186 protein-coding genes, 4 tRNA genes and 5 pseudogenes (1 of these 195 cut by a window edge) are annotated in these 225,961 nt (G+C 72.1%); 80 read left to right on the forward strand and 115 right to left on the reverse strand.

Annotated features, from left to right (window positions below):
• From ACYQ8Q_RS14995 to ACYQ8Q_RS15005, 3 genes are all read left to right on the forward strand, one after another.
• Positions 1 to 3,961 carry the 3' portion of an SAV_2336 N-terminal domain-related protein gene (locus tag ACYQ8Q_RS14995; protein ID WP_460065235.1) on the forward strand. 338 nt of this gene lie to the left of the window's left edge, so only the last 3,961 of its 4,299 coding nucleotides appear in the window; its start codon lies off the left edge, out of view; it ends in the stop codon at positions 3,959 to 3,961.
• A 105-nt stretch (positions 3,962 to 4,066) separates the two neighbouring features.
• Complete coding sequence (gene sigJ / locus ACYQ8Q_RS15000) at positions 4,067 to 5,014, forward strand: RNA polymerase sigma factor SigJ (protein WP_460065236.1); 948 nt, start codon at positions 4,067 to 4,069, stop codon at positions 5,012 to 5,014.
• Positions 5,011 to 7,143, forward strand: coding sequence for an MMPL family transporter (locus tag ACYQ8Q_RS15005; protein WP_460065237.1), 2,133 nt, complete (start codon positions 5,011 to 5,013; stop codon positions 7,141 to 7,143). The genes sigJ and ACYQ8Q_RS15005 overlap by 4 nt, the downstream gene beginning before the upstream one ends.
• Before the next feature lie 123 nt (positions 7,144 to 7,266).
• On the opposite strand, the gene ACYQ8Q_RS15010 is transcribed toward ACYQ8Q_RS15005, so the two are convergent.
• On the reverse strand, positions 7,267 to 7,788 hold the full coding sequence (locus tag ACYQ8Q_RS15010) for a hypothetical protein (protein WP_460065239.1): 522 nt from the start codon (positions 7,786 to 7,788) through the stop codon (positions 7,267 to 7,269).
• Positions 7,789 to 7,853: 65 nt separating this feature from the next.
• On the opposite strand from ACYQ8Q_RS15010, the pseudogene ACYQ8Q_RS15015 reads away from it, so the two are divergent.
• The 4 genes and pseudogenes from ACYQ8Q_RS15015 to ACYQ8Q_RS15030 all read left to right on the forward strand — a co-directional run.
• Positions 7,854 to 8,003: pseudogene (locus tag ACYQ8Q_RS15015) on the forward strand (HD domain-containing protein); the annotation flags it as partial.
• Positions 8,004 to 8,354: 351 nt separating this feature from the next.
• Complete coding sequence (locus ACYQ8Q_RS15020) at positions 8,355 to 9,395, forward strand: rod shape-determining protein (protein WP_460065240.1); 1,041 nt, start codon at positions 8,355 to 8,357, stop codon at positions 9,393 to 9,395.
• Positions 9,396 to 9,557: 162 nt separating this feature from the next.
• Entirely contained in the window at positions 9,558 to 10,640 is a 1,083-nt protein-coding gene (locus ACYQ8Q_RS15025) for a glycoside hydrolase family 5 protein (RefSeq protein ID WP_460065241.1), read from the forward strand.
• 92 nt (positions 10,641 to 10,732) lie between these two features.
• Positions 10,733 to 11,626 carry an LLM class flavin-dependent oxidoreductase gene (locus ACYQ8Q_RS15030; protein WP_460065242.1) on the forward strand — a complete coding sequence of 298 codons (894 nt, stop codon included), beginning with the start codon at positions 10,733 to 10,735 and terminating at the stop codon, positions 11,624 to 11,626.
• Here the strand turns inward: ACYQ8Q_RS15030 and ACYQ8Q_RS15035 are convergent.
• Positions 11,623 to 12,456: a helix-turn-helix transcriptional regulator gene (locus ACYQ8Q_RS15035; RefSeq protein WP_460065244.1), complete on the reverse strand. Its 834-nt coding sequence runs from the start codon at positions 12,454 to 12,456 to the stop codon at positions 11,623 to 11,625. The genes ACYQ8Q_RS15030 and ACYQ8Q_RS15035 overlap by 4 nt on opposite strands.
• 102 nt (positions 12,457 to 12,558) lie before the next feature.
• Between ACYQ8Q_RS15035 and ACYQ8Q_RS15040 the strand changes: the two genes are divergently transcribed.
• The 4 genes from ACYQ8Q_RS15040 (at position 12,559) to ACYQ8Q_RS15055 (ending at position 16,451) form a co-directional block, all read left to right on the forward strand.
• Complete coding sequence (locus ACYQ8Q_RS15040) at positions 12,559 to 13,266, forward strand: SDR family NAD(P)-dependent oxidoreductase (RefSeq protein ID WP_460065246.1); 708 nt, start codon at positions 12,559 to 12,561, stop codon at positions 13,264 to 13,266.
• Positions 13,267 to 13,447: 181 nt separating this feature from the next.
• Positions 13,448 to 14,140 (forward strand): nuclear transport factor 2-like protein, encoded by a 693-nt coding sequence (locus ACYQ8Q_RS15045; RefSeq protein ID WP_460065248.1) that lies wholly within the window; start codon positions 13,448 to 13,450, stop codon positions 14,138 to 14,140.
• On the forward strand, positions 14,137 to 15,690 hold the full coding sequence (locus ACYQ8Q_RS15050; protein WP_460065250.1) for a hypothetical protein: 1,554 nt from the start codon (positions 14,137 to 14,139) through the stop codon (positions 15,688 to 15,690). Before ACYQ8Q_RS15045 ends, ACYQ8Q_RS15050 begins: the two co-directional genes overlap by 4 nt.
• Positions 15,687 to 16,451, forward strand: coding sequence for a TIR domain-containing protein (locus ACYQ8Q_RS15055; RefSeq protein WP_460065252.1), 765 nt, complete (start codon positions 15,687 to 15,689; stop codon positions 16,449 to 16,451). The genes ACYQ8Q_RS15050 and ACYQ8Q_RS15055 overlap by 4 nt, the downstream gene beginning before the upstream one ends.
• A gap of 485 nt (positions 16,452 to 16,936) precedes the next feature.
• On the opposite strand, the gene ACYQ8Q_RS15060 is transcribed toward ACYQ8Q_RS15055, so the two are convergent.
• Positions 16,937 to 17,851 carry a macro domain-containing protein gene (locus ACYQ8Q_RS15060; protein WP_460065254.1) on the reverse strand — a complete coding sequence of 305 codons (915 nt, stop codon included), beginning with the start codon at positions 17,849 to 17,851 and terminating at the stop codon, positions 16,937 to 16,939.
• A 101-nt stretch (positions 17,852 to 17,952) separates the two neighbouring features.
• On the opposite strand from ACYQ8Q_RS15060, the gene ACYQ8Q_RS15065 reads away from it, so the two are divergent.
• The 3 genes from ACYQ8Q_RS15065 to ACYQ8Q_RS15075 all read left to right on the forward strand — a co-directional run bounded on the left by ACYQ8Q_RS15065 (position 17,953) and on the right by ACYQ8Q_RS15075 (position 22,720).
• Positions 17,953 to 19,311, forward strand: coding sequence for a macro domain-containing protein (locus ACYQ8Q_RS15065; RefSeq protein ID WP_460065256.1), 1,359 nt, complete (start codon positions 17,953 to 17,955; stop codon positions 19,309 to 19,311).
• Positions 19,312 to 19,478: 167 nt separating this feature from the next.
• Positions 19,479 to 21,401 (forward strand): hypothetical protein, encoded by a 1,923-nt coding sequence (locus ACYQ8Q_RS15070; RefSeq protein WP_460065257.1) that lies wholly within the window; start codon positions 19,479 to 19,481, stop codon positions 21,399 to 21,401.
• A 134-nt stretch (positions 21,402 to 21,535) separates the two neighbouring features.
• A complete protein-coding gene (locus ACYQ8Q_RS15075) occupies positions 21,536 to 22,720 on the forward strand; it encodes an FG-GAP repeat domain-containing protein (protein WP_460065259.1) in 1,185 nt (394 codons plus the stop codon).
• A gap of 50 nt (positions 22,721 to 22,770) precedes the next feature.
• On the opposite strand, the gene ACYQ8Q_RS15080 is transcribed toward ACYQ8Q_RS15075, so the two are convergent.
• Positions 22,771 to 23,754 (reverse strand): NAD(P)-dependent alcohol dehydrogenase, encoded by a 984-nt coding sequence (locus tag ACYQ8Q_RS15080; protein WP_460065260.1) that lies wholly within the window; start codon positions 23,752 to 23,754, stop codon positions 22,771 to 22,773.
• Positions 23,755 to 23,958: 204 nt separating this feature from the next.
• Here ACYQ8Q_RS15080 and ACYQ8Q_RS15085 point away from each other — a divergent pair, with 204 nt between their 5' ends.
• Entirely contained in the window at positions 23,959 to 24,624 is a 666-nt protein-coding gene (locus ACYQ8Q_RS15085; RefSeq protein WP_460065262.1) for a TetR/AcrR family transcriptional regulator, read from the forward strand.
• On the opposite strand, the gene ACYQ8Q_RS15090 is transcribed toward ACYQ8Q_RS15085, so the two are convergent.
• The 4 genes from ACYQ8Q_RS15090 to ACYQ8Q_RS15105 form a co-directional block, all read right to left on the reverse strand.
• Positions 24,590 to 26,758 (reverse strand): alpha-galactosidase, encoded by a 2,169-nt coding sequence (locus tag ACYQ8Q_RS15090; RefSeq protein ID WP_460065263.1) that lies wholly within the window; start codon positions 26,756 to 26,758, stop codon positions 24,590 to 24,592. The genes ACYQ8Q_RS15085 and ACYQ8Q_RS15090 overlap by 35 nt on opposite strands.
• 95 nt (positions 26,759 to 26,853) lie before the next feature.
• Positions 26,854 to 27,645 (reverse strand): hypothetical protein, encoded by a 792-nt coding sequence (locus ACYQ8Q_RS15095; protein ID WP_460065265.1) that lies wholly within the window; start codon positions 27,643 to 27,645, stop codon positions 26,854 to 26,856.
• Positions 27,646 to 27,775: 130 nt separating this feature from the next.
• On the reverse strand, positions 27,776 to 28,780 hold the full coding sequence (locus ACYQ8Q_RS15100; RefSeq protein ID WP_460065267.1) for an NAD(P)-dependent alcohol dehydrogenase: 1,005 nt from the start codon (positions 28,778 to 28,780) through the stop codon (positions 27,776 to 27,778).
• A gap of 130 nt (positions 28,781 to 28,910) precedes the next feature.
• The gene (locus ACYQ8Q_RS15105; RefSeq protein ID WP_460065269.1) at positions 28,911 to 29,594 is read right to left on the reverse strand and encodes a TetR/AcrR family transcriptional regulator; all 684 of its coding nucleotides are present in this window, start codon (positions 29,592 to 29,594) and stop codon (positions 28,911 to 28,913) included.
• 181 nt (positions 29,595 to 29,775) lie between these two features.
• Between ACYQ8Q_RS15105 and ACYQ8Q_RS15110 the strand changes: the two genes are divergently transcribed.
• Positions 29,776 to 30,612, forward strand: a complete 837-nt coding sequence (locus tag ACYQ8Q_RS15110) for an SAM-dependent methyltransferase (RefSeq protein WP_460065271.1) — start codon at positions 29,776 to 29,778, stop codon at positions 30,610 to 30,612.
• Positions 30,613 to 30,656: 44 nt separating this feature from the next.
• Here the strand turns inward: ACYQ8Q_RS15110 and ACYQ8Q_RS15115 are convergent, their stop codons facing one another.
• Genes ACYQ8Q_RS15115 through ACYQ8Q_RS15135 form a run of 5 tightly spaced genes read right to left on the reverse strand, consistent with a single transcriptional unit; the run spans position 30,657 to position 34,976 of the window.
• Positions 30,657 to 31,049 carry a nitrile hydratase accessory protein gene (locus ACYQ8Q_RS15115; protein WP_460065272.1) on the reverse strand — a complete coding sequence of 131 codons (393 nt, stop codon included), beginning with the start codon at positions 31,047 to 31,049 and terminating at the stop codon, positions 30,657 to 30,659.
• Positions 31,046 to 31,657 carry a nitrile hydratase subunit alpha gene (gene nthA / locus ACYQ8Q_RS15120; protein ID WP_460065274.1) on the reverse strand — a complete coding sequence of 204 codons (612 nt, stop codon included), beginning with the start codon at positions 31,655 to 31,657 and terminating at the stop codon, positions 31,046 to 31,048. The genes ACYQ8Q_RS15115 and nthA overlap by 4 nt, the downstream gene beginning before the upstream one ends.
• A gap of 2 nt (positions 31,658 to 31,659) precedes the next feature.
• Positions 31,660 to 32,352, reverse strand: a complete 693-nt coding sequence (nthB, locus tag ACYQ8Q_RS15125) for a nitrile hydratase subunit beta (protein WP_460065276.1) — start codon at positions 32,350 to 32,352, stop codon at positions 31,660 to 31,662.
• On the reverse strand, positions 32,349 to 33,917 hold the full coding sequence (locus ACYQ8Q_RS15130) for an amidase (protein ID WP_460065278.1): 1,569 nt from the start codon (positions 33,915 to 33,917) through the stop codon (positions 32,349 to 32,351). The genes nthB and ACYQ8Q_RS15130 overlap by 4 nt, the downstream gene beginning before the upstream one ends.
• Before the next feature lie 45 nt (positions 33,918 to 33,962).
• Positions 33,963 to 34,976 carry a phenylacetaldoxime dehydratase family protein gene (locus tag ACYQ8Q_RS15135; protein WP_460065280.1) on the reverse strand — a complete coding sequence of 338 codons (1,014 nt, stop codon included), beginning with the start codon at positions 34,974 to 34,976 and terminating at the stop codon, positions 33,963 to 33,965.
• A 202-nt stretch (positions 34,977 to 35,178) separates the two neighbouring features.
• Here ACYQ8Q_RS15135 and ACYQ8Q_RS15140 point away from each other — a divergent pair, with 202 nt between their 5' ends.
• Positions 35,179 to 36,162 (forward strand): helix-turn-helix domain-containing protein, encoded by a 984-nt coding sequence (locus ACYQ8Q_RS15140; RefSeq protein ID WP_460065283.1) that lies wholly within the window; start codon positions 35,179 to 35,181, stop codon positions 36,160 to 36,162.
• A gap of 110 nt (positions 36,163 to 36,272) precedes the next feature.
• Here the strand turns inward: ACYQ8Q_RS15140 and ACYQ8Q_RS15145 are convergent, their stop codons facing one another.
• Both ACYQ8Q_RS15145 and ACYQ8Q_RS15150 read right to left on the reverse strand, forming a co-directional pair.
• Positions 36,273 to 38,039, reverse strand: coding sequence for a sensor histidine kinase (locus ACYQ8Q_RS15145; protein WP_460073322.1), 1,767 nt, complete (start codon positions 38,037 to 38,039; stop codon positions 36,273 to 36,275).
• A 25-nt stretch (positions 38,040 to 38,064) separates the two neighbouring features.
• On the reverse strand, positions 38,065 to 38,766 hold the full coding sequence (locus ACYQ8Q_RS15150; protein ID WP_460065286.1) for a response regulator transcription factor: 702 nt from the start codon (positions 38,764 to 38,766) through the stop codon (positions 38,065 to 38,067).
• A gap of 92 nt (positions 38,767 to 38,858) precedes the next feature.
• On the opposite strand from ACYQ8Q_RS15150, the gene ACYQ8Q_RS15155 reads away from it, so the two are divergent.
• From ACYQ8Q_RS15155 to ACYQ8Q_RS15170, 4 genes are read left to right on the forward strand one after another with little or no spacing between them, the layout of a single operon-like run.
• On the forward strand, positions 38,859 to 39,410 hold the full coding sequence (locus tag ACYQ8Q_RS15155; RefSeq protein ID WP_460065288.1) for a hypothetical protein: 552 nt from the start codon (positions 38,859 to 38,861) through the stop codon (positions 39,408 to 39,410).
• Positions 39,397 to 40,671, forward strand: coding sequence for an efflux RND transporter periplasmic adaptor subunit (locus tag ACYQ8Q_RS15160; protein WP_460065290.1), 1,275 nt, complete (start codon positions 39,397 to 39,399; stop codon positions 40,669 to 40,671). Before ACYQ8Q_RS15155 ends, ACYQ8Q_RS15160 begins: the two co-directional genes overlap by 14 nt.
• Positions 40,668 to 41,378, forward strand: a complete 711-nt coding sequence (locus tag ACYQ8Q_RS15165) for an ABC transporter ATP-binding protein (RefSeq protein ID WP_460065293.1) — start codon at positions 40,668 to 40,670, stop codon at positions 41,376 to 41,378. Before ACYQ8Q_RS15160 ends, ACYQ8Q_RS15165 begins: the two co-directional genes overlap by 4 nt.
• Complete coding sequence (locus tag ACYQ8Q_RS15170) at positions 41,375 to 42,607, forward strand: ABC transporter permease (RefSeq protein ID WP_460065295.1); 1,233 nt, start codon at positions 41,375 to 41,377, stop codon at positions 42,605 to 42,607. Before ACYQ8Q_RS15165 ends, ACYQ8Q_RS15170 begins: the two co-directional genes overlap by 4 nt.
• Before the next feature lie 54 nt (positions 42,608 to 42,661).
• On the opposite strand, the pseudogene ACYQ8Q_RS15175 reads toward ACYQ8Q_RS15170, so the two are convergent.
• Positions 42,662 to 43,576, reverse strand: a pseudogene (locus ACYQ8Q_RS15175) (helix-turn-helix domain-containing protein); the annotation flags it as partial.
• Positions 43,577 to 43,679: 103 nt separating this feature from the next.
• On the opposite strand from ACYQ8Q_RS15175, the gene ACYQ8Q_RS15180 reads away from it, so the two are divergent.
• The 4 genes from ACYQ8Q_RS15180 to ACYQ8Q_RS15195 all read left to right on the forward strand — a co-directional run bounded on the left by ACYQ8Q_RS15180 (position 43,680) and on the right by ACYQ8Q_RS15195 (position 47,688).
• Positions 43,680 to 44,537 carry an SIR2 family NAD-dependent protein deacylase gene (locus ACYQ8Q_RS15180; protein WP_460065297.1) on the forward strand — a complete coding sequence of 286 codons (858 nt, stop codon included), beginning with the start codon at positions 43,680 to 43,682 and terminating at the stop codon, positions 44,535 to 44,537.
• A 67-nt stretch (positions 44,538 to 44,604) separates the two neighbouring features.
• A complete protein-coding gene (locus tag ACYQ8Q_RS15185) occupies positions 44,605 to 45,366 on the forward strand; it encodes a nuclear transport factor 2 family protein (RefSeq protein WP_460065299.1) in 762 nt (253 codons plus the stop codon).
• Positions 45,367 to 45,369: 3 nt separating this feature from the next.
• Positions 45,370 to 46,395, forward strand: coding sequence for a macro domain-containing protein (locus tag ACYQ8Q_RS15190; RefSeq protein WP_460065302.1), 1,026 nt, complete (start codon positions 45,370 to 45,372; stop codon positions 46,393 to 46,395).
• Between the two features lie 231 nt (positions 46,396 to 46,626).
• A complete protein-coding gene (locus ACYQ8Q_RS15195; RefSeq protein ID WP_460065304.1) occupies positions 46,627 to 47,688 on the forward strand; it encodes a LacI family DNA-binding transcriptional regulator in 1,062 nt (353 codons plus the stop codon).
• 18 nt (positions 47,689 to 47,706) lie between these two features.
• Here the strand turns inward: ACYQ8Q_RS15195 and ACYQ8Q_RS15200 are convergent, their stop codons facing one another.
• The 4 genes from ACYQ8Q_RS15200 to ACYQ8Q_RS15215 all read right to left on the reverse strand — a co-directional run bounded on the left by ACYQ8Q_RS15200 (position 47,707) and on the right by ACYQ8Q_RS15215 (position 52,718).
• On the reverse strand, positions 47,707 to 49,185 hold the full coding sequence (locus ACYQ8Q_RS15200; RefSeq protein ID WP_460065305.1) for a ricin-type beta-trefoil lectin domain protein: 1,479 nt from the start codon (positions 49,183 to 49,185) through the stop codon (positions 47,707 to 47,709).
• Positions 49,186 to 49,451: 266 nt separating this feature from the next.
• On the reverse strand, positions 49,452 to 50,072 hold the full coding sequence (locus ACYQ8Q_RS15205) for a dihydrofolate reductase family protein (protein WP_460065307.1): 621 nt from the start codon (positions 50,070 to 50,072) through the stop codon (positions 49,452 to 49,454).
• A 37-nt stretch (positions 50,073 to 50,109) separates the two neighbouring features.
• A complete protein-coding gene (locus ACYQ8Q_RS15210; protein ID WP_460065309.1) occupies positions 50,110 to 51,465 on the reverse strand; it encodes an MFS transporter in 1,356 nt (451 codons plus the stop codon).
• Positions 51,466 to 51,491: 26 nt separating this feature from the next.
• Entirely contained in the window at positions 51,492 to 52,718 is a 1,227-nt protein-coding gene (locus ACYQ8Q_RS15215) for a M20 metallopeptidase family protein (RefSeq protein ID WP_460065311.1), read from the reverse strand.
• Between the two features lie 124 nt (positions 52,719 to 52,842).
• On the opposite strand from ACYQ8Q_RS15215, the gene ACYQ8Q_RS15220 reads away from it, so the two are divergent.
• On the forward strand, positions 52,843 to 53,916 hold the full coding sequence (locus tag ACYQ8Q_RS15220) for an Lrp/AsnC family transcriptional regulator (protein WP_460065313.1): 1,074 nt from the start codon (positions 52,843 to 52,845) through the stop codon (positions 53,914 to 53,916).
• A gap of 45 nt (positions 53,917 to 53,961) precedes the next feature.
• On the opposite strand, the gene ACYQ8Q_RS15225 is transcribed toward ACYQ8Q_RS15220, so the two are convergent.
• Positions 53,962 to 54,615: a TetR/AcrR family transcriptional regulator gene (locus tag ACYQ8Q_RS15225; RefSeq protein ID WP_460065315.1), complete on the reverse strand. Its 654-nt coding sequence runs from the start codon at positions 54,613 to 54,615 to the stop codon at positions 53,962 to 53,964.
• Between the two features lie 88 nt (positions 54,616 to 54,703).
• Between ACYQ8Q_RS15225 and ACYQ8Q_RS15230 the strand changes: the two genes are divergently transcribed.
• The 5 genes and pseudogenes from ACYQ8Q_RS15230 to ACYQ8Q_RS15250 all read left to right on the forward strand — a co-directional run bounded on the left by ACYQ8Q_RS15230 (position 54,704) and on the right by ACYQ8Q_RS15250 (position 57,857).
• Positions 54,704 to 55,114 carry a nuclear transport factor 2 family protein gene (locus ACYQ8Q_RS15230; RefSeq protein WP_460065317.1) on the forward strand — a complete coding sequence of 137 codons (411 nt, stop codon included), beginning with the start codon at positions 54,704 to 54,706 and terminating at the stop codon, positions 55,112 to 55,114.
• Positions 55,115 to 55,395: 281 nt separating this feature from the next.
• A pseudogene (locus ACYQ8Q_RS15235) lies at positions 55,396 to 55,515 on the forward strand (carbohydrate ABC transporter permease); the annotation flags it as partial.
• Between the two features lie 47 nt (positions 55,516 to 55,562).
• Positions 55,563 to 57,185, forward strand: a pseudogene (locus ACYQ8Q_RS15240) (glycoside hydrolase family 13 protein).
• A 13-nt stretch (positions 57,186 to 57,198) separates the two neighbouring features.
• Positions 57,199 to 57,447: a type II toxin-antitoxin system VapB family antitoxin gene (locus tag ACYQ8Q_RS15245; RefSeq protein WP_460065319.1), complete on the forward strand. Its 249-nt coding sequence runs from the start codon at positions 57,199 to 57,201 to the stop codon at positions 57,445 to 57,447.
• A complete protein-coding gene (locus tag ACYQ8Q_RS15250) occupies positions 57,444 to 57,857 on the forward strand; it encodes a PIN domain-containing protein (RefSeq protein ID WP_460065321.1) in 414 nt (137 codons plus the stop codon). The genes ACYQ8Q_RS15245 and ACYQ8Q_RS15250 overlap by 4 nt, the downstream gene beginning before the upstream one ends.
• A 32-nt stretch (positions 57,858 to 57,889) precedes the next feature.
• On the opposite strand, the gene ACYQ8Q_RS15255 is transcribed toward ACYQ8Q_RS15250, so the two are convergent.
• The 3 genes from ACYQ8Q_RS15255 to ACYQ8Q_RS15265 all read right to left on the reverse strand — a co-directional run bounded on the left by ACYQ8Q_RS15255 (position 57,890) and on the right by ACYQ8Q_RS15265 (position 58,314).
• A tRNA-Ile gene (locus ACYQ8Q_RS15255) sits at positions 57,890 to 57,963 on the reverse strand.
• A 200-nt stretch (positions 57,964 to 58,163) separates the two neighbouring features.
• Positions 58,164 to 58,236 (reverse strand) — tRNA-Asn (locus ACYQ8Q_RS15260).
• 5 nt (positions 58,237 to 58,241) lie between these two features.
• Positions 58,242 to 58,314 (reverse strand) — tRNA-Asn (locus ACYQ8Q_RS15265).
• A gap of 157 nt (positions 58,315 to 58,471) precedes the next feature.
• On the opposite strand from ACYQ8Q_RS15265, the gene ACYQ8Q_RS15270 reads away from it, so the two are divergent.
• The 4 genes from ACYQ8Q_RS15270 to ACYQ8Q_RS15285 all read left to right on the forward strand — a co-directional run bounded on the left by ACYQ8Q_RS15270 (position 58,472) and on the right by ACYQ8Q_RS15285 (position 64,194).
• Complete coding sequence (locus ACYQ8Q_RS15270) at positions 58,472 to 58,777, forward strand: YtxH domain-containing protein (RefSeq protein ID WP_460065323.1); 306 nt, start codon at positions 58,472 to 58,474, stop codon at positions 58,775 to 58,777.
• Positions 58,778 to 58,928: 151 nt separating this feature from the next.
• Positions 58,929 to 60,383 carry an FGGY family carbohydrate kinase gene (locus ACYQ8Q_RS15275; RefSeq protein ID WP_460065325.1) on the forward strand — a complete coding sequence of 485 codons (1,455 nt, stop codon included), beginning with the start codon at positions 58,929 to 58,931 and terminating at the stop codon, positions 60,381 to 60,383.
• A 149-nt stretch (positions 60,384 to 60,532) separates the two neighbouring features.
• The gene (locus tag ACYQ8Q_RS15280; RefSeq protein ID WP_460065327.1) at positions 60,533 to 62,266 is read left to right on the forward strand and encodes an ABC transporter ATP-binding protein; all 1,734 of its coding nucleotides are present in this window, start codon (positions 60,533 to 60,535) and stop codon (positions 62,264 to 62,266) included.
• Entirely contained in the window at positions 62,266 to 64,194 is a 1,929-nt protein-coding gene (locus ACYQ8Q_RS15285) for an ABC transporter ATP-binding protein (RefSeq protein WP_460065329.1), read from the forward strand. The genes ACYQ8Q_RS15280 and ACYQ8Q_RS15285 overlap by 1 nt, the downstream gene beginning before the upstream one ends.
• 72 nt (positions 64,195 to 64,266) lie before the next feature.
• On the opposite strand, the gene ACYQ8Q_RS15290 is transcribed toward ACYQ8Q_RS15285, so the two are convergent.
• The 7 genes from ACYQ8Q_RS15290 to ACYQ8Q_RS15320 form a co-directional block, all read right to left on the reverse strand.
• Positions 64,267 to 65,418: an RNA polymerase sigma factor gene (locus tag ACYQ8Q_RS15290; protein ID WP_460073324.1), complete on the reverse strand. Its 1,152-nt coding sequence runs from the start codon at positions 65,416 to 65,418 to the stop codon at positions 64,267 to 64,269.
• Between the two features lie 115 nt (positions 65,419 to 65,533).
• A complete protein-coding gene (gene dnaG, locus ACYQ8Q_RS15295; RefSeq protein WP_460065331.1) occupies positions 65,534 to 67,429 on the reverse strand; it encodes a DNA primase in 1,896 nt (631 codons plus the stop codon).
• 124 nt (positions 67,430 to 67,553) lie between these two features.
• The gene (locus tag ACYQ8Q_RS15300) at positions 67,554 to 68,819 is read right to left on the reverse strand and encodes an NAD(P)/FAD-dependent oxidoreductase (protein ID WP_460065333.1); all 1,266 of its coding nucleotides are present in this window, start codon (positions 68,817 to 68,819) and stop codon (positions 67,554 to 67,556) included.
• A gap of 157 nt (positions 68,820 to 68,976) precedes the next feature.
• On the reverse strand, positions 68,977 to 70,230 hold the full coding sequence (locus ACYQ8Q_RS15305; protein ID WP_460065335.1) for a deoxyguanosinetriphosphate triphosphohydrolase: 1,254 nt from the start codon (positions 70,228 to 70,230) through the stop codon (positions 68,977 to 68,979).
• Positions 70,231 to 70,253: 23 nt separating this feature from the next.
• Positions 70,254 to 70,637, reverse strand: coding sequence for a DoxX family protein (locus ACYQ8Q_RS15310; RefSeq protein ID WP_460065337.1), 384 nt, complete (start codon positions 70,635 to 70,637; stop codon positions 70,254 to 70,256).
• The gene (locus tag ACYQ8Q_RS15315; RefSeq protein ID WP_460065339.1) at positions 70,637 to 71,524 is read right to left on the reverse strand and encodes an NAD(P)H-binding protein; all 888 of its coding nucleotides are present in this window, start codon (positions 71,522 to 71,524) and stop codon (positions 70,637 to 70,639) included. Before ACYQ8Q_RS15315 ends, ACYQ8Q_RS15310 begins: the two co-directional genes overlap by 1 nt.
• Positions 71,525 to 71,529: 5 nt before the next feature.
• Positions 71,530 to 71,970, reverse strand: a complete 441-nt coding sequence (locus ACYQ8Q_RS15320; protein ID WP_460065341.1) for a nuclear transport factor 2 family protein — start codon at positions 71,968 to 71,970, stop codon at positions 71,530 to 71,532.
• 75 nt (positions 71,971 to 72,045) lie between these two features.
• Between ACYQ8Q_RS15320 and ACYQ8Q_RS15325 the strand changes: the two genes are divergently transcribed.
• Positions 72,046 to 72,936: a LysR family transcriptional regulator gene (locus tag ACYQ8Q_RS15325; RefSeq protein WP_460065343.1), complete on the forward strand. Its 891-nt coding sequence runs from the start codon at positions 72,046 to 72,048 to the stop codon at positions 72,934 to 72,936.
• Positions 72,937 to 72,950: 14 nt separating this feature from the next.
• Here the strand turns inward: ACYQ8Q_RS15325 and ACYQ8Q_RS15330 are convergent, their stop codons facing one another.
• On the reverse strand, positions 72,951 to 73,730 hold the full coding sequence (locus ACYQ8Q_RS15330) for a sirohydrochlorin chelatase (RefSeq protein WP_460065345.1): 780 nt from the start codon (positions 73,728 to 73,730) through the stop codon (positions 72,951 to 72,953).
• Between the two features lie 206 nt (positions 73,731 to 73,936).
• On the opposite strand from ACYQ8Q_RS15330, the gene ACYQ8Q_RS15335 reads away from it, so the two are divergent.
• A complete protein-coding gene (locus ACYQ8Q_RS15335) occupies positions 73,937 to 74,614 on the forward strand; it encodes a SanA/YdcF family protein (RefSeq protein ID WP_460065348.1) in 678 nt (225 codons plus the stop codon).
• 35 nt (positions 74,615 to 74,649) lie between these two features.
• On the opposite strand, the gene ACYQ8Q_RS15340 is transcribed toward ACYQ8Q_RS15335, so the two are convergent.
• The 4 genes from ACYQ8Q_RS15340 to ACYQ8Q_RS15355 all read right to left on the reverse strand — a co-directional run bounded on the left by ACYQ8Q_RS15340 (position 74,650) and on the right by ACYQ8Q_RS15355 (position 79,682).
• Complete coding sequence (locus ACYQ8Q_RS15340; protein WP_460065351.1) at positions 74,650 to 75,873, reverse strand: RNA-guided endonuclease InsQ/TnpB family protein; 1,224 nt, start codon at positions 75,871 to 75,873, stop codon at positions 74,650 to 74,652.
• 241 nt (positions 75,874 to 76,114) lie between these two features.
• Positions 76,115 to 76,882, reverse strand: coding sequence for an enoyl-CoA hydratase-related protein (locus tag ACYQ8Q_RS15345; RefSeq protein ID WP_460065353.1), 768 nt, complete (start codon positions 76,880 to 76,882; stop codon positions 76,115 to 76,117).
• A gap of 14 nt (positions 76,883 to 76,896) precedes the next feature.
• Entirely contained in the window at positions 76,897 to 78,144 is a 1,248-nt protein-coding gene (locus ACYQ8Q_RS15350; RefSeq protein ID WP_460065356.1) for a ferredoxin reductase domain-containing protein, read from the reverse strand.
• Positions 78,141 to 79,682, reverse strand: a complete 1,542-nt coding sequence (locus ACYQ8Q_RS15355) for an amino acid adenylation domain-containing protein (protein ID WP_460065358.1) — start codon at positions 79,680 to 79,682, stop codon at positions 78,141 to 78,143. Before ACYQ8Q_RS15355 ends, ACYQ8Q_RS15350 begins: the two co-directional genes overlap by 4 nt.
• A gap of 318 nt (positions 79,683 to 80,000) precedes the next feature.
• On the opposite strand from ACYQ8Q_RS15355, the gene ACYQ8Q_RS15360 reads away from it, so the two are divergent.
• On the forward strand, positions 80,001 to 82,346 hold the full coding sequence (locus ACYQ8Q_RS15360) for a molybdopterin oxidoreductase family protein (protein ID WP_460065360.1): 2,346 nt from the start codon (positions 80,001 to 80,003) through the stop codon (positions 82,344 to 82,346).
• Between the two features lie 3 nt (positions 82,347 to 82,349).
• Here ACYQ8Q_RS15360 and ACYQ8Q_RS15365 read toward each other — a convergent pair whose 3' ends face one another.
• Positions 82,350 to 83,087 (reverse strand): TetR/AcrR family transcriptional regulator, encoded by a 738-nt coding sequence (locus ACYQ8Q_RS15365; RefSeq protein ID WP_460065363.1) that lies wholly within the window; start codon positions 83,085 to 83,087, stop codon positions 82,350 to 82,352.
• A 193-nt stretch (positions 83,088 to 83,280) separates the two neighbouring features.
• Between ACYQ8Q_RS15365 and ACYQ8Q_RS15370 the strand changes: the two genes are divergently transcribed.
• Complete coding sequence (locus ACYQ8Q_RS15370; RefSeq protein WP_460065365.1) at positions 83,281 to 84,789, forward strand: MFS transporter; 1,509 nt, start codon at positions 83,281 to 83,283, stop codon at positions 84,787 to 84,789.
• Positions 84,790 to 84,840: 51 nt separating this feature from the next.
• Here the strand turns inward: ACYQ8Q_RS15370 and ACYQ8Q_RS15375 are convergent, their stop codons facing one another.
• Positions 84,841 to 85,584, reverse strand: a complete 744-nt coding sequence (locus tag ACYQ8Q_RS15375; RefSeq protein ID WP_460065367.1) for a DUF6215 domain-containing protein — start codon at positions 85,582 to 85,584, stop codon at positions 84,841 to 84,843.
• A gap of 170 nt (positions 85,585 to 85,754) precedes the next feature.
• Complete coding sequence (locus ACYQ8Q_RS15380; protein ID WP_460065369.1) at positions 85,755 to 87,401, reverse strand: M4 family metallopeptidase; 1,647 nt, start codon at positions 87,399 to 87,401, stop codon at positions 85,755 to 85,757.
• 187 nt (positions 87,402 to 87,588) lie between these two features.
• Between ACYQ8Q_RS15380 and ACYQ8Q_RS15385 the strand changes: the two genes are divergently transcribed.
• From ACYQ8Q_RS15385 to ACYQ8Q_RS15395, 3 genes are all read left to right on the forward strand, one after another.
• Positions 87,589 to 88,026 (forward strand): gamma-glutamylcyclotransferase family protein, encoded by a 438-nt coding sequence (locus ACYQ8Q_RS15385; RefSeq protein ID WP_460065372.1) that lies wholly within the window; start codon positions 87,589 to 87,591, stop codon positions 88,024 to 88,026.
• 205 nt (positions 88,027 to 88,231) lie between these two features.
• A complete protein-coding gene (locus ACYQ8Q_RS15390; protein WP_460065375.1) occupies positions 88,232 to 88,759 on the forward strand; it encodes a hypothetical protein in 528 nt (175 codons plus the stop codon).
• Between the two features lie 128 nt (positions 88,760 to 88,887).
• Positions 88,888 to 89,547, forward strand: coding sequence for a class F sortase (locus ACYQ8Q_RS15395; protein ID WP_460065378.1), 660 nt, complete (start codon positions 88,888 to 88,890; stop codon positions 89,545 to 89,547).
• Here the strand turns inward: ACYQ8Q_RS15395 and ACYQ8Q_RS15400 are convergent.
• The gene (locus ACYQ8Q_RS15400; RefSeq protein WP_460065381.1) at positions 89,544 to 90,326 is read right to left on the reverse strand and encodes a sulfite exporter TauE/SafE family protein; all 783 of its coding nucleotides are present in this window, start codon (positions 90,324 to 90,326) and stop codon (positions 89,544 to 89,546) included. The genes ACYQ8Q_RS15395 and ACYQ8Q_RS15400 overlap by 4 nt on opposite strands.
• Before the next feature lie 149 nt (positions 90,327 to 90,475).
• Between ACYQ8Q_RS15400 and ACYQ8Q_RS15405 the strand changes: the two genes are divergently transcribed.
• The 3 genes from ACYQ8Q_RS15405 to nirD are packed head-to-tail and all read left to right on the forward strand — an operon-like array spanning position 90,476 to position 94,643.
• Entirely contained in the window at positions 90,476 to 91,690 is a 1,215-nt protein-coding gene (locus ACYQ8Q_RS15405) for an NAD(P)/FAD-dependent oxidoreductase (protein WP_460065383.1), read from the forward strand.
• Entirely contained in the window at positions 91,690 to 94,293 is a 2,604-nt protein-coding gene (gene nirB / locus ACYQ8Q_RS15410; protein WP_460065386.1) for a nitrite reductase large subunit NirB, read from the forward strand. The genes ACYQ8Q_RS15405 and nirB overlap by 1 nt, the downstream gene beginning before the upstream one ends.
• Positions 94,290 to 94,643, forward strand: coding sequence for a nitrite reductase small subunit NirD (gene nirD / locus ACYQ8Q_RS15415; protein ID WP_460065389.1), 354 nt, complete (start codon positions 94,290 to 94,292; stop codon positions 94,641 to 94,643). The genes nirB and nirD overlap by 4 nt, the downstream gene beginning before the upstream one ends.
• A 486-nt stretch (positions 94,644 to 95,129) precedes the next feature.
• Here nirD and ACYQ8Q_RS15420 read toward each other — a convergent pair whose 3' ends face one another.
• Both ACYQ8Q_RS15420 and ACYQ8Q_RS15425 read right to left on the reverse strand, forming a co-directional pair.
• Entirely contained in the window at positions 95,130 to 96,635 is a 1,506-nt protein-coding gene (locus tag ACYQ8Q_RS15420; RefSeq protein WP_460065391.1) for a sensor histidine kinase, read from the reverse strand.
• Complete coding sequence (locus ACYQ8Q_RS15425) at positions 96,635 to 97,630, reverse strand: response regulator transcription factor (RefSeq protein ID WP_460065393.1); 996 nt, start codon at positions 97,628 to 97,630, stop codon at positions 96,635 to 96,637. The genes ACYQ8Q_RS15420 and ACYQ8Q_RS15425 overlap by 1 nt, the downstream gene beginning before the upstream one ends.
• 233 nt (positions 97,631 to 97,863) lie before the next feature.
• Here ACYQ8Q_RS15425 and ACYQ8Q_RS15430 point away from each other — a divergent pair, with 233 nt between their 5' ends.
• A complete protein-coding gene (locus tag ACYQ8Q_RS15430) occupies positions 97,864 to 98,469 on the forward strand; it encodes a carbonic anhydrase (RefSeq protein ID WP_460065395.1) in 606 nt (201 codons plus the stop codon).
• The gene (locus ACYQ8Q_RS15435) at positions 98,466 to 100,292 is read left to right on the forward strand and encodes a SulP family inorganic anion transporter (RefSeq protein WP_460065397.1); all 1,827 of its coding nucleotides are present in this window, start codon (positions 98,466 to 98,468) and stop codon (positions 100,290 to 100,292) included. Before ACYQ8Q_RS15430 ends, ACYQ8Q_RS15435 begins: the two co-directional genes overlap by 4 nt.
• A gap of 211 nt (positions 100,293 to 100,503) precedes the next feature.
• On the opposite strand, the gene ACYQ8Q_RS15440 is transcribed toward ACYQ8Q_RS15435, so the two are convergent.
• From ACYQ8Q_RS15440 to ACYQ8Q_RS15475, 8 genes are all read right to left on the reverse strand, one after another.
• On the reverse strand, positions 100,504 to 100,785 hold the full coding sequence (locus ACYQ8Q_RS15440; RefSeq protein WP_460065399.1) for an O-methyltransferase: 282 nt from the start codon (positions 100,783 to 100,785) through the stop codon (positions 100,504 to 100,506).
• A gap of 96 nt (positions 100,786 to 100,881) precedes the next feature.
• Positions 100,882 to 103,188, reverse strand: coding sequence for an FtsX-like permease family protein (locus tag ACYQ8Q_RS15445; protein ID WP_460065401.1), 2,307 nt, complete (start codon positions 103,186 to 103,188; stop codon positions 100,882 to 100,884).
• The gene (locus ACYQ8Q_RS15450) at positions 103,185 to 103,871 is read right to left on the reverse strand and encodes an ABC transporter ATP-binding protein (protein ID WP_460073326.1); all 687 of its coding nucleotides are present in this window, start codon (positions 103,869 to 103,871) and stop codon (positions 103,185 to 103,187) included. The genes ACYQ8Q_RS15445 and ACYQ8Q_RS15450 overlap by 4 nt, the downstream gene beginning before the upstream one ends.
• 64 nt (positions 103,872 to 103,935) lie before the next feature.
• Positions 103,936 to 104,364: a hypothetical protein gene (locus ACYQ8Q_RS15455; protein WP_460065403.1), complete on the reverse strand. Its 429-nt coding sequence runs from the start codon at positions 104,362 to 104,364 to the stop codon at positions 103,936 to 103,938.
• A 150-nt stretch (positions 104,365 to 104,514) separates the two neighbouring features.
• A complete protein-coding gene (locus ACYQ8Q_RS15460; protein ID WP_460073328.1) occupies positions 104,515 to 106,332 on the reverse strand; it encodes an ABC transporter ATP-binding protein in 1,818 nt (605 codons plus the stop codon).
• A gap of 511 nt (positions 106,333 to 106,843) precedes the next feature.
• Positions 106,844 to 106,996 carry a hypothetical protein gene (locus ACYQ8Q_RS15465; protein ID WP_460065404.1) on the reverse strand — a complete coding sequence of 51 codons (153 nt, stop codon included), beginning with the start codon at positions 106,994 to 106,996 and terminating at the stop codon, positions 106,844 to 106,846.
• A gap of 354 nt (positions 106,997 to 107,350) precedes the next feature.
• The gene (ppdK, locus tag ACYQ8Q_RS15470; RefSeq protein WP_460065406.1) at positions 107,351 to 110,071 is read right to left on the reverse strand and encodes a pyruvate, phosphate dikinase; all 2,721 of its coding nucleotides are present in this window, start codon (positions 110,069 to 110,071) and stop codon (positions 107,351 to 107,353) included.
• A 409-nt stretch (positions 110,072 to 110,480) separates the two neighbouring features.
• Positions 110,481 to 111,701: an ROK family protein gene (locus tag ACYQ8Q_RS15475; protein ID WP_460065407.1), complete on the reverse strand. Its 1,221-nt coding sequence runs from the start codon at positions 111,699 to 111,701 to the stop codon at positions 110,481 to 110,483.
• A gap of 124 nt (positions 111,702 to 111,825) precedes the next feature.
• Here ACYQ8Q_RS15475 and ACYQ8Q_RS15480 point away from each other — a divergent pair, with 124 nt between their 5' ends.
• The 3 genes from ACYQ8Q_RS15480 to ACYQ8Q_RS15490 all read left to right on the forward strand — a co-directional run bounded on the left by ACYQ8Q_RS15480 (position 111,826) and on the right by ACYQ8Q_RS15490 (position 118,339).
• Positions 111,826 to 113,868 (forward strand): MGH1-like glycoside hydrolase domain-containing protein, encoded by a 2,043-nt coding sequence (locus ACYQ8Q_RS15480; protein ID WP_460065408.1) that lies wholly within the window; start codon positions 111,826 to 111,828, stop codon positions 113,866 to 113,868.
• Positions 113,865 to 115,805 carry an amylo-alpha-1,6-glucosidase gene (locus ACYQ8Q_RS15485; RefSeq protein WP_460065409.1) on the forward strand — a complete coding sequence of 647 codons (1,941 nt, stop codon included), beginning with the start codon at positions 113,865 to 113,867 and terminating at the stop codon, positions 115,803 to 115,805. Before ACYQ8Q_RS15480 ends, ACYQ8Q_RS15485 begins: the two co-directional genes overlap by 4 nt.
• 854 nt (positions 115,806 to 116,659) lie before the next feature.
• Complete coding sequence (locus ACYQ8Q_RS15490) at positions 116,660 to 118,339, forward strand: LTA synthase family protein (RefSeq protein ID WP_460073330.1); 1,680 nt, start codon at positions 116,660 to 116,662, stop codon at positions 118,337 to 118,339.
• 29 nt (positions 118,340 to 118,368) lie between these two features.
• Here ACYQ8Q_RS15490 and dusB read toward each other — a convergent pair whose 3' ends face one another.
• The gene (gene dusB / locus ACYQ8Q_RS15495) at positions 118,369 to 119,520 is read right to left on the reverse strand and encodes a tRNA dihydrouridine synthase DusB (RefSeq protein WP_460065412.1); all 1,152 of its coding nucleotides are present in this window, start codon (positions 119,518 to 119,520) and stop codon (positions 118,369 to 118,371) included.
• 66 nt (positions 119,521 to 119,586) lie between these two features.
• Between dusB and ACYQ8Q_RS15500 the strand changes: the two genes are divergently transcribed.
• From ACYQ8Q_RS15500 to ACYQ8Q_RS15510, 3 genes are all read left to right on the forward strand, one after another.
• Positions 119,587 to 121,041, forward strand: a complete 1,455-nt coding sequence (locus tag ACYQ8Q_RS15500; RefSeq protein ID WP_460065414.1) for an MFS transporter — start codon at positions 119,587 to 119,589, stop codon at positions 121,039 to 121,041.
• A 71-nt stretch (positions 121,042 to 121,112) separates the two neighbouring features.
• Entirely contained in the window at positions 121,113 to 121,700 is a 588-nt protein-coding gene (locus tag ACYQ8Q_RS15505) for an RNA polymerase sigma factor (RefSeq protein WP_460065416.1), read from the forward strand.
• Positions 121,697 to 122,197 (forward strand): hypothetical protein, encoded by a 501-nt coding sequence (locus tag ACYQ8Q_RS15510; RefSeq protein ID WP_460065417.1) that lies wholly within the window; start codon positions 121,697 to 121,699, stop codon positions 122,195 to 122,197. The genes ACYQ8Q_RS15505 and ACYQ8Q_RS15510 overlap by 4 nt, the downstream gene beginning before the upstream one ends.
• On the opposite strand, the gene ACYQ8Q_RS15515 is transcribed toward ACYQ8Q_RS15510, so the two are convergent.
• Positions 122,175 to 123,050 (reverse strand): helix-turn-helix transcriptional regulator, encoded by an 876-nt coding sequence (locus tag ACYQ8Q_RS15515; RefSeq protein WP_460065419.1) that lies wholly within the window; start codon positions 123,048 to 123,050, stop codon positions 122,175 to 122,177. The two genes, ACYQ8Q_RS15510 and ACYQ8Q_RS15515, sit on opposite strands and share 23 nt — an antisense overlap.
• A 101-nt stretch (positions 123,051 to 123,151) precedes the next feature.
• Between ACYQ8Q_RS15515 and ACYQ8Q_RS15520 the strand changes: the two genes are divergently transcribed.
• The 3 genes from ACYQ8Q_RS15520 (at position 123,152) to ACYQ8Q_RS15530 (ending at position 126,101) form a co-directional block, all read left to right on the forward strand.
• On the forward strand, positions 123,152 to 124,588 hold the full coding sequence (locus tag ACYQ8Q_RS15520) for an MFS transporter (protein WP_460065420.1): 1,437 nt from the start codon (positions 123,152 to 123,154) through the stop codon (positions 124,586 to 124,588).
• 78 nt (positions 124,589 to 124,666) lie between these two features.
• The gene (locus ACYQ8Q_RS15525; RefSeq protein WP_460065422.1) at positions 124,667 to 124,885 is read left to right on the forward strand and encodes a hypothetical protein; all 219 of its coding nucleotides are present in this window, start codon (positions 124,667 to 124,669) and stop codon (positions 124,883 to 124,885) included.
• A 67-nt stretch (positions 124,886 to 124,952) separates the two neighbouring features.
• On the forward strand, positions 124,953 to 126,101 hold the full coding sequence (locus tag ACYQ8Q_RS15530; protein WP_460065425.1) for a serine hydrolase domain-containing protein: 1,149 nt from the start codon (positions 124,953 to 124,955) through the stop codon (positions 126,099 to 126,101).
• Here ACYQ8Q_RS15530 and ACYQ8Q_RS15535 read toward each other — a convergent pair.
• From ACYQ8Q_RS15535 to ACYQ8Q_RS15550, 4 genes are all read right to left on the reverse strand, one after another.
• Entirely contained in the window at positions 125,998 to 129,630 is a 3,633-nt protein-coding gene (locus ACYQ8Q_RS15535; protein ID WP_460065426.1) for an NACHT domain-containing protein, read from the reverse strand. The genes ACYQ8Q_RS15530 and ACYQ8Q_RS15535 overlap by 104 nt on opposite strands.
• 291 nt (positions 129,631 to 129,921) lie before the next feature.
• Complete coding sequence (locus tag ACYQ8Q_RS15540) at positions 129,922 to 130,842, reverse strand: UTP--glucose-1-phosphate uridylyltransferase (RefSeq protein WP_460065427.1); 921 nt, start codon at positions 130,840 to 130,842, stop codon at positions 129,922 to 129,924.
• 69 nt (positions 130,843 to 130,911) lie between these two features.
• Positions 130,912 to 131,535 (reverse strand): TetR family transcriptional regulator, encoded by a 624-nt coding sequence (locus ACYQ8Q_RS15545; protein ID WP_460065428.1) that lies wholly within the window; start codon positions 131,533 to 131,535, stop codon positions 130,912 to 130,914.
• 25 nt (positions 131,536 to 131,560) lie between these two features.
• Entirely contained in the window at positions 131,561 to 132,571 is a 1,011-nt protein-coding gene (locus tag ACYQ8Q_RS15550; protein ID WP_460065429.1) for an aldo/keto reductase, read from the reverse strand.
• Between the two features lie 209 nt (positions 132,572 to 132,780).
• On the opposite strand from ACYQ8Q_RS15550, the gene ACYQ8Q_RS15555 reads away from it, so the two are divergent.
• Positions 132,781 to 133,872, forward strand: a complete 1,092-nt coding sequence (locus ACYQ8Q_RS15555) for an endonuclease/exonuclease/phosphatase family protein (protein ID WP_460065431.1) — start codon at positions 132,781 to 132,783, stop codon at positions 133,870 to 133,872.
• Between the two features lie 53 nt (positions 133,873 to 133,925).
• Here ACYQ8Q_RS15555 and ACYQ8Q_RS15560 read toward each other — a convergent pair whose 3' ends face one another.
• Positions 133,926 to 135,308, reverse strand: coding sequence for a glycine--tRNA ligase (locus tag ACYQ8Q_RS15560; protein ID WP_460065432.1), 1,383 nt, complete (start codon positions 135,306 to 135,308; stop codon positions 133,926 to 133,928).
• A 182-nt stretch (positions 135,309 to 135,490) separates the two neighbouring features.
• Here ACYQ8Q_RS15560 and ACYQ8Q_RS15565 point away from each other — a divergent pair, with 182 nt between their 5' ends.
• From ACYQ8Q_RS15565 to ACYQ8Q_RS15580, 4 genes are read left to right on the forward strand one after another with little or no spacing between them, the layout of a single operon-like run.
• Positions 135,491 to 136,447, forward strand: coding sequence for a metal ABC transporter substrate-binding protein (locus ACYQ8Q_RS15565; RefSeq protein ID WP_460065433.1), 957 nt, complete (start codon positions 135,491 to 135,493; stop codon positions 136,445 to 136,447).
• 20 nt (positions 136,448 to 136,467) lie between these two features.
• Entirely contained in the window at positions 136,468 to 137,235 is a 768-nt protein-coding gene (locus ACYQ8Q_RS15570; RefSeq protein WP_460065434.1) for a metal ABC transporter ATP-binding protein, read from the forward strand.
• Positions 137,235 to 138,137 carry a metal ABC transporter permease gene (locus tag ACYQ8Q_RS15575; RefSeq protein ID WP_460065435.1) on the forward strand — a complete coding sequence of 301 codons (903 nt, stop codon included), beginning with the start codon at positions 137,235 to 137,237 and terminating at the stop codon, positions 138,135 to 138,137. Before ACYQ8Q_RS15570 ends, ACYQ8Q_RS15575 begins: the two co-directional genes overlap by 1 nt.
• A 59-nt stretch (positions 138,138 to 138,196) precedes the next feature.
• Positions 138,197 to 138,613, forward strand: coding sequence for a Fur family transcriptional regulator (locus tag ACYQ8Q_RS15580; RefSeq protein WP_460065436.1), 417 nt, complete (start codon positions 138,197 to 138,199; stop codon positions 138,611 to 138,613).
• A 54-nt stretch (positions 138,614 to 138,667) separates the two neighbouring features.
• On the opposite strand, the gene ACYQ8Q_RS15585 is transcribed toward ACYQ8Q_RS15580, so the two are convergent.
• The 13 genes from ACYQ8Q_RS15585 to ACYQ8Q_RS15645 all read right to left on the reverse strand — a co-directional run bounded on the left by ACYQ8Q_RS15585 (position 138,668) and on the right by ACYQ8Q_RS15645 (position 155,343).
• Positions 138,668 to 142,093 carry a caspase, EACC1-associated type gene (locus ACYQ8Q_RS15585; RefSeq protein ID WP_460065437.1) on the reverse strand — a complete coding sequence of 1,142 codons (3,426 nt, stop codon included), beginning with the start codon at positions 142,091 to 142,093 and terminating at the stop codon, positions 138,668 to 138,670.
• A gap of 3 nt (positions 142,094 to 142,096) precedes the next feature.
• Positions 142,097 to 143,125: an AAA family ATPase gene (locus ACYQ8Q_RS15590; RefSeq protein WP_460065439.1), complete on the reverse strand. Its 1,029-nt coding sequence runs from the start codon at positions 143,123 to 143,125 to the stop codon at positions 142,097 to 142,099.
• Positions 143,125 to 145,443, reverse strand: coding sequence for a VMAP-C domain-containing protein (locus ACYQ8Q_RS15595; RefSeq protein ID WP_460065441.1), 2,319 nt, complete (start codon positions 145,441 to 145,443; stop codon positions 143,125 to 143,127). Before ACYQ8Q_RS15595 ends, ACYQ8Q_RS15590 begins: the two co-directional genes overlap by 1 nt.
• Positions 145,431 to 146,609 (reverse strand): lipase family protein, encoded by a 1,179-nt coding sequence (locus ACYQ8Q_RS15600; protein ID WP_460065442.1) that lies wholly within the window; start codon positions 146,607 to 146,609, stop codon positions 145,431 to 145,433. Before ACYQ8Q_RS15600 ends, ACYQ8Q_RS15595 begins: the two co-directional genes overlap by 13 nt.
• 179 nt (positions 146,610 to 146,788) lie before the next feature.
• Complete coding sequence (locus ACYQ8Q_RS15605; RefSeq protein ID WP_460065443.1) at positions 146,789 to 147,640, reverse strand: isoprenyl transferase; 852 nt, start codon at positions 147,638 to 147,640, stop codon at positions 146,789 to 146,791.
• 17 nt (positions 147,641 to 147,657) lie between these two features.
• On the reverse strand, positions 147,658 to 148,407 hold the full coding sequence (gene recO / locus ACYQ8Q_RS15610) for a DNA repair protein RecO (protein WP_460065445.1): 750 nt from the start codon (positions 148,405 to 148,407) through the stop codon (positions 147,658 to 147,660).
• 78 nt (positions 148,408 to 148,485) lie between these two features.
• The gene (locus ACYQ8Q_RS15615) at positions 148,486 to 148,710 is read right to left on the reverse strand and encodes a hypothetical protein (protein ID WP_460065446.1); all 225 of its coding nucleotides are present in this window, start codon (positions 148,708 to 148,710) and stop codon (positions 148,486 to 148,488) included.
• Positions 148,711 to 148,782: 72 nt separating this feature from the next.
• A complete protein-coding gene (locus tag ACYQ8Q_RS15620; protein WP_460065447.1) occupies positions 148,783 to 149,691 on the reverse strand; it encodes a hypothetical protein in 909 nt (302 codons plus the stop codon).
• Positions 149,692 to 149,797: 106 nt separating this feature from the next.
• Positions 149,798 to 150,766, reverse strand: coding sequence for an SCO2521 family protein (locus ACYQ8Q_RS15625; RefSeq protein ID WP_460065448.1), 969 nt, complete (start codon positions 150,764 to 150,766; stop codon positions 149,798 to 149,800).
• Positions 150,766 to 151,752 carry an SCO2522 family protein gene (locus tag ACYQ8Q_RS15630; RefSeq protein ID WP_460065450.1) on the reverse strand — a complete coding sequence of 329 codons (987 nt, stop codon included), beginning with the start codon at positions 151,750 to 151,752 and terminating at the stop codon, positions 150,766 to 150,768. Before ACYQ8Q_RS15630 ends, ACYQ8Q_RS15625 begins: the two co-directional genes overlap by 1 nt.
• Positions 151,749 to 152,669 (reverse strand): SCO2523 family variant P-loop protein, encoded by a 921-nt coding sequence (locus ACYQ8Q_RS15635; RefSeq protein ID WP_460065452.1) that lies wholly within the window; start codon positions 152,667 to 152,669, stop codon positions 151,749 to 151,751. The genes ACYQ8Q_RS15630 and ACYQ8Q_RS15635 overlap by 4 nt, the downstream gene beginning before the upstream one ends.
• A 13-nt stretch (positions 152,670 to 152,682) precedes the next feature.
• Positions 152,683 to 154,530 carry an SCO2524 family protein gene (locus ACYQ8Q_RS15640; protein WP_460065454.1) on the reverse strand — a complete coding sequence of 616 codons (1,848 nt, stop codon included), beginning with the start codon at positions 154,528 to 154,530 and terminating at the stop codon, positions 152,683 to 152,685.
• Between the two features lie 51 nt (positions 154,531 to 154,581).
• On the reverse strand, positions 154,582 to 155,343 hold the full coding sequence (locus ACYQ8Q_RS15645) for an SCO2525 family SAM-dependent methyltransferase (protein ID WP_460065455.1): 762 nt from the start codon (positions 155,341 to 155,343) through the stop codon (positions 154,582 to 154,584).
• 95 nt (positions 155,344 to 155,438) lie between these two features.
• Between ACYQ8Q_RS15645 and ACYQ8Q_RS15650 the strand changes: the two genes are divergently transcribed.
• Positions 155,439 to 155,900, forward strand: a complete 462-nt coding sequence (locus ACYQ8Q_RS15650; RefSeq protein WP_460065457.1) for an N-acetyltransferase family protein — start codon at positions 155,439 to 155,441, stop codon at positions 155,898 to 155,900.
• On the opposite strand, the gene ACYQ8Q_RS15655 is transcribed toward ACYQ8Q_RS15650, so the two are convergent.
• Entirely contained in the window at positions 155,881 to 156,672 is a 792-nt protein-coding gene (locus ACYQ8Q_RS15655) for an SCO2525 family SAM-dependent methyltransferase (RefSeq protein WP_460065460.1), read from the reverse strand. The two genes, ACYQ8Q_RS15650 and ACYQ8Q_RS15655, sit on opposite strands and share 20 nt — an antisense overlap.
• A 37-nt stretch (positions 156,673 to 156,709) precedes the next feature.
• Here ACYQ8Q_RS15655 and ACYQ8Q_RS15660 point away from each other — a divergent pair, with 37 nt between their 5' ends.
• Entirely contained in the window at positions 156,710 to 157,207 is a 498-nt protein-coding gene (locus tag ACYQ8Q_RS15660; RefSeq protein ID WP_460065462.1) for an N-acetyltransferase family protein, read from the forward strand.
• Here the strand turns inward: ACYQ8Q_RS15660 and ACYQ8Q_RS15665 are convergent.
• A pseudogene (locus tag ACYQ8Q_RS15665) lies at positions 157,188 to 157,304 on the reverse strand (protein phosphatase); the annotation flags it as partial. The gene ACYQ8Q_RS15660 and the pseudogene ACYQ8Q_RS15665 sit on opposite strands and share 20 nt — an antisense overlap.
• A gap of 136 nt (positions 157,305 to 157,440) precedes the next feature.
• Here ACYQ8Q_RS15665 and ACYQ8Q_RS15670 point away from each other — a divergent pair.
• Positions 157,441 to 157,968, forward strand: coding sequence for a SigE family RNA polymerase sigma factor (locus tag ACYQ8Q_RS15670; protein ID WP_460065464.1), 528 nt, complete (start codon positions 157,441 to 157,443; stop codon positions 157,966 to 157,968).
• Positions 157,965 to 158,894 (forward strand): hypothetical protein, encoded by a 930-nt coding sequence (locus tag ACYQ8Q_RS15675; protein ID WP_460065465.1) that lies wholly within the window; start codon positions 157,965 to 157,967, stop codon positions 158,892 to 158,894. Before ACYQ8Q_RS15670 ends, ACYQ8Q_RS15675 begins: the two co-directional genes overlap by 4 nt.
• Positions 158,895 to 158,901: 7 nt before the next feature.
• Here ACYQ8Q_RS15675 and ACYQ8Q_RS15680 read toward each other — a convergent pair whose 3' ends face one another.
• The 6 genes from ACYQ8Q_RS15680 to leuA form a co-directional block, all read right to left on the reverse strand.
• Entirely contained in the window at positions 158,902 to 160,116 is a 1,215-nt protein-coding gene (locus tag ACYQ8Q_RS15680) for a sialidase family protein (RefSeq protein WP_460065466.1), read from the reverse strand.
• 23 nt (positions 160,117 to 160,139) lie between these two features.
• The gene (locus ACYQ8Q_RS15685) at positions 160,140 to 160,748 is read right to left on the reverse strand and encodes a response regulator (RefSeq protein ID WP_460073332.1); all 609 of its coding nucleotides are present in this window, start codon (positions 160,746 to 160,748) and stop codon (positions 160,140 to 160,142) included.
• 59 nt (positions 160,749 to 160,807) lie between these two features.
• Positions 160,808 to 161,905 (reverse strand): sensor histidine kinase, encoded by a 1,098-nt coding sequence (locus tag ACYQ8Q_RS15690; protein ID WP_460073333.1) that lies wholly within the window; start codon positions 161,903 to 161,905, stop codon positions 160,808 to 160,810.
• Between the two features lie 32 nt (positions 161,906 to 161,937).
• Positions 161,938 to 164,001 carry an MMPL family transporter gene (locus ACYQ8Q_RS15695; protein WP_460065467.1) on the reverse strand — a complete coding sequence of 688 codons (2,064 nt, stop codon included), beginning with the start codon at positions 163,999 to 164,001 and terminating at the stop codon, positions 161,938 to 161,940.
• A 139-nt stretch (positions 164,002 to 164,140) separates the two neighbouring features.
• Positions 164,141 to 164,836, reverse strand: a complete 696-nt coding sequence (locus ACYQ8Q_RS15700; RefSeq protein ID WP_460065469.1) for a TerB family tellurite resistance protein — start codon at positions 164,834 to 164,836, stop codon at positions 164,141 to 164,143.
• Between the two features lie 184 nt (positions 164,837 to 165,020).
• Positions 165,021 to 166,742: a 2-isopropylmalate synthase gene (gene leuA / locus ACYQ8Q_RS15705; RefSeq protein ID WP_460065470.1), complete on the reverse strand. Its 1,722-nt coding sequence runs from the start codon at positions 166,740 to 166,742 to the stop codon at positions 165,021 to 165,023.
• 319 nt (positions 166,743 to 167,061) lie between these two features.
• On the opposite strand from leuA, the gene ACYQ8Q_RS15710 reads away from it, so the two are divergent.
• The 4 genes from ACYQ8Q_RS15710 to ACYQ8Q_RS15725 all read left to right on the forward strand — a co-directional run bounded on the left by ACYQ8Q_RS15710 (position 167,062) and on the right by ACYQ8Q_RS15725 (position 171,154).
• Positions 167,062 to 168,138, forward strand: a complete 1,077-nt coding sequence (locus tag ACYQ8Q_RS15710) for a M4 family metallopeptidase (RefSeq protein ID WP_460065472.1) — start codon at positions 167,062 to 167,064, stop codon at positions 168,136 to 168,138.
• 21 nt (positions 168,139 to 168,159) lie between these two features.
• A complete protein-coding gene (locus ACYQ8Q_RS15715) occupies positions 168,160 to 168,426 on the forward strand; it encodes a protealysin inhibitor emfourin (protein WP_460065473.1) in 267 nt (88 codons plus the stop codon).
• A 110-nt stretch (positions 168,427 to 168,536) separates the two neighbouring features.
• Complete coding sequence (locus tag ACYQ8Q_RS15720) at positions 168,537 to 169,874, forward strand: GH1 family beta-glucosidase (protein WP_460065474.1); 1,338 nt, start codon at positions 168,537 to 168,539, stop codon at positions 169,872 to 169,874.
• Positions 169,871 to 171,154: an MFS transporter gene (locus ACYQ8Q_RS15725; RefSeq protein ID WP_460065475.1), complete on the forward strand. Its 1,284-nt coding sequence runs from the start codon at positions 169,871 to 169,873 to the stop codon at positions 171,152 to 171,154. The genes ACYQ8Q_RS15720 and ACYQ8Q_RS15725 overlap by 4 nt, the downstream gene beginning before the upstream one ends.
• 30 nt (positions 171,155 to 171,184) lie before the next feature.
• Here the strand turns inward: ACYQ8Q_RS15725 and ACYQ8Q_RS15730 are convergent, their stop codons facing one another.
• Positions 171,185 to 172,039, reverse strand: a complete 855-nt coding sequence (locus ACYQ8Q_RS15730) for an NAD-dependent epimerase/dehydratase family protein (protein ID WP_460065477.1) — start codon at positions 172,037 to 172,039, stop codon at positions 171,185 to 171,187.
• A 122-nt stretch (positions 172,040 to 172,161) separates the two neighbouring features.
• On the opposite strand from ACYQ8Q_RS15730, the gene ACYQ8Q_RS15735 reads away from it, so the two are divergent.
• Positions 172,162 to 173,025: a helix-turn-helix transcriptional regulator gene (locus ACYQ8Q_RS15735; RefSeq protein ID WP_460065479.1), complete on the forward strand. Its 864-nt coding sequence runs from the start codon at positions 172,162 to 172,164 to the stop codon at positions 173,023 to 173,025.
• A 70-nt stretch (positions 173,026 to 173,095) separates the two neighbouring features.
• Positions 173,096 to 174,052 (forward strand): hypothetical protein, encoded by a 957-nt coding sequence (locus ACYQ8Q_RS15740; protein ID WP_460065480.1) that lies wholly within the window; start codon positions 173,096 to 173,098, stop codon positions 174,050 to 174,052.
• Between the two features lie 34 nt (positions 174,053 to 174,086).
• On the opposite strand, the gene era is transcribed toward ACYQ8Q_RS15740, so the two are convergent.
• Complete coding sequence (era, locus tag ACYQ8Q_RS15745) at positions 174,087 to 175,040, reverse strand: GTPase Era (protein ID WP_460065481.1); 954 nt, start codon at positions 175,038 to 175,040, stop codon at positions 174,087 to 174,089.
• A 173-nt stretch (positions 175,041 to 175,213) separates the two neighbouring features.
• On the opposite strand from era, the gene ACYQ8Q_RS15750 reads away from it, so the two are divergent.
• Positions 175,214 to 176,527 (forward strand): ammonium transporter, encoded by a 1,314-nt coding sequence (locus tag ACYQ8Q_RS15750; protein WP_460065482.1) that lies wholly within the window; start codon positions 175,214 to 175,216, stop codon positions 176,525 to 176,527.
• Positions 176,524 to 176,862 carry a P-II family nitrogen regulator gene (locus tag ACYQ8Q_RS15755; RefSeq protein ID WP_067244397.1) on the forward strand — a complete coding sequence of 113 codons (339 nt, stop codon included), beginning with the start codon at positions 176,524 to 176,526 and terminating at the stop codon, positions 176,860 to 176,862. The genes ACYQ8Q_RS15750 and ACYQ8Q_RS15755 overlap by 4 nt, the downstream gene beginning before the upstream one ends.
• Here ACYQ8Q_RS15755 and ACYQ8Q_RS15760 read toward each other — a convergent pair.
• The 11 genes from ACYQ8Q_RS15760 to ACYQ8Q_RS15810 form a co-directional block, all read right to left on the reverse strand.
• Complete coding sequence (locus ACYQ8Q_RS15760; protein ID WP_460065484.1) at positions 176,859 to 177,893, reverse strand: WxL protein peptidoglycan domain-containing protein; 1,035 nt, start codon at positions 177,891 to 177,893, stop codon at positions 176,859 to 176,861. The genes ACYQ8Q_RS15755 and ACYQ8Q_RS15760 overlap by 4 nt on opposite strands.
• A 105-nt stretch (positions 177,894 to 177,998) precedes the next feature.
• Positions 177,999 to 179,330, reverse strand: a complete 1,332-nt coding sequence (locus ACYQ8Q_RS15765; RefSeq protein WP_460065485.1) for a beta-xylosidase — start codon at positions 179,328 to 179,330, stop codon at positions 177,999 to 178,001.
• Between the two features lie 171 nt (positions 179,331 to 179,501).
• On the reverse strand, positions 179,502 to 179,972 hold the full coding sequence (locus tag ACYQ8Q_RS15770; protein WP_460065487.1) for a hypothetical protein: 471 nt from the start codon (positions 179,970 to 179,972) through the stop codon (positions 179,502 to 179,504).
• A gap of 153 nt (positions 179,973 to 180,125) precedes the next feature.
• Entirely contained in the window at positions 180,126 to 180,479 is a 354-nt protein-coding gene (locus ACYQ8Q_RS15775; RefSeq protein WP_460065488.1) for a cytidine deaminase, read from the reverse strand.
• Positions 180,476 to 180,844 carry an MmcQ/YjbR family DNA-binding protein gene (locus ACYQ8Q_RS15780; RefSeq protein ID WP_460065489.1) on the reverse strand — a complete coding sequence of 123 codons (369 nt, stop codon included), beginning with the start codon at positions 180,842 to 180,844 and terminating at the stop codon, positions 180,476 to 180,478. Before ACYQ8Q_RS15780 ends, ACYQ8Q_RS15775 begins: the two co-directional genes overlap by 4 nt.
• Positions 180,841 to 182,145, reverse strand: a complete 1,305-nt coding sequence (locus tag ACYQ8Q_RS15785; RefSeq protein ID WP_460065490.1) for a hemolysin family protein — start codon at positions 182,143 to 182,145, stop codon at positions 180,841 to 180,843. The genes ACYQ8Q_RS15780 and ACYQ8Q_RS15785 overlap by 4 nt, the downstream gene beginning before the upstream one ends.
• Positions 182,142 to 182,639: an rRNA maturation RNase YbeY gene (ybeY, locus tag ACYQ8Q_RS15790; RefSeq protein WP_416986291.1), complete on the reverse strand. Its 498-nt coding sequence runs from the start codon at positions 182,637 to 182,639 to the stop codon at positions 182,142 to 182,144. Before ybeY ends, ACYQ8Q_RS15785 begins: the two co-directional genes overlap by 4 nt.
• A gap of 12 nt (positions 182,640 to 182,651) precedes the next feature.
• Complete coding sequence (locus tag ACYQ8Q_RS15795) at positions 182,652 to 183,710, reverse strand: PhoH family protein (RefSeq protein ID WP_079062100.1); 1,059 nt, start codon at positions 183,708 to 183,710, stop codon at positions 182,652 to 182,654.
• A 125-nt stretch (positions 183,711 to 183,835) separates the two neighbouring features.
• Positions 183,836 to 184,984: a carbohydrate kinase family protein gene (locus ACYQ8Q_RS15800; protein WP_460065491.1), complete on the reverse strand. Its 1,149-nt coding sequence runs from the start codon at positions 184,982 to 184,984 to the stop codon at positions 183,836 to 183,838.
• 173 nt (positions 184,985 to 185,157) lie between these two features.
• Entirely contained in the window at positions 185,158 to 186,447 is a 1,290-nt protein-coding gene (locus ACYQ8Q_RS15805; RefSeq protein ID WP_460065493.1) for a glucarate dehydratase family protein, read from the reverse strand.
• The gene (locus tag ACYQ8Q_RS15810) at positions 186,444 to 187,391 is read right to left on the reverse strand and encodes a 5-dehydro-4-deoxyglucarate dehydratase (protein ID WP_460065494.1); all 948 of its coding nucleotides are present in this window, start codon (positions 187,389 to 187,391) and stop codon (positions 186,444 to 186,446) included. Before ACYQ8Q_RS15810 ends, ACYQ8Q_RS15805 begins: the two co-directional genes overlap by 4 nt.
• Before the next feature lie 103 nt (positions 187,392 to 187,494).
• On the opposite strand from ACYQ8Q_RS15810, the gene ACYQ8Q_RS15815 reads away from it, so the two are divergent.
• Entirely contained in the window at positions 187,495 to 188,277 is a 783-nt protein-coding gene (locus tag ACYQ8Q_RS15815) for an IclR family transcriptional regulator (RefSeq protein WP_460065496.1), read from the forward strand.
• 173 nt (positions 188,278 to 188,450) lie between these two features.
• Positions 188,451 to 189,731 (forward strand): MFS transporter, encoded by a 1,281-nt coding sequence (locus tag ACYQ8Q_RS15820; RefSeq protein ID WP_460065497.1) that lies wholly within the window; start codon positions 188,451 to 188,453, stop codon positions 189,729 to 189,731.
• Positions 189,732 to 189,818: 87 nt separating this feature from the next.
• On the opposite strand, the gene ACYQ8Q_RS15825 is transcribed toward ACYQ8Q_RS15820, so the two are convergent.
• The 9 genes from ACYQ8Q_RS15825 to hrcA form a co-directional block, all read right to left on the reverse strand.
• Entirely contained in the window at positions 189,819 to 190,808 is a 990-nt protein-coding gene (locus ACYQ8Q_RS15825) for an adenosine deaminase (protein ID WP_460065498.1), read from the reverse strand.
• Positions 190,809 to 190,828: 20 nt separating this feature from the next.
• The gene (locus ACYQ8Q_RS15830) at positions 190,829 to 191,734 is read right to left on the reverse strand and encodes a ribonuclease Z (protein WP_460065500.1); all 906 of its coding nucleotides are present in this window, start codon (positions 191,732 to 191,734) and stop codon (positions 190,829 to 190,831) included.
• A 14-nt stretch (positions 191,735 to 191,748) separates the two neighbouring features.
• Entirely contained in the window at positions 191,749 to 192,102 is a 354-nt protein-coding gene (locus ACYQ8Q_RS15835) for a histidine triad nucleotide-binding protein (protein ID WP_460065502.1), read from the reverse strand.
• A 94-nt stretch (positions 192,103 to 192,196) separates the two neighbouring features.
• The gene (locus ACYQ8Q_RS15840; RefSeq protein WP_460065504.1) at positions 192,197 to 195,397 is read right to left on the reverse strand and encodes a S41 family peptidase; all 3,201 of its coding nucleotides are present in this window, start codon (positions 195,395 to 195,397) and stop codon (positions 192,197 to 192,199) included.
• A gap of 45 nt (positions 195,398 to 195,442) precedes the next feature.
• Complete coding sequence (locus ACYQ8Q_RS15845) at positions 195,443 to 195,922, reverse strand: hypothetical protein (RefSeq protein WP_460065506.1); 480 nt, start codon at positions 195,920 to 195,922, stop codon at positions 195,443 to 195,445.
• A 182-nt stretch (positions 195,923 to 196,104) separates the two neighbouring features.
• Positions 196,105 to 196,842 carry a 16S rRNA (uracil(1498)-N(3))-methyltransferase gene (locus ACYQ8Q_RS15850; protein WP_460065507.1) on the reverse strand — a complete coding sequence of 246 codons (738 nt, stop codon included), beginning with the start codon at positions 196,840 to 196,842 and terminating at the stop codon, positions 196,105 to 196,107.
• The gene (locus ACYQ8Q_RS15855; RefSeq protein WP_460065509.1) at positions 196,839 to 197,912 is read right to left on the reverse strand and encodes a nitronate monooxygenase; all 1,074 of its coding nucleotides are present in this window, start codon (positions 197,910 to 197,912) and stop codon (positions 196,839 to 196,841) included. The genes ACYQ8Q_RS15850 and ACYQ8Q_RS15855 overlap by 4 nt, the downstream gene beginning before the upstream one ends.
• 67 nt (positions 197,913 to 197,979) lie before the next feature.
• Positions 197,980 to 199,116 carry a molecular chaperone DnaJ gene (gene dnaJ, locus ACYQ8Q_RS15860; RefSeq protein ID WP_460065511.1) on the reverse strand — a complete coding sequence of 379 codons (1,137 nt, stop codon included), beginning with the start codon at positions 199,114 to 199,116 and terminating at the stop codon, positions 197,980 to 197,982.
• A complete protein-coding gene (hrcA, locus tag ACYQ8Q_RS15865) occupies positions 199,117 to 200,133 on the reverse strand; it encodes a heat-inducible transcriptional repressor HrcA (RefSeq protein WP_460065512.1) in 1,017 nt (338 codons plus the stop codon).
• A 159-nt stretch (positions 200,134 to 200,292) separates the two neighbouring features.
• Between hrcA and ACYQ8Q_RS15870 the strand changes: the two genes are divergently transcribed.
• Entirely contained in the window at positions 200,293 to 201,009 is a 717-nt protein-coding gene (locus ACYQ8Q_RS15870; RefSeq protein WP_460065513.1) for an MBL fold metallo-hydrolase, read from the forward strand.
• A gap of 42 nt (positions 201,010 to 201,051) precedes the next feature.
• Positions 201,052 to 201,867, forward strand: a complete 816-nt coding sequence (locus tag ACYQ8Q_RS15875; protein ID WP_460065515.1) for a DUF3097 domain-containing protein — start codon at positions 201,052 to 201,054, stop codon at positions 201,865 to 201,867.
• Here ACYQ8Q_RS15875 and hemW read toward each other — a convergent pair whose 3' ends face one another.
• The 4 genes from hemW to lepA all read right to left on the reverse strand — a co-directional run bounded on the left by hemW (position 201,868) and on the right by lepA (position 209,211).
• Positions 201,868 to 203,100, reverse strand: coding sequence for a radical SAM family heme chaperone HemW (gene hemW, locus ACYQ8Q_RS15880; RefSeq protein ID WP_460065516.1), 1,233 nt, complete (start codon positions 203,098 to 203,100; stop codon positions 201,868 to 201,870). It abuts the gene before it with no gap.
• Positions 203,101 to 203,140: 40 nt separating this feature from the next.
• Positions 203,141 to 205,021 (reverse strand): SpoIIE family protein phosphatase, encoded by a 1,881-nt coding sequence (locus ACYQ8Q_RS15885; protein ID WP_460065517.1) that lies wholly within the window; start codon positions 205,019 to 205,021, stop codon positions 203,141 to 203,143.
• 244 nt (positions 205,022 to 205,265) lie between these two features.
• A complete protein-coding gene (locus ACYQ8Q_RS15890; protein ID WP_460065518.1) occupies positions 205,266 to 207,143 on the reverse strand; it encodes an AMP-dependent synthetase/ligase in 1,878 nt (625 codons plus the stop codon).
• Positions 207,144 to 207,342: 199 nt separating this feature from the next.
• A complete protein-coding gene (gene lepA, locus ACYQ8Q_RS15895) occupies positions 207,343 to 209,211 on the reverse strand; it encodes a translation elongation factor 4 (RefSeq protein ID WP_460065519.1) in 1,869 nt (622 codons plus the stop codon).
• 189 nt (positions 209,212 to 209,400) lie between these two features.
• Here lepA and rpsT point away from each other — a divergent pair, with 189 nt between their 5' ends.
• Complete coding sequence (gene rpsT, locus ACYQ8Q_RS15900; RefSeq protein WP_460065520.1) at positions 209,401 to 209,667, forward strand: 30S ribosomal protein S20; 267 nt, start codon at positions 209,401 to 209,403, stop codon at positions 209,665 to 209,667.
• Positions 209,668 to 209,888: 221 nt separating this feature from the next.
• Here the strand turns inward: rpsT and ACYQ8Q_RS15905 are convergent, their stop codons facing one another.
• The 10 genes from ACYQ8Q_RS15905 to leuS form a co-directional block, all read right to left on the reverse strand.
• Positions 209,889 to 210,287, reverse strand: a complete 399-nt coding sequence (locus ACYQ8Q_RS15905; protein WP_460065522.1) for a nuclear transport factor 2 family protein — start codon at positions 210,285 to 210,287, stop codon at positions 209,889 to 209,891.
• 76 nt (positions 210,288 to 210,363) lie between these two features.
• Positions 210,364 to 211,350, reverse strand: coding sequence for a DNA polymerase III subunit delta (holA, locus tag ACYQ8Q_RS15910; protein ID WP_460065524.1), 987 nt, complete (start codon positions 211,348 to 211,350; stop codon positions 210,364 to 210,366).
• Between the two features lie 177 nt (positions 211,351 to 211,527).
• A complete protein-coding gene (locus ACYQ8Q_RS15915; protein WP_460065525.1) occupies positions 211,528 to 211,773 on the reverse strand; it encodes a hypothetical protein in 246 nt (81 codons plus the stop codon).
• Positions 211,774 to 211,815: 42 nt separating this feature from the next.
• Positions 211,816 to 212,697: a YceI family protein gene (locus ACYQ8Q_RS15920; protein WP_460065526.1), complete on the reverse strand. Its 882-nt coding sequence runs from the start codon at positions 212,695 to 212,697 to the stop codon at positions 211,816 to 211,818.
• 87 nt (positions 212,698 to 212,784) lie between these two features.
• The gene (locus ACYQ8Q_RS15925) at positions 212,785 to 213,588 is read right to left on the reverse strand and encodes an arylamine N-acetyltransferase family protein (protein WP_460073335.1); all 804 of its coding nucleotides are present in this window, start codon (positions 213,586 to 213,588) and stop codon (positions 212,785 to 212,787) included.
• Positions 213,589 to 213,739: 151 nt separating this feature from the next.
• Positions 213,740 to 216,202 carry a ComEC/Rec2 family competence protein gene (locus tag ACYQ8Q_RS15930; RefSeq protein ID WP_460065527.1) on the reverse strand — a complete coding sequence of 821 codons (2,463 nt, stop codon included), beginning with the start codon at positions 216,200 to 216,202 and terminating at the stop codon, positions 213,740 to 213,742.
• Between the two features lie 500 nt (positions 216,203 to 216,702).
• Positions 216,703 to 217,641, reverse strand: coding sequence for a helix-hairpin-helix domain-containing protein (locus ACYQ8Q_RS15935; RefSeq protein WP_460065528.1), 939 nt, complete (start codon positions 217,639 to 217,641; stop codon positions 216,703 to 216,705).
• A gap of 124 nt (positions 217,642 to 217,765) precedes the next feature.
• Entirely contained in the window at positions 217,766 to 218,611 is an 846-nt protein-coding gene (locus tag ACYQ8Q_RS15940) for a DegV family protein (protein ID WP_460065529.1), read from the reverse strand.
• A gap of 83 nt (positions 218,612 to 218,694) precedes the next feature.
• Positions 218,695 to 219,393 (reverse strand): hypothetical protein, encoded by a 699-nt coding sequence (locus ACYQ8Q_RS15945; protein ID WP_460065530.1) that lies wholly within the window; start codon positions 219,391 to 219,393, stop codon positions 218,695 to 218,697.
• Between the two features lie 128 nt (positions 219,394 to 219,521).
• On the reverse strand, positions 219,522 to 222,410 hold the full coding sequence (gene leuS, locus ACYQ8Q_RS15950; RefSeq protein WP_460065532.1) for a leucine--tRNA ligase: 2,889 nt from the start codon (positions 222,408 to 222,410) through the stop codon (positions 219,522 to 219,524).
• Positions 222,411 to 222,827: 417 nt separating this feature from the next.
• Here leuS and ACYQ8Q_RS15955 point away from each other — a divergent pair, with 417 nt between their 5' ends.
• Complete coding sequence (locus ACYQ8Q_RS15955; RefSeq protein WP_460065534.1) at positions 222,828 to 224,138, forward strand: cytochrome b/b6 domain-containing protein; 1,311 nt, start codon at positions 222,828 to 222,830, stop codon at positions 224,136 to 224,138.
• A complete protein-coding gene (locus tag ACYQ8Q_RS15960; RefSeq protein WP_460065536.1) occupies positions 224,135 to 225,745 on the forward strand; it encodes an NADH-ubiquinone oxidoreductase-F iron-sulfur binding region domain-containing protein in 1,611 nt (536 codons plus the stop codon). The genes ACYQ8Q_RS15955 and ACYQ8Q_RS15960 overlap by 4 nt, the downstream gene beginning before the upstream one ends.
• A 117-nt stretch (positions 225,746 to 225,862) precedes the next feature.
• Here ACYQ8Q_RS15960 and ACYQ8Q_RS15965 read toward each other — a convergent pair.
• Positions 225,863 to 225,935, reverse strand: a tRNA-Ala gene (locus tag ACYQ8Q_RS15965).
• Between the last annotated feature and the right edge of the window lie 26 nt (positions 225,936 to 225,961).

Raw genomic sequence — 225,961 nt, forward strand, 5'->3', positions numbered from 1 at the left:
CGGCACCACCCCCCTCCTCGCCCCGGCACCCCCGATGCTGCCCCGCCCCCTCGCCCTCCAGCGGGCCCTGCGTCCGCTGAAGCGCACGGTGCCGGCGGCCCGCGCCCGGCTCCTCGACGAGCGGGCCACCGCGGACCGCATCGCACGGCTCGGCGCACACCCGGAGGTCTGGCTGCCGGTGCTGCGCCCCGCCCGGGACCGCTGGCTGCGGCTGAACCTGGTCCACGACACGGGCCCGACCATGCCCGTCTGGCGGCCGCTGGTCCGCGAACTGCACACCGTGCTGGCCCAGTCGGGCGTGTTCCGCACGGTCACCCTGCACCCGGCCGGCCCCGACGGGGGCGCCCGGCACGTCCCCGACCCGGGGGACGGACGGACGGTCACGCTGGTCGTCAGCGACTGCATGGGCCCGCAGTGGCGCGCCGGCCCGGCGGGCGAGCGCTGGTACCGCACCCTGCGGCACTGGGCGTCCCGGATGCCGCTGGCCGTCGTACAGCCGCTCCCGGAACAGCTGTGGCCGACGACGGCCCTCCCGGTGGAGCCCGGTGTCCTGGCCGCCCCGGCCGCTGCGGCCCCGCTCACGGCCCTCGCCTTCACCCCCTACGCTCCCGAGGCCGACCCTGCGCCGGGCCCGTCCGCCCTCCCCCTCCCCGTGCTGGAGCCGGGCGCGCCGTGGCTCGCCCACTGGGCGGCGCTGGTCGCGTCCCCGGGCGGCGCCCGCACGCCGGGAGCGGCGGCCCGGCTGGCGGCCGCGCCACCGCCCGCGGCCCCCGTCCCCTCGCCCACGGACCTGTCCGCCCAGGACCTGGTCCTCCGCTTCCGCGCCACGGCCTCCCCCGAGGCGTTCCGCCTGGCCGGCCATCTGGCCCTGGCCGTCCCCTCGGTCCCGGTGATGCGCCTGGTCCAGCGGGCCGTGGACCGCGACCCCCGCCCGCAGCACCTCGCCGAGGTGATCCTCAGCGGCATGCTCACCGCCGTCCCCGGACCGCCCGGCTCCTACGACTTCCGCCCCGGCGTCCGCGACCTCCTGCTGCGCACCCTGCCCCGCTCCACCCGTGGCCGCACCCGCGAACTCCTGGCCCGCATCGGCGGTGCGATCGACGAACGCGCGGGCCTGACGGCGGGCGAGTTCCGTGCGCGGACCTCCGGGGGCGGGGAGTCCACCGGCACCCCGGCCTTCGCGACGGTGAGCCCGGAGACGGTACGGCGGCTGGGCGGGGCGCCGGCCGAGGAGCCCACCGAGGAACTGATCGGCGGGCGGTACCGGCTGCGGGAGCGGCGGGGGCCGGGGCGCAGGGTGTGGAGCGCGGTGGACGTCCGCACGGAGCGGCCGGTCGTCGTCCACCTGTACCCGGAACAGCCGGCTCCGCAGGAACGCTTCCTGCGGGAGGCGCGGGCGCTGGCCGGGATCGAGGATCCGTGTGTGGTGCGGGTGCGGGATTTCGGGGTGCAGGGTGACATCCCGTACCTGGTGGCGGAGTTCGTGGACGGGGTGACGCTGATAGAGCTGGAGGACGGGAGCGGGCCCGGGGTGTCCTTCCCGGTCTTCGCCCGGTTGGTGTGCGACGGCACCGCGGGGCTGAGGGCCCTGCACGAACGGGGCCTGGTACGCGGGCAGAAGGGCCGGAACGGACTGCTGCTGCGCCCCGACGGCACGGTGATGATCAGCAGGGTCGCGCTCGGCGAGGAGTCCGTGGGTGTCGCCGTGGAGTCGGACACCGGCGCGTTCCACCGTTTGCTGCGGCAAGTGGCCCAGAGTGTCGAGGCGCCCCCGGAGTTCCGGTCACTGCGCCTGCACATCCTGGTGGGCGGTATGCCGTCCTCGGCTCCGGCCCAGCTCGCCGGGGCGAGGGACACCGACCCTCTGCGGATCCAGCTGCTCGGGCCCGTGCAGCTCGCGCGTTCGGCGGGACCGCTGCGCAGCCCGTCCCCGGAGGCGCAGTCGCTGTTGTGCATGCTGGTCCTCCAGGGGAGTCGTCTGTCCCATCAGGAACTCGCCGCAGGACTCTGGAACCGGTCGCTCGCCCAGGAGTCCGCCCGGACCCGACTGCACGCCCTGGCGCGGGAGCTGCGCGAGATCCTGGGGCCGGGCACCCTCGCCTCGCTCCCCGAGGGTTACGCCCTGTACGCGCCCGGCGCCCAGGTCGACGCCCTGTTCTGCGAACGAGCCCTCGTCGACCGCCGCCCCGAACAGCTCGTGGCCGCCTTGGGGCTCCTCCGCGGCACCCCCCTGGACGGCGTCCCCGGCCCCGCCGCCGAAGCCGCCCGTGCGCGGTTCCGCTCTCTGCACCGGGATCTCACCACCGCCCTGGACGAAGCCGCGCCCCCACCCCTCCGCTTCAAGACCGGCACCGATCTCTCCGCCCACCCCGAGAGCCGGATCACCCTCGAGTACGCCGTCCACCAGGTCCTGTCCCGGGGTGCGCTCACGCCGCAGCAGTACGCGGTGCACGTCCACCCCGACGGCTACTCGGTCCGGGTGCAGCCCGGCACCGACCTGCTCCCCGTCCTCGTCGCCGCCCTGCGCTGGCTGCCCGACCACTGGGCCACGCTCACCGCACCGCCGCGGCTGACCGTGGGCTTCGGCGCCCCGGCTCACGGGGAGGGCGACTCCCTGCTGCTGATCGTCGTCTCCCCCGCCCTCTACGGCCGCTTCACCGCCAGTTCCGCCGCCTTCGGGCCGTACCGGTTCCGGCCGTTGTACGGGGACACGGGGGTGCCCCACGCCTGGTGTCACCCCGGCGGCGGGGAGCGGGAGCTGGTGAAGGGGCCCGGGGTGGCCGGCGATCTCGGGCGGCTGGGAATCCCCGTGCCGGGGCGCACGGCCGTCGTGCACACCGGTCCCGAGGGGCCGCTCACCCTGCTGAACCCGGCCGACCCGTACGGCGGCGGCCCACCCCGCCCGGTGACGTACTACGAGGTGGACCTCACCCCGCGGCACGCCGTGCACCAGGTCGCCCTGCCCAGCTCCGGCAAGGGGGACTTCACGGCCGCCGTCGAGCTGTCCTGGCGGGTCGCCGATCCGTTGGCCTTCGTACGGGGGGAGGTCGCCGGGGTGGCGGAGCGGCTGCTGAACCATTTCCGGGAGGCGGCGCCCCGTATCACCCGTCATCACTCCGTACGGCGACCCGCGGGCGCCCAGCGGGCCGTCAACTCCCAGCTGGGGCGGTGGCCCGTGCCGGGGCTGGAGGTGACGTGCACGGTCGCGCTCGCGCCCGACTACGCGCCGCCGCCGGAGCTCCCCCGCGCGGACGCCACCGCCCGGTCCCTGTCCGAGCTGCTCGCCGACGCGGGGACCGTGCTGTTCGGCTTCGACGGGCCGCTGCTGCGGCTGTTCACGGCGGCTGGCGCCCGAGCGGCCGCCGTGGAGCTGCTGCGGGTGGTGGCGGAACACCGTGGTCCCGAGGACCCGCTCGCGGGCCGGGCGGCGGGGGACGCGGGGGCGGCGCGGGAGCGGTTCGTGCATCCGCTGGACGTCCTGCGGGCCTTCGCGCACGACCGGGTCGGCCCACTGCTGCGGGACCGGCTCGACCGGCTGGAACTGGGTGCCGTACCGGACGCGCCGACGACCCATCACTCGCTGGCCCTGGTACGTGCCCTGCACTCCGCCGGGCGCCGGGTGGGGGTCGCCACGGACGTCTGCGAGCAGGCCGTCCTGCGGCATCTGGAGGCGCACCGGCTGCCGCTCCTCGCGGGCGTGCACGGCCGGTCCGAGGACCTCGGCCGGCTGCTGCCGCACCCGGACTGTCTGCTGCGGGCCCTGGGGCCGCGGGGTACCCAGGCCGGGGCCGGGATCCTGATCGGCTCCACGCTCGCCGAGCTGACCGCCGCCCAGCAGGTGGGCCTGCGGTTCGTCGGTCTGGCCCGCAGTCCCACGGTCGAGCAGGGGCTGCGCGAGGCGGGCTGCGCGGTGACCGTGCCCTCGCTGACCGCCGTACTGGAGGCGGCGCGATCGCTGTAGGGCCCGCATGCGTGAGATCTGGGTCACATACGGGGGTGGTCATGTCACACTCCGGGCGGCCCGCGCCCTCTCCGTGCGGAAAGCATCCGCGACGGGAGGCCCACGATGTCCCACCCCCCGCACCCGGTGGCGCACACCACGACCGAGGTGTTCGCCGCTCACCGGGAGCTGCTGTTCTCCATCGTCTACAACATGCTCGGCAGCGTCTGCGACACCGAGGACGTGATGCAGGAGACCTGGCTGTCGTGGGCGGCCCGGCACGAGGCGGAGGGCGCGGCGGAGATCGGGCATCCGCGCGCCTATCTGGTGCGGATCGCGGTGAACGGGGCGCTCGCGCACCGGGCCGCCGTCAGCCGCCGCCGGGAGACCTATGTCGGGCCCTGGCTGCCCGAACCGCTGGTCGGGCCCCTCCCGGACGCCGCGGTCCCCGCCGTTGCCGGCGACGCGGCCGACGCGGCCCTGCGCGCCGAGTCGGTGTCGATGGCGCTGCTGGTGGTCCTGGAGACCCTCACCCCGCTGGAGCGGGGCGTGTTCGTGCTGCACGAGGTGTTCGGCTACCCGCACACCGAGATCGCGGAGATCCTCGGCCGCAGCCCGTCCGCGATCCGTCAGCTCGCGCATCGCGCCCGGGAGCACGTGCACGCCCGGCGGCCCCGGTACGCGCCCGATCCGCAGGTCCGGCGGCAGGTGACCGAGCGGTTCCTGGACGCCGCGCTCGGCGGTGACCTGGACGCCCTGCTGCGGCTCCTGGCGCCGGACGTGACGCTGTGGGGCGACGGCGGCGGCAAGGGCGCGGGCGGCCCCCGGCCGCTGCGGGGCCGGGACAAGGTGGCCCGGCTGCTCGCCTCGGTCGCCCCGCGTTCCGGGCAGGGCCTGCGCATCGCCTACCGCAGCGTCAACGGCGATCCCTCGGCGCTGCTGTTCGCCGGCGACACCCCGTACGCGGTCCTGGTCCTCGACCTGACCCCGGACGGGGACCGGGTGTGCGGGATCTACGCCGTCGCCAACCCCGACAAGCTCTCCCACATCGACACCACGGCGAGGTCCCGGTGAAGGCGCGCACCCTGGCGACCCTGCCGAGCGGGCGGGTCGGCAAGTGGGTCGTCCTCGCCCTCTGGGCGGTCCTGCTGGTCCCGGCCCTGCTGCTGGCCGGGCGGCTCGGCGAGGTCGAGCAGAACGACAACTCGGCCTGGCTGCCGGGCGACGCGGAGTCGACGCGGGTCGTCGAGCGGGTGGCGCGGTTCCAGCCCGCCGACACCGTGCCCGCGATCGTGGTCTACGACCGGCCGGGGGGTGTCACCGCCGCCGATCTGGCGAAGGTCCGGGCCGACGCCGAGGCCTTCCGGGACGTCGAAGGGGTCGAGGGCGCGCCGCAGGGCCCCGTGCCGTCGGCGGACGGGCAGGCGATCCAGACGGTGGTCCAGGTGCACAAGGACCGGACGGGCTGGGAGGGGATCGGCAAGGTCGTCGACGCGCTGACCGAGGTGGGTGAGGGGAGGAAGGGGGACGCGGGCGGCGGTCTCGGGTTCCATGTCACCGGGCCGGCCGGTCAGGCCGCCGACTCGGTCAAGGCCTTCGGCGGCGGGGGCGGGCTGACGGCGATCACCGCGTCCGTGGTGGTGCTGATCCTGCTGCTCACCTACCGCAGCCCGGTCCTCCCCCTGCTGCCACTGCTGACCGCGGGCGCGGCGCTGGTCACCTCCGAGGCGGTGATCTACGTCCTGGCGAAGAACGCCGGACTCACCGTCAACAAGCAGACCGGCTTCATCCTGACCGTGCTGGTGTTCGGCGCCGCCACCGACTACGCCCTGCTGCTCACCTCGCGCTACCGGGAGGAGCTGCGGCGCCACGAGGACCGGCACGAGGCGATGGGGCGGGCCCTGCGGCGCTCCGGTCCCGCGATCGTCGCCGGTGCGGCGACCGTCGCGGTCAGCCTGACGCTGCTGATGCCGGCCTCCCTCAACTCCACGCAGGGGCTCGGCCCGGCCTGCGCGGTCGGCGTCCTCGTCGGTCTGCTCGCCATGACCACGCTGATGCCGGCCCTGCTGGTGGTCTGCGGCCGCTGGATCTTCTGGCCGACGATCCCGTCGTACGACGCGACGCAGGCCGGTGCGCTGACGGACGGCGTCTGGGCCCGGGTGGGCGCCGCGGTCTCCGCTCGGCCCCGGCTCGTGTGGGCCGGTACCGCGCTGGTCCTCGGTGCGATGACGCTCGGGATGTTCGCGCTGCGGGCCGACGGGCTGGCCGGCAGGGACCAGTTCACCGGCCGCCCGCAGACGGTCGTCGGCGAGGAGATCCGCGCCCGGCACTTCCCGGCCGGCTCGGGCGACCCCGTCCTCGTGGTGGCGAAGGCGGACGCGGCGCAGGAAGTGCGCGGCGCGCTGTCCGGTGTCCCCGGGATGGCCCGTGTCGCCGCGCCGGTGGTCAAGGCGGGTGAGGCGCTGGTGCTCGGGGAGCTGCGGGACGATCCCAGCAGTACGGCCGCGATGCGGACGGTCGAGCGGGCCAGGGCCGCCGTCCACGGGGTCGAGGGCGCGCGGGCGCAGGTCGGCGGGACCACGGCGGTGCTGCTCGACACCCGGGAGGCGGCCGACCGCGACTCGGCGGTGATCATCCCCATCGTGCTGGTGGCGGTGTTCCTGGTGCTCGCGCTGCTGCTGCGGGCGGTGGTCGCCCCGCTGCTGCTGATGGCGACGGTGGTGCTGTCGTTCGGGGCGGCGATGGGGGTGAGCGCCCTGGTGTTCGAGCACGTGTTCCACTTCGCCGGGCAGGAGGCCTCCTTCCCGCTGCTGGCGTTCGTGTTCCTGGTCGCCCTGGGCATCGACTACAACATCTTCCTGGTCACCCGGGTCCGGGAGGAGGCCGTCCGGCACGGCACCCGGCGCGGGGCGCTGACCGGGCTGTCGGCGACCGGCGGTGTGATCACCTCGGCGGGGGTGGTGCTGGCGGGCACCTTCGCGGCGATGGCCTCACTGCCCCTGGTGTTCGCGGCCGAACTCGGGTTCGCGGTGGCGTTCGGGGTACTGCTGGACACCCTGGTCGTCCGCTCGGTCCTGGTCACGGCGCTGATCCTGGACGTAGGGCGCTGGATGTGGTGGCCGAGCGCGTTGTTCCGGCAGCGCACCACCCTTCAGCCGCCCACGGACAGACCCGATCCCGAATCCGTCGTCGGAGCCAGGTGACCAACTGTCTCCTCCCTGTCGCAGTGCGCAGAGCGATGGCCGTCAGGCAGCCAGGAGCTGATGCGCGGGCGTGCCTTTCTGACCTACCTGTGCCGTCCCATGGCGTTGGTGGCACGCCCACGATCACTGCGCGGCGGGGTCGTCGTAGTCGTCGAGAAGGGGGCTGTGGCGCTCGGTGAGTGGGCCGACGCCGAGATCTTCACGCATGAGCATGCGCATCTTGGCGGCTGCTTTGCCGCGTGCCTCCCAGCGGGCGCGATCCTCTGGACTGCTGACGGCAGTGCCATCGATGTAGCCGTCGCAGATGCGTCGCAGGCAGTGGAACACACTGTTGGAGGCCTTGACGACGGGTTGGGGCGCAATGAGCCACATCCGTTCTGATGCGATGGCCATGCCTGAATCCCGAAAGGCTTCGCGCAGCGCAAGCGCCCGCTCGTCGTCGGAAGGGTGTTCTCGCTCGGCCACGGCCCGCAGGGTTTCACCGAGGACCTTCACGGTGGTGGTGTACTGCGTGTAGATGTCGAGCCGCAGCCGATGAGCCTCTTTGACATTCTCGTGCTTCCACCGATTCCGATCGGCGATGAGCGTTGCGACGATGCCGATCGCGGCCCCGGCCAGGGTGGAGAGCAGTGGCAACCAATCCATGCGCGCCAGCTTGGGCCATCTCGTGACGGCGGCACCAGAAGGGCCTCGAGGACGAACCTGTACCGCCGGAGGCTGTCCGCGCCCGGGACGCGGACAAGTTCGAGTGCAGGATCGACGACAGCCACAGGCGAATCACCACCAAGAGCGGGCAGGCCCCCGCGGACGCCGTGCTGGAGACGGGCTCGCTGGACTGGCTGCGAGCCGCCCTCGGCGAGACGCCGCACCGGCCCCGGACGTCGGGCGCTGGATGTGGTGCCCGAGCGCGCTGTTCCGGCGGACCGGCGGCTCGGACCGGGAGGAGGCCGCACCCGCTCCGGAACCGGCGCTGAAGGGTCGCTGGCCACTGGCTCCCGGCAGCCGCGGGGCAGACGCCGAGCCCCTGCTCAGCGGCCCGCAGGGCGGCTCGCCGGGACAACCCCCCATTCGGGCGCGCCCCGCCCGGCCCCCTTGAAGAGGCGTACCCCCGCGCCGCCCGCGCAGGATGCGAAGGAGGCCGACCACCCGGCGGCCCACCCGCACACGAGGCCCGCCGACCAGGCGGCCCCGCGCTCTCGGGAGGACCCGCCATGACCGCCAGTCTGGAGCAGTTGCGCCGCTGCCACTTCGCCGTCGACCTCGGGGCGGCACGGACCCGGGTGTATGTGCGGGGGGCCGGGCTGGTCGTGGACCAGCCGTCCGTCGCTGCCGTGAACACCCGTACCGGCGCGCTGATCGCGGTGGGCGAGTTCGCCGAGCGGATGACGGGCCGCACCCCGGACTACATCCGGGTGATGCGGCCGGTCTCCGGCGGCACGGTCGTCGACATCGAGATGGCCCAGCGCATGCTGCGGCATCTGCTCGGCGACAAGATCCGCCGGCAGCTGCGCCGCAAGCCGTTCCTGCGGGCCGCCGCATGCACCCCGCACGACGCCGACCCGCTGGCCCGCCGCGCCACGATCGAGACCCTCGTCGGTCTGGGCTCGCGCCGGGTGGAGCTGGTGGAGACACTGATCGCCGCCGCGGTCGGCTGCGGGCTGCCCGTGGAGCAGCCCGAGGCCACGATGATCATGGTGTGCGGGGCGGCCGCCACCCAGATCGCGGTGCTCTCGCTCGGCTCGATCGTGACCGCCGAGCGGATCCCGGTGGGCGGCGAGGCCGTGGACCACGCGATCGTGCAACACCTGCGCCTGGAGCATGAGTTGATGCTGCCGAGCCAGTCCGTACGGCCCTTGCAGCTGGCCCTGTCCGGCAACGGTCTCACCCCGCACGGCCCGGCCTCCACGGAAATCCACGGGCGGGACGTGGCGACGGGCCTGGCCCGTTCCGTCCTCGTCGACACCGCCGCCGTACGGGACGCGATCGAGACCCCGCTGACGGCCGTGCTCGACGGCATCGGCAGGGTGCTGCGGGAGTGCCCGCCGGACCTGGTCGCCGACCTCGCCGACCGGGGGATCATGATGGTCGGCGGCTCCGCCCTGCTGCCGGGCTTCGACCACATGCTGCGGCAGGCCACCGGTATGCCGGTGCACATCGCGGAGCGGCCCGACATCTGCGCCGCGCAGGGCCTCGGCGCCATGCTGGAGGGCAAGATCGCGCCGCTGACCCTCAGCCCGCTGGCCACCTCCTGAGCGGCCCCCCGGGGCCGCTCGCCCGCAAACGTTACGCGCGCGAAACCTTGACGATCACCGAGTGCGGTGCCAAGCTTCCGGCGCCGCCATGTTTACGTAAACATCAGCTCTCCGCGGGAGGCGATGTTTGCGTAAACATCGTCGTTCGGAAAGGGCAAGTCGATGCGCAGGACCCCCGTCAGAGCCTCCTCCCGATCCACCCGCTCGCCCCGGCTGCGGGCCGCCCTCGCCGCGGTCGCGGTGGCCGCGGTCGCCGGCAGCACCCTCGCCGCCGCCCCCGCCTCGGCCACCCCCGCCAAGACCGGCCTGGCCGCCGACACCACCCAGTTCAAGGGCGTGAACTGGGCCGACCCGCGGGACAACTTCGCCGACGACTACCTCCAGCTGTCCGGACTGTCGACCTCGGACACCTACCGGCAGACGTACGCGAAGGCGAGCCGGATCATCGCGGCCTTCCGCGCCAACCTCGGCGCCAACACGGTCCGCCTGCCGATCAACCCGTACACGGTCGACGGGGCGTACTGGAAGTCGTACCGCGGGGTCATCGACGCGGCCTCCGACCAGGGCTTCAAGGTGATCGTGTCCTACTGGGAGGGCACCGGCACCCGCAAGGACGGCTACATCGACGACGAGGCCGCCTACTGGCCCATGTGGAACACCGTCGTCAAGGCCTACAAGAACGACAAGCGCGTCTACTTCGAGCCGATGAACGAGCCGCACGGCTACACCGACACCGAGTGGGCCGACCTCGCAGCGAAGTGGCTCGACACCTACAGGTCGGTGCCCCGCAACCGGGTCTTCGTCAGCGGCGCCGGATACAACGACCACGTCACCTCGGTCTGCGCCGACCCGCGCCTGAAGGGCACCTACCTCTCCCTGCACCACTACGGCTTCTGGAAGTCGTACGCCACCTACGACGAGTGGGTCGCCGACCTCAAGGTGCGCATCGGGGACTGCGCGAACCGGACCGTGGCGGACGAGTTCGGCGCCCCCATGACCGACGGTCTGGACTACAACGTGAAGACGCCGGACAACAACTACGTCAACTTCGTCCAGGCCGTCACCGACACCTTCCGCGAGCTGAAGATGGGCTCGGTGTACTGGCCGGGACTGCGCACCGACGACACGTACTCCGTGCAGAAGCTCGTCGGCCCGGTGAACCGGCCCTGGCTGGAGACCACCAACCAGTCCGGCGCGGACCGCCTCGCCTGGGCCTGGGGCCGCGGCAGGCCGGTCCAGGGCTGACCCGGACAGACCGGCCCGCCGTCCCTGACACCGGCGGGCCGGTCGCCGCTCTTCCGTTGTTCCCCCGCTGACCGACGCATAGGTTCCGGAGCATGACGAACGTACGAATCGGTGTGATGTACGACCGCGACTGGGCGCCGGAGGGACTGCCCGCGTTCGCACGGCGGGCCGAGGCGCTCGGGGCGGACGACCTCTGGGTGGTGGAGGACCTCGGCTGGAACGGCGGTGTGTCGGCGGCCGCCGTGGCGCTGGGGGCGACCGAACGCCTCCGGGTGGGCATCGGCATCGCCCCCGCCCCGCTGCGCAGCCCCGCGCTGCTGGCCATGGAACTGGCCACGCTGGCCCGGGTGTTCCCCGGCCGGCTGGTGGCCGGGATCGGGCACGGGGTACCGGAGTGGATGGCCCGGGCGGGCGTCGCGCCCCGCTCCCCGCTGGCGCTGCTGGAGGAGACGATCACCTCGGTGCGGGCGCTGCTGCGCGGCGCGAAGGTGGACCTCGACGGGCGTGAAGTCCGGCTGGACGGGATCAAGTTGGTGCATCCGCCGACGGAGGTGCCGCCCGTCGTCGCGGGGGTCGTACGGCCCCGCTCGCTGGAGCTGTCCGGGCGGGTCGCGGACGGCACACTGATCGCCGAGGGCCACGGCCCGGGCGACCTGGACCGCGTCCGCGCCCTGACCGAGCAGGGCGGTGCCGGCCCCGAGCACACCCTCACCGTCTTCTCCTTCGCCTGCGTCGGCGACGACCCCGACGAGGTGTCCCGCACGCTCCACCCGCACACCGAGGGCCACGGCGCCTGGCTCGGCCGCCCGCAGGAGGAGGTCTTCACCGTCTCCGGCACGGCGCGCGAGGCCGCCGGGAACATCGGGGACCTCGCGAAGGCCGGCGCCGCCACCGTCGTCCTGCGCGTGGTCGGCCCGGAACCGCTCGCGCAGCTGGCCGCGGTACTGGAGGCCCTGGGACGCCCGGACTTTCGCCACACGCCCTAGGGGGCCACGGACTGCAACCCCAGGACCGACAGGAGTTCCAGGCGTTCGGCGTCCCGGGTGCCGGGTTCGGCCGTGTAGACCATGATGCGCAGGTCGCTGCCCGCGACGCTGAGCGTGTCGCAGTCGAGGGTCACGGGGCCGACCTGGGGATGGTCGACGGTCTTGCGGGAGGCCTCGTGGTGCCCCACGGCCCCGGAGTCCCACAGACCGGCGAACCGGGAGCTCTCGGCGCGCAGTTCGGCGATCAGCTGCCGCAGTCGGCGGTCCGCCGGATAGCGGGCCGCCGCCGTGCGCAGGTCGCCGACGACCGCCGTCTCCGAGGCCCGCCGGGACTCCGGGGTGTGGCGGACCCGGTTCTCGCCGCGGCCGAGGAAGATCCGCCAGGCGCCGTTGCGGTCCCGTCCGTACCGCTCCCCCATCAGGGCCGTGTACAGCGGGTTGGCCAGCAGCAGGGTCCAGGACGCGTCGGACACCGCGACCGGGGTGCCCGTCAGCCGGTCCAGCATGCGGTGGACGCTCGGCGCGATGTACGCGGGGACCGTGCCGCGTCCCGGCGGGACCAGCCCGGCCGAGTGGAACAGGAGCTCGCGCTCGGCGGCGGACACCCGCAGGGCCCGGCCGAGGGCCTCGACGACCTGCTCGGAGGGGTTCGCCGCGCGGCCCTGTTCCAGCCGGGTGACGTAGTCGACGGAGATGCCCGCCAGCATCGCCAGCTCCTCCCGGCGCAGCCCGGGCGCCCGCCGCTGACCGCCCGAGGGCAGCCCCGCCGCCTCCGGGGAGACCCGGTCCCGCCACCGCCGTACCGTACGCCCGAACTCCGTGCCCGCCATGCCACCACTGTGCACCGCTCCCCGGCCGCCGTCCTGGTACCGGCGGTCCCAGGAAGCCGGGGGAACTGGCTGCCCCGGGCCGCCCGCCACAGGCTGGAGGGCATGACCACCACACTGATCACCGGTGCCAACAAGGGCATCGGATTCGAGACGGCCCGGCAGCTCCTCGCGGCGGGCCACACCGTCTACCTCGGCAGCCGGGACGCCGGGCGCGGCCGGCTGGCCGCCGAGCGGCTGGGGGCGCGCACGGTCCTGCTGGACGTCACCGACGACGCCTCCGTCGAGGCCGCGGCCCGCACGATCGAGGCCGACGGCGGCCTGGACGTGCTGATCAACAACGCGGGCATCGAGTCCCGCGGCCCCGGCAACACGGTCCCGGGGGCCGAGGAGGTCACCGCCGACGCCATGCGGGAGGTGTTCGAGACGAACGTCTTCGGCGCGGTGCGGGTCACCCACGCCTTCCTTCCGCTGCTCCGGCGCTCCGCCGCCCCGGTCGTGGTGAACGTCAGCAGCGGACTGGCCTCCCTCACCCTGGCCTCCGACGCGGGCCACCCGGCGTACGGCTATCCGGGGGTCGCCTACCCGGCGTCCAAGACCGCGCTCAACATGGTCACGCTCCAGTACGCGAAGGCGTTCCCCGGCCTGCGGATCAACGCGGTCGAGCCCGGGTTCACCCGGACCGACCTGAACGGGAACACCGGGACGCAGACCGTGGAACAGGGCGCGGCGATCGTCGTACGGATGGCGCAGGTGGGGCCGGACGGGCCGACCGGCGGCTACGTCGACGCGGAGGGCCCGCTGCCCTGGTGAACCCGGAAGCGGATCGGAAGCGGATCGGCAGGTGGAAAGGCTGGCCGGGGAAGCGGGGTGTCTGGTCACATCTCGTCAGCGCGAAACCGGATCGCGCCCCACGGATGTCGGGCAGAGTGACTCTGGTCGTGCCGCGAGAACAGTGAAAACCCGGCAGCGCGCCGGGAGTTGCGAGGGGCCCATGAGCCAGCCGATCCATCCCGACGCCCGCACGAGACCGGGCGGCACCTACGAGACGCCGACCCTGTTACCCACCGCCGGCCAGGAACGGACGTACGCCCTGATCGTCGCCGGGATACCGCTGCTGCTGATCCTGCTGATCGCCGTCCTGCCCTCGCTGGCGTCCGCGAACACGGGGTCCTCCGGGGCCTCCGGGTCGTCCGGGGCCTCCGACGGGGCCGGGAGCGGTGCCTGGTACGCGTCACCGAGCGAGGAGTACCCCACCGAGGAGTATTCCGGCACGGACGACGACACGGGGCTGTGGGTGCCCACCGTCACCCCCTCCGTCACCTCCTCCGCCTCTTCTACCGTCTCCCCCTCGGTCTCCCCCTCCCAGACCGACGGTCCCGAGGCGACCGTCCTCGCCTACTACGACGCCATCAACGCGCACGACTTCGAGACCGCCTGGGAGCTCGGCGGCAAGAACCTCGGTGACGCAGGCGGCTACCAGGGCTTCGTGCTGGGTTATCAGGACACGGCACGGGCCGAGCCCACCGTCGAGTCCGTCGACGGCGACACCGTCACGGTCGGTCTCCTCGCCGAAGGGACGGACGGCACGCGGACGTCGTACCGCGGCACCTACACGGTGGTGGACGGGGTCATCACCGGCGGCTCGATGAAACCCACCGGCGAGAGCGGAGCGGCGACGCCATGACCAGTGACACCACCGTCTCCGTCGCCGGGCCGGCCCCGGACCGCGCGCCGGGCGACGCCATGAGCAACGCGACCCGGCTGCTGTGCGCGGGCACCTATCTCGATCCGCTCTACCGGGCCTCCGTCATACGGGAGTTGCTGACCCACCGGTTCCGGGTGGTGGCACCCTCGTACGGCTACGACGCGGTGCCCGTGCTCGCGCACGCGCTGGCCGCGCGCCGGTTGCAGCGGATCCGGCTGGCCGTCCTCGGCGCGGGCCTCGCCGGTACCGTCTTCCTGACCGCGGCCGGGGTCCTGGGCGGGTTCACCGGGTTCCTGACCGCGCTGTGGCTGTGCTGGGTCACCGCCTACCTGCGGCGGGTCGTCACCCTCCAGACCCTGGTGGGCCGGCTGGGACAGGGCAGCGGCGGGTTCACCGGCGCGTATCCGCGCCGTCCGCTGCTGACGCCCGACCTGGTGTCCAAGATCGACGACGAGCAGGCCTCGGACGGCACCGTGGTCCACTACGGCGGGTACAAGCCGTTCGTGGGCGCGGGCGAGCCGGTACGGCAGTGGTCGACCGCCGAACTGCTGATCGGCGCACCGCTCCCGGTGAACGAGCAGGGCCAGCGGCACCCGGGCGCGGCACCGGCTCCCGAGACCCCGGCCGCCCAGGAACCGAAGCGCAAGGAGGTCATCCCCTTCACCGTCGAGAAGATCACCGCCTGTGTCGCCGAGCGCATGACCGCCGAGCTGCGCGAGCGGGCACGGCGGTCGGAGCGGATCGACGGTCTCGCCGTCGAGCGGTCCACGTTCACCACGGCCGACCCGAACCGGCGCGGCCCGGGCGGCCGCTCCCCGGTGGACGGCGAGGGGCGCTGGGACGAGGTCTACGACTCCGCGCGCGCGTATCTGTGCGTGCGGGTGGGCTCGTGGAAGCAGGAGCTGGTCACCACGGCGTTCGTGGGCTTCGACCTCAAGGGCAACACCCTGCACACCGAGTTCTACTCGTACGTGCTGGCCCCGATCAAGGCCGACTTCCACCTGGTGGACCGGCTGCCCGCCGCCCTGAACGCCCGGCTGCTGGCCCGCGTCGGGTGGGACACCCTGCTCGGCGCGCCCGAGGCACTGGTACGACCGGTCCTCGCCCGGCTGCGGACCTGGCTGCCCGGTCTGCTGCCCTGGCGCTGGAACAGGAACCGGATCCGGGTGCTGCTGCCGCTGGACACCAGCGAGTTCCGGCTCGGCCGCTACGCGGACCTCGTGCCCGACCGCGGGGCGCTCACCAGCATCCGGGAGATGGCCACCAGCGAGGACTTCCTGCACTTCTTCCAGGAGACGGACACGATCAAGTACACGCAGATCGTGGAGCGCCAGCTCCTGCACGTCATCCGTGGCTTCCTGCACGAGCACAACGTCGACCTGGCGGAGCACGAGGCACGTCAGACGAACATCCTCAACGACTACGGGAGCAACAACAACTTCATGACCGGCGACAACAACACCGCCAACTCCGGCACGCAGAACTTCTACCGCGGCCCCGGCGCGGGTCAGGGGGGCGGCACCGCATGAGCGACACCTCGACGGGCGGCGGCGGTCACCGCAGCGACTACGGGCACGGCAACGACTTCGGGCACGGCAACAACTTCGTGACCGGGAACAACAACACCACCAACTCCGGGACGCAGAACTTCTACGACGCCCCGCCGGCCGCCACGGCCTCCGCCCCTGCCCAGGTGCGGCCGGGGGCGGGCGACGACGGTCCCTCCGCGGACGTCAGCCGCAATGTCTTCGTCGTGCACGGGCGGGACGAGGAGGTGCGGCTGAAGATGTTCGATCTGCTGCGCCTGCTCGATCTGCGTCCGCTGGAATGGGAGGACCTGGTCCGGGCCACCGGGCAGACGGCGCCGTTCCTCGGCGAGGTCGTCGCCGGTGCCCCCGCCCGGGCGCAGGCCGCGCTGGTGCTGCTCACCCCGGACGACGTGGTGCAGCTGCACCCGGCGCTCCGGGGCGCGGTCGAGCCGCCGTACGAGACGGAGCCGACCGGCCAGCCCCGGCCGAACGTGCTGATCGAACTGGGCATGGTGCTGATGGCGTACCCGGAGCGGACGCTGATCGTGGAGATCGGCGAGCTGCGTCCGGTCTCCGACATCGGGGGCCGCAACGTCATCCGCTTCGACGGCTCGGCGGCCGCCCTGGGCAAGATCGTGGAGCGGCTGAAGGGTGCCGGCTGCCGGGTCAACGACACGGGCTCCGACTGGCGTCAGACCTGGCCGTACAGCCGCCTGGCGGCCTACGGCCGCACCGGGCGCGGAGTGCCGCCCACCCCGTGAACCGCGGTACGGGCCCGGTGGTCGTCCACGGCCGGGGGAGGGGCCCGTACCGCCCGGCCCGTACGCCCGGCGGCACCACCCGACATCAGACACGGCACCCACCACCCGGCCGGGACGGCCCGGCGTCAGACACGGCGCCCACCACCCGGCCGGGACGGCCCGACATCAGACACAACACCCACCACCCGGCCGGGACGGCCCGGCATCAGACACGGCGCCTACCACCCGGCCGACACCACCCAGCACCAGACACGGCACCCACCACCCGGCCGGGACGGCCCGGCGTCAAACACGGCGCCCACCGCCCGGCCGGGACGGCCCAGCATCAGACACGGCGCGCACCACCCGGCCGACACCACCCAGCACCAGACACAACACCCACCACCCGGCCGGGACGGCCCGGCATCAGACACGGCGCCCACCGCCCGGCCGGGACGGCCCAGCATCAGACACGGCGCGCACCACCCGGCCGGGACGGCCCGGCGTCAGGCCTGGCGCCGGGCCCCCGTCGCCAGGCCCGCCAGGAAGGCCGCGGTCTCCGGCAGGTCGATCCGCCCCAGCTCACCGGGGCGGACGACCACGTGCAGCTCCCGGCTGAGCGGCCGCTCCCAGGCGTGGACGACGAACGACAGCAGGATCAGCCGCAGCAGGGTGTCCTCGTCGAGGTCGTGCAGCCGGGCGAGGCCCGCCCCGGTCAGCGGCATGGTGACGCGTTCGAGTTGACCGTGCCGGCGGACGGCGTCCCACAGCCGGTCCAGCCCGAGCCACAGGTCCTGGACGCTGGAGGACGCGACGCAGTCGGCGCCCATCCTGCTGTAGGCGACGGCGAAGACCAGCCGCGGCCGGGCGCCGAGGACGGCGACGGTGCCGATCGGGTACCGGTCCCGCTTGCCCCGCGGCTTGTCCCGGGCCCGTTCCCGCACCACCGGCGCCACCCCGTGCAGCGCCGCGGCCAGCTCCGCGTCCAGCCGTCCGGCGTCCCCCTCGTAGCGGCGGGTCAGCAACTGGCCCTGCACACTGGTGTCGTTGATGACGAAGCCGTCGTCCACGAGGGTGTCGAAGGTGTCGGTGAAGCCGACGACCAGATGGCCGGGCTGGTCGAAGAGGTCGCCCTCCTCCACCACCACCGTCATCCCGGGGCGCCCGAACTCCTGCCGTACGGCGGCCTGCGGACGGGCCCGGACCAGCCCCCAGGCCAGGCACAGCGCCACGGAACAGGACGTCACCCAGCCGGGATGCCGGACGAGGTCCGGAAAGAGCTGGCCGACGAACTGCACGACGGCCGACACCGCGCCGAACGCCACCAGCACACTCGCGGCGAACACCCGTCTGCCGCGCCGTGATCCCGGCAGCCGCGCCCGTGCGGGCCGGTGCGGCGCGGACGGCCCGGTCGATCGCATACATCCCTCCAGAACGCCTTGGTACGCTGAGTTCTCTCCTGACGGGCCATCACGCGGTGAAGGGGGCAGAGCGCGTGGAAACCCGGACACCGAGCGTGCGCGTGAGCGTCCTGGGTCCCGTCCGGCTGGACGTGAACGGCGCCGAGGCGCATCTCACCCCGCTGACCGCGCGCCTGCTGGTGCGGCTGGTCGCCGCCGACGGCGAGGCCGTACCGGCCCGGCAGCTCTACCGGGACGTCTGGCAGCCGACCGCCGAACTGCCCCGCCAGGATCTGCGGGGCCGCAACGAGGTGCAGAAACGGATCCTGGAGCTGCGCCGCGCCCTCGACCTCGCCGGCCCCGGCATCGGCGCCCGGATCGTCCGCACCGCACAGCTGCCGACCGCGCGCGGGGTGGAGAGCAGCTACCAACTCGTGCTGGCGACGGACGAGTTGGACAGCTCCGAGTTCACCCAGCTGGTCGGCGGCGCGCTGCGCGCGGCGCCGGCCTCCGCCGTCCGGCTGCTGGCGGAGGCGCTGCGGTTGTGGCGGGGCCGCCCCCTGGCCGAGGTCCACGACGAGGCGTTCGCCGCCGCCGCGGTACGGCGGCTGACCCGGCTCCGCGACACCGCCCGGCGCGAACTGATCGCCGGACACAGCGCGTTGGGCCGCTACGACCTCGCCCTGCCGGTCGCCGAGCAGAGCGCCCGGGAACGGCCGGACGACCCCGAGGCCGCCGCCGCCCTCACCCGGCTGCACGACCGGCTGCGGGAGCGGCACGGCGGCGAACTGCTGCGGCACACCCTGCGCGGACTGCGGGTGGACGTGGTCGTGGTGCGCGGCGACCTCTTCGAGCAGGAGGACGCCAATCTGGTCGTGGGCTTCTCCGACACCTTCGACACCTCCGCCGACGACGTCGTCATCAGCCGGGAGAGCGTGCAGGGCCAGCTGGTGGAGCGGCTCTTCGAGGGCCGGCACCGGCTCCTTGACGACGGTCTGCGCCGCGGGCTCAAGGAGGTCACCCCGCTGGCCACGGAGAGCGTCCGGGCGAAGCGGCGGGGCCGCCGCACCCGCTATCCGGTCGGTACGGCGGTGGCCGTCCCCGTCGGCGCCCGCCGGGTCTTCGCCCTCGCCTACTCCCGGCTGGGCAACGATCTGCGCGCCCGCTCCGCACCGGCGGACCTGCGGCTGAGCCTGGAGCGCCTGTGGCCGGCGGTCGCGGTGCACGGCCTGTTCAAGCCGGTGGCCATCCCGCTGATCGGCGCGGGACTGGCCCGGGTCGTCGAACTCGACCGCACCCAGCTGCTGTTGCTGATCGTCGAGACCTTCACGGAGAGCCTGCGCGACGACCCCGCCGTCTCCCCCGAGCTGCGGGTGGTCATCCGGGCCGACGAGCTGGAGCGGACGGATCTGTCGGCGGTCGAGGCCTTTCTGCGGGACATGGACGAACGGTCGGCGGTCCCGCCGACGCACGCGAGTTGACCTGGTCACTCCCCCAGCAGAGATCCATGGCCGCTTCCCCCGACAGCCGCCATCCGCTTCCGGCCTGCTTCCGGACGACTTCCAGCCCTTTTCTGTCGACACCTGAGCCTGAGAATCAAGGCACACCCCCTTGACCGGTCTCTAGTGTCGACACTAGAGAAGTGCCCATGAAGCCCATCCAAGCAACCGAACGCGACCGGACCGACACCTCCGGTGTGCCGATGCGGGCCCGTGTCCGGGCTCTCCTCGCCGCCGGCGCGGCCACGCTCGCCCTGCCCGCCCTGCCGTCGCCCGCGCACGCCGCGGCCCGGGCGGCCGGCACCCTGTCGGTGGGTGCGGGCGAGACCTACGTCCTGGACACGACGACCCGGCTGAGCGCGCTCACGATCGCCGAGGGCGGGACGCTGGCCGTCCCGGACGGGTACACGCTGACGCTGACCGTCGACGGCGTGGAGACCGGCTCGGCGATCACACCGACGCTCGCGACGAGCACCACCCTCGCCCCGGGGGCCTACGAGGGCGACCTGGTGCTGACCGTGGCCGAGCTGACCACGGCCGCCTTCGCGGGCGTGACCTTCTCACTCCGGCAGGCCCTGTACGTCGGGGCGGGCGGGGCGGTCGCGGCCAGGTCGGCGCTGTCTGCCGTGACCGGCGGGCAGGTGACCGACTCCGCCGCGGACGGCGTGCGGATCGTCTCGACCGGGGAGGCCTTCGACGGGGTCTACGTGGCCGAGGGCGGCACCTACACCGTGCGGGACTCCGGGTTCGCCTTCACCGGCAACGGCCGCTGCGACTTCGTCGGCGACGGCGCGGCCGTGGTCGGGACGGGCCAGGGCACCCGCCTGACGCTGGACGGGGTGACGATCGAGAACGTGGGGGTCGTGCGCACCGGCGTGGTCGCGGCGGACGGCTGCGCCCTGCTGGTCAAGAACTCCCTGATCCGCTGCCTCAACGGGGTCCTGCCCGCCGACTACGTCCCGGCGGGCGGCGCCGACATGCTGGTCGTCCCCTGGCGGCTGGGCATCTCCGGCAACGTCCGCACCGTCAACCTGCTCGGCACGAACACCACGGCCACCTATCTCTCCTCGACCGTCGAGTCCGGGACCTGGGGCGCCTTCTCCACCGACTCCACGTCCAACTCCCGCGCCACGGCGATCAACTGCCGGATCGCCAACCTGGGCGACGAGGGGTACGCCACGTTCGCCGACGGCGCCATCGACGAGCGGCTGCTCGGCTGCGAGATCGACGCGGGCACCTATGCGACGATCATCGGCGCCTCCAACGGGACGGTGACCTACGGCGACAGCACGGCCGAGGCCGTCGCGGCCCTCAACTCCGAACTGTCGCTGGGCCTTTCGGACGACGAGCTGGCCGCGCTGCCGGTGCGCGGCAGCCGGATCGACTCCCGGGGCTTCGGTGTGCTGTGGCACGGGGCGGGGACGCTGGACATCGGCGGGGCGACCGCGCTGAGCACCCTGGACACCACGTTCCTGGTCAAGGCCGTGCGCGCCACGATCACCGTCGACGGCTCCCAGGGGGCGAGCATCAGCAGCGGCAACGGTGTGCTGCTGCAAGTCATGGAGACCGACAACCCCGGCTCCCTCAACGGCGTGTACACCGAACCCGTCGGCGATCCGGTGCGCGACGGCTCCTTCGACGTCACCGCGGTGCACTCCTCGGACACGACGGCCTCCTTCGCCGCGACGGATCTGCGGGGCGACTTCTTCAACGCGCGCCGCAGCGGGCAGAACCTGGTGCTCGCCTTCGACGGCTCGACCGTCGCGGGCGTCCTGTCCGCCTCCGTCTCCCGGCACGCCGTCGACTCGATCAGCTCGGCCGAGTACGCCGAGCTGGGCCATGTCACCAACACCGTGGGTCCGGTCGTCAACAACGGCGTCCTGGTCACCCTGACCTCGGGCTCGGTCTGGACGGTGACCGGCACGTCGTACCTCAGCGTCCTGACCCTCGACGCGGACTCCTCGGTGACGGCCCCGGACGGGGGCACGGTGACGATGACGGTGGACGGGACGCCGACGGAGCCCGAGCCGGGCCGGACCTACCGCGGGGCGATCACGCTGAGCGTGGAGTGAGCCGGGCCCGCGCTATACGAAAGCACGGTCCCGTTACACGTGGTTCACAGCCGCACACCGTAGGTTCCCGTGCCCATGACAAGGCCGTTCCTCCCGGCCTCCCCTCCTCCACACGAAGGGCACCCCCTTTTCCCATGAGCAACCACAAGAAGCACCGGAGCCGTCGCATCCTGGCCTTCGGCACCGCCGGCGCGTTAGCGCTGGGCGCGAGCGTCGCGGCGATGGCCTCGGCGACCGGGACGGCCACCACGACCGCCGCCACGGCCACCGTGTGCTCGTCCGACCTCGTCTTCACCGAGTCGAGGGTCTCCGCCACGGTCGGCGACAACCCCCGGCACGTGGTGACCGGCGACCTCGACGGCGACGGGAACACCGACGTCGTCGCGGCCGACAACGACGCGGACTCGCTGTCCGTGCTGCTGGGCAACGGCGACGGCACCTTCGGCACGGCCACCGAGTACGCGGTGGGCGACAAGCCGTACCAGTCCGTGATCGCCGACTTCGACGCCGACGGCACCCCGGACATCGCCACCGCCGACTTCGACGGCGGCACCGTGAGCGTCCTGCTCGGCACCGGGGACGGCGCCTTCGGCACCTCCGTCCAGTACACCGTCGGCGGGGGCGCCCGCTCGCTCGTGCCCGGCGACATCGACGGCGACGGCCATCTGGATCTGGCGGTGGCCGAGGAGAGCGGCGGCGGGGTGAGCCTGCTGTTCGGCGACGGCACCGGGGCGTTCACGGTCGACCTGGAGGCCGTCACCGTGACCAGGCCGCACGGGCTGGTCCTCACCGACTTCGACGGCGACGGCGCGCTCGACGTCGCCACCGCCAGCGTCGCCACCGCGGGCGGGGTCAGCGTGGCGCTCGGCAACGGCGACGGGTCCTTCGGGGACGTCACCGAGTACGCCAGCGTCGCCCGGCTCTACTCCATCGCCCAGGGCGACTTCGACGGGGACGGCGAGACCGACCTGGCCACCATCAGCAACGGCTCCAACACCCTGGAGATCTACGCGGGCGAGGGGGACGGCACCTTCGCGGACCCCGTCGACTACACCACGTCCGCCCTGCCGGTCGCCGTGGGCGCCGCCGACCTCGACGGCGACGACGTGACGGACGTCCTCGTCTCCTCGGTCAAGGGGAGCTCCGTCACCGTCTTCCAGGGCACCTCGGGCGGCGACCTCACCGAGCTGACCGAACTGACGTCCGACGGGGCCTACGACGCGGCGGCCGCCGATCTGACGGCCGACGGCACCCAGGACCTCGTGGTCGCGAGCAGCAGCAGCGACGAGGTGGACGTCTTCACCGGGTCCTGCGACTGAGACCGGCCCCGGGGCCGGCGACGGGGTGACGACCCCGCCGCCGGCCTGCGTCACTCGGCGGGCAGGGTGAGTGCCACCTTCCCCGTGACACGGCCGTCGAGCAGCCGTCGGACGGCCGCGGCGGTCTCGGAGAGCGGGTAGACACGGTCCACGACCGGCCTGAGCGTGCCCGCGTCGAGGAAACCGGTCAGGTCGCGCAGTCCGTCGGCGTGCTCGGAGGCGATGAAGGTGCCCAGGTGCTGTCCGGTGAACGGGGACAGCAGCTGGGCGCGCAGCTGCCGGTCGGTGCCGCCGAGCCAGCGACCGCTCGTCTCGCCTCCGGTGATGACCAGCCTGCCGCGGGGTGTGAGGGCGCGGCGCAGATCCCGCAGGCTCCGGTTGCCCGCGATGTCGATGACGACGTCGTGGCGTTCCGGCCCGGCGAGGAAGTCCTCGCGGGTGTAGTCGATCACGCGGTCGGCGCCCAGTGCCCGTACGGTGTCGAGCTTGGGAGTGCTCGCGACGGCCGTGACCCGGGCGCCGAGCGCGTGGGCGAGCTGGACGGCGAAGGTGCCCACGCCGCCGGCGGCTCCCGTGATCAGGACCCGCCGGCCCTCCTGGACCCTGCCCCGGTCGCGCACCGCCTGGAGCGCGGTGAGCGCGCTGACCGGTACCGTCGCCGCCTCCTCGAAGGTGAGCCCGGCCGGCTTGGGAGCGATCCGGTCGGGGCGGGCGGCGGCGTATCCGGCGAACGCGGCGGGCGCCGTGCCGTAGACCTCGTCGCCGGGCGCGAACCCGGTCACGCCGGAGCCGACCGCCTCGACGACGCCGGCGAGGTTGCGACCGGGATTGGGGAGCTTCGGCCCGCGCAGCCCGCTCACGGGCCGGACCGCGTACGGCAGACCGGCCATCAGATGCCAGGTGCCCCGGTCCACGCTGGAGGCACGCACCCGCACCAGTACCTCTCCCGGCCCGATGCCGGGCCTGGCGAGCCGCGCGGTGCGCAGCACGGCCTCCGGCTCGGCGCCGTAGCGCTCCTGCACGACGGCTGCCATGGTCCCGGTCCCACCGGTCGTCGCGATCGGCTTGTCCGTGTTCCGCATCATCACTGCCCCCGGTGTCCGAAGCCCGCTCGTTCCGAGCCTGCTTACTTACGTTGCTTACTTACGTCGTAAGTTTCTTACTTACGGCGTAAGTACAGCACTTACGCCGTAAGCTCGTCAACGCTGGGAGACCACAAGAGGGAGTGACCGTCCACCGTGAACCGACGTACGACCCCGCAGCCGGCCCGCGAGACGCTCACCCGGCAGCAGGTGCTGCGTGCCGCCGTGGAACTCGCCGACACCGGCGGCCTGGAGGCGCTGAGCATGCGCAAGCTCGGGGAGGCCGTCGCCGTCGAGGCGATGTCCCTGTACAACCATGTGGCCAACAAGGAAGACCTGCTCGACGGCATGGTCGACCTGGTGTTCGACGAGGTCGACCTGCCCACACCGGGTGACGACTGGCGACAGGCGATGCGGCAGCGGGCCGTCTCCCTGCGCCTGGTGCTGTCCCGGCACCGCTGGGCCATCGGTCTGATGGCGTCACGGTCCGCTCCGGGCCCGGCCACCCTGCGTCACCACGACGCCGTTCTCGGCTGCCTGCGGCAGGGCGGGCTCTCCCTCACCCTGACGGCCCACGCCGTCTCGGTGCTCGACGGCTACATCTACGGGTTCGCCCTCCAGGAGAAGGCCCTGCCCTTCGGCACCCCGGCGGAGACCGCCGAACTGGCGGATTCGATCATGAGCGGTTTCGGTGCGGGCGAGTACCCGTATCTGACCGAGATCGCGACCGCTCACGTCATGCGTCCCGGGTACGCCTACGGCGACGAGTTCGCCTACGGGCTGGACCTCATCCTCGACGCCCTCCAGCGAGCGGCGGGCTGACCTCCGCGGCCCCCTGGGTGAGGCGCAGGAGTACCGCGGTGCCGGGGCGGGGCAGGGAGACCGTGAGGCGGGATGTGGTGGGGTCCCAGGCCGTGGTGGCGCCGGAGGCGGCCGGGTAGTGCACCGTGGGGCGGATGCCGGTGCCGCGCAGGTGGGGGATCGGGAAGGTGCGGGTGCCGTCGTCGAGGGTGCGCGGGGCCCCGGGGGCCGGTGCGCGGCGCCATACGGTGAGCCAGGTGGCGGCGCCGGACGGGCCGCGCAGGCCGTGGGCGAGCCAGGTGTCCTCCCAGGCGGGCAGCCCGAGCGGCCAGAAGGGAAGGCCGGCGGGGATCTCCGCGCGGAGGGACTTGTAGGCGGAGACGGCGGAGCGCACGAGCGCGGACTGCTCCGGGCTCATCCGGTCGAGGAAGCCGGACAGATGGATACGGCCCTGGAGTGCGCCGGTGAGGGTGAAGGCGATCTCGTCGGGAGTGAAGTGCGGCTGGGGGTAGGCCCAGACGGCGGCCTGTTCCGGCGTGACGGCGGTGGCGGCGGCCGCGGCGATGGGCGGGTAGCGGGAGGGGTCCTGCTGGTCGCTGGTGGACTGCACCTGGGTGACGGCGAGTTGGGCGTGGTCCATGCGCAGTCCGCCCGAGGCGCAGTTCTCCAGGACGAGGCCGGGATACCGGTCGAGCAGGGAGCCGAGCCAGTCGAGGTGGGCGCGGTGGTGCCCGAGCAGTCCGGCGCCCGCGCTCTCGGTTCCGTTCTCGGTGCCCACGCCGATGTTGACGTTGTAGTCGAGCTTCAGATAGCCCACTCCCCAGTCGCCCACGATCCGGTCGACGACCTGGTCCAGGTGGGCGCGGGCGGCGGAGTGGCGCAGGTCCAGGTGGTGCCGGCCGTGCTCGGTGACGCGGACCCCGCCCCGGCGGAAGAAGGCCGCGGGCGGCAGGGTGCGGGCGAGCGGGCTGCGGACGCCGACCACTTCGGGCTCCAGCCAGAGGCCGGGGGTCATGCCGTGCCGCGCGATGGCGTCCAGCACCTCCCGGATGCCGCCGGGGAAGCGGCTGCGGGAGGCCTCCCAGGCGCCGACGGCGTCCCACCAGCCCTGGGCGTCGTCGTCGTACCAGCCGGCGTCGACGACGAACACCTCGGCGCCCGCCGAGGCCGCCGCCGCGACGAGCGGCAGGAGCTTGTCGGTGGTGGGGTCGCCCATCAGGGTGTTCATGTAGTCGTTGTAGATCACCGGGAGGGCCGTGTGATCGGGGTGGGGGCGGCGCGTCCGGCGGCGGTAGGAGGTGAGTTCGCCGAACGCGGCGTCCAGGCCTCCGGTCCGGGTCCCGACGACGACGGCCGGGACGGTGGTGAACTCCTGCCCGGGCGCGAGGGTCTCGTGCCACTGGTGATGGGCGTCGTCGGGGCCGAACAGGGCGACGTAGACGGCGCCTTCGCGTGCGCCGGTCTCATAGCGCCAGCCCGCACTGGACTCGATCTGCCAGAGCCAGGCGCGTCCGGCCGGATCGGTGAGCGCGGCGAGCGGCAGATGCCGGCCCGTGGACCAACTGCCCTGCGAGGAGCGCTCGAAGCAGCCGCGTCCCTCGTGACCGTGGGCGGACCGGCTCAGGGAGACGACCTGATCACGGAAGGGGGCCCGGCGCCAACGGCATTCGGCGAGCCAGTCGTTGTCCGCCCAGTGCAGGGTCGGACCGTCCACGGAGCCCTCGGAGTCCATCAGTCCGCCGACGACCAGGCTCGACACGCTCTCCAGCCGGAGCGGGGTGTTGCCCTCATTGACCAGGCGCACCTGGGAGCGCAGATGGCCGGCGCCGGGGCTGGTCCGCAGGGCGATCTCGGCGGCGAGGCCGGTCACCGGGTCCGCCAGCCGGATCGTGGTGGTCACCCGGTCGCCGTCCGCCACCGTCGAGTGGCCCCGGTGGGCGAGGCGGCCGCCGACGGTGGTGTCGACGAACCGCTCCCCCGACCAGGTGCGGCCGTGCCCGGTGACGGTGACCTCGACGAGGGGCGACAGACGGTCCCAGTCCTGGCCCGGCACTCCCAGCCGGACCGCCCCGGCGGAGTCCGCCACGGCGTGCAGGCCGAGGACGTCATGGGTCCACAGGACGGTCTGCCCGGCTGCTTCGCCAGCGGTGGCCAACGCGGTGTCCCCTCGTCCGTGCGTCCGACCGCTGGAACCTACCCACGAGTGTGACCGGTCACACCCGCCCGCCCCTCCGCATCACCTCACGCGCATCACCGCACGTCGACGAAGTCCCCCGCCGCCGTGGACGGTCCGGTGGTGCCCGTGCCGGCGAAGACGTACCGGTAGTAGCCGTCCTTCGTGGCCTTGACGGTGGTCCTCAGGGCTCCGCCGCTGCCGCTGGTGACGGTCTTCACGGTGGTGTAGGTGCTGCTGCCCTTCTTGCGGAACTGGAGCTTCACCGACTGGCCCTTGTACCCGGCGTAGGCGTGGGTCTCCCAGTTGGCGCGGGTCAGCTTGCCGGTGACCGTGATGGTCCGGCCCTTCTTCACCGGCTCGGGCGAGGCGTTGACCGTGACCTTGGCGTTCCGCTTGATCTTCGCCGTGGTCGCGACGTCGTCGTCCGTCCAGTCGTCGGTCGCGTCCTGTGCCTCGATGAGCATCTGCCAGGTGCCGGCCAGGCTGTTGCGGCGCAGATCCCGCCTCGGATCCACCTCGAAGGACAGCGCGCAGGTGGAGATGGTGGGGTCGGTGGGCGAGACGGTGCAGGTGCCCGCCGGGTAGGCCTGCGGCAGGTGGCCGTCGGCGTCGTCGGTGTTGGAGCCGTGCCACAGAAAGGCCCGGCTCGCGGCGACACCCTCCGGGTCGGAAACCGTCCAGGTGAGGGTGACGGTCTTGTGGTTGGTCGTGCCGAGCACGATGTCCTTGCCGCCGTTGACGAGGACGTTCGAGAACGTGCTCCCCCCGATCGGCACCCGCGGTGCCGCCTGGGCGGCGACCGGGACCACCGAGGCGGACACGGCGGTGGCAAGGGATACGACGGCGACGGCCGAACGGATACGCATGGACTCCCCCTTCGGGACGCTCGGGCCCGCCGCCTCCTCCGCGCGGCGGGCCTGATGATGTGTCACGCTGCCTAGACCCACGAGGGGCGGTCCCGGTTGCCCCGCGCGGGCCCACGAGCTCTTCCTCAGCTCATGACGCCGATGACGCCGCCACGCGGATCACGGCCTTGCCCCGGGCGTGCCCCCGCTCCACATGGCGCAGCCCCTCGGCGGTGTCGGCCAGGGCGTAGGTCCGGTCGACCACCGGGGTGAGCGCGCCCGCCTCGATCAGGGCGGTGACGGCGAGCAGGTCCTCGTGGACCGGTCCGGCCGGTGCGGACGGAAGGATCGGCCGCAGCCGCTGCCGTACGACCATGTCGGCGGCCGCCACCCGCAGCAGCGAGCCCACCGCCCCGAACGCACGGCCGGGCGAGCCGCCCCCGTTGGCCACCAGGGTCCCGGTCGGCGTGAGCGCCCTGCGCAGCCGTCCGGGCGGGTGGTTCCCCACGTTGTCGAGGATCACGTCGTAGTGCCCGCGCCGTTCGGTGAAGTCCTCCCGGGCGTGGTCGACGACGTGCGCGGCGCCGAGCGAGCGCGCCAGGCCGGCGTTGCGGGCGCCGCACACCGCGGTCACCTCCGCGTCCAGGCCGACGGCGATCTGGACGGCGAACGTGCCGACGCCCCCGGCGGCGCCGTTGACGAGCACCCGCTGCCCGGCCCGCACCCGCCCGACCGTCCGGATGCCGCGCAGGGCGGTCACCGCCGCCATGGGCACGGCGGCGGCCTGTTCGAAGGTCAGTGACGCGGGCTTGGGGACCACCAGCTCCGCGGTGGTGCGCGCGTACTCGGCGAAGGCGCCGGGGCAGAAGCCGAGCACCGCGTCGCCGGGCCGGAGTCCGGGCACGCCGGCGCCGACCGCCGCCACCTCGCCGGCCGCGTCGATCCCGGCCACCCGCGCCTTCGGCCGGGTCAGCCCCACGCCTCCCATCAGCCGCGCCACGTACGGGTCGCCGCGCAGCATGTGCCAGTCGTACGGGTTGAGCGCGGCGGCCCGCACCCGTACGACCACCTGGCCCGGGCCCGCCTCGGGCCGGTCGGTCTCCACGAGCCGCAGCACATCCGGCGGGCCGAACCGTTCCTGGACGATCGCCTTCATCGGTCTTCCCCCATCCCACCTCGGGTGTACGCCGTACACCTCCTTGACGGCAAGGTAGGTGTACGGCGTACACCCGTCAAGGGGCGCGGGCCTCACGGAAGAGCCGAACCTTTGATTCAGACCGTGTGATTCAGGCCGTGCGCAGGAGCCGTTCGAGGCCGTCCAGGGTCAGGTCCAGGGCGAACTCGAACTCGAACTGGTCGTCGCAGCCCGCGCCGACGACCGACTCCTCGTCATGGGCGACCGCCCTGGCCAGTTCGGTGAGGTGGGGATAGCGCACCGCCATCTCCTCGGGCGGCGGCGCGTCCGGATCCGGCGCGCGGTCGGTCCGGTCCTCGAACAGCTCCTGCGAGAAGCCCAGCAGCCGGCTGCCCATGACGTGCATCGCGTGATGCACCAGGTCGACCGGGAAGCCGCCGGCCCGGAAGATCCCGATCATCGAGTCCAGGTACGCGAGGACGGCGGGCGTCGGCGTGGCGCGCTCCTTCATCCGCGCCTCGATGACCGCGGGCGCCCAGGGGTGGCGCAGCAGCATCCGGCGGGCCGACAGCACCCGCCGGCGGACGGCCGTCTTCCAGTCGGCGTCCGCGGACGGCGGGTCGACCTCGGCGACCAGCGCGTCGATCATGCCGTCGAGCAGCTCGTTCTTGTGGGCCACGTGCTTGTACAGCGCCATGGGCACGACACCGAGCGCCTGCGCGATCCTGCGCATGCTGAGCGCGTCGACCCCGCCCTCGTCGGCCAGCGCCACGGCGGTGTCCAGCACCCGCTTCCTGCTCAGGGGCGCGCGCTGCTGCGTGCCGATCTCCACCAACCCCTCTCGTCCGGGCGGGGTCCCGGAACCGCCCCCCGCCCGTCACCGAAGTTACCGCGTCCCTTCCGCGCGCTCCCAGCTCGGTCGCCCTCCGGCCGCCCCCGTCAACCCCCGTCACCCGCCCGGGCGGCATCCCGCCGACCTCCGCCCCGGGGCCCCGGGCCGCCGCGAGAATGCCCGCGTGACGGAACACCTCAGCGCCCGCTTCGACGACATGGCCCTGTACGACCTCCAGCACGTCCGCAACGCCCTGGCCGCCCGGCCGGCCTGCCCCGGCCCCCTCACGCCCGCCGACCTCGAACCGTACGACCAGCTCCACTACCTCGGGCACCGCGCCCTCGACCATGCCGTCGCCCGACTGGGTACCGCCCCCGGCGCGGACGTCGTGGACATCGGCGCCGGGCTCGGCGGTCCGGCCCGCTATCTCGCCGAGCGGTACGCATGCCGGGTGACCGCGGTCGAACTACAGCCGGAACTCCATGAGCTGAGCGCGGAACTCACCTCCCTCTGCGGGCTGTCGGAGCGCGTCACCGCCGTACGGGCCGACGCCCTGACCCTGCGCGGGGCGCCCTGGTCGCAGCGGTACGACCATCTGGTCTCGCTCCTGACGATCCTGCACATCCCACGCCGCGCCGACCTCTTCGACGTCGTCCACGGTCTGCTGCGCCCCGGCGGCACCTTCTACATCGAGGACTTCTACGCCCGCCGCCCCCTGACCGGCCGGGAACGGGCCGACCTCGCCGCCCTGGTCGCCTGCCCCTACCTCCCGGACGAGACCCGCTACCGCGAGGACCTCGCCGAGGCCGGCCTGACCGACGTCACCTGGACGGACGCCACCGGCCTCTGGCTGCCCTTCGTCAGCGACCGCGCCGAACGCTTCCGACGGGAACTCCCCCAGCACGTACGCCTGCACGGCGAACCGCTCGCCACCCGGCTGCTGCGCTTCTACGACACGGTCGCCTCCCTCCTCTCGGACGGCGGCGTCGGCGGCGTACGGCTCTGGGGACGACGGGACTGAGCCGCCCCCGCCCCGGGGGAGGCGGGGCGGGGGCGGCGGGGGTGTCAGGCGGCTCGGGGTGGGGAGACGGCCACCGGAGCGCGGTGCGCCTGGTGGTGGTCGGTGTCGCGGGGTGCGGCCAGTACCGTGCGGGTCCGTTCCGCAAGGCTTGCCTCGGAGAGGGCGCCCTGGTCGGCGAGGAGGGACTCCAGGGCCGCGAGCCAGTGGGCGTAGTAGCTCCACGGTTCGCCGTCGGGTTCCTCCTCCCAGCGGCGGATGGACTCGATGAGGGAGAGCTGGAACTCGCTCCACGCGTAGTGGCCGCTGTCGTGCGCGGCCACCGCCAGGGCGAAGGCCCGCAGCTCCCACGGTGCCTCGAAGGGCCGGTCGGCGCCCGGCAGACCGCAGACGAGGTCCTCCACGCGCCGGCGCGCGTCCTCGGATCCGGCGGCGCTCATGACGCCGGGGCGGCGACGGGACCGACGCCGATCATCGAGTTCCGGGTGACCAGCGCCCGGAGCCGCTCGGCGCTCAGCCCCTCGGTGCCCTCGGGCCGCCGCGGCAGCACCCAGTACCGCAGTTCGGAGCTGGAGTCCCAGACCCGGATCTCCACCGAGTCCGGGATCGGGAACCGGAAGTCCTGGGCCAGCACCTTGCGCGGCTCCCGGACGATACGGGCCCGGAACGGCGGCGCCTTGTACCAGTTGGGCGGCAGACCGAGCACGGGCCACGGGTAGCAGGAGCAGAGCGTGCACACGATCACGTTGTGGACGGCGTCCGTGTTCTCGACCACGACCATGTCCTCGCCCTGGAGGCCGCCGATGCCCATCTCCGCGCACGCGGCGGAGGCGTCGTCGAGCAGCCGGGCCTTGAACGCGGGGTCGGTCCAGGCCCGCGCCACGACCTTGGCGCCGAGCTGGGGGCCCACCTCGTTCTCGTAGATCTCGGCCAGCCGGTCCACCGCGGCGGTGGTCAGGACGCCCTTCTCGATCAGCAGCGCTTCCAGCGCCTTGACCCGCGCGGTGATCTCCGCCTGCGTCCGCAGCCGGGTGTCGGTCGGTGCCATGGTCACTTCTTCCCTTCGGCCAGGCTCATGTAGGGCTCCCAGGCGTCGTAACAGACGGTGGCGTTGGGGTCGCCGGCCTTCGCCCCCCAGAGCTCGTGCGCGGTGAAGCGGACGGTGTAGAGGTGCTCGGGCGCGTCGTCGCCGCCGTTGCCGGCGCTGTCGGGGTAGATGAAGGTGCCGTGCGCCCCGGTGACCACACCGGTGCGGCCGCGGACGTAGCGGGCCCGGCGGGTGTGTCCGGCCGGGCTGTCGGCGGCGATGGCGACGAGGTCGCCGACGGCGAACCGGGCCTCCTTGTCCGACGGGCGCGCGGCAGGCGCCCCGCCGGTGACGGCCGCGTCGACGAAGGCCAGCAGCTCGGGGTCCTCGCGCTGCGGCAGGGCCGCGTCCGGGTGCGCGAGGAAGAACGCGGTCCGTGCGGCCAGTTCGGCGGGGTCGATCATCCCGGCCTTCGCCGCGAAGTGCTCGGCGGTGTGCACCCAGTGCTCGTAGTAGTTGGACAGCAGGTACTCCGCCGGGTCCATCTGCTCGATCCCGTGCCGGAACATGTCGACGTTGAACAGCCCCGCCCGGAAACAGCTGGCGAACAGGGAGAACGCCCCCTTCTCCCACTCGGCGCGGAAGACCGGCTCGTCCTCCTCGGTCAGCACGGGGCCCAGCCCGTCCGTGCCGCCGAGGTCGAAGACTCCGTTCATACGACTGCTCCGTTCATACGGCTGCTCGCGGCGACCGGTGGCGCGGGGAAGCCGCCGACGGCCTGTTCGTAGGTGTGCGCCACCCGCAGGACGGTGGCGTCGTCGAAGCGCCGGCCGATGATCATCAGCCCGGTCGGCAGTCCGCCGACCGGTCCGGCCGGCACGGTGCAGGCCGGATGACCGGTCACGTCGAACGGGGCGGTGTTGCCGACCATCGACAGCGCGGTGCTCAGATAGTCGGCCAGCGACACGTCGGCCGGGGGAAGGGCGGTCGCCGTGTACGGCAGGGTGGGCATGACCAGCACGTCGTACCGGGCGAGCGCGGCGTCGTAGGCCGCGCGCACCTCGGGGACCAGCCGGCGGGCCATCGCGTAGTACTTCCCGCCGCCCTCCTCGAAGGTGTGGCGCCCGGACAGCCCCACCAGCTTCACCGTCCTGGACAGCTCGTGTCCGTGCTCCAGCCGCCGGCGGGCGAAGTGGGCGATGAGCTCGGGGTCGTGGAAGCCGTCGGTGTTCATGCCGTAGGCGTTGCCGTCGAGCATCTGGTACGCGGCGCCCTCGGTCGCGATCACGTTCCACACGTGCAGGGCGTCGGTGTGCCAGGGGACCGACACCTCCGCCGCGTCGAGCCCGGCGCCGCGCAGGACGTCGATCGCGGCCCGGACGGAGGAGTCCACCGCCGGGTCCGACACGGCCGTGCCGAATCCCTCGGCGACCACACCGACGCGCAGTCCCGACACGGGTGCGGCGAGCGCCGCCAGGTAGTCGACCTCTGCGACGGCGCCCGGCTGGCGGGGATCGGCGCCGTCCGGGCCGGCCAGGACGGCGAGCAGGGCCGCGGCGTCGGCCACCGTGCGCGCCATTGGCCCGAGGTGGTCGATGGTGCGCTCGATGGGGAACGCGCCGGTGTAGGGCACCAGTCCGTACGTCGGTTTGTGCCCGACGATCCCGCAGAAGGCGCCCGGGATGCGGATCGAGCCGCCCTGGTCGCCGCCGACGGCCAGATCGGCCTCGCCGGCGGCCACCAGGGCGCCGCAGCCGCTGGAGGACCCGCCGGCGTTGCGGGTCTCGTCCCAGGGGTTGCGCACCGGGCCCGGGTGCGAGGTGAAGCTGGCCCCGGAGAAGCACAGGTCCTCGCAGACGGCCTTGCCGGTGATGGTGGCCCCGGCGTCGAGCAGCCGGCGGACCACGGTGGCGTCCTGGCGGGGCACGAAGCCCTCGACCGTGCGGGATCCGTTCATCATCGGTACGCCCGCCACGGCGATGTTGTCCTTCACCGCCACGGTGCGCCCGGCGAGCGGGCCGTCCGCCGACTCGGTGAGCGAGGTGGTCACGTACCAGGCGCCGAGACGGTTGTGCTCGGGCCGGGGCGGTGCCCAGTCCCGTCGGGGCGACGGGGTGTTCCGGGCGGCGCGTGCGTAGAGTTCCTCGACCGCGGCCGGGGAGGCCAGGGTGGCCTCCACCGCGGGCGCGTACTCGGCGAGTTCGGCGGGGGACAGTCCGAACCGGAAGTGCCGGCCGAGGGCGGCCAGGCGTTCGGCGTCCGGTGGGGGAAGCGACGTCATGGGGCGGTTCTCCTCTGCTGCCGGTGCTGTCCGGGGTCTCCCGCGCTATCCGGCGACGTGTGCGGGGACGTGGTCGAGGAGGGTCAGGAAACCGGTCCGGTTGTGGCAGTTGACGTACTCCGAGGACCCGCCGCCCTCGGGGATCACCGAGACCTCGTGCCAGAGCGACATGTCCATCGGCTGGCCGTCCTTGCCCTGCATCATCTGGAAGAAGGCGCCGTAGATCTCCAGATGGCTGCGGTGGCCGCGCGACCACGTCATCAGGTGTTCGAGGGAGAGGAACCAGCCGACGGTGCACGCGCGGTCGATGATCTCGCCGCCGAGCGCCTGTTCGCGGATCTTGCGGGTCTGCAGACACCCCGTGTCGGGGTTGACGGCCAGGTAGTCGACGCCGATGTCCTTCACCGGGTCGACGTGGGCGAAGTAGTCGTCCTTGAAGACCGTGCTCCTGCGCCAGTCCTGGGCGGTTCGGATGAGGCAGACGTTGCCCGGCACGGTGACGGAGACCCGCTTGCCGAGCGTCTCCTCGGTGGTCGGGGTGTACGCGTACAGCGCGCCTTCGAGCTCGTCGGTCCGCGAGGCGGTGATCCGGTCCCGCGCCGATCCCCAGTAGTCGTGCACCCTGGTCGGCGCGACCTGCACATGCTGGGCGATGCCGGGGGTGTCGTACTCCTTGGGGTCGTGCGGTGTGTACAGCGTCTCGATGTGGTCGCGGGGTATGGTCACGGCCTCGCGGTAGAAGCCCAGGGGGCCGCTGACCGGGCGGGACGCCCAGTAGGCCGCGACGGCCTCCTGTCCGGTCCACCGTGTGTACTCCTCCGGCGCGAACCAGTACGCCATGAGCGTGGCGTTGGCATAGCCGTAGGCGTCGGTGTACCGCCCCCGGTCGAGCACCGTCGGCTGTGCTTCCCCGCCGAACAGCGGAAGCATCTCCTCGATCGCCTTGTCCGCCTCCTCCGGGCTCGGGGCCTGCACGCCGAACTGGGCGAACAGAATCTCGGTGACCCCTTCCGGATAAATGGTCGACCACATGTCGAAGCGCGGTTCCGAATCGGTCACTCGAATATGACGTGGCATCGGTCCTCCAGGTCGGGTCGCGGTGATTGACCGTACGGCGGCCCGGAGTCCGGTGTTTGTCGCCGGGAGACAGCCGGTTTGACGCTCTGCGCCATTGTCGGGATCTCCGCGGGAGGAAACCCTCGTGTATTGACCAGCGCCAGGCGTCCTCCTACCGTGCACTCCACGTGGGAGGAGGAACCTCGTGAGCGGGAGCGAGCAGGATCCTGCGCACGCGGAGACCGCCGGCGCGGGCCGGCGCCTCACGGAGATCGTGCGGACGGATTCCCTGGGCGCCTGGACCGACGCCATCCGGGACACCTTCGTGGCGCTCGACATCAGGCCGGACGAGTCCGGACGGTTCACCGGGACCGTGCGCACCCGGCGGCTGGCGCACCTCATGGCGGCCGACGTCCTCGCCACGTCCCAGACCTTCGACCGGACCGGCCGGCTGACCTCGCGGCAGCCGCTGGACCTGATGCAGATCGGCATGGTCGTCGCGGGCGAGGGCGAACTGATCCAGGACGGGCGGAGCTGCACCCTGCGACCGGGAGACTTCGCGCTCTACGAGAGCGCCCGGCCGTTCACCTGGCATCTGCGCCCGGACTGGCATCTGCGGGTCTTCACCTGGCCGCGGGAATCGATTCCGCTCAGCGACACGCGGTCGCAGCAGCTCACGGCGCGTACGGTACGGGCCGACACCGCGGTCGGTCAGCTGCTTTCCCCCTTGCTGGCGGGCCTTCTCACCCATGACCGGGACGTGTCGTCCGGCGGTGCGATCAGACTGGCCGACGAAATAGCGGAATTGGCGATCACGGCCGCGCTGGAGGAAAGCGATCCCGGTGACCAGGACACCCGGGCGCTGGAATTCCGCGAAAACATCCTGCGGTACATCGACGCGCATATCGACGACGCCGAACTCACCCCGCAGCGGATCGCCCAGGCGTTCTTCGTCTCGCCGCGCACCCTGCACCGGCTGTTCGCCCGTTCCGGCGAGACCGTCGCGGCCACGATCCGGCTGCGCCGCCTGAAGGCCTGCCGCGAGGCCATGCTGTCGCCGCGGCACACCCACCGCCCCCTCACCGAGATCGCCTCGCGCTTCGGCTTCACCGACCTGGCGGTCTTCAGTAGGGCCTTCAAGGCGCTGTACGGGGTGAGCCCGAGCCGCTACCGGGCACTGAACCGGTAGGGCCCGGACGTCCCGCCCCGCACGTGCCACCGCGTCGGTCGAGCGGCTCAGGGCATGGTCACTCGGCCCCGGCGCACGGGCACCCGGCCGGTGACTCACCGGCCGATGCCTCACCGCCCGGGTACGGTGCCGGTGCGGGGCAGGCGCAGGGTGAAGACCGTCCCCGTGTCCGGGGTGCTGGTCACCGAGACCGTGCCGCCGTGGGCCTCGGTGAGCTGGCGGACGATGGCCAGGCCCAGGCCGCTGCCGCCGGTCCGGCGGCTGCGGGACCTGTCGGCGCGCCAGAAGCGGTCGAAGACGCGGGGCAGGTCCTCGGCGGCGATACCGGTACCGGTGTCGGCGACCTCGATCACGACCTCGTCGCCCGCCGGGCGGCAGCACAGGGTGACCGTGCCGCCCTTCGGTGTGTGCCGGATCGCGTTGGAGAGCAGGTTGCCGACGGTCTGGCGCAGACGCGCGGGGTCGGCGTGGAGGGTCGGGGTGTCCTCGATGCGGGTGGTGAGCGTGACACCGGCGGTGTCGGCCCTGCCGCGGTGGGCCGCGGCCACGTGGCCGAGGAGTTCGCGCGGGTTGAGGGGTTCCGGGTGCAGCCGGAACCTGCCGGCGTCGGCCTGGGCCAGGTGCTGGAGGTCGTCGACGATGTGCTGGAGCAGCAGGGCCTCCTCCAGCAGCGAGGCGACGAACGCCGCGTCGGAGACGGCCAGGCCGTCCTGGGCCGCCTCCAGCCAGCCGCGCATCGTGCTGAGCGGGGTGCGCAGTTCGTGGGCGACATCGCTGACCATGGCCTTGCGCTGGTGCTCCACGCGCTCGCGGCGCTCCGCCAGGTCGTTGAAGGCGGCGGCCAGGTGACCGATCTCGTCGTGGGTGGTCACCGGTACCCGCAGGTGCTGCTGGGTCGGGCGGCGGGCGGCGTCGGTCAGTGCCCGCAGGGGTCTGACCAGCCGGGTGCCCACGGTGACGGTGACGGCCACGGTGAGGACGAGGACGAGTGCGGCGGCACCGGCGACCCGGGCCGTGTTGGCCGAGGAGAGGTCGAAGCCGGGTGCGGCCGCCGATCCGGCCGGGGTCGCGACGAAGAGCAGCGCGGGCTGGGCGACATAGGGGGCGAGCTGTTCGCGGCGGGCGGTGTCGACGCACCGCTGGACGGGCTCGCCGACGCTCTGGGCGGGAGCGAAGCCGAGACCGACCTCGACGGGGTCCAGTCCCTGGCGTTTCAGGCAGCCGCCGACCAGGGTGTTGAGCCGGTCGAGCGCCCGCTTCTCGGTCCTGGTGGGACCGTCGAGTGCGAACACACCGCACGTCTCACCGGCCTTCCGCTGGACGCTGTTGTCGCCGGTCATGACGAGGGAGGGCCTGCCGCTCGCCCCTTCCGTGACTCCGGCGGCGAAACCGGCGCCGCGCAGGCAGGTCTGCATCTTCCGTGCGAGGTATCGCAGTTCCTTGCGCTCGGCGCCCGGCAGCCGGTACGGGCCGACCGCTCGCGGGTCGATGCCGTCCGCCTGGACGCCGGGCAGCAGCGCCGGGTCGGCCCGCAGCGGGTCGACGAGCGCCGAGGCCCTGGTGGGGAGCCCCTGGGAGGGGGTGCCGGACGCCGCGACGGGCCGGCGGTCCTGAGTGGTCAGGGTGATGTGACGGCCGGTCCGCTCGGCCAGCCGTTTCAGGGTGGGGGCCACCGCGGACCAGTCGGTGTGGCCCGCCGCGTAGCCGATGAGGGTGTCGTAGATCTGGGCGTCGTCGGCGAGGACCTGTCCCTGCTCCTGCTGGATGGCGCTGGTGGTGGTGCGCGCGGCGAGCCAGGCGGTGGCGGCGACCGAGCAGACGGCGATGGTGATGGACGCGGCCAGCAGCCGGACCAGCAGGCTCCGGCGCAGGGGCATTCTGCCGTGCGGGCGCGCCCGCTTCTCAGCGGCCACGGGTGCCGTCGGTCAGGCGGTAGCCGACGCCGAACACCGTCTGGAGATAGACCGGTCGGCGGGGTGCCGGCTCGATCTTCTTGCGGAGGTTCAGGACGTGTACGTCGATGGTGCGCTCGGTGACATAGCGGTCGTCCCCGCGTGTGCGGGCCAGCAACTGACGCCGGGTGAAGACCCGTTCGGGCTCGGCGGCCATCGTGGCGAGAACGTCGAACTCCCCCGGCGTGCAGGCTACTTGGCGGCCGTCGATCTCGACGGCACGCCGGACCGGGTCGACGGCGAGGGCGCCGACCCGCAGGACGGGGTCCCGCGGAGCGGTGCCGGACGCCCGGGTCCGCCGGAGCAGCGTACGGATGCGGGCCATCAACTCGCGCGGGCTGTAGGGCTTGGTGAGGTAGTCGTCGGCGCCGAGGTCCAGGCCGAGCAGCAGGTCCTCCTCGGTGCTGCGGGCGGTGAGCATCAGCACCGGCAGATCGCTCTCGCGGCGCAGGATGCGGCACACGTCCAGACCGTCGACGACCGGCATCATCACGTCGAGGACCAGCAGGTCGGGCCGCTGCCGGCGCACCTCGTCGAGCGCGGCGCGCCCGTCGTGGACGAGCAGGGCGGTGTGGCCCTCGCTCTCCAGATAGCGGCGGATCACCTCGGCCTGTTTGGTGTCGTCCTCGGCCACGAGGACACGGGCGTTCATGGGGGTCAGAGTAGGGGCGGCGGAATGCGGCAAGACGGCTTTCTGACCGCGTCCTGACAGGATCGTCATAACTTCGGGCCATGGTCTGCGCCATGGTGAACCTCTTCGATCGAGCCGCGGTGTTCACCGCCGTCGGCGCAGCGGGCCTGGTCGTCCTCACCGCCTGCGGGGGCGTCGGCGGCGACGACGCGGGCAAGGACGGTGACGGCGAGGTCGCCTCGCTCACCACCCCGGCGGCGGACGGCGGTTCGGCGAAGGCGAGCGCGAGCGCCGATCCCGACGCGGGCCGGCCGCAGATCCGGCTGGACAGCACCAACGAGGAAGTCAATCGCATGTACGACGCCTGGCTCGCGTGCCTGAAGGAGCACGGCGCGGCGGAGAAGTACAAGCGCAAGCCGAACGATCCCGCGGTGCTGGCCTGCCAGAGGAAGCAGCCGCTCGATCCGCCGGAGCTGGACCCGGCCAAGAACCCGGACTACAGCGACGACGTGCGCGCAATGGTGAAGTGCATGAAGGGGCACGGCATCAAAGCCCTGGTCTACGAAGGCAATTGGGCCCTGGAGACCGGGAACGAGATGAACCGCCCCCACTACGACGAGTACGAACTCGACTGCCAGGTGAAGGCGTTCGGTGAAGACGAGTAACGACAGCGGGGCCGACCGTCGGCCGCGCAGACGGCGGACGGTCATCGGGGTGGTGGCACTGGCGGTCGTCGTGGCGAGCGCCTGGACCGTGACCGCGTGGCGGAGCGGCGACGGGAAGGCGGGCAGCGCGGGCGACGGCTCCGTACGGACCGCGACCGCCGTCGTGACCAGGAGCGACCTCTCCAACGCCCAGACGCTGGACGGGACCCTCGGCTACGGGCGGGCGACCACGGTGAAGGGCGGCAGGACGGGCCTGATCACCTGGCTGCCGGCGACGGGGGTCACGGTACGGCGGGGCGAACCGCTGTACCGGGTGGACAACGTGCCGGTGCCGGTCTTCTACGGCGGCACACCGCTGTACCGGACCCTGGAGGCCGAGGGCACCACCGGCCCGGACGTGAAGACGGTGGCCGACAACCTCGAGGCACTCGGCTACGACATCGGCGCACGGCCTTCGGTGGGCACGTGGGTCACCGTACAACCGGTGCCGGGCGAAGCCATGAGTACGCCGACGCCGCCGCCGATATCGACGCCGACTGCGACGGCGACTGCGACTGCGACGGCCACGTCTGTGGCCACCGCGCCGGCCGCGCCGCGCACCGCGCCCGCGCACGTCCGGGTCAAGCGCGGCGACGGGGTCCTGACCGCCGGCCTCATCGCCGCCGTCAAGCGGTGGCAGACCGCGGCCGGCCTGCCGTCCACCGGCGTACTGGGCGTCGGCGACCTCTCGGTGCTGTCCGGCGCCGTACGGGTCGACGGCGTACAGGCACAGCTCGCCGACGCGGCCGACGGGACCCTGATGACGGTCACGTCCACCACCAAGTCGGTGACCGTCTCGGTGAACCCGGGCGAGGCGGGCTCGATGAGACGCGGCGACGCGGTGACCGTGGACCTGCCCGACGGCTCCACGGCACAGGGGACCATCAGCGCCATCGGTGCCACGGTCCGGACCAGCGACGCGTCGAGCGGCGACGACACCTCCGGGCAGCCCCGGTTGACCGTCGGCATCGCGCTGCGCGACACCGCGGCGGTACGCGGCCTGACCTCCGCCCCGGTACAGGTGCGGTTCACCTCGGAGACCCGCAAGGGCGTGCTCACCGTGCCCGTCGGCGCCCTGCTGGCACTGAGCGAGGGCGGTTACGCCGTCCAGTTGCCGGGCGGCCGGCTGGTGGCGGTGAAGACCGGGATGTTCTCCAAGGGCCGGGTGGAGATCAGCGGCGCGGGCATCGGCGCCGGGACCAAGGTGGTGACGACCTCATGAGCACCCGCCCGGTCCTGGCGGTGCGCGGCGCGAGCATGGTGTACCCCGGCGGGGTCACCGCGCTCCACGACGTCTCGCTCGCCGTCGCGCAGGGCGAACTCCTCGGCATCGTCGGCCCGTCCGGGTCCGGCAAGTCGACCCTGCTGAACATCATGGGCACGCTGGACCGGCCCACCGGCGGCACCGTGGAGATCGGCGGCCAGGACGTCGCGGAACTCTCCGACCGCGGGCTGTCGGCGCTGCGGGGGCGTCAACTCGGTTTCGTGTTCCAGCAGTTCCATCTCACGGACGGACTGACCGCCGCCGAGAACGTCGCGACCGGTCTGCTGTACGCCGGGGTGCCGCGCGGCAGACGCCGCCCGCTGGCCCTGGAGGCACTGGACCGGGTGGGGCTGGCCCGCCGGGCCCGGCATCTGCCGCAGCAGCTCTCCGGCGGTGAGCGGCAGCGGGTCGCGATCGCCCGCGCACTCGTCAACCGGCCCGTCCTGGTGCTCGCGGACGAGCCGACGGGCGCACTGGACACCGCCAACGGCGTGGCCGTACTGGATCTGCTGACGACGCTGAACCGCGAGGGGACCACCATCGCGGTCATCACCCACGACCGGGACATCGCCGCCCAGCTGCCCCGCCGGGTGGAGATCCGCGACGGCCGTCTGCGCTCCGACACCCGCACCGACGCACCCGCCCCTACGGAAAGCCGGTCATGACCCTCACCTCGACCAGGTCGGCTGCCCGGGGCGCCGACAGCAGGCCGGTGCGGCTGGCGCCGCTGGACATCCTGGGCCTGGGGCTGCTGGGCATCCGGACCCGCAAGGTGCGGGCGGCCCTGTCCGCCCTCGGCATCTCGATCGGCATCGCCACGCTGATCGTCGTCACCGGGATCCCGGCGTCCAGTCAGAAAGCCCTGATGGAGGAGCTCTCCGCGCTGGGCACCAACATGCTCCAGGCCGTGCCCGCCCGCCAGGACCCACCGGTGCTGCTGCCGCCGGAATCGGTGGCCATGACCCGCCGGATCGGGCCGGTCACCATGGCCAGCGCGGTCGCCAACACCCATGCCGAGGTCTTCCGCAACGACCGCGAGAACGCCGGCGACTACACCGGACTGACCGTGCTGGCCGCCGGACTGGATCTGCTGCGGACGATCAACGCCGAGGTGGGCTCGGGCCAGTACCTCAGTGCGGGCACGGAGAAGTTCCCCACCGCCGTCCTCGGCTCGGTCGCCGCCTCCCGGCTCGGCATCCCGGAGGTCACCGCCGGGCGGCCCGCCCCGCAGATCTACCTCGGCCGCCGCTGGTTCACGGTCATCGGGATCCTCGAGAAGACCCCGCTGTCGCCGGACATCGACCGCTCGGTCCTGGTCGGCTGGGACGCCGCGGGCAGTCTGCTGGGGTTCGACGGCCATCCCACGGTGATCTACCTCAAGGCCAGGGAGTCGGAGATCGAGGCCGTACGCGACGTCCTGCCCGCCACGATCAACCCCGCACTGCCCGGTGTGGTCCAGGTCAGCCGCCCGTCCGACGCGCTGGCCGCCAAACGGGCCACCGAGAGCACGTTCTCCGCGCTCTTCCTGGGACTCGCCGGGGTCGCCCTCCTCGTCGGCGGCATCGGCGTGGCCAACACCATGGTCATCTCCGTCCTCGAACGCCGCCGGGAGATCGGCCTGCGCCGCGCCCTGGGGGCCAACCGGGGCCAGATACGCGCCCAGTTCCTCACCGAGTCGGTCGTCCTGTCGGGCCTCGGCGGCCTGACCGGCACGGCACTCGGCGCCCTGGCCACCGTCGTCTACGCCGCCCACCAGCACTGGCCGCCGGTCGTCCCCCTCACCTCGGTGACCGCGGGATTCGGCGGCGCGATCCTGATCGGCATGCTCGCCGGCGTCTACCCCTCCGTCCGCGCCGCCCGCCTGACCCCTACGGAGGCGCTGGCGGCGACCTAGGCGGGCGTCGGGGCGTCGGGGCGTCGGGGCGTCGGGCGTCAACGGATCCCGGAGACCCGGTAGGCGATCCCGTCCCCGGATCTCTCGGCGGAAGTCGATGGGGGAACGGCCCGTGCGCTGCGTGAAGTACTTGCTGAACTGGGAGGGCGTGCCGAAGCCGAGGTGGTCCGAGATCTGGGCCGCGGTCTCGTCGCCGTGCGCCAGCAGACGCTTCGCCTCCAGTACGACCCGGCGGTCGATGAACTCCTTCGCGCCGAGCCCGGCGCCCGCCAGCGTCGCCCGGGCGAGGGTGCGGCCCGAGTAGCCGAGCATACGGGCGTAGTCCTCCACCTGTCGGGTGGCGGTGAAGTGCCGTTCCACCGCGTCACGGAACCGCAGACAGGTCTCGTCCGGCTCCGGGCCGGGGCCGCCGACCGGAACGGTGAGATGGGCCAGCCGCAGCAGCAGGACGGCGAGGAGGTGGCGCAGGGCCGCGATGTGCGCTTCGAGGGGCAGGTGGCCGAGCGCCCGGAACTCACGGCTCAGGTGCTCCGCGGCCATGGACACCGCCTCGGCGTCGGCGGCGACGGGAGCGGTGACGACCGGTGCGTGCGGGTCGTCGACCCGGGCGGCCGTCGCCGTGGCCGGGTCCAGCGCGTCCTGCCGGAAGAGGATCAGCGTGCCCTCGGCCCCGGCGAGGTCGCCCCACTGCTGCACCTGCCCCGGGCGCACCCACAGCCAGGAGCCCGGGCGCAGGGTGTGGCCGTCGAAGTCGACGATGTGCCGCAGGCCGCCCTCGGTGAGCGTGAGCAGATGATGGAAGTCGGGGCGCTGGGGGCGCGCGAGGGTGTCCTCGGGGACGCGCCGCCGCAGCTCGGCCAGCGACATGACCTCGATACCGGCGGGAGTGCCCGCGGGCGCGGCGAACGGGATCTCCGGGATCTCGCGCCGCGCACCGCGCGGAGAACCGTGTCGGTTTTTGACCATCATCGGTCGGAAGTTTATCCGGCTTTCCCCGCGGAGTCCTCATACGTTGGTCGTACCGCGACGGAGGCGGAACGACTCCGTGGCGGAAAGAGAAAAGGACGGGACCATGAACCACGCTTCCGCCCCGGCCTCGCCGGCGGGCGAGACCGTCCGCGCCTGGCTGGAAGAGGCCGACCGGGTCCTGATCGCGGCCGGCGCGGGTCTGAGCGCGGCCGCCGGATACGACTACGGCGACGCCGAACGCTTCGGGGAACTGCTGCCGGCGCTGCACCGGCTGGGCCTGCGCTCCCGCTACCTGCTCGGCGCACCCCTGCCGCAGGACATGATGTGGGGTTACTGGGCCGTCCACATCGACGACATCCGTTACGGCGCCGGACCCAACCCCCTCTACCGCAGGCTGAGGGAGCTGGTCGGCGACCGCGACCACCGGGTGACGACGTCCAACGTCGACGCCCTGTTCGCCCGCAACGGCTTCGAGGCGGACCGGGTCCACACCCCGCAGGGCGACTACGGCCGCCTCCAGTGCACGGTCCCGTGCACACGGGAGACCTGGTCCAGCAGACCCTTCCTCGACACGGTCCTCGCCGCGTACGACCGCGAGACCGGCCGGGTGAGCGATCCCCGGGCCCTGCCGCGCTGCCCCCGCTGCGGCGCCGACGCCTTCCCCAACATCCGGGTCGGTCCCGAGTTCGTCGACGACCCCTATCTGCCCGCGGGGCGGCGGCTCGTCCGGTGGCTCGACGACGCGCCCGCGGACAGCGCCTTGCTCGTCGTCGAGATCGGTGCCGGGTTCAACACCCCCGGCGTGATCCGCCGGCCCATGGAGAACCTGGTGCGCCAGACCCCTCGGGCCCGGCTCGTCCGGATCAACCCCGGCCATCCCGAGGTCCCCCCGGACCTCGGCGAGCGCGCCCTGTCCGTGCCCCTGGGAGCAGACGTCCTGCTCGACGGGCTCGCTCCCTGACCCGCACCAGCACCAGCACCAGCACCAGCACCAGCACCAGCACCAAGAGTTAAGAAAGGCATCAGTCATGAGCGACGCGAAGAACACCGTCCTCCAGGCCGCCGCCGAGCTGTTCGGCGCGAAGGATCCCTCCGCCGTGGACCGCTGGGTGGCCACGACCTACACACAGCACAGCGCGCTCGCCGGCGACGGCCCCGAGTCCCTGCGCGCACTCGTCGCGGGGCTGGGCGAGGACTTCCGTTACGAGGGCGCCCGGGTCGTCGCCGACGGCGACCTGGTCGCCCTGCACGGCACCTACCACGGCTTCGGTCCGGCCCCCCTCGTCGGGTTCGACCTCTTCCGGGTCGACGCCGACGGCAGGCTGGCCGAGCACTGGGACGCCCTCACCCCGCTGGTCGAGGACACCGTCTCCGGACGCTCCCAGACCGACGGCCCCACCGCGGTCACCGAGCCCGGCCGGACCGAGGCCAACCGCGCCCTGGTGACCGGGTTCGCCGAGAAGGTCCTCGTCGGAGCCGACTACTCGGTGCTCACCGACTACATCTCCACCGAGACCTACCACCAGCACAACGCCGAGGCCGCCGACGGCCTCGACGGCTTCGGGGCGGCCGCCGCCAAGTGGGCCGAGCAGGGCAGGAACCTCGTCTACAAGAAGGTCCACCGGGTCATCGCCGAGGGCGAGTTCGTCCTGACGCAGTCCGAGGGCGAGTTCGGCGTACCCGTCGCCTACTACGACCTCTTCCGGGTCGCGGACGGCAGGATCGTAGAACACTGGGACGTCATCGCCCCCGTCCCGGCCGAACTTCCGCACGGCAACGGTCTGTTCTGACCGATGATGCCGATCCGCGCCGAGTCCGACGCCTTCGCCGCGGGGACGCGGGCACAGCCCGCCGCGCTGCCCCTGACCGCCTACCGGTCGGCCGTCGCCCTCGACGAACCCTTCCGGCCGACCGCGGCCCCGGCCGCACCCGCCCGGCTGGACGCCCATGTGCGCGCGGCGCTGCGCCTGCTCGGCACGGATCCGGCGGTATCCCGGCTGGGGCTGCGACCCGACGCGGTGGGCAGCCTCGCCGACACGGACTCCGATGCCGGAAGGGACACAGACGCGGCAACGGCCCGCCGGAGACTGCTGCGCGCCCTGCTGACCGTCCGCGGTCCCGGTCCGCTGCCGGAAGGGGCGGACCGGGAGCTGGACGCGCTGCTCGGTGCGGAGCGTCAGCTGCGGCCCACCGTCCCGGCGCTGGAACTGCGCACGATCGAGGAGGAGTTCCCCGGCACGCCGTTCCCCGCCGCGGCCGAGACCGTGCTGTGGCGGGGAGACATCACCACCCTCACCGCGGACGCCGTGGTCAACGCCGCCAACAGCGAGCTGCTCGGCTGCTTCCGCCCCCTGCACCCCTGCATCGACAACGCCCTCCACAGCGCCGCAGGACCGCGCCTGCGCGACGACTGCCACACGATCGTCACGGCCCAGGGAGCCCTCGAACCCACCGGTACGGCCAAGATCACCCGGGGCCACCACCTGCCGGCCCGCCATGTCCTGCACACCGTCGGTCCCGTCGTCCGGGGCCGTCCGCAGCCGCGGGACGCGCAGGCGCTCGCCTCCTCCTACCGGGCCTGCCTGGATCTCGCCGCCCAGGTGGAGACCATCCGCACCGTCGCCTTCTGCGCCGTGAGCACGGGCGTCTTCGGCTATCCCAAGGAGGAGGCCGCCCCGGTCGCGCTGCGCACCGTCGCGGACTGGCTCGCGGCCCGTCCCGGACGCTTCGACCGCGTGGTGTTCACCGTGTACGAGGACGCCGACGAGCAGGCCTACCGACATGCCCTCGGCCAGGTGGGCCAGGCAGGCCCCGAATAGGCCGGACCGGCCGACCGAGACCGGACGGCGCGGCTGTACGTCAACGGCCACGGCTGGGGTGAGTACCTGCACGGCGATGTGGACGAGGTGCAGGCCTACGCCGGCGCGCTGAGGGACGAGGACATCCTCGGCCTGGGGTCGGGCACGAACCCCTGCCTGTGCTGACCCCTGCCTCCTGAGCGGGTGGGCCTAGGCTGTGGTCGGAGCCCGAGAAACAGGGAAAAAGGGATCATGGTGATGGGGGACAAGCCCGTGTCCGGACGACCCCGGCCGTCGATGGCGGACGTCGCCCGTCATGCCGGCGTCGCGCCGCAGACGGTCTCGCGCGTGTCCAACGGCCACAGCAACGTCGACCCGGCCACCAGACAGCGCGTCGTGGAGTCGATGCGGGCGCTGGGCTACCGGCCGAACGGAGCCGCGCGCGCCCTCAAGAGCGGGCGGTTCAACACGATCGGTGTCATCACCTTCACGCTGAGGACGTTCGGCAACACGCGCACGCTCGACGCGATCACCGAGGAAGCCGCCCGTGCCAAGTACGCCGTCACCCTCATCCCCGTCTCGGATCCGACCATGGGCAGGGTCTCCGGTGCCTACGACCGGCTCAGCGAGGCGGCCGTCGACGGAGTGATCCTCATCTTCGAGGCGCATCTCCTCGACGACGCGGAGTTCAGCCTTCCGCCGGGGGTTCCGATGGTGGTCGTCGACTCGGACACCGGCCCCGGCTACACCGTGGTGGACACCGATCAGGCCCAGGGCGCCCGTCAGGCCACGGAGCACCTGCTGGAACTCGGCCACCGGCAGGTATGGCACGTCGCCGGGCCCCCGACCTCGTTCTCCGCGACCCGTCGCGTCGAGTCCTGGCGGCGCACCCTCCAGGACGCGGGGATCGTCCCGCCCCCGGTGCTGTACGGCGACTGGACCACCAGATCGGGTTACCGGCACGGGCTGACCCTGGGGCGAAGGCCGGAGGTCACGGCGATCTTCGCCGCCAACGACCACATGGCCCTCGGTGTGCTGCGGGCCCTGCACGAGCTCGGCCGCCGGATTCCCGAGGACGTCAGTGTGGTGGGGTTCGACGACATGGAGGAGGCCCACGCCTTCTGGCCGCCGCTGACCACCGTGCGGCAGGACTTCGCCGCGGTCGGCCGGCTCAGCCTTCAGAAGCTGCTGAGCAAGATCGGCCGTACCGGGCCCGACACGGCCGACAAGACCCTGGTCCCGACCCGGCTGGTGGTCCGCGCGAGCACGGGAGCGCCGCCGCCCCCGCCGGAAGGCGGGGCGCGGCGGCGCTGACTCACGGGCCCGGTGCCGTCAGCTCCGGGTCCACTGCTGGTTGCTGCCCCCGTTGCAGTACCAGACGTCGACCGACGTGCCGTTGCCGGTGCCCGCGCCGGACGCGTCCAGGCAGAGCGCCGGGTTCGCGACGCTGGTCACCGTGAGGTCCGCGTTCACGTTCCACTGCTGTGCCGCCGCGCCGGTGCAGTCGGCGATGACCACGGGGTCTCCCGCCGCGGCTCCGGTGCCTCCCACCGTCATGCACTTGTTGCCGTAGACGGTGAGTTGCTTCTCCGCGTTCCAGTTCCAGGACTGGTTGCCGCCGTCGTTGCAGTCCCAGAGGTCGAGCTGGGTGTTGTTCGTCGTGCTGAAGCCGGGCACGTCGACACAGCGGCCCGAGCCCACTCCGCGCAGGACCTCGCCGGGAGGCGCGGCCGGCAGGTCGTTGACGGGCGGGGTCGTGCCGAAGCCGTAGCCCCAGCGCAACAGCGCGACTCCGGTGGTGCTGTTGTCCACCAGGTTGCCCTCGGAGTCCAGCGACTCGATCGAGTAGGCGTCGCCGAACCTCAGGCCCGGCCAGTACACCATCCCCATCCCCTTGCTCCGGGCGGTGTCGGTCACGGCCGCGAGATACGAGGTGTAGACGTTGCCGTTCCACGCCCCGTAGTTCAGCCCGATGGTCATCGGGGCGCCCGCCTCGTCGATGATGGTCCGGCCGGCGTAGTCGCCGATCCTGGACGCGAGGTCGGCGGTCCAGTCCGACTTCTGGGTGTAGCTGTTCCAGTAGCCGTAGAAGTGCAGCGACAGCAGCGTGCCCTTCAGCGCGCGCGCCGCGCCGACACCGGTGACGTTGTCGTTGTAGCCGGTACCGCTGATCACGACACGGCCGCGCGGGACGTCCTTGTGCCGGGCCAGCCAGCCACTGGTGACGGACACCCACTGGTCCAGGGTGTAGCCGTGCGGCTCGTTCATGGGCTCGAAGTAGACCCGCGGGTTGTGCTTGTACTCCCGCACCACGGTGTTCCACATCGTGTTCCAGGCGGCCGTGTCGTCGACCAGGCCGTCCTTGCTGGTGTTCGCCTCCCAGTAGCTGACGATGACCTTGTCGCCCTGGGCCGTGGCCGCGTCGATCGTCGCCCGGTACGACTTCCACCAGGTGGTGCCCACACTGGCCGGGTTGATCGGCAGTCGCAGGGTGTTGGCGCCCAGGTTCTTCTTGAAGCCGCGCACCATGCGACCCGTGGTGCGGTACACGGTGCGGTAGTCGTCGGTCACCGACAGTCCGCTGGGCACCACGGCGTCACTGGCGTAGTTGTCCCGGGGGTCCGCCCAGTTCACCCCGCGGAAGTCACTGGTGCCGCCCTTCGCCGCGGGCTTCACCGACGTGTGCGGGGCGGCCGGCGCCGCGGCGGTCGGCTGGGCGAGGGCGGGGGCGGTCAGGAACATGAGGGAAGCGCCGAAGCCGGCCATGATCACACCGGCCAGTTTTCTCGACCCCTTCAGGGTCTTCGTCATGTCGTCTCCAGTGACGTGAAGCGCGGAGGGCTGTGTGCGGGTTCGTCACCTGAGCCGAGGCACTGCTGAGCCAGGGGGCCGACAACCGACGCCCAGACCCACGTAAACCGGCCATGGTTACGTAACCATGGCCGGACATTGGCACGTCGCCCGCTCCGATGACAAGACCTCCGGAGGATCGGAAATACGGCAGCCTCCTTCGACGGCCCGGCAGGGGCCCTCTCACCACCGCCCGCCCGGCCGTCCGCCTCCCCCGTGGCGCGGCCTCAGCCGTCGTGCCCGACCCCGCGATCAGGTGCGCTCATGTCCCCCGTCCCGGGCGTCCCCTCGGCCAGCCCGTACCGCAGATACACCGTCCCCTTCCCGCCGGCCGCCGGCGGTTCGAGAAGGGTGAGGCTGGTGGGCACCGCGCCGCCGTCGAACACCCTCACCTGCTCATGCCGCTCCCGGACCTCCCGCACCGCGCCGGCCAGATCCGGGCCGAGCTGCACGGACCCGGCCCACGACAGATCGGGTGTCCCCCGGGAGGCCACGTACTTCGGGACACGGTTGAAGAGCTCGGCGATCTCGTCGTCCTCGCCGCCCTCCTGATACTTCGGCCAGTAGGAGGCGAAGATGTCATACGTCCGCCGGCCCAGCAGAAGGGCGTCCGTACCCTCGTACGCCGCACCGATCTGCGCCCCCGAGACCTCGTCCAGCAACGGCGCCTGCCAGCCCCCGAACGGAAACCCCGCCGGATCCTCGTCCGGCCCGCCGGGCGCCTGCCCGAGGAGAAGCAGCGCCGCCGGGACGTCGTCCCGGGACACCGCGCTGCCCGTCGATGACGTCGGCTGGTCGCGCGGAGGCTCCGCCCTCAGTGGTGGGGACGGAGCCTCTCTGACCAGCATGGTTGACCGATGTCGGCCCCTCGAGTCGGCCTGCCGACTACTCCAGCGGTCTGGCCCGCGTCTCGGGGCTGGTGAAGATGACCAGGGCCCCGACGAGCAGCAGCGCGATGTTGTAGACGGTGAAGTAGTTCTGCGCGTGATGGCTGGCCAGCCATGTCTGCAGGTAGGGGGTGGTACCGCCGAAGAGGGCCACGGCGATCGCGTACGGTACGCCGGAGCCGGTGGTCCGCACGTCGGTGGGGAACAGTTCGGCGAAGATCGCGGGGGCGATGGAGGCGCACATCGCGATGAAGACCAGGGCGATCGCCATGGCCAGGCCGAGTTGCCAGACACCGCCCGCTCGGGCCAGGAACATCAAGGGGTAGGTGAGCACCGCCATACCGAGTCCGAAGCTCAGCATGGCGGGCCGGCGTCCGATGCGGTCGGAGAGTGACCCGCACAGGGGCAGGACGGCGATGAAGACCAGGAGCGCGACCACTTCGGCGAGCAGCACCTCCGTGGAGTCCAGCTTGGTGACGCTGATGGCGTAGGTGGGCGCGGCCGTGGTCCAGGCCTGGTAGGTGACCGTGAAGCCCGCGGTCAGGCCGATCACCCGCCCGGCAGCCGCACGGTTCCGCCAGACGCCGCGCAGCACGGAGGGGCGCTCGGAAACGGCTCCCGGGGACCTGTGCTCCTTGCTGAACGCGTGGGTCTCGGTGAGCTTGCGCCTCAGGAAGAGGGCGTAGATCCCGAGGAGGCCGCCGATGATGAACGGTACCCGCCAGCCCCACTCCGCCAGCCCTTCCGTGCCGTACAGGGCTGCCAGGCCCGCACCCAGCAGGGTGGCGATCAGCATGCCGCAGGCACCCGAGACATAGATGGCGCTGGTCCACCGGCCGCGGCGCTCGGGCGGGGCCGTCTCGGCGAGGTAGGTCTGGGAGGAGGGCAGTTCTCCACCGTGCGCCAGGCCCTGGGTGAGCCTGGCCAGAAGCAGGATCAGCGACGCCGCGGCACCGACGTTCGCGTAGGTCGGGGCGAGGCCTATCGCCAGACTGCCTGCCGACCCGAGACCGATCGAGAGCACCATCGCCAGGCGCCGTCCCGTGCGGTCCGCGAGCCGGCCGAACACGACGGCGCCCACCGGCCGCATGAGGAATCCCACGGCGAAGATGGCAAGCGTGGACAGCACGGCCGACAACTCGTTGTCCGGGCTGAAGAACTGCGTGGCGAAGAAGGGCGCGAAGATGCCGTAGACGTGCCAGTCGTACCACTCGAGCGCGTTGCCGATGCCGGTGCCGACGAGGGCACGCCGCTGTTGCCTGCTGGAGGGTCTGTGGGCTTCGGCAGCGTCGGGCCGAGTCGGCTGCTCAGGAGAGGAACCGGGTGCTGGGCGGGCGGAGGGTGTGAGTGACAAGGAAATCTCCCAGGTGAGGGACGGGGTCAGGAGACGGAGGCCGAAGCGATGGCCTCGGCCGGTTCTGCGGCCAGTCGACGGGTGGCGAGAGCGGCGTAGAGAGCGGCGCCGTCGCACAGCACTCCTTCGTCGAACTCGGCGTACGGGGAGTGGTTGTTCGCGACCGACGTGGAGTCCATGCCGGTGGGAGCGGCGCCCAGCATGACCAGGCTGCCCGGCACCTCGTCGAGGACACGGGAGAAGTCCTCGGCGCCGGTGAGGGGGTGGGGGAGCGGCTGGAAGCGGTGCTCTCCGAAGGCCTCTTTCACGGTGGACTCGACGAAGACGGTCTCGTCCTCGTCGTTGACGGTCACCGGGTAGCGCGGGGTGAACTCCACCTCCGCGCGCAGTCCGTGAGCGGCGGCGATCTGGCGCACGAGCGTCACCACCGCGTCCTTCATCCTGCCCTGGGCCCGAGTGGAGAAGGTGCGTACGGTGCCCTCGAAGCGGACGGTTTCGGGGATCACGTTGCGGCGGGTGCCGGCGTGGAAGGAGCCGATGGTCAGTACGACCGGGTCGAAGGGGTCGCACGTACGGGAGACCATCGTCTGCAGCGCGGTGACCATCTCGCAGGCCGCCGGCACGGGGTCCTTCGCCCGGTGAGGCGCGGAGGCGTGCCCGCCCGCGCCGATGACGGTGACGTCCACGTCGTTGGTGGCCGCCATGGTGGCACCGCTGCGGGCCAGAAACGTTCCGGACGGGAGTCCCGTGGTGAACACGTGGAGCGCGTAGGCCGCGACCGGCCGGGGTCCCGCCGCGTCCAGGATGCCTTCGGCCAGCATCACACCGGCGCCGTCGTACCCCTCCTCGCCGGGCTGGAACATCAGCACCACGTCGCCGGCGAGGTCCTGTCGGCGGGCTGCGAGCAGATGGGCGGCGCCGATCAGCATGGTGGTGTGCAGATCGTGGCCGCAGGCGTGCATGACACCCTCCACGACGGAGGCGAAAGGCAGGCCGGTGCGCTCGGCCACCGGCAGCGCGTCCATGTCCGCCCGGAGCAGCACGGCCGGGCCCGGCCGGCCTCCGCGCAGCACCGCGGTGACGGAGGACAGCCGGCTGCCGGGGGAAATCTCCAGCGGGAGGCCGTCCAGGGCCGCCATGACCTTCTCCTGGGTACGCGGCAGGTCCAGCCCGACCTCGGGTTCGGCATGCAGCCTGCGGCGCAAGCCGAGCAGCTCGTCGCGCAAGGCGGTCGCATCCGTACAGATCGTCATGGCAGCGGGTGCACCTCCAAGAGGGCCGTCCGGGACCGGATGCCGAACGGCGGATGTCCATAGAGTGGAGAGATGCGCTTCAATGACGCCTGAATTGGCGAAAACATTCATGAGGCGAGATGTCATGCAAGATTCGTTCAATCTGGACGAGACCGATCTGTCCTTGATCAACGTCATGCAGATAGCGCCGCGGGCCACCTGGACCGAGATCGGCAAGGTCCTCGACATCAACTCCGCGACCGCGGCACGACGCTGGGACCGGTTGTCCGAGAAGGGGGTCGCCTGGGTGACCGCCTACCCGAACCTGTCGATGTGGAGCGAGCGCAGCGTCCTGGCCTTCGTCGAGGTGGACTGCGAACCCAGCGTCCGTGGCCAGGTGGTCGACGCGCTCGTGGAAGTGCCACAGGTCGCCAACGTGTCTCAAGCCGCAAGTGGCCGCGACCTGTTCCTCGTCGTCCTCTTCCCCGATCTGCAGGCGCTGTCGCGGTTCGTCCTCGACCAGGTCAGCCGACTGCACGGCGTGCGCGGCACCCGCACCCACACCGCGACGCGCTTCTACAGCGAGGGAAACAGATGGCGGCTCCAGGCCCTTTCCCCCGCCCAGCGCACTCTGCTGACCCGCCACGCCCCGCCCGGCTCCGCAGGCACCGAACCGCTGCCGGAGTCATGCCGCGACCTGCTGCTCTCCCTGAGCGCGGACGGCCGCCGGACGGTCGCCGAACTGGCCGACCTCACCGGGACGAGCGTGTCCACCACCCGCAGACGCCTGGAAAGGGTGATGCGGGACGGCCTCGTCTCGTTCCGTTGCGAAGTGTCGGACATCATCAGCGGCTGGCCCGTGAGTGCCTACTTCTGGGCCAGAGTTCCCGCCAACGATCTCGACCGTATCGCCCAGAGCCTGCTCAAGCTTCCCGAGATCCGGATGTGCGCCGCGATCACCGGGACGGACAACCTGCTCGTCATCGTGTGGCTGCGCACCCTCGGAGACAGCCAGCGGCTGGAGACGAAGATCGCCGAAGGCTTCCCCACCCTCTCCCTGTCCGAGCGTGCCGTGGTCCTGCGCATGACCAAACGAATGGGGCGCGTCCTCGATCGCCAAGGCCGGACGACCTCCGCGGTGCCCCTCAACCCCTGGGCGGACACACCCCCGGCCATCATGGGATCGCCCGAGGCGCCGGCGGCGGTGACGTCGCGATAGCCGGGGGCCCGCGCATCGTGCCACCGTCGCGGCAGGAGTGCGACTTCAGGAAGTGATACGTCCGAGGCGCAGCACCAGTTGTTCGACGGGGTCGGTCGGCGGCCAGGGGAAGTCGGGCAGAGCGGCACGAAGGGAGACCTGACCGTGCAGCGCGGTCCACAGGGCCACGGCGTCGGCGAACGGGTCGGTGCTGGCCGAGCGGCCGGCGCGCACGCAGGCGTGGAGGTTGGCGACGAGCGTCTGGAACGCGTCGAGCCCGCTGAGCCCGGCGGCATCGGGGCCGGCCGGGTCGGGTTTGGAGGGGGGCGTCTCGAAGAGCACCCGATAGCGCGCGGGCTCCCTGGTGCCGAATTCCACGTACGCGGCGCATCCGGCGAGCAGCCCTTCCACGGGGTCCTCGTGAGCGGTGACCGCCGCGGTGACCGACTGGTGCAGTTGAGCGATCGCCTCCTCCACGACCGCTTGGACGATGGCGTCCCGATGGGGGAAGTGGGCGTAGATGGACGGGGCGGCGATGCCGATCTCGCGCGCCACCGAGCGCAGAGTCACCGCCTGGTCCGAGCCGGTACGCACGATCAGCGCGGTCGCCGCCCGAACGATCTCCTCACGCAGCCGGGGGCCCTCGCCTCGGCGGTTGCGGGATCGGGCGGCCCGTTCACCGCGCCCCGGGGCAGCGGGCGTGGAGGGTCCCGTCGTCATGCCATGACTTTACACCTGTTAGTTGACTGACATACCGTGCCTCTTGCACTTACACACGTAAGTTTACGAGCGTCAGGACGGTGCCGATATGGATGACGAGAACACGGAAGCCCGGTGCGAGCAGGCAGCCGACGTGGCAGAACAGATCCGGGAGGTCGAGCGGGCCCGGCTCCGCGCCCTGGTGGCGGGTGACGTCACCGCCGCGTACGACCTGCACGCGGCGGACTTCCAACTCGTCACACCGATCGGTGCGCTGCTGTCCAGGAACGACTACCTCGAGGCCATTGCGACCGGAGGCATCTCCTACGTCGACTGGGAACCCGGTTCCATCGATGTCCGCGTCTACGAGAACGCCGCCGTCATTCGGTACCAGGCCACCCTTGAGGTGGTGTTCGGAGGTCGCGCGGTCCCTCGCGCAACGTACTGGCACACCGACAGCTACGAGAACATCAAGGGTCAGTGGCGCGTGGTGTGGTCCCAGGCAACGGAAATCAGATAGCCCCCGGCCGACGGATCATGAGTCCTTTTCCGATCCTTGTGTCCAACCTGCGTCCAGGACGCGTCCCGGGTGGACGAGCCCGGCCGGTTCGACGCCGGTCACTCCTGCTGGAACAAGAGCCCGGAGACGAGAACGCCGCGCGCCCCGGCAGGCGAGTTCGCACATGCCCTTGCCTGCCGGAAGGTGTCAGAGGGGTCAGGTGTTCGCGCCCGGTCCGTTCGATCCGTCGCGGCAGACGTCCTCGCCGGCGTGCGGGCCGGGCGGCGGTGCGGTGCTCCCCCGAGGTGCCGTTCGGCAGCCAGATGGCCGCCGGTGTCCTCGTCACGATCCCGCTGGTGGTCATGGTGCTGCTCTTCCAGCGCCGCATCGTCGCCGGGCTGACCGCGGGCGCGGCGAAGTGACCCACCCGGAAACGACCGCAGAAAACAGCCAAGGAGCAACACCCGCCATGCCCCCCACCCCTTGGTGGCGCGACGCCGTCATCTACCAGGTCTACATCCGCAGCTTCGCCGACGGCAACGGCGACGGGGTCGGCGACATCGCCGGTATCCGCTCCCGTCTGCCCTACCTCAAGTCCCTCGGCGTGGACGCCCTCTGGATCAACCCCTGGTACAAGTCGCCCCAGGCGGACCACGGTTACGACGTGGCCGACTACCGCGAGATCGACCCGCTGTTCGGCACGGTCACCGAGGCCGAACAGCTCATCGCCGAAGCCCACGAACACGGAATCCGCATCATCCCGGACATCGTCCCCAACCACACCTCCGACCAGCATGCCTGGTTCCGGGCAGCGTTGGCGGCGGGCCCCGGCAGCCCGGAACGCGGACGCTACCTCTTCCGCCCCGGCCGCGGCCCCGACGGCACCCTCCCGCCCAACGACTGGGACTCCCGCTTCGGAGGTCCGGCCTGGACCCGGGTGGCGGACGGCGAGTGGTACCTGCATCTCTTCGCGCCCCAGCAGCCGGACCTCGACTGGCAGCACCCTGACGTCCACGCGGAGTTCGAGTCCGTCCTGCGGTTCTGGTTCGACCGGGGCGTGGACGGCTTCCGCATCGACGTGGCGCACGGCCTGGTCAAGGACCCCGAACTGCCCGACCTGGCCGGCCACGACGGTGGTGTGCACCCCTTCTGGGACCGCGACGAGGTCCACGAGATCTACCGTGCCTGGCGCAGGGTGGCCGACGAGTACCCCGGCGACCGCGCCTTCGTCGCGGAGGCATGGACGGACACCCCCGAGCGGCTCGCCGCCTACCTTCGCTCCGACGGCCTGCACACCGCCTTCAACTTCGACTTCCTCATGACCGACTGGGACGCGAAGGATCTGCGCGCCGTCATCGACGACACCCTCACGATGCTCGGCACGGTCGGCGCCCCGGCCACCTGAGTCATGTCCAACCACGACGTCATGCGCCACGCCAGCCGCTACGGCCGTAGAGCCGCGAAGAAGTGGGTGGCCAACGAGTCCTACGTCCCCGCGGGCCCCGCCGACCTCGAACTGGGCACCCGCCGCGCCCGCGCAGCCGCCCTGCTCGCCCTCGCCCTCCCCGGCGGCGCCTACGTCTACCAGGGCGAGGAACTCGGCCTGCCCGAGGTCGAGGATCTGCCCGAGTCCGTCCTCCAGGACCCCGTCTGGGAACGCTCCGGACACACCGACCGCGGCCGCGACGGCTGCCGGGTCCCGATCCCCTGGTCCGGCCAGACCGCGCCATACGGCTTCAGCACCGAGGCCCCGGGGGGCGCCTCCGCCGTGCCGTGGCTGCCGCAGCCCGCCGACTGGGCCGGGCTGAGCGTGGAAGCACAGACCGGCAACGCCTCGTCGATGCTGGAGCTCTACCGCGCGGCCCTGCGTGTGCGCCGCGGCCACCCCGCCTTCGGCGACGGCACCCTCACCTGGCTGGACGACACCCCCGCCGGAGTCCTCGCCTTCCGCCGCGAGCCCGGCTTCGTCTGCGTGGTCAACCTCTCGACCGAGCCGTACCAGCTGCCCGACCACACCTCGATCCTGCTGGCCGGCGAGCCCGTCGAGAACGGCCGACTCGCCCCCGACCAGGCAGCCTGGCTCACGATCTGACACCCGTCCCATCATGAGCCGTACCGTCATCGATCTCGACGATGAGGCGCTGGAAGAAGCGGCCAAGGAACTGGGCACCACCACCAAGCGCGACACCATCAACACCGCCCTGCGGGAAGTCACGGCCCGCTACCGGCGCCTCCGCTCCCTCGAAGAAGCCCGCGAACTCGTGGCCGACGGGGCCCTGGACGTGGACCTGCTGCTGAATAAGCACTCATACCGCCCCACGAGTGCGGGCGACGGCACCGGAGCGGACGAGTGACCGTCGCCGACTACCTCATCGACACCTCCGCGCTCGCCCGCGTCCTGCTCCGCCAGAACACGGCCGAGTGGGACGACAGGATCGCCGCCGGCCTCGTCGCAATCTGCGACCTCACCGAACTGGAAGTCCTCCACTCGGCCCGTTCGGCCACGGACCGCGCCCGCTTGAAGACCGCACTCGACGCCCACTACGCCTGGCGCCCCATGCCCGACGGTGTCTACCGCCGCTCCCGCGTTGTCCAGGAACAGTTGACCGCCAAGGGAGAACACCGCAGCGCGGGCCCCGTGGACCTCCTTGTGGCCGCAGCCGCGGAAGGAGCGGGACTCACGCTGCTCCACTGCGACCGCGACTTCGAAACCATCGCCCGCACGACAGGACAACCGATCCGCATGATCGATCTCAGGCAGTAGAGCCCGCGCGGCCCGATACCCAAGGCCAGCGGTGGGGCGGGTGGGACTCGAACCCACGGCCGACGGATTATGAGTCCGCTGCTCTAACCGGCTGAGCTACCGCCCCATAGCGGCGTGTCGCGTACATGTGTACGCGCCGTGTGCCGCAGCATAGCCGCTCATACGATCTCACGCTTCGGCTGGTCGACCTTGCCCGACCAGGGAGACCCCGCTGCGGCCTGCGCGGTTCCCGCCGGTGTGGCACCGGCGTGACACCGGCGGGAACCCACATGAAAAAGGACCCCACCGGGGTCCTCGTTCACGATGCTCCCCCGACTGGACTCGAACCAGTAACCTGCCGGTTAACAGCCGGCTGCTCTGCCAATTGAGCTACGGAGGACCGAGCTCCCCCGACTGGACTCGAACCAGTAACCTGCCGGTTAACAGCCGGCTGCTCTGCCAATTGAGCTACGGAGGAATGCCTCGTTGCATCGAACGTACCCACCTGGGTATTCGCCAGGGGGCGGACGCTCGCTGCGACACATACATTAGCGCAAGCAGGGGGGTGCTCCGCCAATCGGTTCCCCCGGCACCGACGCCGCACCAGGGACCTACGCAAGGAGAGGGTGGCCGCCATGCGCTACAAGCTGACGTTCCTCGTCGGGCTCGCCGCCGGTTACGTGCTGGGCACGCGTGCCGGACGGGAGCGCTACGAGCAGCTGAAGAAATCCGCGCGCCAGGTCGCGCAGAACCCCGCCGTGCGCAACACCGCCGAGACGGCCGCCCAGCAGAGCCGCCAGTACGCGGGCAAGGCGTACCACGCGGTCAGCGCCAGGGTCGGCGACCGGATGCCCGAGTCGGTCGCCGGGCGGGTCCGCTCGCTGCGCGAACGCAGCGCCCACAACGGCGGCGAGGACGACTGGGGCACGAGCAACACGTAACAGTTCCTTTGCAACACCGATCACAGCCACCCCCCGAGCGGCGCGGGGAACTGCGCGACCAGCCACGACGCGGCCGCGCCCGGACGGCTCCCCGCGCCCGCTCCGGTCTACGCGGCTCAACCTCGGCGGCGCGTGCGGCAGAATTTTCGTTATGGGGATAGTCGCCGGGCTGGACAGTTCGCCCGATTTCACTCGTATCGTCGTCTGCGACGCGGACACCGGAGCCGTGCTCAGGCAGGGATATGCGCCGCACCCGGTGGAGAGTCCGGACAGCGGGGGTCGGCTCAGCGACGTCGATCCCCAGGCCTGGCTGCTCTCCCTCGGGGAGGCGGCCGGCGGGGGCCTGCTGGAGGGTGTGCAGGCCATCGGGGTGTCCTCGCAGCAGAACGCGCTGGTCCCGCTGGACGCGCAGGGCAACACCGTGCGGCCGGCGATGGTGGGCGGCGACAAGCGCGCCCAGGTCGCGGCGGCCGATCTCATCGACGCGCTCGGGGGGCGCGAGGCCTGGGCGCAGGCCGTGGGGTGCGTGCCGCAGGCCGCCCAGCCGGTGACCAAGCTGAGGTGGCTGGCCAAGAGCGAGCCCGAGGCGGCCCTGCGGACCGCCGTGCTGATGCAGGCCCACGACTGGCTGGTGTGGCAGCTGCTGGGGCGGCCTGTGAGGAGGACCACGGACCGGGGCGGGGCCTCCGGGACCGGGTACTGGTCCGCCGCGATGGGCGGATACCGGCCGGACCTGGTCGAGCTGGCGCTCGGTCACCAGGCCATGCTGCCCGAGGTGATCGGGCCGTCCGACGCGGCCGGTACGACACCGGAGGGGCTGCTGATCTCCGCCGGCACCGGCGAGACCATGGCGGCGGCGCTGGGGCTCGGACTGGGCATGGGGGACGTGGTGGTGTCCCTGGGCGCCTCCGGGTCCGTCATGGCCGTACATCCCGAGGCGCTGGTGGACCAGTCCGGGATGATCACCTCCCTCGCGGACGCCACGGGCATGCATCTGCCGGTGGTGACCACCCTGAACGCCGTACGGACCCTGCGCGGCGCCGCCGAACTGCTCGGCGCGCCCGATCTGGAGGGGCTGTCCGAGCTGGCGATGAAGTCGACGCCGGGCTCGCACGGGCTGGTGATGCTGCCCTATCTGGAGGGCGAGCGGACGCCGAACCTGCCGCACACCGCCGGGACGCTGGCGGGGCTGCGCCGGGAGTCCATGAAGCCGGAGCACTTCGCGCGGGCCGCGTTCGAGGGCATGCTGTGCGGGCTCGCGGACGCGCTCGACGTGCTGCGCGGGCGGGGCGTGAGCGTGCAGCGGATCTTCCTGCTGGGCGCGGCGGCCGAGCTGCCGGCCGTGCAGGCGGCGGCGCCGGCGCTCTTCGGCGCGCAGGTCGTCGTACCGCAGCCGGCGGACTACGCGGCGATCGGGGCGGCCCGGCAGGCGGCCTGGGCGCTCGGGGCGAAGCAGGGCACCCTCGATCCGCGGACCCCGCCGGTGTGGCAGGGCGCGGCGGCGGTCGTGCTGGATCCGGGCGAGGACCTCGCGGTGGGGCAGGCGGTGCGCCAGCAGTACATGTCGGTGCGGGAGCAGACGCATCCGGGGGCGTTCCGGGCGTAGGGCCGGACCCGGGAGCACCCGCCTTTGTACGCGGAAGGCGTATATCACGCAGCCCTCGGCTTAATCAGTTGAGGTAACGCGGGTGGAGTGTCCGACGATAGGGGCCAGGGGCAACCAATGCCCCTACCGCCGACTCCGAGAGACGTAGCGTGCTCATACGACTTCTGCGGACCTACCTCAGGCCCTACAAGAAACCCATCGCCCTGCTGGTGCTGCTGCAGTTCCTGCAGACCTGCGCCACCCTGTACCTGCCCACACTGAACGCGCACATCATCGACAACGGCGTCGTCGAGGGGGACACCGGTTACATCCTGTCCTACGGCGGCATGATGATCGGCATCTCGCTGGCGCAGGTCGTCTGCAACATCGGCGCCGTCTACTACGGCGCCCGGACCGCCTCCGCGCTCGGCCGGGACGTCCGGGCGGGCGTCTTCGACCGGGTGCAGTCCTTCTCCTCCCGGGAGGTCGGCCAGTTCGGCGCGCCCTCGCTGATCACCCGGACCACCAACGACGTCCAGCAGATCCAGATGCTGGCCCTGATGGCGTTCACCCTGATGGCATCGGCGCCGATCATGTGTGTGGGCGGCATCGTGATGGCGCTCGGCCTGGACGTCCCGCTGTCCGGGGTGCTGGTCGCCGTCGTCCCGGTGCTGGGCATCTGTGTGACGCTGATCGTGCGGCGGCTGCGACCGCTGTTCCGGTCGATGCAGGTGCGGCTGGACACCGTGAACCGGGTGCTGCGCGAGCAGATCACCGGCAACCGGGTGATCCGCGCGTTCGTCCGCGACGAGTACGAGCAGCAGCGGTTCCGGAAGGCCAACACCGGCCTCACGGACATCTCGCTGAAGACCGGCAACATGCTGGCCCTGATGTTCCCGGTGGTCATGACCACGGTGAACCTGTCCTCGATCGCGGTGGTCTGGTTCGGCGCCCACCGGATCGACAGCGGCCAGATGCAGATCGGTGATCTGACCGCGTTCCTCGCCTATCTGATGCAGATCGTCATGTCCGTGATGATGGCCACCTTCATGTTCATGCAGGTGCCGCGCGCGGAGGTGTGCGCCGAGCGCATCCAGCAGGTGCTCGAGACCTCGTCCTCCGTGGTGCCTCCGGTGGCGCCGGTGACCGAGCTGCGCCGGCACGGGCATCTGGAGATCCGGGCGGCCGGCTTCCGCTACCCGGGGGCCGAGGAGCCCGTCCTCAAGGCGATCGACCTGGTGGCCCGGCCCGGCGAGGTCACCGCCGTGATCGGCTCCACCGGCAGCGGCAAGTCCACGCTGCTCGGTCTGGTCCCCCGGCTGTTCGACGCGACCGACGGGGAGGTGCTGGTCGACGGGGTGCCGGTGGCCGAGGTGGACCCCGTCCTGCTGGCGAAGACAGTCGGGCTCGTGCCGCAGAAGCCGTACCTCTTCGCCGGGACCGTCGCGAGCAATCTGCGCTACGGCAACCCGGACGCCACGGACGAGGAGCTGTGGCACGCGCTGGAGGTGGCCCAGGCCAAGGACTTCGTGACCAAGCTCGAGAACGGGCTGGACTCCCCCATCGCCCAGGGCGGCACCAACGTCTCCGGCGGTCAGCGCCAGCGGCTGGCGATCGCCCGGACGCTCGTGCAGCGGCCGGAGATCTATCTCTTCGACGACTCCTTCTCCGCCCTCGACTACGCCACCGACGCGGCCCTGCGCGCGGCGCTCGGCCGGGAGACGGCCGAGGCGACGGTGGTGATCGTCGCCCAGCGGGTGGCGACCATCCGGGACGCCGACCGGATCATCGTCCTCGACGAGGGCCGGGTCGTCGGCGCCGGCACCCACCGTGAGCTGATGACGGACAACGAGACCTACCGGGAGATCGTGCTCTCCCAGCTGACGGAAGCGGAGGCTGCCTGATGGCCGGGCCCATGGGGCGCATGATGGCCGGCACCGGTCCCGACAACCGCTCGCTGGACTTCAAGGTGTCCGGCAGGCGGCTGCTCGCCCAGTTCAAGCCGGAGCGGCTCACCCTGTACGTGATGCTCTGCTGCGTGGTGCTCAGCGTCGGGCTGAACGTGGTCGGCCCGAAGATCCTCGGCAAGGCCACCGACCTGGTCTTCGCGGGCATCATCGGGCGGCAGATGCCGGACGGGGCGAGCAAGGAGCAGGTGCTCGACTCGATGCGCGAGCGCGGCGAGGGTCAGGTCGCCGACATGCTCAACAGCACCGACTTCACGCCCGGCAAGGGCATCGACTTCGACCAGGTCGGCCAGGTCCTGCTGTTCGCGGTCGGGGTGTTCCTCGTCGCGGGTCTGCTGATGGCGGTGGCGACGCGGATGGTCAACCGGGCCGTCAACCGCACGATGTTCCGGATGCGCGAGGACGTGCAGACGAAGCTGTCGCGGCTGCCGCTGTCGTACTTCGACAAGCGTCAGCGCGGCGAGGTGCTCTCCCGCGCCACCAACGACATCGACAACATCCAGCAGACGCTCCAGCAGTCGATGGGCCAGCTCATCAACTCGCTGCTGACCATCATCGGCGTGCTGGCGATGATGTTCTGGGTCTCCTGGCTGCTCGCCCTGGTCGCGCTGGTGACCGTGCCGCTGTCGGCGGTCGTCGCCGCGAAGGTCGGCAAGCGGTCGCAGCCGCACTTCGTGCAGCAGTGGCGCACCACCGGCAGGCTGAACGCGCACATCGAGGAGATGTACACCGGTCACACGCTGGTGAAGGTGTTCGGCCGCCAGGAGGAGTCGGCGCGGCAGTTCGCCGAGCAGAACGAGGCCCTGTACGAGGCCGGGTTCAAGGCGCAGTTCAACAGCGGGATCATGCAGCCGCTGATGTTCTTCGTGTCGAACATCAACTATGTGCTGGTGGCGGTGGTCGGCGGGCTGCGCGTCGCCTCGGGCGCCCTGTCCATCGGCGACGTCCAGGCCTTCATCCAGTACTCCCGTCAGTTCTCGATGCCGCTGACGCAGGTCGCGTCGATGGCGAACCTGGTGCAGTCGGGCGTGGCCTCCGCCGAGCGGATCTTCGAGCTGCTCGACGCGGAGGAGCAGCAGGCCGACCCGGCGGCCGGGGCGAAGCCGGAGGAGCTGCGCGGGCGGGTCGCGCTGGAGCACGTCTCGTTCCGCTACGACCCGGAGAAGCCGCTCATCGAGGACCTCTCGCTGACGGTGGAACCGGGGCACACGGTCGCGATCGTCGGCCCGACGGGCGCCGGCAAGACGACCCTGGTCAACCTGCTGATGCGGTTCTACGACGTCTCCGGCGGCCGGATCACCCTGGACGGCGTGGACATCGCGCTGATGTCGCGGGACGAGCTGCGCGCCGGGATCGGCATGGTGCTCCAGGACACCTGGCTGTTCGGCGGCACGATCGCGGAGAACATCGCGTACGGCGCCGCGCGCGAGGTCACCCGGGGCGAGATCGAGGAGGCGGCGCGGGCGGCCCACGCGGACCGGTTCGTGCGGACGCTGCCCGAGGGGTACGACACCGTGATCGACGACGAGGGCAGCGGGGTGAGCGCGGGTGAGAAGCAGCTGATCACCATCGCGCGGGCGTTCCTGTCCGACCCGACGATCCTGGTGCTGGACGAGGCGACCTCCTCGGTCGACACCCGTACCGAGGTGCTGATCCAGAAGGCGATGGCGAAGCTGGCGCACGGCAGGACGTCGTTCGTCATCGCCCACCGTCTGTCCACGATCCGGGACGCGGACACCATCCTGGTGATGGAGAACGGCTCGATCGTGGAACAGGGCGCGCACGCCGAGCTGCTGGAGGCGGGCGGGGCGTACGCGCGTCTGTACCAGGCGCAGTTCGCGCAGGCGGTGGCGGAGGTGGACTGAGCCGGGGCCCGGTGGGGCTTTTCAGGGGCGCGGGGAACTGCGCGACCAGCCCCCACCGGGCCCGCACCCGCCCTAATCCAGATAGCCCCGAAGCTGATCCGCGAACGCGTGATCCCGCAACTTGTTCAGGGTCTTCGACTCGATCTGGCGGATCCGCTCCCGTGTCACGCCGAAGATGCGGCCGATCTCCTCCAGGGTGCGGGGGCGGCCGTCGGCGAGGCCGTACCGGAGCTGCACGACCTTGCGCTCACGTTCGCCGAGCGTGGAGAGCACCGCCTCCAGGTGCTCGCGCAGAAGGAGGAAGGCGGCCGACTCGACGGGGCTGGTCGCGTCGCCGTCCTCGATGAGGTCGCCGAGGGCCACGTCGTCCTCCTCGCCCACCGGGGCGTGCAGGGAGACGGGTTCCTGGGCCAGCCGCAGCACCTCGCCGACCCGCTCGGGGGCGAGGTCGAGCTGGCCGGCGACCTCGTCGGCCGTCGGCTCGTAGCCGCGTTCCTGCAGCATCCGCCGCTGGACGCGGACCACCCGGTTGATCAGCTCGACGACATGGACCGGAACGCGGATGGTGCGGGCCTGGTCGGCGAGGGCGCGGGACATGGCCTGGCGGATCCACCAGGTGGCGTACGTGGAGAACTTGTAGCCGCGGGCGTAGTCGAACTTCTCCACCGCGCGGATGAGCCCGAGGTTGCCCTCCTGGACGAGGTCCAGCATGGTCAGGCCGCGTCCGACGTACCGTTTGGCGACGGAGACGACGAGCCGCAGGTTGGCCTCGATGAGGCGGCGCTTGGCCATGCGGCCCATGACGACCAGCCGGTCGAGGTCGAGGGCGAGGTCACTGTCCAGGTCGGGGGTGCTGCCCAGTTTCTCCTCGGCGAACAGCCCGGCCTCGACCCGGCGGGCGAGGTCGACCTCCTCGGCCGCGGTGAGCAGCGGGATGCGGCCGATCTCCCGCAGGTACTGGCGGAACAGGTCGGAGGAGGGCCCGCTGGTGTCGGCGGCGGCCCGGGCGGGGGGCGCCTCGGCGGGCTCGGGGGCCTCTTCCAGGGCTTCCGGGGGCGGTTCCGTCTCCGGGTGGTGCGCGGCACGGTGCTGCGGCGGGACCGCGACCAGCACCTCGGTCTCGGCGTCCGGTTCCGTGTCGTCGGTAGTGCTGGCGTTCTGCGTCAGGGTCTGGGTCTGCACGGGGGCGACCTCCAGGATGATCGCTGCTGAGGTGAGCGGCAGCGGTACTGCGGGGGCCGCTCCGAGGACTCAGGCACCGCACCCAGTGTGGAGTACGACACATCCCCGCCACGAGGGGCGTGCGGTGACTTTTTGAGTCCGGTCCGTAACCAGCTGTTCAGAGCGCCGCGGCGCCGTGTGCCTGGAGGACCTGGTCGTACTGCTGAAGCACCCACAGCTCGTTCTGCACGGCGGCCAGTTGGACCTGGTCGCCGCCGGCGCCGAGGCGGGTCAGCTGGGACTGGACGTCGCGGACGCGGCGTTCCACGGCGCGTCGGCGGACCTGGACGAGGACCGTGCCGGCGTAGACCTCGTCGACCGTGCGGCGCATGATCGGCTCGACGGCGAGCTCGGTGACCATGGCGCGGACGGTGTCGTCGGGGGCGGCCTCGCGGACCCGGATCAGGTACTCCTGGGCGTCCTGGAGTCCCCATTCGGCGCCGCCCGCGTCCATGACGGCCTGGCGTACGGCGGCGTAGGGGGCGGCGGTGAACTCGTCGACGCCGTACGCGTCGAAGGCCGGGGAGACCAGTTCGGGGCGCTGGAGGGCGAGCTTGAGCAGCTCGCGCTCGGTGGCGTAGACGGGGTTGCGCAGGGTGAGGGCCGGGCCGGCGGTGGCCGGGCGGGGGGCGGCCTCATAGGGCTGCTGGGGGCCGCGGCCGACCGGGGCGGGGCCCTTGCCACCTCCGCGCCGGTGGAGGTGACCGACCCGGTCCACCACGAACTCCGGGTCCAGGATGCCGACCAGGCCGGCGAGTTCCACGGCCATCTCACGCCGCGCCGTACGCTCCTTGATCCGGGCCGCCACGGGGGCCGCCTCGTCCAAGGCCGCCGCGCGGCCCCCGGCAGTCTCGAGGTCGTAGCGCTTCACGATCTGCTGAAGTGCGAACTTGAAGAGCGGGGTGCGCGGTTGGACCAGTTCCGCGACGGCGTCGTCACCCTTCGCCAAGCGCAGCTCGCAGGGGTCCATGCCGTCGGGAGCGATCGCGATGTAGGTCTCGGCGGCGAACTTCTGGTCGTCCTCGAACGCCCGCAACGCGGCCTTCTGGCCCGCCGCGTCGCCGTCGAAGGTGAAGATGACGCGGGAGGTGCCGTTGTCCATCAGCAGGCGGCGCAGCACCTTGATGTGCTCCCCGCCGAAGGCGGTGCCGCAGGTGGCGATGGCGGTGGTGACGCCGGCGAGGTGGCAGGCCATGACGTCGGTGTACCCCTCGACGACGACCGCGCGGCTGGCCTTGGCGATGTCCTTCTTCGCGAGGTCGATGCCGTACAGCACCTGGGACTTCTTGTAGATCGCCGTCTCGGGCGTGTTGAGGTACTTGGGGCCGTTGTCCGCCTCGTAGAGCTTGCGCGCGCCGAAGCCGACGACCTCGCCGCCGATGTCGCGGATGGGCCACATCAGCCGGCCGCGGAAGCGGTCGATGGGGCCGCGGCGGCCCTCCTGGGAGAGGCCGGAGAGCAGCAGCTCCTTGTCGGTGAAGCCCTTGCCGCGCAGGAAGCGGGTGAGGTGGTCCCAGCCCTGGGGGCTGTAGCCGACGGAGAAGTGCTGGGCGGCGGCCTGGTCGAAGCCGCGCTCGGCGAGGAACTGGCGGCCGGTGTCGGCCTCCGGGCTGGTGGCGAGCTGTTCGGTGTAGAAGTCGGCGGCGATCTTGTGGGCCTCGACCAGGCGGATCCGCTCGCCGCGCTGGTGGGAGGGGTTGTAGCCGCCCTCCTCGTAGCGCAGGGTGATGCCGGCCTGGGCGGCGAGCCGCTCGACGGCCTCGGAGAAGGTGAGGTGGTCGACCTTCATCACGAAGGTGAGGGTGTCGCCGCCCTCCTGGCAGCCGAAGCAGTGGAAGAGCCCCTTGCTCGGGCTGACCTGGAAGGAGGGCGACTTCTCGTCGTGGAACGGGCACAGTCCCTTGAGGTTGCCGCCGCCCGCGTTGCGCAGCTGCAGGTACTCGGACACGACGGCGTCGATCGGGACCGCGTCCCGTACCGCCTTCACGTCCTCGTCGTTGATCCGTCCTGCCACGAGGTGATTCTACGGGGGCCCGGTGACAACTCCGGCGAGCCGCAGCGCCCCTCCAGGGGCGCGGGGAACTGCACGACCAGCCAGACACAACCCGCACCCGCGATACGGCAGATCCGCGCAGCCGCTAGGCGCCAAGGCTCTCCAACGGCACATGCGGATCCGCCAGCGCCTCCGTGTCCACGGCACCCCCCGAAGCGATCAGCCTCTGGATCGGCTCTGTGACGTCCCACACGTTCACGTTCATCCCGGCGAGGACGCGCCCCTCCTTCACCCAGAACGCGATGAACTCCCGCTTCCCCGCGTCCCCGCGGATCACGACCTCGTCGTACGACCCCGGCGGCGCCCATCCGCTGTACTCCATGCCCAGGTCGTACTGGTCGGTGAAGAAGTACGGCACCCGGTCGTAGGTGACGTCCTTGCCGAGCATCGCGCGGGCCGCCGCCGGTCCGCCGTTGAGGGCGTTGGCCCAGTGCTCGACCCGCAGCCGGGTGTCGAACAGGCCGTGCGGGAAGGAGGCGACGTCCCCGGCGGCGTGGACGTCGGGGTCGGAGGTGCGCAGCCGGGCGTCCACGGCGACGCCGCCGCCGTGGACGCGGTCGGCCAGCGTCAGTCCGGCCGCCTCCGCGAGCGCGGTGCGCGGGGCCGCGCCGATCGCGGCGAGGACGTCGTGCGCCGGGTGCTCCTCGCCGTCGTCGGTGCGCACGGCGAGGACCATGCCGTCCTGGCCGACGATCTCGGTCAGCCGGACGCCGAAGCGGAAGCGGACGCCGTGCTCGCGGTGCAGCTCGGCGAAGACATTGCCCAGCTCGGGGCCGAGGACGCCGTGCAGCGGGGTCGGGGACGGCTCGATGACGGTGACCTCGGCGCCGTACTCGCGGGCCGCCGCCGCCACCTCCAGGCCGATCCAGCCGGCGCCGGCGATCACCAGATGGCCGTTGTCGCGGCCGAGGGCGGTCAGGACGCCCTTGAGGCGCTCGGCGTGCGCGAGCCGGCGCAGATGGTGGACGCCCGCGAGGTCGGTGCCGGGGATGTCCAGACGGCGCGGCTCGGCGCCGGTGGCCAGCAGCAGCTTGTCGTAGTGGACGAGGGTGCCGTCGTCGCCGAAGCGGACCGTCTTGGCGGTGCGGTCGATCGCGTCGACGGTCTGGCCGAGGTGCAGCTCGATGTCGTTGCGCGCGTACCAGGCGGGCTCGTGCACGAAGACGCTCTCGCGGCTCTCCTTGCCGAGCAGGAAGCCCTTGGACAGCGGCGGCCGCTCATAGGGGTGGTCGCGTTCGTCGCAGATCAGTATCACGCGGCCGGTGAAGCCCTCCGCCCGCAGCGTCTCGGCCGCCTTCGCGCCGGCCAGGCCTCCTCCGACGATGACGAATGTCTGATCCGCGTCGACCACGTGATGCCTCCTCGTGAGAGAACCGCCACATGCGAGCGTCCCGCACGGAGCGTGATGGGGGAAGGGGACGTGGCCCGATCAGGCCACGCTGGGTCACGTTCGAGTCCGTTTGGGTGCACTTGCGTGCGCTCGTGTCCCTGGTGTCACGGGTGCCCGGTCAGACGGGAGTGGTCAGACGGGAGTGGAGCGAGCGGGCGGAGGCGTCGGTGAGGGAGGCGATCTGGTCGACGATCACCCGCTTGCGGGCGCGGTCGTCGGGAGCCTCGGCGAACAGGGCGCGGAACTGGGGGTCGAGTCCCTCGGGCGCGCGGGCGGTGAGCGCCTCGGCCAGCTCGGTGATCACGACGCGCTGGTCGGCGCGGAGCCGCTCCTGTTCGGCGCGCTGCATGACGTACCGGTCCGCGACGGCCTTGAGGACCGCGCACTCCAGGCGCGTCTCGTGCGGTACGACGAGTGCGGAGCCGTAGCGGGTGAGAGGCCCGGAACCGTACCGGGCCCGGGTGGCGCCCTCCGCGGCGAGGCAGAAGCGGCCGATGAGCTGGCTGGTGGCGTCCTTGAGGCGGGCCTGGGCGACCGCCGAGCCGTCGTAGCCGTGCGGCCACCACTCCTGGTCCTGAAGGCGGTCGAGGGCGGCGGCGAGTTCGGCGGGGTCGGTGTCCGCGGGGACGTAACGGCCGACGGCGACCCGGAAGACCTCGGCGCGCTCCGCCTCGGAGCGCAGCCGGGCGGGGTCGATGTGGCCGGCGTGCAGACCGTCCTCCACGTCGTGCACCGAGTAGGCCACGTCGTCGGACCAGTCCATGATCTGCGCCTCGAAGCAGGTGCGGGTGCCGGGGGCCTCCTTGCGGGCCCAGTCGAAGACGGGCCGGTCGTCCTCGTACACGCCGAACTTGGGCGAGGCCGGGTCCGTGGGGTGGTCGCCCCTCGGCCAGGGGTACTTGGTGGCGGCGTCGAGGGTGGCCCGGGTGAGGTTGAGGCCGACGGAGCCCTCGGCGGTGAAGCGCTTGGGTTCGATCCGGGTGAGCAGGCGCAGCGACTGGGCGTTGCCCTCGAAGCCGCCGCAGTCGTGGGCGAAGTCGTTGAGGGCCTGTTCGCCGTTGTGGCCGAACGGGGGGTGGCCGAGGTCGTGCGCGAGGCAGGCCGCTTCGACGAGGTCGGGATCGCAGCCGAGGGCGGCGCCCAGCTCACGGCCGACCTGGGCGCACTCCAGGGAGTGGGTGAGGCGGGTGCGGGGGGTCGCGTCCCACTCCTGGCTGCGCTCCCCCGGGGTGACGACCTGGGTCTTTCCCGCGAGCCTTCTCAGCGCGGAGGAGTGCAGGATTCTCGCGCGGTCGCGCTGGAAGGCGGTGCGGCCGGGGCGCTTGTCCGGTTCGGGGGCCCAGCGTTCGGCTGACGGCAGGTCATAGGGCATGTTTCGACAGTAAGCGACCGCCGTCAGCCGCCGAAGGACCAAGGGCCGAAGCGGCCCCACGCGACGAGGGCGGCGAGCGCGAGGTAGACCGTGTTCAGCAGGACCAGCCCGGACTGGCCGAGGCGGCCGTGGGTGATCATCGCGCCGATCATGAGGGCGACCCAGCAGGTGGCCGTCACCGGCACCATGACCGGGGCGATGCCGAGCGCGGCGGGCAGGATCAGGCCGGCCGCGGCCAGCAGCTCCAGGACCCCGAGGGTCCTGACGAAGCCGGCGCTCGCTTCCCGCGTCCATTCCCCGCCGTGCTGGGCGGCCAGTCTCGCCTTGGGGACGAAGGTCTTGGTGACACCGCCGGCCAGGGCGACCGCGGCCAGCAGTCCGGCGGCGGTCCACAGCGTGAGGTTCATCAGGAAACTCCCCTTCCGAAAGCGGGTGCGTTCTCGCGGGCCCAGTCGGCGAAGGTGCGCGCGGGCCGGCCCAGCAGGTCCGCCACGGTGGCGGTGGTGGGTCCCGGGCGGCGGGCGTAGTCGGCCAGGGAGCCGAGCAGCCGGTCGGGGACCTCCTCGGGCAGCCCCTGGGCGAGCATGGCCTGGCGGATCCGCTCGGGCGGGAGCTCCTGGAAGGACAGGTCCCGGCCGAGGGCGGCCCCGATGAGCCGCACCTTCTCGGCCTGGTCCAGCGACTGCGGCCCGGTCAGGGTGTGGACCGAACCCGGGGGGAGGGTGCCGCGCAGGGCGTGGACGGCGATCTCAGCGATGTCGTCCTCGTGGACGGGGGAGGTCGCGGCCCGGCCGTACGCGCCGCGCACCACGTCGCCGGACCCGGTCTGCGGCGCCCAGGCCAGCGCGTTGGCCGCGAAGTCGGCCAGGCGCAGAACCGTCCAGTCCAGGCCGGAGTCCCGGACGAGCTCCTCGGCGTGGCGGAACCGGTCGGCGAAGCGGGCCTCCCCCGCGGGATGCTCCACGGTGGTGGCCGACAGCAGCACCACCCGCCGTACGCCCTGCCCGGCGGCGAGCCGCAGGAGTTCGCCGAGCCCCGGGCCGGTGGCGCGCGGGCTGATCTGGAGGGCCCGCACCCCGGCCAGCGCCGGCTCGATCCAGCCGGGGTGGAACAGGTCGCCGGCGACGGCTCGGACACCGTCCGGGAGCGTGGCCGCGCCGGGACCGCGGGTGACCGCGGCGACGGCTGCCTTCTCGCCGTTCTCGCCGTTCCCGCCGCCGCCCCCGTTCTCCCGCAGCAGCAGGTCCGTCACCCGGCGTCCCACGACGCCATTGGCTCCGGTAATCAGGTACATGACATTCACTCCTTCGGTGGTGAGCCCCTGAGCGGCGTGGAGTCGACGTACCGGACCTCGTAGACCCGTTCGTCGAACCGCCAGCCGTCGGGCGTGCGCCGGTAACGGTCGTGGTAGAGGGCGTGGTTGCGATGGGAGCCGCCGTCGCGCATCCGCCCGAACTCCTCGATGTACACACGCCCGGTCGCCGTGTCGCCGTCGAGCCGGACGACACCGGCGTGGACGTTCTGCACGAAGAACTCCCACAGCCCCTGCCCCCATTCGATCCCCGCCCGGATCTCCTCGCGGCCCGCGAACTCCTTGCCGATGTGCGGCCAGCGCACGACCGCGCAGGGCGTGAACAGCGAGGCGAAGCGGTCGAAGTCACGCATCATCACCGCGTCGGTGACCTCCGCGCACAGTGCCTCGATCTCGAGGCGGTCGACGACGGCCTGGGAAGCGTTCATACGTCCAGCATCGACGCAGGTCAGCGGGGGAACAAGGTAGAGTCCGTGGGGCTGTTCATAACGTGGGGGTTATGCATGGAGCTGCGGGACGTCGAGATCTTCCTGACCCTGGCCGAGGAACTGCACTTCGGCCGCACCGCCGAACGGCTCCATGTGTCCCAGGCCCGGGTCAGCCAGGCCATCCGCAGTCAGGAACGGCAGCTCGGCGTGGTGCTGTTCGACCGCACCAGCCGTCGGGTGGCCCTGACCCCGGTCGGCCGCCGCCTGCGGGAGGACCTCCAGCAGGCCGTCGACCTCCTGCACGCGGGGCTCGCCCGGGCCCAGGCCGCCGGTGCGGGCGCGGGCCGGACCCTCAGGCTCGGTGTGTTCGGGCACGCCGGGCATGAACTACGGCCCCTCGTCGACGCGTTCCGCGCCCGTCACCCCGGCGCCGACATCGAGTTCGGCGAGATCAACGGCTTCGACGCCTTCACCGCTCTGCGCGCCGGGGAGCACGACGCCCACGTGCTGTGGCTGCCCGTCGCCGAACCGGACCTCGTCGTCGGCCCCACCGTGCTCACGATGGGCCGGGTGCTGGCCGTGGCCGCGGACCATCCGCTCGCCGGACAGGGCACGGCCTCGCTGGAGGACCTGGCCGACCATCATGTCGTCGACATCGGTCCCGGGCTCCCCGAGTACTGGGTCGCCTCCATGGCCCCCACCCGCACCCCGCTGGGCCGCCGTGTCCCGCGCGGGCCCGTCGCGCGGACCTTTCACGAGATCCTCTCGCTGGTCGCCTCCGGGCGCTGCGTCCACCCGCTGGGCGAGATCGCCGCGCGCTACAACAAGCCCCCCGGCGTCGTCTTCCTGCCCCTGACCGACGCGCCCGCCCTGGAGTTCGCACTCACCTGGCGCACCGGCGCCGACAGCCCCGCCCTGCGCGCGCTGGCCGAGACCGCCGCCGACCTCGGCCCCATCACCCCGTGACGGGTCGCGAGGTCTCAGGCGGCGTTGCTGCTGCCGCCCGCCTCCCGTGCCTGGTCGTAGCGGTGGAGGAGGAGGTCGGCCATCGCCGGGTGGGTGCCCAGGGGGGCCGAGGCGATCCAGGGAGCCTTCTGCGCGCACTCCCTCGCGAAGCGGCCCGGGGCCGTGAAGTACGAGGCGACCGCCACCCTCTCGCGACCCCTCGCCGCCAGCGCGCGCAGTGCCGTGTCGACGGTCGGGGTGGCCGTGGAGGCGTACGCGGGGACCACCGGGACACCCAGACGTGCCGCCAGGAGGTGGGCCGTGCGGCGGGTGTCCGTCGCCGAGTCGGGGTCGCGGGAGCCCGCCGCCGCCAGGACCACCGCGCTCGTGCGGCGGTCGTCGGCGGTCATGGCCGGGGGCCAGCCCGCCTCCAGGAGGCGGGTGTGCAGGGTGTCGACCAGGAGGGGGTGCGGGCCGAGCGGGGCCGCCACGCGCGTGCGGACCCGGGCCGTCGCCGCCATCTCCGGGATGTCGCGCTTGACGTGGTAGCCGCGGGCGAGGAGCAGGGGGACCAGGACGGCGTCCGTGGTGCCGCGGGCGTCCAGGGCGGCCAGCGTGTCGGTGAGCAGGGGCTCGTTCAGCTCGATGTGCCCGAGGTGCACCGGCAGGCCGGGGCGCCGGTCGCGGACCCGGTCGAGCAGGGTGCGTACGGTGCTCAGGGCGCGCGGGTCCCGGCTGCCGTGGGCGACGACCACCAGCGCGGGCGGGGCCGGGCGCCGGCGGGCGTCGAGCTGGACGAGGCTTGGCTGGCTCATGTCCCGATCGTCGCCGGGCGAGGTTGCACCCCCGTTGCCTGACCGTCACGAGTATTTTCCGGGCGTTCACGGCGGGCCCCGGGGCGCTGTGAGGTCCGGGTGCGACGGGTCCCCGGTGAGCGGGCGAACCGGATCACCGTACGCTGCGTCTTCCCAGGCCGAACGGGATTTCGACCCGGATCGACCGGCGAGTCAGGGGGCACCTCATGAAGATCCGTCGACCGCGGCTGCCGCGCACCCGTGCCGGGCGGCGCCGGCTGGTGCAGACGGTGATGGCCGGGTGTGTGCTCGCGCTGCTGCCGGCCACCTGGCTGTTCGTGTCCACGGGCGACCGGATCGGTACGACGGCGGGGGCGCCGCGGCGCGAGGTCGCCGTGGTCTTCGGGGCCGGGCTGTGGGACGGCGAGCCGTCGCCGTACCTGGCGCACCGGCTCGACGCGGCGGCGAGGCTGTACCGGGAGGGCCGGATCGAGGTCGTCCTGGTGACCGGCGACAACAGCCGCGAGGACTACGACGAGCCGGACGCCATGCGCGCCTATCTGACCGGGCACGGGGTGCCGGACGGGCGGATCGTCAGCGACTACGCCGGCTTCGACACCTGGGACTCCTGTGTGCGCGCCAAGAAGATTTTCGGCGTGGATCGGGCGGTGCTGATCAGCCAGGGCTTCCACATCCGGCGGGCGGTCGCCCTGTGCGAGGCGGCGGGCGTCGACTCCTACGGTGTCGGCGTCGACGCCAAGCACGATGTGACCTGGTACTACGGAGGCACCCGGGAGATCCTCGCGGCGGGCAAGGCGGCCCTGGACGCGGTGTTCGAGCCGGATCCGCGGTTCCTCGGCCCGAAGGAGAAGGGTGTGGCGCGGGCGCTGGCGGCAGGGAATTGAATCCTCCCCTCCCTGAAGGGGAGGGGATTCCTGGCTCAGGCAGCCTCTGGGAGCAGCGCTCCGGGAGGTCTTACGCCCTCGGCACCAGCCGGGTTGAGACCAGCCCGGACGAGCATCACGCGGGCGGAGTTCTTGTCCCTGGGGAAGACGGCTCCGCACGCGGTGCAGGTGTAGGTACGTTCGGACAGCGGCAGTGCGTGCTTGGTTCTCGCTCCGCACGACGCGCAGTCCATGGTGGTGTGCGCGGGGTGCACGAGGCGGATATCCCGCCCGTGCTTGCGGCCCATCTCGATCAGGGCCTTCTTCGTGGCGCCGATGGCGGCGTCGGCGGCCTTCCTGGCCATGGTGGTCCTGGCGAGGAACTTCGGACGGAAGTCCTCCACGGCGATGGCATCGTGCTCACGCACGACCTTCTTGGCCCATTTGCGGCCGGTGTCCTGCCGCTGCCGGGCGATCTTCGCGTACGCCTTGGCGCGCCGCTTCTTCGCCTCGCGGTAGCCCCTCGATCCGGCGTGGCCCTTCTTCGGTTTGCGGCGGGCCATCATCCGGTCGTACCGCGACAGCTTCTGCCGGGCCTTCCTGCCGTGCTGCGCGTGGGGAAGATCGTGGGTGTTCGAGGTGGTGGTCGCGGTCTCTGTCACACCCCAGTCCACACCGATCACCGCGCCGGTGGCGGGGAGCGGCTGGATCTGGGCGGCTACCACGAAGGAGGCGTACCAGTGGCCGATGCTGTCGCGGTACACGCGCACGCTGGACGGCTGGGCAGGCAGGCCGCGGGACCACACCACGCTCAGCACGATGCCACCCGCGAGGTGCAGACGGCCGTCCTTCAGACGGAAACCGCGCCTGGTGTAGTTCAGTGTCGGCTCGGCTTCGCGTTTCTTCTTCCACCCCGGCATCCCGGCCCGCTGCCTGAGGGGCAGACGTTCCTTGATGTCCTTCTGCGCCTTCGCACGCGACTTGCCGAAGTCCCGGATGATCTGCTGCTGCGGCACCGAACTCCCCTCGCGCAGCCACGGCGTGCACTCGCGGGCCTCGGTCAGCATCTTGTCGAGCTGAGCCGGGCCGCAGGTCTGCCTGCCCTCGGGGTGCGCCTTGTTCTGCGCGTACACGGCCTTGGACTTGGCCACGCACTCGTTCCACGTCCACCGGCACCGGTCCCATTCCGCCAGCAGGGCCGCGCATGCGGTCGACGACACACGCAGCCGGTAGGTGTACCGGGCATGCCCGCCCTCCCCGCCCTCCTTCACCCCCGGCACAACATCCCCTCCCACGCCCCGCCCGCTCACCCGGCTTTCACGACAAGACCGTACGTGCGACACACGCACACCCGTACCCTCCTCGCGCCGGAGTCACCACAACCAGCGACCATAGGCACGCACGTTCGCTTCACCCGGCTCCGCGGATGCGATTCCTCCCCGGCGTGAACGCCGGGGCATCCTGGCAAGAACGCAGGTGACCGGAGGCGGGAGAGGAGGCCGCCGCTCCCGCCCCCGGTCGTCAGCGGCCCCGGAACACCGGCGGGCGCTTCTGGAGGAACGCCGTCATGCCCTCCTTCTGGTCCTGTGTCGCGAACAGACCGTGGAAGACGCGCCGTTCGTGGCGGAGGCCGTCGCGCAGGCCGGTCTCCAGGGCCCGGTCCACGCACTCCCGGGCCGCGCGCACCGCGATCCGGCCGTACGAGGCGATCGTCGCCGCCGCCCGGAGTGCCTCGGGCAGGACCCGCTCGTCCGGGACGACGCGGGAGACCAGGCCCGCGCGTTCCGCCTCGGCGGCGTCCATGGTGCGGCCGGTGAGGACCAGGTCCATCGCCTTGGCGCGGCCGGCCAGACGGGTCAGCCGCTGGGTGCCGCCGATGCCGGGGATCACGCCGAGGGTGATCTCCGGCTGGCCGAAGACCGCGGACTCCCCCGCGATCACCAGGTCGCACATCATCGCCAGCTCGCAGCCGCCGCCCAGGGCATACCCGTTGACGGCCGCGATCTTCGGGACGCGCAGGTCGGCGAAGTCCTCCCAGCCGCCGAACCAGTCCGCGTCCCGCATCTCGGCGGCCGTCCGGTCCGCCATCTCCTTGATGTCGGCGCCCGCGGCGAACACCCGCTCGGAGCCGGTGAGGACCACACAGCCGACGGCGGGGTCCGCGTCCAACGGCCTCAGGGCATCCATGAGTTCGGCCAGCAGTGCCGAGTCCAGGGCGTTGCGGACGTGCGGGCGGTGCAGGGTCACGGTCACGACCGCGCCCTCGCGGTCCAGCTTCAGGTTCGTCATCCCCGCCGCTCCTCTCACGAGTCCCAGATCGCGCCGTAGGCCGGAATCCCGCGCCGTTCCAGCCCGTGCACGACCTGCCAGGTCAGCTTCTTGTTGGAGATGCAGATCACCGCCTCTGCCCCGAAGTCCCGGTGGGCGGCGTACGCGAGGGCCACCATGTCGGGCTTGCCGTCGCGGGAGGTGTCCCAGACGACGGCGTGCGGCTGGACGGCGAGGATCTCGTCGACGAGGGCGTCGCCGTAGGTCGTGCGGGGGTCGCGGGTCGCCCACACCAGGCGGGAGGGGACCTCGGCGGCGAGCAGATGGGGCAGGCAGGGGCCGATGCCGCTGCCGGTCGCCACGTACACCACCTTGCGGAAGAGGACCTCGATGTTGGCGACGCCGGCCGTGGTGATGCCCTTCGTCCAGACCGTCGTGGGAAGGTCGTCGATGAAGGAGCCGGTCCAGTCGCCGGCCCGGGAGATGGTGAGCCGGAAGCCGGACTCGCCGGGGGCCGGGACGTTGGCGAAGGAGTGCCATTCCCTCAGCGGGCTGCGGCTGATCGCGGTGGAGGAGCCGGCGAACGGGGTCTCGCCGTAGTCGAAGCGGGCCAGCGCCACGTGCGGGGACGGGCGTTCGGTGCGCACGTCGACCCTGCGCAGCCGCAGCCAGGGCAGCGCCACGCTGAGGGTGACGAGCGCGAGCACCGCCACCGGCACCGGACCGGGGGCCGACATCAGGGTGTGCGTCCAGAACAGGGCGAGGGCGGTCCAGCCGCCGAAGCGGTGGATCTTCTCGAAGGTGTCGTGGTGACGGGAGCGGAAGGGCGGCAGGGCGGTCGCCACGATCAGCGCGAGGAGCGCCACCAGGGTCCAACCGACCGCCAGCAGAGGGCCGTTGCGCGTCCGCAGGGTGAGCGCCAGGAACCAGGCGGCCCCCGCCAGCGCCCCGCCCACGTGCAGTCCGCCGAAGTGGTAGACCTTGCCGAGCGTCCAGCGGATCCGCAGCGGCCAGTGGACCGGGGCCGAAGTCGCCAGCCGGAAGAGGAGGTTGACGACGTACTGCTGGCGGACGAGGACGGCGAGGGCGAGGTTGGCGAGGGCCGCGTGGGCGAGGGAGCGGTCCGGCAGGGGCCGACCGAGCCACGCGTAGGCGGCGTTGACGGTGAGCACCAGGGCCGCGAGGCGGTTGTAGTGCATCAGGCGGGGGTGCTTGAGGAGGCGGCGGGGCGCGGACAGCAGCGGGGGCGGTCCGACGGAGGTGCGGTCCAGGGAGGTCGTCACCGGGTCACCGCCACCCGGTCCCGGTCCGGGGACACCGCCGCCCGCTCCCGCGCCAGCCGCAGCAGCGCCGGTTTGTCGATCTTGCCGCGGTCGGTCTCCGGCAGTGATGTCAGGGGCATGACATCAACGGGCACGCAGTAGTACGGCAGCACCTCGGCGACGGCGCGGCGGGCCGCCTCCGGGTCGACGTCCGCCGGACAGACGAAGGAGACCAGGCTGCGGGCGTCGCGCCGGAGGGTCACCGCCCGGGTGCAGCCGGGGAGCCGCTCCAGGACCGAGGAGACCGAGTCCAGTTCCACCCGGAAGCCGCGCACCTTGACCTGGTCGTCGGTGCGGCCGAGGTGTTCCAGCCGCCCGTCGGGGGTCCAGCGGCCCAGGTCGCGGGTGCGGAACATCAGACGCCCGCCGCCGAGGAAGGGGTCGGGCGCGTACCGCTCGGCGTTCAGCGCCTCGCCGCCGAGGTACCCCGCCGACACGCAGTCGCCGCCCGCCCACATCTCGCCGGTCTCGCCGATGGGCAGCGGACGGCGGTCGGCGTCGAGGACGTACACCGTGTTGTTGGGCGTGGGACGGCCGATGGTGAGGAGCGGGTCGGCCGGGTCGTGGCGGCTCATCGTGTTGACGATGGTGGTCTCGGTGGGGCCGCAGCAGTTGAAGAAGGCCGCGCGGCGGGCCCAGCGGTCGGCGAGCGGACGCGGGCAGGGCTCCCCGGCGACGGCCACCGCGCGCACCCGGGGGCAGGCCGCCGGGTCGATGCCGGACAGCACGGTCGGGGTGGCGATCAGGACGGTGGCGGTGTGCGCGGCCGCCGCGATGTCCTTGCCGCGGACGACCAGGGTGGCGCCGTGCGCGAGGCAGCCGAGGATCTCCCAGGCGGCCATGTCGAAGGCCACGTTGAGGAGGTGGGCCACCCGGTCGCCGGGGCGGATGCCGAGGGCGCCGGGCTGGGTGAGCAGGATGTTGGCGACGTTGCGGTGGGTGACCTTCACCCCGTTGGGGCGGCCGGTGGTGCCGGAGGTGAACAGGACGTAGCAGCCGTCGTCGGGGGCGATCCGGGGGCGGGGCGCCGGGGCCGGTTCGAGGGGGTCGTCCAGGGCGATCACCCGGGGGCCGGCCGGTACCCGGGCGAGGTGCTCGCGCTGGGTGAGGACGACGGCGGTCGCGGCGGTGCGCACCACATGGTCGAGCTGGGCCCGCGGCGCGAGACCGATGTCCTGGGGGACGTAGGCCGCGCCCGCCTTCAGGATGCCGAGCAGGCCGACCAGCAGGGGGATCGAGCGGCGGACGAAGAGCCCGACGTGGTCGCCGGGGCGGACGCCCTCGCGGGCCAGCCGGGCGGCGACGGCGTCGGCGTACCGGTCCAGTTCGCCGTAGGTGAGGGTCGCGCCCTGGTGTTCGGCGGCGACCGCGTGGGGCCGGACGGCGGCCTGCCGTTCGACGGCGCGGTGGATCAGCGGATCCGGGACGGGGACGGCGGGGCCCCGGCCGTACCGGTGGAACAGGTGCCGGTCATGGGGGGTGAGATGGCGCAGAGGCATGTCGGGGGGACCTCCAGGCTGGTTCGAGTGTCGGGTGACATGTCCGGGGCGGCGGCATGCCCGGGATTTCGAACGCCGTGCGGTCGTGCGATGCCGTGCGGGGTCGTGCGCGTTCTCGACTCTAGTAGCGGCTCTTCAACTCTCAACCATGTGTGACCGGCCAACTACGGGACGAAATGAGTCACGTGAGGCGTCTTCCGTCACACCCGCTCCTCCCGCACCCCTCACGTCGGCGCCCTCGCGCCGGGGAGGGCACGACCACACCGCCGTAACAGGAGACCGCACGGGGCGTAACACGGGCGAAGCACGCTGAAGCGCATGCGGACCACCTCGACGCCCACCCACTGCCCGTACTGCGCCCTGCAGTGCGGGATGGCCCTGTCGCCCCTGCCCACGGGGGGCGTCGAGGTGGTCGAGCGCCCGGACTTCCCGGTGAACCGGGGCGCGCTGTGCGGCAAGGGCCGCACCGCGCCGGCGGTGCTCGCCCCGGGCGTCCGGCTGACCTCGCCGCTGGTGCGCTCCGGGGACGCGCTCGTGCCGGCCTCCTGGGAGGAGGCGCTGGACCGGATCGCCCGGGAGCTGACCCGCGTACGGGCCGCTTACGGCGCCGACGCGCTCGGGGTGTTCGGCGGGGGCGGGCTGACGAACGAGAAGGCGTACGCGCTCGGCAAGTTCGCGCGCGTGGTGCTCGGCACCTCGCAGATCGACTACAACGGCCGCTTCTGCATGTCCTCGGCGGCGGCGGGCGGCATCAAGGCGTTCGGCCTGGACCGGGGGCTGCCGTTCCCGATGGAGGACATCCCGCGCACGGGGTGCGTGATCCTCGTCGGGTCGAACCCCGCCGAGACCATGCCGCCCTTCCTGCGCTTCCTCCACGAACTGCGGGAGAACGGCGGCACGCTGATCGTCGTCGACCCGCGCCGCACGAGGACCGCCGAGCAGGCCGATCTGCACCTCGCGCCGCGCCCGGGGACCGACCTGGCGCTGGCGCTCGGACTGCTGCACCTCGTCGTCGCCGAGGGGCGGGTCGACGAGGAGTACGTCACCGAGCGCACCGCCGGCTGGGAGGACGCCCGCGCGGCGGCCATGGCGCACTGGCCGGAGTACGTGGAACGGATCACGGGGGTGTCCGTTCCCGAACTCCGGGAGGCCGTACGGCTGTTCTGCGAGCCGGAGGCCGCGATGGTGCTCACGGCGCGCGGACCCGAGCAGCAGTCCAAGGGGACCGACACGGTCGGCGCCTGGATCAACCTCTGCCTGGCCACGGGCCGCGCGGGCCGGCCGCTGTCCGGCTACGGCTGCCTCACCGGGCAGGGCAACGGGCAGGGCGGGCGCGAGCACGGCCAGAAGGCCGACCAGCTGCCCGGCTACCGCAAGCTGGACGATCCGGCGGCGCGCCGGCATGTGGCCGAGGTGTGGGGCGTCGACCCCGACAGCCTGCCCGGACCGGGACGCAGCGCCTACGAACTGCTGGACGCGCTCGGCACGGACGTGAGGTCCCTGTTGCTGATGGGGTCCAACCCGGTCGTGTCGGCGCCGCGGGCCGCACATGTCGAGGAGCGGATCAGGTCCCTGGAGTTCCTCGCCGTGTGCGATGTGGTGCTGTCGGAGACGGCGGCCCTCGCGGACGTGGTCCTGCCGGTCACCCAGTGGGCGGAGGAGACGGGCACGACGACCAACCTGGAGGGCAGGGTGCTGCTGCGCCGTCAGGCGCTCACCCCGCCCGACGGCGTCCGCGGCGATCTGGAGGTCCTGCACGAGCTGGCGGACCGGCTGGGCGTGGGGAAGGGGTTCCCGACCGACCCCGAGGAGGTCTTCGAGGAACTGCGCCGGGCCAGCGCGGGCGGCCTCGCCGACTACTCCGGGATCACCTACCGCCGCCTGGCGGAGGAGAACGGCGTGTTCTGGCCGTGCCCGGCACCGGCCCCGGAAACGCCGACGGCGACGATCCCGGTTCCGGCTTCCGGCCCGGCTTCGCCGGAGCACCGGGAGGGCGCGGCACCGTCGCGGGCTGCCGAGCCCGCCGCGACACCGCACCCCGGCACCCCGACCCCCGCCCAGGCATCACCCGAGAACCACCAGAACCCCGCACCGCACCCGCCCACGGCCAACCCCGCCCGGCATGCCACACCCGCCGGGACGGCCGACCCCGACACCGCGCCCCGGACCCCGGAGCCCGCACCGTCGGTGCACCCCGGTACCCCCCGTCTCTTCCTCGACCGGTTCGCTACCCCCGACGGGCGGGCGCGGTTCGTGTCCGTCTCGCACCGGCCGGCCGCCGAGGAGCCGGACGAGGAGTACCCGGTGCTGCTCACCACCGGCCGGGTCGTCTCGCAGTACCAGTCCGGCGCGCAGACCCGCCGGGTCGACGAGCTGAACGCCGCCGCGCCCGGTCCGTTCGTGGAGCTGCACCCCCGGCTCGCGGCGCGGCTCGGGGCGGCCGAGGGCGATCCCGTGGCCGTGGTGTCCCGGCGCGGCCGGGCCGTGGCGCCGGCCCGCATCACCACCGGGATCCGCCCGGACACGGTCTTCATGCCGTTCCACTGGCCGGGCGAGGGCCGCGCCAACACCCTGACCAACCCGGCCCTGGACCCGACCTCCCGGATGCCGGAGTTCAAGGTGTGCGCGGTGCGCGTGGAACGGGCGGAGACCGCCGCGCCGTAGGTCTCAGACGGGCAGACGCAGGGCGAGGCCGTCGAGGACGGCGTCCAGGCCGTAGCGGAACTTCTCCTCGCGCAGGGCGGCGGGGTCGGCGACCGCGGCGGCGGCCTGCGCGTAGCCGTCGGCGAGATGGGCGTGGCCGGCGGCGGCCCGGCCGGCGGCGGGCATCAGCCGGGCGACGAAGTCGGCCTCGCTCTCGCCGGACCGGGCGACGGTGGTGAGCCAGGCGGCCTCGGTGGTGCTCATACCGATGACGTACGACAGCACGGTGTCGATCGCCCGGCTCGGCTCGGGGAACCCGGCGGCCGCGAACAGGGCGGCGAGGCGCTCGGAGAAGGCCATGAGGTTGGGGCCGAGGTAGGCGAGGCCCGCCTGCCCCAGGACGGAGGACAGCCAGGGGTGCCGCAGGGCCGTGGCCCGGAAGGAGGCGGCGGCCCCCGTGGCGGCCGTACGCCAGTCGCCGCCCTCGATCTCCGGGACGTGCACCTCGGCCGCGACCTCGTCGACCGCCAGCTCCATCAGCTCGTCCTTGGTGGCCACGTGCCGGTACAGGGAGGTCGCGCCCGCGCCCAGCCGGGCGCCGAGCTTGCGCATGCTCAGCGCCTCGATGCCCTCGGCGTCCAGCATCGCGACGGCCTCACGCACGATCGCGCCCCGGCTCAGTGAGGGCTGGTCGGGTTCGCGCTTCTGCCGGGTCCAGACGGAGGGCACGGGGTTCGGGTTCTTCGTCCTGGCGGCGGCCATGGGTCTCCTCCCGGGGCGGACGGCTGGCGTACGTCGTGCGCCTCCAGCGTACAGAGTTCAAGCATTGCGCACACCGTTCCGCTGTGCGTACAGTGTTCGCACCGCACCCGGAACGCTGTACGCAGCGACCGGAACAGTGTGCGCATCGAGCGGAACGCCGTACGCATCCCCGACGGGAAGGGACCCGACCCCCATGGAAAGCCGCAATCCACGCCGCTGGTGGATCCTCGTCGTGCTGTGCCTGAGCTCACTGGTCCTGACGATCGACAGCATGGCGCTGACCGTCGCGGTGCCCTCGATGACCGAGGACCTCGGGGCGAGCGCCCAGGACACCCAGTGGATCCTCGACTCCTACATCCTGGTGTTCGCGGGCCTCCTGCTCACCTCGGGCAGCCTCGGCGACCGCTTCGGCCGTCGGCGGGTGATGCTGATCGGCCTGGTGCTCTTCGGGGCCGCCTCACTGGCGGCGACGGTCTGCACCAGCCCGGGCGAGGTGATCGCCGTCCGCACCGCGATGGGCGTGGGCGGCGCGCTGATCATGCCGTCCACCCTCTCGATCCTCATCACGGTCTTCGACGAGGAGGAGCGCGGGAAGGCCATGGCGGCCTGGGGTTCGGTGTCGATGCTCGGCCTGGTCGGCAGTCCGGTGCTGGGCGGGGTCCTGATCGACCACTTCTCCTGGCACTCGATCTTCTTCCTGAACGTCCCGGTCGTCGCCCTGGCCCTCGTCGCCGGTGTGGTCCTGATGCCGGAGTCGCGGGCGCCGTGGCAGAAGCCGGATCCGCTGGGCGCGGTGCTCTCGGCGGTCGGCATGACCGCGCTGGTCTGGTGGATCATCGAGATCCCGCAGCACGGGGCCTTCGGCGGCCGCTCCGTCCTCACCCTCGCCGTGGCCGTCCTCGCCCTGGCCGGCTTCGTGGTCCGGGAGAACGTCACGAAGACGCCCATGGTCCCGCTGGTCCTGTTCAAGCACCGCGACTTCAGCGGCGGTTCGCTGGCGCTGGCGCTCGTCCAGATCGGCAACGGCGGTCTGCTGCTGGTCCTCACCCAGTATCTGCAGTTCGTCCTCGGCCACTCCCCCGTCCGGGCGGGCCTCGCCTTCCTGCCGCTCGCCGTCGCCGCGCTGGCCGGCAACGGACTCGGCGTGAAGCTGGCGGCGCGGACCGGCAACCGGCGCGTCGTCGTCGCCGGCCTGCTGGTGATGACCGTCTGCTTCGCCCTGCTGACCACGGTCGGCGCCCGCTCCGGCTTCACCGTCCCCGCCGTCGCCCTGGGCCTGCTCGGCTTCGGCGCGGGCATGGCGATGCCGGCCGCGGTGGGCGCGCTGATGGGCACCATCCCCGCGGACCAGGCGGGCGTCGGCTCGGCGCTGAACGACACCGTCCAGCAGGCCGGCACGGCCCTCGGCATCGCGATCCTCGGCTCCCTCCTCGCCGGCGGCTACACCGAGCGGATGCCGGTGGACGCCCCCGACGCCGCGCGCCGCTCGATCGCCGGCGCCCTGGCGAGTGCGCACGGCGACCCGGAACTGGTCCAGACGGCCCGCGAGGCCTTCACCGCGTCGATGACCACGACCTTCACGGTCGGCGCGATCGGCACCCTGACGGCGGCGGTCCTGGCGGCGCTGGTGATGCGGAACCCCGGGCGGGAGCCATCCCCGGCCCCCGCCCCGCAGGAGCGGGAGCCGGGGATGGCGTCCTGAGCCCCGCCACCACCGAGGCCGGCATCCGGTGCGGATGCCGGCCCTGGTGCGTCAGGAGCCGGAACCGGCCCACCCCGGAAGGGTCGGCAGGATCCGTGCGGCGAGCCGGAGGAGCACCGCGTCGGACGGGGGCTCGGAGTCCTGGCGCCACAGGGCGATGTCGTAGGAGCCGCCGCCGTCCTTCGGGTCCCGGGCGACGACGAGCCGGCGGGTGGGATGGCTGGGCGCGTCGGAGGCTTGGCCCTCGGGGGGACGGATGCCCCAGAAGTAGGCGTAGGTCCGGTCCGAGTACAGCACCGCCGGGCGTCCGAGGAAGGTCCGCTCGCGGGCGTCGCCGCCCAGCAGGTCGGCCATGTCCTCGACCGCGAAGTGGTCGAAGGACGCCGAGAGCTGGACGGAGTACGTCCGCAGCGTGACGTTCATCTCGGGGGCGGGGACGTCACTGCCGCCCAGGGTGACGGAGTCGTCGTCGCCGCCGTACGACTGCGCCCGCTCCCCCGGGGTGCCGAGCAGCGCGGCCAGGTCGGGGCGGTTCAGCGCCTGGCAGAGCCGGTTGGCGGAGACGTACTTCACCCCCGCCCGCACCATCGTCGGCACCCCGGTGGGCGTCGCCGACGAGCAGGAGATCGGCCCGACGGGCGCGGCGGCGGCGACGCTCTCCCGCGCGACGTGGTCCTTCTGGTACTTCCACAGGCCCCCCGCCAGCGCCGCCACCACCACGAACGCCGAGATGACCTGCACCCATGCGTTCGGACCCCGCTCGGCCGCCGTGACTCTCCCGGCTTCCTCGGTCATGCCTTGTTACCCCCGGTTCCCCCTGGTCGCGCCGGTCGTGCGCGCAGGGAGCCTAACCGGGTGGGCGGTGTGCGGGAAAGCGAGTAGTTTTCACGCCCTCTTCACGTCTCTTCACGTGCCTCACTCGCCTCCCGCACACCGGTCAGGACCGAACGGCCCTGCGGCCGGGCTCAGTTCACGTTCACCGCGGTCCACGCGGCGGCGACCGCGTTGTACTCGGTGCTGCCGGAGCCGTAGAGGTCACGGGCGGCGTTGAGGGTCGCCGTCCGGGCGCCCGCGTAGTTCGTGGACGACGTCATGTAGACCGTCAGCGCCCGGTACCAGATGGCGCCGAGCTTGTCCCGGCCGATCCCGGTGAGCGTGGAGCCGTTGTACGTCGGGGAGTTGTAGGTGACGCCGTTGATGGTCTTCGAGCCGCTGCCCTCCGCCAGCAGATAGGCGAAGTGGTTGGCGACGCCGGAGGAGTAGTGGACGTCGAGGTTGCCGACCGAGCTGCTCCAGTAGTCGGCGGAGCTGCCGTCCTTGCTCGGCTTGTCCATGTAGCGCAGGGCGTCCCGGCCGAAGCCGGAGCGGACGATCTTCTCGCCGATCAGGTAGTCGCCGGCGTCGGAGGCGTTGTTGGCGTAGAACTCGACCAGGGAGCCGAAGATGTCGGAGGTGGCCTCGTTCAGACCACCGGACTCGCCCGAGTAGGTCAGGTTGGCGGACTTCGACGTCACGCCGTGGGACATCTCGTGGCCGGCCACGTCCAGCCCCACCAGCGGGCCGAGCTGGGTGCCGTCGCCGTCGCCGTAGGTCATGCAGAAGCAGCTGTCGTCCCAGAAGGCGTTGTTGTAGCTGTTGCCGTAGTGGACGCGGTTGTAGGAGCCCTTGCCGTCGTTGCCGATGCCGTTGCGGCCGTGGACGTTCTTGTAGTAGTCCCAGGTCACGTTGGTGCCGTACTGCGCGTCCACCGCGGCCGTGGAGCGGTCGGAGGTGGTGCCCGTGCCCCAGTGGTTGTCGGTGTCGGTGAACAGCGTCGCGGGGGCGCGGCTGATGCAGATGCCGAAGATGCACAGGTCGGTCTTGTTCGCCGCGTCACCGGTGTACGTGTTCCCGCGGTTCGGGTCCTTGAGCTGGTACGTCGATCCCGAGAGCGTCGTCTCCAGCGGGACCGTGCCGCCGTACAGGGACTGGCCGTCGCCGGTCACCGTCTCGATGGAGTCCCAGGCGTCGATCCGGGCGCCGGTGCGCGCGTCGGTCAGCACCGTGCGGGCGACCGGGTTGCCGAGGGAGTCCAGGCCGACGGCCTGGGTGCGCCAGGCCAGCTTCGGGGCGCCGTGCAGGGCGTCGACGACCAGTTGCGGCTTGGCCTTGACCTGTTTGAGCGTCTCGCCGCGGCCGGCCGCGCGCAGGGCGTGCACGGCGGCGTCGGCGGCCTTGGACGCGGACACCTTCGGGGTGATGGTGGGCAGCGAGATCGCCGCCCGGGTCGCCCGGTTCGCGCTGCGGTAGCTGCCGTCGGGCGCCAGGTGGACGACGAAGTCGCCGCCCAGGACGGGGAGTTCGCGGTACGTGCGGTCGTAACGGACGTGCTGGGCGCCGTCCTTGTCGATGACGACGTCCCGGACGGCGGTGTCCTGGGGGGCGGTCAGCCCCAGGCTCGCGGCGTGCTCGACGAGGGCGGCCGCGGCGTGGTCGAGCGCGGTGGCGCGGGTGGGTCTGGCGGCCGCGTCGGCGGCCGGGGAGAGTACGGCGGCCAGCAGGGTCGCCGTGGTGACGGCGATGCCGGCGGTGGCGAGACGGGAACCTCGGACGTGCTGCCGTATCCGACTCATCAGTCTGCTCGGTCTCCTCGGAAAGGCGCCGTGGGGGCGCGTGTGGGGGTGGCGCAGAGGTGTGCCTGAGGTCGTGCCTGATGCCGTCCTGCGATTTAAGTGGGCATGACATTTCCTGTCCATAGCGCTTCCGGTCGGAAGCCGTGAGGGGGCGGTGCGTGGGACGTGAGAGGAGAGAATCGTTTCCGTGAGCATCCCGACCATCCCGCCCCGCCCCCACCTCCCGTTCTTCGTCTACGGCACGCTGCGCCCCGGCGAGGTCAACCACGACCTCTTCCTGCGCGGCCGCACCCTGCGTGAGGAGCCGGCCCGGCTGACGGGCGCGGTGCTCTACGACGGGCCCGGCTACCCGTACGCGGTGGAGGAGCCCGGCGGGGTCGTGGCCGGCGAACTCGTCACCGCCCGCCCCGAGACGTACACACGGCTGCTGGCCGAACTGGACCGGCTGGAGGAGTACACGCCCGGCGATCCCCGCAACCTGTACGAGCGAGTGGCCCGTGAGGTGACGACGGCCGACGCCGGTCCCGCGTCCGCCTGGGTCTACGTGGCCGCCCCGCACATGGCCGCCCGGCTCCGCGCCCGGGGACGACTGGTCGAGGGCGGCGACTGGCTCGCGCGGAGCTGAACGGTCACCCGTTCACACCCCCCTCCGGACGCTTTTCCCAGGCATCCTGCCCCTACGCCGGTGACCTGCCGAAACGACCTTCTCCGCCCGCGCCCCGACACCCGTTCACCCCCTTCCTGACACCCCTTCAGGAAGCGCGGGCGACGCACGGGGACTTACCTCGGAAGGGCAGGGACACGATCCGAGGCGCTGCGAGGGAGCACCGATGCGACGCACCACCCGTCTGCTGACCGGCACCGCGCTCGCCGTCGCCGCCGCGGGCGGGATCGCCGCCCCGGCGCACGGGGCCCGGGACGCGGGCACGGACCTGGAGATCCGCCCCGTGGGGGTCGTCCCCGGCGACCCGGTCACGGTGAACACCTCGGCGTGCGGCGCGGACGGGACGGCGGCGGGCGACGCCGGCGCGGTGGGCGCCGGGCGGTTCACCCTCGTGCCGGGCCCGCAGCGCGGCGAGTCGACCGGGGAGTTCCGGGTGCCGCCGAGCGCACAGCCGGGGACGTACGAGATCGTCGCGCAGTGCGCGCGGGGCGGCCGGCGGCTCACCGGGGACCTGGTGGTGGCGCTGGCCTCGGCGCGGCGGCCGGTGGCCCCGCGCGGAAGTGTGAAGACGGGGGTCGGCGGCGCACTCGGCCCCGACCCCGTGCAGACCGCGGCCGGCGTGGCGGCACTCGCCGTCGCCGCCGCGGGCGGTACCTGGCTCCTGCATCGCCGGGCGAGAGGCGACGGGATCTGACGGACACCCTCCGCTGTCCGTCCACCGGTACCGCATGTCCCCTCCCCCTCCGGGCCCGACGCCCCTCGCGGCCCGGAGGGGGGTACGGGGCGCCCCGTAGCCCCGTAGGGAGAAGGGTCGAGATACGCATGCGCAGGGTCGGCAACACCCTCATAGCCGCCGTCACCGCGACCGCACTGGGCGCGGGCGCGTGGCTGCTGAACAGCGGCGCCGAGACACACGCCCCGCCCCAGCCGACGGCCGCACAGGCGCACGCGGGCGACGACGCGGGCGCGGGCACCGGAAGCGGTGCGGGCAGTGGTACGGCGATACGTTCCGCCCCGGCGCTGCCGCCGTCCCCGCCGACCCGGATCCGTATCCCCGCCCTCCATGTCGACGCACCCCTGACCGGTCTGTCCCTGACCCCGGCCGGCAGCCTCGCCGCCCCGCCCGCCGACCGCGCGAACCTGGCCGGCTGGTACGAGGCCGGGACCACCCCCGGCGAGCGTGGCACCGCGATCGTCGCGGGCCACGTCGACAACGCCGACGGCCCCGCCGTCTTCTACGACCTCGGCGCCCTGCGCAGGCACAGCACCGTCGAGGTGGACCGCCTCGACGGCACGGTCGCCGTCTTCACGGTGGACGCGGTCGAGGCGTACGACGCCCGTCACTTCCCCGACGCGAAGGTCTACGACGCCGCCGCCCGCCCCGAACTACGGGTGATCACCTGCGGCGGCACCTACTCGAAGGCCACCGGCTACCAGGGCAACGTGGTCGTGTTCGCCCACCTCACCGGCAGCCGCGGCTAGGCCGCCCACTGCTGCCACGCCAGATTCCCCACCAGCGCGAACACCACCGTCAGCAGCACCACCCGCACGAACCCGCTGCCCTTCTTCAGCGCCGTGCGGGCGCCGAGCGTGCCGCCCGCGAGGTTGAAGACGGCCATCAGGGCGGCGAGCTGCCACAGCACACTGCCCTGCCAGGCGAAGGTGGCGAGGGCGCCCGCGTTGGTGCAGCAGTTGACGATCTTCGCGGTGGCCGAGGCGGTGACCAGATCGAGGTGGAGGGTCGCGGTGAGGGCGAGCACCAGGAACGTACCGGTGCCAGGGCCGATCAGTCCGTCGTAGAAGCCGATGCCGAGGCCCGCGAGACCGATCGCGGTGAGGATCTGGCGGCGGGTGGCGGGCCCGGGCGCCGGGGCGGCGCCGAACGCGGGGCGGGCGATCACGAACGCGGCCACCACCAGCAGCACGACCATGATCAGCGGCTTCAGCACGTCCGTGCTCATCCCGGCCGCGAAGAACGCCCCCGCCGAGGACCCCGCGAGCGCCGCGAGGCCGATCCGTACGGCGGTGCGCACGTCCACCGGCGCCCTGCGGGCGTACGTCACCGCCGCGCCGGACGTGCCGACGATCGCCACCGCCTTGTTGGTACCGAGCGCGGACGCGGCCGGGGTCCCGGCGGGCAGACCGAGCAGCAGCACCGGCAGGAGCAGCAGCCCGCCCCCGCCCACCACCGCGTCGATCCAGCCGGCCGCGAGCGCGGCGAGGCAGAGCAGGGCGATCACGGCAAGGGGGATGTCGGGCATGACCATGACCCTACGGCCCGTATGAATGCACAGGCCACGCACCCCTCGGAAACCCTCACACCCCCGCCCGGCCCCCGCTGAGGGCAGCGTTCCTCGCGGGAAACAACCGTGATGCGACCGGGTAACCTCCGCACCGCACGCTCAAGGGCATGACCTCGAATTCGCGTGTGGTGGTGATCGGCGCCGGCCTCGCGGGCGTACGACTCGCCCGCCGGCTCGGTGAGCTGGGCGTGCCCGCGCTGCTCGTCGGCGACGAGGAGCACCGCCCGTACAACCGGGTCCTGCTCGCCGAGGTGCTGGCCGGCCGGTACGCCCCCGAGGTGATCGCGCTGCCCGCGCCCGCCGGACTGGTCCGGGCCAAGGTCACCGGCATCGACCGCACCCGGCGCACCGTCACCTGCGCGGACGGCTCGGAGATCGCATACGACACGCTGGTCCTCGCCACCGGCTCCAACCCCGTACTGCCGCCCCTGCGCGGTCTGTTCACCCCCGACCACGTGCTGCCCGAGGGCGTCCACGCGTTCCGCACCCTGGACGACTGCCTGGGCCTGTCGAAGGCCGTACGGCCGGGCGTGCGGGCGGTCGTCATCGGCGGCGGGCTCCTCGGGGTCTCCGCGGCCCGGGCCCTCGCGACGCGCGGCGCCCAGGTCGTCCTCGCCCAGCAGTCCGAGCGGCTCATGGAGCGTCAGCTCGACCCCGCCGCCTCGAAGCTGGTGCGCCGGCACCTCGCCGACCTCGGCGTCGAGGTGCACACCGAGTGCCGGGTCCGCGACGTGCGCTGCGTCGGCGGCGCGGTCCGCTCCGTCGAGATGTCCGACGGCTACGCCCTCGACGCCGACCTGGTGGTGCTGGCCTGCGGGGTCTCCCCGCGCGCCGGGCTCGCCAAGGAGGCCGGGCTCGCCGTCCACAAGGGCATCCTCGTCGACGACCTGCTGCGCACCTCCGACCCGCACATCCGCGCGATCGGCGACTGCGCCCAGCACGACGGGACCGTGTACGGCCTCGCCGCCCCGGCGCTCGAACAGGCCGACGCCCTCGCCGAGTCGCTCGCCGGCGACCCGGCCGCCCGCTACGGCGGCACCCGCGCCCTCACCCGGCTCACCCTCTCCGGGAACGGCGTCCTCGACCTCGCCGCGTTCGGCGAGACCGAGCCGCGCCCCGGCGACGACGTCGTCCAGCTCGCCGACGCCACCCGGGGGACCTACCGCAAGGTCGTCGTCCGCGACGACCGCCTGGTCGGCGGGGTCCTCGTCGGCGAACTCGGCACCGTCGGCGCGCTGGCGCGCGCCTGGGAGGGAGCAGAGCCGCTCCCGTCCGACGGCGGCCCCCTGCTCCACCTGCTCACCAACGATGGAGGCTCCTGATGACCGCCACCCCGGAGGCCACGGAGGCCACCCCCACGATCGTGCTCGTCGGCCACGGCATGGTCGGCCAGCGCTTCCTCGAGGCGCTCGCCGAGCGCGGCCTGACCGCCACGCACCGCGTGGTCGTGCTCTGCGAGGAGCCCCGCCCCGCGTACGACCGCGTGGCGCTCACCTCGTACTTCTCGGGCAAGACCGCCGAGGACCTCTCCATGACCGACATGGAGTTCATCGCGGCGCACGGCATCGAGCTGTACGTCGGCGACCCGGCCGTCACCGTCGACCGCGAGGCCCGGACCGTGACCGCGAAGTCCGGTCAGGTCTTCGCCTACGACACCCTCGTCCTCGCCACCGGCTCGTTCCCGTTCGTGCCGCCGGTCCCGAACAAGGACGCCCAGGGCTGCTTCGTCTACCGCACCATCGAGGACCTCCTCGCGATCGAGGAGTACGCGAAGACGGCGACGACCGGTGCCGTGGTCGGCGGCGGTCTGCTCGGCCTGGAGGCGGCCGGCGCCCTCAAGGGCCTCGGACTCACCTCCCACATCGTGGAGTTCGCGCCCCGGCTGATGCCGGTGCAGGTCGACGAGGGCGGCGGCGCCGCGCTCCTGCGCACCATCGAGGAGATGGGCCTGAGCGTCCACACGGGCGTGGGCACCCAGGAGATCGTGGTCGACGAGGCCGGCGCCGTCACCGGGATGAAGCTGTCCGACGGCTCCGAACTCGCCACCGACCTGGTGGTGTTCAGCGCCGGCGTCCGGCCGAGGGACCAGCTCGCCCGGGACTGCGGCCTCACCGTCGGCGAGCGCGGCGGCATCGCGGTCGACGAGCAGTGCCGTACCGCGAACGACCCGCACGTCTTCGCGATCGGCGAGTGCGCGCTGGCCTCCGACGGCCGGGTCTACGGCCTGGTGGCCCCCGGCTACGAGCAGGCCGAGACGGCCGCGGCCACCATCGCCTCCGACGAGGCTGCTTTTGTGGGCGCCGACCTGTCCACCAAGCTGAAGCTGCTCGGCGTGGACGTGGCGTCCTTCGGCGACGCGCACGGCACCACCGCCGACTGCCTCGACGTCGTCTACTCCGACTCCCGCGCGGGCCTGTACAAGAAGCTGGTCATCGGCCGGGACGGCACCCTGCTCGGCGGCATCCTGGTCGGCGACGCCGAGGCGTACGGCACGCTGAAGGCCTTCACCGGGTCCGTCCCGCCGGTCTCCCCCGAGTCGCTGGTCCTGCCGGCCGGCGCGAGCGGCGGCGCCCAGCTCGGCCCGTCCGCCCTTCCCGACGACGCGATCATCTGCTCCTGCCACAACGTCAGCAAGGGCGCGATCCGCGGCGCGGTGACCGAGCACTCCTGCACCACCGTGCCCGAGGTCAAGAAGTGCACCAAGGCCGGTACCGGGTGCGGCAGTTGCGTCAAGGTCCTCGGTCAGCTGGTCACCGCCGAGCTGGAGGCGTCCGGCGTCGAGGTCGACAAGGGCCTGTGCGGCTGCTTCTCCCAGACCCGCGAGGAGCTGTACGAGATCGTCCTCGCCCTGCGCATCAACACCTACCAGGGCCTGCTGGACCGGTACGGCCGCGACGAGGCCCGGGGCGGCGACGGCTGCGAGATCTGCAAGCCGGCGGTGGCGTCGATCATCGCCTCCCTCGCTCCCACGATCGGCGCGAGCGGCTATGTCCTGGAGGGCGAGCAGGCGGCGCTCCAGGACAGCAACGACCACTTCCTCGCCAACCTCCAGAAGAACGGCTCGTACTCCGTCGTCCCGCGCATCCCCGGCGGTGAGATCACCCCCGAGGGCCTGATCGTGATCGGCGAGATCGCCCGTGACTTCGGCCTCTACACGAAGATCACCGGTGGCCAGCGCATCGACATGTTCGGCGCCCGCGTCGAACAACTTCCCCTCATCTGGACCCGGTTGGTGGACGCCGGCTTCGAGTCCGGCCACGCGTACGGGAAGTCGCTGCGGACCGTCAAGTCCTGCGTGGGCCAGACCTGGTGCCGCTACGGCGTCCAGGACTCCGTCCGCATGGCGATCGACCTGGAGCTGCGCTACCGGGGACTGCGCTCCCCGCACAAGCTCAAGTCCGCCGTCTCGGGCTGCGCCCGCGAGTGCGCGGAGGCCCAGTCCAAGGACTTCGGCGTCATCGCCACCTCCAACGGCTGGAACCTGTACGTCGGCGGCAACGGCGGCGCCACCCCGCGCCACGCGGACCTGCTCGCCCAGGACCTCTCCGACGCCGAACTGATCCGTCTGATCGACCGCTTCCTGATGTTCTACATCCGCACCGCGGACCGCCTGGAGCGCACCTCCACCTGGCTGGAGCGGATCCCCGGCGGCCTCGACCACGTCCGTGACGTCGTCGTGGAGGACTCCCTCGGCATCTGCGAGGAGCTGGAGTCCCTGATGGCAGACCACGTGGCGCACTACGCCGACGAGTGGGCCACCACCATCAACGACCCCGAGAAGCTGGCCCGGTTCGTGTCCTTCGTCAACGCGCCGGACACCCCCGACCCGGTCGTCGGCTTCGTCCCCGAGCGCGACCAGATCAAGCCCGACCTGCCGCTGCTGACCATCGGCCACCGTCCCCTGGAAGGGAGCGCCCAGCGATGACCCTGGCACCCGAGACGACCGACCTGAAGATCCAACTCCTGCTGGACGAGGACTGGTTCACCGTCTGCGACCTGTCCGCGCTGACCCCGGGCCGCGGCGTGGCCGCGCTGCTGCCCGACGGCCGCCAGGTCGCCCTCTTCCGCGACCGCGCGGGCGAGCTGTACGCCGTCGACAACCGTGATCCGTTCGGCGGCGCGGCGGTCCTCTCCCGCGGCCTGACCGGCACCCACCAGGGCCGCCCGTTCGTCGCCTCGCCGCTGCTCAAGCAGCGCTTCGACCTCGTGTCCGGGGAGTGCCTGGACGACGAGACGGTACGCATCGCGACGTACGAGGTGCGCGCGGCGGCCTGAGCGGCCTCACGCTCGCTCACGAAGCCCCACGGTGACCCGGGTCAGCGTCGACCCGGGTCACCGTCGGTTTCCCGTCCGGGGGTGACCACCGGTCTCGGTCCGGGGGCCACCGCTGCCGGGTTTCGACCCGGGGCCACCGCCGGACTTCGGCCCGGGGCTCACCGCCGGGCTTCGGCCCGGGGCCACCGCCCGGCTTCCGTCCGCAGGCCACCGCCCGGCTTCCGCCCACGGGCCACCGCCGGACCTCCGGCCACAGCACACCGCCGGACTTCCGGCCACGGGCCACCGCCAGACTTCCGTCCGCGGGCCACCGCCCGGCTTCCGCCCACGGGCCACCGCCGGACCTCCGGCCACAGCACACCGCCGGACTTCCGGCCACGGGCCACCGCCAGACTTCCGGCCACGGGCCACCACCCGCCTTCCGGCCACGGGCCACCGCCCACCTTCCGGCCACGGCTCACCTCCGGGTTCAGTCCGGGGCGGGCGTCAGCGTCCGCCGGGGGCCGCCGCCTGAAGGGGCCTTCCCGGGCGCTGGGACGGGAGCGCCGGACCACCACCGGCCCGGCCCGGGGCCACCGGCAGCCGGATCACCGCGTCGAGGCCGCCGAGCGGCGCACGCCGCAGGACCGCCTCACCCCCGCTCGCATGGGCCAGCCGCTGCACCAGGGCCAGCCCCAGCCCCGTACCGCCCTTCGGGGCGTCGGGGGCCCGCCAGAAGCGGTCGAAGGCCCGGCGGCGCTGCTCCTCGGTCATCCCGGGCCCCTCGTCCATGACATGCAACTCGACCCGGCCGGGCCCCGCCGGACGGTGCTGGTGCCGGTGCGGGAAGCGCCGCTCGGGAACCGCCGGGCAGCGCGGATCGATCGAGACCGTGGACCCCGGGGGCGACACCCGCAGGGCGTTGGAGAGCAGATTGTCGAGGATCTGCTCCACCGCCCCCGGCAGGGCCAGCACCTCGCCGGTGTAGTCCCCGGCCAGCGCCAGCCACACCCCGTGCTGCTCGTACAGCGGGGTCCAGGCGCGATGGCGTTCCGCGCAGACCTGCCCGAGGTCCACCGGCTCCGGTTCGCCCGCGCTCTCGTCGAGCCGGGCCATCGCCAGCAGCCCCTCCACCATCCGGGCCAGCCGGTCGGTCTCGGTGAGCGCGGCGGTGAGCGAGCCCCGGGCGTTCAGGGCGATGTCGTTCTCCAGGTTCTCCAGCCGCAGCCGCAGCGCCGCGAGCGGGGTCTTCAACTGGTGCGAGGCCTCACCGGCGAAGGCCCGCTGGGAGGCCAGGAGGTGTTCGAGCCGGGCGGCGGTGCGGTTGAAGGTAGCGGCCAGACTGCGCACCTCCGGCGGCCCGTTGGTGATCGCCACCGGTACGGCGGTGCCGCCGACCGCCAACTCATGGGTGGCGTGCTCCAGTTCACGGATGGGCCGGCCGGTCCAGCGGGCGATGCCGAAGCCGACCACGACGACCGCGGTGAGCGCGGCGAGCCCGCCGAGACCCAGCAGCAGCCAGACGTGATGCACCCGGTCGGCCACCATCCTCGTCGGCACGGTGATCCGGACGGCGCCCTGCTCCTCGACGCCGTGCCGTACCGGCGTGGCCACCGCCAGATACTCCACTCCGCCGATGGTGGAGGTGCGCACGTCCGCCGTCGCGGTGCCGCGCAGCGCCGCCGCGATCCCCGGCCAGCCGGGCAGACCGGCCTCCTCGGCCGCGCTCAGCGGATGCGAGGTGGCCAGCAGCGCGCCGCCCTGGTCGACGATCAGCACCTTGCCGCCGATGCGCTCGGCACAGTGGGCGGCCCGCTCGGGCAGGTCCTGCGCGGCCCGGCCCGCGGAGACGGACAGTGAGGCGAACGCCGACACCGACTCCGCCTCGTCCTTCGCCGCGTTGATCACCCGCTCCCGCTCGGCCCGCGAGTAGACGAAGCCGAGCGGGATCTCCAGGGCGAGCAGGAGCAGCGCGGCGAGCGTGAGATAGCTGAGCAGCAGCCGCCGGGTCATCAGTAGGCCGCCGAGGGGTGGGGGGTGGGGAGGGGGCGGGTGAAGGGGCGGGGGTGGTCGTACGGGAACGGATCCTGGTAGGTGGACGACTCGTACCCGGAGGACTCGTACCTGGAAGTCGGATACGGCTGGGGGTCGTCGGGGACGGGCGGCCGGGTGTGGACCGCCAGCCGGAAGCCGACTCCGCGCAGGGTCTGGATCCAGGCGGGGTTGCCCAACTTCCGCCGCAGCGTGGCGACATGCACATCCAGCGTCTTGGTCGGCCCCTCGTAGTGCGGATCCCAGACCCGGTCGAGGATCTGCTGCCGCGAATACACCGCACCCGGGTCCTCGGTGAGCAGGGCGAGCAGCTCGAACTCCTTGGGCGTCAGCGTCACCGCCCGCTCCCCCACCCACACCTGCCGCGTCCGCCGGTCGACGACCAGCGGACCCGCGGCACCGGCGGCCACGGCTTCGAAAGGCTGGGGCTGGGGCTGGGGCTGGGGCTGGGGCTGGGACGGAGGCGGCGGGGGTGCAGGGTCATAGGACGGGGAGGAGGAGGGGGACGGGGACGGGGGTATGGCGCCGAAGGGCGGGGACGGGGGTACGGCACCGAAGGCTTCGCCGCCGAACGGCTCCCCGCCCGGTTCCGCCAGCCCCCGGTGGGTCCGCCGGGTCACCGCCCGCACCCGGGCCACCAACTCCCGCATGCTGAACGGCTTCGCGAGATAGTCGTCGGCGCCCAGTTCGAGGCCCAGCACCCGGTCGGCCTCCTCACCCCGCGCGCTGAGGATGATGATGGGCACGTCGGAGGTCTGCCGGATACCGCGGCAGACATCGATGCCGTCCACGTCGGGCAACCCCAGGTCGAGCAGCACGACATCGCCGTACGGCCCTCTCAACCCCGCACTGCCCGTGCTGACGTGATGCACCGTCAGCCCGAAGTGCCCGAGGCCCTCGACGAGCGGTTCGGCGATCGTGTGGTCGTCCTCGATGAGCAGGACTCGTACGCCCATGCGTTCCCGTCTCTCCCGTGAACCGAATTCGCGTGTTCCGTGGACAGGTCACGCTACAAGAGCGACCGATAAAACGCCGTATCCATCCGGAGAATGTGAGCAGCGGCTCAGTCGGGAACTGCGCGGGACAAAAACTGTCCCATTCTTGTCGGCGGTTTAGTGTTCCTCTAACCTTCGCCTGGCACAGCCCCCTCTACGGTGTGGGACCTGGGACGGAAGCACCGGGAGGAATCATGAAGGCACTGCTGGACCGCGCCCGCTCGTTCCAACGGCGGGTCGACTTCGAAAGCGGTGAATACCGGCGACTGGCCGAAGGACAATACCCTGAGGCATTGTTCATCACCTGCTCCGACTCACGGGTTATTCCAGCCCTGATAACGGGCGCGCGGCCCGGTGAGATATTCGAGCTGCGAAACGCGGGAAACATCGTTCCGCCGCACGGCAGGAAGGGCGCCTCGGGCGAGGCCGCCACCATCGAGTACGCGCTGGAGGTGCTCGGCGTTCAGGACATCGTGGTGTGCGGCCACTCCCACTGCGGTGCGATGGGCGCGATCAAGTCGGGCGACGACCTGTCCGCGCTGCCGGGTGTGGACGCGTGGCTGCAACTGGCGCGCCCCCGGCTGGCCCCCGTCCTGGACGGTGTCACGGAGGATCCGCGGCTGCCGGACGTGGCGAAGCTGAACGTCGTCAACCAGCTTGCCGTACTGCGGAGTTACCCGGCCGCGCGCCGTCGGCTGGACAGCGGCCGGCTGCGGCTGCACGGCTGGTACTACGAGGTGGACACCGGCCGGGTGCACGAGCTGGACGAAGACGGTCTGTTCCGGGTGCACGCGGCATGAGCGGCGCGCACGCGACGAGGACGCGGGGTTCGAGGGCCCGGGACACCCGGCCCTTCGCCCCGAGGGACCGCAAGGCGGACACCGCGCAGCGGGCACCGTCACCATCACCGTCACCGTCAAAGGGCCCGAAACCCGACCTGGCCACGGAGATCACCGCGTCCCTGGTCGTCTTCCTGGTCGCGCTCCCCCTCTGCATCGGGGTGGCCGTGGCCTCCGGGGTCCCCGCCGAACTGGGCATCATCTCGGGTGTCATCGGCGGTCTGGTGGTGGGCGCGGCGCGCGGCAGCACGCTCCAGGTGAGCGGCCCGGCCGCCGGTCTCGCGGCGCTGGTCGCGGAGACGGTGCTGGAGCACGGTGTGGCGATGCTGGGCGTGATCGTCCTGTTCTCCGGCCTCCTCCAGATCGTCCTGGGCCTGGTGAAGCTGGGCCGCTTCTTCCAGGCGATCTCCCTCGCGGTCGTCCAGGGCATGCTGGCCGGCATCGGTCTGCCGCTGATGTTCAGCCAGGCGTACCCGGCGATGGACGCGAAGGCGCCCGGCACACCGATCGAGAACATGGCCGGCATCCCCGGGCTGCTGGCGGACACGTTCGCCGACCCGCAGGCGCTGATCGCGGCGGGCCTGGGTGTGGTCACGGTCGTCCTGAGCTTCCTGTGGAAGAAGGCGCCGGGCCCGGTGAAGCGGGTCCCGGCGGCCCTGGTGGCGGTCGGCATCGGCATCGCGGTCGCCGCGGTCCCCGGCGTCGAGATCAAGACGCTCCAGGTAGGCAACCTGCTGGCCTCGGTGGACGTACCGGGCCCCGAGCAGTTCGCGGGGCTCGCGGACGCCGGGATCATCACGGCGATCCTCACCTTCACGGTGATCGCCTCCGCCGAGTCGCTGTTCACGGCGGCCGCGGTGGACCGTATGCACGACGGTCCGCGCACCCGCTACAACCCCGAGCTGATCGCCCAGGGCGCAGGCAACACGGTGGCGGGCCTGCTCGGCGCCCTGCCCATCACGGCGGTGGTGGCCCGCAGTTCGGCGAACGTCCAGGCAGGCGCGAAGACCCGCCTCTCCCGCACCCTCCACGGCCTGTGGCTGCTGGCCTTCGCCTTCCTGCTCCCCCAGGTCCTGGCCCTGATCCCGATCTCGGTCCTGGCCGGCGTGCTCATCCACAGCGGCTGGAAGCTCTTCGCGCCCGAGGAGTTCCCGAAGATGTGGCGGCAGGACCGGGGCGAGTTCGCGGTCATGACGGTGACCACCCTGGTGATCGTGGCGACCGCCCTGCTCGAAGGAGTCCTGATCGGCCTGGCGGCGGGCATCGTCCTGGCGGCGATCCGCATGTCGCAGACGGTCATCCGCCAGCACCTTGAGGAGGACACGGCGAAGGTGGTCATGGCCGGCAACGCGACCTTCCTGCGCCTCCCCCAGGTCATCGAGGCTCTGGAGTGCGCCGCCGAGTCCGGCAAACCCCGCATCCGCCTCGACCTCACCGGCGTCACCCACCTCGACCACGCCTGCCGCAGCCAGGTGGAACAGTTCACCACCCAGCAACGGGGCAAGGGCCTCCGCGTGGAACTCCTGCTGCCGGGCCCGGCCGCCGCGCCCCCCACGGCTGACCACCCCCACCCACCCCACCCGGAACCCGACTGGCCCACACCCACCCGCTCCACACCACCCCCCGACCCGGGCCGCCACGCCCGCCCGGCCCCCCTCCCCCGCCGCACACCCCCCACCCCCGGCCCCACCGCCGAGTGGTTCTACCTGGACACGACCCCCATGCCGAACGACTTCGCCCAGCACTACGGAGAGGAGTACGCCTCGGGTTACACAGGAAGGTGAGCTGCCCTTGGTCCGGTCCGGCGCCCCGACATGACGGCGCCGGACCCCACCGCGGGTGCCGCAGCCCTCAGCCGACCCGCCCCTTCACTCCCACGGTCTGCAGCGCGGTCGCCTCCAGCCGCTCGTCCCGAGCCATCGACGACGGCACCATTGCGCACGACGTTGTCGATGACGATCACACTCCCGACCCGGGTGAGCGCGAGGGATGCCTTCAGGACTCGGGGTTGCTGGGCTTGTCGGCATCGATGAACCCGAAGTCGTACGGCTCGTGGCCCTCCTCAACAAGCCGCCAGGCCGACTCCGCAGCAGGCCCGACAACGACCTCGACCCCGGCCTGCTCCAGATTCCCCCGGGCGATACCGGCATGCCACCCATCGATCTCGAACGACGTCACCCACCCCCGCTCCCCCACGGCCCGTGCCATCCAGACCGTGCTGTACCCGGCCAGCGTCCCGCTCCCCCTGTTTCCCGCTCGGCCAACTCCGCACAGCACCCTAAACCGGCACCCCCTACAAGCCCTTGGCCCCCGACGCAGAAAGGGACGGCACCCCCAGGAGTGCCGCCCCCTTGTTCCCCCACCCTCCGGCCGTCAGTCCCGCCGGATCAGCTCGGGGTCGATACGCCGTCCGACGAGCGGCAACGCGCCGAGGGCCGCGACCATGACGACACCGAGCGCGGAGGCCAGCAGCAACGGCAGCCCGGCCCCGTCCCAGAAGACGGCCCCGCCACCGGTCACCAGGTAGCTGGACTCGGCCATCTTCCCGGTCACCACGGCCAGGAGAAGTCCGACACCCAAGGGCAGCACGACCTGCGCGACCTGAATGGCCCGCAGCGTCCGGGGCCGGGCCCCGAGCAGCGCCAGCGCGGTGACCTGCGACCGCCGTTCCACCGCTCGGTCGGTGGCGGCGACCAGGTAGGCGGCGACACCGATGACGAGGCCGAGGACCATGCCTACGGCGAGGAGGGTCTTGACGACGGTGATCTGCTCCAGGGAGGTGACGACCACCCCTACCGTTTCGACCTCGATCGTCGGGTCGACCTCTGCGATGCCTCCGAGTACGGAGAGCACCGTGCGTGGACCGGCGTCACTGAGGAGAGAGAACGTCGCATCGCCCTCCGGCCGGAAGCCGGCAGGAAGTGAGGAGGGAGGAATCAGCACCACGCCGCTGGACGCCATCTCCACTGCCATGTCGTCCTGATATCGGACCGTCCGCTGTGGCACCTCCACCGTCGTGACGCGCCGCTGCCCCTTGGCGTTCCTCAGATGGAAGGGGAACCGGCTGCCCGGCTTGCTGGACTCGTCGTAGGTGGACCCCGGCACCATCAACCGCGCGGGGCGCCCATCAACGCAGTTCTCCAACACCGTCGCCGTCTGGCGCAGCTGATCGCAGGTGGCGATCAGCACGTCGATGCTCGGCGAGGTGTCATCCATGCGCTGGAGGTCGGTCCAGGACGGCGCCACGATGACATGGCTGTGGATGCCCGAGACCTCGGCGAGGGCCGACTCCTGCCCCATGGGGATGTCGTCGAGGGCCATGCTGTAGCGCTGGACCGGCGCGGTGTTCTTGGACACCTGATCCAGTTCGATGAGCACGCCCTGTGTGAGCGACGCGGCGAAGACCAGCAGCACCAAGCCCGTCGCCACGCGCAGGGCGCCGCCCGGATCCACTTCGTTGCGACGCATCGCAAGGCCGAGGGAGAGCGAACGCGTGGATCGGGCCACGCTTCGAGCAAGGGCACGGGAGAAAACCGGCAGCGACAGCACCAGCCCGGTGCCGACCAGCACGACGGCGAGCGGCATCAGGAACGAGGAGAGCCCGGTGTCCGAGGGCGCGTTCCCCGTAGCGCCGGCCACGCAGTACCCGATGACGATGCCCAGTCCTGGAACAAGCGGAAGGAGCCCCCACAGACGAGGCGCTTTCTCCACGGCACTGCGCCGCACCTCCAGCGGGTTCGCCGCGGCCTTCCTCGCTCCGATCAGGCCCACGAACCAGGCGAGGGCCGGGCAGCCCACGAGACAGGCGAGGAGTGTCGATCCGGAGAGCGATCCGTCCGCCGGGTACCACCTGAAGCCCGGCAGGCCGATCCTCGAAACCATCTGATTGACGACCCAGAAGGCGCCGAGGCCCAGAACCGCCCCCAGCAAGGCGGCAGCGACGGTTTCGGCCGCGTTGACCCGCTGCGTGCCCTTACGGCTGAGCCCGAGCAGGCGCAACGCAGCCAGTCGCCTCATGCGCGAGGCGGCGGACAGCCGAGCGCATACGGAGAGAAAGACGGCCAGCGGAAGCAGTACGACACCCGCCATGGTGAAGCGCAGGATGTCGAGCGTCGAGGGTTCCACGGTGGGAAAACGCGTGCGCTTTTCGCCGAAGTGCGTCAGGTGCCCGCCCGTCTTGAGCGTCTCAGGGGTGGTGCCGATGTAGGCGTACAGCTCATCGGGATGAGCCAGCCCCTCGGCGGAGATGAGCCCGCGTTCCTTCCCCGGCAGAAGTCGGGCCAGCCCGGGTTCACTCTTGAGCGTTTCGTGGAGACGAGGAGACACGATCACTTCACCCGGGCCGGGAAGTGCACGCAGACCGGGCGGTGGCGCGATGGGCTTGCCTTCCAGCGCCACGAAGATACGGATGAGCGGCTCTGAACCGTAGGGGTCCACTCTGGTGAGGGACAGGGCCTTTCCTTGTCCTGCTGTTGAGTGGCAGTCGCCCATCCCATTCGAACAATCCGGCTCACGGGCCGCCTTGCGCGCGTCCTGAGCGGAGAGAATTCCCGGGATCGCAAGCACAACGGCCAGGCAGCACACCCCAATCGCGCTGCCGACAGTCATGAGCAGGAAACGGATCAGGTTCCCCCGACCGCTGCCGAGCAACAGTCGCAGTCCCAAGAGGAGTTCCTTCATGTTGCTTCCCGCACATGGGCCGCGAGCACACCATCACACATCGTGTAACGAGTGTCGGCCCGATCTGCGACACGTGCGTCATGTGTCACGAGCACCACGGCTGTTCCTTGCGACCGAGCCAGGCTGAGAAATTCCTCCAGGACAGCGGTGGCATTGCTGCTGTCAAGCGAACCGGTTGGCTCATCGGCGAACACGACGGCTGGCCTGTGCACCAATGCCCGAGCAACCGCGACGCGCTGACTCTGCCCTCCGGACACCTGCGACGGGCGCCGATCCCGCAGATCTGCGAGACCAAGTCGCCCCAAGACTTCGCCAGCCGCCGCAAGAGCCTTGGCCTTACGCTGTCCAGCCAAGCGGAGGGGAAGTGCGGCATTCTCCTCCACCGTCAACTCGGGCAGTAGTTCTCCGTATTGGAAGACGAACCCGAACCGCTCACGGCGGATGGCACTAAGTTCCTCGTCATCAAGGGATCCCAGCGGACGCCCCTCGAAGCAGACCTCCCCCCGGGCCACCGGGAGCACTCCAGCCAGGCAATACAACAGCGAGGATTTACCGGATCCGCTGTGACCGGTGATCGCCGCGACTTCTCCCTGCCTCAAGGAGATCTCCGCGTCGCGGACCGCTGGCGTCTGACCGTAGAAGAGGTCGACGTCCTTGGCAGTCAGGACTTCTAGCGTATTGATCTTGTTCCCCTATCAAGCGCCCGAGCCCAGGAGCACCCTCCTGGGCTCGAGAAGTCGGACAAGCTCAGCCACGGCTCCATTCATGGACGTAGAGCTGGCCTGGTGCGCAGTTGTCCGGGTGCAATGCGCCACGGTCTCGGCACACACGGAACTGCACCTTGGCCGTGTAGCGCTGTGCGCCGTCCCAGTTCGAGTGGTGCAGTGCAACGGCGCGCCCCTGCTTGCCGTAGTAGCGCACCCAGTCGTGCCCGTGGACCTTGACCTCGACGTAGACGTTGTGTCCGTCGTGGGAGATGGTGTCCCTGAGGCGCCCCCGCCACTCGAAGGAGCCGTGGTTGGTGCCTGCTCGATTGAACTTGTAGTCCCCTGAAACGAACGCGACTCCCACCGACCGAAGTGTCGGGATCCGCCCAGTCGCTGGCGAGGCGAACGCCGCCACCGCCGCACCGAGCACCAGACCCGCCGTCGCCAAGCCGAGCACTACCCTCTTCATGCCTACCTCCGTGATCACCAGGGCCCCGAAAGCCACCGGTGATCACGGACTGTAACGCAGTGAAAACAGAGAGAAACGATCTGCCTAGCCCATCACCACCACATCAGGTGATCGAAATCCAGACACCCGAAAACCGCCACGGACGGCAGGTCAAGCCACCGGCCCCACCCAGTACTCGCCCCAGCCATACGCCCCACCCTCGCCCTGCCCCGCGTACGCGTACGCCTCCGGGGCGTTGACGGCACCGGCGTCGGTCGCCGCCGCACCCCCCGGGTTCTGGGAGCCGTACAGGCGGGTGTACACGCCGCCCAGGGACAAGAGGTCGTGGTGGCGGCCCGTTTCCGTGATGTGGCCCTGGTCGATGACCAGGATGCGGTCGGCGTCCGGGGTGAGGGTGAGGTCGTGGGTGATCATGATGGTCGTGCGGCCGGTCATCAGGCGGCGCAGGGGTTCGATGATGCGGCGGGTGGCGATCGCGTCGAGGCCGGTCGTGGGTTCGTCGAGGACGAGGACGGGCGCGTCGCGCAGGACAGCGCGGGCGATGGCGAGGCGTTGGAGCTGGCCGCCGGAGAGCCGGGCCGTGCCCGGGTCGATTGCCGTGTCGTAGCCGTCGGGCAGCGCCGTGATGAAGTCGTGCGCGTCGGCCGCCTTCGCCGCGTCGACGATCGCCTGTTCGCTGGCGCCCGGCCGGCCGCAGGCGATGTTCGCGCGGACCGTGTCGTGCAGGACCAGCGTCTCCTGCGGGAGGAGGGTGATGTATTCGCGCAGGCGGTCCAGGGGGAAGTCGTGCAGGGGGACGCCGTCCAGGGCGATCGTGCCGGAGGCGGGGTCGTAGAAGCGGAGGAGGAGTTTGGAGACCGTGGACTTGCCCGCGCCGCTCGGGCCCGTGATGACGACCAGTTCGCCGGGGTTCGCCGTGAAGGACAGGCTCAGGAGGGCGTCGCGGTCCGTGCCGGGGTAGCGGAAGGAGACGTCCTTCACCTCGATCACGCCGTCCGGGCGGCCGGAGGGGCGGTCCGAGGGTCCCTTGGGGTCGGCCACCGCCGGGCGCGTGTCCAGGATTTCCACCAGGCGTTCCGCGCCCGCGGTCGCCGCGGTGATCAGCAGGCCCAGCTGGGCGAGGCTACGGATGGGCGGGTAGAGGTAGCTGAGGAGGGCGGCGAAGGCCAGGAGCTGGCCCAGCGTCATCTGGCCCTCCGAGATCTCCCAGACCCCGATGCCGATCACGGCGAGGACGCAGACCGTCTCGATGACCTGCACCAGCTGGCCGTACGCCTGGTTGAGCCGGGCCGAGCGGACCGCCGCCCGGAACCACGCCGTCGCCTCCTGGCTCAGCCGGCGCCGCTCGGCGTCCTGGCGGCCGTACGCCTGGGTGAGGACGAGGTTGCCGAGGGACTCCTCTACTACTGAGGTGACCGCGCCGTCGGCCACGCGGCCCTCGCGGGCGACCGCCCCGACCCCCGCGGAGAACTTCTTGGCCGCCAGCCAGAACAGCGGGGCCAGCACGAAGGTCGCCGCCGCCAGGTCCCAGCGCAGCCAGAACGCGGCCGCCGCGTAGAAGACGGCGCTGAAGAGGGCGGAGGCCGTGCCGATCAGGCCCGACACCGCCATCTGCTCGATGGCCTCGACGTCTCCGGTCAGGCGGGAGAGGAGATCGCCCTGGCGGTGGCGCTGGAAGAAGTGCGGGGGGAGCTTCTGTACATGGTCGAAGACGTGCTCGCGCAGCCGCATCACGAAGCGTTCCGAGACCCAGACCGCGAGGGAGCCGCCCGCGTAGCCGATGACCGCGCCGACCATGGCGATGACGAGCCACTGGGCCGCGGGGCTCCAGAAGGCGTCGAGTGAGCCCTTCTGCAGGGCGTTGTCGGTGAGGCTGCTGAACAGCAGGATCGCGGCGGTCTCCGCGAGCGCGCCCAGCACGGTGCACAGCCAGACCCCCACCAGCCAGCGGCGCAACCCCTTGGTCATGGGCCAGAAGCGACGGAAGGCGGCGCGGGGGGAGAGGGCGGGGGGAGCGCCGGGGGCCGCCTCGTCTGCGGCGGCGACTGCACCGTCGTATCCGTCGTCGTACTCGCCGATGTCGTACTCGCCGATGTCGTGCTCGCCGGCGCCGTGCTCGCCAGCGCTGTGCTCGCGGACGCCGTACTCGCCAATGCCGTACTCGCCGATGTCGTATTCGGCGGCTTTCGGGACGGGTGCAGCGGGCGGCGGATACGGATCCGCCGTATCGCGCGTTATCGGCAGACCGTATTCCGATAGTTCGAGACCTGCCGGGACATGCCGGGGAAATTCGACCCCTGAAGACTTCTTGGGCGCGCGCATATTTCTCCCACGCATGGATTATTTACGAAGCGAGGATGCTGCACGTTCACGGCTTTGCCTGATTGCCAGGTGTTTCCGGGTGGATCCACAGGCTGCGCACAACCCGGGAGGGCCGTCGGAGAACCGGCGACCCTCCCTCCCACCAGGCGCTTTGACGTCAGGCGCCGCGCTGCTGGGGCGCCGGATCGCCGGGACGCGGGCGGCGGCGCTGCTGGGGCTGCGGGGGCGGGGGGACCTGGCCGGGGTTCGCGTTGGGGTTCGCGTTCACGTTGCGGCGGGGGGTAAGCGGTGCGATCACCCTGAAGCTCATACCGACTCCTTCTGAGTTTCCAGTATCTGCGGGAAGGGGAATTCCGCACGAACGGATGGGGATCAGGGTCGTCACCCTGGGCGATCCCGCCGCCCGATGAGAAAGAACTTAACACGACCCATCAGAAGGGGAAGAGGAAAATATGAATGGAGAGCCGGAAATCAAGCTGTGAAAACCTTGGGATTTCCTTGGCGTTGAATGGGAGATGCGGGCTGACCAGCGGTGTCGACAGCCGAGAGGGCGGCACCCCCGCACAGGGTGCCGCCCTCCTCTTGCGTGCCGGAGCCGCCGCCGATCGGTACTGAGGGTCGGGGACCGACGGCGGCTCCGGGGTTCACAGGCCCCTCAGGGGGCTCAGCGGTGGTCGCTGCCCTCCGACTGGGTGGCCGCGCGCCCCGCCTCCAGGCGGGCCACCGGGATGCGGAAGGGGGAGCAGGAGACGTAGTCGAGGCCCACCTCGTGGAAGAAGTGCACCGACTCGGGGTCGCCGCCGTGCTCGCCGCAGACGCCGAGCTTGAGGTCGGGGCGGGTCGCGCGGCCCGCCGTCGCCGCCGCCCTGACCAGGGAGCCGACGCCGTCCTTGTCGATCGTCTCGAAGGGGCTGACTCCGAAGATGCCCTTCTCCAGGTAGGCCGTGAAGAAGCTCGCCTCCACGTCGTCCCGGCTGAAGCCCCACACCGTCTGGGTGAGGTCGTTGGTGCCGAAGGAGAAGAACTCGGCGGCCTCGGCGATCTGGGCGGCGGTCAGCGCGGCGCGCGGCAGCTCGATCATCGTGCCGATCGACAGCTTCAGCGACACACCCGTGGCCGCCTCCACCTCGGCGACGACCTGGTCGGCCTCCTCGCGGACGATCTCCAGCTCCTGGACGGTGCCGACGAGCGGGATCATGATCTCGGCGCGCGGGTCGCCCTTGGCGTTCTTGCGCTCGGCGGCCGCCTCGGCGATGGCGCGGACCTGCATGGTGAACAGACCCGGGATGACCAGGCCCAACCGCACACCCCTGAGCCCCAGCATCGGGTTCTGCTCGTGGAGGCGGTGGACGGCCTGGAGCAGGCGCAGCTCGTTCTCGTGCGGCTCCTGGCGGGACTCGGCGAGCGCCACGCGCACCGACAGCTCGGTGATGTCGGGCAGGAACTCGTGCAGCGGCGGGTCGAGGAGGCGGATGGTGACGGGCAGGCCGTCCATCGCCTCGAAGAGCTCGACGAAGTCCTTCTTCTGGAGCGGCAGGAGCTGCTTGAGGGACTCCTCGCGCTCGGCCTCGGTGTCCGCGAGGATCAGGCGCTCGACGAGCTCACGGCGGTCGCCGAGGAACATGTGCTCGGTGCGGCACAGGCCGATGCCCTGGGCGCCGAAGCGGCGGGCGCGCAGCGCGTCCTCGGCGTTGTCGGCGTTGGCGCGCACGCGCAGCCGGCGCTTGCGGTCGGCGAAGGCCATGATCCGGTGGACGGCCTCGACCAGTTCGTCGGCGTCGTCGGCGCCGGCGTGCATCCGGCCCTCGAAGTACTCCACGACGGGGGACGGGACGACCGGGACCTCGCCCAGGTAGACCTTGCCGGAGGAGCCGTCGATGGAGATGACGTCGCCCTCCTCCACCACGTGTCCGCCGGGGACGGTCATCCGGCGGCGCTTGGTGTCGACCTCGAGCTCCTCGGCGCCGCAGACACAGGTCTTGCCCATGCCGCGGGCGACGACGGCCGCGTGGGAGGTCTTGCCGCCGCGCGAGGTCAGGATGCCCTCGGCGGCGATCATGCCGTCGAGGTCGTCGGGGTTGGTCTCCCGGCGGACCAGGATGACCTTCTCGCCCGAGCGGGACCACTTCACCGCGGTGTACGAGTCGAAGACCGCCTTGCCGACGGCCGCGCCCGGGGACGCCGCGATGCCCCGGCCGACCTTCTCCACCTTCGCGTCCTCGTCGAAGCGGGGGAACATCAGCTGGGCGAGCTGGGCGCCGTTGACACGCTGGAGCGCCTCGGTCTCGTCGATCAGGCCCTGGTCGACGAGCTGGGTGGCGATGCGGAAGGCGGCTCCGGCGGTGCGCTTGCCGACCCGGGTCTGGAGCATCCACAGCTGACCGCGCTCGATGGTGAACTCGATGTCGCAGAGGTCCTTGTAGTGGTTCTCCAGCGTCTCCATGATCTGCATCAGCTGGTCGTACGACTTCTTGTCGATCCGCTCCAGCTCCGCGAGCGGGACGGTGTTGCGGATGCCCGCGACGACGTCCTCGCCCTGGGCGTTCTGGAGGTAGTCGCCGTAGACGCCCTGGTGGCCGGAGGCGGGGTCGCGGGTGAAGGCGACACCGGTGCCGGAGTCCGGGCCGAGGTTGCCGAAGACCATGGAGCAGACGTTGACCGCGGTGCCGAGGTCGCCGGGGATGCGCTCCTGGCGGCGGTAGAGCTTGGCGCGGTCGCCGTTCCAGGAGTCGAAGACCGCCTTGACGGCGAGGTCCATCTGCTCGCGCGGGTCCTGCGGGAAGTCCCGGCCGGCCTCGGTCTTGACGATCTTCTTGAACCTGGTGACGAGCTTCTTCAGGTCCGCCGCTTCCAGCTCGGTGTCGACGGTGACCTTCTTGGCGGACTTCGCCGCGTCGAGGGCCTCCTCGAAGAGATCGCCGTCGACGCCGAGGACCGTCTTGCCGAACATCTGGATGAGGCGGCGGTAGGAGTCCCAGGCGAAGCGGTCGTCGCCGGCCTGCTGGGCGAGGCCCTGGACCGACTTGTCGGAGAGGCCGATGTTCAGAACCGTGTCCATCATGCCGGGCATGGAGAACTTGGCGCCGGAGCGGACCGAGACGAGCAGCGGGTCGTCGGCCTGGCCGAGCTTCTTGCCCATCCGCTCCTCGAGGGCGACGAGGTGCGCACTCACCTCGTCACGCAGTGCCGCCGGCTCCTCGCCGCTCTCCAGGTAGACCTTGCAGGCCTCGGTGGTGATGGTGAAGCCGGGCGGGACGGGGAGGCCCAGGTTGGTCATCTCGGCGAGGTTGGCGCCCTTGCCACCCAGGAGGTCCTTGAGGTCCTTGTTGCCCTCGGTGAAGTCGTAAACGAACTTCACCACGTGGGGTTCTTTGTTTTCCGACACGGGTCTCGACTCCTCGAGGACGCGGTGGCTGCCCTGACGGCGAGGAACATACCCAGATCGAAGGCGCCTGGGTACGTCCACTTGTGCGTCATGCGCCCGTAACCGGTCGGCCGCCAGTGGATCGAAAGTCAAGGCTTGGCAAGCGAAGACTGGCGCATGTTTTCACTTCTTGAAGACAACAGTGCCCACAGGTGCGGTTTTCCGCTCAGATGAGCAGCAGTCCCGCACGTCTGATTTCGATCGATGAACGATCAAGGGGTGGCACCCAGTGCCACCCCTTGGAGAAGTGCATTCGATCCATGATCCGCTCATCTGAGCATGATCCTCCTCAAGGGTGGCGAGAATCACGCTGCCACGGCGGCCCGGGTTTCACCATCCGGACGCACCGCGGTGCACTCACGAGCGTCCCTCACACCCCGAGGGCCAGCAACCGCTCCTCCACCCGGTCGGGCGCGTACAGATGCTCCACGACCAGGGCGCCCGCTCCCACCAGCCCCGCCCGCTCCCCCAGCCGCGAGGTCACCACGTCCAGATGGGCGGTGGAGCGCGGCAGCGCCCGCTGGTAGAGCAGCTCGCGCACCCCGGTGAGGAAGGGGGTTCCCGCCAGGTCCCCGGCGATCATCAGCACCCCGGGGTTCAGCAGGGTCACGACCGTCGCCAGGACGTCCCCCACCTGGCGCCCCGCCTCCCGGGCCAGCGCCGCCGCCCCCGGATGCCCGGCCGCCAGCAGGTCCCGTACGTCCGAGCCGGAGGCCGCCGGCACCCCGGTCTCCGCCAGCCTGCGGGCCACGGCGCCACCGCTGGCCACGGCGGCGAGACAGCCGTAGGAGCCGCACCGGCAGAGCGCCTCGGCGCCCACCCGGATGTGCCCGATGTCCCCGGCGCCCCCGTCGATCCCGCGGAAGACCGAGCCGTTCACCACGACCCCGGCGCCGATGCCCGTCGAGACCTTGACCAGGACGAACGCCGAGCAGTCGGGGTGACCGGTGCGCTGTTCGCCGTACGCCATCAGGTTCGCGTCGTTGTCGACGAGGACGGGCACCCCGGGGGCGCCGGTGCGCTCGGTGAACGCCCGGGCGAGGCGGCCTCGTATGTCGTAGCCGTCCCAGCCGGGCATCATCGGCGGCTGCACCACCCGGCCCGTGTCGCTGTCCACCGGGCCGGGCACGGCGAGGCCTATGCCGCAGACCTCGGGCGCCCGGTGGCCCGCCTTCTCCAGCAGTTCGGCGAACCAGCCCCCCAGTTCACCGAGGACGAGGTCCGGGCCGTCCTCGACGGCCAGCGTGCCGGAGTGCTCCGCGAGGAGCTCGCCGGTCAGGGACAGCACGGCCGCGCGGGCGTGCCGGGTGTCCAGGTCGGCGGCGAGCACCACCGCGTGGTCGTCGTCGAACTCCAGCGTGATCGAGGGGCGGCCGCCCTGCGGTGAGCCGACCGGCCCGCCGGCGCCCTCGCGCAGCCAGCCCGCCCGGAACAGCCGGTCCAGACGCTGTCCGACCGTCGCCCGGGAGAGGCCCGTCGCCTGTTGCAGGGCACCGCGTGTCGTCGCTCGTCCACTGCGGACGAGTGCGAGCAGGTCTCCGGCGCTCGCCTGACCGCCCGCCTTGCCGGTCCGTCCCGGACGCCCAGTCATGCGCACCCCCTTGTGCTTCTCAAGCTTGCATTACATATTGAGTTTTGCGTGTTAAATAGACGTAACCCTACGGTAGCCCCTGCCGAACCAGGGGACCGCCTTGACGTCTTTCGGGGAGCCCCGAGTGGATCGCACCGCCCAGCTCATCGCCCGCCCGGCGGAGGACACCGCCGTATACGATCCGGCGGCCCCGCCGGGTCCGCCGCACCTCAGAGGGGTGTACGACGGCGCGGTGGAGGTGCTGGAGGGCAACTGGACGGGCACCTCGACGGTGCCCTCGCGGCGGCTGTACCCGCACCAGTGGTCCTGGGACTCGGCGTTCGTCTCGATCGGCCTCAGGCATGTCTCGCCGCTGCGGGCGCAGACCGAGCTGGAGACCCTGCTGGCCGCCCAGTGGGGCGACGGGCGCATCCCGCACATCGTCTTCAACCCCTCCGTGCCGCTCGACGCCTACTTCCCGAGCCCCGACTTCTGGCGCTCCTCGACCGCGGGGCGCGCTGCGGGCGCCCCGCGCACCGTACAGACCTCGGGCATCGTGCAGCCACCGGTGCACGCGCTCGCGGCCTGGCTGGTGCACCGCGCCGACCCGGGGCTGTCCCGGGCGCGGGGTTTCCTGGCCCGGGTCTACCCACGGCTGGCCGCCTGGCACCGCTATCTGCTGCACCGGCGCGACCTCGGCGGCGGCGGGCTCGTCTCCGTCGTCCACCCCTGGGAGCAGGGGATGGACAACGCGCCGAGCTGGGACGCCCCGCTCGCCCGGGTCGCCCCGGCGCCGGCCCGCTCCTTCCGGCGCGCCGACCTCGACCACGGGGCGGCCGAGGACCGGCCGACGGACCTCGACTACGGGCGGTACGTCCGGCTGGCGGCGGACTACCGGGACGCCGGGTACGCCGACGGGAGGGGCGGCTTCGCGGTGGAGGATCCTTCCTTCAACGCGCTGCTCATCGCCTCCGAGCACGCCCTCGCCCGGATCGCGCGCGAGCTGGGGGCGACGGCCACCGCCCGGCACGCACGCGCCGAGCGACTCACGGCGGCGCTCGTGGAACGGCTGTGGGATCCGGCGGAGGGCATGTTCTTCTGCCGGGACGTCCACGACACCGACGGCCCGGGGGGCAAGCACGGGGGCTCGGGGCCGGGGGGCGAGCACGGGGGCTCGGGGCCGGGGGGCGAGCACGGGGGCTCGGGGCCGGGGGGCGAGCACGGGGGCTCGGGGCCGGGGGGCGAGCACGGGGGCTCGGGGCCGGGGGGCGAGCACGGGGGCTCGGGGCCGAGGGGTTGGGGTTCCGGGCCGGGGCGCGGGAGCACCGGGCCTGGGGGCGAGCACGGGAGCTCCGGGCCGGGGGGTTGGGGCTCCGGGCCGGGGCGCGGGAGCACCGAGCCTGGGCGCGAGGGCACCGGGCCGGGGCAGGGAGGCGGCGCGCCCGTGCGCGGGGGCGACATGGTCCGCGAGCGCGGAGACTCCGGGCCCCGACCCGAAGGCTCCGGGTCCCGGCCCGAAGACGCCCTGGCCTGGGAGCGCGGAGACTCTGGGCCCCGGCCCGAAGACGCCCTGGCCCGCGAGCGCGGAGACTCCGGGCCCCGGCCCGAAGACGGCACCCCGGCCCGCGAGCGCGAAGACTCCGGGCCCCGACCCGAAGACAGCACCCCGGCCCGCGAGCGCGGAGACTCCGGGCCCCGACCCGAAGGCAGCGCCCTGGCACGCGAGCGTGGGGGCTCCGGGTCCGGGGGCGCAGGTGGTCTGATCCGTGAGCGTGGGGTTTCCGGGCTGGTGCCGCTGATCCTGCCGGATCTGCCGCGTGAGGTGGCGGCGGCTGTCGTCCGCACGCTCAGGGGCCCGCACTTCGGGGTCGGTACGACGACCCGTCTCGTCCCCAGCTACGACCTGCTCGGCGAGGCCTTCGACCCGCACCGCTACTGGCGCGGCCCGGCCTGGTTCAACACGGCCTGGCTCCTGGAGCGCGGACTGCGGCTGCACGGCCACCTCGCGGACGCGGACGCCCTGCGCCGGGCCGTCCTGGACACCGCGCTCACCTCGGACTTCGCCGAGTACGTCGATCCGTACACCGGCGAGGCCTGCGGCGCGACCGGCTTCAGCTGGACCGCCGCGCTCACGCTCGACCTGCTCCACCAGCACACCGCGACCGACAAGGGAGGGGACCGGGGATGACGGACCGGCATCATCTGCTCGTGTACGGCGGGACGTTCGCCGCCGTCGGCGAGCGCGGGGACATCAGCGGGGTACGGGGCGCCGGCTCCTCCCCGCAGGGGCTGTTCGTCCGGGACGCCCGGCACCTCAGCCGCTGGCAGCTGACGGTGGACGGCGCGGTGCCGGAGGAACTCGCGCCGGTCGCGGGCGGGGACACCACCCGCTGTGTGCTCGTCCCGCGCGGCGGGCGCGACGAGCCGCCCGCCTGCACGCTCTTCCGTGAACAGGCCGTCGGGGACTGCTCGTTCGTGGAGTCGGTGCGGGTCGTCGGCAACCGGCCGGTGCCGACCACGGTCCGGCTCGCGCTGACCGTGGACGCGGACTTCACGGACCAGTTCGAGCTGCGCTCCGACCACCGGACGTACGCCAAGACGGGCGTCGTCCGCCGCCGCGAGATCCTCGACGACGGGGTGGAGTTCGGCTACCGGCGCGGGGAGTGGCGGTCCTGTACGACGGTGACCGCCGAACCCGCCCCGGACGCCGTCGAGGAGACCGGCACCGGCGCCCGCCGGCTGGTGTGGACGCTGGAGTTGGAGGCGCACGGCAGCGCCGAGCTGATCCTGCGGGTGATGGCCCGGCCGCATGGCGAGAAACGTACGCTGCGCGTTCCGCGCTCCCCCTCCGCAATGGCCGAAAAGCTTCTTGCGCTTGAGGGCGAGTTCATGGAAGGTGTCGCTTTTCCCACGGAATGGCCCGAACTGGCGACCGCCTGTGTTCGAGGACTCGCCGATCTCGCCGCGCTCCAGGTCCAGGCGAGGGGTCCGGACGGCGAGGAGCTGCGCGTGCCGGCCGCCGGAGCGCCCTGGTTCCTCGCCCTCCTGGGCCGCGACGCCCTCCTCACCTCCCTCTTCGCGCTCCCCTACCGTCCGCAGCTGGCCGCCGCCACGCTCCCGGCGCTCGCCGCCGCGCAGGCGACCGAGTCCCACGCGCCGTCGGTGTCCCAGCCCGGCAAGATCGTCCACGAGGTGCGCCACGGCGAGCTGGCCCACTTCGGGCAGGTCCCGTACGGCCGCTACTACGGCTCGGTCGACGCGACCCCGCTCTTCCTCGTCGTCCTCGGCGCGTACGTCGAACAGACCGGCGACACCGCGCTGGCCCGCCGGCTGGAGCCGCACGCCCGCGCGGCGATCGCCTGGATGCTCGACCACGGCGGACTGACCACCCGCGGCTATCTGATCTACCGCGCCGACCAGGGCGGCCTCGCCAACCAGAACTGGAAGGACTCCCCCGGCTCCATCTGCTCCGCCGACGGCACCCGCGCCACCGGGGCGGTCATGGCGGCGGGGGCGCAGGGGTACGCGTACGACGCGCTGCGCCGCACGGCGTGGGTGGCGCGCACGGTGTGGGAGGACACCACGTACGCCGCCCTCCTCGAACAGGCGGCCGCCGATCTGCGGGACCGCTTCCAGCGGGACTTCTGGATGCCGGAGCACTCGTTCCCTGCGCTGGCGCTGGACGGGTCGGGCCGCCAGGTCGACGCGCTGGCCTCGGACGCCGGGCATCTGCTGTGGTCGGGGCTGCTGGACAAGGAGTACGGCGAGGTCGTCGGACGGCGGCTGCTGGAACCCGACTTCTTCTCGGGCTGGGGCGTCCGCACGCTCGCGGCCGGGCAGCCGGCGTATCACCCGCTCTCCTACCACCGCGGTTCGGTCTGGCCGCACGACAACGCGCTGATCACGCTGGGGCTCGCGCGGTACGGCCTGCACGACGAGGCCCGTACGGTCGCCCGCGCGCTGGTCGACGCGGCGACGGCGACCGGGCACCGGCTCCCCGAGGTGCTCGCCGGCTACGGCCGTGACACGCACGCCGAACCGGTTCCCTACCCGCACGCGTGTGTACGGGAGTCCCGTGCGGCGGCAGCCCCGTTGGCGCTGCTCACGGCGGTCGGCGGGGCGTAGCGACGCCCGGGTGGGGTGCTTGGCGTGACGTTTGCACGGTGTTTGCCGACCGCTGGCCGAGGGGGCTGAACACGGGCCGGGGGCAGGCCGTACGAAACTGAGGCGGATCCGGCTTCCCGCGCCGGGTCCGCCGAACACCGGGCTTCGTACGGAAGGACCCTCGGGTGCCTGTCTCCACTCACTCCACCCAGCCGACGGCTTCACCAGACCCCGAGGCCACCGACGTGCCCTCCCCCGCCCCCGAGGAACGAGCGGCCGCGCCGGAACCGACGGCCACTCAGGAACGTGCGGAGGGCGGGGAGCCGACGGGCGCCGAGGGCCCGGCCGAGGCCGGGGAACCCGCGGGGGCCGGGAAGCCGGGTGAGGCCGAGGCGGCGACGGGGGCTGAGGAGCCGACGGGTGCCGGAGAGTCGGTGGGGGCCGCTGAGGGGGAAGGCCCTGAGCCGGTCGGTGGCGAGGAGGCGGCCACGGGGGCTGGGGAGTCCGTGGCCTCCGGCGGGACCGAGGTCCGTACGGAGAGCGCGGCCGACGGGGCGGCGGCGGCCGGTGGGGAACCGGCGGAGTCTGCGGGTGCCGACCAGTCGGCGGAGCCGGAGCCGGAGCCGGAGCCGGAGCCGGAGCCTGCCGAGGGTTCCGAGAAGGAGACCTCGGCGGACCCCGCGGACGCGGACGCCCCGACCCCTGCGGCCGAAGCCGACGGCGACGCCCCGGCCCTCGACGCCGAGCACACCGAGAGCACCGAGAGCACCGAGAGCACCGAGGCCGATACCAAGATCGCCTCCGAGCCGGCCGGCACCGAAGTCACCCCCGAGCAGCCCGCGCAAGGCCAAGGTGAAGCCGACGCGCATCCTCCCCTGAAAGCTCGCCTCGCCTATCTGCGGGGCTGGCGGGGGCGGCATCCCGGGGTTGCCCGGGGGGTGTGGTGGGCGGTGACGGTGTTGTCGCTCGTGTGGGTGGTCGGGGCGTTGCTGCTGCCGAACCGGATGGCCGCGTTGCAGATGAACCGGTTCGTCCGGCTGCCGGGTGAGGCGATCATCGGAGCCGCGGTGATGCTCGCGCTGCCGCGCAGGCCGAGGATCGCGCTGGCGGCGCTCGGCGGTGCGGTGCTCGGTGCGCTGACCGTGCTGAACCTGCTCGACATCGGTTTCATGGAGTACCTGGGCCGGGACTTCAACCTGGTCCTCGACTGGGGCCTGCTGGACGACGCGCAGTCGTATCTCGCGGACACCCTGGGGAAGAGCGCCGCCCTCGCGGCGGCGATCGGCGTCGTCCTGCTCGTCGTCCTCGTGATCACGGTGACGGCGCTGGCGACGGTCCGGCTGAGCAACATCCTGGTCCGCGACACCCGCAGGGCCACCCGCGGCACACTGATCGCGGGCACCGCCTGGATCACCTGCTCGGTGCTGGGCTTCCAGTACGCCGGTATCCCGGTCGCCTCCGACCGGGTGGCGAACCGGCTCGAGTCCGAGGCCCGGCAGGTGCGGAACACGATCCGGGACGAGGCCGCGTTCGGCAAGGAGACCCGCAGCGACACCTTCGGCAACACCCCCGCCGACCAGCTCGTGCCCGATCTGCGCGGCAAGGACATGATCTTCACGTTCATCGAGAGCTACGGCCGCAGCGCCATCGAGGACCCGATCATGTCCCCCGGCGTGGACGCCACCCTCCAGGCCCGCACCGAGGCCCTCGCGAAGGCCGGCTTCCACGCGAAGAGCGGCTGGCTGACCTCGGCGACGTACGGCGGCAGCAGCTGGCTCGGCCACTCCACCACCCTGTCCGGGCTGTGGGTCGACAACCAGCAGCGCTACCGCACGGTGATGGCCAGCGACCACCTGTCCCTGACCAAGGTGTTCAAGAAGACGGGCGCCTGGGACACCGTCGGGATCATGCCGGGTATCCAGAAGGGCTGGCCGGAGGCGAAGTTCTACGGCCTGGACAAGGTCTACAACGCCTTCCAGATGGGCTACCAGGGACCGAAGTTCAGCTGGTCGACGATGCCGGACCAGTACGCGCTGGAGGCGTTCCAGCAGCTGGAGCACTCCAAGGAGCGCGACAAGCCGCTGATGTCGGAGATCATCCTGACCTCCAGCCACCAGCCCTGGGCGCCGATCCCGAAGATGGTCGGCTGGGACGAGCTGGGCGACGGCTCGGTCTTCGACCCCATCGAGGCCGCCGGCAACAAGGCGTCCGACGTCATCGCCGACGCCACCAAGTCCAAGGAGGAGTACGGCAAGTCGATCCAGTACTCGGTGACCGCGCTCACCGAGTGGCTGGAGCGCTACGGCACCGACGACACCGTCCTGGTCTTCCTCGGCGACCACCAGCCGATCTCCCGGGTCAGCGGCGAGAACGCCAGCCGGGACGTGCCGATCTCGATCGTGGCCAAGGACCCGAAGGTCCTCGACAAGATCGCGAGCTGGAACTGGACCGACGGTCTGCGACCCGCCCACAACGCCCCGGTGTGGAAGATGAGTTCGTTCCGCGACCGCTTCCTGACGGCGTACGGCTCCACCATGCACCCCAAGAAGGGCTGACCCCCAAGGAGAGCCGACCGGCGGGGAGTTCAGCCGCCGGAGGTGTCCAGCTCCGCGTCCTCGCCGACGCCCGCGCAGTCGTACGGGTCCTTCAGCCAGCCGTCCGGCAACACCACGCGGTTGTTGCCGGACGTCCGGCCGCGGGGCCCGTCTGCGCCGGCGGGCCAGGGCTGGTCGAGGTCCAACTCGTCCAGCCCGGACCGGAGTTCCTCCAGCGAGGAGGTGATGGCGAGGCGCCCCCGCATCTCGCTGCCGACCGCGAAGCCCTTGAGGTACCAGGCGACGTGCTTGCGGAAGTCGATGACACCGCGCGACTCGTCGCCGATCCACTCGCCGAGCAGGGTCGCGTGCCGGACCATGACGTCGGCGACCTCCCGCAGGGACGGGCGGGCAAAGGCCGTACGTCCTTCGAAGGCGGCCACCAGGTCCGCGAACAGCCACGGCCGCCCCAGGCACCCGCGTCCGACGACCACTCCGTCGCAGCCGGTCTCACGGACCATCCGCAGCGCGTCCTCGGCGGACCAGATGTCGCCGTTGCCGAGGACGGGGATCTCCGGGACGTGCTCCTTCAGCCGGGCGATGGCCTCCCAGTCGGCGGTGCCGCCGTAGTGCTGGGCGGCGGTGCGGCCGTGCAGCGCGATGGCGGTGACGCCCTCCTCCACGGCGATCCGGCCGGCGTCGAGGTAGGTGATGTGGTCGTCGTCGATGCCCTTGCGCATCTTCATCGTCACCGGGAGGTCCCCGGCGCCGGACACCGCCTCGCGCAGGATCGCGCGGAGCAGGTGGCGCTTGTACGGGAGGGCCGACCCGCCGCCCTTTCTCGTCACCTTCGGGACCGGGCAGCCGAAGTTCAGGTCGATGTGGTCGGCGAGGTCCTCCTCCGCGATCATACGGACGGCCTTGCCGACGGTCGCCGGGTCGACGCCGTACAGCTGGATCGAACGCGGCTTCTCCGTCGCGTCGAAGTGGATCAGCTGCATGGTCTTCTCGTTGCGCTCGACCAGCGCCCGGGTGGTGATCATCTCGCTCACGAACAGGCCCTTGCCGCCGCTGAACTCCCGGCACAGGGTGCGGAAGGGCGCGTTGGTGATGCCGGCCATGGGGGCCAGGACTACGGGCGGCTGGACGGCGTGCGGGCCGATCCTCAGGGTCGTGTGCTGCGTGGGCGCGGTCGTGGACATTTCCCCATTCTCACGTACGGCACGCCCTGCGAGCCATATTCATTAGTTAGGCGTACTATTAACGCCATGCCCGAGCTCAGCCCCCGTCGCCGTCGGCTCGTCCTCGCGATCTGCTGCATGAGCCTGCTGATCGTGAGCCTCGACACCACCGCCCTGAACGTCGCCCTGCCCGCGATGGAGCGCGATCTGCACGCCTCCACCGCCGGACTCCAGTGGACCATCGACGCCTACACCGTCGTCCTGGCCGCGCTGCTGATGCTCGCGGGCTCCACCGCCGACCGGATCGGCCGCCGCAAGGTCTTCATGGCGGGCCTGGTGGTGTTCTCGCTCGGCTCGCTGCTGTGCTCCCTCGCGCCGAGCCTGGACCTGCTGATCGCGGCCCGGATGGTGCAGGCGGTCGGCGGCTCGATGCTGAACCCGGTCGCCATGTCGATCATCACCAACACCTTCACCGACCCCCGGGAGCGGGCCCGGGCGATCGGGGTGTGGGGCGCGGTCGTGGGCATCTCGATGGCGGCCGGCCCGCTGCTCGGCGGGGCGCTGGTGGATTCGGTGGGCTGGCGCGCGATCTTCTGGGTCAACCTCCCGGTCGGCCTCGCGGCGCTGCTCCTCACCCTCCGGTTCGTCCCCGAGTCCCGCGCCCCCAGGGCCCGCCGCCCCGACCCGGTCGGCCAGCTCCTGGTGATCGCGCTCTTCGGCTCCCTGACGTACGCGATCATCGAGGCGCCCGGCGCGGGCCCGGCCACGAGCGGCCCCTTCGCCGCCCTGGCCCTCGCCGCGCTCACCGGACTCCTGATCTACGAGCCGCGCCGCGCCGAACCCCTCATCGACCTGCGTTTCTTCCGCTCGGCGCCGTTCAGCGGGGCGACGGTGGTGGCGATCAGCGCGTTCGCGGCGCTGGGCGGGTTCCTGTTCCTGTCCACGCTCTACCTCCAGAACGTCCGGGGGCTGGACGCTCTGGACGCGGGTCTGTGGATGCTGCCGATGGCCGTCCCGATGTTCCTGTGCGCACCGCTGTCCGGCCGGCTGGTGGGCAGCCGCGGTCCCCGGCTGCCGCTGATCGTCGCGGGTCTGTCGATGACGGCGAGCGCGCTGCTGTTCGCGGTCCTCGACGCGGAGACCTCGAACGTCACGCTGTTCCTCGGCTACACCCTCTTCGGGATCGGCTTCGGCTTCGTGAACGCGCCGATCACCAACACGGCGGTCTCCGGGATGCCCCGCAGCCAGGCCGGGGTCGCGGCGGCGGTCGCCTCCACCAGCCGGCAGCTGGGCCAGACCCTCGGCGTCGCGGTGGTCGGAGCGGTGCTGGCGGCGGGGGTGAGCGTGACGTCGTACCGCGAGACGTTCGTCGCGGCCGCCGTCCCCGGCTGGTGGATCCTCACCGCCTGCGGCCTCCTCGTCCTCGCCCTCGGCGCCCTGACCACCGGCCCGTGGGCCCGCCGCACGGCGGAGCGGACGGCCCGCCGGCTGGAGGAGGGGGCGCAGGACGTCAGGGGGACGGCGGCCGGGGTGAACGCCTGACCGCCGAGGCGCCGTAACGCTTCCCGGGCCCCGTACCAAGTACGGGTGAAGCCGAGGAGAGGGAGGCGTCCGTGGCGGACGGGGAACGGACGGGGACCGGGCTCTTAGCGGGGTTCGAGGAGTTCTACCGGCGGCATGTGGACGCGGTGACGCGGTTCGTGGCGCGGCGGGTCGACGACCCGCACACGGCGGCCGATCTCACCGCCGAGATCTTCCTCGCCGTGCTCGACTCGGCCCACACCTACCGGCCGGGCCTCGGCAGCGAGACGGCCTGGCTGTACGGCATCGCGCGCAACGTCGTCTCCTCGGAGCGGCGCCGGGTCGCGCGGGAGGCGGAGCGGAACCGGCGGTTCTCGGGGCGGCGGCTGCTGGAGGCCGACGACATCGTCCGGCTGGAGGACAAGCTCGACGCGGAGAGCCCTGGCCGGCGGCTGCTGGCCGCGCTGGCCCGGCTGCCGGAAGGGGAACGGGCGGTGATCGAGCTGGTCGCGGTGGACCAGCTGACGGTCACCGAGGCAGCCACCGCGCTCGGCATCCGCCAGGTCACGGCCCGGGTCCGCCTGCACCGGGCCCGCAAGGCGCTGCGCGCGGAGGCGGAAGCGGAGGAGTCGGTGGGGGCGGACATGTCGGTGCTGCACGTGGTCGGAGGAGAGGCATGAGCGCGCGGGAGAACTTTGAGGACCGGCTGCTGGCGGAGCTGAAGCGGGAGATCGAGCTGCGGGAGGAGACGGTGACGGTTCCCGTTCCTCGGCGGCTCCTCACCCGGCGCCGGGTCTCGCTCGCCCTGGCGGCCTGTGCCGTCGCCGCGGCGGTGGTGGTCGCGGTGCCGGGGTCGACGGGCGGGTCGCGGGCGTACGCGGTGGAGCGGCACGGTGACGGCAGCGTCACCCTCACGCTCAAGCAGCGCGTGGTGAACCGGCACGAGCTTGCGAAGGCGCTGAGCGAGGACGACATCAAGGTGCTGGAGTGGGGCAGCAGGGTCGCCGTCGAGCTGTGCGACGTCCGTCGCGGGAAGCCGGTCGAGGTGCGGAAGGAGGCTGTGGAGACGACGCTCGTCGCCGTGGACGAGAACGGCCGTCGCACGACGGTCAGCAGCTGGCGGAGGCCGGTCGTGCTGCACCCGGGCGACCGGGTCAGCCTGTGCCCTTCTCCATAGCCACCAGATACAGCCGTTCCAGCCGCGCCCGGCTCTCCTCGTCCACCGGTGTGTACGACACCAGCCGGGCCCCGTGCTCCGGGCTGAGCCACAGGTCGGTGTGGTGGAGGGTGAGGAGTCCGACGTACGGGTTGCGGAACTGCTTGATCTTGGTGCGGTTGACGACGACCTCGTAGCGCTCCCAGTTCTCGCGGAACTCCGGTGACTCCGCCTGGAGCCGCTTGACCAGCATCTTCCAGGCCGGCTCGGAGAGATGCCCGGCCATGGAGGCGCGCAGCTTGGCCGCCATCAGCCGCATGGTCTCCTCGAGGTGGACGATCGCGGCCCGCCAGTCGGGTTGGGTGTGGACGAGGAGGATGCAGTTGCGGTCCTCGGGCGGGATCGCGTCGAGGTCGCGGAACAGCCGGGCGTACGTGCGGTTGTAGGCGAGGATGTCGTAACGGCTGTTCTGGACGCAGGCGGGCAGCGGGTCGAGCTGGTCCAGGGTCATGCGCACGGCCTCGGTGACGCCCTCGCAGTTCGCGGCGGGCGTCGGGTCGGTGGCGCCGGCCAGCTGGAAGAGATGCGCGCGTTCGCCGGCGTCCAGCATGAGGGCGCGGGCGAGGGCGTCCAGGACCTGCACGGAGACATGGATGTCCCGCGACTGTTCGAGCCAGGTGTACCACGTGACGCCGACCGCCGAGAGATGGGCGACCTCCTCGCGGCGCAGCCCCGGCGTACGGCGGCGGGCACCGCGCGGGAGGCCGACCTGCTCCGGGGTGATCCGCTCGCGGCGGCTGCGCAGGAAGCCGGCGAGTTCGTGCCGCCGTATCTCCGAGCCGCGCAGGGCCCGCGCTTGTGCCATCGTCGTCATGCCTCCAGCCTGCCGCGGCCCGGACCCTGTTTCCAGGTAGTGCTGCTACCAGGATAAGAACACTCTGGTACCCGTCTGGAGCGCGGCGCAGGCTCGGGGACGTGACCCAGTCAACGACCACCACCGTCCCGCCGGGCGCCCGCACCGCGGCACCGGCCCGCCCCCTCGGCCCCCTCGGCCTGTTCACCGTGCTGCTCGGTGCGGCACTGCCCCTCATCGACTTCTTCATCGTCAACGTGGCCCTGCCGTCCATCGGCCGGGACCTGGCCGCGAGCGAGTCCGTCCTGGAGCTCGTCGTCGCCGGGTACGGGGTCGCGTACGCCGTACTGCTGGTCCTCGGCGGCCGGCTCGGCGACCTCTTCGGCCGGCGCCGGCTGTTCCTGGGCGGTATGGCGGCCTTCGGGCTGACCTCGCTGGCCTGCGGGCTCGCCCCCGACGCCTGGTCGCTGGTCGTGGCGCGGGTCGCGCAGGGCGCCGCGGCCGCCGCGATGGTCCCGCAGGTCCTCGCCACCATCCAGTCGTCCACGGAGGGTCCGCGCCGGGCCCGGGCGATGAGCCTCTACGGCGCCACGGCCGGCCTGTCCATGGTGGCGGGCCAGATCCTGGGCGGGGTGCTGGTCGCGGCGGACCTGGCCGGCACCGGCTGGCGTTCGGTGTTCCTGGTGAACGTGCCCGTGGTGGTCGTGGGCCTGGTCCTGGCCGTGCGGACCGTCCCCGAGACCCGCTCCCCGCGCCCGGAGCCGGTGGACGGCCCCGGCACCGTTCTGCTCGCCGCCGCCCTGCTGACGCTGCTCGCCCCGCTGACCGAGGGCCGGGCGGCCGGCTGGCCGCTGTGGACCTGGCTGTCGCTGGCCGCGTTCCCCCTGGTGGCGGCGGCGTTCTACGGCGTCGAGCGACGCGCCGACCGGCTCGGCCGGACACCGCTCGTCCCGCCGAGCCTGCTCGCGCTCACCACGCTGCGGCGCGGGCTGACCATCATGGCGCCGCTCGCGGTGGGCTTCAGCGGGTTCATGTTCGTGGTGGCGGTGGCGTTGCAGAGCGGGGCGGGGCTCGGTCCGGTCCGGGCCGGTCTGGCGCTCGCGCCGATGGCCGTGGCGTTCTTCCTGGCCTCGCTCGCCGGTCCCCGGCTGGTGGCCCGGTTCGGTTCGCGGGTGGTGACGGCGGGGGCGGTGCTCCAGGGCGCCGGTGTGCTGCTAATCCTGCTGACGGTCCACGCCGACTGGCCCGGCGTCGGCTTCCTGGAGCTGCTGCCGGGCACGGCGGTGGCCGGCGCCGGGCAGGCCTTCCAACTCCCCGTCGTCATGCGGCTGGTGATGTCCGAGGTGCCGCCGGACCGGGCGGGCGTGGGCAGCGGGATGATGGTGACCACCCAGCAGGCCTCGCTGGCCCTGGGCGTGGCCACCCTCGGCACCCTCTTCCTCTCCTTGGTCCCGGGGTCGGGCATGCGGGACGCGCTGGTGACGACGCTGGTTGTGCAGGTGGCGGGGGTGGTGGTGACGGGGCTGCTGAGCCTGCGTCTGCCCCGCAGGATCGGGTGAACCCACCCCGTCGACGTTGCTCGTGCTGCACACTCCTTGCTGGCCGAGGTTTGCCGGGACAGCGACGCTGGAGACGTCATGCCGCAGATCGATCAGAGCAAGGTGAGCCGCTGGGACCAGCACGGACGCGAGCATGTCGTCCGGGTACGGCGGACGGGCGTACAGCGCACCATCAGCTGCGACACCTGTGGCTGGCGCCAGGGTGCCCAGTTCCTGCCCTGGCTGAAGGCGGCGGAACATCTCGCCGAGGCCCATCAGGCGACGGTGGATCCGTCGGAGGGGGCTTCCCAGCGATGAGTTCCGGATGCGCGGGGAGTCACAGCGGGCGAGAGTGACGACTCGTACCTTCCGGGAGGCCGACGCCATGAGCACCCTTCACTCCACCCTGCGGCGGTACGTCGACGACGGGACGGTTCCCGGGGCGGTGGGCCTGGTGGCCCGCGGCGAGGAGGTGGAGGTGGTCGCCGTGGGCTCGGTCGACGCCGACGGCTCCGCCCCGATGGTCCGGGACTCGCTGTTCCGGATCGCGTCGATCACCAAGCCGCTGACGGCGGCCGCGCTGCTGATGCTGGTGGACGAGGGCGTGGTGGGGCTCGACGCGCCGGTGGCGGAGTGGCTCCCGGAGCTGGCCCGCCCGCTGGTGGTGCGCACGCCGTCCGCTCCCGTGACGGACGTGGTCCCGGCGGCCCGGCCGATCACGGTCGAGGACCTGCTGTCCTCCCGTCCCGGCTGGGGCTTCCCGTCGGACTTCGCGCTCCCGGCGGTGCAGGCGCTGTTCGGGGTGCAGAGGGACGGGCGGGCGCCGCAGGCGTACCCCGCCCCGGACGTCTGGCTGGCCGAGCTGGCCCGGGTCCCGCTGCTGCGCCAGCCCGGCGAGGCCTGGCTGTACGGCACGGCGTCGGACCTCCAGGGCATCCTGGTCGCACGCGCCTCCGGCCGCCCCCTCCCCGACTTCCTGGCGGAGCGGCTGCTGGAGCCGCTGGGCATGAAGGACACGGCGTTCGAGGTCCCCGAGGAGAGGCGGGACCGCTTCACGACCGCGTACCGTCCCGACGGCGCCGGGGCGCTGGAGGTGACGGACCACCCGGACGGCCAGTGGAGCCGGCTCCCCGCGTTCCCCTCGGGCGGCGGGGGCCTGGTCTCCACGGCCGACGACTGGCTGGCCTTCGCCCGGCTCCTCCTGGACGGCGGCGGCGGACTGCTCTCCCCCGCCTCGGTCAGCCGGATGACGAGCAACCACCTCGACGCCGGTCAGCGGGACGGGGGCGCCCTGTTCCTGGAGGGCCAGGGCTGGGGCTACGGCGGCCAGGTCGACATCGCTCCCCTGGCCCCCTGGAACGTGCCCGGCCGCTACGGCTGGGTCGGCGGCACCGGCACGACGGCCCACCTCGTCCCCGCCACGGACACGGTCACGATCCTGCTGACCCAGGTGGCGATGGAGAACCCGACGCCGACTCCGCTGATGCGGGACTTCTGGCGGTGTACGGCCGGTAGCTCTCCTCGATCTGCCTGAACTCCTTCTCGTAGTCGTAGCCGCCGTCCGGCAGGGCCTCGCGCAGGGGACCGAGGTCACACGGGCGGAGGAGGTCGAAGGCGTTGTCGGGAAGGAGCACGAGCAGCTCGGCGACATGGGCTGCGAGCCAGTCGGTCAGGCCCAGGTCGATGGCGAGACGGAGCAGCTCGACGACCTCGTGGGGGTGGCGGGCAGCCTCGGTCGGATCGGGAAGGCAGGCGTCGAAAAGCGCGTCGAGATCGTCTGGGCAGACCCCGTGGAGGGGATGCCAGAACCGGGCGGAGCGACCCGCCCGGGTCAGCGTCACCAGGTCCATGTGCCGGACGGCCCGCTCGATGAGGGCGGCGGCCTGTTCCCCGAGTCGATGGTCGCCTCGCCCGAGGACCTGCCCCACGCAGTTCGCCAGTGTCGGTCTCGGCGGGCGCAGGCCTCCTCTGAGGCGGCGGTTCAGACGTTCCAGCACGGTCCGCAGGTCTTTGTCGGACAACTCACCGACGTCGTAGGCGAGTCGTTCGCAGACCAGGCCGAGCACGGACTCCGCTTCCTCGGGTGGCAGAGCGGTGAGGGCACCCAGACAGCTGAGGAAGCGACCGGGCAGCGCCGCCGGATCGCGCGGGTCATGGAGGAGCAGGGCCGCCACCGTCTGCCCCACCGACCGGATGGCGCCCTCCCGGTCGACCGGATGGACCCGTAGGGCGCTCGGAAGCTGCTGCAGGACGGGCCGGGCCACGTCCAAGAGCAGTTCCGCGTCTCGGTCTCCCACGAACAGGACTCGGCGTGCCGTGCCACGCACGGCCTCCGGACCTGGTTCCGTCGAGAGCACCCCGCTCTCGGGGAAGCCGAGCGGCCAGCTGAGGTCGGGCCGGTCCACCGGCACTCGGCGCATGCCGAGACGCAGGTCCTGGCGCGGAACGTCGTCTCTGGACCAGATCCGTCCGGGTTGCAGTGCGGACGTGTACAGGTCCCATGACTCGGGCGACATCTGTGACTGCCACACCAGCGCCTGCCGACGCCAGCGGTCGGCGAGGTCGTCGGGACCGAGGAAGTTCGACGCGTCGAGCTCTCCGGACGCCAGCACCGCGATCAGCAGCAGGTTCGCGGTGTAGACGGCGTCCTGGTGCGCTCTCGTCCGCCGGGCCGGCGCATACGCGGGCCCACCGCGGTGGGGCGTTTCCCACGGGGCCTCCCGGAACAGTACGGCGAGCAGGCCGGGCAGCGCCGACCGCTGCCCCCTCTCCCAGCCGGCGATCATGTCGGTGAGGTCCTGCACGACCTGCGCCCGGTCGGTGAGCGGGGTGTAGGACAGCAGCGCGTACAGCTCACCGTCGTCCGGAAGCAGCGACGGCAACCGGCGCAGTGCCCGCTCGATCAGCCGGGCGGTCAGATGTTCGCCGAAGGTCGCGTGCATGAACTCGTAGCTCCGCAGCCGTTGTTCGGCGACCACCGCCTGCGCCTCGTGCACGAAGAAGAAACGGCCGAAGAGAAGGTCGTCGCCGGTGCCGCCGTCCGCCAGGGCGCGTAGGTCGTCCTCGGCCTGGCCACCGGCGATGGCCTGGGCCCCCCGCTGGAACATCCCGAGAGCGATGACCGATAGTCGGTGCAACTCCCTGTCCAGAGCTTCCTGTTCGACGGACGCGGGCAGTGGACCGTCCTTGACGAGCTGACGGCGGACGAACGTCGTCAGCAGCCGGTCGTAGAGCTCGGTGCGGCTGATGTTCTCGTCGCGGCCGCGGTACAGGGCGTTGTCGTCCGCGTCGTACAGCGCGAGCATCAGCAGCAGGAGCGGATGGGCCGCGAGGTCCCGGTGCGGTGCGAGGGCGTCGAGGGACAGCGAGCGCAGGCCGTGCCGCTCCAGGTAGTGCAGATTGGTCTCGTTCCAGGCGGCCAGCCAGCGTTCGATCTCCGAGGTGTCGAAGGGTTCCAGCCGCAACACCGGGCTCTGTTCCGGGATCTCCGCGCGGGCTGCCACCACCGTGCGGCTCGTCACGACCACGACGAGCGGACGCCCGGCTTCCGCTTCCCGGCGCTGAAACCACTCGACGTCCCGGAGGTAAGCGAACTGCCTTGCTGCATCCAGGCGTTGCGCTCCCGCCTGGAGCAGCTCGTCAAAGCCGTCGAGGAGGACGACCGGGATCGAGTCCGGTTCGTGTTCCGCCCAGTCGGGCCATGCCTCGGACCGTCCGGTGGCGCGTCGGAGCGCGTGTTCCAGTTGTGTCTGTACGTCGGCGTCGGCGGGCGTGTGCCGCAACTCGACCCGGAGCGCGCGGAACTCGCGGGCGGGGAGGCGGGTCGTCAGCAGTTTGGTGAGCAGGGACTTGCCCGCGCCCGGATGGCCCAGCACGATCAGTGGGCTGAGCAGTGCGGGAAGACCGATGAGGTGGGCGGCGAGGAAACGTTCGATGTCGTCGTGGAGCGGCTGGTCCCGCCACCATTTGTCGGAAGCAGCACCTTGCTGGAGGTTCGTCTCACCGGGTCCGGCGAGTCGGTAGCGGGGATTGACATAGCCGTCCGCCAGGCTGGGCAGGACCGGGCCGCGCACGTCGAGGTCGGTGATCGGTCCGTCCAGCAGTGGGCGGGCCGCGGGCAGCAGGTCGGCCCGATCCGCGAAGCGTCCCAGCGTCGAACCGAGTCCGGCCAGTCCCGCCCGCTCGCTGTCCAGGCACCCGGGGAGCCCGGCGGCGAGCGCGAACTCGGGGCACTCGGCGGCAAGGGGCCCGGCGAGGGACACATAGGTGTGGAGCAGGCGCCGGTCGTCCGGGGACTCGATCCTGCCCAGTTCGATGCCCTGCCGCAAGGCGGGGTCGGCCGGCAGTGCGGGGGCTTCGTCGGGTTCCCCGGCGGCGACAGGCCAACCGTAGGCACGGGCCGCACCGCCCGTGACCGAGCGTCTGCCGCCCTCGACGAACGGGCGCACGCCGGTGTCGGCCACCGCCACCGAGACCAGAACCACCCGCGCGGCTTGGAGCAGCGCGGCCCGCCGCACTCCGTGCGCGGCCCGCACCCGTTCGGGGAATCGGTCCAGCAGGACGCCGAGCGCCTGCGCTGTCTCGCCCTCTTTGGACAGCTGTTTCTTCAGTGCGTAGGCCAGATCTCCGTCACCGCCGGTGAGGACGAGCACGGCCCCCGAGGCGTCCATGGCGGAGGCTGCGAAGACGTCCGTGGCCTCGGGGAGTTCGGTTACCACCCGGACGGCTGCCGACCGTGGCTCGGGGATGGACCGCACGGGGCCGTTCTCGAAGACCCAGATCAAATTCTCGTAACGCGCCTTCCACCACGGGGTGTCGAGCCGTACGCCCGGTGGCAGTGCAACAGGCGAGGACGGCTGCCGTCGCGCGCAGAGCTCCACGACTCCCCGCACGACGTCCCACTCCGGGGGAGTGCGGCGCCGTCCGCCCAGCAGCTCCGAGACCGAGGACGGCGGCACCTCAAGGGACTTGGCGATGTCCTTCTGGGCCACGGCGCAGGCCCGCACCAGCCGCCGCAGCTCGGCGCAGAAGTCCCCGACAGGTCCCGTGGGCTGATCGGCCAACTCCCAACCCCTTCGGCGCGGTTCGGCGAACTCATCCGAAGCGTACGGCGTGACCTGCGGCTTCCGAAGGACGTTCGGGGTGCGTCGGAATCCAGCCGAGCGACGGCGGGGACGGAGGATCGTCGTGACCGGCGAAACGGTCACCGACTCTTGAGGAAGCTGCCATGACGACGCTCCCGGCCCTCCCCCTGTTCCCCTTCGTTCTCGTCTTCCTCGCGCTCTACGCCGGTGTGGTGCTGCCGGCCGTCTGGTCCCGTCGGCCCTCTCGCCGGCAGGCGGCCCTGCGTGTCCTCACTCAGCTGCTCGGGGTTCTGCGGTGTCGGCGTCCAGGTCGCTGACCAGCCCCCGCAGTCGCGGCCCGTACTCGGGGTGGGCCAGGGCGTGGGCCATCTGGGCGATCAGGTAGTCGGCGGGGTTGCCGGTGTCGTACCAGCGGCCCTGGATGACCTGGCCGTAGACGGCGCGGGTGGCGGCGTAGGCGTTGATCGCGTCGGTCAGGTAGATCTCGCCGGTGCGGTGCTCGTACCAGCGGCGGGTCTGCTCGCGGAGTTCGTCGACGATGCCGGGGGTGATGACATAGCCGCCGATGGCCGCGTAGGAGGAGGGCGCGGCGTCCGGCTCGGGCTTCTCGACCAGGCCGGTGATGCGCAGGGTGCCGCCGCCGAGGTCCTCCTTGACGAGGGGGACGCCGTAGCGCTGGGAGTCGGCGGGGTCCATCGGCATGAGGGCGAGGACGGGGCAGCCGGTCTGCTCGTGGGCGCGGATGAGCTGCTGGGCGCGGGGGACCTCCGCCACGAACACGTCGTCGGGCCACAGCACGAGGACCGGTTCGTCGCCGAAGGAGCGGGCGGCGTTGAGGACCGGGGTGCCGTTGCCGTAGGGGCCGCGCTGGTCGAGGTAGGTGATGTGGCCCCGGCGGGCCAGCTCGGCGATCTCCTCGACGGCGTCGGCGTAGGCGGGCTTGCCGTCGGCGCGGAGCTGCTCGACGAGGGCGGGGTTGGGGCGGAAGTGGTCCTGGATGAGGGACTTGCCGCCGGAGACGACGATGGTGATGTCCGTGATGCCGGAGTCCACCAGTTCGCGCACGGTGTGCTCGATCACCGGCTTGTCGCCGACCGGGAGCATCTCCTTCGGCGTCGCCTTCGTCAGCGGCAGCAGCCGGGAGCCGAGTCCGGCGGCGGGGATCACCGCCCTGCGGATCGTCGGGGGCATCTGGGTCTCTCCCGGTTCGTGTCGGTGGCGCGCGGGGTGGTCGGTCCGGCGCGTGGTCGGCCGCACACTCTAGTCCGCCGGGGTGTCGGCCGCCTGTCCGGTGCCCAGACCCCTCACCAGCAGGTCCACCAGCGCCTCGAAGTCTCCTTGCGCCTCGGGCCGCTCCCACACGGTGAGGTAGCCGGGGTCGTGGAAGCGGGCGGTGGCGTGGAAGACGGCGCGGGCGGCGGTGGCCGGGTCGGGGACGTCGAAGGCGCCGGCCTCGACGCCCGCCGTGATGATCGTCCCGAGCTGGCCGGTGAGGTCGGCGATGTGCTCGCGGACGACCTCGCCGCTCTCCTTGGTCAGCACCAGATAGGTGGCGAACAGCTCGGGGTCGTCGCCCGCCTTGCGCCGCTTGGCCTCGAAGAGGGCGGCGAGCCAGGCGCGCAGCCGGGCCCGCGGGGCGCGCGTTGCGTCGGCGGCGATGCCCGCGAGGGCCTCGGAGGTACGGTCCAGCCATCGCTTGGTGACCGCCTCGCGCAGCGCCGCCTTGGTGCGGAAGTGCCGGTAGACGCTGCCGTGACTGACCCCGAGCGCGCGGGCCACGTCGACCACGGTGGCCTTGGCCGGGCCGTGGCGCCGCAGCACCTCCTCGGTCGCTTCGAGGATGCGCTCGGGGGTCAGGATCTCGGAGGTCTGCGGCGGAGCCATGGTCAGACGGTACCGGGCGGGGTGCTCACCGCTCGCTGTCGAGGTGTTCCATCGCCGCCTGCGCATAGCGTCCGCCGGCCGCCGCGTCGGCGGGCACGGCCTCCTCGATCGCCGCGAGGTCCGCCTTGTCGAGTACGACGTCCAGGGCGCCCAGCGACTCCGTGAGCCGCTCCCGGCTGCGGGCGCCGATCAGCGGGACGATGTCCTCGCCCTGGGCGAGCACCCAGGCGATCACGGTCTGGGCGACGGAGACGCCCTTGCGGTCGGCGATCTCGCGCAGCGCCTCGACCAGCGTCAGGTTGTGCCGGAGGTTCTCGCCCTGGAAGCGGGGCGAGAAGGCCCGGAAGTCGCCCGCGGTGAGCTGCCGTTCGGCCGTGAAGTGTCCGGAGATCAGGCCGCGGCCGAGGACGCCGTACGCGGTGACGGAGATGCCCAGTTCGCGGGTGACGGGCAGGATCGAGCGCTCGATGCCGCGGGAGATCAGCGAGTACTCGATCTGGAGGTCGGCGATCGGGGCGGTCGCCGCGGCCCGGCGGATGGTCTCGGCGCCGACCTCGCTGAGGCCGATGTGCCGGACGTACCCCTGCTCGACGAGTTCGGCGAGGGCGCCGACCGTCTCCTCGACGGGGACGTCGGGGTCGAGGCGGGCGATGCGGTAGACGTCGAGGTGGTCGACGCCGAGGCGCTGGAGGGAGTAGGCGGCGAAGTTCTTGACGGCGGCGGGCCGTCCGTCGTAGCCGAGCCAGGAGCCGTCCGGGCCGCGCAGGGCGCCGAACTTCACGCTGAGCAGGGCCTGCTCGCGCCGGGCGGCGGGCGCGGTGCGCAGGGCCTCGGCGATGAGGAGTTCGTTGCTGCCCATGCCGTAGAAGTCGCCGGTGTCCAGCAGGGTGACGCCGGCCTCCAGTGCGGCGTGGATCGTGGCGAGGGACTCGGCGCGGTCGGCTTCGCCGTACAGGGCGGTCATGCCCATGCAGCCGAGGCCGAGGGCGGAGACACGGGGGCCGGTGCTGCCGAGGGGGCGGGTGGGGATCGTCATGCACTCCACCCTGACATCATGGCTGACAGATTTCAACATCTGTCAGCTGATATCTGTCAGCTCCGTCACCCCGCGCGGGCCCGCCGCTCCCCGCCCTTCGACACGACGGCGGAGCCCGCGACCCGGACAATGGTGAGTGTCGGCGTGCAGTCACCTCGGCGGCGCCTGCCGCCGGCCGTGCGGCCCAGCGCCGCCGCGGGAGGCGCGTCATGTCCATTCGCATCGGCACCTTCAACGCGGAGAACCTCTTCCGCCGCCCCAAAGCCTTCGCCCTGGAGAGCGACACCCAGCGCGACAAGGTCCTCGCCGACTTCGCCGAACTCGTGTCCCTCCTGGAGAAGGACAGCTACACGAAGAACGACAAGGAGCGGATCCTCGCGATCGTCATGGAGCACCAGGTCCTCAACTCCACGCCGGACAGCCCCCGGCCGTTCTTCGTCAACGAGCTGAAGGGGAAGGGCGGCAGACTCTTCGACGACGGTCCCCCCGTCACGGTCGACGCCGGCGGCCGCGGGGACTGGGCCGGCTGGGCCCAGCTCGTGCGCGACGACCTCAGCTGGCCGGCTGTCCAGAACACCGGGCGTGTGGTGGCCGAGGTCAACGCGGACATCCTGCTCATGGTGGAGGTGGAGGACCGCCTCGCCCTGGAGCGCTTCAACGAGAACGTCCTCGGCGAGACGCTGGGGCACCAGCCGTACCCGTTCAACCTGCTGATCGACGGCAACGACCCCCGCGGCATCGACGTGGGCATCCTCAGCCGCCACCCCATCACCTCGGTGCGGTCGCACATCTTCGACCCCGGGCAGGGCGGACTGCGGCTCTTCAGCCGGGACTGCCCCGAGTTCGAGATCGCACTCAACGGCACGCCCCTGTGGATCCTGGGCAACCACCTCAAGAGCAAGCGCGGTGGCGGCGCCGGACTCCGGGCCCGCCAGGCCAAGCGCGTCCGGGAGATCTACGAGGCCGCGCTCCTGCGGTCGGACCACGTCCTCGTCGCCGGCGACCTCAACGACTTCATGGCCAGCCCCCCGGTCCAGACCCTCCTGGGAGCCGGCCTCAAGGACGCGATGACGCACTCCAGCTACACGGGAGACCCGGGCACCCACGGACCGGGCACACAGGACGAGGACAAGATCGACTACCTCCTGTTCCCGCCGGGGCTGTTCGAGCGCATCGAGCACGTCGAGGTGGAACGGCGGGGCACCTTCGAACCGAAGACGTTCAAGCCGTTCCAGACGGTCACGTCGAGGGCGACCCAGGCCTCCGACCACGCGGCTCTGTACGCGGACCTGGACCTCTGAAACACAGCGGCCCCGCATCCCGTGAGGGGTGCGGGGCCGGTGCCGGCGGTGGACTAGCAGCCGATCAGGCGGCCCGCCAGGTAGCTCTCGATCTGGTCGAGGGAGACGCGCTCCTGCTTCATGGAGTCACGCTCGCGCACGGTGACGGCGTTGTCCTCGAGGGTGTCGAAGTCGACCGTGACGCAGTACGGCGTGCCGATCTCGTCCTGGCGGCGGTAGCGGCGGCCGATCGCGCCCGCGTCGTCGAACTCGATGTTCCAGTTCTGGCGCAGCGCGGCGGCGAGGCCCTTGGCCTTCGGGGACAGCTCGGGGTTCCTCGAAAGGGGCAGGACCGCGACCTTCACGGGAGCCAGGCGGTGGTCGAGGCGCAGGACCGTGCGCTTCTCCAGCTTGCCCTTGGCGTTGGGCGCCTCGTCCTCGACGTAGGCGTCGAGCAGGAACGCCAGCATCGCGCGGCCGACACCGGCCGCGGGCTCGATGACGTACGGCGTCCAGCGCTCCTGGGCCTCCTGGTCGTAGAACGCGAGGTCCTGGCCGGAGGCCTTGGAGTGGGCCGAGAGGTCGTAGTCGGTGCGGTTGGCGACGCCCTCCAGCTCGCCCCACTCGTTGCCGCCGAACTGGAAGCGGTACTCGATGTCAGCGGTGCGCTTGGAGTAGTGGGAGAGCTTCTCCTTCGGGTGCTCGTACCACCGCATGTTCTCCTCGCGCAGGCCCAGGCCGGTGTACCAGTTCCAGCGCTGCTCCATCCAGTACTCCTGCCACTTCTCGTCCTCGCCCGGCTTGACGAAGAACTCCATCTCCATCTGCTCGAACTCGCGGGTGCGGAAGATGAAGTTGCCGGGCGTGATCTCGTTGCGGAAGGACTTGCCCATCTGCGCGATGCCGAACGGCGGCTTGCGGCGCGAGGTGGTCTGCACGAGGGAGAAGTTGGTGAAGATGCCCTGGGCGGTCTCGGGGCGCAGGTAGGCGATGGAGCCGGTGTCCTGCGTCGGGCCGAGGTGGGTGGCGAGCAGACCCGAGAACTGCTTGGGCTCGGTGAACTGGCCCTTCGTACCGCAGTGGGTGCAGTTGATGTCGGCCAGGCCGTTCGCCGGGGGACGGCCGTGCTTGGCCTCGTAGGCCTCCTCCAGGTGGTCCGCGCGGAACCGCTTGTGGCAGGAGGTGCACTCGGTCAGCGGGTCGGAGAAGGTGGCGACGTGACCAGAGGCGACCCAGACCTCGGGGGCCAGGATGACGGACGAGTCGATACCGACCACGTCCTCGCGCGACGTCACCATGTAGCGCCACCACTGGCGCTTCAGGTTCTCCTTGAGCTCGACACCCAGCGGTCCGTAGTCCCAGGCGGCACGCTGGCCGCCGTAGATCTCACTACAGGGGAATACGAAGCCACGGCGCTTGCTCAGGCTGACGATGGTGTCGATCTTGTCGGCGGCCACGGTGCTCTCTTCATAACGACGACGGGCGACGAAGCGAGATGCTTCCAGCGAATGGTTCAGGGTACCGGCGGGGGCTCCCCCTGAATCAAATCGGTTCCCTTACCCAGCCCTTACCCAGCCCTTCACCCGGCCTTGACCGGGCTTGTTGACAACGGTTTCCATATTTGTTGAAAATGACTGTCATGAACGTACGGCGTCAGCACATATCCGGCATAGCCATGGCGGCCACCGCCGCCCTCGGGCTCGGCACCCTCACCGCCTGCTCGGGGGCGAGTGCCGCCGGCAACACGGACAAGTTCGACGTCGTCGCGTCGTTCTACCCGATGGCCTTCCTCGCCGAGCGGATAGGCGGCGACCACGTCCACGTCACCAGTCTCACCCAGCCCGGCCAGGAACCGCACGACCTGGAGATCAGCGCCAAACAGACCGCGCAGCTCCAGGAGTCCGACGCGGTGCTCTACCTCAAGAACCTCCAGCCCTCCGTCGACGACGCGGTGGCCCAGTCCGAGGTCAAGACCAAGATCGACGCCGCCGCGCTGACCTCCCTGGAGAAGCACGGCAACGAGGTCGGCGGCCACGCGGCCGAGCACGACGACCACGAGAACGAGGAGCTGTCCGGCCTCGACCCCCACATCTGGCTCGACCCGGTGCGCTACGCCCAGGTCGCCGAGGGCGTCGGCAAGGCCTTCGAGAAGGCCGACCCGGACCACGCGGCCGACTACAAGGCGAACACCGCGGCCCTGGTGAAGCGGCTCGACGCCCTGAACACCGCGTTCAAGGACGGCCTCGCGGACACGAGGACGAAGGTCTTCGTCACCACCCACGCCGCCTTCGGCTACCTCGCCGAGCGCTACGGCCTGACCGAGGAGGCCATCAACGGCCTCGACCCCGAGTCGGAGCCCAGCGCCGCGCGCGTGAAGGAGCTTGAGAAGATGGCGAAGGCCGACGGCGTCACCACCGTGTTCTACGAGACGCTCGTCAGCGACAAGACCGCGAAGACCATCGCCTCCGACGCCGGACTGACCACGGACGTCCTCGACCCGATCGAGGGCATCACGGACAAGTCCCGCGGCAAGGACTACTTCTCGGTCCAGCAGGCGAACCTCAAGGCGCTCCAGAAGGCCCTGGGAGCCAAGTGACCAGCCGATCGGAGAGCGGCATGACCGAGCCCGTCATTTCCCTGCGCGGGGTCCGCGCCGACCTGGGCTCGCGCCCGGTCCTGCGGGGCATCGACCTCACCGTGCACCGCGGTGAGGTCGTCGCGCTGCTCGGCGCCAACGGCTCCGGCAAGTCCACCGCCGTACGGACCGTCATCGGCCAGGTGCCGGTCGGCTCCGGCGAGATCGAGCTGTTCGGCACCCCGCGCCGGCGGTTCCGGGACTGGGCGCGGATCGGTTACGTCCCCCAGCGCACCACGGCCGCCGGCGGCGTCCCCGCCACCGTCACCGAGGTCGTCTCCTCCGGCCGCCTCTCGCGCACCCGCTTCGGCGTCTTCCGCAAGGGCGACCGCGAGGCCGTACGGCACGCCCTGGACCTCGTCGGCATGGTGGACCGGGCCAGGGACAACGTCGACGCGCTCTCCGGCGGCCAGCACCAGCGCGTCCTGATCGCCCGCGCCCTCGCCTGCGAACCCGAGCTGCTGATCATGGACGAGCCGATGGCGGGCGTGGACCTGGCCAGCCAGGAGGTCCTGGCACAGACCCTGAAGAACCAGGTCGCGGCCGGTACGACGGTCCTGCTCGTGCTGCACGAACTGGGCCCCCTGGAACCCCTGATCGACCGGGCGGTCGTCCTGCGTGACGGCTGTGTACAGCACGACGGCCCGCCGCCCAAGGCCGTCGGCCAGCACGCCCTGCCCGGCCACGACCACGTACACCCGCACGCCCCGGCGGGTGCCGAACCGATGCGCACAGGACTGCTGAGCTGATGGACCTCCTCGACTACGCCTTCATGCAGCGGGCGCTGCTCGCCGCCGTCCTGGTCGGCATCACCGCCCCCGCCGTCGGCATCTACCTCGTCCAGCGCCGCCAGGCCCTGATGGGCGACGGCATCGGCCATGTCGCGATGACGGGCGTCGGCCTCGGCTTCCTGCTCTCCGCCTCCCCGGTCTGGATGGCCACCGCGGTCTCGGTCCTCGGCGCGGTGCTGATGGAACTCATCCGCTGGTACGGCCGCACCCGCGGCGACATCGCCCTCGCCATGCTCTTCTACGGCGGTATGGCCGGCGGCGTGATGTTCATCAACCTCGCGCCGGGCGGCTCCAACGCGAACCTCACCTCGTACCTCTTCGGCTCCCTGTCGACGGTGAGCGACTCGGACGTGACAGCGATCTGCCTGCTCGCCGCCTTCGTGGTGCTGGTCACCCTGGGCCTGCGCCGCCAGCTGTTCGCGGTCAGCCAGGACGAGGAGTTCGCCCGGGTCACCGGTCTCCCGGTCCGCGCCCTCAATCTGCTGACGGCCGTCACGGCGGCCGTGACCGTCACGGTCGCGATGCGCGTGGTCGGCCTGCTCCTCGTCTCGGCCCTGATGGTGGTCCCGGTCGCCGCCGCCCAGCAGCTCAGCCGCAGCTTCGCCGCGACCTTCGCGATCGCCGTGGCGATCGGCGTGAGCGTGACCATCGGCGGCACGGTCACCTCGTACTACCAGGACGTCCCGCCCGGCGCGACGATCGTGCTGCTGACCATCGCCGCGTTCCTCACGCTCGGCGCGCTGGCCGCCCCCCTGGCCCGCCGCCGTGCCCGCGCGGCCGCCGCCGCCCACCCGGCCGGAGACCCCGCGGAGTGCACGATTCCGGCCACCCGGGGGACGGGCGACGGGGTCGGTGTCTGACTCGGCACAGGCCGGGCTGGCACAATGGCCCGGCAAGCCGCAGACGTGAGGAGGCAACGGTGACGACCGCTGGACCGCCCGTGAAGGGCCGTGCCACCCGGCAGCGCGCCGCCGTCGCGGCGGCACTGGACGAGGTCGACGAGTTCCGCAGCGCGCAGGAACTCCACGACATGCTCAAGCACAAGGGCGACTCCGTCGGCCTGACCACCGTGTACCGCACCCTCCAGTCCCTCGCCGACGCCGGCGAGGTGGACGTCCTGCGCACCTCCGACGGCGAGTCCGTCTACCGCCGCTGCTCCTCCGGCGACCATCACCACCACCTCGTCTGCCGCACCTGCGGCAAGGCGGTCGAGGTGGAGGGCCCGGCGGTGGAGAAGTGGGCGGAGGCGATCGCGGCGGAGCACGGCTATGTGAACGTGGCGCACACGGTGGAGATCTTCGGGACCTGCGCGGAGTGCGCGGGGGCGGCCGTCTAGGTCGTGTCCGGCCGCTCAGGTCGCGGGAAAGCAGCGGCCACGGCCGGACCCGGCCTAGCGGGCGCGGTTGCGGGCGAGGGCGATCTCGCCGTCGTCGTGGGATCTGAGCGTCGGCTCGGGAAGACCGGCGGCCCTGAGCCGGTGTCGCAGCTCCTGGTGCAGCCCCCTCAGCGAGACGACCTCCGACCCGTCGTCCAGACCGGCGGCCAGGACGTCGACGAGCTCCCCGGTCAGCGCCATGCACCCGTCCCCGGGGGGAGCCGACACCGCCAGGACGGTCACATCGTCCGACGGCACAACGTTGAACACCCCGGGCACGCCGTGGGGCCCCGGGGACCCGCTGTAGCAGCAGTCCAGGATGACGATCCTGTGCCGGGCCGCACTGCCGAGGACCACTCGGCGGATGTCGTCGAACGGCACGCCCGTGACGGGCGCGTACGGACGACTGCGGCGCAGAGCCAGGCTCAGCTCGCCGGAGACCGAGTCGTACAGGCCGTGTCCCGCGAAGTACACCAGCAAGGTGTCCTCGGCGGAGCTCGCCGCATGCGCGACGACGCCGAGGACCGCCGCTCCGTCGTCCGGGTCCGGCAGCACCGTCGTACGCGACCCGCTGAACGTGCCCTCCGAAGGATCCGTGAACAGCAGCGACAGCTCGCGCAGCCCCACGCCGACCTGCGGCAGACGGGGCAGTTCGGTGTAGGCGCCGACCCCGATCAGCACCGCGTTGGAGCGATCCGGGTCGGGCAGCCGGGGCGGGTCGGGCCGCAGCCACGCCCAGGTCCGGAGCGCCTTCTCCTCGATCCGCACCCGTTGGAGGCGGCCGTGGAGTTCGGGCACGCTCTCGTAGAGCGACTCGGACACGATGAGCGCGCAGTCGGCCCGTGACCGGCGCAGCGCGGCCGAGTCGGCCAGGCGGGCGACATGGAGTACGGCTTCCCCCTCGGCGCCCCGCTCGCTCACGCCGGCGGCACCCAGGGCGAGAGCGGCCCGCAGGCGCATCCGGACTCCGCGCTCGCGCACATGCCGCAGCCCCTGTGCGAGGCCGTCCACGAAGCCGCGGACCGCCCTCGCCTCGTCCAGCCCGTGGGGCAGCAGGACGAGTGTGCCGTCACCACGGTCCTGGCGGACCCACAAACGGCGGGGGACCCCCGTCATCCGCAACGCGAGGTCGAGGACGTCGTGGAGGGATTCCTGCATCCGCCGTCCCGTGCGGCGGTCCATCTTCCCGTATCCGACGATGTCGACGGCGATGCAGATCCTGCGGGTTCCCGGCGAGCCCGGTGAGCCGGTCGGGGCCCGGTTCTGCAGGCGCAGGCCGATGAGCGACCGGTCCGGCCAGGCCACGACGCACTCCTCGAACGGGACGCGTCCGTCCGGCTTCTCGTCGTCGTCCACGGCGAGGAGGAAGGCCGGCACCGTCAAGGTGTCCCAGGGCGCCGACCAGCCGAAGGGTGAGGCCGCCCGCTCGATCGCCACCGGGCAGGTCCAGCCGTCACCGTGCCAGACCAGGTCGGGCCGGCGCACCCCCTCCCCTGGAAGACGACGCTCGCGTTCGAGACGGAGGCCCCGCTCGTCGAGATACCGCAGCAGGTCCCCGGCGATCTCCGCCTCGCTCTTCCGCGTCGCGGCGGGCTCGTCGTGGATGTACCTGAGCAGATGCAGGAGCAGCACATCGGCGTCCTGCGGAACGCCGCGCACCCGGGCGAACGCGCTCCGGACCTCCGCGGGGCACCGGGACAGCAACGCGTCCACATACTGCTCGCGCAACCGGGAGCGCACCCCGGCGGGCGGCTCGTCCGGTGACCCGGCCGCCGTGTCCACCAGGCTCATGACGTGGTCCCAGCGGGGGAGCTCGGCGGATGCCTCGTCCGGCACCCACACGGACGCCGTCTCCTCGGCCTGCGGCGAGAGGACCACCCCGTCGGCGGACGAGTCCGGCACCCCCAGCCGGGCCTGCATCGCCGGCCCCAGGTACGCGAACGGCGCGGCCTCTCCCGTCTCGCTCCGGTCCAGCGGCCAGGCCGGGAAGTCCGACGAACGGCCGGTCAGGCTCTCGATGCGCTCCCCCACACGGCGGCTGCACGCGAGGAGTTCCGCGGTGGGGACGGCGTCCAGGAGCAGGTCCTTGGCCTCCGGGGTGAAGTCGAACAGCCGGTGGCGTCCGGTGAGGCCGGTGTCCTCGGGCTCCACGGGCTGGATCAGGCCGCCCAGGAAGACCTCGGCCAGTGGCGCGGTGTCCTGGCGCTGGTCGAGGCAGGAGTGGACGAGCTGCATCACGGGCACGGTGACCGGAGCCATCGCCGCCAGATGCGCGGCCAGGCGCAGGGCCTCGGGCGAGGCGGCGCGGGCGAAGTCCCGGACGGAGACGCGAACCGGTGCGGCCGGTGTGTGGCTCGGCTCGGGAGCCCACAGGCGGGCCGGGATCGGTCGGCCGACGACCGTGTTCAGCACGGCCCAGGTCGAGAAGCCGGCCGGGGTCAGTTCCAGGACGGGGACGGGCACCGGCGGAGGCGGTGCGACGCTCGGGGGGAGCACCCGGTCCGTCACGGTCCAGGCCGTGTTCGCCGCGCCGGGACGGGGGGAGACGACCTGCCAGCTGTCCGCCCGTACGCCGGAGCCCGCCCACAGCCGGCGGGGGAGGGTGTGGAGCACCGCCGTGGGGCCGCAGCGGGCCCAGGCTTCGATCACCGGCCGCAGGCGTCCGTCGCGCCACGCGGCCGCCGCACCGTCGGTGACGACCAGCACCATGGTCCGGCCGGCGGTGTCGCAGACGGTGTCCGCCGGCCGGGTCGGCGTCACGGTCGTCCAGGGGCGGCCGAGCCGGACCTCCGCGCCCTCGCCGTCGTAGCGGATCTGGCAGGTCTCCACCTGACGGAAGGCGCCGCTTCGTTCGAAGAGGCCCTGGAGCTCGGCGCACTGCCGCTGCCACAGAGGCATGGACACACCGCCGTCGATGATCAGGGTCAGCCGCAGCCATCGCTCCGGCCGGGCTCGCAGCACCAGGTGCGGGGTGCGGGTGTCGGCCTGGAGATCGGCGGTGGCCGCTTCGTCGAGTTCACTGCGGCGGCGGCTCGGGACGCGCCGTTTGAGCGGACGCAGGGCCCGGCCCAGGGCAAGGGTGGGGCCGAGGGCCCGGACGCCGGGGGTCCACAGGGCTCCGGTCGGCGGTTCGGCGGTCAGGGGCCCGGAGACGACCGGCAGTTGGGGGACCGGGCGGGCGGTTCTGCGTGCGTTGCCCGGTCCCGTTCCTGCCGTGGTACAGGGGGGTGGGGTCGCGTTCGGGTCCGGCTCCGCGCCGGGCGAGGAGTCCTCGGTGTCCGGGGACTCCGGGTCGGCGTCGGGCGGGACATGCGCGGCCAGGGGGGCCACCGGGCCGGACGGGACGCGTGCCGCCAGCCAGAGAATGTCGAGGAGTTCCTCCTGTCCCAGGGACGGCAGCCCGGCCTCCTGTCCGAGTACCCTCCGCAGCTCCTCGAACATGGCTCAGCCGTCCGCGTTGAGCCGGTGCAACACCGTCTTCAGCAGTCCGTCGGCGTCCAGCCGGGCCCCGCCCCGGCGCAGGAACACGGCGTTGAGGAGCTGGTCGGTGGCGAGTTCCCCGACCGCCCGCTGGGCCAGGAACGCCATGACGAGGTCACCGGCGTCGGCGAGGGCGTCGGGCCCGAGATGGCCTTCGACGATCCCGCGCAGCCGCGCCTCGTCCGGGTCCCCGAGGTGCAGGGGCAGGCAGCGGCGGCGGAACGCCGGAGGGAAGTCCCGCTCGCCGTTGCTGGTGATGACGACCAGCGGGAACTCCGCGCAGCGTACGATCCCCCGCGTCACTCGCGCCGTGGTGTGCGGGTCGGCGGTGAGGACGTCGACCTCCGCCTGGTTCTCGGGCAGCCTGGACAGCTCGGGGATCTCGAAGGTGCCCTCCTCGAACACGGTCAGGAGGTCGTTCGGCAGATCGATGTCGCCCTTGTCGAGTTCGTCCACGAGCAGCACCCGGGGCCGGTTCGCGGCGACGAACGCCGTACCCACCGGGCCGAGCCTGAGGAACGAGCCGATGCCGGACCGGGTCCCGTCCGGATCCCGAGCGAGGTTGCTCTCCTGGAGCCGGCCGATGGCGTCGTAGCGGTAGAGGGCGTCCTGGAGCGTGGAGCGGCTGTTGACGGGCCAGTGCAGCACGGGGCCCAGGTCGAGTTCGTGCGCGATGGCCGTGGCCAGCGAGGACTTGCCGGTGCCGGGGTGGCCGGTCACGAGCAGGGGCCGGCGCAGATGGATGGCGGCGTTGACGACGTCGGTCTCCTCCCGGCCGATGACGTAGGGGGCCCCGGCCGGGGCGGTCCCGCCTTCGGCGGCCGCGAAGCGGCGCCAGGGCGGGGCCGCGGGAATCGCGACCGTGCGCTGCTGCCCGTCTCCTCGGAAGAGCCGCCAGTTCTCGTCCGCGGCGGTGGCGCCGTGGTCCGTTTCGGATGCTGGGGTCTCTGCGGTCTCTGCGGTCTCTGCGGTCTCTGAGGTCTCTGAGGTCATCAGGGGTTCGCCTCTGGTGGGTCGGAACGGGCTGCGGGGTCGGAGAGTCCGGTCAGGGAGAGGACGGGTGGCAGGGGGCGGTCGGCGGATTCCAGCAGCGCCGCCGGGCACGCGGGATGGGCCGCCGGGTTCATGCACGCCTGGGCCCGGTAGTCCCGGATCCGCCAGGGCAGCCCGTCCACGGCCCGCTCGGGGCGGAGCGCGTCGAAGTGCACGTCCGGGACCTGGGCCGGCGCCTGCCGGTCCCACAGCACGACGGGGTAGCCGAGCCGCAGCGCCGCCTGCACCAGCCGGTCCCGGCCGTCCGGGCCCGCCCGCACCACGGCGCGGGCCGCGCGGACGTCCGCCATCAGGGCTCCGTAGCCCGCGTATCCCTTGGCATGCCCGTCGTCGAGGAAGACCACCGTGTCGTTGTACCGCCCCGCGCGGCGGTTCCTCAGTCCCTCCTGGCGCTGTTCCTCCCGCTCGGCGTCGGCCAGCGGAGCACAGCGCAGTGCGGTCGCCCACTCCACACCCAGCAGGTAGGGCAGCGCATCGCCGTCGTCGGCGCCGTTCCACGCGTCCACGGGCAGTTGTACGGCGTCCGGCTGGAGCAGGATCTCCACGACCGGGATCTCCTCGGTCTCCGCGCGCAGCAGCTTCACCGTCCGCTTTATCCGGCGCACCACGCCCCGGGAGGAAAGGGGCTCGATGCTCTGTTCCGCAGCCTGTACGAGGTCCCCCGCGCCGGTGTCGACCCACATCACGCACGTGTAGCGGTCGTCCTCGTCGTCGGCCGAGCCCAGTGGCGCCGCGTCCAGCTGCGCGAGGACACGGGGCCGGCCGGCCGCCGGTCCGAGCGAGTCCGGCCAGGACAGCGCCTCGGCACGGCGCTCGGCCAGAGCACCGCCGTCGACGCCGAGCCGGTGGGCCACCCGGTCCGCCCAGTCCTGGAGTTCCCTGCGGAGCGCGGGGACGAGCGCGGCGAGCAGTTCGGTGAAACGGACGACGGCGGGCACCAGCTGTCGTCCCGGATGTGCCACGCTCTGTCCGCCGGTGAGTTCCTCGAAGTGCTCCACGCAGGCCATGAGCTGGTCGACGGAGGGTCCGTCCGTCTCCTCCGCGGCGGGCGGCGGCAGCCAGGCCTTCGCCAAGGGCTGGGCTGCTCGTACGGCCGCGATCACCCGTGCCGTCGGCGGCAGTTGTGGTGTCCGGCCGAACAGCTCCCGCAGCGAGCGGTGCTCGAGGGGAGACAGCAGGCCGGGCATGCCGTGTGTGCGTCCCAGCGCCAGCAACTGGTCGGCGGCCTGCCGGTTCCGGGTGTGCACGACCTCCACGAGGGCGGCCATGGCCCGTTCGACCGTGAGCAGGACGTGTGCGATCCGCTCGTCGGAGGGGCACGCCCCCAGGGCGGCGTCCGGGCACTGCACGGCGAGGTGTTCCACACAACGCGCCCTCAGATCCGCGTCGCCCAGCGCGTCGTGCAGGGCGAGGGCAAGCCGGGACCGGTCGGTCGAGGGGGGCAGCGGGGCCCGGCCCGGCCACAGCAGCTGCTCCCTGGAGCCGTCCAGGGCGCGGACCTCGATGCTGACCGGGGTCTGCGTCTCGGGCGTCTCGGCCCGGACGTGGGCGACGAGTGCGGCCAGGTCGGGGCTCGGACCGGCGGTGGCGTGCGTCTCCAGCCAGTCGAGCATGGCCTTCGAGAAGACCCCGCTGCGCAGCGCCGGGTCGTTCTCCGCGACCTGGCCGGGAGCGGCCGCGCACACGGCGAACTGCTCGACACGGCGTCGGCGCACCGTGGGAAAGCCCGCGACGGCGGGACCCGTCGACTGGTTGTGGTGCTCGAGGAAGGTCGCACACGAGTCGAACAGGAGCACCTGCTGTCCGAATCCCGTGAGGTCGTCCCGCTGGAGGTACTCCATCAGGTTGGCCGTGTCGAGGCAGCGCTTGTCCTTGGGGGAGGCGTCCGGGCACAGCAGCAGTCGGCGATCGCCCTGGCCGAGCACTCCGTGGCTGCCCCAGAAGACGTACAGCAGGTCGCCGGTGCGCCGGTCGAGGCCCTCGGTGAACGCGTCCATGAGCTGGTCCCGGGTCCAGGTCTGCCGCCAGGTGAGTTCCCCGGCCAGCGCGTCGAGCCGTACGCGGCTGTCCTCCCCCGGTGCCAGCAGCAACTGGACATTGGCCTCGGGCACCCCTCCCTTGCGCAGCCACCTGTGGAAGCGCAGGGCGTCGTCCACCGCGCCGGGCAGGTCCCAGCCGGAGTGCCGGGGATAACGTTCGATGCCGACGACCACGGCGTGGACGCGCGCGGGGTCGTCGGCGTCTCTCAGCCCAGCCATGTGCCGATCGCGTCCCAGACCTCGCGGTTGCCCCAGTAGGCGCTGTGCGCGAACGGGAACGGCTGGCGGTTGTCGACCTCGTGGTCGGTGGCGACGGCCGGGAAGACCTGCGCGGCACGGAAGGAGAGCAGGTCGCGCGGATCGTAGAGGTTGAGCCAGCGGCGCGGGAAGTGAGCGGGGGGCTGCCGGGGATGTTCCAGGGAGACCAGGGCGCCGATCTCGTAGAAGAACGGTGCCTGGGAGCCGACGGTGATCAGCTGGTCGACCCGGTCGATCCGCTCCTCCACCATCAGGTCGACGCAGGCCACACCGCCGAGGCTGTGGGCGATCACGGTGACGGCGTCGCCGGGGGCGTGCTCGATGGTGCGTTTGATCAGCCGGCGCAGGGCGAGGCCGCGCGCCTGGTAGCGCAGGATGTCACCGACCGCGGGCACGAGCGCGCCGTCGCTGTGTGCGCCCCGGTGTCGGCGGGCGTGCCAGGTCAGGGCGAGGAGTGCCGGTGCGGCGGCGGCCTTGGCGACCGTTCCGGCGAGGGTGCGTCCCTGGCTGTGCAGATCGGCGCCGATCAGGGTGAGCAGGGCGTCCCGTCGAAGGCCGTCCGGGGCATCGGCTCCGGCGTCCACGGCGTCCGCGAGTGCCGCTGCCACGACGGCCCTGGCGAAGGCGTGCCGGTGCTCGTGGCCGTCCTCGTCGGCGGTGACCGCCGCGTCCCGCAGCTCCGGCGACTCGGTGACCCTGCGCAGGGCGCGGTCCAGGGCGTCGCTCAGACCGTGGGCCGCGAAGGCGTCGCGCACCTGGGCGGAGGGGGCGTAGCCGGAGAGTTCGTCGAGCAGCTTCTGTCCACTGCTCCGGCCGCGGTCCATCCCCGAGACGGCGGCCGGGCGCAGGCCGAGCAGGCGTAGCTCGTAGCCGGGATCCCGGTAGAGGACGCCCCATACGGCGATGTCCTCGTCCTCCGCGCGCCGGCCTCCGCGGGACTCCGAATAGCCGGGGATGCTCGCACCGTCCAGCGCCAGTCCGGCGCCGGCCTCCCGCCCCCAGAAGCAGCCCCGTACCCCGACCCCGGGCCGCAGCCCGGCCAGCTCCGCGTGCACCGTCGCGTACGTCCTGTCGTACGACTTCTCGCGCACACCGGTGCCATGGACGAAAACCACTGAGCGTTGCACGATCCCCCACCCCGCGGACGCACGTGACCGGGCTTCGCCGCACGGCCATGCGCCGATGCTAATGGGGGGTGCCGGGCCGCGCGGGGCGATCCGGGGGAATCGGTCCCGGTTTGGTACGGGGCCTTGGTGCCGTGGCTGTCGCGGTGGGCCGGATGAACGCCCGGCGGCCACCGGGTGACCTACTGGTCCTCGGTTGTTCCTTCCCTTGTTCCTTCCATGGCCAGGAGTTCCTCATTGGGGATCGCGCCGCCGAAACGGCGGTCCCGGGAGGCGAACTCCACGCACGCCCGCCACAGGTCACGGCGGTCGAAGTCCGGCCACAGCACGTCCTGGAAGACCATCTCGGCGTACGCGCTCTGCCAGATCAGGTAGTTGGAGGTGCGCTGCTCGCCGCTGGGGCGCAGGAACAGGTCCACGTCCGGCATGTCGGGGTAGTACATGTACTTCTGGAGCGTCTTCTCGTTGACCTTGGAGGGGTCGAGCCGGCCCGCCCTGACGTCCTCGGCGAGGGCCTTCGCGGCGTCGGCGATCTCGGCCCGGCCGCCGTAGTTCATGCAGAAGTAGAGCGTGAGACGGTCGTTGCCCTTGGTCTGCTCCTGGGCGACCTGGAGTTCCTTGGCGACCGACTTCCACATCCGGGGCATCCGGCCCACCCAGCGCACCCGGATGCCGAGCGCGTCGAGCTGGTCGCGGGTCTTGCGGATGAAGTCGCGGTTGAAGTTCATCAGGAAGCGGACCTCGTCGGGCGAGCGCTTCCAGTTCTCCGTGGAGAAGGCGTACAGCGAGATGTTCCGCACACCGATCTCCACACCGCCCTGGAGGACGTCGAGGACGCGCTCGGCGCCGACCTTGTGGCCCTCGGTGCGGGGCAGTCCGCGCTCCTTGGCCCAGCGGCCGTTGCCGTCCATGACGATCGCCACGTGCTCGGGGACCAGCTCGCCGGGGAGCTTCGGCGCGCGGGCGCCGGACGGGTGCGGCTCCGGCGCCCTGTACTCCTTGCGCTGCCGCCCCAGGAACCCGCGTACGACCATGTGCCTCTCGTCTCCCTCTAGCTCTTCTCTACATACCTGAGCGAGCGCAGCCCGCGCTCCAGGTGCCAATGGAGATACGCGGACACCAGCCCGCTGCCCTCCCTGACGTACCGGGCCTCGGCCGTGTCCGCCGTCTCCCAGTCTCCCGTAAGCAGCGCGCCCAGGAGTACCAGGGTCTGCGGCGAGGGTACGACGCTGCCGGGCACCCGGCAGTCGACGCAGACGCTGCCGCCCGAGGCGACCGAGAAGAACCGGTTCGGGCCGGGCATGCCGCACTTCGCACAGGCGTCGAAGCTGGGCGCGTAGCCGTTGACGGCGAGGGAGCGCAGCAGGAACGCGTCGAGAACGAGGTGCGGGGCGTGCTCGCCGCGGGCCAGGGTCCTGAGCGCCCCGACCAGCAGCAGGTACTGCTGGACGGCCGGCTCGCCCTCGTGGTCGGTGAACCGCTCGGCGGTCTCCAGCATGGCCGTGCCGGCGGTGTAGCGGGCGTAGTCGGTCACGATGGCGCCGCCGTACGGCGCGATGGTCTCGCTCTGGGTGCACAGCGGCAGCCCGCGTCCGACGAGCTCGCTGCCCCGGGAGAAGAACTGCACGTCGACGTGGGAGAAGGGTTCCAGGCGGGCGCCGAACTTGGACTTCGTGCGCCGCACCCCGCGGGCCACCGCCCGCACCCGGCCGTGTCCGCGGGTGAGCAGCGTGATGATGCGGTCGGCTTCGCCGAGCTTCTGGGTCCGCAGGACGATGCCGTCGTCCCGGAAGAGACTCATCGCACACCACCGCGGCACCGCTGGGAGCGGAACTGGCTCATGGCGTCCATTCTCGCCCATGCGGCGGGGTCCGGGGTATCAGGTGTCGGCCCCGTCGCCGCCGCCGGTCAGGGAACGGATGCCGCCCGGGGGGAGCCCGTTCGGGGGCGGCTGCACGTCACCGGCGGCCTCCCACAGTTGCTCGAACCGGCGCAGCAGAGGCTCAACGAGCTCGGGCCGGTGGTGCGCCGGAAGCTGCTCCAGGGCCACCACGCGGACGTTGATGCCCATGTTCCGCTGCTCCTCGCAGAGGGGATCCAGCACGGCACGCTCCTGGTTCTCCTTGACGATGAACCGGCGCGTTGGCGATGTCGGCGAGACTCTGCGGCACCATGCCTAGCCCCCGGAGGAGGGGACCGTCACGGATCCGGGTTCGTTGGCCGCCTCCCACAGGTCGTCGAAACGCCTGACCTGCCCTTCGACGCGACGGGTATCCGCGTCGAGTCTGGTCTGGAGGTTGCTCTGCCGCCGGTCCGGTTCGAACTCCAGGTACAGCTCGCGATCGAAGATCACGACGTCTCGCGCGGCCGCCCGGTTCTGCCGGTTCCGGGTGAGGACCGTGTAGCGCACCTTGATTCCGAGGGCGCTCTGTCCCTCGCACAGCCGCAGGAACCTGCCCATGAACTCGGGATCGTTCGCCTCCGCGAGCTCGAGCATGAAGAGCCGCCGGACGTTCACACGGGAGACCCGCATCGCCTCGATCTGCGCGTCCAGGTAGTCCCCTGCCGGGTCGGTGTCCCAGAAGGGCCGGTCGACGGAACTGCTCGTGGCGTCGATGGTGCGCCGGGCGCATGCGGTGAGCCTGAGGAGCCACTCGTTGTTGTCCCGCGGCCAGTGGGCGGTCATGCCGGTCAGGTCCGTGACGACCGAGGCGAGGCTGTCTATCTCGGCACGGGCGAACGCCTTCGCGATCTCCGGCCCCTGCGCCCCCACCTTGATCGCACTCCTGATCAGACGTCTCACGTCACTGGTGCTCATACCCGCCTGGTCGAGTTCGCTCAGGAGCCCGGCGGCCTCGCTGAGCTGGACGAAGTGACCGTGGAGCTCCTGCGTCCGCCGCTGTTCACCGGCCTCCGTCGCGCTCAGGCGCTGCTCGAAGTCGACCAAGTACTGCACGATGAGCGCGGAACCGCCGATGACGATGGACACCGCGAGCTTCCACAGGTCGTCCCCGGACTGGTTCACCAGGTTGGTGATCACATAGGCGACCGTGCTCACCACAACGGTGATCAGCGTCTTGAGCACGACGGGTGCTATCCGCCCGCCTCCCGCCGGGACAGGTCCCGGTGTGCCCGATGCTCCGTCCATGCCAGCCTCTCCCCCCGCCAGGTGTCCGTAGGATGGTGCCCGGTCAGTGCGGGGTCGGCACCTCGTTCCCCGACCGAATCGCGTGGAGCGACAGTTGGTCGCGGACGCGCTGGGCGAGGGCGTTCCACTGCCTGCTGAAGCCCGGGGTCCGTTCGAGTTCCCGCCAGGCGGTGTGCAGGGCGCCGTCGACGCGGGCCCGGGGCATCCACAGGTGCAGCAGATGGTCGACGAGCGGGCGCAGCACCTTGAGGACGGCCCGGCCGTCCTGGGAGCCGGCGCGCAGTCCGTCGAGCTTGTCGGCGACGGTGGTCAGCAGCCAGTCGTGCAGGGCGAGGTCCTCGCAGAGTCCGGCCGCGGCGATGGGCGCGGTGCCGGGCGGCAGCCGCAGTTCCACGATCCGCAGTCCGTCCTCGGCCTTGGTGAACCGCAGGGAGGTCTCCTCGCCGTCGGCCGCCGCTGCCGCGGTCCAGCGCAGGCTGGTGTCGGCGGTGGTGAGCGGGGTGTCGTGGTCGAGGATCCGGTGCTGCCGGGAGATCCTCGCCAGCAGGCTGTCGGAGATGGATCCGAGGTCGAGCTCACCGGGCTGATGGCCGCTCAGGAAGCCTTCCCTGAAAGCCTTCTCGGGCAACCGGCCGACCGGGATCACGGTGCCGGCGCGGACCAGGTAGTAGCCCCAGGGCCGGCGCCGGTCGGGGCCGGCGGCGGGTGCGGAGAAGTACGCCGTGGCCTGCAGGACCCGGCCCTCGGTGAGTGCCGCCCGGGCGGTGACCGTGCCGACGGCGCGGCTGCGGGTGCCGTCGGCGGTGGGCAGCCGGCAGTCGACGCCGGTGAGCACGTCCGGGGAGACGGCGTGCCGGTTGGGGTGCCGGGAGACCCGTACGCGTTCGTCGGCGCGCAGCCGCAGCAGTTCCACGGCGGCCCGCTCGTCGACCGCGTCCCGGGTGGGCAGCAGACAGGTGTGCACCTCGCCGCAGACGAGGACGGGACCCGAGGCGGTGCCCAGGCCGTCCATCACAGCCCCGGCGGGAACACGTAGGAGGTGCGGTCGACCACCCCGGCGGGTACGGCGAAGCCCTCCGCGGCGGACCGCTCGGCGACCTGGGCGAGCACCTCGGCCTCGACGTGGACCTGGTCGAGGATGACGCGTACGGCGTGCTCGACGGGCAGGAAGCGGGTGGGCAGCACGCTGCAGGTGACGTAGGCCGTGAAGGGCGCGGCCCTCGGGTTGAGGCACAGGACGGGCGGCAGGGCGTCCCACTCGGCCGGGAACTCCTTGTCGTCCCAGGGGGTGGGGGTGAGCACGGCGCTGCCGTTGTCGCGCAGCAGGCCGAGGCGGACGAGCTGCCATACGGAGGCGAGGAAGGCGCAGGACCAGGTGCGGTCGTCGTCGGGGCCGTTCCAGAGTTCGACGTCCATGAAGACGGAGTGGCCGCGGGCGCCGGTCTCGCTGGGCGGCTGCCAGACGGTGCCGGTGGAGTCGAGGGCGGCGGAGGTGCGCTGTGCGGGGGCGCGGCGGCCGTTGGTGAGCCAGCCGGTGCGGCTGACGGGCGGGCGGAAGCCGTTGCTGCCGGGCGGGGGCGACTCCACGAGCCGGTGCAGGACGGACTCGGCGAGTTCGGCCCGGTCGCGGTGGGCGGGGTCGGCCACGGCACAGCCCGACTCACGGGCGAGGTAGTCGATGGTGAGTCCGGCGTCGGCGGCGGCCTGGAGGAGGGGCGGGATCAGCTCGGCGGGGGTGGAGAGCCGGGAGAAGTAGTCGTCGATCAGGAAGCAGGTGCTGATCCGGGGGCGCCGGCCGGCGGGCAGCGGGCCGAGGGCGGCCCGGGCGGCGTCCACCCAGGGCTGTACGGCGGCGAAGTGCCGGTGCAGCCGGGCGGGCCCCTCGACGAAGTCCTCCATGTACAAGTGGCCCAATTCCAGGGAGAGATGGGAGAACGGGACGGATTCCGTGCGCGGTTCGGCGCTGGTTTCCCGGAAGACGGCCGCGGACTGGTTCACAACTCCCCCCAGAACGTGTCGTCGGTCACCCGTTGGGCGAGATCTCCCATGGCCTGCCAGGTCTCGTTGTTGACGATCCTGCGGTCGTGGACGTCCTCGTCGGTGATGAGGCGTTCCTGCCATTGCAGGACGGGTTCCAGCGGAATGGAGGCCAGGACCCGGGTCTTGCCGCTTCCGCGGCCCGCGGCGAGTTGTTCGAGTTCCCTGTCGCACTTGCGCATCCAGGCGTACTGCGCGGGCGACACCTGGGACCACAGGGGCGACTCGAGATCGGGTACGGCGGCCCGGACGAAGCGGATCGAACCGCTGAGCGCGTCGGGCCGGTGTCCCATGGCCACACCGGCCCGGGTGATTCCCTGCTTTCCGTACACGAGTTCGGCGGCGGCCATCACATGCTGGCGGGTCCAGCGGTGGTAGACGAGCCATCGCGTCTTGAGCCGGCCGAGCCCGCCGCGGGGCGAGGTGGCGACGAGTGCGAGGTCCATCGCGTAACTGCGCCCGGCGCTCAGGTCGACGATGATGACGTCGAATTCGCGTTTCAGGCCGAGGATCAGATCGACGCAGCGGTGGAGGTTCTCCTCGTCGGTGACGAACTCCCCGCCGGTGCGGTCACCGGGCAGCAGGACGAGCCGCCCGGAGCCGCCGGGCCGGTTGCGCAGGTCGGGGTGCTCGGTGCGGGCCCAGACGTCGACGCGGAGGGGCTTGCCGGTCTTGCCCTGGAGGTACGCGTGCAGGCCTCGCCCCTCGGCCTCGGAGAGGACGTCGGGCAGGTCGAACACGGCGGCCGCGGTGGGCGAACCGAAGTCGAAGTCCAGGTAGCAGACGTCGTCACCGCCCAGGGCCAGGTGGTAGGCGAGGTTGGCGCTCGTCACGGAGCGGCCTGTGCCTCCTTTGTCGGAGGCTGCGAACACCAGCACGGATCACACCTCCTCAGTCCGTCTCACGGGCGCGGGCGAGGACGTCGAGTCGGCGGAGAACCCCGAGAGCCAACTCGTAGGCGGTGCCGGGCTGTTTGTCGACCAGCCCACGGGCGCGGCGCAAGTCCGCCTCCGCTCTCTTGATTTCTTCACCTTCGGAACTCCTGGGAGCCGGCGCCGGGCGGTCCTCTTGTTCTTTGCCCAGAAGATGGGCGGCCTCGCTGATCACCGACCGTGCCAGCGCGGACAGTTCGGGACTGCGGATCGGGTCGCGGCCGTACAGGGTGTGCGCGGCGACCATGCATTCGGAGACGCGCTCGGTGATGCTCCAGGACAGGGACACCTTGCCGACGGGGGCCTCGGGGTGGACGGCGTGGACGTCGTCCCAGAGCCCAGCGCCTTCCCCCTCGCTGATCCGGCGCCCCCAGATGTGATCGAGGATGTCCTCGGCCAGTCTGAGCAACCGGCCCTCCAGGGCGATGTCCCGTGACAGGGCGCACAGTTGGACCGTCCGCTTGAACAACTGGGTGGAGAAGTCGCTCATCGTCCAGGTCATGGCCGGGCCCCGTGCGCTGCCGCCCAGCAGCGGCATGGCCACCCCGGGGCTGTGCACTCCGACGGCGGGATTGTCCCGGCTGACGCCACCGGTGATCCCACCGCGTTCGGCGAGGCGTTCCATCACGCTGACGAGCCGTGTGAGGTCGTGCTCGGTGGCACGACTCCGCATCAGGTCGTGCACCAGGATGGAGACCACGGTGAGCGAGAAGTACGCCGATTCCGGCAGACCGGGCGTGGTGCGCCAGGGGATCGCTTCCAAGGGCCAGGCGCCCTCTTCGAAACGGGCGATGGTCGACCAGTACTGCTGGGTGATCTCCCAGCGCAGTCGGAGAGCATCGGCCAGCTTCTGCTGCTCCGCGTCGAGCAGCCCGAGGACGAAGGTGCGCTCGGAGAAGAGGTCGATGATGCCGTCCAGGGCGACGACGGTGAAATGGAGGTAGGGCACGCCGTGGGCAATGCCCTGGGACCGGCGGCCCCTGGCCTGGGATGTGTCCGCCCCTGTCCCGATCTCCGGTGCACCGTTCACCACGCTCCAGGCCCAGCCGCACTCGAACAGCCGGTTCTCGTTGCGTAGTTCCTCGGTGACCTCGCTGCTGAGCCCGAGGGTGAAGCTCTCGGCGATCAGCGCGCGCAGGGAGGCGAAATGGCTTTGGAATCGCTGCACCACCTGGCGGTCGGAGAGCCGACCGCGGCCGAGTAACTGGGCCAGTGCCTCGCCCTGTTTGGACGAGACATCGACGACGTTCACGGTGAAGGAGCGCAGCAGGCCCACCATCGCGGCGGTGAGCCGGGCGTTGGCGTCCTCCCTGAGCCGGTCTATGTGAGTGAGGGCGTCCGCTCGCCGGGTCTTCGCCCGGTAGCCCTTGCAGAATTCGAGCGTGGCCAGACACAGGCTCACCGACATGGAGTAGGAGTCGACGACATCGACTGCCCGCTGCTCCTCGGTGAGCTCCTCCTCGGGATCGGCAGGGGCGTAGGAGTGACCGCCCGCGAAGGTGGGGCCTTCCTCGTCTCGGTGCTTCGCCATGAAGTCGGCGAGAGCCTCCACCAGACGCAGCGGGATGTCGGTGGTGTCAGCGGCCTTGGCGAGTGCGTGGGCCACGTCCGGCTGTGTGGTGTCGGGGTCGTCCAGACGGAACGCGTCGATCTCCGTGGCCGGGTAGAGGAGGCAGAGCAGCCGCTCCGCGTCCGCGACACTGCTGCGGCCTCCGCCCTCCCCCCAGGACCATTCGCCTCCCTCGAAGGAGTGGCGGGCGATGGCCCGCCACATTTCCAGTAGGTGCTGACGCGGCTTGATCTGCATCCTGTGCCCCCTCACAGATCATGTCGTCAGGGCAGTGCAAGACCTACCCGTCTACCGGAATCCGCAAGCAAGGATCATGGAGGTGTAGCCGGTTCGTACCTTGGGTCCGCCGATCCGGTGAATCAGGAACTCCCTGGCGTGGGCGCCGACCACCTCATGAATGTGCGACTGATCCACGTTGCACGCGGGGAATTCGGTGTCTCCCACCGTGTACCCCTGGGAGCCTTCCATGAAGGCGGCCGCGAACGGAGCCCCTGGGGCGAGCGATTCCAGGAAGCACTTCACGCCCAGCTCGAAGTCGTCCAAGTCGGTGGAGATGGATTCGGCGACGAAGAACATGGTGCCGATCTCCCATTGTCCGGGCCGGAAGCTCAGGTCGAAGAGGTCTGCCTGCTCGACCCGGGCCACCTTGCCGAGTCTCTCCCACGGGCCGTCGGACAGGGCCGCGTAGGAGTCGTCCCTGCACAACTGCTGCCAGAAGGCGTCCCAGCCGGGGTCGTGCCGGGCGAGCTGCCGCTCCAGGTACCGCAGATTCGGCGTCGACCGATCGATCAGGGTGATCCCGTCGCACCAGGGAAGCATCGTGAACGCCGGGTAGAGGTTCGCGCCGGCGCCTACGTCGATGCCCCGCAGCGGCCTGCCCGGATTCCTGCGGAAATGATCACCGAAGTGGGCACGGACCCTCGAAATGATCTCTTCGTCGGCGTGAAGCACCGTACGGTAGTTCTTCTCGACGTAGGCATCGGGGTCGAAGGTGTCCCAGAGCTCCGCCGTGTTCGGCTGCGCAGGATTTCCAGGTGATCCCAAGGGCATGCCCCACGGTATCAGCACGGGCTATCCCGGCACGCGCCACCGAACACGCCATCAGGGGACTTGAACGATCGGGATCACCGGGCAATTCTGGTGCGATGCCAGCACTTCACCCGACCCTCCGGGTACGCAAGGCCACCCAAGGCGATATGCCCGATCTCATGCGTGTGGACGGCGAGGCGTTTCCGCGCGACCCGTACCCCCGGTCCGTCCTGAGCCAGTTCATGGACACGTTCGCCGACCACCTGAGGGTCGTGGAGGACGAGGGGCGGCTGTGCGGATACGTACTGGCCACGCCGCCGAGCAGAGCACGGAGCTGGATCTTCAGTCTGGGCGTCGCCAAGGACAAGCGCGGGCAGGGGCTGGGCCGGAGACTGATGACGGAGACGATTCAGGCACTGCGGGACGAGGGCACGGCCACCGTCCTGCTGTGGGTCGAGCCGAACAACAAACCGGCTGTCGCCCTCTACGAATCGCTGGGGTTCGCACCCTCCGGCGATCCTGTCAAGGACCATTTCGGTCCCGGCGAGGACCGCCTCCTCATGTCGCTGACTCTCTGAAGCCGTAAGCACGTGGAGCCTGCCCACCGTCCCCGGCTCGCGTGCCACAGGCCAGGACGAGTTCGCAATGGCCTTCGCGCACCAGAGCATTCGGGTCGCCCAGACGGTACATCTCCACGTCCCGGGCGAAACCGCCGAGCGCCTCCTCCACCTGCGTTTCCTCGATGCGCGTGGCCGGGAATTCGATCTCCCCGACGCGATACCCGTGGGAGCCCATCATGAACGCGGCGGCGAAAGGCGCGCCCGGCTTCAGGGCGCTCATGAAACAGCCGACGCCATGCTGGAACTCGTCGAGCGAGGCGGTGATGGATTCGGCGACGAAGAACATCGTGCCGAGATCCCAGCGGCGGGTGTCGGCGCAGAGGTCGAAGAGGCTGCCGGGTTCGGGCTGCTGGACGGCCTCCTTGAAACGGAGCCGGGGGGTGACGTCGAGTTCGGCATAGGCGGGGTCCTCGCACAGGACGTCCCAGAACTGGTCCCAGTGCGGGCCGTACTCGACGACCTGACCGCGGAGGTAGTCGAGATTGCGGGCGGACTGCTCCAGGAGCGTGATCCGGTCGCACCAGGGCAGCATGGCGAGCGCGGGACAGAGATTGGGGCCGGCGCCGACGTCAATACCGGAGGGGACCCTGCCGCTCCCCCGGAAATGATCACTGAAGTGGTCCCGCACCCGGGAGACGATCTCCTTGTCCACCGCCTGCATGTGGAGGTAGTTGCACTCGGTGTAGGCCACCGGGTCGAACTCGTCCCAGGGTGCGTCGGCATTCCGCATCGGGTCGGCGTTGCCCCCATAAGTCATGATTGAGTCCATGCCTCCATTCCCCATAGAGCCCGCAGAGGCCGCAGAGCCCGGAAAGACGCCGTTACGGATCCGCAGGGCCACCGAAGCCGACCTGCCGCAACTCGCGCGCCTCGACGAGGAGGCCTTCCCTCGCAACGCCTACCCGTTCTTCGTGCTGCGCCAACTTCTGGTGAGTTCCAAGGACTTCCTGCTCCTCGTGGAGGAGGGCGGCGAGTTGCGCGGCTATGTGCTCGCCACCCCGCCGCACGAGGCACAGAGCTGGGTCCTCAGCCTCGCCATCGTCCCCGCCCTGCGCGGGCAGGGCCTCGGCCGGCAGCTCATGACGGGGATCCTCGGCCGTCTGCGCGCCCAGGGCACCCACTCCGTCTGGCTCTCCGTGGAGCCCGGCAACGAGGCGGCCGTCGCCCTCTACCTGTCCCTGGGCTTCGCCCCGGACCCCGGCGGCCCCCGCAAGGACTACTTCGGTCCCGGCGAGGACCGGCTGCTCATGTCGCTGACCCTGTGAACCGCCGTACGAAACACCGCTGCCACGGCGCCTCCACGGCGTGCCGGTCGTAGTGCCGACGTATGAACTCCACGGCCTCGCCCGCCGGTACGCCAGAGCCCGTACGACGGCATGGACGGCAGCATCAGCACACGGGCGCGCCCGTCTCATCCATCCCCCATGCGAACCTCACCCGCCCGCACAGGCAACCGATTCCCCGCAGCCGGTGGTCTGGAGGGCGAGGAGGGTGCTTGATGCAGGCCGAACTAGAGGATCGGTTCCAGGAGTTCGTCAGAGCGCGATGGTCCCGGCTGGTACGGACCGCGTATCTGCTCACGGGGGACGTCCACCACGCGGAGGATCTGACGCAGACCGCGCTGGCGAAGGCGTACCGCTCGTGGCGGCGGATCGCGCGCACCGACAACCCGGAGGCGTACGTCCGGCGGATGCTGGTCAGCTGCAACAGCGACCGGTTCCGCAAGCGGCGGGTCACCGAGGCGCTGACCGCGGCGCCGCCGGACCGGGCGGGGCGGGACGAGGTCACCGGACGGGTGGAGGAGCGCGGCTCCCTCATGGCCGGGCTGGCCCAGCTGCCCAAGAAACAGCGGGCCGTGGTCGTCCTGCGGTACTGGGAGGACCTGTCCGAGGCGGAGGTCGCCGAGGTGCTCGGCTGCTCCCCCGGCACGGTCAAGAGCCAGGCGTCGAAGGGGCTGGCGAAGTTGCGTACGTATCCGGGACTGGCGCCCAGCCGCGCGGTCTCCGGACAGGGAGGCACCAGGTGAACGGCGAGCGGCACATCGACAGGGCCGACGGGGCCGACGACGTGTTCGAGGAGCGGTTGCGGGAGCTGCTGGTGCGGGACGCCGACATCGTCCGCCCCGCACCGGCCCCGTACCCGGCGATCAGGAGGCAGGGAATGGCGGAACGACGGCATCGGATGACGGCGGTCGCGGCGGCGCTGGTCGCGCTGACCGTGGTGCCCGTGGGGGCGTACGCGTGGGCCGGCGGGAACGGGGGGAAGGGCTCCGACACGGCGGCGCCGATGACCTCGGTCAGCGCCCCGCAGAGCCCGACGGCGACGACGCCGTCCTCCGGTCCGGGGCGGCCGGCGAGCGACGCGCAGCTGCTCGACGGCATCACCTTCGCGCAGGCCGCCGACGGGCTGAAGGACTGTCTGAAGGCCGAGCGGGTCGGGTCGCTCACCGGTACCTCGGTCAGGGCCGAGGACTTCCGGATCATCCTCGCCGCGAAGGCCACGGGCGACTCCAACGCCCCCGGTGACGGCTTCCATGTCGTCGCGGTCAAGGAGGACTCCGACGGTTACCGGGTGATCTGCACGATCAAGGACGGCAAGCCCGAGGGCATCAACGTCAGCACCGGCGACGCCGCGTCCCCGGAGGCGGGCCTGGTCGTGCCCGATCCCAACGCCGCCGATCTGTACATGCAGTCGGTCATCGACAAGGGCAAATGGAAGCTGCCGTTCCGCTGGGCCGCGATCGGCTACGTCGACGCGTCGGTCACCCGGGTGACCGTCTCCTACGGCGACAGCACCGTGGACCCGGCCGTCCTGGACCACGGCTGGTACATCGCGTACGGAACCCTGGACGAGCAGGTCGAACTCGCCCCGCACGTCATGGGCTACGACGCCGCGGGCAAGCTGGTCTACGACTCCGACACCGACAAGACGTACGACCGCGCCCTGCCCTAGCGGTTCGCTAGAGACCGTCCGTGTCCAGTCGGCGGAACTCGATCCTCTCGTACGGCCCCGCCGTCCCCGTCTCGTACAGCACCCCCACCGTCTCCGCGTCCACCGGCACCAGGTCGGAGTAGGCGGCGGGGAGCCCGGAGAGGGTGACCGCCCGGGTGAAGGACGTCCCGGAGTCCGTGCTGCGCCAGACGGCGGGGGCGCGGCGGGCGGTGGGGTCGGAGGGGGCGGAGAACAGCAGCGGGGCTCCGGGGCCGCGGAGTTGGAGGGTGCTGCCCTGGACGACGGGGGTGTCGGCGAGGGTCTGCTGCGGGGCGTAGGGGTGGAGCAGGCTCTCGCCGCCGTCCTCGGAGAGGGCGTCCACCCGGTTGCCGGGCGCCCGGCCGCCCTGGTCACGGGCGTTGAAGTAGACACGGCCGTCCGGGAGTTGGGCGGCCGTACTCTCGTTGGCGTTCACCGTGCCGTCGTGGTCGGCGTCGACGAACCCCAGCCGCCAGCTACGGCCGCCGTCGTCGCTGAGCAGGGCGTGGCCGCCGTAGTAGCGGGCCTCCCGGCCGGTGTCGGCGGAGTCGGCGGGCGGGGCGGCGGAGTGGTTGGCGGGGACGACCAGCCGGCCCCGGTGCGGGCCCCGGGTGAGGGCCAGGGCATGGCCGGGGCCGGTGGCGTACCAGCGCCAGGACGGCAGCCGGACCTCGTCCGTGATGTCCCGCGGCGGGGTGAAGCGGCGGCCGTCGTCCGCGCTGTGCTGGACGTACACCCGGCGGCCCGGCGCCTCCCCGCGCATGATCTGCGCCTCGGTCGCCGTGCCCGGGTTGGCGCAGCTCACCAGGACCACGGTCCCGGTGCGCGGGTCGACGACCGGCGCCGGGTTGCCCCGGGTGTCGCCGTCCCCGGCGGCCACCACGGTCAGCGGGCCCCAGGTGCAGCCGCCGTCGGTGGAGCGGCGCAGCACGATGTCGATGTCCCCGGTGTCCCCGGGCCCGTCCCGGCGCCCCTCGGCGAAGGCCAGCAGGGTGCCGGTGGGGGTCCCCCCGCTCGAGCGAAGCCGAGAGTGGGGGAGGGTCGTGACGGCGGCGGGGATGCGGTAGGAGGCGTAGCCGCCCTCGCCGGAGACGTACGGCACGGAGGAGGCGCAGCGGCCCGCACCCGCGGCGGCCGGGCCGGCGGCGCCGAGCGGGGCCAGGACCACGGCGGTGGCGAGAAGGGCACGGCTCAGCAGGGTCATCGCGGCTCCCTTGGACGGACTGCTCACATCGTCCCCGGCGTCACCATCCCCGACTCGTACGCCACGACGACGAGTTGCGCCCGGTCCCGTGCCCCCAGCTTCCCCATGATCCGGCTGACGTGGGTCTTCGCGGTGAGCGGGCTCAGTTGGAGCGCGTCGCCGATCTCGGTGTTGGTCAGGCCCCGCCCGACCAGGGCGAGCACCTCACGCTCCCGCTCGGACAGCTGTTCGGGGCCGCCGGTGGGCGTCGGCACGGAGGGGCTGCGCAGGAAGCGGGCGATCAGCCGGGCCGTCGGCCCCGGGGAGAGCAGTGCCTCGCCGGCCGCGACCGTGCGGATGGCGTCGAGGAGTTCGGCGGGCCGGGTGTCCTTCACCAGGAACCCGGAGGCGCCGGCGCGCAGCGCCTCCACGATGTTCTCGTCGGTGTCGTAGGTGGTCAGGACGAGGATCCGCACCCCGGCCAGCTCCTCGTCGGCGGCGATCAGCCGGGTGGCCGCGATGCCGTCGAGGTCGGGCATGCGGATGTCCATCACCACGAGGTCGGGGCGGGCGTCGCGGGCCAGCGCCAGGGCCTCCCGCCCGCTGCCCGCCTGTCCCACCACGACCATGTCGGGGGCCGACTCGACGAGCATCGCGAACGCCGCCCGGACCAGGGTCTGGTCGTCGGCGAGGAGCACCCGGACCGGGCCCGTCACCGCTCCCCCACGGGCAGTACGGCACGCACCTCGAAGCCCTTGCCGTCCCTCGGGCCCGCCGCCAGGGTGCCGCCGACGCTGCGGGCCCGCTCCCGCATGCCGACCAGTCCGTACCCGGGAGCGGTGTCCCCGGCGCCCTCCCCGTCGTCGGTCACGGTCACCCGCAGGGCGCCCTGTTCCTCGTACACCCGCACCTCCACGGTCAGGTCCTCGCGGCCGCCGTGCCGTACCGCGTTGGTCAGTCCCTCCTGGACGATCCGGTAGGCCGCCGCGCCGACGGCGGGCCGTACGTCCGTGGCGCCCACGCTCAGCTCGACCTTCGCGCCCGCCGCCCGGGCCGTGTCGGCGAGTCCGGGCAGGCCGTGCAGCCCCGGCAGCGGGCCCCGGGCGTCGTCGTCCTCGCGCAGCACCTCCAGGGTGGTGCGGAGTTCGCCGCGCGAGGTACGGCAGGTGTCGGCGATGTCGTCGAGTGCCTTGGCGATGGCCGCCCGGTCGAGGCGGTCGGGGTCGGCGGCCAGGACGTGGGCGGCGACGGAGGTCTGCACGCCGATGAGGGTGATGCTGTGCGCGAGCAGGTCGTGCAGATCGCGGGCGATGCGCAGACGTTCCTCGGCGACGCGACGGCGGGCCTCCTCGTCGCGGGTGCGTTCGGCGCGTTCGGCGCGTTCGCGCTGGACGCGGAGGTAGCCGCCGAAGAGCAGGACGTCGATGATCCAGCCGGAGATGCGCAGGACGTCCACGAACTGGCTCGGGCTGACGAGAGCGTCCACCGTGAGGGTGCCGCCGACCACGACGACACCGGTGAGCAGGGTGCGGCGGGCGCTGCCGGTCGAGGCGACCGTGTAGAGGGCGATCATGCCGGCCGGTACGGCGGCGCTGTGCATGTAGTCGAGCGCGTGGTACGGCGCGACGCACGCGACCACCGCGACCAGCACCGCCATCGGGTGCCGGTGCCGCACGAGGAGAGGGAGCTGGGCGGCGAGCAGCAGTGTCCAGCCCAGGACGTCCAGGCGGCGGCCGTCCTCGACGAACAGTCCGAGCACGACGGCCACGGCGGCCGAAGCCACGGCGAGCCACACGTCCCGCGCCCGCATGTTCTCCCCCTCCCCCACGGTCCCATCCTCCCTCAGGCGTACTGGCGTTCGTGCGCCGATTCCGCTTCCGGCGCCGGATTCGCCTTCGACAGCCGCCCCGGCCACCACACCTTCCGCCCCAGCGCCACGCTCGCACTGGTCACCAGGTAGGTCCGCACCAGGAAGGTGTCGAGGAGCACCCCGACGGCGATCACGAAGCCCAGCTCGACGAGTTGGACGAGCCCCATGTTGGTGAGGACGGCGAAGGTCGCGGCGAGGACGAGTCCCGCGGAGGCGATGACCCCGCCGGTGCTGCGCAGCGCGGTGAGCGCGGCGGCGGCCGGTTCGGCGCCGCTCAGCGACTCCTCGCGCATCCGGTGCATCAGGAAGATGCCGTAGTCGACGCCGAGGGCGACCAGGAACACGAAGGACAGCAGGCCGAGCCCGGGATCCGTGCCCTCGAAGCCGAACAGCGGCCCGAACACCAGCCCGCCGATGCCGAGCGCGGCGCCCCACACCGCGACCACGGCGGCGGTGAGGATCAGCGGGGCGACCAGCGAGCGCAGCAGCGCGACGAGGATCAGCAGCACCGACAGCAGCACGATCGGCACGACGACCAGCCGGTCCCGGGCGTTGGTGTCCTTCAGATCGATCTGCTGGGCGCTGGGCCCGCCGACGTAGGAGCCGGGCAGTTCTTCGCGCAGCCTCTCGATCGTCGCGGTCTCGGCAGCCGACTGCGGGGGCGCGGCGGCGAGTACGGCGATCTCCGTCCAGCCTTCTCCCGTACGTCCCTTGCGCGCGCTGTCGACCCCTTCGACGCCCCGGATCGCCGCCAGGGTCGCGTCGGCGCGGCCGGCCGGGGTGATGACGTCGACGGGCTGGGCGGAGGACTCGGGGAAGGCGGCGGCCAGGGTCTCCATCGCGGCGACCGACGGGGGCTTGTCGACGAAGGCGTCCTGCTGCTTGACCGTGCCGGGGAGGTTGAGCGTGCCGAGGGCGAGCGCGCCGAGCAGGGCGGCACCGCCGAGCAGCACGGTCAGCGGGCGCCGGCCGGCGGAGGTGCCCATGGCGGCGAACAGCGACCGGCGGGCCTTGGGCGTGGAGCCGTACGCCGGGACCAGAGGCCAGAACACCCGGCGGCCGAGGAGGACGAGCAGCGCGGGCAGCAGGGTGAGCATCGCGAGAAGGGCGCACAGCACGCCCACCGTGCCCAGGGGGCCCATGTCCCGGTTGGAGTTGAGGTCGGCGGTGAGCAGGCACAGCAGTCCGGCCGCGACGGTCCCGGAGGAGGCGAGGACGGCGGGCCCGCAGCCCTTCAGCGCGGCCCGCATGGCGTCGTGGGGCCGCTCGACGCGCCGCAGTTCCTCCCGGTAGCGGGAGACGAGCAGCAGCGCGTAGTCCGTGCCGGCGCCGAAGACGAGGATGGTCATGATGCCCGAGCTCTGGCCGGAGACCGTGGTGCCGAAGGCCTGGTGGAGTCCGTAGGCGACGCCCATCGAGAGGTAGTCGGCGATCCCGGCGACGATCAGCGGGACCAGCCACAGCACCGGGCTGCGGTAGATCAGGACCAGCAGGATCGCGACGACGGCGACGGTGGTGTAGAGCAGCGGTCCGCCGAGCGAGTTGTAGACCTCGGAGGCGTCGGTGGCCAGGGCGCCGGGTCCGCCGACCTCGACCTTCAGCCCGTCACCGCCCCGTACGACCTCGCGGACGTCTCCGACGAAGGCGTCCCGCCGGTCCTCGTCGGTCCCCGGCTCGGTGCTGGCCACCGGATACATCAGGGTGGTCCCGTCCTCGGACGGCACCCCCTGCGGCTCGGCGGTCAGCGCGTGCTCCCCCGCGACGCGCGCGACCTGCCCGGCCGCCGTGGCCCGGTCGGCGGCGGTCAGCCCGCCGTCCCGGTGGTACACGAGCACCAGCTCGGTGGCCTCACCGCCCGGCAGCCGCTCCTGGATCTTCGCCACCTTCGTCGAGTCGGCGCTCGCGGGCAGGTAGTCGGTGATCCGGTCGTGCTGCACCTCGGCGAGCCTGGCGGCGAACGGCGACACGAACGCCAGCACCACCACCCACAGCCCCAGCACCCCCCAGGGGATGCCCTTCCTCTTCGCGGCCCCCATGACGGGCCCTCCCTCCGGCACGGTTGTCTGGTTGCGGTTCCAGACTTCCGGCCGGGAGGGGCCGGATCGTCGCGCGCGAGGGCGAGTTCGGGGGTACTGCGGCGGGCGGCCCCGGGGCCGCGTTACTCCCGGGGGAGTATCAGGAGGGCGTGCCCGCCGCCGCCAGGAGCCGCGTCACCTCGTCCGCGTCGATCGTGAGGGCCGCGCCCACCGTGGCGAGGACCTCGCGTTCGGCAGGGGTGTAGGGGCCGTCCGCGAGGGCGATGCGGGCGCCCTGGAGCAGGATCGATTCGCGGCCGGCCGCAGCGAGGTGGGGGGCGAGGGGGTCGAGGGCCTCGTGGAGCTCTATGGCGAGTCCGGCGCCGCAGGGTTCGCCGTAGGTGCGGCCGGTGTCGGCGGCGAGGGCGTCGACGAGGGCGGCGAGCTGTTCTCGGGTGCAGTCGGTGAAGCCGGCCGCGCGGACCGCGTCGGCGGCCGTGTCGAGGGAGGGGCGGGCACAGGTGGCGCCCGCGGAGAGGACGGCGAGGGCGACGGTGTGGACGGCGTCGCGGAGCATCGCGGAGAAGCGGGTGGTGGTGGGGTGGTCGAGGACGTCGGTGCCGTACTGGCACTGGCAGGCCGCGCACTCGACGACCGGGCCGGTCTCGCCGCGCGAGAGGACGGGCAGACCGAGGAGGGTGAACCGGCGCCGGCCGGTGAGCCGCTGGTAGTTGCGGTCGCCGCCGCAGCCGGGGCAGAAGAACTCGCCGTCCCCGACGGGTGTCCACGCGGTACGGGTGCCCAGGATGCGGGCAAGCCTGGTGACCTGGCCGTCTCGTCCCCGTCCTGGCAGCACGTCGCACCTCCGTAACCCCGCGGCAACATCGCCACGTCTGCGTGATGTTAGCCACAGGGAGGAGGACTAGTCAGCACCCAGGACGAGACCTTTCCGTGACCTCCACGGGGCGGTGGCCGATAACCGACGGGGCCTTGATCGCCGTATACGACGGTCAAGGCCCCGAAAGAGCCGGTCAGGCCGGTCAGCGAGCCGCGCGGTTGACCGCGGAGACGACCGCCTTCAGCGAGGCGCGCGTCGTGTTCGCGTCGATGCCGATGCCCCACAGGACCTTGCCGTCGATCGCGCATTCGATGTAGGAGGCGGCCTGCGCGGACGCGCCCTCGCTCATCGTGTGCTCCTGGTAGTCCAGCAGGCGTACGTCGATGCCGATGGACTGCAGGGCGTCGAAGAAGGCCGAGATCGGACCGTTGCCGGTGCCGGTCAGGACGGTGTCCTGGCCGTCGACCGTGGCCTCGACGGTGAGGGTGTCCACGCCGTCGGTGTCGGTGGTCGACTGGCCGGTGCGGACCTGGATGCGGCCCCAGGGGTTCTCCGGGTTCGGCAGGTACTCGTCCTGGAAGACCGCCCAGATGTCGGAGCCGGTGACCTCGCCGCCCTCGGCGTCCGTCTTCGCCTGGATGAGCTTCGAGAACTCGATCTGCATCCGGCGCGGCAGGTCCAGCTTGTGGTCGTTCTTCAGGACGTACGCGATACCGCCCTTGCCGGACTGCGAGTTGACCCGGATGACGGCCTCGTAGGAGCGGCCGACGTCCTTGGGGTCGATCGGCAGGTACGGGACCGCCCACTCGATGTCGTCGACCGTGACGCCCTTGGCCGCCGCGTCGGCCTCCATCGCGTCGAAGCCCTTCTTGATGGCGTCCTGGTGGGAGCCGGAGAAGGACGTGTAGACCAGGTCGCCCACGTACGGGTGGCGCGGGTGGACCTCCATCTGGTTGCAGTACTCCCACGTACGACGGATCTCGTCGATGTCGGAGAAGTCGATCTGCGGGTCGACGCCCTGGGAGAACAGGTTCATGCCCAGGGTCACCAGGTCGACGTTGCCGGTGCGCTCGCCCTGCCCGAACAGACAGCCCTCGACGCGGTCGGCGCCGGCCATCAGGGCCAGTTCGGCGGCGGCGACGGCCGTACCGCGGTCGTTGTGCGGGTGGACGGAGATGACGACGTGCTCGCGGCGGGAGATGGTGCGGCTCATCCACTCGAAGCGGTCCGCGTGGGTGGAGGGGGTGGAGCGCTCGACCGTGGCGGGCAGGTTGAGGATGATCTCGCGGCCCGGGCCGGGCTGGTAGACGTCCATCACCGCCTCGCAGACCTCCAGCGCGAAGTCCAGCTCGGTGTCGGTGAAGATCTCCGGGCTGTACTGGTAGCCGAACTCGGTCTCCGGGCCCAGCAGCTTCTCGGCGTACTCCATCACCAGGCGGGTGCCGTCGACGGCGATCTGCTTGATGTCGTCCTTGGAGCCGCGGAAGACCACCCGGCGGAAGACGGGGGCGGTCGCGTTGTACAGGTGGACGGTGGCCCGCTTGGCGCCCTTGAGGGACTCCACGGTCCGCTCGATCAGGTCCTCACGGGCCTGGGTCAGCACGGAGATCGTGACGTCGTCCGGGATCGCGCCCTCTTCCTCGATGATCGAGCGCACGAAGTCGAAGTCGGTCTGGCCGGAGGCGGGGAAGCCGACCTCGATCTCCTTGTAGCCCATCTTGACCAGCTGGTCGAACATCCGGCGCTTGCGCTCGGGCGACATCGGGTCGATCAGGGCCTGGTTGCCGTCCCGCAGGTCGGTGGAGAGCCAGCGGGGGGCTACGGTGATCCGCTGGTTCGGCCAGGTGCGGTCGGGGATGTCGACCTGCTCGTACTGTCCGTACTTGTGGATCGGCATCTGGCTGGGCTGCTGGCGGTTCGCCATGTTCGCGGGGCTCCTCAGGATGTCCGGAAGGACGGCCGACGATGCAACGCAAAGCTCCGCGGGGAGGGAGTCGACCTGTCTTACAGGCCCTCGCCGCGGCAGCTAAGGAGAAGCAGCCCGAAACGCATAGTGCTCCGCAGCCTAGCCGAGCCGCTCCCGTCGCGTGGGTCCGTATCAGTATGCGGGACCACGGGAACCAAAGGGGCGAAACGTGCGCTATACCACTCCCCGCCGCAGATCAGCCATGTTTGTCACCGTTTTTCACCGATCATGGTTGCCTGTGGTGACAGCTGGATAACACAGTGCAATGGTGCGACGCATGACGACGAACGGGGGCTTCGAGCCCGTCTTCTGCACCGTCGTACCGCCGCATGTCCTCGACAAGCTGGCGAGCAACGACGACCCCGCCCTCTCCCGGCCCGCCCAGCGCACCCTGCTGCGCGACGGCGAGCTGCGCAACCGCCGCCGGGTGGGCACCGAGTACGGCCTGTGGGCCGGCCCGACGGCGATCGCGAAGGCACCGGCCGACCAGCCGCTGCGCTCGATCTACGACTGCGCGCACGGCACCGACCTGCCCGGCGCCAAGGTCCGCTCCGAAGGGCAGGAACCCGGCCAGGACGCCACGGTCAACCGCGCCTACTCCGGGCTCGGCGCCACCTTCGACCTCTACCTCAAGGCCTACGCCCGCCACTCCATCGACGGCGACGGTCTGCCGCTGGACGCCAGCGTCCACTACGACGAGGGCTACAACAACGCCTTCTGGAACGGCGAGCAGATGGTGTTCGGCGACGGCGACGGCCAGATCTTCGTCGACTTCACCAACTCCGTCGACGTCATCGGGCACGAACTCACCCACGGCGTCACGCAGTACACGGCGAACCTGACCTACTACGGCCAGCCGGGCGCCCTGAACGAGTCGATGTCCGACGTGTTCGGCTCGCTCATCAAGCAGTACACGCTCGGCCAGACCGCCTCCGAGGCCGACTGGCTGATCGGCGCGGGCATCCTCGCCCCCGGCGTCACCGGTTCGGCCCTGCGCTCGATGAAGGCCCCGGGCACGGCGTACGACGACGACGTCCTCGGCAAGGACCCGCAGCCCGCGACCATGGACGACTACGTCCGCACCGGCCGCGACAACGGCGGTGTGCACATCAACTCGGGCATCCCCAACCACGCGTTCTACCTGGTCGCGACGGCCCTCGGCGGGTCCGCCTGGGAGAAGGCGGGCCAGATCTGGTACGACGTGCTCACCGGCGGCAGGCTGACCCAGAAGGCGCTGTTCACCGACTTCGCCAAGCTGACCGTGAAGGCGGCGCGGGCACGGTTCGGGGACGGCGGCGACGAGCTCCAGGCCGTGCAGAAGGCGTGGGAACAGGTGGGGGTGCGGATCCTGTAGATCCGTACTAGACACGGTCCCATGCGGATTCGAGTGAGTCGCACGGGCGGCTTCGCGGGCATCGAGCGGCACGCCGAGGTGGACACCTCGGGGCGTCCCGATGCCCGCGAGTGGGAGGACCTGGCGAAACAGGCGCTGGCGGACGGCGGTCCCACCCGTCCGCCGGGCGTCCCGGACGGGTTCAGCTACGAGATCGCGGTGGACGGGCGGACGGTGTACGCGGCCGATCCCCGGCTCACCCCCGAGCAGCGCAAGCTCATCTCGCGGGTATTGAAAGAAGGAGCCTGAAGGAGGGGGCCTGGAGGAGGGGGCCTGGACAACCGTGCGCCGGGGCGCGCAACCGGTAGTTTCCGTCCGGGCGTTGACTTCCTTACCGGTGGGTAAGGATGATCCCGCCCATGGCGAACGATCCGCGCGACGCGGTGCACCCGATCCCCCAGTTCCCGGCCGGCTTCCTGTGGGGCGTCTCCACCTCCGCCCATCAGATCGAGGGCGCCGCGGACCGGCGCGAGCCGTCCGTGTGGGACACCTTCTCCGCCGAGCCCGGACGGGTGAAGGACGGCTCCACGGCGGCGGTGGCCTGCGACCACTACCACCGCCACACCGAGGACGTGGCCCTCCTGAAGGACCTCGGGGTGGACGCGTACCGCTTCTCCATATCCTGGCCCCGGGTGAACTCCCCCGGCGGACTGGACTTCTACGACGCCCTGGTGGACGAGCTGCTGACGGCGGGCGTACGCCCCGTCCCGACCCTCTTCCACTGGGACCTGCCGGCCCACCTGGACTGGCTGGAGCGGGACACCGCCTCGCTCTTCGCGGACTACGTGTCGAAGGTCGTGGACCGCCTCGGCGACCGGGTGGGCAAGTGGATCACCCTCAACGAGCCCGCCGAGCACACCCTGCTGGGCCACGCCCTCGGCACCCACGCGCCGGGCAGACAGCTGCTCTTCGACGCGCTGCCGGTCGCCCACCACCAGCTCCTCGCCCACGGTCTCGCGGTACGGGCCCTGCGCGCGGCCGGCGCCACGGACATCGGCGTCGCCAACTCCCACGGCCCGACCTGGCCCGCCTCCCAGGAGCCGGCCGACCTGGAGGCGGCCGCCTTCTACGACCTCCTGCTGAACCGCCTGTTCGCGGAGCCGCTGCTGCTGGGCGAGTACCCGGAGGGGCTCGGCGAGCTGATGCCGGGCGATGTCGCCGCCGATCTGAAGATCATCGGCGAGCCGCTCGACTGGTACGGCGTGAACTACTACGCCCCGACCAGGGTGGGCGCCCCGCAGGGCACCGAGATCGAGTTCGGCGGGATCACCATGCCGGCCGAACTCCCCTTCTCCGTGCGGGAGATCGAGGACGTCCCGGTGACGGACTTCGGCTGGCCGGTGGTTCCCGAGGGCCTGACCGAACTGCTCACCACCTTCAAGGACCGCTACGGCGACCGCCTCCCGCCGGTGGTCATCACCGAGAACGGCTGCTCCTACGACGGCCTCGACGACCAGGACCGCATCGCCTACCTCGACGGCCATGTCCGCGCGCTGCACCGGGCCCTGGAGGCGGGCGTGGACGTGCGCGGCTACTTCGTGTGGTCGCTGCTGGACAACTTCGAGTGGGCGGAGGGCTACGCACGCCGCTTCGGCCTGGTCCACGTCGACTACGCGAGCCAGACCCGCACCCCGAAGGCGTCCTACCGCTGGTACCGGGACGTCCTGCGGGCCCAGGCATCACGGGCGCGGGGATGACGACGGAGGACAGGGCGCCGGACCGCGGCGCCCCCGCCGCCCCCGGGGCCGCGCTGGCCGAGCCCGTCGAGCGCGTCGGCAAGGGCTGGACCTCGGCCCTGTCCCTCGCCAACGGGGCGATCTGGGTGGGCTGGTACGGCCCGCTGCAGATCCTGCTGGCCTCCCAGGCCAAGGACTTCGCGCCCGGCTCCGGCATGTCGAAGGAGACCATGCTGGCCTGGGTCACCGGCGTGGGCGCGCTGGTGTCGCTGTGGGCCAACCCGCTCTTCGGCGCCCTGTCGGACCGCACGACGTCCCGGTACGGCCGCCGTACCCCGTGGATCGTGGCGGGCGCGGTGGGCGGCGCCCTGTCCCTGCTGCTGCTCGCGGTGGCGGACGGGGTGTGGACGATGGCGCTGGGCTGGTGCCTGGTGCAGCTCACCCTGAACGCGGCCTTCGCGGCCGTCACGGCGGCGGTGCCGGACCGGGTACCCCGGTCCCAGCGGGGTGCCGTGGGCGGCTGGCTCGGGGTCGCGCAGGTCCTCGGCGTGGTCGGCGGCACGGCGCTCGTCACGGTGGCGGGCGGCGTGGGCGCGGGCTATGTGGCGTGCGCGGTGTTCACGGCGCTGGGCGTGCTGCCGTACGTCCTGCGCTACGAGGATCTGCGGCTGCCGGTGACGGACCGCCCGGCCTGGTCCTGGCCCGGCTTCCTGAAGGGCTTCTGGCTGAGCCCGAGGAAGTACCCCGACCTGGGCTGGGCCTGGCTCACCCGGTTCCTGATGAACCTGAGCAACGCGCTGGTGCTGCTGTACCTGCTGTACTACCTGCGCGACCGGCTGCACTACGCCGACCCCGACCAGGGCGTGCTGATCCTGTCGGCGGTGAACGGGCTCACCCTGCTCGCCACGGTCGTCGTCGGGGGCGTCTGGTCGGACCGGGTGGGCCGGCGCAAGCCGTTCGTGGTCTGGTCCGGCGTGCTGATGGCGGTGGCGACGGCGGGGCTCGCCATCTGGCAGACCTGGCCGGGGGCGATCGTCGCGGCGGCCGTGCAGGGCATCGGCTACGGCGTGTTCGCCTCGGTCGACTTCGCGCTGATGACCGACGTCCTGCCCAAGGCCCTGGACCGGGGCAAGGACCTCGGCGTCATCAATGTCGCCAACTCCCTGCCCCAGGTCGCGGCCCCCGTGCTCGCCGCCCCGATCGTCACCTACCTGGGCGGCTACCGGATGCTGTACGCGGCGGCGGCGGCGGTGGGCCTGGCGGGCGCGGTGCTGGTGGGGCGGATCAGGGGGGTGGAGTGAGCCTCTCCCCCGGGCTCCGGTCCCCGAGGGCTACAGGGCTCCGGCGTCCCGGGCGGTCCACGCCGACGGGTAGACCGGGCGGAAGCCGAGATCCCGACGGATCCGCCGGGTGGACATGATCCCGAACCAGGGGTCGGTGTCGGTCCGGGTCTCGAGGCCGGCCGGCACCTCGACCCCGTTGAGGTGGTACAGCTCGACCGTCGTCACGGGGGCGTCGTCGGCGATGTTGTAGACCGGTCCGCCCACCGCGGGCGCATGCAGCAGGCGCAGCAGCCCCTGGGCGACGTCGGCGTGGTGGGCCATCTGCAGCCGCTGAGCCGACGCCCAGGCCGAGGCCCACTGCAGGGCCTGGGCGAGGTGGGGGTCGCCGTCGCCGTAGACGAAGGGCAGCCGGCCGATCCGCACCTGAAGCCCCTCCAGCGCCAGCAGCTCCCGCTCGGCGGCCGCCTTGGACTCGTTGTAGGCGCCCCACATCATGCCGCCGGGCCGGATCTCGTCGTCCTCGGTGAGCGGCCTGCCCCGCCCGACGCCGTACACCATCCCCGTGCTGACCTGCACGAACCGCTGGACCCCGGCGCTCTGCGCGGCCCGTCCGAGCGCCACGGCGGCGTCCCGGTTGACGGCCCACGCCTCCTCGTCGGGCACCCCGCGGAAGGCGGCGGCGACGTTCACGACGGCGTCCGCGCCGGCGACGGCCTTGCCGAGGGCCTCCTCGTCCCGCAGATCCCCCACGACCACCTCGGCGCCCAGCTCCGCGAACGGCTCCCCGCGCGCCGCGTCCCGCACCAGGACGCGTACCCGCTCGCCGGGCTCCCGCTGCGCCAGCAGCCGCGGCACGAACCGCCGGCCGATCTGTCCGGTGGTGCCGGTCACGAGTGTCAGCATGGTCTTCCCCTCTCGGTCTGTGCTCCCACCCTGGGCCGGGCCCCGGCCGCGCGGGAGAGACCCGTCGATCGGGGGACCGCCAGTCCCTGGATAAGCCGGGCGCGAGGACGCAGCCTGGAGGGGTGAACCGAGCCGAACTCGCCGACTTCCTGCGCCGCGGCCGGGCCCGCCTGGCCCCCTCGGACGTGGGGCTGCCGCCGGGCGCCCGCCGCCGCACCCCCGGACTGCGCCGCGAGGAGGTGGCGCAGCTGGCGGCCCTGTCGGTGGACTACTACACCCGTCTGGAACAGTCCCGGGGCCCGCGTCCGTCCCGCCAGACGCTGACGGCGCTGGCCCGCGCCCTGCGCCTCACCGACGACGAACGCGACCACCTGTTCCACCTGACCGGCGAGGAGCCGCCGCGCCGGGAGACGGCGTCGACGCATGTGCGGCCCGGCCTGATGCTGATCCTGGACCGGCTGGACGACACCCCGGCGCAGGTGGTGACCGACTGCGGTGAGGTGCTGGCCCAGAACGCGATGGCCAGGGCCCTGACCCTCGACGTGATGTCCCGGCCCCGGCGCGAGCGCAACCTCGTCCGCAGGTTCTTCCTGGACCCGGCCGCGCGCACCCTGTTCCCGGAGGAGGACCACCCGGACCACGCCCGCGCCCAGGTGGCCAATCTGCGCGCGGTGACCGCCGCCCGCCCCGACGACCCGGAACCGGCCGCGCTGGTCGCCGAACTCCGCACGGGCAGCGAGGAGTTCGCCCGCCTCTGGGACGCCCATGAGGTGTCCCTGCGCCACAAGGCGACGAAACGCTTCCTGCACCCGCTGGTCGGCCTGCTGGACCTGGACTGCGAGGTCCTGCTCAGCCACGAGCACCACCAGCTCCTGGTCATCCACACGGCCCGCCCGGGCACGGACACCTACGACCGCCTGCGGCTGCTGCGGGTGGTGGGTCTGCAGGACCTCACGCCCGGCGGGGTGGGCGCGGGGGGCGACTGAGGCCCCGCTTGTCCCGGTGCGCGACGGGGCAGGATGACTCCGGCACCGCGGCGCAACAGGGGGAATGCTGATGCGAGTCGGCGACCGGGGTCTGGAACTGGTCTGTGTCTGTTATCTGCTGATCGTCTACATCACCAGCCGGGGGCTGATCGCCGCCCCCCGGTACCGGCTGTTGCAGGCGCGGCTGCGGGACTGCCGGGCGCGGGCGGAGTATCTGGGCGGGGTCTGGGGTGAGGAGTCGCCGCAGAAGGCGGTGGTCGGAGCGGTGGCGGGGCGGCTGGCGCAGCTGGAGCAGGGCGGCACGGTGGTGTGGCGGCTGAGTGCGCGGTACGGGGTGATCGCGATCCCGTTGTCGAAGCTCGCCGCGGCGTGGCGGGTGCTGCACGCCTCGGAGCGCAGGCTGCTCGGGGTCGAGCCGGACGAGGAGGTGCTGGCGCAGCGGGAGTCGCTGGTGCTCCGGCTGCGGGCGTCGGGGGACGCGGCCGACGAGGCGATGGCGGACCGGCTCGCCGCCGCCGACGCGGGCGCGGTCGAGGGGCGTGCGCTGGTGCTCGCGGCCGCGCAGCGGCTGGACGACGCCGAGGACGGGGCGGCGGAGCGGGACTACGACCAGCAGCGCATCGCGCTGTGGCTGGCGCTGACCGGGCTGTGCGCGGTCCTGCTGATCGGGAGGGTGCTGGATCACCGGGAGACGATGCTGCTCGGCGCGCTGGGCGGGTTCCTGTCCCCGGTGGTCGGGGTGATGCGCGCGCAGCGTCCGCCGTCGTCGTGGGGGGTGCTGGTGCTCGCGCCGGTGGGCGGGGCGCTGGCGGCGGTCGGGGGGCTGCTGCTGGTGCGGATGCTCGCCGACCCCGACCTGAATCTGCTCGGTCAGGTGTTCCTGGAGAACTCGTGGAACACCCCGGACCGCCCGATCGCGCTGGCCATCGCCCTGCTCTTCGGCTTCTCCGGGCAGTTGTTCTCCCGCCTGGCCCTGACGGCGACCGGGCAGCTCACCGCACCGGCGCCGGGGGCCAGGGCGGTCTAGTGCCCCGGCAGGCAACGTTTGCCCCGTCGCGGCACTAGAAGCCGAGCTTGCGCAGCTGCTTCGGGTCGCGCTGCCAGTCCTTGGCCACCTTGACGTGCAGGTCCAGGAAGACGGGGGTGCCCAGGAGCGCCTCGATCTGCTGGCGGGACTTGATGCCCACGTCCTTCAGGCGGCGGCCCTTCGGGCCGATGATGATGCCCTTCTGGCTGGTGCGCTCGATGTAGATGTTCGCGTGGATGTCGAGGAGCGGCCGGTCGGCGGGGCGGTCCTCGCGCGGGAGCATCTCCTCGACGACGACGGCGATGGAGTGCGGCAGCTCGTCGCGGACGCCCTCCAGCGCGGCCTCGCGGATCAGCTCGGCGACCATCACCTGCTCGGGCTCGTCGGTCAGATCGCCCTCGGGGTAGAGCGCGGGGCCCTCCGGGAGCATGGGGACCAGCAGGTCGGCGAGGAGGTCCACCTGACGGTCGCCGACCGCGGAGACCGGGATGATCTCCGCCCACTCGAGGCCCAGCTCCTTGCCGAGCTGGTCGATCGCGATGAGCTGCTCGGCGAGCACCTTGGAGTCGACGAGGTCGGTCTTGGTGACGACGGCGACCTTCGGGGTCTTCTTGATGCCGGCCAGTTCCTTGGCGATGAAGCGGTCGCCGGGGCCCAGCTTCTCGTTCGCCGGCAGACAGAAGCCGATCACGTCGACCTCGGCCCAGGTGGTGCGGACCACGTCGTTGAGTCGCTCGCCGAGGAGCGTGCGCGGTTTGTGCAGCCCTGGGGTGTCGACCAGGATCAGCTGGGCGTCGGGGCGGTGCACGATGCCCCGTACCGTGTGCCGGGTGGTCTGCGGCCGGTTCGAGGTGATCGCCACCTTCTTCCCGACCAGAGCGTTCGTGAGGGTGGACTTGCCCGCGTTGGGGCGGCCCACGAAGCAGGCGAAGCCGGCACGGTGCAGGGTCCCGGCCGGCTGCTCGGATGACTGGTTACGAACGCTCATGGCCCCCATTCTCCCTGATCCATGAAGCCGCGCCGTACACACGAGCGGCCCGGCCGCCCACGGTGAGCTTCCGGAAACCCGCCCGCAACGAAACGTCACGGAAACACACCTGTACGCGACCGGAAACCGGGACCGGTGACCCTCTGACGAGCCCACCCACAGTTGGAGACCTCGTGACGTCCCTCGCCGCCGCACACGCCGACACCGGCGACACCGCCTGGCTGCTCGCCGCCACCGCGCTCGTCCTGCTGATGACCCCGGGTCTGGCCCTCTTCTACGGCGGCATGGTCCGCACGAAGAGCGTGCTCAACATGCTGATGATGAGCTTTGTGTCGATCGCGCTGGTCACCGTCGTGTGGCTGGCCGCCGGCTACTCCCTCGCCTTCGGCGACGACGCGTTCGGGGGGCTCATCGGCGGCCTGGAGCACGCGGGCATGGCGGACCTCGGCCCGGACAGCGTCCAGGGCACCGTCCCCACGCTCCTCTTCGCCACCTTCCAGCTCACCTTCGCGATCATCACGGCGGCCCTGATCAGCGGCGCGATCGCGGACCGCGCGAAATTCGCGGCCTGGCTGGTCTTCGTCCCCGTCTGGGCGCTGCTCGTATACGTTCCCGTCACCCACTGGGTCTGGGGCCCCGGCGGCTGGATCCTGGACACGCTCGGAGCGCTCGACTTCGCGGGCGGTCTCCCCGTCGAGATCACCTCCGGCGCCTCCGGACTCGCCCTCTGCCTGGTGCTCGGTCCCCGCCTCGGCTTCAAGAAGGACGCGATGCGTCCGCACAACCTCCCCATGGTCGTGCTCGGCGCCGGCCTCCTCTGGTTCGGCTGGTTCGGCTTCAACGCGGGCTCCGCCCTCGGCGCCAACGGTCTCGCCGCCGCGGTCTTCCTCAACACCCTCGCCGCCGGCTGCACCGGCCTGCTGGGCTGGCTCTTCGTCGAGCAGAAGCGCGACGGCCATCCGACCACCCTGGGCGCGGCCTCGGGCGCGGTGGCCGGTCTGGTCGCGATCACCCCGTCCTGCGGCTCGGTCTCCCTGCTCGGCGCGCTCGTCGTCGGCCTCGCCGCCGGTGCCGTCTGCTCGTACGCCGTGAGCTGGAAGTTCAAGCTGAACTACGACGACTCGCTCGACGTCGTCGGCGTCCACCTGGTCGGCGGGGTCATCGGCACCCTCCTCATCGGCGTCTTCGCCGTCGACACCATGACCGGCGGCGCGGAGGGTCTGCTGTACGGCGGCGGGCTCACCCAGCTCGGCAGGCAGCTGGTCGCGGTGGTCGTCGTCGCGGCCTACGCCTTCGGTGTCACGTACGGCATCGGCAAGGTCCTCGACCGCACGCTGGGCTTCCGCGCGGACGAGGACCAGGAGCACACCGGCCTGGACCTTACGGTGCACGCCGAGACCGCATACGATCACGGCGTCCTGGGCCATGGTGCCCCGGTCGGCCACTCCGTCGTCCCCTCCGCCCAGAAGGTCAAACCGCAGGAATGAAGCTCATCACCGCGATCGTCAAGCCGTACCGCCTCGACGAGGTCAAGACGGCGCTCCAGGAGCTCGGCGTGCACGGGCTGACCGTGACCGAGGCCAGCGGGTACGGCCGGCAGCGCGGCCACACCGAGGTGTACCGGGGGGCCGAGTACCAGGTCGACCTCGTGCCGAAGGTGCGGATCGAGGTCGTCGTCGAGGACGCGGAGTCCGAGGCGGTGATCGACGCGGTCGTGCGGGCGGCGCACACCGGGAAGATCGGGGACGGGAAGGTGTGGGCAGTGCCGGTGGAGACGGTGGTGCGGGTGCGGACGGGTGAGCGCGGACCTGACGCCCTCTAGACGCCGGTTGCTGTGTGGGTTTTCGGGTGCGGGTGCGTGGGGGCTGGTCGCGCAGTTCCCCGCGCCCCTGGGCGGCGCGGCCCTTCGGGCCTTCGCCGCCGTCTGATCAAGAGCCACCCTGCGGTGGCCAGCCCCGCCGCCACGACCGCGGTCACCAGCCACGGCACCGCCACGAACGAGACCGTCGCCGATTCCTTCGTGCCCGTGGCGGTCGCCGTCAGTTTCACATCCGCCCAGTCCAGCTGGGGTGCGCCCCGCCAGGTCTCGGTGAGGCGGACGCGCTGGCCCGGCAGCAGCTGGGAGGGGATCTTCTTCAGGTCCCGGGTCAGGAGCGTGCGGCCGAACAGGCCGCTCGCCTTCAGCTGCACCTTCGGCTTCAGGGTGACGTTGCCCGTGTTGTGCAGGGTGTAGGAGATCGTCGCCGTGCTGTCGCCGAGGCCGGGGACCAGTGGCTGGTGGTGGCTGATGTGGACGTTCTCGACGGCCAGCGCGGGCAGGGTGGGGCCGCCGACCGTGAGGTAGACGCGGGCGCCGACCGCCCGCTGGACGCCGAGGGCGACCGAGCCGTCGCCCCGGTCGATCCGTTCGTCGAGGGCGACGATCGCGCCGGGATGGTCCCCGGGCTCGGCGTCCTCGGGCACCTTGACGGTGAACGGCACGGTGACGGTCTTGTGGGCGGGCACGGTGACCCGGTCCTTCGGCAGGACGGCCCACGCGCCCACGCCCCGCATCCGCTCTCCGAGCGACTTCACGGCGAAACCGCCGTCGCGGGCGGTGTTGTAGGCGTCGGCGGCGTACAGCCGGAAGGTGAGGGGTCCGGCCGTCTTGTTGGCGACGACGACCTTGTCCTGGACGCTCTGGCCGGGATCGGCGGAGACATAGAAGTACGGCCGTGCGGCGACGGCCGAGGAGACCGGGTAGACGGACCAGCTTCCGTTGTCGGCGGCCCGGGCGGGCGCGGCGGTCAGCAGGCCCAGCAGAAACGGCAGGAGCAGCGGGAGGAGAACGGCGTACGGCTTGCGCAGCGACATGGGTGCGGACCCCCACAGACGTTCCACGGGTGATGGGACGGGATCGGTGGGCGGGCGGGTGCGGGCCTGTGGGGCGGCCGCCCGGCCACCGCGAGGACGGGTGGTTCAGGTGAGCGTGAGCGTCAGGACACCGGCGTACGAGCCCGGCGGGGTGAACGCCGGTACGTCGAGGGAGAGCCCGGCCTTCGCGGTGAACTCACCACCGGTGAGCGTGCCGTCCGGGGTGGAGGCGAGGGTCGCCCCCGCACTGCCCACGACGCCGGCCGAGCCGGCCTGGCAGGTGCTCGGACTGTCCGCCTTGGTGGTGCAGACGGGCGTCCAGCTCAGCTTGCCGGCGTCGATCTTGGCGCCGGGTCCGCTGAAGTCGGTGACCTTGCCGGTCAGGGACCAGCCCGCGGGTCCGCCGCGGTAGTCCTTGACCGTCACCGCGTTGAGGTCGCCGGTCGAGGGGTCGCCGGAGCCGAAGTCGACCGTGGACATCGCGACGCTGTCCCCGGACTGCTCCATGGACAGGTCACCCGCCCTGACGGTCGTCGTCAGTTTCTGGCTGCCCTCGGGGACGGGCGTGTCGTCGACGACGACATATGCGGCGGTCGAGGTGCCCAGGTCGGAGCTCCAGGCGCTGCCCTCGTACGCCACGATCCCGGTGGTGGTGAGGTCGTTGACGGCGAGCGAGCCGGAGATGTTGCCCGAGGAGTCCGCGGTCACGGTGGTCCTGTCCGCGGTCTCGGCGGATCCGGAGCGCCCGGCGACGGTGACCGTCGCGCCCGCGGTGAAGCCGCCGCCGGTGAAGGCGACGGGGTCACCGGGGCCGCCGGAGGCCGAACCGAGTGCGAGGTTACGGGTGTTGGCGGGCGGGTTGTCGGCCGCGGTGATCGTCTCCGACACCGGGGCGGGCGGGTTGGTCACCGTGCAGACGGTGTCCAGTTCCAGGATGTAGCTGGTGTGGATGTTGTAGTCGCCGGGCGAGAGGGTGATCGCGCCGGGCGAGGTGACCGTGAACGTGCCGGTCATCGAGAACGACGGGAAGGCGCCGTTGCCGGGCACCGGGTCGTTCTTCTTCGGCCCCGCGACGGTGACGTTGCCGGTCTGCGCGCCACCGAGGGCGACCACGCCGGAAGGCGTCATGATGTCGGCCGGCAGGTCGATCACGGTGGGGTTGCTCGCGGCGGCCTTGACCACCGTGTAGGTCACGGTGACGGTGTCGCCGACCTTGGGGCTGGTGTTGTCCACCGTGATCCTCGCGGTGGTGGTGCCGTCGATCGGCGGGATGCCCGCGATCGCCGGCGGGATGCAGTGCGTGGCGAATTCCACGTCGGTCGCGGCGCCGGCCGGGCACGCGAGCGCGCCGCCCGCGGTGACCGCGAGCGCGGTCGCCCCGAGCAGCGAAGCCCAGCGCCGTCTTCGGGTACCTCGGACACTTCGGGGTGAACCCATGTCTGCCCCCTCCTCCAGGGTGCGGGCGCAGCGGCTCTTCTGCGCCGTAGGGGGCATTGAGGTGGGGATCGCGCCAGAAGTCAATGGAGACGGAGATGTCAACTGATGGACCGTCAGCTTCCTGGTCCCGCTCGGAAACCGACGGCCCGTCGATCGGATTTCCGGCCGTTATCAGTCGAACACGAACGGACCCGGCACCTGCGCCGTGCTCGTCGTACAGGTGACGGTGATGCCGAGGATCACCATCTTCAGCGATCCGCCGTTGAAGTCGAGCTTGTCACCCGAGGCCACAGTGCCGGGCAGCGGGCCGACGGTGATCGTGGCGCCGGCCGCCATGGCCGGGTTGACGGATCCGCTGAAGACACGTGCGGAACCGGTCGAGTTCGCCATCGTGAGCGTCGAATTGATGCTGTTGGCGCTGAGCGCGAGGGGGGTGGTGATCGAGGAGGTGAGAGTGATGGTCGCCGAGGTACCGGACTGCGTGGCGGTGAGCGTGGCCGCCCCGCCGCCGAAGATGCCGCAGCTCGCGGTGATGGTCGCCGTCGTCGGGGTGACGGCGGCGGCCGAGGGCGCGAGAGCCAGCCCGGTGACCGCGAGGGCCCCGGCCAGCAGTGCCGCACCTGATCCGATTCGCTTGCTCATGGGATTCCGGCTCCTTCCCGGATGTGGGGAGACGGGCGTCGGGAGCGGGACGGTGGGTGCGGTCACCGGGCCCGGTGGGGGGTGAATCTGACGGTCCGTCGGAACTTACGGCTCCATTGATGCGGGAGGGACGGGGAGACGGCAAGGTCGATTTCAGGCCGAGTTGAACCCTGAACGGACCGTCCCGTCCGGTGCGGCCAGCAGTACCGGTGTCCCCGGTCCGCCCAGATCCCGTACGGCCGCCAGGTCCTCCTCGGTGACGCCCTCCGCCTCGCTCACCACCGCCGCCGCCTCCAGCGACGCCGCTCCCGACGCCACCGCCATCGCCACCGCAGTCCGCAGCGCGCTCAGCCTCAGCGACGGCAGCTCGACCGTCCCGGCGACATAGGTACGGCCCGTGTCGTCCCGTACGGCCGCGCCCTCGGGCACACCGTTGCGGGCCCGCGCGGAACGGGCCAGGGTGACGATCTTGCGGTCCTCGGGGTCGAGCGCGTTGCTGTCGGTCATGGTCCGAGCATACGGTCGAGCTTCAACCGCTCCATCCTCGGCAGCCCGGCCACCACCAGGTCGTACGAGTCCTCGACCAGCTCGCGGACCAGCTGCTCCGGGAGGTCTCCGTCGACCGTGACGGTGTTCCAGTGGCGCTTGTTCATGTGGTAGCCCGGGTCGATCAGGCTGGGATGCTCGCCGCGCAACCGGACCGCGTCCTCGGGATCGCACTTGAGGTTGACCTTCAGGGGCCGCTGGTCGAGCCAGCTCAGCGCGAACATCTTGCCCAGCACCTTGAACACGGAGATCTCCGGCCGGAAGGGAAAGTCCTCCTCGGCGGCCTCGAAGGACAGGCACAGGGCGCGCAGCTCGTCCGGCTTCACTGGGGCTTCTCGTCCTCCGGCTGCTCCGGCGGAGCCACCGGCTCCACCAGTACCGTCACGATCTTGTTCCGGCGGCCGGCCGCCGCCTCCGCCGTGAGCCGCAGGGCGCGGCCGTCCGGGAGGTCGACCACGGCGGCCGCCCCGGCGATGGGAACCCGGCCCAGGGCCTTGGCGAGCAGTCCGCCTACGGTCTCCACGTCCTCGTCGTCGTACTCCTCCAGGCCGTACAGCTCGCCGAGGTCGGTGATGTCGAGGCGGGCGGTGACCCGGTGGCGGTCGTCGCCGAGGTCCTCGACGGGCGGGAGTTCACGGTCGTACTCGTCGGTGATCTCGCCGACGATCTCCTCGAGGATGTCCTCGATGGTGACGATGCCGGCCGTGCCGCCGTACTCGTCGATGACGACGGCGACGTGGTTGCGCTGCAGCTGCATCTCGCGCAGCAGGTCGCCGGCGTTCTTGGTGTCGGGGACGAAGGCGGCGGGCCGCATGGCGGTGGAGACGAGGTCGGACTCGGCGTCCCGGCTGATGTGCGTCTTGCGGACCAGGTCCTTCAGGTACACGATCCCGACGATGTCGTCCTCGCTCTCCCCGGTCACGGGTATGCGGGAGAAACCGGAGCGCAGGGCGAGGGTGAGGGCCTGGCGGATCGTCTTGTACCGCTCGATGACGACCAGGTCGGTGCGGGGGACCATGACCTCGCGGACGAGGGTGTCGCCGAGCTCGAAGACGGAGTGCACCATGCGGCGCTCCTCGTCCTCGATGAGGGACTCCTGCTCGGCGAGGTCGACCAGGGCGCGCAGCTCCGCCTCGGAGGCGAAGGGGCCGCGGCGGAAGCCCTTGCCGGGGGTGAGCGCGTTGCCGATGAGGATCAGCAGGGAGGGGATCGGGCCCATGATCCGGGCCAGCGGCAGCAGGACGTACGCCGCCGCGGTCGCGGTGTTCAGGGGGTGCTGGCGGCCGATGGTGCGCGGGGAGACCCCGACCGCGACGTACGAGACGAGGACCATGACGCCGATCGCGGCGAGCAGCGCGGGCGCGGTGCCGTCGATCTCCTGCAGGCATGCGTACGTCACCAGGGCCGCGGCCGCCATCTCGCAGGCGACGCGCACCAGCAGCGCCACGTTGAGGTAGCGGGTGGGGTCGGCGGTGATCTGGGCGAGCTTGGCGCTGCCGCGCCGCCCGGACCGTACGGCCTCCTCGGCGCGGAAGCTGGAGACGCGCGCGAGGCCCGCCTCCGCGCAGGCGGCGAGCCAGGCGACGACGACCAGGGCGATCGCGCCGGAGACCAGGGTGGGACTCATGAGACGGTCGGCGCCGGAGACGGCCCGGTCAGGCCCTTCTCGCCCCTCCACCCGTCGACGATGGCGGCCTGGAGGCCGAACATCTCGGCCTTCTCATCGGGTTCCTCGTGGTCGTAGCCGAGCAGGTGCAGCACTCCGTGGACGGTGAGCAGCTGGAGCTCCTCGTCCATGGAGTGCTGGGTGGGCGCCTCGGTGCCCTGCTTGGCGGCGACCTCGGGGCACAGGACGATGTCGCCGAGGAGGCCCTGCGGGGGCTCGTCGTCGTCCTTCGACGGCGGACGCAGCTCGTCCATCGGGAAGGACATGACGTCCGTCGGCCCCGGCAGGTCCATCCACTGGATGTGCAGCTGCTCCATGGCGTCGGCGTCCACGACGATCACCGAGAGTTCGGAGAGCGGGTGGATGCGCATCCGCGCGAGGGCGTAGCGGGCGATGTCGAGGATCGCCTGCTCGTCGACCTCGGTTCCGGATTCGTTGTTGACGTCGATCGACATGTGCTGGCTTGTCTACTTCCGCTTGGTCCGGCCGCCCTTGTGGGTGCCGTTCTCCGTGCCGTTGGTGCTGTCGTACTTCTCGTACGCGTCGACGATACGGCCCACCAGCTTGTGCCGTACGACGTCCTGGGACGACAGCCGGGAGAAGTGCACGTCCTCCACGCCCTCCAGGATGTCCTGGACCTGCCGCAGACCGGACTTGGTGCCGTTGGGCAGGTCGACCTGCGTCACGTCACCGGTGATCACGATCTTGGAGTCGAAGCCGAGGCGGGTGAGGAACATCTTCATCTGTTCGGGGCTCGTGTTCTGGGCCTCGTCCAGGATGATGAAGGCGTCGTTGAGGGTACGGCCGCGCATGTAGGCCAGCGGGGCGACCTCGATCGTCCCGGCGGCCATCAGCCGCGGGATCGAGTCCGGGTCCAGCATGTCGTGCAGCGCGTCGTAGAGCGGGCGCAGATAGGGGTCGATCTTCTCGTAGAGCGTGCCGGGCAGGAAGCCGAGGCGCTCGCCGGCCTCGACCGCCGGGCGGGTCAGGATGATCCGGTTGACCTGCTTGGACTGCAGGGCCTGGACCGCCTTCGCCATGGCCAGGTACGTCTTGCCGGTACCGGCGGGGCCGATGCCGAAGACGATCGTGTGCTTGTCGATCGCGTCGACGTACCGCTTCTGGTTGAGGGTCTTGGGCCGGATGGTGCGGCCGCGCGAGGACAGGATGTTCTGAGTCAGTACCTCGGCCGGGGTCTCCTGGCCGTCACTCGTCCCGTTCTCACTCGCCCGCAGCATGGCGATCGAGCGTTCCACTGCGTCCTCCGTCATCGGCTGCCCGGTGCGGAGCACCAGCATCATCTCGTCGAACAGGCGCTGGATGAGGGCGACTTCCCGTGGGTCGCCGGTAGCGCTGATCTCATTGCCCCGGACGTGGATGTCGGCCGCCGGGAAAGCCGTCTCGATCACGCGCAGAAGGGAGTCGCCGGACCCCAGCACGGTCACCATGGGGTGCTGGGCGGGAACCGTGAACTGTGCTCTCGCCTTGCCCTGCGCGGGCGTGTGAGCTGTGGGTGTCTGAGTCATAGGCCGGCCACGAGGGCCTCTACGTCCTCCCGGATGCGTCTCGCCTGCCACTGGGGCGGCCTGGCGTGTTCCAGGGTACGCCAGGGGGCTGACAACGCCGAGGGGTTTTGTCATGGGCCCGGTGACTACGCCGAGCGGCCGAAACCGATCGTCGGGACCGCGCGGCGCAGCGGCCAGGGGGTGGTCTCCTCCCGGGGCAGCAGGGCCTCCAGGAACGCGTACCGGCGCAGCGCCTCGGGGGCCTGGCCCTCGACCGACTGGACCCGCCGCCACCAGGCGGCGATCTCGGACCAGCCGGGGGCGGAAAGCGAGCCGCCGAACTCCTGGACGGAGAGCGCCGCGGTGAGGCCGGCGAAGGCGAGGCGGTCGGCGAGCGGCCAGTCGGCGAGGGTGCCGGTGACGAAGCCGGCCACGAAGACGTCCCCGGCGCCGGTGGGATCGAGGGCCTCGACGGCGATGGCGGGGACCTCGGCGGTCTCGCCGGTGCGTCCGTCGACCGCGTAGGCGCCCTCGGCGCCGAGGGTGACGACCGCGAGCGGTACGTGCTCGGTGAGGGCGTGGGCGGCGGAGCGGGGGCAGTCGGCGCGGGTGTAGCGCATGGCCTCCTCCGCGTTCGGCAGAAAGGCCTCGCAGTGTTCCAGGTCGGCGAGGCCGGCCAGGTCCCAGGCGCCGGTGTCGTCCCAGCCGACGTCGGCGAAGACCCGGGTGCCGCGGGCGGCGGCCCGGGAGATCCAGGGGTCGCGCTTGCCGGGGGTGAGGGAGGCGACGGCGGCGCGGGCGTGCGGCGGGCACTCGGGGGCGCCGTCCTGGACGAGCGTCGCCTCCGGGGGCGGTTCGTGGCCGTGGGAGACCATGGTCCGCTCGCCCTCGTAGGCCATGGAGACGGTGACGGGCGAGTGCCAGCCGGGGACCGTGCGGGAGGCGGCGAGGTCGATGCCCTCGCCCTGTTCGAGGGCGTCCCAGCAGTACTCGCCGTAGTGGTCGTCGCCGAAGGCGGCGGCGAGGGAGGTGCGCAGGCCCAGGCGGGCCAGGGCGGTGGCCATGTTGGCGACGCCGCCGGGGCTGGAGCCCATGCCGCGCGCCCAGGACTCGGTGCCGCGCACGGGGGCGGAGTCGAGGCCGGTGAAGATGATGTCGAGGAAGACGGTGCCGGTGAGGTAGACGTCCCAGGGCGGATCTCCCGGCGCCCGCCGGGCGGCCAGGGGGTCGACCAGGGCGGCCTGGCCGTTTCGACGGTGGTGTCCCTCTCCGGTGGACGCGGTGGACGCGGTCACGGTGCGCTCCCTGACGTGGTACGGATTTGGCCAGTCTGCACCACCCGGCCACCGGACCGCCCCCTGTCGCACTCCCGTCACGTCACGAACAGAAGCACACCGGTTCCCGCACGCCGCACCGGAGGACTGCAACCCCCCACGGCCCGCGGCCGAACGACCACGGCAAGCGGCACCTACCAGCGCGGTACCGAGGGCGTGACCCAGTCCGGGTCGGCCACCCGCATCGCCGCCGCGTCGTCCCGCTCCCGCAGCGAACCGTCGTCGTCCAGCCAGCGCCGGTGCAGGAACGCCAGCTTCTCCCGGTCGAGCTCGACGCCGAGGCCGGGGGCGTCGGAGACGGTGACCCTGCCGGCGTCGAAGGTGAGGCGCTCGGTCAGGACGTCCTCCGACTGCCAGGGGTAGTGGGAGTCGCAGGCGTGGTGGAGGTTGGGCACGGTGGACGCGACATGCGTCATGGCGGCCAGCGAGATGCCGAGGTGGGTGTTGGAGTGCATGGACACCCCGACGCCGAACGTGCGGCAGATCGCGGCGAGCTGCTGGGTGTTGCGCAGCCCGCCCCAGTAGTGGTGGTCGGAGAGGACGACCTGCACGGCGCCGCGGGTGAAGGCCTCCTGGATCTCGGCGAAGGTCGTCACGCACATGTTGGTGGCGAGCGGCACACCGGTCGCCGCGGCGACCTCGGCCATGGCCGGTGTGCCGAGCGCGGGGTCCTCCAGGTATTCGAGGACGTCCCCGAGTTCCTTGGCGACCCGCAGCGAGGTCGCGACGCTCCAGGCCCCGTTGGGGTCGAGCCGCAGCGGGTGTCCGGGGAAGGCTTCCGCGAGGGCACGTACGGCGGCGATCTCCTCCTCGGGCGGGAAGACCCCGCCCTTGAGCTTGAAGGAGGTGAAGCCGTACCGCTCCGTGAAACGCCGGGCCTGGGCGACGACCCCGGCCGGGTCGACGGCCGCGCCCCAGTCGTCCTGCTCGCCGGGCACGCCCTCGGGGTGGGCGGCCCACTTGTAGAAGAGGTAGGCGCTGTACTCGACGGTGTCGCGGACCTTGCCGCCGAGCAGCGCGTGCACGGGCAGTCCGAGGGAGACGCCGAGGGCGTCGAGGCAGGCGACCTCGAAGCCGGAGACCACGGACAGCCGTAGCTTGTCGGCGGTCTGGACCCCGCGCAGCCCGCCCACGTCGACCTGGCCGGACACCCGGGAGGAGTCCACCGCCACCTGGTCGGCGATCGTGAACAGCCCGTTCAGGTCACTGACCTGACGGCCGATCAGCCGCTGGGCGAACGGGCGGGCCAGCTCGAGGTACTTGGTGTCGCCGTACGTCTCGCCGACCCCGACGACTCCGTCGGCGGTCTCCACCTCGATGATCAGCCGGGGGGTGTACGGCTGGTGGACGCCCTGGGTGTTGAGCAGCGGCGGGTCGGCGACCAGGATCGGCGTCAGGCGTACGTCCGTGATGGCGAGGTTCACAGGGCGGCTCCCACGAGGTCGAGTCCGGTGGTCAGAAGGGTCCTGAGGTCGGCCAGGTCGGTGGCCGAGGGGGCGGTGAGCGGGGCGCGCACGGGGCCGACGGGGGCGCCGCGCAGCCGGGCGGCGGCCTTGACGAGGGACACGGCGTAGCCCGGTGCCCGGTCGCGGAGTTCGACGAGGGGGACGTAGAACGCGCGCAGCAGTTTGTCGACGGTGCTCGCGTCCGCGTCCCGCAGCGCGGTGAAGAAGGCGCCCGCGATCTCGGGCGCGAAGGCGTGCACGGCGGAGGAGTAGGCGGGGACGCCGACGGTGGCGTAGGCGCGGGCCTGGATCTCGGCGGTGGCGGCGCCGTTGAAGAACAGGAAGCCCTCGGGGGCGGCGAGGGTGAGGCGCTGGAGGCGGTCGAGGTCGCTGTGGCCGTCCTTGAGGCCGACGACCGAGGGGATCGCGGTGATCCGCCGGAAGGCGTCGACCCCGTAGGCGACCTGTCCGCGCTGGTAGGCGATGAGCGGGAGCCCGGTGCGGGCGGCGAGCTGCTCCAGCTGGGCGACCAGGCCGTCCTGTGGGGCGGCGACGAGATAGTGCGGGAGGACGAGGAGGGCGTCGGCGCCCTCCTGCTCGGCGATGCGGGCGAAGCGGGCGGCCTGGGCCCAGCCGTAGCCGGTCCCGGCAACGACCGGCACGCGGCCCGCGGCCTCCTCGACGGCGATCCGCACCACCGTGCGGTACTCGTCCTCGTCGAGGGAGAAGAACTCGCCGGTGCCGCAGGCGGGGAAGAGGCCGCCGGGGCCGGCGGCGAGCCGGCTCGCGACATGGGCGCGGAAGCCGTCGGGGTCGAGGGAGCCGTCCTCGCGGAAGCTGGTCAGCGGGAAGGACAGCACGCCCGCCGCCATGCCCTCCCGCAGCCGCCGGACCGTGTCGGTGTCGAGACCCACCTTCCCCATCTCCTCATCTCCCCATGTAGACGTCATCCATGTATGAAGATGGAGGTTAGATACGCGAACGGCGACCGTCAATGCCGCGGCCGCCCCCGCTTACGATCGGGACATGTCGGAGACAGGCGGTGTCCGCGAGGTGAAATCGGCCGCGCGCACGGTCGAGCTGCTGGAACTGCTCGCCGAGCGCGGGGACCGCCCGGCGCGGCTGCAGGAGCTGGCGGACGCGCTGGGCGTACCGCGCAGCTCGATGTACGCACTGCTCCAGACCCTGATCGGCCGGGGCTGGGTGCGCACGGACGTCACCGGCTCCCTGTACGGCATCGGCATCCACGCCCTGCTGACCGGCACCAGCTACCTCGACTCCGACCCGCGCGTGCGTCTGGTGCGGCCGTATCTCGACGAGGCGTCCGACGCGCTGGGCGAGACGATCCACCTGGGCCGGCTGGACGGGCGGGACGTCGCCTACCTCGCCACCCGCGAGTCGCACGCGTATCTGCGCACGATCAGCCGCGTCGGCCGCCGTCTCCCCGCGCACGTCGGCGCCCTCGGCAAGGCGCTGCTCGCCGAACGCCCCGACGACGAGCTGCCCGAGGGGCCCTACGCGGCGCTCACCCCGAAGTCGCACACCAGCCGTGAGTCGCTGCGGGCGGACCTGGCCGGGGTGCGGGCGCGGGGGTACTCCGTGGACCGCGAGGAGGGCGTGACCGGGATCGCCGGCTTCGGGTTCGCGCTGCGGTACGAGCGTCCGGCGCAGGACGCGATCAGCTGCTCGGTGCCGCTGGCCCGGCTGACGGCCGGGCACGAGGAGCGGATCGTCGCCGTGATGCGCGAGATACGCGCCAAGATCGAGGCGACGGGACCGGGGGCCGGCGGGACCGTGAACTGGCGTTAGAGGCACCATTTTTACCCAGACCTCCCCGATGCAAACACCATGTGGCCCAGATCACCGGCCCTGAACTTTTTCGCGCACGGCCCGCTTGATACAAATTGCCCGCGCGTTCCTGTCCGTCGACGGCCTGCGCTCCCCCTTTTCGAGCCGCTTCACCTTTCTGTACTGGAACGCCCGTGTTCGCCCGCAGCACCCCCACGCCCTGGCCCCTCGTCGCCCTCTTCACGGCCGGGTATCTCGCTCCCTATCTGCTGCCGACCGTGGTCGGCCGGCTGGACGCCGGACTGCCGCTGACCGCCACCGAGGCGGGCGCCGTCGGCAGCGCGCTGCTGCTGAGCTCGTCCTCGGCCGGCTTCCTGCTGGCCTCCCGGGTGGAGCGGATCGGTGCCCGGACCATGGCCCGGGCCGGACTGCTGCTCGCGGTGCTCGGCTACGGCGGGGCCGCGCTGGCCGGCTCGGTCCCGGCCGTCGTCGCGGGCGCGGTCCTCGGCGGCTTCGGCTCCGGTACGGCCACGGCGGTCGCCGCCACCCGGATCGCCGCCGAGCCCGACCCGCACCGCGCCTCCACCCTGGGACTGCTCGGGGTGTCCGCGCTCGCCGGGGCCGTCTATCTGACGGTGCCGCACCTCGGCGCGGGCCATGGACAGCCGCTCGCCGCGATCGCGCTGACCGCGCTCGCCGTATGGCCGCTGACGGGGCGTCTGCCCGGCCGCGGCGCACCCGCCGACCCGGCGCTGCCCGAGGTCCGGGTCCCGTTGCCGAACCTGCGGGCGGGACTGGTGCTGGCGGCCGCCATGCCGTTCTGGTCGCTCGTGCAGAACTCCCTCTGGGGCGTGAGCGGACGGATCGGGCTGACGCAGGCCCACCTCGGCGAGTCGGCCGTCGGCGCGGTGTTCGCGGTGGCGCTGGGCGCCGGGCTCACCGGCGTGCTGGCCGCGGGAGCGCTCGGGGCGCGCCTCGGCCGGGCGCTGCCGATCGGGATCGGGACCGTCCTCATCGCGGCCTGCGTGGCGGGCAACGCCTCGGCCACCACCCCGGCGGGCTTCGCGGTCGGCCAGATCGTCTGGAACGTGCTCTACCCGGTCGTCCTGTCGTACCTCATCGGGCTGGCCGCCTCGCTGGACCCGCGCGGGCGCTGGGCGGTGCTGGTCGGCTCGGCGGGCTCGCTCGGCACGGCGGCCGGTCCGCTCACCGGGAGCGTGCTGTCGGCGCAGGCCGGATTCCCGGTCATGGGTCTGGTGCTGGGGGCCGTGCTGCTCGTGGTCGCGGTGCCGATGACCGGCGTGGCGCTGCACGCGAGCGGGCGTTCGGTGCTTCCCGCCGTACGGCGGCGGGGCGGGGCGTCCGCTCAGTCGGTCGTGGAGATCGAGGTGGAGGCTCCGGCGGCCCCCGCCCCCGGCGCGTACGACACGGCCGGACCCCGGCAGGCGGGTGCCTCACCGGGGTCCGGGACGTGAAACGTGCGCTCTTGGCTGTGGCGGAGTCCTTGAGGGCCTGCTGTTGCACGCCGGCGTTCCCGGCCGCGAGCCACTCGTCGAGGTTGGCTAGAACCGGTAGTTCTCCACCTCGGCGAGATACCGTGCCCGCCGCTCCTCGTCGTCCTCCAGGAAGGAGGCGGTGAAGGAGTTGCGGGCCAGTTCGCGCAGGCGCTCCTCGGGCAGGCCGAGGGTCTGCCGTACGGCGTCGAAGTTGTCGCCCGCGTAGCCGCCGAAGTAGGCCGGGTCGTCGGAGTTGACCGTGCACACGAGCCCGGCGTCGAGCATCGCGGGCAGCGGATGGTCGGCGAGGGTGTCGACGGTGCGCAGCCGGACGTTGGACAGCGGGCACAGCGTCAGCGGGATCCGCTCGCGCACCAGCCGCTCCACCAGCGCCGGGTCCTCCATGCAGCGCAGCCCGTGGTCGACGCGCTCGACCCCGAGGACGTCGAGGGCCTCGGTGATGTACTCCGGCGGCCCCTCCTCCCCCGCGTGCGCCACCCGCCGCAGCCCCAGCGCGGCGGCGGCCTCGTACACCTCGCGGAACTTCACCGGCGGGTGCCCCACCTCGGCGGAGTCCAGGCCGATGCCGGTGATCCGGTCGAGGTACGGCTTCGCCGCGTCCAGCGTCTCGAGCGCCGACTCGGCGGACTCGTCGCGCAGGAAGCAGAGGATCAGCCGGGTGGAGACGCCGTGGGTGGTCTCGCTGCCGCCGAGCGCCCGCCACAGCCCCTCGACCACCGTGCCCATGCCGACGCCCCGGGCGAGGTGGGCCTGCGGGTCGAAGAAGATCTCCGCGTGCCGGACTCCCTGGGCGGCGGCCCGGGCCAGGTAGGCGTTCGCGAGGTCCTCGAAGTCCCGCTCGGTGCGCAGGACGGCCATCAGCTCGTAGTACAGGTTCAGGAAGGACTGGAGGTCCTCGAACCGGTAGGCCTCGCGCAGCTCTTCCGTGTCGGCGTACGGCAGGGCGACCCCGTTGCGGGCGGCCAGCGCGAAGGCCAGCTCCGGCTCCAGGGTGCCTTCGATGTGCAGGTGCAGTTCAGCTTTCGGGAGGGGCATCAAAGCATCGTACGGCTGTTTTACCGCCGTTTCGGCAGCGGCACCCTCAGCAGGTCGTGTGCCACGGTCAGCTCGCCCTCGAAGCCGGCCGCCCGTGCCTGCCGCTCGAAGTCGTCGGGTTCCGTGTAGCGCTGGCTGAAGTGGGTGAGCACCAGATGCCGTACGCCGGCCTCCACGGCGACCCGGGCGGCCTGACCGGCGGTCAGATGGCCGTGGTCGACGGCGAGCCGCTCGTCCTCGTCGAGGAAGGTCGACTCGATGACGAGCATGTCGGCGCCCTCGGCGAGCGCGTGGACGCCGTCGCACAGCCGGGTGTCCATGACGAACGCGAACCGCTGTCCGCGCCGGATCTCGCTGACGTCGTCGAGCGTCACGCCGTTCACCGAACCCTCCCGCTGGATGCGGCCCACGTCCGGGCCCCCCAGGCCGTGCGCGGCGAGGCGGTCGGGGAGCATACGGCGGCCGTCGGGTTCGGTGAGCCGGTAGCCGTAGGACTCGACGGGGTGCGAGAGCCTGCGGGCGTCGAGGGTGTAGGAGGGGCGGGCGTCGAGGACCCCGTCCGCGCTCACCGGGGCCTGCGTCAGGGCGACGGTCTCGCGGTAGGCGGTGGCGTACCGGAGGCGGTCGAAGAAGCGTTCGCCGGAGAGCGGGTAGTGGACGGTGACCTCGTGCGGGACCTGGTCCAGGTTGATGCGCTGGATGACCCCGGCGAGGCCGAGCGAGTGGTCCCCGTGGAAGTGCGTGACGCAGATCCGGTTCAGGTCGTGGGCGGCGACCCCGGCCCGCAGCATCTGGCGCTGGGTGCCCTCGCCGGGGTCGAACAGGATGCCCTCGCCGTCCCAGCGCAGCAGATAGCCGTTGTGGTTGCGGTGCCGGGTGGGGACCTGGCTGGCCGTGCCGAGGACGACGAGTTCACGTACGGACATCGTTGGCTGCCCGACTATCCGGGGGGCCACTGGAGGCCGCGGCCGCCGAGGACGTGCGCGTGGGCGTGCCAGACGGTCTGGCCGGCGCCGCTGCCGGTGTTGAAGACGATGCGGTAGCTCTCCAGCTTGTCCTCCTCGGCGACCGACTTCGCCTCGCGCAGGACGTCCGCGGCGATCGTCGGTTCGGCGGCGGCCAGTTCCGCGGCGTTCTCGTAGTGCACCTTGGGGATCACCAGGACGTGGGTGGGCGCCTGCGGGTTGATGTCCCGGAAGGCGACGGTCGTCTCCGTCTCGCGGACGATCGTCGCCGGGATGTGGCCCTCGGCGATCTTGCAGAACAGGCAGTCGTCCTGCGGTTCCCCTGCCATTGCGGTCCCCTCGGGTTGAGCCGGTGATCGGGTGGCATCGTATCGTCGTCGGGTGCCGGCTCGTTGTGGTTGATCGCGCAGTTCCCCGCGCCCCTTAACTTGGCAGACTTGGCGGAGTTTTGGCTGGACGTTGCTCCAGCGCCTGCAATGCGAGGCGGACTGCCTCGTCCAACTGGACATCCCGTCCCGCCGCGTAGTCCTGGGGAGTACAGACCACCTCCACGTCCGGATCCACGCCGTGGTTCTCCACTCCCCAGCCGTAGCCCTCCAGCCAGATGGCGTACTTGGGCTGGGTGACGAGGGTGCCGTCGACGAGGCGGTAGCGGCTGTCGATGCCGATCGTGCCGCCCCAGGTGCGGGTGCCGACGACCGGGCCGATGCCGAGGGCCTTGATGGCGGCGTTGACGATGTCGCCGTCGGAGCCGGAGAACTCGTTGGCGACGGCGACCACGGGGCCGCGCGGGGCGTCCAGCGGGTAGGAGAAGGGGCGGGCGTCGCGCGGTACGTCCCAGCCGACGATCCGGCGGGCGAGCTTCTCCACGACCAGCTGGGAGGTGTGGCCGCCGCGGTTCTCCCGGACGTCCACGACGAGGCCCTCACGGGCCACCTCGACGCGCAGGTCGCGGTGGATCTGGGCCCAGCCGGGCGCCTGCATGTCGGGGACGTGGAGGTAGCCGAGACGGCCGCCGGAGACCTCGTGGACGTAGGCCCGGCGGTCGGCGACCCAGGCGTGGTAGCGCAGGGCCTCCTCGTCGTCGACGGGGACCACGACCGCGTGCCGGGGCTCGCCCCCGCCGGCCGGGGAGACGGTCAGTTCGACGACCTTGCCCGCCGTGCCGACGAGCAGCGGGGCGGGGCCCGTCACCGGGTCCACCGGGTGCCCGGCCACGGCGAGGATCGCGTCCCCGGCCCGCACCGCGACCCCGGGTGCGGCGAGCGGGGAGCGGGCGTCGGGGTCGGAGGTCTCCGAGGGCAGCACCCGGTCGATACGCCAACTGCCGTCGGCGTGGCGGGAGATGTCGGCGCCGAGGAGGCCCTGGCGGGCGCCGCGGCCGTAGCCGCGCGGGGAGACGTAGGCGTGCGAGGTGCCGAGTTCGCCGTGCACCTCCCACAGCACGTCGACCAGGTCGTCGTGGGTGGCGACCCGGTCGAGGAGCGGCCGGTAGCGGTCCAGGACGGCGTCCCAGTCGAGCCCGCCCAGGTCGGCGAGCCAGAAGTTGTCCCGCATGATGCGGCCGGTCTCGTCGTACATCTGGCGCCACTCGGCGGCCGGGTCGACGGTCTGCCGGATCCGGCCGAGGTCGACGGTGATGTTGGTGTCGCTGTCCTCGTCGCCGGAGGCGCGCCGGTCGCTGGGGACGACCTTGAGCTTGCCGTCGGTGCGCAGCAGCAGCCGTTTGCCGTCGCCGCTGACCTCGAAGCCGTCGGCGTCGGCGGCGAGGTGTTCGATGCGCTGCTGGACGAGGTCGTAGCGCTCCAGCTCGGTGCGCGGGTCGGGGTCGTCCGGGGTGGCCCGGGAGGCGCCGAGCACCCCGCGCACCGGGTGCCGCAGCCACAGCACGCCGTCCTTGGCGGCGGCGAGGGAGGAGTAGCGGCCGGCCTCGACGGGGAAGGGCACTATCCGGTCGGCGAGGCCCTCGAGGTCGATACGGGTGGCGGGGGTGCCCTCGCTGTCGGGGGTCTCGTCCTTGTCGGGGGCGTCGAAGGGGCGGCCGTGGCGCTGGGGGCCGAACGGGGACGGGGTCGTCGCCGCGAGGGTGATCAGGTGGGGGCGGGCGCCGGCCGGGAAGGCGAGGTCGAAGACGTGTTCGTCGTAGACCGGGTCGAAGGCGCGGGTGGAGAGGAACGCGAGGTGCTTGCCGTCGAGGGTGAAGGCGGGCGCGTAGTCGCGGAAACGCAGCGGGGTGGCCTCGGTGACCGAGAGGTCGGTGACGTTGGCGAGTTTGAGCTGGGCGAGCGGGGGCGGGCCAGGGTGCGACCAGGCGAGCCAACCGGAGTCGGGGGAGAAGACCAGGTCGGAGACTTCTCCGTCGGCGCTGCGGTCGACCTCGCGGACCTCTCCGCTCTCCCGTTCGACGAGGAGGAGCCGGCCGTCGTGCGTGGCGACGGCGGCCCGGCCGCCGTCGGGGGCCATGGCGAGTTCCAGGACCCGGCCGAGGCGGCCGGCCGCGAGCCGGCGCGGGCTGGCGCCGGGGACGGGTCCGGTGGCGGGGGCGAACTCCAGGGCGTCCTCGCCCTCGGCGTCCGTCACCCACACCACCCACTCCTCGCCCTCCGTGCGGAAGGTGCGCGGCAGCCGCGCGCGCACCCCTGGCTCGGCGGCGAGGGCGCGCGCGGGCCCGGAGCGGTGGGTCACCCAGTGCACGGCGCCGCGCACCTCGACGGCGCTGCCGCGCGCGGTGTGGTCGGGGGCGGCGCCGCCGAGCCAGCGGGCGGCGGTGACGGGGTGGGGGCGGCGGTCGGTGCGCTGTCCGCCGAGGCGGATGTCGAGGCGCCGGGGCTCGGCGCCGTCGAGGTCGTCGAGCAGCCACAGCTCCCCGGCCGAGGCGTACGCGATCCGGGTGCCGTCGCCGGTGGCCTGGCGGGCGTAGAAGCCTTCGAGGGGGGTGTGGCGGCGCAGGTCGGAGCCGTCGGCGAGGGAGGAGTAGAGCGCGCCGGTGCCCTCGTGGTCGGAGAGGAACGCGATCCGGTCGCCCGCCCACACCGGGCACTCGAGGTTGCCGTCGAGTTCCTGGTGCAGCCGGACGAACTCGCCGCTGCCGTCCCGGTCGATCCAGAGCTTTCCGGCCGTACCGCCCCGGTAGCGCTTCCAGTAGGCGGCCTCGCGGCCCATCGGCGCGGACAGCAGCACGGTGTGCGGGCCGTACGCGACGGCGCCGACGGGGCCGTACGGCAGGGTGGTGGCGGGTCCGCCGTCGACCGGGACGGCGCGGGCCCAGCTGCGGCGCAGGGTGGCCTGGTCGTGGGTGCTGACGGCGAGGACCCGGCCGTCGGGGGTCCAGCCGCGCACCCGGGTCTGTCCACTCCCCCAGTACGTCAGGCGGGTGGCCGGTCCGCCGTCGACCGGGGCGATGTGCACCTCGGGGGCGCCGTCGCGGGTGGAGGTCCAGGCGACGGTGGTTCCGTCGGGTGAGATGCGGGGTGCCGACACGGGTACGTTGTCGGCGCTGACCCGCCAGGCGCGTCCCCCGTCGAGGGGTGCGAGCCACACGTCGTCCTCGGCGGCGAACGCCACCAACTCGCCGTGCGGATGCGGGTGTCGGAAGTATGCGGCAGGCGTCGCGGACTGTGTCACCAGATCACTGTATTCAGGGATGGGACCGCAGGTCAGGGGTTTCGATCACTTCTGTCCGCCCTGGGCGTCGACGGTCCGGGTGACGGTCACGGTGACCGTGACGGTCGGCCGGACTCCGGACGGTCCGGCGGAGGAGGACGGGGCCTCGACCGGCGAGGGCGTGGCGGAGCCGCAGTCGCCGAGCCCGCTGACCCGGAACAGCTCCTTCCTGCCGACGTCCGCCCGCAGATCGCCCCGCACGCACGTGCCGTCGACGGCCCGTTCGACCTTGCCGGTGACCGTGATGTCCTTGCCGTCCGCGGTCTCCCCCTGGCAGTCGACGGAGACGAGGTGGTCCTCCCGGGCGGCGGTGCAGGTCAGCCAGCGCACGTCGACGTCCCGCCGCCCGATCTCCGCCGTGGCGGCCTGATCGGTCGTGTACGCCACGGAGATGCCGCTCACCCCGCCGCCCGGCTCGCAGGCCACGGCGCCGCCCAGGGCGACGGGCACGAACACGAGAAGCCACATCCGCCTCGATGCCCCCATGGACGGCAGCCTGCCACCCCCGCTCTCGGCGCGGTAGCCCGGATGCGGCCACGCTCCAGCCTGAACTCATGCGCGACCACCGCCGCCCGCGACGCCTCGTCGTGGACGACACGGCCACCTGCCGGTGGACGGTCCGTCACCGGCACGGGGGCACGCGGCGGTCACCGGCCCCTGAGCCGGCGTCAGGACCAGCGGCCGGTGCGGCCGAGGAGGAGGGCCGCGGCGGCGGTGCCCGCGGTGGAGGTGCGCAGCACGGTGGGGCCGAGGACGTAGGGCCGGGCGCCGGCCTCGGCGAAGGCGGCCAGTTCCTCGGGGGAGACGCCTCCCTCGGGGCCGACGACGAGCACGATCTCGCCGTGGGCGGGGAGTGCGGCGGTGGCGAGCCGGTCCTCGCCGCTCTCGTGCAGGACGGCCGCGAAGTCGGCCTCCGCGAGCAGCGCGGCGACCTGCTTGGTGCTCACCGCGTCGGCGACCTCGGGGAAGCGGACCCGGCGGGACTGCTTGCCGGCCTCGCGGGCGGTGGCCCGCCACTTGCCGAGCGCCTTCAGTCCCCGCTCGCCGCGCCACTGGGTGATGCAGCGGGACGCCTGCCAGGGCACGATCGCGTCGACGCCGACCTCGGTCATCGTCTCGACGGCGACCTCGCCGCGGTCGCCCTTGGGGAGGGCCTGGACGACGGTGATCCGGGGGGTCGCCTCGGGTTCGTCCCGCACCGGCCCGAGGTCCAGGACCAGCCGGTCCTTGCCCTCGGCCGCCCGGACGACGCCCTCGGCCCAGCGGCCGTGCCCGTCGGTGAGGACGACGTCCTCACCGGTCCGCAGCCGCTTCACGGAGACGGCGTGCCGTCCCTCGGGCCCGTCGAGCACGCACTGCGGCCCCGCCGGGTCGAGCCGGTCGACGACGAAGACGGGCGCGGTCATCGCGTGTCGCCCTCGGCCGAGGTGGCCCGCGCGGTCGCCAGCTCCGCCACCAGGACCTCCACCAGCTCGGCGGCGGGCAGCTCGCGGGCCAGGCGGTGGCCCTGGCCCGCCCACAGGGCCATGCGCTGGGCGTCGCCCGCCTTGGCGGCGGCCTTGCGCAGCGGGGAGGTGAGGTGGTGGACCTCGGGGTAGGCGGCGGGGGCGTACGGGCCGTGCTCGCGCAGGAAGCGGTTGACCAGGCCGCGGGCCGGGCGGCCGGAGAAGGCGCGGGTCAGCTCGGTGCGGACGAACAGGGCGTCGGTGAGGGCGGCCTTGTGCACGGCCTGCGCCCCGGACTCGGGGGTGGCGAGGAACGCGGTGCCGAGCTGGGCGGCGCTCGCGCCGGCCGCGAGGACGGCGGCGATCTGGCTGCCGCGCATGATGCCGCCGGCGGCGACGATCGGCAGGCCCACGGCCTCGCGGACCTGGCCGAGCAGGGCGAGCAGGCCGAGGGCGGAGCCGTCGTTCTCAAGGATGTCCTTGTGGGTGCCCTGGTGGCCGCCGGCCTCCATGCCCTGCACGATGACCGCGTCCGCGCCGGCCTGCTCGACGGCGAGCGCCTCCTCGGCGGAGGTCACGGTGACGAGGGTGAACGTTCCGGCTCGTTGCAGCGACTTCAGCGTGTCCCCGTTCGGGACGCCGAAGTGGAAGGACACCACCGGCACCGGGTCGTCCAGCAGTACGGCGATCTTGGCGTCGTAGCCGTCGTCGCGGCCGCTGTCGGGGTCGCCGAGCTCGGTCTCGTACCAGGTGACCTCACCGGCGAGCTGCTCGGCGTAGAGCTGGACGGCGCCCGTCTCGGCGTATTCCGGCTGGGGCATGAAGAGGTTCACGCCGAAGGGGCGGCCGGTCAGTCCGCGGAGCTGCTTGATCTCCTGGTACATGCCGTCGGCCGTCTTGTAGCCGCCGGCCAGGAACCCGAGCCCACCGGCCTCGGACACGGCGGCGGCGAGCTGCGGCACGGAGACACCGCCCGCCATGGGGGCCTGCACGATCGGGTGGGGGAAGAGATCGGTCAGCTCGGAGGACATGACGGCATGGTGTCACGTCCTCCGAACAACGCCGAATTCAGGCCTCACCCTGAGGTGATCCAGCCGCTCAGCGCCCGTTGAAGGCGTCCTTCAGACGGGAGAACAGCCCCTGCTGGCCCGGCTGGAACTGGCCCTGGGGGCGTTCCTCGCCGCGCAGCTTGGCCAGCTCGCGCAGCAGGCGCTCCTGTTCGGGGTCGAGCTTGGTCGGGGTCATGACCTCGACATGGACGATGAGGTCGCCCCGGCCGCCGCCGCGCAGATGCGTGACGCCCCGGCCGTGCAGCGGGATCGACTGGCCGGACTGCGTGCCGGGCCGGATGTCGACCTCCTCCAGGCCGTCGAGCGTCTCCAGCGGCACCTTGGTGCCGAGGGACGCCGCGGTCATCGGGATGGTGACCGTGCAGTGCAGGTCGTCGCCGCGCCGCTGGAAGGTGGAGTGCGGCAGCTCGTGGATCTCGACGTAGAGGTCGCCGGCGGGGCCGCCGCCGGGGCCGACCTCGCCCTCGCCCGCGAGCTGGATCCGGGTGCCGTTGTCGACGCCGGCCGGGATCTTGACCGTGAGCGTGCGCCGGGAGCGCACCCGGCCGTCGCCCGCGCACTCCGGGCAGGGGTTCGGGACGATGGTGCCGAAGCCCTGGCACTGGGGGCAGGGGCGGGAGGTCATGACCTGGCCGAGGAAGGACCGGGTCACCTGGGAGACCTCGCCGCGGCCGCGGCACATGTCACACGTCTGGGCGGTGGTGCCGGGGGCGGCGCCCTCGCCGCTGCACGTGGTGCAGACGATCGCGGTGTCGACCTGGATGTCCTTGGTGGTGCCGAAGGCGGCCTCGTCGAGGTCCACCTCCAGCCGGATCATCGCGTCCTGGCCGCGCCGGGTCCTGGACCTCGGCCCCCGCTGGGACGCCGTACCGAAGAACGCGTCCATGATGTCGGAGAAGTTGCCGAAGCCACCGGCCCCGAAGCCGCCCGCGCCACCGCCGCCTGCCTGGGAGAGGGGGTCGCCGCCGAGGTCGTAGACCTGCTTCTTCTGCGGGTCCGACAGCACCTCGTAGGCGGCGTTGATCTCCTTGAACCGCTCCTGGGTCTTCGGATCCGGGTTGACGTCCGGGTGCAGCTCGCGGGCGAGCCGGCGGAACGCCTTCTTGATCTCATCCTGCGACGCGTCGCGGCGCACGCCGAGAACGGCGTAGTAGTCCGTGGCCACTTACGACTCCGCCAGGATCTGTCCGACGTACCGTGCCACCGCTCGTACCGCTCCCATCGTTCCCGGGTAATCCATGCGGGTCGGGCCGACCACGCCGAGTTTGGCGACTGCCTCGCCGCCCGAACCGTAGCCGACCGAGACCACGGAAGTGGAGTTGAGTCCCTCATAGGCGTTCTCATGACCGATGCGTACGGTCATGCCCGAATCCCCCGCCTCGCCCAGGAGTTTGAGAAGAACGACGTGTTCCTCCAGGGCCTCCAGGACGGGCCGGATGATGAGAGGGAAGTCATGTCCGAAGCGGGTGAGATTGGCGGTCCCGCCGATCATCAGCCGCTCCTCGTTCTCCTCGACGAGGGTCTCCAGCAGGGTGGAGAGCACCGTCGAGACCGTGCCGCGGTCGTCCGCCTCGAAGGCCTCGGGCAGGTCCTCCACCAGGCGCGGCACGTCGGTGAACCGGCGGCCCGCGATCCGGCTGTTGAGCCGCGCGCGTAGATCCGCCAGAGAGGCCTCCCCGAAGGGCGCCGGGCAGTCCACCAGGCGCTGCTCGACCCGTCCGGTGTCCGTGATCAGCACGAGCATCAGCCGGGCCGGCGCGAGCGACAGCAGCTCCACGTGCCGCACGGTGGACCGGGTCAGCGAGGGGTACTGCACGACGGCGACCTGCCGGGTGAGCTGCGCGAGCAGCCGCACGGTCCGCGCCACGACGTCGTCGAGGTCGACGGCGCCGTCGAGGAAGTTCTGGATGGCGCGCCGCTCGGGCGCGGTCATCGGCTTGACGCCGGCCAGCTTGTCGACGAACAGCCGGTAGCCCTTGTCGGTGGGGATCCGCCCGGCGCTGGTGTGCGGCTGGGCGATGTATCCCTCGTCCTCCAGGGCGGCCATGTCGTTGCGCACGGTGGCCGGGGAGACGCCGAGGTTGTGCCGCTCGGTGAGGGCCTTGGAGCCCACCGGCTCCTCGGTGCCGACGTAGTCCTGGACGATGGCGCGCAGCACTTGCAGCCTGCGTTCACTCAGCACCCGCGCACACCTCCCGTGGTCGTCCCCCAGTCCCCTGGGTGTCCGCCCTGGCACTCTTCGCTTCCGAGTGCCAGACGTTCCCCGGCCAGTGTACGGCTGTGGGGTACACCGGGGGCAAGGTCGGCCGACGCCAGGACGGCTTACCGTTAGCGTCCCGGTATGACCATGACTTGGGAAGAGCTGGGGTGGGAGCGGGTCGCGGCCGGGGTCGGGCGGGTGCGGCTGCCGGGCTGGGACTGCACGGCGGGGCTGGTCGTCGGGGCGGGCGCGGTGCTGATGGTGGACGCCGGGTCGGGGCTGGCGGAGGGGGTGCGGCTGCGGACGCAGGCCGAGGAGCTGACCGGCGCGCGTGTGACCCATCTCGCGCTCACCCATCCGCATTTCGATCATGTGTTCGGCGCGGCGGCGTTCGCGGGCGCGGAGGTGTACGGCGCGGTGGGCATGGACACGGTCCCGGCGGAGGAGCTGCGGGCGGACGCGGTGCGGGGCGGTCTGGACGAGGCGACGGCGACGGAGGCCGCGGACACGCTGGTCGCCCCCCGCCACCGGGTCTCCGGCGAGTGGACCCTCGACCTGGGCGGGAGCCGTCAGGTCCTGCTGGCGAACGTGGGCCCGGCGCACACCGCGCACGACCTCGTGGTCCTGGTCCCCGGCTCCCCGGAGGTCGTCTTCTGCGGCGACCTGGTGGAGGAGTCCGGCGAGCCCCAGGCGGGCCCCGACGCCGTCCCCTCACGCTGGCCGGCGGCCCTGGACCGGCTCCTCGCCCTCGGCGGTGAGGACGCGCTGTACGTGCCGGGTCACGGAGCGGTGGTGGACGCGGCGTTCGTACGGCGGCAGCGGGACGCGCTGGCGGAGCGCTTCGGCGTGTCGAGCTGAGCCGGGTGCGATCGGGCCGGGGCTTCTCCTATCGTCATCCGAATGCGCCCGTACTCGCCGGATCTGACCCCTGGCTGGAAGAAGCCGAAGCCCGTCCCCGAGGTCCCGGCGGAGCCCGGCCTCGTGGTGGAGGAACCCGGCACCGGCTTCTGCGGCGCGGTGATCCGCTGCGAGGCGGGCACGGTGACCCTGGAGGACCGCTTCGGCAAGCACCGGGTGTTCCCCCTGGAGCCGCGGGGCTTCCTCCTGGAGGGCCGCGTGGTGACCCTCGTACGACCGCCCTCCGGCGCCCCGGTACGCCCCGCCCGCACCGCCTCCGGCTCGGTGGCCGTCCCCGGCGCCCGCGCCCGGGTGGCCCGCGCCGGCCGTATCTACGTCGAGGGCCGGCACGACGCCGAACTCGTCGAGAAGGTCTGGGGCGACGACCTGCGCATCGAGGGCGTGGTGGTGGAGTACCTGGAGGGAGTGGACGACCTCCCGGCGATCGTCGAGGACTTCGCCCCCGGCCCGGACGCGAGGCTGGGGGTCCTGGTGGATCACTTGATTCCGGGCACGAAGGAGTGGCGCATCGCGCAGTCCGTCACCAGCGAGCACGCCCTGGTCGTCGGCCACCCGTACATCGACATCTGGGAGGCGGTGAAGCCCTCGTCGCTGGGGATCGCGGGGTGGCCGCGCGTACCGCACGGCCAGGACTGGAAGACGGGCGTGTGCCGGGCGCTGGGCTGGCCGTCCGACAACACGGGGGCGGTGTGGCAGGCGATCCTGGCGCGGGTGACGTCCTACAAGGACCTGGAGCCGGCGCTGCTGGGCAGGGTGGAGGAGCTGATCGACTTCGTCACGGACAGCGGTGGGGCCTGATCAGTCCACCAGGTCCCGCACCACCGCGTCCGCCAGCAGCCGCCCCCGCAGGGTGAGCACGGCACGGCCGGTGTCGTACGGCCCCCGCGCCAGCAGCCCGTCCGTCAGTGCCCGCCGTGCGGCCTTCAGGCCCTCCTCGTGGAGCAGGTCCAGCGGGACGCCCTCGCGCAGCCGCAGTTCCAGCAGGATGCGCTCGACGCGGCGGTCCTCCTCGGAGAGCAGCTCACGCCCCGCCCCCGGGGAGCGCCCGCCCGCGAGGGCCGCCGCGTACGCGCCTGGATGCTTCACGTTCCACCAGCGCACGCCGCCCACATGGGAGTGCGCCCCCGGGCCCGCGCCCCACCAGTCGGCGCCGCGCCAGTACAGCTCGTTGTGCAGGCAGCGGGCCGCCGGAGAGGTGGCCCAGTTGGAGACCTCGTACCAGTCGAAACCGGCGGCGGTCATCACCTCGTCCGCGATCAGATAGCGGTCCGCGTGGACGTCGTCGTCGGTCATCGGCACCTCGCCGCGGCGGATGCGCCGGGCCAGCTGGGTGCCCTCCTCGACGATCAGGGCGTACGCGGAGACATGGTCGGGTCCGGCGCCGAGCGCGGCCTGGAGGGAGGCCCGCCAGTCGTCGTCGGACTCGCCCGGGGTGCCGTAGATCAGGTCGAGGTTGACGTGCTCGAAGCCGGCGGCGCGCGCCTCCGCGACGCACGCCTCGGGGCGGCCGGGGGTGTGGGTCCGGTCCAGCACGCGCAACACGTGCTGCTTCGCGCTCTGCATGCCGAAGGAGATCCGGTTGAAGCCGCCCGCGCGGAGCGTGGCGAGATAGGACGGGTCGACGGACTCCGGGTTCGCCTCCGTCGTCACCTCCGCGTCCGCCGCCAGGCCGAACTCGTCGCGGATCGCGCCCAGCATCCGTACGAGGTCGTCCGCGGCCAGCAGGGTGGGCGTACCGCCGCCCACGAAGACCGTGCGGACCTCGCGCGGGTCGTCGCCGAGGACCTTGCGGGCCAGCCGGACCTCGTCGACCAGGGTGTCGGCGTAGTTGTCCCGGGAGGCGAGGACGCCGCCGGTGCCGCGCAGCTCGGTGGCGGTGTAGGTGTTGAAGTCGCAGTACCCGCAGCGGGTCGCGCAGTAGGGGACGTGCAGATAGAACCCGAGGGGGCGGTCGGCGGCGCCGGTGAGCGCGTGCGCCGGGAGCGCGCCGTCGTCGGGGACGGGCTCACCGTCGGGAAGTGCGGAAGGCATGCCCTCCATTGTCCCGTACGACCGTCCCGTCCGACGACGGTCACTCCGCCTGCAGCACCAGCAGCGCCAGATCGTCCTCCGGCGGATGCTCGCCGAACTCGTGGACGAGCCGGCGGATCCGCTCGGCGATGGGCTCGGCGCCCAGGCCCACGCATCCGGCGAGCGCGACGGCCAGCCCGTCGCCGTCGTCGAACTGGCGGATGCCCGAGCGCCGCTCGGTGACCCCGTCGGTGACGCACAGCAGGCTGTCGCCGTGCCGCAGCTCCAGCACGTCGCTGGTGTACGTCACGTCCTCGATGACCCCGAGGAGGGTCTGGGGCCGCGCGGCCGTGGCGACGGAGCCGTCCGGGCCGAGCAGCAGCGGCAGCGGGTGCCCGGCGGAGGCCAGGGTGCAGCGGACACCGCCCTCGAAGGGGGCCAGCTCGCCGTAGAGGAGGGACAGGAAGCGGGTCTGGGGGCCGTCGCCGGGGCCGGTGGGGCCCACGAAGGCACGGGCGGCGGCGTCGGCGGCCTCGGTGGCGTCGTCGAGGAGGAGCTGGTTGAGCCGGTCCAGGACGTCGGGGACGCCGTACCCCTCGCGGGCCAGCAGCCGCAGCCAGGGGCGGGCGAGGCCGATGACGACGGCCGCCTCCGGGCCCTTGCCCTGGACGTCGCCGATGGCGAAGCACCAGCGGCCGTCGCCCGCCGGGAACAGGTCGTAGAAGTCGCCGCTCGGGCCGCCCTGCTCGCGCGGCTCGTGGACGAGGGCGCTGCGCACCCCGGGGATCTCGGCGACGGCGCCGGGCAGCAGACCACGCTGGAGGACGGCGCTGATGGTGGCCTGGCGGGCGTACTGGCGGGCCGCGCCGATCGCCAGCGCCACCCGGCGGCCCAGGTCCTCGACGAGCCCGGTGACCTCGTCGGCGAAGGCGCCGGGCCCGGCCCGCCCGATGACCAGGGTGCCGAGCGGGCGGCCGCCGGCGATGAGCCGGTAGGCGAGGGCGGCGCCGCGTGGGCCGAGCGCCGCGCCGGGCCAGGGAAAGGGCTCGGGCCCCGAGCGGGGCGGTTCCGCGGGGCGCGGCGGATCCTTCTCCAAGGCCCGGCGCAGCTCCTCGATCCGGCCCTCGTCGCCGTGCCAGACGCGGGCCAGCCGCGGCCCGGGCCCGCCGGCCCACTCGCCCCAGCCGCCGCCGTGTCCGCTGACCTCGTCCTCCAGCCAGACCGCGCACCAGTCGGCGAGCCGGGGCACCAGCAGCTGGCTGGTGAGCGCGGCGACGAGATCCTCGTCGAGCTGCCCGGCGAGCAGGTCGGAGGCCTCGGCGAGGAACGACAGGGCACCCCGGTTGAGCCAGTCCCCGCCCCGGCAGGAGGGCCGTGGTTCGGGGGCGAGGGCTTCGAGGAGGGGGTCGAGGGGCGCGACGGGCGAGGCGCCGTACGTCCCGTCGGTCTCGTACGGCTCGGGGGCCTGGGGCAGCAGCCGCGCCCACACCGTCTTCGCGCCCCTGCGGTACGTCACTCCCCAGGCGTCGGCGAGCGCGGCGACCAGGCGCAGGCCGCGGCCGTACTCCGGGGTCTCGTGCGGGCTCTCGGGCGGGTGGTCGCGCGGGGCGCGGGAGGGGTGGTGGTCGCCGACCTCGACGACGACCGCGTGTCCCTGCTCCGGATCGTCCTCCAGCCGGCACAGCAGCTCCACGTCGGTGCCGGCGTGCACGACGGCGTTGGTGACGAGCTCGCTGACGACGAGGGTCACGTCCTCGGCGAGGCGTTCGGGAAGGTCCCCCCACTCCGTGAACGCGGCCCGCACCACATCGCGTGCGAGGCCGGGGGCGTGGGGGCTGCCGGCCAGGGTGGCGCGGGCGACCGGGGGCGCGTGCGGGGTCGCGGGCGACGGCGCACCGATGCCGGGGGAGACGGTCTCCCGCTGGGTCGGAATGGCCCCCATGCGCAGCTCCCCGGGCAGTTCGGATGCCCTCAGGGTGACAGACGGATCCCAGCCAGATGCGGTGAGTGACCGAAGGGGATCGAGTGGGGAGGGGTTACTGCTTCAGTTGTGTACGTACGTGCCCGATGAGGGGCGAACGAGGGTCACTTTTCGAGCGAGCCGGCCGCAGTACCGGAAAGGGGCGCGGGGAACTGCGCGAGCAACCACAACGCTCCCGCAGCCTCCCACGCGCCCCAAGCCGCCCCTACGCCTCCCGCGTACCGGCGTACATCTCCTCGATGAGGTGCTTGTACTCCCGCTCCACCACCGGCCGCTTCAGCTTCAGACTCGGCGTGATCTCGCCGTGCTCCACATCGAGATCCCGCGGCAGCAGCCGGAACTTCTTGATCGTCTGCCATTTCTGGAGCCCGGCGTTGACCTCGGCGACATGCCCCTCGATGAGCGCGACCGTCTCGGGCGCGGCGACGACCTCGGCGTACGACTTGCCCGCGAGCCCGTTCTCCTTGGCCCAGCCGAGGATGGACACCTCGTCCAGCGCGATCAGCGCGGTGCAGAAGTTCCGGTCGGCGCCGTGCACGAGGATGTTGGAGACGTACGGGCACACCGACTTGAACTGGCCCTCGACCTCGGTGGGCGCGATGTACTTGCCGCCGGAGGTCTTGAAGAGGTCCTTCTTGCGGTCGGTGATGCGCAGATAGCCGTCGGGCGACAGCTCGCCGATGTCACCGGTGTGGAACCAGCCGTCGGCCTCCAGCACCTCGGCGGTCTTGTCGGGCAGCCCGTGGTAGCCCTCCATGATGCCGGGGCCGCGCAGCAGGATCTCGCCGTCCTCCGCGATGCGGACCTCCGTGCCGGGGAACGGCTTGCCGACCGTGCCGGTGCGGTAGGCCTCGCCGGGGTTGACGAAGGAGGCCGCCGAGGACTCGGTGAGGCCGTAGCCCTCCAGGATGTGGATGCCGGCGCCGGAGAAGAAGAAGCCGATCTCCGGGGCGAGGGCGACGGAGCCGGAGACACAGGCGCGCAGCCGGCCGCCGAACGCCTCACGGATCTTGGCGTACACCAGCGCGTCGGCGGCCTTGTGCTTGACGGCGAGGCCGAAGGGGGCGCTCGCGGTGCCGGTGCGGCGGAAGTTGTCCTGGGTGACCTTGGCGTACTCGCGGGCGACCTCGGAGGCCCAGCGGAAGATCTTGTACTTGGCGGGGCCGCCGGCGCGGGCCTTGTTGGCGATGCCGTTGTAGACCTTCTCGAAGATCCGCGGCACGGCCGCCATGTACGTCGGCTGCACCACCGGAAGGTTCTCGATGATCTTGTCGACGCGACCGTCCACGGCGGTGACGTGCCCGACCTCGATCTGGCCGGAGGTGAGCACCTTGCCGAACACGTGCGCGAGCGGCAGCCACAGGTACTGCACGTCCTCGGCGCTGATCAGCCCGGTCGCGGCGATCGCCTTGGCCATGTACGACCAGTTGTCGTGCGGCAGGCGGACGCCCTTGGGGCGGCCGGTGGTGCCGGAGGTGTAGATGAGGGTGGCGAGCTGGTCCCTGGTGATCGCGGCGACCCGCTCCTTGATCAGCCCGGGCTCCTTCTCCAGCCGGGCGGCGCCGCGCTTCTCCAGCTCGTCGAGGGTGAGGATCCAGTCCTCCCCCGTGTCGACGCCGGCCGGGTCGAGGACCACCACATGGGTGAGGGCGGGCAGCTCGGCGCGCTTCTCGACGGCCTTGGCGACCTGCGCCGCGTCCTCGGCGATCAGCACCCGGCTCTCGGAGTCGGCGAGGATGTACGCCGATTCGTCGGCGTTGGTCTGCGGATAGACGGTGGTCGTCGCGGCGCCGGCGCACATGATGCCGAGGTCGGCGAGGATCCACTCGATCCGGGTGGCCGAGGCGAGCGCGACGCGCTGCTCGGGCTGCACCCCCAGCTCGATGAGCCCGGCCGCGATCGCGTACACCCGCTCGGCGGCCTGCGCCCAGCTCAGCGACTTCCAGTCGTCGGGGCCCGCACCGGACGCGGCGGGCACCGGGTACCGGTACGCCTCGCCGTCGGGCGTGGCGGCCACGCGCTCCAGGAAGAGGCCCGCCACGGACGGCGGACGGTTCTCGATCAGGGTCTGTGTGTCGCTCACGACATCCTCCGGGGCCCGCGACGGCGCGGCTGGCTCTTGCGGCTGTTGTTTAACTCGCGAGTAACTATCGAGCAGGGATCAGGTTAAAGGGCGACCGCCCGGCACGTAAGGGGCCACGTACTGTCACTTTCTCCAGACAACGAACAACGGGCCCGCCGCGCGGCAGCACGGCGGGCCCGTTGGGCAGGCGTCGGAGGGGCTACTTCTTGCCCTTGGCGGCGCCCGCGCCGTCGTCGCTGCTCAGCACGGCGATGAAGGCTTCCTGCGGAACCTCCACGGAACCCACCATCTTCATCCGCTTCTTGCCTTCCTTCTGCTTCTCCAGCAGCTTGCGCTTCCGGGAGATGTCACCGCCGTAACACTTGGCGAGGACGTCCTTGCGGATGGCGCGGATGGTCTCGCGGGCGATGACCCGGGAGCCGATGGCGGCCTGGATCGGCACCTCGAAGGCCTGCCGCGGGATCAGCTCGCGCAGCTTGGCGACCAGCCGCACCCCATAGGCGTACGCGGCGTCCTTGTGGGTGATCGCCGAGAAGGCGTCCACCTTGTCGCCGTGCAGCAGGATGTCGACCTTGACCAGGCTGGAGGTCTGCTCGCCGGTGGGCTCGTAGTCCAGCGAGGCGTAGCCGCGCGTCTTGGACTTCAGCTGGTCGAAGAAGTCGAAGACGATCTCGGCGAGCGGCAGGGTGTAGCGGATCTCCACCCGGTCCTCGGAGAGATAGTCCATGCCGAGCAGGGTGCCGCGCCGGGTCTGGCACAGCTCCATGATCGAGCCGATGAACTCGGTCGGCGCCAGGATGGTGGCGCGCACGACCGGCTCGTACACCTCGCTGATCTTCCCCTCGGGGAACTCGCTCGGGTTGGTGACGACGTGCTCGGAGCGGTCCTCCATGACCACGCGGTAGACCACGTTCGGCGCGGTGGCGATGAGGTCGAGGCCGAACTCGCGCTCCAGTCGCTCACGGATCACGTCGAGGTGGAGCAGGCCGAGGAAGCCGACGCGGAAGCCGAAGCCGAGCGCGGCGGAGGTCTCCGGCTCGTAGACCAGGGCGGCGTCGTTGAGCTGGAGCTTGTCCAGGGCCTCGCGCAGCTCCGGGTAGTCGGAGCCGTCCAGCGGGTACAGGCCGGAGAAGACCATCGGCTTGGGGTCCTTGTACCCGCCGAGGGCCTCGGTGGCGCCCTTGGCCTGGCTGGTGACGGTGTCACCGACCTTGGACTGGCGGACGTCCTTCACACCGGTGATCAGATAGCCCACCTCGCCCACGCCGAGGCCGTCGGCCGCGAGCATCTCGGGCGAGTTGGTGCCGATCTCCAGCAGCTCGTGGGTCGCGCCGGTCGACATCATCCTGATGCGCTCGCGCTTGTTGAGCTGGCCGTCGATGACCCGGACGTACGTCACGACACCCCGGTAGGAGTCGTAGACCGAGTCGAAGATCATCGCGCGGGCCGGGGCGTCCTTGACGCCGACGGGGGCCGGGATGTCCCGCACGGCCCGGTCGAGCAGCGCGTCCACGCCGACACCGGTCTTCGCGGAGACCCGGAGCACGTCGTCGGGGTCGCAGCCGACCAGGTTGGCGAGCTCCTCGGCGAACTTCTCCGGCTGGGCCGCGGGAAGGTCGATCTTGTTGAGCACCGGGATGATCGTGAGGTCGTTCTCCATCGCCAGGTAGAGGTTGGCGAGGGTCTGGGCCTCGATGCCCTGGGCGGCGTCGACGAGGAGGATGGTCCCCTCACAGGCAGCGAGCGACCGCGAGACCTCGTAGGTGAAGTCGACGTGCCCGGGGGTGTCGATCATGTTGAGGATGTGCGTGTTGCTCTTGTCGTGGGTGGGAGCCCACGGCAGCCGCACCGCCTGGGACTTGATCGTGATGCCGCGCTCGCGCTCGATGTCCATCCGGTCGAGGTACTGAGCACGCATCTGCCGCTGCTCGACCACACCGGTCAGCTGGAGCATCCGGTCGGCGAGCGTGGACTTGCCGTGGTCGATGTGCGCGATGATGCAGAAGTTGCGGATCAGAGCCGGGTCGGTACGGCTCGGCTCGGGCACATTGTTAGGGGTCGCGGGCACGCAGGGTCCTGTCTCTTGAGGCGCCTTATGCCTCGGGTCGGATCGATACGTAGGCTCCATGGTCCCACGGGCGGCGACCGGGGGCCGGTTTGGGCCGATCGCGGGCCCGCTGGTAGTGTGGGCAGCTGTGTCTCATGCCCTCTCAGCGCGAGGCACCAAGGAATCCAGGAATTAGAAGAGGCTTATTTCGTGGCGAACATCAAGTCCCAGATCAAGCGGATCAAGACCAACGAGAAGGCTCGGCTGCGCAACAAGGCGGTCAAGTCCTCCCTGAAGACCGCGGTCCGCAAGGCCCGTGAGGCCGCTGCCGCGGGTGACCTCGAGAAGGCCACCGAGCTCCAGCGCGCTGCCGCGCGCCAGCTCGACAAGGCCGTCTCGAAGGGTGTCATCCACAAGAACCAGGCCGCCAACAAGAAGTCGGCGCTTGCTTCCAAGGTCGCGGCCCTCAAGGGCTGAACCCCTTCGTTGATCTGATCGCCGGAAGGACCCAGAGCGGGCCCTCTCTCATCCGCTCCCGACCGGCACCCGGAGCCTGTACGCGGCCTGCGTTCGCCACGCGGGTACGGGCTCGACAGTCGTGAACCGAAGGCCCCGGCCTCCACCCTTCCCCAGGGCGGAGGCCGGGGCCTTCGGCATGCCGGGCCTGCGGTGTGCCGCCCGGCCTTCGACGGGGCCGGTCACATCCAGAACTGGTTCACGTTCTCCATGTCCGCGACACACTCGTCGAGGTCGGTGATCTTGTCTCCCATGATCCGGAAGACGATGCCGCCCATCTCGTCGATGTGCTTGCCGGCCCGGTCGGCCGTGAAGTGGTGCACGGACATGACATGCCCGCGGCCGTCCACGAACAGGTTGCGCAGCTCGACGCGGAACGACCCGCCGGTCTCCGAGTAGAGCCGGCCGTAGTAGTCGTTGAGGACCGAGTCGATGCCCTTGTAGTCCCCGGAGAGCGGGTGGGAGCCGGGGACGTGGTGCGTACAGTCCCCGGTCATCATTCCGCGCAGGGTGTCCATGTCTCCGCGCTGGAAGGCTTCGTAGCCCTCGCGGACGATTTTCGCGTGTGCGTGTTCAGCCACGGCGATCGCCACCTCTCCTTGTCAGGCGATAGGGGCCGATAGGGGCCGATACACACGATTCTCCTCTGGCGAGTCCCTACCGTCCTCTGGAGCGGGCGGCCCGCGCGATGGCGACGACCGCCTTCTCCAGCGCATACTCCGGGTCGTCCCCGCCGCCCTTCACCCCGGCGTCCGCCTCGGCCACCGCCCGCAGCGCCACGGCCACCCCGTCCGGGGTCCAGCCCCTCATCTGCTGGCGCACGCGGTCGATCTTCCACGGCGGCATGCCGAGCTCCCGCGCGAGATCGGCGGGACGGCCGCCGCGCGCCGAGGACAGCTTGCCGATGGCCCGCACGCCCTGCGCCAGCGCGCTGGTGATCATCACGGGCGCGACGCCGGTGGCCAGCGACCAGCGCAGCGCCTCCAGGGCCTCCGCGGCCCGACCCTCCACCGCCCGGTCGGCGACGGTGAAGCTCGACGCCTCGGCCCGCCCCGTGTAGTACCGCCCCACGACGGCTTCGTCGATCGTCCCCTCGACGTCGGCGACCAACTGCGTCACCGCCGAGGCCAGCTCCCGCAGATCACTGCCGATGGCGTCGACGAGCGCCTGGCACGCCTCGGGCGTCGCGGACCGTCCGGTGGCGCGGAACTCCTGCCGCACGAAGGCCAGCCGGTCGGCCGGCTTGGTCATCTTCGGACAGGCGATCTCCCGCGCCCCGGCCTTGCGGGCGGCGTCCAGCAGCGCCTTGCCCTTGACTCCGCCGGCGTGCAGCAGCACCAGCGTGATCTCCTCGGCGGGCGCCGAGAGATAGGCCTTCACGTCCTTGACGGTGTCGGCCGACAGATCCTGCGCGTTGCGTACGACCACGACCTTGCGCTCCGCGAAGAGCGAGGGGCTGGTCAGCTCGGCGAGGGTGCCGGGCTGCAACTGGTCGGGGGTCAGGTCCCGGACGTCCGTGTCGGCGTCGGAGGCGCGGGCGGCGGCCACCACCTCCTGCACGGCACGGTCGAGCAGAAGGTCCTCCTGGCCGACGGCGAGCGTCACCGGGGCGAGGACATCGTCATTCGCAGCGTTCCTGGCCATCGGGTACAGGATCGCATGGCGCACTGACAGTGCCGGGCCGTCGTGCGGGTGCGGGTGCGGTTGCGGGTGCGTAGGGGCTGGTCGCGCCCAAGCGGCGGAGCCGCATATCGATACAGCCCCGCGCCCCTGGGGGCGTGACGTAGCCTGCGCTTCCTGGCGAACCCCGCCCGCACAGGCCTACGGCTCCTCCCGCCAGCCCTCCCACTCGCCCGCGAACTCGTCCAGCTCCGCGGCCTCGAACCGGCCCTCCTCGTCGCGGAGCACGACCAGCCACTGCGCGTCCTCGGCGTCGTCCTCCCCCGCCAGCGCGTCCCGGACGAGCAACGGCTCCTCGCGCACCCCGAACCGCTCCACGAGGGCCTGAGCCACCTCCTCCGCCGCATCGCGGTCGGGCAGCACCAGCACATGTCTCACATCGCTCACGGAGCCATTTTCCGGCACCCGCGGCATGCCCCCGCCCGCGCCTCAGCCCTTCGGCACGATCTGCACGTCCAGCTCGACCCGGATGCTGGGCCCGACCACCGCGATCCCGCGCGCCAGCATCGTCTGCCAGCTCACGGTGAAGTCGTCCCGGTGCAGTTCGGTCCACGCCCGGCAGGCCGCCCGCGTCTCGCCGCCCATCCCGTTGCCGAGCCCGAGGTACTCCGTGTCCAGGGTCACCGTCCGGGTCACGCCGTGCAGCGACAGCGCCCCCGTCACGGCCCACCGGCTCCCGCCCTTGTGCGTGAACCGTTCGCCGTAGAACTCCAGCGTCGGATACCGCTCCACGTCCAGGAAGTCCGCCGACCGCAGATGCTCGTCCCGCATCCGGACGTTGGTGTCGATCGACCCCGCGTCGATGACGACGTGCATCGCCGACTGCTCCATCCGCTCCGCGATCCGCACCACCCCCGCGAAGGAGTTGAACCGTCCATGGATCCGGGCGAGCCCGATGTGCCGCGCGGTGAACCCGATCGAGGAATGCGTCGGCTCGATGTCCCAGTCCCCCGGCGCCGGCAGCTCCGGCGGCCGCGCCAGCTGAAGGGTCACATCGCCGAGCGAGGCCAGGGCGTTCTCCCCGACCGTCGCGGTCGCCCGGTACGGGGTGAACCCCTCGGCGGACACCGCGAGCCGGTACTCACCGGCCGGCACCGTCGTCACGAACGTCCCGAACGGATCCGTCCCGCCGCTGACGACCTTGCGCCCCATGGCGTCGCTCACCGCGAACTCCGCGCCCCGCACCGGCTCGTTGACCGGATCCAGCACCCGGCAGCTCAGCACCCCGGCGTTCTCCGGGGTCGGGACCGCCGCGAGGGGACTCGTCCGTTGCACCCGGTTCGTGCGATTTCCCATCCAGCGGCCGAACATCAACGCCACCCCTGCGCGACTTGACTCCACACCTTGCCGAAGACCCATTCGATCACCGATGCGGCTTTCGAGGCAACACGATCCCAATTACGCCCGCGGGCCCACTTCCGCCACCCTCACCTCCGGCACCTGCTCCAGCACGATCCCGAACCGCTCCCGGTACGCCCCGAGCACCTCCTCGTCCGTCGCCAACTCCGTCTCCTCGCTCTCCCCTTCGGGCCCGGTCGCCTTCAACCGCCGCCCGCTGAGCGTGATCCGCCCCCCGTCCTCCGTCACCCGCGAACAGACCAGCGACCGCGTGAAGTGCGACTCCGGCGAGGTGCTGTGCCACCAGGCCCCGGCCACGAAGTCCGCGAGCACCCTCGGCCTGGCCTCCAGCCGGTACTGCGGCGAGCCGTCCCGTACGACGTCCAGATCACCCGCCTGCGCCCCGACGATCCGGAACACCCCACCAGGGTCCTTCTGCTCACCCCGGTACGCCCAGCGGAGCGGGTGGTGGCTGTGCGCCCCGAACCCCACGTCGGCCAGCCATGCCCCGCCGTCCAGCGTGCCCACCCGGAGCGCCATGTGGTCGTACGGGATCCCGAGCCGCCCCGGCGCCCCGAACACCCGCGCCGCCAGGAAGGTCACCTCGAACCCGAGCGCCGCCAGCAGCGCCCCGAACGCCCCGTTCAGCTCGTAACAGAACCCTCCCCTGCGCTCCTCCACCACCTTCTCGACCAGCCGCCTCTCCTCCAGCACGATCCGCTCACCGAGCTGGACCGAGAGGTTCTCGAAGGGCACGGTCCGCAGATGCCTCAGATGGAGGTCGCTCAGGGCGGCGGCCGTGGGACGGGGCGGGCGCGCGACCCCGAGGCGGCGCAGATAGGCGTGGACGAGGCGGTCGTCCAGGCGGACGTCCGGACGGGCGTCCGGACGGGCGTCCGGGCCGTCGTCCACATGAGCGCCCAAAGGGGCGTCCGAGCGGGCGTCCAAGGGCGCGTCTGAGCGGGCATCCGGGCTCGCGTCCGGGCTCGCGTCCTGGTGTGTGGGATCCATGGCCTCAGTCTCGCGCCACCCGCAGCGCCCCGGCCATGCCGGCGACCGCCAGCGCCCCGTCCCGGTCCGTCCGCAGCACCATGGCTCCTCCCGCCTCCAGCGCCGCGACCGTACCGGGGGCCGGATGTCCGTACGGGTTCCCCGCCCCCGCGGAGATCAGCGCCAGCCTCGGCGCCACCGCCCGTATGAGGTCAGGATCCTGGTAGGCCGAGCCGTGATGGGCCACCTTGAGCACATCCACCCGTCGCAGCGACCCGCCCGCCGGTGACCGCAACAGCGCCCGCTGGGCCGGTGGTTCGAGATCGCCGAGCAGCAGCATCCGCAGCCCGCCCGACCGCACGAGCAGGGTCACGCTCGCGTCGTTCGGCCCGTCCGGCTCCCGCGCCGGAGGCGGGGGCGGCCACAGCACCTCCCAGTCGAGCGGCCCGGCCCGCCGCCGCTCCCCCGCCACGGCCCGCAGCACCGGCACGTGCCGTGCCCGCGCCTCGTTCCGGACGAACTCCACCTGGTCCGGGGGCTCCTCGAACCCCGTCGTCCCGATCGCGCCCACCTCCCGTCCCCGCAGCACCCCGGGCAGTCCGGCCACGTGATCGGCGTGGAAGTGGGTGAGCACCACGAGCGGCACCCTGGTGATGCCGAGCGTGCGCAGACACCGGTCGACGGGCTCCGGGTCCGGCCCGGCGTCCACCACCACTCCCGTGCCCTCGCCCGCCGCCAGGACCGTCGCGTCGCCCTGTCCCACGTCGCACATCGCCAGCCGCCAGCCCGGCGGCGGCCAGCCCGTGAGCACCCGGGTGAGCGGCGGCGGCCGCACCACGGCCAGCAGGAAGACCATCCCGCAGACCGCGCACAGCCACGGCCGGCCCGGCAGCCGGCTGCCGAGCAGCAGCACCGCCGCCGTGACGAGGGCGAGCAGCAGCGCCCCGGCCCAGCTGCCGGGCCAGTCCACTCCCCCGCCGGGCAGCGCCGCCCCGGCCCGCGCGATCCACGCGATCCAGCCGGCCGGCCAACTCGCGCACCGGGCCAGCGCCTCGGCCACCGGCATCGCCACCGGTGCCGTCGCCAGCGCGGCGAAGCCCAGGACGGTCGCGGGCGCCACCGCGAACTCCACGAGCAGGTTGCACGGCACCGCCACCAGGCTGACCCGCGCCGACAGCACGGCGACGACCGGTGCGCACAGGGCCTGCGCCGCCCCCGCCGCCGCCAGCGCCTCGGCGAGCCGCGGCGGCACCCCGTGCCCGCGCAACGCGGCACTCCAGCGCGGCGCCAGCGTCAGCAGCGCGCCCGTGGCGAGCACCGACAGCAGGAAGCCGTAACTCCGGGCCAGCCACGGGTCGTAGAGCACCAGCAGCAGGACCGCCGTCGCCAGCGCCGGGACGAGGGATCTGCGGCGACCGGTGACGAGGGCGAGCAGCATGACCGCTCCGCAGGCCGCGGCCCGCAGCACACTCGGATCGGGCCGGCACACCACGACGAAGGCGAGGGTGAGCGCTCCGCCGAGCAGCGCGGTGGCCCGCAGGGGGATGCCGAGACGGGGCGCCAGGCCGCGGCGTTCGACCCGCTGGGCCAGTCCGGGCGGGCCCAGGAGCAGGGCGAGGACGATCGTGAGGTTGCTGCCGGACACGGCGAGCGTATGGGCGAGGTCGGTCTCCTTGAAGGCCTCGTCCAGTTCGGGCGTGATCCGCGAGGTGTCCCCGACGACCAGCCCGGGCAGCAGTGCCCGGGCGTCCGCCGGCAGTCCGTCGGTGGCCTCGCGCAGGCCCGCCCGCAGTCGGCCGGCCGTCCGCTGGACCGCCGACGGCTCCCGCACGACCTGCGGCATGCGAGGGCTTCGCACCCGCAGCACCGCCGCGATCCGGTCCCCTCCTGTCAGCGGCGGAGCCAGTCGCCCCCTGACGCGCACCCGCGTGGACGGGAGCAGTCGCAGCCACGGGGACTTCCCGGCCGCCGCCCGCCCGGCCGCCCGGACGTCCACCAGCACCAGCACCGGTGTCCGTGTCGCGACCACCTCCCCTTCCGACCCCTCGACCCTGCGGACCTCCGCGTCGATCAGCACGGAGTCCGGGATCGCGTGGTCCCCGCTGACCCGGGGCCGGGTGAGCCGTGGATCGGAGGTCAGCTCGACCTCGGCGGTCACCATCGGGTACCGCCCCGCCAGCCCCGGCACCGGCCCCCGCCGCAGATCGGCCCCGTGCAGCGCGGCCGAGGCCGCCGCCGCGGCGACGCAGAGCAGCGCGGCGGCCACGGTGAACCGCGCCCGGCCGCCGCCCGGGCCCCGCGCGGCCAGCAGCGCGACCGCCCCGGCCAGACAGCAGAGCACCAGGCCCACCACGATTCCCGGCGGCGCGTCCAGGGTGAGCGCCGCCGTGGCCCAGGCCGCCGACGCGGGCGGCACCAGCCGCAGATCGATCGGACCTTCCTGCCGCGGATGCGCGTCACCCAGCCGCTTCCCGGAGGCGACGTGCACACGGCGACGAGGGCGGGTGACGGGGGCTCCTGCGGACTGTGCGCGGTCGAACGGAGCGTGATCGGACGGTGCGTGATCGGACGGTGCCTGATCGGACGGTGCACGGTCGAGCCGCGCGCGGTCGGGCGATGCGCGGTCGGACCGTGCCTGGTCGGGCGATGCGCTGTCGAACCGCGCATGGTCGGGCCGTGCCTGGTCGGGCGATGCGCTGTCGAACCGCGCATGGTCGGGCCGTGCCTGGTCGGGCGGTGCGCTGTCAGGCCGTGCGTGATCGGACCGTGCCCGGCCGGGCCATGCGCTGTCGGACCGCGCCTGGTCGAGCCGCGCGTGATCGGGCCGTGCCCGGCCGGGCAATGCGCGGTCGGGCCGTGCCTGGTCGAGCCGCGCGTGGTCGGGCGATGCGCTGTCAGGCCGCGCGTGATCGGACCGCACCTGGTCGGCCGATGCGCGGTCGGGCCACGCGCGGTCGGACGGAGAGGCCTCCGGGTCCTCGCCTGCCCTCATGGCCGGACCAGGTCGCGCAGGTCGGCGTAGCGGCGCTCGCCGATGCCGTCGACCTCGCGCAGTTCGTCGACCGAACGGAAGCCGCCGTGCCGGGTGCGGTGGTCCACGATGTGCTGGGCCAGCACGGGGCCGACGCCCGGGAGGGTGTCGAGTTGCTCGACGGTGGCCGTGTTGAGGGAGACGGGCGCCGAAGGCCCGGCCCCCGCCCCGGGTCCGGCGGGTCCCGGCGCTCCCGCGGCCGCCGGGGGCGCGGGTCCGCCGACGACGACCTGTTCGCCGTCCACCAGGAACCGCGCCCGGTTGAGGCCCTCGGTGCTGGTCCCCGGCCGCACCCCGCCGGCCGCGCTCAGCGCGTCGACGACCCGGGAACCGGCCGGAAGACGATGGATGCCCGGCTCGCGGACCTTCCCGCTGACGTCCACCACGATCTCGGCCCCGGGCGTACCGGCCGGCGGGGACGCCACGGCCGCCGCCTTCTTCTCCTCGAAGGGAGCCGCCGCCCGCACCACCTCCGGGGGCCGCACCGGCTCGGCCCCGCCCGTCCAGAAGTGCTGCACGGCGAAGCCGACGACGACGACCAGCACCGCCGTCAGCGCGAGCGCGCTGCCGCGTTCCATCCCGCAGCGGGTCTGCACCCACACCGGCATCCGCTCCCGCAGAGCCGACCCGAGCCGCTCCCGCCGGCCGCGCGCACGGCCCCCGTCGAGCGACGGCGGCTGCGGCTCGTGGGGCGGTCCTTCCCGGGTCTCATCGACACCGTGCTCCTCATGCCGCTCCCCGTCATCGCCCCGCGCCGCGAACAACACCTCCGCCCGTCGGCGCAGTTCCTCCGCCGAGGCGTGCCGGGTGCGGCCGTCGGAGCCGGGCGGCCGGCCGGGGCCGCTGGTGGCATGGTGGGTGCGTGGGCGTGTGGTCGAGCGTGATCGAAGTGCCATGCCCCGAGGATCGGACACTTCGCCGGATCGCGATGATCTTGCCCAATTCCCGGGGATTACTCCCCAGTTGTGGACAACTCCGCCACTCGCACGAGTGAGGAGAAGGACTCCTTCCGGCCTCCCGCTAGCGCGGCGACACCACAACTCCCAGCAGACCGGGCCCCGTATGCGCCCCGATCACCGCGCCGACCTCGCTCACATGGAGGTCCGCCACACCGGGCACCCGCGCCCGCAGCCGGTCCGCCAGCGCCGACGCCCGCTCGGGAGCGGCGAGATGGTGCACGGCGATGTCGACCCGGGCGCTGCCCGCACGGTCGGCGCCCAACTCCTCCAGGCGGGCGATGGCCTTGGACGCCGTACGCACCTTCTCCAGGAGGTCGATGCGGCCCGCGTCCAGCTGGAGCAGCGGCTTCACCGCGAGCGCCGAGCCCAACAGGGCCTGGGCGGCGCCGATCCGGCCGCCGCGGCGCAGATAGTCGAGGGTGTCGACGTAGAAGTAGGCGGCGGTGCCGTCGGCCCGCTTCTCGGCGGCGGCGACCGCCTCGTCCACGGTGCCGCCCGACTCGGCGGCCTCGGCCGCGGCGAGCGCGCAGAAGCCGAGGGCCATGGCCACCATGCCGGTGTCCACCACCCGCACCGGCACCGGAGCCTCCCGTGCCGCGACCACCGCCGCGTCGTAGGTGCCGGAGAGTTCGGCGGACAGATGCAGGGAGACGATGCCGGTGGCGCCGGCCTCGGCGGCCCTGCGGTAGGTCTCGGCGAAGAGTTGGGGGCTGGGGCGCGAGGTGGTGACGGGACGTCGCTTCTGCAGGGCCTGGGCCAGGGAGCGGGTCGAGATCTCGGTGCCCTCTTCCAGGGCCTCGCCGCCGAGGACGACGGTCAGGGGCACCGCGGTGATGCCGTGGCGCTCCATCGTCCCCTGCGGCAGGTAGGCCGTTGAATCCGTGACGATCGCGACATGGCGGGACATGAGCTGGAGGTTACCTGGCGTAGCCCGTGGACGGCAGCCCGGCCCCTCTCGCCTGGACAGGCCTTGACCGAATCCGGTAGGGATCACATACCGGACGTCTCCGGACGAGGCTTCTTCTGCCAGGGGTAGGTCGGGCGCGGTCCCGTCGGATCGATCGCGGGCCGGGCCGGCTCCTGCGCGGCGGGGGTCTCCGGTGTCTGCGACCGCGTCTGCGGCCCCGAGGTCTGCGGGATGTCCTCGGTGGTCCAGTGCCGCAGGGCTCCGGTCTCGACGTCGATCTGGGCGCTGAGGTGGTCCAGGTCGTCCTCGGCGAAGCGGCGGGCGCGGTCGCGGGCGGCCCAGCGCAGGGAGTCCGCCGAGCCCGTGACGCGCTCGGTGCGCTCGCGCAGCGACGGCAGCCGCTCGGCGAGCCTGGCCCGGTCGGGCTCGGACTCCAGCCGCTTGAGCTCGCCGTCCAGTTCACGGCCGTGGGCGCTGAGCCGCTGGAACAGGCCGAGGGACTCCCTGAGGGACTCGTCCTCCGCCACGCCCGCGTGCAGCGCGTCCTGTGTGGCGCGCATCGAGGTGCGCAGCTTGAGCCGGAGCTGGGCGATCTCGCCGACCGGTCCCGGCTGGGCGAAGGACTTGGCCCGCAGGGTGTGGTCCTCGACCGTGCGGCGGGCCTGGTCGATGGTGCGGTCCACTCCGCGCTTGGCGGCGCCGACCGCCTTCACCGTCGCGTAGACGCCGAGCACCGTGAGCAGCACGAAGAGCAGGGCGACGACTGCGATCACTGCTTCCACGAGCTCCTCCTACGACGACCCGCATCCCTCTCGGAATGCTTCCCCCAACAAACGGTAAACGAGACGGGCTGGTCCGGAGTTCCGGAAGAACCCCGAACCTGCCCGCACACGCCCCCTAGGGGAAGACCTCACGCCGGAACGATGTTCACCAGCTTCGGCGCCCGCACGATCACCTTGCGGATGCCCGCCCCGTCCAGCGCCTTGACGACGTTCTCGTCGGCCAGGGCCACCTTCTCCAGCTCCTCGTCGGAGATGGCCGGGGAGACCTCCAGACGGGCCTTGACCTTGCCCTTGATCTGGACGACGCAGGTGACGCTCTCGTCCACGACGTATGCCGGGTCGGCGACCGGCAGGTCCTGGTGGACGACCGAGTCGGTGTGGCCCAGCTTGCGCCACAGCTCCTCGGCGATGTGCGGGGCCAGGGGGGCGATCAGCAGCACCAGGGCCTCGGCGACGGTGCGCGGCAGCGCCCCGCCGGCCTTGGTCAGGTGGTTGTTCAGCTCGGTGATCTTGGCGATGGCGGTGTTGAAGCGCAGGCCTTCCAGGTCCTGGCGCACCCCGTCGACCGCCTTGTGCAGCGCGCGCAGGGTGGGCTCGTCGGGCTCGGCGTCGGCGACGGTGACCTCGCCGGTGGTCTCGTCGACGATGTTGCGCCACAGGCGCTGCAGCAGCCGGTACTGGCCGACGACCGCGCGGGTGTCCCACGGGCGGGAGACGTCCAGCGGGCCCATCGCCATCTCGTACAGCCGCAGGGTGTCGGCGCCGTACTCGGCGCAGATCGTCTCCGGGGTGACCGAGTTCTTCAGGGACTTGCCCATCTTGCCCAGCTCGCGCTTGACCGGCTCGCCCGCGTAGAAGTACCCGCCGTCGCGCTCCTCGATCTCGGCGGCCGGCACCGGGAAGCCACGGCTGTCGCGGTAGACGTAGGCCTGGATCATGCCCTGGTTGAACAGCCTGTGGAACGGCTCGGCGGACGAGACGTGCCCCAGGTCGAACAGGACCTTGGACCAGAAGCGGGCGTACAGCAGGTGCAGCACGGCGTGCTCGGCGCCGCCGACGTACAGGTCGACACCGCCGTGCGGACGGCCCTCGCGCGGGCCCATCCAGTAGCGCTCGATCTCGGGGTCGACCAGCCGCTCACTGTTGTGCGGGTCCAGGTAGCGCAGTTCGTACCAGCAGGAACCGGCCCAGTTGGGCATGGTGTTGGTCTCGCGGCGGTAAGCGCGCGGTCCGCGGCCGTCGCCCAGGTCCAGGGTGACGCTGACCCAGTCCTCGTTGCGGGACAGCGGGGTCTCCGGGGAGGTGTCCGCGTCGTCCGGGTCGAAGGTGCGGGGCGAGTAGTCCTCGACCTCGGGCAGCTCCAGCGGCAGCATCGACTCGGGCAGGGCGTGGGCGATGCCGTCCTCGTCGTAGACGATCGGGAAGGGCTCGCCCCAGTAGCGCTGGCGGCTGAACAGCCAGTCGCGCAGCCGGAAGTTGACGGTGCCCTGGCCGATGCCCTTGCGGGCCAGCCACTCGGTGACGCGGGCCTTGGCCTCGGCGACGGGCAGGCCGTCCAGGGAGATGTCGTCGTTGGACGAGTTGATGATCTTCGCGTCGTAGGACCCGAAGGCGGTCTCCCAGGTGGCGGTGTCGGTGCCGCGGCCGTCGGTCGGCTCGACGATGCAGACGATCGGCAGCTCGAAGGCGCGCGCGAACTCGAAGTCGCGCTGGTCGCCGGCCGGGACGGCCATGATCGCGCCGGTGCCGTAGCCCATCAGGACGTAGTCGGCGATGAAGACGGGGATCCGCTCGCCGTTGACCGGGTTGGTCGCGTAGGCGCCGGTGAAGACGCCGGTCTTGTCCTTGGCCTCGGCCTGCCGCTCGACGTCGGACTTGGAGCCGGCCTGGGCGCGGTAGGCGGCGACGGCCTCGGCGGGGCTCTCGTGCCCGCCGGTCCACACGTCGTGGGTGCCCTCGGGCCAGGCGGCCGGGACGAACTTGTCGACCAGCGGGTGCTCGGGCGCCAGGACCATGTAGCTCGCACCGAACAGGGTGTCGGGGCGGGTGGTGAAGACCGTGATGTGCTCGCCGTCGATGGGGAAGTCGACGCGGGCGCCCTCGGAGCGGCCGATCCAGTTGCGCTGCTGCAGCTTGATGGCCTCGGGCCAGTCCAGTGCGTCCAGGTCGTCGATCAGCCGGTCGGCGTAGGCGGTGATGCGCATGTTCCACTGGCGCAGCTTGGCCTTGAAGACGGGGAAGTTGCCGCGCTCGGAGCGGCCGTCGGCGGTGACCTCCTCGTTGGCCAGGACGGTGCCCAGGCCGGGGCACCAGTTGACCGGCGCGTCGGAGGCGTAGGCCAGCCGGAAGCCGCCCAGGACGTCGGCGCGCTCGGTGGCGGTCAGTTCGTTCCACGCGCGCGTGTGGCCCGGTACGCCGCGCTCACCGGACTCGAACTGGGCGATCAGCTCGGCGATCGGACGGGCCTTGGCCGCCTCGTCGTCGTACCAGGAGTTGAAGATCTGCAGGAAGATCCACTGGGTCCACTTGTAGTAGTCCGGGTCGATCGTGGCGAACGACCGGCGCTTGTCGTGGCCCAGGCCCAGCCGGCGCAGCTGGGACTTCATGTTGGAGATGGCGGCCTGGGTGGTGACCCGGGGGTGCTCGCCGGTCTGCACGGCGTGCTGCTCGGCGGGCAGGCCGAAGGCGTCGAAGCCGAGGGTGTGCAGGACGTTGTGGCCGGTCATGCGCTGGAAGCGCGCGAAGACGTCGGTCGCGATGTAGCCCAGGGGGTGGCCGACGTGCAGGCCCGCACCGGAGGGGTACGGGAACATGTCCATGATGAACTTCTCGGGGCGGGCGACGACCGCGGGGTCCCCGGCCAGGTCGCCCTTGGGGTTGGGCGCGGCGTAGGTGCCCTCGGCGTCCCAGAAGTCCTGCCAGCGTGCCTCGATGTCGGCGGCCATGGCCGCCGTGTAGCGGTGTGGCGCGGCATCCGCCGCCATGCCCGTGGTGGCAGCGGGGTTCGTCTCGCTCATGATCCTCAAAGCTCCATCGATCGTCTCTGCCGACTGCTGCGACTTCCCGGAAACGAAAAATCCCCTCGCACAGGAGGGGACGCCGCGCCGATGCCGAACCGTCCGGTCCACCGGCGTTCGGGACTGATCAGCGCGGCCCGCTAAGCAGAAGGCGTACGGCACGCATGGCGCTAGGGTACCGCAGGGGTTGAGCAAGCTGCGACGGACTTACGTATGACCTACGGACACCGGGCACACCCGGCCGAAGTTGAACAAAGGTCAAGGATTACTTCGCGTAACAGCAGCTAAAGGGACATCGTCCCGCCCAGATGGTCACTTGATAACAACGCAATAACTCAAACCTCGTACCCATCGGTATGGAGCCGCTTAGAGTTCGGCAGCGGGACCGCTTTCCCGAAACTGCTCGGAGTTGCCCCCATGAACCCTCTTCTCAACAACAGCTCGATCCCCAAGCCCGGCCGATCGGCCTACGGGGTGGCCTCGGCTGTCGTCCTGGTCCTCATACCCGTCGTCGTGCTCGCCGGCGGGGACCAGCTCCAGTCCTTCCTCAACTTCGGCGCGGGCGTCCTGTCGCTGGTGTGCCTCACCTGTTCGGTCATCTGGGGTCTGGTCGCCCAGGACCGGCTGATCCTCAACACCCGCCAGCGCATCATCGGACAGGGCATCCACCGGGTGACCGCCGTCGGCTCGATCGCCTTCCTGCTGGTGCACATCACCGTCAAGATCGCGCTGGAGCACACCGTCCTGCTCGCCGCGCTCATCCCGTTCTCCCAAGGCATCACCGGTATCGGCTTCCTGATCGGCCTGGGCTCCCTGGCCGGCCTGCTCATGATCTTCGTGGGCATCACCGGCGCCCTGCGCAACCAGTTCGCCGCCCCGGCCGAGGTCGCCGCCCGCTGGCGCGCGATGCACATGATGGCCTACCCGGCCCTGTGCGCCGCCCTCATCCACGGGCTCTACGCGGGTCGCGCCGCCAAGCCGTTCTTCATGATCTCGTACCAGCTCTGCCTGGTCGGCGTCATGGCCGCCCTGCTGCTGCGCGCCGCCCCGCGCGAGTTCAAGCGCAAGGTCGCCGACAAGATCACCATGATGATGGGCACCCAGGACCGCTACGCCATGGAGGGCCTGGAGGCGTCCCGCGCGCGGATGGCCGAGGGCGACTACGAGCGTCCCGCGCGGCCCTCCCGGGCGGCCAGGGACGAAGGCCGGGACCGGGACAGGGACGCCGGCCGCGGCAACCCGCAGACCTCGTCGCTGTTCGGCATGCCGGCCGGCGCCGACACCGGGGGCGGGTACGCCGCCGCCTACCGCTCCGCCAACACGCCGGGCGGGCAGCAGTCGTACGCGGGAGCGGCCGACCAGACCGCGCGCATGAGCATGCCCACCGACATGCAGGCCACCGCCGCGATGCCGCGCACGGACACCGGCGGCAGCACCTCCGGCAGCTGGCCGATCCCGTCCCCGCCGCCGGTCGGCGAGGCGCCCCCGTCGGCGTACGACCCGATGCAGGACACCGGGTTCAACATCCCGGTCTACGGCAATTCGGGCAACCCGGGGTACGGCGGACGTGATGTGTACAACACCGGTGAGACGAACGCCCAGTACGGCACGTACAACTCGAACGACACGTACAACAGCGGTCCCGCCAGTGCACCATCGCCCGGAGCGTCCACGGACAATCCGGGTTCGGGCGAACCTTGGAACACGCCTTCCGGAGGCTATAGGTGAACGAGGCCCTGCCCGACGTCCCAGAAGTCCGCGTGGTCGGCCTTCCGCAGCTCACGTCGGGCTTCGACCTTGTCGAGAGACTTGACCTGCCCATGCACCTGAAGGTGCATGGGCCGCTCGAACCCATGGGCGGGGAGAAGCTCGCGCAGCTCTCCGAACGCATCAACCTCAAGGGACGCGGCGGCGCGGGCTTCCCGTTCCACAAGAAGCTGCGCTCGGTCGCCGACGCGGCCATCAAGCGCGGCGTCCGGCCGGTCGTCGTCATCAACGGCAGCGAGGACGAACCGGCCTGCCGCAAGGACACGGTGCTGATCAACCGTGCCCCGCACCTCATCCTGGACGGCGCGCTGCTGGTGGCGGAGGCGCTGGGTGCCCGCACGCTCGTGGTGGGGGTCACCCGGGAGTCGACCGAGCGCTCCATGGAGGCCGCCCTCGCCGAGCGGGGCCTCGGCACCGGCCGCCGCTCGGCGCTGAAGGCGTTCGTCCAGCGCAACCCGATCCGTATGGTCACCGGCGCCGCCGCCTCGCTGATCCGCTCCATCGACGGCGGCCCGGCGATCCCGCCCGGCCGCAAGACCAGTGCCTCGCAGAGCGGCGTCGGCGGCGCGCCGACCCTGCTGTCCAACGCCGAGACGTTCGCCCAGCTCGCCATCGCCGCCCGCATCGGGCCCGAGCGCTACGGCAACACCGGCCTCTACGACGAGCCGGGCACCGTCATGCTCACGGTCTCCGGCGCGGTCGCCCGCCCCATGGTGATCGAGGTCCCCACCGGCGTCCCGCTGCGGTACGTCCTGCAGCTGGCCGGCGCCCCGCCGGTGCCGCAGGGTGTGCTGACCGGCGGCTACCACGGCCGGTGGATCGACGCCGCGACGGTCAACGAGGCCGTCGTCTCCCGTAATTCACTGGACGCGGTGGGCGGTGCGCTGGGCGCCGGCGCGATCCTGCCGATCAGCCAGGAGACCTGCCCGCTGGGCGAGTCGCTGCGGGTGGCGCAGTGGCTGGCGGACGAGAGCGCGGGACAGTGCGGTCCCTGCTACCTCGGTCTGCCCGCCGCCGCACGCGGCATGGAGGACATCATCAACGGCGGCGGCCCGGCCGCGCTGGAGGCCCTCAAGCAGGTCGCGAAGAACGTCAAGCGGCGTGGGGCGTGTTCGCACCCCGACGGCTCCGCGATGTTCCTCGAGTCGACCATCAAGGCGTTCACCGACGACCTCGCGGCGCATGTGCTCGGAAACGGCTGCGGACGGCCGGTGGAGGGCGTTCTCCCGCTCTTCGAGGAGGGCATGGCCCCGGCGGCCATCACGAGCGGCGGCGCCTCCCAGGACACCGGCGACAGCCGTCAGAAGATCTTCGTCGACTGGACCCTGTGCCGGGGCCACGGTCTGTGCGCGGACATCCTCCCGGAGGTCTTCCAGTTGGGCGCCGACGGCTTCCCGACGGTCGCTCAGGCGAAGGTGCCGCGGTACGCGGAGGCGAAGGCGCTGCGGGCGGTACGCCGCTGCCCCGCGCTCGCCCTGCGCCTGGAGGAGGACACGCGCGGCTCCGCGCCCGCCAAGAACCTCCCGGTGCTCTCCCAGGGCCGCGGCCGGCGCGCGCTCGGCCGCTGACCCCGCACACGGAAAGGGGCCGCCTGTTTCCAGGCGGCCCCTTCGGCGTCGTACCACATCGACACACAAAGAAAGATCCCGCCGGGTCGGATTCGACCCGGCGGGATCTTTCTACTGTGGAGCTAAGGAGAATTGAACTCCTGACCTCCTGCATGCCATGCAGGCGCTCTACCAACTGAGCTATAGCCCCTTGCTTTGGTCCGCCTGGTTTCCCTG

This window comes from Streptomyces sp. YKOK-I1 (assembly GCF_054660435.1).

What these genes read in the sequence shown, in the direction of transcription:
- ACYQ8Q_RS15220 (WP_460065313.1), top strand. Translation starts at nt 52,843, where the DNA reads ATGCAAGATTCGTTCAATCTGGACGAGACCGATCTGTCCTTGATCAAC.
- ACYQ8Q_RS15460 (WP_460073328.1), bottom strand. Translation starts at nt 106,332, where the DNA reads ATGACCAAGGGGTTGCGCCGCTGGCTGGTGGGGGTCTGGCTGTGCACC.
- nthA (WP_460065274.1), bottom strand. Translation starts at nt 31,657, where the DNA reads ATGGCACCGACCGACACCCGGCTGCGGACGCAGGCGGAGATCACCGCG.
- ACYQ8Q_RS15655 (WP_460065460.1), bottom strand. Translation starts at nt 156,672, where the DNA reads ATGCGGAATGCCGACGCACCCTGGGACGAGTTCGACCCGGTGGCCTAC.
- ACYQ8Q_RS15365 (WP_460065363.1), bottom strand. Translation starts at nt 83,087, where the DNA reads ATGGCCGCCGCCAGGACGAAGAACCCGAACCCCGTGCCCTCCGTCTGG.
- ACYQ8Q_RS15335 (WP_460065348.1), top strand. Translation starts at nt 73,937, where the DNA reads ATGAAGATCCGTCGACCGCGGCTGCCGCGCACCCGTGCCGGGCGGCGC.
- ACYQ8Q_RS15690 (WP_460073333.1), bottom strand. Translation starts at nt 161,905, where the DNA reads ATGCGGGCGCGGGACGTGTGGCTCGCCGTGGCTTCGGCCGCCGTGGCC.
- ACYQ8Q_RS15570 (WP_460065434.1), top strand. Translation starts at nt 136,468, where the DNA reads ATGACCGAGCCCGTCATTTCCCTGCGCGGGGTCCGCGCCGACCTGGGC.
- holA (WP_460065524.1), bottom strand. Translation starts at nt 211,350, where the DNA reads ATGGCCAGGAACGCTGCGAATGACGATGTCCTCGCCCCGGTGACGCTC.
- ACYQ8Q_RS15205 (WP_460065307.1), bottom strand. Translation starts at nt 50,072, where the DNA reads ATGCTGGTCAGAGAGGCTCCGTCCCCACCACTGAGGGCGGAGCCTCCG.
- ACYQ8Q_RS15245 (WP_460065319.1), top strand. Translation starts at nt 57,199, where the DNA reads ATGAGCCGTACCGTCATCGATCTCGACGATGAGGCGCTGGAAGAAGCG.
- ACYQ8Q_RS15020 (WP_460065240.1), top strand. Translation starts at nt 8,355, where the DNA reads ATGACCGCCAGTCTGGAGCAGTTGCGCCGCTGCCACTTCGCCGTCGAC.
- ACYQ8Q_RS15060 (WP_460065254.1), bottom strand. Translation starts at nt 17,851, where the DNA reads ATGCGATCGACCGGGCCGTCCGCGCCGCACCGGCCCGCACGGGCGCGG.
- ACYQ8Q_RS15695 (WP_460065467.1), bottom strand. Translation starts at nt 164,001, where the DNA reads ATGGGGGCCGCGAAGAGGAAGGGCATCCCCTGGGGGGTGCTGGGGCTG.
- ACYQ8Q_RS15055 (WP_460065252.1), top strand. Translation starts at nt 15,687, where the DNA reads ATGAGCGACACCTCGACGGGCGGCGGCGGTCACCGCAGCGACTACGGG.
- era (WP_460065481.1), bottom strand. Translation starts at nt 175,040, where the DNA reads ATGAGCGTTCGTAACCAGTCATCCGAGCAGCCGGCCGGGACCCTGCAC.
- ACYQ8Q_RS15540 (WP_460065427.1), bottom strand. Translation starts at nt 130,842, where the DNA reads ATGCCCCCGACGATCCGCAGGGCGGTGATCCCCGCCGCCGGACTCGGC.
- ACYQ8Q_RS15435 (WP_460065397.1), top strand. Translation starts at nt 98,466, where the DNA reads ATGAGCGGCGCGCACGCGACGAGGACGCGGGGTTCGAGGGCCCGGGAC.
- ACYQ8Q_RS15035 (WP_460065244.1), bottom strand. Translation starts at nt 12,456, where the DNA reads ATGGCGGGCACGGAGTTCGGGCGTACGGTACGGCGGTGGCGGGACCGG.
- nirD (WP_460065389.1), top strand. Translation starts at nt 94,290, where the DNA reads ATGACCCTGGCACCCGAGACGACCGACCTGAAGATCCAACTCCTGCTG.
- ACYQ8Q_RS15835 (WP_460065502.1), bottom strand. Translation starts at nt 192,102, where the DNA reads ATGGCAGGGGAACCGCAGGACGACTGCCTGTTCTGCAAGATCGCCGAG.
- ACYQ8Q_RS15310 (WP_460065337.1), bottom strand. Translation starts at nt 70,637, where the DNA reads ATGAACCTCACGCTGTGGACCGCCGCCGGACTGCTGGCCGCGGTCGCC.
- hemW (WP_460065516.1), bottom strand. Translation starts at nt 203,100, where the DNA reads ATGCCTTCCGCACTTCCCGACGGTGAGCCCGTCCCCGACGACGGCGCG.
- leuS (WP_460065532.1), bottom strand. Translation starts at nt 222,410, where the DNA reads ATGAGCGAGACGAACCCCGCTGCCACCACGGGCATGGCGGCGGATGCC.
- ACYQ8Q_RS15585 (WP_460065437.1), bottom strand. Translation starts at nt 142,093, where the DNA reads ATGTTCGAGGAGCTGCGGAGGGTACTCGGACAGGAGGCCGGGCTGCCG.
- ACYQ8Q_RS15190 (WP_460065302.1), top strand. Translation starts at nt 45,370, where the DNA reads ATGATGCCGATCCGCGCCGAGTCCGACGCCTTCGCCGCGGGGACGCGG.
- ACYQ8Q_RS15855 (WP_460065509.1), bottom strand. Translation starts at nt 197,912, where the DNA reads ATGTCCTCCGAGCTGACCGATCTCTTCCCCCACCCGATCGTGCAGGCC.
- ACYQ8Q_RS15810 (WP_460065494.1), bottom strand. Translation starts at nt 187,391, where the DNA reads ATGGGGAAGGTGGGTCTCGACACCGACACGGTCCGGCGGCTGCGGGAG.
- ACYQ8Q_RS15230 (WP_460065317.1), top strand. Translation starts at nt 54,704, where the DNA reads ATGGATGACGAGAACACGGAAGCCCGGTGCGAGCAGGCAGCCGACGTG.
- ACYQ8Q_RS15045 (WP_460065248.1), top strand. Translation starts at nt 13,448, where the DNA reads ATGAGCCAGCCGATCCATCCCGACGCCCGCACGAGACCGGGCGGCACC.
- ACYQ8Q_RS15395 (WP_460065378.1), top strand. Translation starts at nt 88,888, where the DNA reads ATGCGCAGGGTCGGCAACACCCTCATAGCCGCCGTCACCGCGACCGCA.
- ACYQ8Q_RS15080 (WP_460065260.1), bottom strand. Translation starts at nt 23,754, where the DNA reads ATGGCAGCCGTCGTGCAGGAGCGCTACGGCGCCGAGCCGGAGGCCGTG.
- ACYQ8Q_RS15555 (WP_460065431.1), top strand. Translation starts at nt 132,781, where the DNA reads ATGTCCATTCGCATCGGCACCTTCAACGCGGAGAACCTCTTCCGCCGC.
- ACYQ8Q_RS15500 (WP_460065414.1), top strand. Translation starts at nt 119,587, where the DNA reads ATGCCCGAGCTCAGCCCCCGTCGCCGTCGGCTCGTCCTCGCGATCTGC.
- ACYQ8Q_RS15660 (WP_460065462.1), top strand. Translation starts at nt 156,710, where the DNA reads ATGCCTCCATTCCCCATAGAGCCCGCAGAGGCCGCAGAGCCCGGAAAG.
- ACYQ8Q_RS15455 (WP_460065403.1), bottom strand. Translation starts at nt 104,364, where the DNA reads ATGAAGAGGGTAGTGCTCGGCTTGGCGACGGCGGGTCTGGTGCTCGGT.
- ACYQ8Q_RS15815 (WP_460065496.1), top strand. Translation starts at nt 187,495, where the DNA reads ATGTCGGAGACAGGCGGTGTCCGCGAGGTGAAATCGGCCGCGCGCACG.
- ACYQ8Q_RS15215 (WP_460065311.1), bottom strand. Translation starts at nt 52,718, where the DNA reads ATGACGATCTGTACGGATGCGACCGCCTTGCGCGACGAGCTGCTCGGC.
- ACYQ8Q_RS15380 (WP_460065369.1), bottom strand. Translation starts at nt 87,401, where the DNA reads ATGAGTCGGATACGGCAGCACGTCCGAGGTTCCCGTCTCGCCACCGCC.
- ACYQ8Q_RS15360 (WP_460065360.1), top strand. Translation starts at nt 80,001, where the DNA reads ATGCGGACCACCTCGACGCCCACCCACTGCCCGTACTGCGCCCTGCAG.
- ACYQ8Q_RS15825 (WP_460065498.1), bottom strand. Translation starts at nt 190,808, where the DNA reads ATGCCCCTCCCGAAAGCTGAACTGCACCTGCACATCGAAGGCACCCTG.
- ACYQ8Q_RS15320 (WP_460065341.1), bottom strand. Translation starts at nt 71,970, where the DNA reads ATGAACGCTTCCCAGGCCGTCGTCGACCGCCTCGAGATCGAGGCACTG.
- ACYQ8Q_RS15730 (WP_460065477.1), bottom strand. Translation starts at nt 172,039, where the DNA reads ATGCTGACACTCGTGACCGGCACCACCGGACAGATCGGCCGGCGGTTC.
- ACYQ8Q_RS15405 (WP_460065383.1), top strand. Translation starts at nt 90,476, where the DNA reads ATGACCTCGAATTCGCGTGTGGTGGTGATCGGCGCCGGCCTCGCGGGC.
- ACYQ8Q_RS15150 (WP_460065286.1), bottom strand. Translation starts at nt 38,766, where the DNA reads ATGAACGCCCGTGTCCTCGTGGCCGAGGACGACACCAAACAGGCCGAG.
- ACYQ8Q_RS15075 (WP_460065259.1), top strand. Translation starts at nt 21,536, where the DNA reads ATGAGCAACCACAAGAAGCACCGGAGCCGTCGCATCCTGGCCTTCGGC.
- ACYQ8Q_RS15795 (WP_079062100.1), bottom strand. Translation starts at nt 183,710, where the DNA reads ATGACTCAGACACCCACAGCTCACACGCCCGCGCAGGGCAAGGCGAGA.
- ACYQ8Q_RS15845 (WP_460065506.1), bottom strand. Translation starts at nt 195,922, where the DNA reads ATGGGGGCATCGAGGCGGATGTGGCTTCTCGTGTTCGTGCCCGTCGCC.
- ACYQ8Q_RS15870 (WP_460065513.1), top strand. Translation starts at nt 200,293, where the DNA reads ATGACCATGACTTGGGAAGAGCTGGGGTGGGAGCGGGTCGCGGCCGGG.
- ACYQ8Q_RS15645 (WP_460065455.1), bottom strand. Translation starts at nt 155,343, where the DNA reads ATGCCCTTGGGATCACCTGGAAATCCTGCGCAGCCGAACACGGCGGAG.
- ACYQ8Q_RS15180 (WP_460065297.1), top strand. Translation starts at nt 43,680, where the DNA reads ATGAACCACGCTTCCGCCCCGGCCTCGCCGGCGGGCGAGACCGTCCGC.
- ACYQ8Q_RS15770 (WP_460065487.1), bottom strand. Translation starts at nt 179,972, where the DNA reads ATGAGCAAGCGAATCGGATCAGGTGCGGCACTGCTGGCCGGGGCCCTC.
- ACYQ8Q_RS15720 (WP_460065474.1), top strand. Translation starts at nt 168,537, where the DNA reads ATGGCGAACGATCCGCGCGACGCGGTGCACCCGATCCCCCAGTTCCCG.
- ACYQ8Q_RS15375 (WP_460065367.1), bottom strand. Translation starts at nt 85,584, where the DNA reads ATGACCGAGGAAGCCGGGAGAGTCACGGCGGCCGAGCGGGGTCCGAAC.
- leuA (WP_460065470.1), bottom strand. Translation starts at nt 166,742, where the DNA reads ATGGCGAACCGCCAGCAGCCCAGCCAGATGCCGATCCACAAGTACGGA.
- ACYQ8Q_RS15345 (WP_460065353.1), bottom strand. Translation starts at nt 76,882, where the DNA reads ATGACGAACCTGAAGCTGGACCGCGAGGGCGCGGTCGTGACCGTGACC.
- ACYQ8Q_RS15130 (WP_460065278.1), bottom strand. Translation starts at nt 33,917, where the DNA reads ATGACGTCGCTTCCCCCACCGGACGCCGAACGCCTGGCCGCCCTCGGC.
- ACYQ8Q_RS15185 (WP_460065299.1), top strand. Translation starts at nt 44,605, where the DNA reads ATGAGCGACGCGAAGAACACCGTCCTCCAGGCCGCCGCCGAGCTGTTC.
- recO (WP_460065445.1), bottom strand. Translation starts at nt 148,407, where the DNA reads ATGAGTCTCTTCCGGGACGACGGCATCGTCCTGCGGACCCAGAAGCTC.
- ACYQ8Q_RS15145 (WP_460073322.1), bottom strand. Translation starts at nt 38,039, where the DNA reads ATGCCCCTGCGCCGGAGCCTGCTGGTCCGGCTGCTGGCCGCGTCCATC.
- ACYQ8Q_RS15370 (WP_460065365.1), top strand. Translation starts at nt 83,281, where the DNA reads ATGGAAAGCCGCAATCCACGCCGCTGGTGGATCCTCGTCGTGCTGTGC.
- ACYQ8Q_RS15270 (WP_460065323.1), top strand. Translation starts at nt 58,472, where the DNA reads ATGCGCTACAAGCTGACGTTCCTCGTCGGGCTCGCCGCCGGTTACGTG.
- ACYQ8Q_RS15565 (WP_460065433.1), top strand. Translation starts at nt 135,491, where the DNA reads ATGAACGTACGGCGTCAGCACATATCCGGCATAGCCATGGCGGCCACC.
- ACYQ8Q_RS15680 (WP_460065466.1), bottom strand. Translation starts at nt 160,116, where the DNA reads ATGACCCTGCTGAGCCGTGCCCTTCTCGCCACCGCCGTGGTCCTGGCC.
- ACYQ8Q_RS15625 (WP_460065448.1), bottom strand. Translation starts at nt 150,766, where the DNA reads ATGGACGGCCTGGGCACCGCCTCGGGTCCCGTCCTCGTCTGCGGCGAG.
- ACYQ8Q_RS15050 (WP_460065250.1), top strand. Translation starts at nt 14,137, where the DNA reads ATGACCAGTGACACCACCGTCTCCGTCGCCGGGCCGGCCCCGGACCGC.
- sigJ (WP_460065236.1), top strand. Translation starts at nt 4,067, where the DNA reads ATGTCCCACCCCCCGCACCCGGTGGCGCACACCACGACCGAGGTGTTC.
- ACYQ8Q_RS15640 (WP_460065454.1), bottom strand. Translation starts at nt 154,530, where the DNA reads ATGCAGATCAAGCCGCGTCAGCACCTACTGGAAATGTGGCGGGCCATC.
- ACYQ8Q_RS15430 (WP_460065395.1), top strand. Translation starts at nt 97,864, where the DNA reads ATGAAGGCACTGCTGGACCGCGCCCGCTCGTTCCAACGGCGGGTCGAC.
- ACYQ8Q_RS15955 (WP_460065534.1), top strand. Translation starts at nt 222,828, where the DNA reads ATGAACCCTCTTCTCAACAACAGCTCGATCCCCAAGCCCGGCCGATCG.
- ACYQ8Q_RS15785 (WP_460065490.1), bottom strand. Translation starts at nt 182,145, where the DNA reads ATGAGTCCCACCCTGGTCTCCGGCGCGATCGCCCTGGTCGTCGTCGCC.
- ACYQ8Q_RS15510 (WP_460065417.1), top strand. Translation starts at nt 121,697, where the DNA reads ATGAGCGCGCGGGAGAACTTTGAGGACCGGCTGCTGGCGGAGCTGAAG.
- ACYQ8Q_RS15755 (WP_067244397.1), top strand. Translation starts at nt 176,524, where the DNA reads ATGAAGCTCATCACCGCGATCGTCAAGCCGTACCGCCTCGACGAGGTC.
- ACYQ8Q_RS15765 (WP_460065485.1), bottom strand. Translation starts at nt 179,330, where the DNA reads ATGGGTTCACCCCGAAGTGTCCGAGGTACCCGAAGACGGCGCTGGGCT.
- ACYQ8Q_RS15710 (WP_460065472.1), top strand. Translation starts at nt 167,062, where the DNA reads ATGACGACGAACGGGGGCTTCGAGCCCGTCTTCTGCACCGTCGTACCG.
- ACYQ8Q_RS15115 (WP_460065272.1), bottom strand. Translation starts at nt 31,049, where the DNA reads ATGAGCGCCGCCGGATCCGAGGACGCGCGCCGGCGCGTGGAGGACCTC.
- ACYQ8Q_RS15715 (WP_460065473.1), top strand. Translation starts at nt 168,160, where the DNA reads ATGCGGATTCGAGTGAGTCGCACGGGCGGCTTCGCGGGCATCGAGCGG.
- ACYQ8Q_RS15025 (WP_460065241.1), top strand. Translation starts at nt 9,558, where the DNA reads ATGCGCAGGACCCCCGTCAGAGCCTCCTCCCGATCCACCCGCTCGCCC.
- ACYQ8Q_RS15420 (WP_460065391.1), bottom strand. Translation starts at nt 96,635, where the DNA reads ATGACCCGGCGGCTGCTGCTCAGCTATCTCACGCTCGCCGCGCTGCTC.
- ACYQ8Q_RS15575 (WP_460065435.1), top strand. Translation starts at nt 137,235, where the DNA reads ATGGACCTCCTCGACTACGCCTTCATGCAGCGGGCGCTGCTCGCCGCC.
- nirB (WP_460065386.1), top strand. Translation starts at nt 91,690, where the DNA reads ATGACCGCCACCCCGGAGGCCACGGAGGCCACCCCCACGATCGTGCTC.
- ACYQ8Q_RS15355 (WP_460065358.1), bottom strand. Translation starts at nt 79,682, where the DNA reads ATGCCTCTGCGCCATCTCACCCCCCATGACCGGCACCTGTTCCACCGG.
- ACYQ8Q_RS15170 (WP_460065295.1), top strand. Translation starts at nt 41,375, where the DNA reads ATGACCCTCACCTCGACCAGGTCGGCTGCCCGGGGCGCCGACAGCAGG.
- ACYQ8Q_RS15595 (WP_460065441.1), bottom strand. Translation starts at nt 145,443, where the DNA reads ATGGCTGGGCTGAGAGACGCCGACGACCCCGCGCGCGTCCACGCCGTG.
- ACYQ8Q_RS15935 (WP_460065528.1), bottom strand. Translation starts at nt 217,641, where the DNA reads ATGGCACTTCGATCACGCTCGACCACACGCCCACGCACCCACCATGCC.
- ACYQ8Q_RS15685 (WP_460073332.1), bottom strand. Translation starts at nt 160,748, where the DNA reads ATGCTCGTCGAGTCGGCCCCCGACATGGTCGTGGTGGGACAGGCGGGC.
- ACYQ8Q_RS15390 (WP_460065375.1), top strand. Translation starts at nt 88,232, where the DNA reads ATGCGACGCACCACCCGTCTGCTGACCGGCACCGCGCTCGCCGTCGCC.
- ACYQ8Q_RS15070 (WP_460065257.1), top strand. Translation starts at nt 19,479, where the DNA reads ATGAAGCCCATCCAAGCAACCGAACGCGACCGGACCGACACCTCCGGT.
- ybeY (WP_416986291.1), bottom strand. Translation starts at nt 182,639, where the DNA reads ATGTCGATCGACGTCAACAACGAATCCGGAACCGAGGTCGACGAGCAG.
- ACYQ8Q_RS15515 (WP_460065419.1), bottom strand. Translation starts at nt 123,050, where the DNA reads ATGACGACGATGGCACAAGCGCGGGCCCTGCGCGGCTCGGAGATACGG.
- ACYQ8Q_RS15100 (WP_460065267.1), bottom strand. Translation starts at nt 28,780, where the DNA reads ATGAAGGCGATCGTCCAGGAACGGTTCGGCCCGCCGGATGTGCTGCGG.
- ACYQ8Q_RS15830 (WP_460065500.1), bottom strand. Translation starts at nt 191,734, where the DNA reads ATGTCCGTACGTGAACTCGTCGTCCTCGGCACGGCCAGCCAGGTCCCC.
- ACYQ8Q_RS15275 (WP_460065325.1), top strand. Translation starts at nt 58,929, where the DNA reads ATGGGGATAGTCGCCGGGCTGGACAGTTCGCCCGATTTCACTCGTATC.
- dusB (WP_460065412.1), bottom strand. Translation starts at nt 119,520, where the DNA reads ATGTCCACGACCGCGCCCACGCAGCACACGACCCTGAGGATCGGCCCG.
- ACYQ8Q_RS15875 (WP_460065515.1), top strand. Translation starts at nt 201,052, where the DNA reads ATGCGCCCGTACTCGCCGGATCTGACCCCTGGCTGGAAGAAGCCGAAG.
- ACYQ8Q_RS15400 (WP_460065381.1), bottom strand. Translation starts at nt 90,326, where the DNA reads ATGCCCGACATCCCCCTTGCCGTGATCGCCCTGCTCTGCCTCGCCGCG.
- ACYQ8Q_RS15330 (WP_460065345.1), bottom strand. Translation starts at nt 73,730, where the DNA reads ATGAGCCAGCCAAGCCTCGTCCAGCTCGACGCCCGCCGGCGCCCGGCC.
- ACYQ8Q_RS15530 (WP_460065425.1), top strand. Translation starts at nt 124,953, where the DNA reads ATGAGCACCCTTCACTCCACCCTGCGGCGGTACGTCGACGACGGGACG.
- ACYQ8Q_RS15325 (WP_460065343.1), top strand. Translation starts at nt 72,046, where the DNA reads ATGGAGCTGCGGGACGTCGAGATCTTCCTGACCCTGGCCGAGGAACTG.
- ACYQ8Q_RS15305 (WP_460065335.1), bottom strand. Translation starts at nt 70,230, where the DNA reads ATGCCCTATGACCTGCCGTCAGCCGAACGCTGGGCCCCCGAACCGGAC.
- ACYQ8Q_RS15740 (WP_460065480.1), top strand. Translation starts at nt 173,096, where the DNA reads ATGCGAGTCGGCGACCGGGGTCTGGAACTGGTCTGTGTCTGTTATCTG.
- ACYQ8Q_RS15725 (WP_460065475.1), top strand. Translation starts at nt 169,871, where the DNA reads ATGACGACGGAGGACAGGGCGCCGGACCGCGGCGCCCCCGCCGCCCCC.
- ACYQ8Q_RS15605 (WP_460065443.1), bottom strand. Translation starts at nt 147,640, where the DNA reads ATGGTCGTACGCGGGTTCCTGGGGCGGCAGCGCAAGGAGTACAGGGCG.
- ACYQ8Q_RS15195 (WP_460065304.1), top strand. Translation starts at nt 46,627, where the DNA reads ATGGTGATGGGGGACAAGCCCGTGTCCGGACGACCCCGGCCGTCGATG.
- ACYQ8Q_RS15225 (WP_460065315.1), bottom strand. Translation starts at nt 54,615, where the DNA reads ATGACGACGGGACCCTCCACGCCCGCTGCCCCGGGGCGCGGTGAACGG.
- ACYQ8Q_RS15885 (WP_460065517.1), bottom strand. Translation starts at nt 205,021, where the DNA reads ATGGGGGCCATTCCGACCCAGCGGGAGACCGTCTCCCCCGGCATCGGT.
- nthB (WP_460065276.1), bottom strand. Translation starts at nt 32,352, where the DNA reads ATGAACGGAGTCTTCGACCTCGGCGGCACGGACGGGCTGGGCCCCGTG.
- ACYQ8Q_RS15475 (WP_460065407.1), bottom strand. Translation starts at nt 111,701, where the DNA reads ATGACTGGGCGTCCGGGACGGACCGGCAAGGCGGGCGGTCAGGCGAGC.
- ACYQ8Q_RS15095 (WP_460065265.1), bottom strand. Translation starts at nt 27,645, where the DNA reads ATGCGTATCCGTTCGGCCGTCGCCGTCGTATCCCTTGCCACCGCCGTG.
- ACYQ8Q_RS15315 (WP_460065339.1), bottom strand. Translation starts at nt 71,524, where the DNA reads ATGTACCTGATTACCGGAGCCAATGGCGTCGTGGGACGCCGGGTGACG.
- ACYQ8Q_RS15485 (WP_460065409.1), top strand. Translation starts at nt 113,865, where the DNA reads ATGACGGACCGGCATCATCTGCTCGTGTACGGCGGGACGTTCGCCGCC.
- ACYQ8Q_RS15550 (WP_460065429.1), bottom strand. Translation starts at nt 132,571, where the DNA reads ATGACGATCCCCACCCGCCCCCTCGGCAGCACCGGCCCCCGTGTCTCC.
- ACYQ8Q_RS15775 (WP_460065488.1), bottom strand. Translation starts at nt 180,479, where the DNA reads ATGACCGACAGCAACGCGCTCGACCCCGAGGACCGCAAGATCGTCACC.
- ACYQ8Q_RS15525 (WP_460065422.1), top strand. Translation starts at nt 124,667, where the DNA reads ATGCCGCAGATCGATCAGAGCAAGGTGAGCCGCTGGGACCAGCACGGA.
- ACYQ8Q_RS15425 (WP_460065393.1), bottom strand. Translation starts at nt 97,630, where the DNA reads ATGGGCGTACGAGTCCTGCTCATCGAGGACGACCACACGATCGCCGAA.
- ACYQ8Q_RS15545 (WP_460065428.1), bottom strand. Translation starts at nt 131,535, where the DNA reads ATGGCTCCGCCGCAGACCTCCGAGATCCTGACCCCCGAGCGCATCCTC.
- ACYQ8Q_RS15590 (WP_460065439.1), bottom strand. Translation starts at nt 143,125, where the DNA reads ATGACCTCAGAGACCTCAGAGACCGCAGAGACCGCAGAGACCGCAGAG.
- ACYQ8Q_RS15850 (WP_460065507.1), bottom strand. Translation starts at nt 196,842, where the DNA reads ATGACCGCGCCCGTCTTCGTCGTCGACCGGCTCGACCCGGCGGGGCCG.
- ACYQ8Q_RS15920 (WP_460065526.1), bottom strand. Translation starts at nt 212,697, where the DNA reads ATGTTCGGCCGCTGGATGGGAAATCGCACGAACCGGGTGCAACGGACG.
- ACYQ8Q_RS15010 (WP_460065239.1), bottom strand. Translation starts at nt 7,788, where the DNA reads ATGGATTGGTTGCCACTGCTCTCCACCCTGGCCGGGGCCGCGATCGGC.
- ACYQ8Q_RS15155 (WP_460065288.1), top strand. Translation starts at nt 38,859, where the DNA reads ATGGTGAACCTCTTCGATCGAGCCGCGGTGTTCACCGCCGTCGGCGCA.
- ACYQ8Q_RS15030 (WP_460065242.1), top strand. Translation starts at nt 10,733, where the DNA reads ATGACGAACGTACGAATCGGTGTGATGTACGACCGCGACTGGGCGCCG.
- ACYQ8Q_RS15040 (WP_460065246.1), top strand. Translation starts at nt 12,559, where the DNA reads ATGACCACCACACTGATCACCGGTGCCAACAAGGGCATCGGATTCGAG.
- ACYQ8Q_RS15285 (WP_460065329.1), top strand. Translation starts at nt 62,266, where the DNA reads ATGGCCGGGCCCATGGGGCGCATGATGGCCGGCACCGGTCCCGACAAC.
- ACYQ8Q_RS15760 (WP_460065484.1), bottom strand. Translation starts at nt 177,893, where the DNA reads ATGTCGCTGCGCAAGCCGTACGCCGTTCTCCTCCCGCTGCTCCTGCCG.
- ACYQ8Q_RS15445 (WP_460065401.1), bottom strand. Translation starts at nt 103,188, where the DNA reads ATGAAGGAACTCCTCTTGGGACTGCGACTGTTGCTCGGCAGCGGTCGG.
- ACYQ8Q_RS15200 (WP_460065305.1), bottom strand. Translation starts at nt 49,185, where the DNA reads ATGACGAAGACCCTGAAGGGGTCGAGAAAACTGGCCGGTGTGATCATG.
- ACYQ8Q_RS15650 (WP_460065457.1), top strand. Translation starts at nt 155,439, where the DNA reads ATGCCAGCACTTCACCCGACCCTCCGGGTACGCAAGGCCACCCAAGGC.
- ACYQ8Q_RS15165 (WP_460065293.1), top strand. Translation starts at nt 40,668, where the DNA reads ATGAGCACCCGCCCGGTCCTGGCGGTGCGCGGCGCGAGCATGGTGTAC.
- ACYQ8Q_RS15670 (WP_460065464.1), top strand. Translation starts at nt 157,441, where the DNA reads ATGCAGGCCGAACTAGAGGATCGGTTCCAGGAGTTCGTCAGAGCGCGA.
- ACYQ8Q_RS15465 (WP_460065404.1), bottom strand. Translation starts at nt 106,996, where the DNA reads ATGAGCTTCAGGGTGATCGCACCGCTTACCCCCCGCCGCAACGTGAAC.
- ACYQ8Q_RS15940 (WP_460065529.1), bottom strand. Translation starts at nt 218,611, where the DNA reads ATGTCCCGCCATGTCGCGATCGTCACGGATTCAACGGCCTACCTGCCG.